Genomic DNA, 230,686 nt, shown 5'->3' on the forward strand with positions numbered 1-230,686 from the left:
TTATAAGCTGAACCAGCGGCCTGCTGGTTCTCTGATTGAAAATGACCGTCGAAATCCCGGTCTTGGACATCTCAAATTCTTCATGGATTTGAGATGTCTTCAATGCTTTGAGGGCGAGAAGGCGTAAGCGTCGTTACGCTTAGATATCATTTCTTTGCCTCTATCTGCGACAGTTTCGTCAAGGCTTCTTTGGCAGTCTTTGGCCTGTTGACAGGATCGACGCTACAGAGGTGATCCGCGAGCTGCGCAAGATCGGCGTTCTGGCCCAGCGGCACTGTGCCGAGCATTCGTAAGAGCACGCGGCCTGCGCCGTAGAGATCCATTGCCGCCGATGCCTTGCTGGAAGCATTTTGTTCCGGGGCGCGATATTCCGGGGAGCCAGCCTCTGCAAGACCGAGATCGGCCCAGCTAGCATCGCATTCTATGGTCAACCCAAAGTCGGCCAATCTTGCTATCCGCCGTTGCTGATCGAGAATGATATTGCCTGGGCTAACATCGCCGTGGACAAGACCGTGGTCATGCAAAGCCGCGAGTGCCGTCAGCAGATCATGCATGATTTGCACTAGGTCGAGGCCGGTTTCTCCCTCCTTCTCCAGTCTCTCCCTCAGAGAATACCCAGCCCAGGGTTGGATGAGGCCTGGGCTGCCATCGGCCAGTCGCAACAGTATTGAGGTGCCAACCAGGCGGGGGTGGTGCAGGTCGAGGCCGATCCGGGCTTCACGGATCAACAGTTCCGCCTGGCTGGCTGACGAAGCCCCATCCTTTGGCAGTGTTTTCAGGACATAAGCGGTTCCCAAATCCCGGTGACGCAGTTTGAGGACGCGGCTATGGTCACCCTCGTAAAGCAGGTTTTCGACGGCAAATGTTCCTGCAATGAAGGCGGGGTCCGAGGGAGCCAATGCTTCGGCCCGTCGGTCGAGAGCATTTCTCAACTGGTCGATCAGCAGCTGGACACCTCGATTTACCGGTCGCAGTTGGCAAGATGGTGCCGTGGATGTATTTCCGCGATGAACTCGCGCGGATGATCGCCCATTTTTTGTGATGATTGCCGCATCTGCGGCATGCATTTCGGCCTTCCGGCCAGCTGCGCGTTATGCGGTCCGTGGTTTTCCAGTCAGCCAGACATAGCGAAGCATGTTGTAGGTGATATTGGCCATGCCGATCTTCACCCTCGCTCGGCTGATTCCGATGGTGCGCACGAAGAGCTTCATCTTGTCCTTCTGCCGCGCAAAGACATGTTCGATGGCGGAGCGGACCTTCGAACGACGGCCGTTGGCGCGCGACATCGCCTCCGGCATGGGTTTGCCCTTTGGCTTCTTCTGATGGATGTCGGACTTTAGGCCATTGTCCTGCAACCATTCCTCGTTGGTCTTGGAGCGATAGGCCGTATCGGCCCAGACCGTCGACGCGGTATTGTCTTTGGTCACTACGTTTCGAAGCTGGGCTCCGTCATGGGCGCTCGCACTCGTCACCGTCCATCCCCGGATAAAGCCATGGGCTCGGTCGATGCCTGCATGGTTTTTGTAACCAAACATTGGAATGGCAATATCGTGCTGGCCAGTCGTCGTCGACGTCGGCGTCTCCGTTGGCCGTTTCGCCTTGGAATACTTCACTGTCCATCGCGCGTCGCGGTCCTTCTGGGCCAGCCTGGCGGGTTTATCCTTCCAGTCCTCAGGGATTTCGCCGGCCTTGATCGCGTCTTTCTCGTCCTGGCTGTTATGTTGCTTGGGAGCCTGGATGATCGTGGCGTCAACGATCTGCCCGCCTTTGGCCAGATATCCGGAACGTGAGAGATGCTTGTCGAAACGGGCAAACAGATTATCAATGGCACCTGCACGCACCAAACTCTCTCGGAACAGCCAGATCGTCTTGGCATCCGGCACCTTCTGCGAAAGGGAAAGGCCAAGGAAACGCATAAACGACAGCCGGTCCTGGATAACAAACTCCGCTTGGTCGTCGGAGAGATTATAAAGCGCTTGCAGCACCAGGATTTTAAACATCAGAACCGACGGAAATGGTGGACGTCCACCCTTCGATCCGTCGGACCGCTTCAGCGCCTTCGCTAAAGGTTTTTCAAATATCGCCCATGGAATGATGCTGTTGAGCTTCTCCAGCGGATCGCCGACGGCACTCAGCCGTTCGTAACGATCATCCAAATCCCAAAAGCCCGGTTGCCCACGCATCATCCGCTCCCAGAAAATCACACTGGCCGGATTGAATCATGAAACGCGGAAAATGGGGAGGTTTTTAGAGGTGTCCAGCTGCTGTTCCCCGTCATTACGGGGTGTCCCGCTATGCCCCCGTACCGCTTGTATCAGGGCGTTGAAACGGGCGGCGACTTCGCTGAAACCCTCAGGCAGAGGCATCGGCTCGCGCCAGGCTAACGACGATAGCGCTTACATTTTCGCGCACATTGGCAATCAAAGCCTCCTGAACCAACCGTTCGGCATTTTCGGTATCGGTGCATTGGTCTAGAATTTCCGCAACGGTTCGCTCCGTCAGAACCTGGATCAGCGGAAAACTGCATAACAACAGGCGATCACCCGGTAATATGTCGGTGGTCAGGGTTTCCGGCAAGAATTGCTGATCCAATCCCACCCCACGCCGCAGCCGTTTTTGCAGGCCGATGGCAATATGGTCGCGGGTCAGCGGCACCATGGTACCGTCACGCAGCAGATAGGCCCGGGCATCGCCCGCCCAAACCAGCAGCAGTTGATCATTCACCAAAGCCGCGACAACTATACTGGCGGCGGGTGCGGTTCCGTCGGTGCGTTGCGCGCGGGCTTGCAGCAGGCTATTGGCCCGGCCAAGCTTGCCCTTGATTTCCTGCAGCATGGTATCGAGATCGGCGGTCTCACCGATTTCGGTCAACTGGCCCGCGGTATAACGTGCCGCTTCCTGCGACGCGGTGTCATCTCCGACGCCGTCGGCAATGGCGAAAATCCTTGGTTTTTCGCAGATGAATAGCCCGTCCGCATTGATCGAAAACCGCGTACCGGCATGGGTGGCGTAACTGTAACGTAGCCCTGCTGTTTGCGGCTCAGCTTTTTTGGGGTCTCTGGGTGGCTTATCCGGGCTTGGAGTGGCCCGTTGAGGCACAGATTTTGCGTCGGCTGTTGTCGGGACTGACGCTGGGGCTCGGGCTGGGGCAGGCGCGGTCGCGGTGTTGTCTTGCGATCGGGACATAAGACCGGCACTTTGCCGGAAAAGCCGCAGAAAGTCCTCGGCTTTCATCTGGCTTGAAAAGCGCAGTCCCTGCGGTTTTGAGGTCTGCGGGTCGATATACCACCAGAGCGCGGTGCCATCCTTGCTGGCTGAGGCGGTGCCTTCCTCCTCCTGGGGACGCGGCATACGCATGCGCTTCAAGGTGTCAGTGAAGCGGTTGATGTCAAATTCCCGCGTCATCGTCGATTCAGCCAGGCCTTCGGCGGCCATGAACCAGGTATGGTCCAGAAATAGCGTGCGGGGGTGATGGGAGAACCGGTGCATCTGCGCCATGATGATCAGCGGAAAACTGCGACCGACCCGATCACGGCTGGCCAGCATGACACCAGCATGCGCCACCTGGCCCCAGACACCTTTTTCGACGATGAACCGCCAAGGGGGGAGGCGCTGAACAGCTCCGGCCAAGCCGCGCCGAATTCCTGTTCACAGGCATGCAAGCCGCCACGGATCCAGCCATCGAGCGTCGCGACCATTTCCCGTTCCAGGCCTTCCGAGAGGAAATCCCCATGGCTTGGTAATTTGCCGAAAAACCCGATCCGGTCCTGACCGGCGGGCTTTTCTGTCTGGGCAGGTCGCAATGCCATGGCTTGCCTCTTCCTCAGGATGCATCCCGGCGGAGTGATCCGGGGTGCCTTTGATAGGGAGGTAGGACCCGGCCATCAAGCCGGGTGCTACGATTGCAGATCAGAACTGGGTCGGGCAGGTAAATTCGGACAGCGCCTTCAGCCTGAAGGCATTCAACACCGAACCAAACTGCACATCGAACTCCGCCACCTGGTTATCGCTGGTGAATTTCGCCCTAAACAGATCGTCGCCTTGGTTTTGGATATTTGCATCGTCAAACAGGCGGAAAGGCGACCAATCGCCATTTTCTGTTTTCGCCTGTTGCCAGCCGCCCGGTTGGAAGGCGATGCGTGACATGCTGGCGGCCTCTTTCGATGGCCAGGTTATGGTTTTCGCCTGAACCGGGCCGTGGAAATACACCACCCGTTCGCCCTGGATTTCCAGCATCACCGCCGTCGAGGTCTCACCAAGCGACACCGGTTTGACATTGATGGCAATCGCCGGTGTCTCGCTGCCATTCGGGAAGAAGGCGCGGAAGATCTGGTCGGCCCTTTCAAACTCGGCAATGCCCTCGCTGGGAATGCCCGCCGCACCAAAGGTGCCTTTCCAGCCCCAGGGGGAGATAGACTGATCGACGAAGGGCTCCATGCGTTGCTTGAAGAAGGTCTGGAACAGGCCCTTCGGTCCAAAAAGCCGGATGAAGTCGTTCATGGCGACGTCGCGGCTGGAGGCGCGGTCGAAGGGATAGCGGCCCGTGACGATGGAGCTGCACAGGCCTGCCCCTTCGCTCGACCACAGGTCGCCAATCCGGCTGCGGGCCGATTTCACGGCAAGTGAGCCGGTATCGGCGGCAAGTCCGGCCATCCAGCCATCCAGCGGCCCCGGCAGGCGGCGGGCATCCTGGAGCAGGTCCTGATTGGCCCGTGTCAGCTGGCTATCGACATCGAACACTTTCGCTACTTCCGCTGAGGACGTGACCGAGCGGGCCAGTTGATCATGAAGGGCGGTGATGACAGGCAATATCGCATCCACCTGCGAGGCAGGCTTGTCCTGATTGCCTGTCGTGGCCTTGCGGCTATCGTCTGCGGCAGGCGTATCCAGCGCCTCGCGCAAGCGGCTGTAGGGATCAGGAGCGGCCATGGAGGATGCCAACATGGCGGCCACCGTGTCACCACTGGCGGATGATACCAGCGTGGTCATGCCCGCCGTGTCACCCTTCGGGCGCAGATCCGTCGCATCGGCAATCGAGCGGGCGGCCTGGGCGACGATATTGCGGTCATTGGAAAGGATGCGCGTGGTTTCCACCGCATCACCAAGGTTTTGCGACGGCCTGACGGCGAGATCCCCCAGCACGGAGGTCCAACGCTGTTCAAGCCGGTCGTAATAGATCTGCAAGGCCGCCTGGGCCACCGATTCCAGCGTCTGGCCGCGCAATTGCGCATTGGAGCCGCGCACCCATTCTTCTTGAAGGGCTTCGCGGGCTGCATCGGCAATATGCGGCAGGACGACACTGCGGTAGCCGGTCGCGGTAAACAATCCCTCGACCCCTTCCGTCAGCGGCGCGCCGGACTTGCGGATGAAGGCTTTTTCACCCAGTGCACCAAAGGCAAGCGATGGCTGCCAGGGCATCAAAGCCTGTGCTTGTTTCGATCCGGCCAGGATGTCGAAAGCCCGTTCGGCAACCGTTTGGTTGCGGATGGTGTTGCGGGCTTTTTCGATGAGCCGTCTGTCGATTTCGACCGGTGGTAATACACCTGCGGCCATGGCACTGGCATGCTGAATCAGTGCTCTGCGCGCCGCGGTCCGGCCTTCGCCCGGATAAAGGGCGTTGAACATCTGGTTTGCCTGGGCCGAGACGAATTCCCGGTCGAGCCGCCCCAGACCGCCCAGCATTTCATAGAGTTTCAGCGAATTGAAGGTTCGCGTGACGTCGCTTTCGCCGGTCAGGTCCTTTTGCAATTGCACCAGCATCCGGGGCAGCAAAAGGCTGTTCAGCGCGCGCTGATAGGCGTCGCGCTGGCGACCGGCAATCTTGTCGCGCTGGCTGAGGCCAAAACTCGCAGCCCAGACATAGCGGTTGTCAAAGCCGGTCGTCACGGCTCGCAGATTGTCCAGCGCAGGCAGGATGCGCAGAAAATCCGCATCCGACACATTGCGCACTGGCACATCCTGGATCAGCTTGTCATAGGCGTTCAGATGTTCTTCGGCCTGGGCGAGAGCTGCCCGGTTCTGGAAAAACGTCATGGTCCAGCCGGCAAACACAATGACCACCGCCGCCACCGCCAGCCCCCAGACGGCCTGGCGCAGCAGAACCTGGCGAGAGGAAAGGCGCTTGTCGCGGGCAACCAGGGCGGCCTCGTTGAAAATAACCTCGCTGAACAGCTTCGGCAGGAAATAGCTGCGCCGCGCCCGGTTGGCATTGGTGCGGGTAAGGTTTTCTTCCGGCTGCGTAGCTGAGACGAAGTAAATGCCACGGATCAGCGGTGCCTCGACCAGTGACGAGCCGGTGCAAAGCTCGCTGATCGCCTCACCGAGCTTTTCCTGCAAACTGGCCAGCTCGGCCGGAAAACGGAAAATCCGGCCGCGGATATCGGCACTTTGTTCCTGTTGCAGCCGCTCGATCAGCATGGCATCGACGCGCTGTTGCAACAGGGCGAATTCCTCGGCAAAGCGCTCCGGCAATGTCTTTGCGCCGTAGCTCTCCTCCAGGCTGAAGGTCGTACCCCAGACCTGTTCGCGGTCGCTTTTGTTGAAACTATCGTAGAATTCCACGAAGCCGGTGAGAAGATCGGCCTTGGTCAGCAGGATATAGACAGGAACGCGGGCGCCCAGATGGTCGTCCAGTTCAGCCAGCCGCTTGCGGATCGCCCGCAGTTCTTCGCGCTGGGCTTCCGGGTCACGGGTCAACAGGTCGCCGATGGACAGTGTGAGAAGCGCGCCATTGACCGGCTGCGAACGGCGATAACGGCGCAGCAGGCCAAGAAACCCTTCCCATCCGGCTTTGGATGATCCATCGAGGTCATCCTGGGTCGTATAGCGACCGGCGGTGTCGATCATGATCGCCTGATCGGCAAACCACCAATTGCAATTGCGCGTGCCGCCGATGCCTTTGACGGCATCACTGCCAAGCGCGTCGCCAAGCGGAAATTGCAGGCCGGAATTGGTCAGCGCCGTCGTCTTGCCGGAGCCGGGCGCACCGAAAATCACATACCAGGGCAGTTCATAGATATAGCCGAAGCGCTTCTTGGTAATCCGCCGCAGCAAGGCCAGCGCTTCTTGCAGCCGGTTGCTGATTTCGCTGACCTCGGCCTGCTGATTGGCCAGCGCCTGCGCCTCGATACTGTCGACCAGTTCCTTGTCCTGGCGCTTGTCGCGCACCATGGTGACGATCATATAGGCCGCCCAGATGGCGAAGATCGCCACCATGGTCCAGATGCGGGCGGAAACGCTGGCGAGTGGTTTGAAACTGCCGAAGGCAGCCAGATAGCCGTAGAACCAGATCAGCACACAAAGGGCCATGACCCAGATCAGCGAGATAAAGCGCCGCCCCACGACACCCGCGTAGGAATCGACATAGGAGCGTATGGTGTAAAACCAGCTGAGTGGATTGATCACGGCTTGGCCCCCTGCTGCGTCTTTATATCTGCGTTCGGCACTTGATTATTTTGACCGTTGTCGATGCTTTCGACGGGCGGGGTCAGGATACCGGCATCGGTGATTTTCTCGTCAGGATTGGTCAGAACAAGGATTTCCGTGCGCCGGTTCATTTCACGGCCTTCCGGCGTGTCGTTACCGGCGATCGGATCGCTATCGGCGCGGCCTTCGGTCAGAATGGCATCCGGTCCGGTAAAGCTGGAAAGGATTTCGCCAACTGCCTTGGCGCGAGCTTCCGACAGGTGCCAGTTGGACGGAAACTGCACGGTCTTGATCGGCACATTATCCGTATAACCGATCACGACCGCCCTGAATTTTTCCGCTGCCAGCGCTCCGCCGATGCGTTGCAGCAGATCGCGGAACTGGCCCTTCACATCGGCGCTGCCGGTGTCGAACAGGCCGGAATTGTTGATGCGAACACGCAGCCGTCCATTGGCGTCAGACAGCGAGACCAGTTTCTTTTCGACTTCCGGCTGAAGGAAGGTAATGAGGTTTTTCAGGCGGCTTGGCGGCGGCGGTGCCGGGGGCTTGACCGGCTGCGGTTCCGGCTCTTGTGGTGCAACCGTTTGCTGGGTCTGTTGTTCCGGCACGGGAACCGTGATCATCACGCCCGGCGCTTCATGTGGACCAAGCCCAGCCAGCCGCTCAAAAGTTCGGTCGGAACTGTCGTTCAGGGTCAGGGTGAAAAACAGGTAGCCAAGCCCAAGCGCCAGAGCCAGCAGCGACAGCACGGTCCACAGCGCGGCCATGGTGCGAAGCGGCTTGTGGCGGGCATGGACGCCCTGCCAGTGGGGCGAAAGCTCTCGTTCAAACACGCCATATTGGCCCAGAAGTGTTTTGTAGAGACTGTCGCGAATACGGGAAAGCTCAAGCAGTCCCTTGGAGGAAACACGGGTGCGGCCTTCGAACGCCAGTGACAGGGACAGGTAGATCAGCAGCAGCAGATCCTTGGCAGACCCAGGCGATTGATGGAAATGATCGAGAATATCGAACACCCGGTCGCCGCCCGTCACGTCATTGTGGAAGGTGGAGACCAGGCCCGAGCGCGCCCATCCGGCCCGCACACCCCAGGGTGTGGACAGAACCACATCGTCGATGGTGGCGCAGACGACATAATGGGCGGCGCGCGCCCGTTCGGGGCTGATACGGGCGCTGGCGAGGTCCCGCTCATAGCGGTTGACCGCGTTGATGCAGACCTGGCGCAGTTCCTCGATATCCGGCTGTTCGGAGCGGTAGCGCAGCGCATGCGCAAGGTTGAGAAGCGGTGCTGCGGAGCGCACCAGCACCGGCATTTCGCTGCTGCCGAAGCGGAAATTGTCGATCAGATGCGCAACGGGCATCCGCGCCACGCCATCGGCGGGTGCCGGTTGCAATGCTTCGCCGTCGAGCAGGTCGGCGACCTTACGGGCGTTGTCGTCCTGGAGGCGTTTTTCCTCCGTGACTTCCACCACGGTCGGCAGATCCTGCCAGGAAGGAGGCCGTTCGTTGCTCATTCTCTCAAGGCCCACATTTCGAGTTCAAGACCAGGGAAGTCGCCTGCCAGGTGCAGGGCAATCGCTCCGGATGTTTCAAGCTGTTTCCAGAGCGGCGTTTTGGTATCCAGCTCGAAATAGATGGTCCCGGCCCGGTAAGGCAGCTGGCGTGGCAGAACGGGCAGCGGGCGCACCGGAATGCCCGGCAGCGCGACATTGACCAGTTCGGCAATCCGCTCCACCGGTCCGACCTTGATGCGAGCGGGAAGGGTGCGGCGCACGTCTTCCGCCGACATGTCTGCCCGCACTGCCAGCACAAAACCGGCATCGCGCAGCAGGCTGCGGTCGTTGATCGTGCCGACCCGAACGCCGTGGCGGCGCTCCACCAGCTCGATGGCAACAGCCGATTGCGCCAGCACCGAGGATAGCGAGGTACGCAAATCCTCGAATACGGCGCCGAACGTCGCCTTCAGGTCGTCATGGCGATAGGCCGGAAAATCCGTCGCCCGCTTGCTCTCCATGGTAAATGTGGCGAGCTCACCGGCGAGCTGGATGCATTGCTCGTAAAACTGCATGGGATGCAGGCGTGTGGCATTGGCCAGGGCGTGTTTCAGCAGCGGATCGGCGCGGTTGAGGATCTGCAACAGGAAGTAATCGCCGACTTCAGCGGTGCCGCGAATGGTTGGATCGCCGATCCGTTCGGCAATTGCTTCCGCCCGGTGCCGGACGATGCCCAGCAATTCGGTCATCAATTCATGCAGCCTTGAGGATGCCGTGCAGTTCAGGCTGGCTGGAATGAAATCCGGGTCGAGGAGAACAGCCTTGTCGGAGCGCACCTCGACCACGCGGGCAAGCCCCAGCAGTTCATAACCAGCCAGATCGTCGCCGGTCTTCAACAGTTTCAGGTTCAGACGGCCGACATCGATGGGCGCCAGGAAATCGGTTTCCACATTGGCATCAGGCGCTTCATAGGGTGAAGCAACAAGCCGCACGCTGTTGACCGCCGAGGTGCCGGTCTGAGCCATGTCCGCCTTGCCGGGCTGGCGGGCGGGCAGGGCCAGATAGATCACCGCGTTCTTGACGGATTCGTCCAGCTCCAGGGCGGCGGGCAGGTCGGTATCCTCTGGCGCATCAAAGGGCGTGCCATCCGGCAACATGCCACGCAGCCCCGATAGCGCAAACTGGCCGATGGCTAGGGCGCTGCGGTCGAGGCCGATCTCCAGAATGCCCCAGGGATAAGGCGTAAGGCTGCGCGCCACCGAGCGAACCAGACGCTCCGTCCAGCGGTCGGACTGCTGGAAATGTTGGACGCGAAGGAACATGCCTTCGGTCCAGGCAACCCGGTTTTCATGTCTCATTTGATGTTTCAACCCCCATTATTCTGTCGGCCTGAACCGGTGCGGCAGGCTCTTCGGCCTGTTCGCCCATGGCGGCGCGACGCATGAAATCCCTGAATGAAAGAATGCGGCCCTCGGCCTGAAACAATTGCCGATAGGCCGCCCAGTAGTCGCGCTCGGCAAGAAACGGCAGCCGCATCGGCATGTTGGCGTCCACCTTGGCCTCCAGCAGACGGGGGTCCAGCGAGCGGCCCGCCGCCTGCATCATGGTTTGCAAAATCGCAGTAAAGGCCTCCTGCTGTCCGGCAAAGGCTTCAAGCCGGGCGGCAAGATCGGTTCCGCCGCTGGGCGACAGGTCAGGCACAGCATTACCCGGCAGGTCGAAGGCCGCGATGCTTTCAGCCAGCGCCTCCTGGGCGCGGGCGAGCGCCGCCATCATCCGCTCCGCTTGCAAATCTGAAGCCGATGGGCTCTGTCGCGTATCCGGCTCCTGATCCTCGGGATCGGCGAACACGGCGTCAAATTCGTCCTGCGGTTTTGACCGCTCCTCCTGGGAAGGGGGCAAGTCCTGTGGCGGACGGCGAACGGGTGGCGCGATGGTCACGAAGGTTTTCGGCGCGGCCAGATGTTCCATGGCGCTTCCACCGGCATCCTCATCGAACCAATTGTCCGGCAAGACGGGCTTCATGCCGTCGGTCTGCGGCGGACCGCTCCAGCCGATATCGACATGACGGGTAAAGCTCTTTTCCTTGTCCGCCCGACGGTCAGATTGTGTGGCTCCTCCAGACATGCCTCGCTCTGAGGGCCGAGGTTGCTTCCACGGTTCCTCCACCTGCCGGTCTCCCAGAAGGCCGCGAGCGGTGGTGCCATTCGGGGCGATATCGGCAAGAATCGATGAAATCGTCAGCGTCTCACTGCTAAGCGGCATGGTGGGATCGGGATCGACCGCCTCAGGCGCCGCCTCGCCGGTGATCGAAACGGTGAAGCGATAGCCGCGCACATCGATGCTGGCGCCGTGCTTGAGCCGGATCGTATCGCCTTCCAGCAGCAGTTTGCCATCGACCAATGTGCCATTGGCGCTCTGGTCGCTCAGGATATAACCGTCCCGGTCCCGGCTGATGGTGCAATGCAGTTTGGAGACGCGGCATTCATTGTCCGTCACTTGCCAATCGCAGGCAGGGGCGCGGCCAATGGTGCGGCGGCCATAGTCCAGTGTCCAGGTGGTCTGGCCTTTGGTGACTAGCTTTTCGGGGCGAAGTTCCAGCTTCATGCCCGGCCTCCCTGCGGCATGGCCTGATATTCGGTGACCACGGCATCGCGGCTGTCACTGCTTGCCGGGGCCAGCCGCGCCCAGCTGTTCCAGCCAAGCCGGGCGGGCATGGTCGCAGACCCAATCTGACAAAAAGGAATGTCCTCTTTTTTCAGCACGACCTGGGCATCGATATCGAAGCCGTTGCCGATAAACAGGCGGGTGAGGGCGAAAATTTCCGCAAGACGCGGCTTGCCGGGTGACAGGCTGATATAATCGTCATAGCCAACCGGACCGATGACCAGCCTCAGTGCTCCACTCCGGTCCATGACGGATGCACCCGCCATGGCATTGACGCCAAGCCTTGGCCCTGACCCCTTGCCCATCTGGCTCAATTCGGCGGATGGAATGGAGACCCAGCGCGGGCGGAACTGCTCAATCGCCACCGCCATGCCAGTAAATTCCTCCAGCATGGCTCGAAGACTGGCGACATTGCGGGTACGGTCGGCAAAAAAACCGGAAAACCGCAGGATTACATCTTCATTGACGCCGGCTTTTTCGACCAGTCCGGCGGTGCCGAAGCCGGTCAGGGATAGCAGCACCTTACGGAAGGTGTTTTGTTCCTTGGTGGCACTCCAGCGCAGCCGCCGCGCCAACCGGTATTTCTCGCAGGCCGCCACGAACAGTTCCGAAAACCGGATGGCAAACAGGTTGAGAAAGCTGATCAAGGCGCGGGAACGGCGGCGCTCTTCGCGCAGCAGCAATTCGTTATATTCCGGCGGCAGTGCGCCGAGTGGCCCGACCAGCGGCGCAAAAGCGGATTTGACGACATTGCCCTGCAACTTGCGGCGAAAACCGCTTACGGCAAGGGGGGCTGGCTGAATGCCGGAATGGGGACCGACCTCCAGCTCCGTTCCCGCCGACAGGTGCTGTGCCAACCGAAATGCCGTGGTCGGTTCAAAATGACCGGGGTCCTGCTCCAGCAGGCGGGCCAGCTTATCCTCATTGGGTTTGATCTGGATATTCATCGCCACCCCTACAGCAAAGGCCGCTCGGCGGCCCGGGCGGGCCAGCGGACAATTGGCTCGGACTGGCCGCGCATGGTCAGGGTCAGCCGGGTGAAACTGTTGACCGAGGTATAGAGCCCGCAGAAATGATCAATGATGCTGCCGAAGATGAAGGCGGCTGCCCGGTCGATCATAGCCGGGTCAAATTCGATAGTGACATCCGTGCCTGGCACCATGGCGGGGCCAAGCCGGGCGAGTGCGTGCTTGGCCTCGACACGGCTGATGGCCTCAACGAGCTGACGCGTTTCCGGTGCATCGCGCAGCGCATAGAGCGATAGAATATCCTTTAGCGCCGAACCGTCATTGTCGAACAGCGACAGATGGTTGAGCAGAAGATGGGAGACCAGCCGCCACTGGCGCGCCAGCTTTTCATGGATACGAATGGCGGGCGTTGGCGGTAAAAGCGCCTTAATCTCGGCCACGCTTTCACTGCGCTTGACCAATTGGAGGTGTGGATGGCCGCCACCGAAAGGCAATTGGCTGGCCAGATCACGATTCAGGCACAGGGTTTCGACGCTGGCCGTCAGCCCGGTCGGCTCAAGCGGGCCGCGATTGCGATCAACGAAGGCGATCTGGGTGTCCGATGATCCGTCATCCTCATCGAACCGGCGAACCGCCTGCCAGAACACACTGCTATTGGCGCCACGCTGGCTGCTTCCGAAAAACGGTCGGGCATCCTGTTCTTCGCCGGAAGGCGCCGAAAGCCGGACCTGTTCGACCATGTAGATTTCCCGGGTGGTTTGGCGGCGGCTGTCGGGCAGCAGCGAATATTCCGTGCGGCTGCCATCCAGTGTCAGCGGTTCCGAGCTTTGTCGGAACAAATTGATAACCGGGGTGGCATTGAGGGCGATGTCGCTGGCGGAAATCATCCGCTCCAGACGGGCGTCGCTGCTGTCCAGATAGATGTAAAGCTCGACATCATCGCCCTGCCAGCGATCCATGCCGGATACTTCCAGGAACAGGAATTTCTGCGGCAAGGTGAAAAATTCGGTCAGCAGCCGGTATCCGGCAAAACTGCCCGGTGCCGTTGGAAGCATCGCCTGCTCCGGCGCAAACCCCAGCGGGCGCAGATTTTCCGCTGGCAAAAAGACCGCGTTGCGATCCTCCGAATGGCGTGCCAGTGCCATGCCGATGCAGTGATTGGCCAGAAGCTCGAACAGGGCGGCGGCCTGCGCCCATGCGGACGCAATGAAAAAAGTAAGGCGCTTGACGCCAAGCCCGGCCATGCTGTCCTGCTTGGGTGCGGTGGAGCGCAGGGACAGACGCAACACGCCAGCCGCACCTGCAAAGGGTGCCGCTGGCGCATCGAGCGGCAAGCCGGTCAGGCTGGCAGCGTTGACCGTCATCGGGACAATTTCCACATCCTGCGTGGTGCGAAACTGGCATGGATCGCCGCCGACCGGCTCGGTGACGATGTCGGTATGGCGTGGCAGCAATTGCATGCCGGCCAGCGTTGCGCCGGGCGCAAATTGCACGATGCTCATCGGGGGCACCGGTGCCAGATAATGCGGATAGAGGGTTTCCAGCAGGCTGTCGGTCAGTTCCGGAAACTCATCGTCCAGTTTCTGGCGAACCCGGGCGGCGGAATAGGCGAAACTCTGAATAATCCGCTCCACATGCGGATCGTCGGCCACATCACCCGACAGACGCAACCGCCCGGCAATTTTCGGGAAGGCGCGGGCGAATTTTTCCGCGCGCCTGCGCAGCGCGAACAATTCGTCATTATAGCGTTCCAGAAAGGTCTCAGCCATTCGACGCCTCGATGCGGAAAGCCTGGGTGGAGGGGTCAATGCGGGATTCGAAACTGACCGGCGGCATCCCGTCATAAAGACGGAACGCACCGTTGATGCGCATCCGCAAGGCACGGTCGCCCTCTGTATTGCCTTTGAGGATCGTGACCTTGACGTCGGCGAGGCGGGTCTCAAACAGCGCAATGCGCCGTTCCACCAGTCTTGCCAGCCGAAGTTTGGATTCGTCGGTGGAAAGATTGGCCGAAAGAATACCATCGACGCCGTATGAGACCAGCGCGTCCTGCAATTCGCCAAGGCCATCCGGCGGCGCTTGCGGGCAGCGGCGGGTGTTCAACAGCGCTTCCAGGTCGCGGCGGATCACTTCGCGCATCTCCCGCACCTGTTCACTGACGCTGGTTTGCGGATCACTGTCCATGTCCGGCGTATCGTCCAGCAATCGGTCAAGCACGGATCGGTTCAATACCCGTTCAGAGGCACGAAACCGCTGTAATGGATCAACCATGGGCAGCCTGCCTTTCGCCGGCCGCATCCGATTGCAAGCTTTCAAGATCATGGAACGACACCAGTTCGTCGCCCGCCAGCAGGCATCGCTGGCCAAGACCGGTGACGATCCCGTCCACCGCGTCCACCCACTCGGTCTGATGGCCGAGTTGCAGGGCAGGGCTGGAATCGGCACCGTAATAAATGGCCGGGAGAAGCACGCTGGCCTCGGCGCCGCTTTCCAGGGTCAGTTCCGCCGGGCGGAAGGCTGTGTCCCGGGGGCGGCGGATCGGTTGCGGGGTAACCGCAGCGATCCTTGAAAAATCCACCCAGAGATAGGCGCCGCCGGTGGTCAGCACTTCAAGCGCATGGGGGATACGGTCGTCGAGATCGCGGATATCGGCAACGGAGGCGCCATTCCACAGCATCGGCACAGTGCCCCGCCTCTCTTCCAGTTCGGCAAGCAGCGCCACGGCATCGCTTGCCGTTCCTTCCTTCAGGGCCAGGTTGAGCTTTAACGCAATCTGGTCGCTGGCGGTGGGGCCACCAGGGAAATCCGGCAGGGCACCGGTTTCAAACCAGGCTTTGCGGGCTGCCATCCCGCGGATCTGCTGGCGCAGCAGTGAAAAGCCGACGGCATCCTGCGGCTGGAAGCGGACGGCCAGTTCGCATTGGCTATCGGCCTTTTCATAATCGCCAGCCAGAATCAGCAGGTCGATATAGAGATGGCGCAGGTCATGGTCGCTGGCCGCCGTTTTCAATTCGGCTTTGACGGCATCCATGGCCTGGGCAAGATCTGCATCATCGAGCAGGCTGGCAATGCGGCGGGAAGCGGTACTCATGCAACTATCCTTTTCGGTTCCGTCTGCCCGGCGCTAGCGCCCATCGCGGCAGCGCCCGAGGTTTCGGCGACAAGATGAAAACTGGTGGAGATATCATCGAGCTGGAAATGCGGCTGCAATCTGACCGTGCAGGAAAATGCGCCGGGTTTTCCAGGAATTTCCGTCACGCGAATGCCCGCTGAACGCAGTGGATAACGGCTTCTAAGCGATACATCCGCATCGTCATTGCCCAGCGTGTAGCCGGACAACCAGTCTTCCAGCCGCCGCTGAATGACATTGGCGGTGCTGAGCTGGCCAATATTGTCGCGCATGATCACCTTCAGATAATGCGAGAAGCGTGACGCGCAGAGCACATATTGCAGCATGGCTGCCAGCCGGGCGTTTTGCCGGGCGGTTTCGCTGGAATAATGGCCGGGGGCGTGTAGTGACTGGTTGGCGTTGAAAATGGCGGATGATGAAAGATAGGTCGTGGCAACGGGGACGATGCCGAGATCGGATAGCTGCAATTCCTGGGAACGTGTCAGCTTGACCTCGACGGGGGGCTGGGCGGACAGGCCCTCGCTTTCCATGCCGCTATCGAGGCCGGGCAATTGCCAGGGTGCCAGCATGCCGCCATCGATCTCGTCCTGGGTCACGCCGCGCATGTCGGCAAACCAGCCGGAATCGATAAAGGTGCGCAGAATAATCGCCGCAAAGGCGAAGGCGCCGTTACCCCAGAGCAAAGTCTCCCCGGTTTCGGCGAGATGTTCACGAAACGGAAAACCGTCATTGCGCTTGCGCCAGAATGGCTTGTGGGGTGGACGCATCAGCACGCGCGGTGCAACCAGGCCCAGGAACCGGGTATCATCACTGCCGCGCAAGCTGTTCCAGCGCAGCCGCGTCTTGTCCTGCTGCAACCAGGAAAAATCAGAGACCCGGTTCAGTTCGCGGAAGGTTTCAAGCCCGATGGCCTGCGGCGATGCACCGGCTATGAACGGACAAAAGGCTGCTGCTGCTACCGTTGAAAGGCGCGCAAGTGTACTGACGGTATCGGCGCCGTCGATGGCGGCGGGAGAGAGATCATAATCGCCGACCAGAAGCCCGAATGGCTCGCCGCCGGGCATGCCGAATTCGCGGTTATAGACCAGTTCGAACAGGTGACTCTGGTCGAAATCGGTGGCGCGTTCCATGCTGCGTGCCAATTCTTTCCAGCTGGCGCTGATCAGCTTGATCTTTACCTCGGCGCTGCGCCCGGCTTCGCGGACCAGCAAGTCAAGGCCAAGCCACCGCGCTTCCATCGCCTGGAAGTCGGGATGATGTAGAATTGCATTCACCTGCCGGTTCAAAACCGCGTCGATTTCCGCGATCAACCGATCCGCCAGCATCCGTGACGATGTCCTCACAATACCCCCCGGTGGACGCGCATGCCTGATGACGTTGACGATAGAGGTCTGCGCGAAACATCCGCGCAGACCTTTGCTGATGGATCAGTTTTTCGATGGAATACGGGCAACCATGCGCAGCGAAGTCGTCAGTTCTTCCATCTGCAACCATGGACGCAGCCAGGCGACCGCATTGTAGGAGCCCGGTTTGCCGGGGATTTCCTGGACTGTCACCTTGGCATCGCGCAGCGGATATTTTGCGCGCGAATCTTCGCCTGCATCGTCATTGGCATTGACGTAATTGGAGATCCAGCGGTTGAGCCAGACCTCGCAATCGTCTGCTTCCATGAAGGAGCCGATCTTGTCGCGTCCCATGACCTTCAGATAATGGGCGAACCGTGAGGTCGCCATCATATAGGGCAGGCGGGCGGACACGGCGGCATTGGCCGTCGCCTCGGGCTTGTCGTAGAGCTTCGGCTTATGGGCGGTCTGCGCACCGAAGAACACGGCGTAATCGGTGTTCTTGTAGTGGCAGAGCGGCAGGAAGCCGAGCTTGCCCAGTTCGGCATCGCGACGGTCGGTAATGCCGACTTCGGTCGGGCATTTCAGGTCGAGATCGCCATCATCGCTGGAGAACACATGCATGGGCAGGTTTTCCACCTTGCCGCCGTTTTCTGCGCCCCGGATGGCGGTGCACCAGCCGTTCTTCGCAAACGCTTCGGTGAGGCGCGTCCCCATCACATAGGCGGCATTCATCCAGCAATAGCTGTCGTGATGCAGCTCTCCGCTGGTCTCGCCCAGGGTCTCATCAAAACCGAACTCGTCGATCTGGCTGGTTTTCGGGCTATAGGGCATGCGCGCCAATACCCGTGGAAGGGCCAGCGTGACGAAGCGCGAGTCGTCGCTTTCGCGGAAGCTGCGCCATTTGGCATATTCCACCGTCTCGAAGATTTTTTCGAGATCGCGGGGCCGCGACAATTCCCGGAAATCGTCAAAGCCGAACATCCGTGGGCTAGCCGCCGAAATGAACGGCGCGAAGGCTGCGGCGGCAATCGAGGAGACGCCCTGAAGCAATTGGACGTCCTCGAAGGAATTATCGAATTCGAAATCGCCGACGACAGCACCCATCGGTTCACCACCGGGCGTGCCGAATTCGTCTTCGTAAATCGACTTGAACAGCCGCGACTGATCGAATTCGACTGCTTTGGCCAAGTCTTTCGACAGTTCGCGCTTGGAGGCGTTCAGCACCCGGATTTTCAGGTTGACGCTGGTTTCAGAATTCTTGACCAGATAATTCAGCCCCCGCCAGCTGCCTTCCAGCTTGGTAAATTCCGGCGATTGCATGATGGCGGCGAGCTGGGTGGAGATCACCTTGTCCAGCTCAGCAATGGCATTGTTCAAGGTAACCGTCAGGTTGCGGTCGTATTTGACCGTACCTTTCAGCGCCTGATCCGTCAGGGTGCTCAAGAGGTTGCGGGCGCGGTCCGGCTCCGTCTGACGGGTGGCGGCAACGACCTTCGACAACAGCCCCTGTTCTTCGGTGGCGGCGGTCGTTTCATTCGACTTCAAAACGCTTTCGGCGCTCATCTCTTCAATCCTTTCAAAGCGGCGTCACACAAGGGCCGCCAGTCAAAGAGTTTTCGGTTGGACCGGCTGGTGTCAGCCCTGGCCGTTGCTGTCTGGCCGGTCTTTCAGCTCGGCGACGAGTTTTGAAAGATCACCTCGGTTTTGCAGAATGTCTTCGAGAAGCCGTTCGAGATCTTCGGAACGGTCCGCCTTGCTGAGCAGGTCGCGCAATTCGTTGCGGGCATCCAGAAGCGCTTTCAGCGCCGGAACCTGCTGCACCACCGATCCCGGCAGGAAATCGTCCATGCTTTCGAACTTCAGATTGACGCCGATGTCGGTGCCGTCATTGTCGATCGTGTTCTTCACCTGGATATTCAGGCCCGGCGTCATGCGGCGCATCACATCGTCGAAATTGTCCCGGTCGATCTGGACGAATTTCCGCTCGTTGAACGGCTTCAGCGGCTGGGTCGGGTTGCCGGAGAAATCGCCGAGCACACCCACCACGAAGGGCAGTTCCTTGACCACCATCGCACCTTCGGTTTCCACCTCGTATTTGATGTGGACCCTGGGCTTGCGAACCCGCTCGAGCTTTTCATGCACACTTGCCATCACTGACCCTCCTTGCGTGCCCCCTGGGCATCGAAAAAACTGTAGGCGGAATGCTGAAGCCTCCGCCGATATGTGTTAGTTTCCGCTCTCCTTGGCCGGTTTGATGCCGGCGGCGATGAGAATGGCATTTCTGGTCTGTGCTTCCGGCAGCAACTCCGTCAGCAATTCGGAAAAATCCATGCGTCCGCGCCGCACCAGGGTTTCAATCGAAAGCGAAATCGGCGAATGCGGTTCCGTGCGGCGGAAATAGCGGGCGACATTCATCAGGAGATCGAAGGCATCTTCACGCGAAGCAATGCCTTCAGGGCCCTCGGCAGAGCGGGCGGCGGGCTGCACGACGCTAGCCGCAGCATTCTGTTGGGTCGTCTGTCCATCTTCACCTGAAGGGGTGCCATTCTGATTGGCAGGCAATGTTGCATCGTCGCGCCCGCCAAGACTGCGAATCGCAGCAATGATTTCCTCGAGCACGTTGCGGATATTGGATGCCGGTGGGGCAAACTGTCCGTAGCGTTGGGTGACAAGCGCATTGAAGCTATTGAAGGCGGCAAGGCATGTGTTGACTCCGGCCAGATGGGCGGAGAGAGCAGCTATTCCTGCCTCGGCTGCGGCCTGATGCAGACTGTCGCGCAAACCCGTTTCATCGCTGCGCTGGGCCAGTTGATAATCCCAAAGCGTGAATTCCCCGAATTTCCCGAGCGGCAAAAGCGAAGACAGGCGTAAGGGCTGAATCAATGTTCCCTCGGCGCCAAAACCGTTCAATCCGGCAAAGGGCGCCAGCTTTTCCTCGATATCTTCATCGTCGATCGAATGAAGCTCGTCGCTATATCGTTCTATAAGCGACGCCGTCGCTTCATAGACTTCACTCAGGCCGGGAAACCCCTCAAGTCGCAAACGGGATTCTGCAAGCCAAGCCAATACTTCGAGATCTTTGCTGACGGAAGAAGTAATCTGCAATCCAAGATTGCTCACTAGGTTCCAACTTTGGGAAACTTTGATAACCTCTCCAGGTGTCGTAGATCTTTCTTCCGTCCTTGCTTGGTTCCTTGCGTCCTTAATTCTATAGTATACCTCACGATAATTGGCATCCACGCGAATATTTATTCCGCACGGTCCATTTTCTACTAATGCTGTAGCCAATTCATTGTCGATCAACGATAGACTAGCCCCATTTTGAATTAACTAATATATGTTACTTGTTAATGTGGAGCGCAGTTATATTTTTGTCAACCTGAGGTCATTTGTTTGATGCCGAGGGTGATGCCTGGCTTTGCATATCTTAAAAAATTTATCTGGCGCTCTGGACAGGTTGGGGTAATCGCCTTAGTTGTTCATTCCAACGAAGGTAAGGTCGTTGCTGGGGAGGCTTTTTGCATGTCGCATATTGACCTCAATCGATTGATCGAATCGCTTGAGCCTAATTTGCGTGTCGCGCTTGAGACGGCTGCATCCACAGCAGCCGGGCGCGGACACGGACAAGTTGACATCGCTCATCTGCTTGCCGCCGTCATGGACGCGGCGTCATTTCAACCTGTGTTGGAACAATTGGGCCTGCCCATTGCAGCGCTTCGCCGTGAAGTGGGCGATGCACTCGATGACACTGTCGTTTCCGGGTCCGGTCAGCTCGCTTTGTCCCAGAATATCCTGACCCTGGGGCGTGAAGCATGGATTTGTGCTTCGCTCCAGTCTGGACGACGTGCGATTACGCTTGCCGATATATTTGCGGCCATGGACGATGAGCCATCGCTTCGAGCCTTGACCCGTGGTCGCTTCCCGTCGCTGCGAATGCTGGATCGAACGGCACTCGAAACCCTTTTGCAGGCGGATGTTGTAGCCGAGACGCCAAAATCGTCGCTGTCTCCGGCCTCGGCCCGCGAAGACGAGTTCTTGCGCCTCTACACTCATGACCTCACCGAAGACGCGCGGGCGGGCCGGCTTGATCCGGTTGTTGGCCGTGATGGCGAGCTTCGCCAGATGATCGACATCTTGTTGCGCAGGCGGCAGAATAACCCGATCCTGGTCGGTGAAGCGGGCGTTGGCAAGACAGCGGTGGCCGAAGCTCTGGCGCTGGAGATTGCTGCCGGACGCGTGCCGGAAAAATTGCAATCCGTACGGCTGCTGATGCTCGACCTGACATTGTTACAGGCGGGCGCTGGCGTGAAGGGTGAGTTTGAGCGGCGGTTAACCGGCGTTATCGAAGCGGTCAAACGCTCGCCGGAACCTATCATCCTGTTTATCGATGAAGCGCACGGTCTGATCGGTGCCGGTGGGGCAAGCGGGCAGGGCGATGCCGCCAATATCCTCAAGCCCGCGTTGGCGCGAGGCGAAGTGCGCACCATCGCTGCCACGACCTGGAGCGAGTACAAGAAGTATTTCGAAAAAGACGCAGCACTGACCCGCCGCTTCCAGCCGGTGCATGTGCGTGAGCCGGACGAGGAAACCGCAATCCGTATGCTACGCGGCATTGCGGAGACCTTCATGGCCCATCATGGGGTGAAGATCCGTGATGAGGCTATCGTTGCTGCCGTGCAACTTTCTGCGCGATTCCTGCCCGCCCGCCAATTGCCTGATAAAGCCGTCAGCCTGATCGATACCGCCGCAGCCACGGTTTCGCTGGCGCGTCAGACGGTGCCGGAACAATTGCTGCTTCTTAAAAGCGAGCTTTCCCATCTCTCCGTTGAGACCGACTGGCTTGCCCGTGAGCCTGATGATACGGATGTGCTGGAGCGCCGCCAGGCGGTTACCGCTGAAATGGAGCGTCTGACGAAGGACATCGATAGCCTTCAAGCGCGCTATGACGCTGAAATTGCAGCGCTGGCAGTGAGTGATGAAGCGGCAACGGTAGGCAATGATACGACGGCGTCCAAGGGCGCTCCTGATGTCAACGTCACCCCATTGATTACCCCTCTGAGGACACGTGGACTTGCCCGCCGGGCAGCGTCCCTGGCGCCGACCTCGGCTGGCGAGGAAAAGCTCATACCGCATGAAGTCGATCGCAATGTCGTGGCCGCCGTTCTGGCGCGTTGGACCGGCATTCCTCTCGGCAAATTGCTGGCCGATCAAATCGAAAGCGCAAAGAGCCTTGATACCAGGTTGAAGGAAAAGGTGATTGGCCAGGATGCAGCACTGGAACGGATCGGTGACGCCATGCGTGCGGCGCGCGCCGGTCTTTCCGATCCGCGGCGCCCGCCTGCCGTGTTTATGCTGGTCGGCATGTCGGGAACCGGCAAGACCGAAACCGCGCTGACCCTGGCCGACCTGATGTATGGTGGTAGCCAACATCTGACGACGATCAACATGTCGGAGTTCAAGGAAGAGCACAAAGTATCGATGCTGCTGGGCGCGCCTCCGGGCTATGTCGGCTATGGCGAAGGCGGTGTGCTGACCGAAGCCGTGCGGCGTCGGCCCTACGGTGTGTTGCTGCTCGACGAAATCGACAAGGCGCATCCCGGCGTTCAGGACATTTTCTATCAGGTCTTCGACAAGGGAATGTTGCGCGATGGCGAAGGCCGCGATGTCGACTTCCGCAATACAACGATTTTCATGACGGCCAATACCGGGTCCGAATTGCTGGCCTCCCTGGCCCTCGATCCGGACACCATGCCCGAAGGCGAGGCCTTGGAAGCGCTGCTGATGCCCGAACTGCAAAAACAGTTCAAGCCGGCCTTCCTCGGGCGCACGCTGCTGTTGCCGTTCATGCCGCTCGGCAAGGATGCCCTGTCGCGGATCGTCGATATCCAGATCGATCGTATTCGGGAGCGTATTTTTTCGGCCTACGGCACAGAGCTTGTGCTGTCGGAAGAGGCCCGCAACGCGCTGATCGGACGCGCCGTTGCCAGTGAAATCGGAGCTCGCGCCATCGAAATCATGATTGGCCGGGATCTGTTGCCGCCGCTTTCCAGCTTCTTCCTTGAGCTGGTCGCATCCGGCGGAAAGGTTACCGAAGCTGAGGTAACCCATGATGAAAAAGGGTTCGGCGTTCGCGCCGGGGCCGCTGGGGGAAACGAAGAATTCGTCGATGCCTCGGGTCTATCGATGGATAAGGATGCCGCGTCGGAAGGGGTATCCAGACGCATGCGGCAGTGAGTGAAAGGTGAACCATACCTCGCCGTGAACGAGGTGATTTCAATTTATATAGGAGAATTTATATGCCGATTTATCTCAAGGTCGATGGTATCCAGGGTGATGCTACCCACGAAGAGCACCGCAACTGGATGGACATCGAGGCCATTCACTGGAACGTTAGCCGTGCCATGAATACCACGGCTGGTTCTACCGCCAACCGTGAAGCCTCTGAACCCGCAATTTCCGAAGTCATCCTGACCAAGGTCAGCGATTCCTCTTCCACGAAATTGTTCCAGGAAGCCTGCGCTGGCCGCACCGGCAAGCAAGCGGTGATCCACATGGTCACCACCGGCAATCCCGGCAATACCTATATCGAATACACGCTCACCAATACGCTGATCGCCAATTATTCCGTCGATTCCAGTGGTGACCGTCCGGTCGAAACCATCAAGCTGAACTTCACCAAGATCGAAGTGAAGTATACGCCTTACGACGACCAGAACAACCCGAAGTCGCCGATGATCGCATCTTACGATCTGTCGACCACAAAGGCTGCGTAATCCGCCTTTCTCTTGCAGCGGCACCGCCTTTTGGCGGTGCCGTATTTTTCGTGATGCCGATATTTCGGATGCGTCCGTTTGAGCGAATGTTCCCTGATAGCGTCTTCAAGGTGAGGGTGCGTGAGCAACTTCGGCCTTCGGTATCAAGCACGTCTATCGTGATCCAAGGAGAAGGCTATGCCTGATTTCGACGTTTCTTCCTCACGCCTGAAGATGAAGCCGTTTAACAGCAATGACGTATCCGAGCCCATGGCTCGTATGGGGCGAGGTCCGTCACTGGATTACATTACCTATGCGCCCGGCCCGCGCGAAGTTGCATCTCGCAACGCCGTTGGAGGCGCCGCGGCGTCTGCGCTCCGCATGGGATCTGAGGCTCTGAACAGTTATGCATTGACCCATTGGGCAAAGAAGTGGCTGGAAAACAACGAAACCAAAATCCTCGCAAAGCTGATGGAAACCGGCGATGGCGCCTTTGTCGTTCAAGTAAACTACATGGAATCGGACGCCAATGAGACCCGGACCTATCTCAGCCGCGATATTTACCTGCTGGGTACCGTGCCAAAGGCAACGGATGCCGGTCGGATACTGACGGCAGACCTGATGTACGGCCCGAAGATCGACGCGCAACGTCCCAATAATTCGATCAAATTCCGCTATGCCTACCTGGTGGGCGAGCGCCTCTGACGGATTGGGTTTTCTCACCCTGTTTGCACCGCAGCTTTCGTGGACGACATTCTTTATTCTACGGATCATTCAGCCCAGCCGCTTGGGGACGACCCGTTTCCAACGGCACTGGTGATGTTATGCTTCAATAGCTTGTTCGAGATTACCTCGTCGGTGTGTGCCGCGTAAACCGCATAAGCATTGGCGAATGCTCCTACCTCTTAGAAAGTGGAGCGATTATGAGCAGTACGGAGAACAAGCATTCGTCTGTTTTCCGAAACCCTGTCCTCTGTGTCGTGTTTAATCACAAAGTCGAGCGCGCATCGCGGTGAACTGTCGTTTAACCCCGCTCCGATCCAAACTCCTCAGGGTCGACAGCGTGCTGCTGCTCTGGTAATCACAGCCATGGCGATGAACCAGAATATGCTGTCGGGAGACGAGGAGCAGGCTTTTTCACAAGGTCTGAGGCCCGGTGTTCTCGTTGCCATTATCGCTCTTGCGGTTGCCTATCTCGGGTTCTTCTTTGCATCACCTTTGCCCGTGTCACTTGGCGCGCATGGGTCGGCGCTTTTGCATGCGCCACAGCAGACTCAGCATCTTGCGGCGCGGGAGAATAGCAGCCGGGCTGTTGCACTTGCTTCCCGGCCTGATCCACGGGTTCCGGTGCCGCCGCCTGTGGCTGTGCTCAGTTCGGGGGATGAGCATTTCCTGTTTGTCGGGCGGTCTGCTGCCCAACTTGTCGTGCGTTCTTCGCTGTTTGTTTCCGGGCGGATTTCTCGCGCCAACCTTGCAAGAGCGCCACCATCCTTGCCTGCCTGATCCCGTTTTTCGATCAACGCGCGACCGCGCTCCGACCGTCTGCCGTGACATGCCTGTGACCAGGATCATGCCGCAGACATCCAGCGTTTCATTAAAGCCCATCGCCTCCTCGTGGTGACTGGCATTTGAATACGCCTCGGCAGCAGCGGCGCAGGCATGGATACTGTTCTATGAAAACCTCTCCCTGGCTTGTGGCAACCTATGTGGTCATCATTGCCTTTGGCATCCTAACGGCACTGCCGAATATTCTCTCGCCAAACACTCTCAATAGCTTTCCTTCCTGGTTCCCGAAGGACAAGGTCGCACTCGGCCTTGACCTTCGCGGCGGCTCTCATCTTGTGCTTGAGGTCGATAGCGCCGATCTGGTGCAGGAAAGACTTCAAAGCCTGATCCAGGATTCGCGCCGGGCGTTGCGCGACGCAGGCGTCGATGCGGCGACAGTGCGCAAAAGCGGCTCGTCGCTGGTCGTGACCCTTCAATCGGCAGAGCAAAGACCCGCAGCCTTGACTGCCCTGGGTAAACTTGCCCATCCGGTCGGTCTGACAGGCACGCCTGATCTGGCGTTTGCGGGTGATGGCGCCACCATATCCATAACGCTTGCCGAGGCCGGAATTACCGACCGCGCCAATGCCGGGGTCGAGCAGAGCCTGGAAATCATTCGCCAGCGTATCGACCAGGTCGGGGTTGCCGAACCAACGATCCAGCGCATCGGCGGAGATCGTATTCTTGTCCAGCTTCCAGGCACGCAGGACCCGGCGCGCATTCGCGAACTTCTTGGCTCCACCGCCAAGATGAGCTTTCACATGCTGTCGGAAAGTGCCACGGATGGAACAGCCGTCCCGCGCGGCGTCACCATGCTGAAGGATGATGAGGGCCGCGCCTATCCGGTTGATGACCGGGTGGAACTGGCAGGCGACCGCCTGACCGATGCCCGCGTCGGCTTTGATCCAAATACCAACGAGCCGCTGGTCAGTTTCCGCTTTGATACGGCGGGTGCGGCGCGCTTTGCCGAAATCACCCGTGTCAATGTCGGCAAGCCTTTTGCCATCGTTCTGGACGACAAGGTTCTGTCGGCCCCTGTCATCCGTGAGCCGATTACTGGCGGTTCCGGCCAGATTTCCGGGAATTTCACGGTGGAAAGCGCAACGGACCTTGCGGCATTGCTGCGCGCCGGGGCGTTGCCCGTCAAGCTGACGGTGATTGAAGAGCGGACTGTTGGCGCTGACCTTGGCGCCGACGCTATCAAGATGGGTGTCTATACTGGCTTGATCGGTTTTGCCCTGGTCGTCGGCTTCATGATCGTGCTCTACGGCGGTTGGGGGATTATTGCCAATCTGGCCCTCGGTCTCAATGTCATCCTGACATTCGCCTGCCTGTCGCTGATTGGCGCGACGCTGACCCTGCCGGGTATCGCGGGCATCGTGCTTGGCATCGGCCTTGCGGTTGACGCCAACGTCCTGATCAATGAGCGTATTCGGGAAGAAACCCGCAAGGGACGGGGCGCCATGGCGGCGCTGGATGCCGGTTTCCGCCGGGCTTATTCCACCATTATCGATAGTAACGTGACGGCGCTGATCGCCACGCTGCTGCTGTTCTGGTTCGGCTCCGGCCCGGTTCGCGGTTTTGCCATCACCATGGGTCTGGGCATTGCCATATCGATGTTTACAGCGGTTTCTGTGGTGCGTGTCGTCATGCTCGCCATCATCAGGCGCTACAAGCTGAAGCGTCTTGATATCAAGCCGCTGCTGCCTGTCCAGCTCATCCCTGACGGAACCCGCATTCGGTTCATGAAAGCGCGTTTCATTGGTATCGGCATTTCGGCCTTTCTTTCGATTGCCTCTGTCATCCTGTTTTTCACGCCGGGCTTGAATTATGGCGTCGATTTTCGGGGTGGTATCCAGCTTGAAGTGGTGACCCAGGACCGCGCCGATCTCGCTGCCTTCCGGTCGGGACTGGATGGGCTTGGGTTGGGCGATGTCACCCTTCAGGAATTCGGCGATGTCCGTCACCTCCTGGTGCGCGTCGAACGGCAGCCGGGTGGGGAAGAGGCGCAGACTGCGGCGGTGGAGAAGCTGAGAGCCGAGGTAAAGGTTATCGATGCTACGGCGTCGGTGGAGCGCACCGAAGTTGTCGGCCCGAAGGTGTCGGGTGAACTGGCGATGGCCGGTTTCCTTTCGGTCGTGCTCGCCAGCCTGGCGATGCTGGCCTATATCTGGGCGCGGTTCGAATGGCCTTTTGCGGTTGGCGCTATCGCGACGCTCGTTCTCGATGTCACCAAGACGATTGGCTTCTTCGCGCTTACCGGGCTTGATTTCAACCTGACGGCCATCGCGGCGCTGTTGACCCTGGTCGGTTACTCCGTCAACGACAAGGTCGTGGTCTATGACCGGATGCGGGAAAATATGCGGCTTTACAAGACGATGCCGCTGCGCGAACTGATCGATCTGTCGATCAACGAAACGCTGGCCCGTAGCCTTTACACATCGGCCACCGCGTTTCTGTCCCTGCTGCCCATGGCAATCTGGGGCGGTAGCGCGGTCGAGAGCTTTGCCGTACCGATGATTTTCGGCATTGCCATTGCGGCCTCATCGTCGGTGTTTATTGCCGCACCGATCCTGCTGTTCTTAGGCGATTGGCGTCGCAAGCGGGCGGCAGTTCCGGAAAAGCCAGCCGGCTCCGTCGAGGCTTGATCAACAGATCCCGGCTGCCGTCCACGGACGGCAGCCGGGCTATCGTTTATGCTGCGTCCTCTTCGGTTACTGGCGCATCGCGGCGGGCTTCCTTTAGCCGCGCATACAGATGATCGGCGATGTCGCGGGCGTGATGCGCGACCTGGGGCAGACCCATCAATTCGCCAAATGTCCCCCGGGCAAGCGGTCCGGCGACCAGCAGGCCCGGCGTCACCGCTCCATCCCGGTCGAGAAGGCGCGATTGCCGGTCGCAATGCAGTCCAAGTCCGGTCGGGTCGAGGCCGATCAAGCCTTTAAGCGCCAGATTGCGGAGATAGGGTTGGTTATCGATGATGGCGCCATGCGCGGGACCGGTGGCAATGACCACGGCATCGACAAGCCGCGACACCGTTTCCGTGCTGCGCGCCAGACGCAGGGAGACACGGATTCTCGATCCATCATAGGAGGCTGTTTGTACCGACGCTGCCAATATCTCCATTTGGCCCCGGGTGATCGCCTGGTTGATGGCCCCTTCAACTTGCGGGGCGATGCGGAACCGATGCACATCCCAAAAAGGGCGCAGATGGCGCACCAGGCGCCGCCTTTCATCGAGCGGCAGTCCGCCCCAGATTTCCTGGGCCTGGGCGCGGACCGCGTCCAGCACGGCATGCCAACTGATGCCTTCCGCTGCGGCATGGTTGATCTGTTCACGGATGCGGCGGGTCAGCTGCCGGATCGATCGGCTTGCTGGATCGATAAAGTCACCGTAGGGTTCCTGCACCGTTCCGGCATGGCCTCTTGAGCGCAGGCCACGTCTCGAAATGCTGGTTATCGGCCCAAGATGGTTTCGCGCCAGCAAGGACGCTGCGATATCAGCACCCGTCAGGCCATTGCCGACAATAAGAACGGCATCGTCCGGGCGAATGACGGTGAGCGCATCCGGTACGGTGGCATCGGGAATGAAGCGTGGATGTCCTTCCAGAATGGCGGCAAGCGCTTTTGGTGGCCTGGGGGAGGGGTGACTGGTGGCGATCACCACATCATCTGCCTCCAGGGTCGCTCCGTCCGCTTGTGTTATGCGCCAGCCTCGCGTGGTTTGGTCCAGCGCAACGACATCGGATCTGATGTGGTCTATCCGGTTGTCGGCCAGATACGGTGCCAGCTTCGAGGCGATATAGGCACCGAAATCGCGGCGGCGCGGAAATATCCTGCCGTCCTCCAATGCCGCTTGCCTGTCTTCCTCATCCAGACGGTGCTTGCCCACCCAATCGAGAAAGTCGAGAGGCTCGTCCGGGTCGAGGCTCATCCGGTCTGCGGGGACGTTGATGCGATGAGCCGGATCGGCCGTGTCATAGGCAAGGCCGCTGCCAAGTCTGGCGCGCGGCTCATATATGACGATGCGAACACGGCCTGGCTGGGTTTTGCGGGCCAGGTTCCAGGCGACGGCTGCTCCGGTAAAGCCGCCACCAATGATGGCGATTGTTGGCGGCTTTTGGGCCTGAGGCAGGTTGGCGGCAGGCATGGACGTTTCTCCACGAGATTTCATCAGCGGCAAACGACTGCCAAACTACTGCATTGTGCAGAAAACCGGAAACGGCCCGATGCTTTTTTCAACTCCAGGCATGCAGCGGTGGGTTTTCGCCATTCAGGTAATATTTGCCGAGAATGGAATATTTCCAGCGCACCGGGTCATGCAGCGTATGGGTTCGGGCATTACGCCAATGGCGGTCCAGATTGTGCTCGGCCAAAGTCGATCTCGTGCCTGCGAGCTCGAACAATTTATTGGTCGCTTCAATGGCAATCTCGGTCGATAGAATTTTCGCCTCGGCGGTGATGATTTGTGCCTGGGCTACGGTGTCGGTATTGGGGTTGGCAACAGCGACGTCGATGGCCCTACCGGCTTTTTCCAGCAATGCCTGGGCCGCATGCAGGCGGAGTGAAAGGCTGCCAACCGCCTGGATCGTATAGGGGTCGTCGCTGGCGCGTTCCAGGCCGGAATCCACCCAGGGCCGGGATTTGGTGCGGACGAAATCGATGGTTTCGACAATTGCCGCCTGCGCGATGCCGGTATCGACGGCGACCTGGATGATCTGGAAAATTGCGCCATCGGCGGTCGGCACCTCATAGCCCTTATAGCCCGGAACCAGCCAGGCTTTGTCCACTTTGACATTCTCCAGAATGACTGTGCCTGAAAGCGTCGTGCGTTGGCCGAAACTGGACCAGTCATCGATGACGGTCAAACCGGGCGCATCGCGGTCAGCGATGGCATACCAGGCGCGGCCTTCCTCATCGAGGGCGACGATTGGCACCTTATGGGCGAGTAGCGCGCCAGAGGAGTAGAATTTCTTGCCGTTGACGATGACATGATCGCCGTGATCGGTAAATTTCGTTTCGAAATCGGCGGCGCGTTTCGAGCCGAATTCCGAAAAGGCATTGCCCAGCCGCAAGCCTTTCAACACTTCCCCGAAGATCAATTGCTGCTGGGCTTTGTCGGACACGGTGCGAATTGCCGCCACGACGCCAAGATGGTTTTGCGCCACCTGTCCAATGGAGGAATCGGCCTGCGAAATGATTTCGATGACTTTGGCCAGCGTGGCATAGGAAAGCTCGGGGCCACCGAACTCCTTTGGCACATTGATCGACCAGAGGCCGCTCTGGGAAAAAACGTCGAGTTCCGCAACCGGCCAAATTCTGTCGCGATCCCGGATTGCCGCATCCCTGGCGAAATCTGCTGCGAGGCGATGGGCAATCTCGATTGCTTCCGCATCGCTTCTGATCACATGCGCGGGTTCGATGGGGCGCGGGATGGCGGGTATTCCAACGGTTTCCGGCTTGGCAATGATATTCATGAAAATCTCCCTGGGTTAACGGGCAGGTGCGTGTGGTGATCGGTTATTCGGCAGCTTGCAGTGCGCCGTCTTCCCTTGCTTCCAGTTCGCGCACCAACGGAATGACCTTTTTGCCGAAGAACTCCACCTCCTCCTGGAAATGCAGGAAGCCCATCAGGATCAGGTCCGCACCGGCGCGTTTATGCTCGATGATGCGTTCTGCGACCTGTTGCGGCGTGCCGATCAGGTTGGATTTGAAGCCGTCGTTATATTGGACCAGGTCCTGGAAGGTGGATTTTGCCCAATTGCCTTCGCGCTCCGGCGAGGCGTTGCCGGCATTCTGAACTTCATGCTTGAAACCGTTGACGGCATCGGGAATGGCCTTGTCGATGATTTCCTTCAGGGTGTCCTGCGCTTCCTGCTCTGTGTCGCGGACAATGCCGAAGGCGTTCATGCCAATCCTGGTGCGCCAGGTCTTGCCGAACAGCTTTTCCTTGGCGCGGATGTCATCGACCTGTGCTTGCAGGCCTTCCGGCGTATTGCCGTTGGTGAAATACCAATCCGACACGCGAGCCGCCATGTCGCGTGCAGCGCGTGAGGAGCCGCCCTGGAAGACCTGTGGAACGCCGCCTTCCGGCTTCGGTTTCATGGAGTAATCATTGAAGCGATAGAAATCGCCGCGTAGATTATAGGTGTCCTCGGTCCAGATGCCGCGAATGGCCCGGATGAATTCTTCTGAGCGGCGGTAACGTTCGTCATGGTCCAGCCACGGTTCGCCAATCGAAGCAAATTCACCCCGGAACCAGCCGGAGACGATGTTCACATCGACGCGCCCGTTGGTGAGGTGACTGATTGTGGCAATCTGTTTGGCAAGCAGGGCCGGGTGCCAGGGGCCGGGAAGCACGGCGGCGATGACCCGCAGCTTTTCCGTCGCCGCCAGCAGCGCGTGGCTGAAGGAAACGGATTCGTGCTGATTGTCGGCGCCATAACCGGCGGTGAAGCGGATCTGGCTGAGGGCGTAATCGAAGCCGCTCTGCTCGGCAATCTGTGCCAGCTTGCGGTTATACTCTATCCCCCAATGGGTCCGCTGCTCGATAGAACTGATGACCAAACCGCCGGAGACATTGGGAACCCAATAGGCAAATTTCAGCGGTTCTCTTTTCTGGTCTGACATATCCGTCTCCTCCATTGGGTTTCAAAAACAACCTGCAGCACTGCATGCGATCTCGCTGGCTGCATTGCGCAATATCTATAAACGATAGAAATAGTAGACAATAAATCAAAGGTCATATGCGCTGTCTGGTCGAGGCCAGTTGGAATAATTTGCTCAAAAACTCCGATGGATGAGACGGGTCTTGCCGCCTTGAAGTCTTGCAATGCAGCCGTGCAGTCGCCGGTTTTCTCCCTTGCATTTATTGGGAATCTTGAATAAATAAATTCAATCATTCAAGGAATATTGAAATATGGATCAAAAACAGGCTCTCTCCGCCTTTGCCGCTCTTTCTCAGGAAACCCGGCTGCTGATCGTCCGGATGCTGGTGGTGGCTGGGCCAGATGGCATGGCTGCCGGTGCGCTGGCCGAAAAAATCGACGTGTCGCCCTCCAATATCTCCTTTCACCTCAAGGAGCTTGAGCATTCCGGATTGATCGGCGCGCAACGGCAGTCACGGTCGATTATTTATACCGCAAATTATGCCGCCCTGGGCGGACTTGTCCGGTTTCTGATGGAGGATTGCTGCTCAGGACATCCTGAAATTTGCGTGCCGGTTGCCGAGCTTGCGGTTTGCTGTGCTCCGGGATCGGAGCCACCGGTTGCCACGTCATTGGAGCGATAACCTGATGTCCACATTCGAACGTTATCTGACGGTTTGGGTTTTCCTATGTATTATCATTGGTATCGTCCTCGGACATGCCATGCCCGGTGTGTTTCAGGTTATCGGGGCCGCCGAAATCGCCAAGGTCAATATCCCGGTCGCGGTGCTGATCTGGCTGATGATTATCCCGATGTTGATCAAGATCGATTTCGCAGCGCTTGGGCAGGTCGGCCGCCATTGGCGCGGCATCGGCGTCACGCTGTTCATCAATTGGGCGGTCAAGCCGTTCTCCATGGCGCTGCTCGGCTGGCTGTTCATCGGCACCCTGTTCCGGCCCCTGCTACCGGATGTACAGATCGACTCCTATATTGCCGGATTGATCATCCTGGCCGCTGCGCCCTGCACGGCGATGGTGTTCGTCTGGTCGAACCTGACGAAAGGCGAGCCGCATTTTACCCTTTCGCAGGTCGCATTGAACGATGCGATCATGGTCGTGGCCTTTGCGCCCATCGTCGGCTTGCTGCTTGGCCTGTCGGCCATCACCGTACCTTGGGATACCCTGGTGTTTTCGGTAGTTCTCTACATCATCCTTCCAGTGATCGCGGCGCAAATCCTCCGGCGCAGTCTGACCTCGTCCGGCTCTTCTGCCTCGCTTGACCGTTTGCTGAAGGTGCTGCAACCGATGTCGCTTGTGGCATTGCTGGTCACGCTGGTGTTGCTGTTCGGCTTCCAGGGCGAGCAGATCATTGCCCAGCCGACCATTATCGCCCTGTTGGCGGTGCCGATCCTCATCCAGGTCTATTTCAATTCGGGCCTGGCCTACCTGCTCAATCGTGTGACGGGCGAGCAACATTGCGTTGCCGGTCCTTCAGCCCTGATCGGCGCGTCGAACTTCTTCGAATTGGCGGTTGCCGCTGCCATCAGCCTGTTCGGCTTCAATTCTGGCGCGGCTCTCGCCACGGTCGTCGGGGTTCTCATTGAAGTGCCGGTCATGCTGTCTGTCGTCTGGATCGTCAATCGCAGCAAGGGCTGGTACGAGCGCGGCCCGGCTGTGCAGGCTGCCGGTCTTTCCAGAGCCCGAATTCAGGAAGCAAACACTCAAGAAAAGGCCCAGTCATGAACGCCACGATCTATCACAATCCCCAGTGCGGCACGTCCCGTAACACCCTGGCAATGATCCGCAATGCGGGCATTGAACCGCAGGTCATCGAGTATCTGACCAATCCGCCCACCCGCGCCGAATTGGCCCGGATGATCGCCGATGCCGGTCTCTCCGTGCGCGAAGCGATCCGGGAAAAGGGCACGCCCTATGCACAGCTCGGGCTGGATAATCCCGATCTCACCGACGAGCAATTGCTGGATGCCATGCTGGAACACCCGATCCTGATCAATCGTCCGTTCGTGATCACCCCGCTTGGGACGCGCCTGGCCCGGCCATCCGAACGGGTTCTGGAGATCCTGCCCGACACCCATCAAGGCGCGTTCACCAAGGAAGACGGTGAAATGGTTCTGGACAGCGAGGGCAAGCGCATTGTCTGATTTGCCAGCGGCTGTCGTACAGCATTTGAAGCATCCCGACATGGCGGCCTTGAGGCCGCCTGTCTCCACGCACAAGCCTCGAATCCTGATCCTGTATGGTTCTCTGCGGGCGGTGTCTTATAGCCGGTTATTGGCGCAGGAAGCGGGTCGGCTGCTGGAGCATTTCGGTTGCGAGGTGCGGATCTTCGATCCTGCGGGCTTACCATTGCCCGATGCAGAGCCGGTCAATCATCCGAAGGTTCAGGAATTGCGCGCGTTGTCGGCATGGTCGGAAGGCCAGGTCTGGGTCAGCCCGGAACGCCACGGCGCGATGACCGGGATTATGAAAAGCCAGATCGACTGGATTCCGCTTGCCATCGGTGCCGTGCGTCCGACCCAGGGCAAGACACTGGCTGTCATGCAGGTTTCGGGCGGATCGCAGTCGTTTAATGCGGTCAACCAGATGCGCATTCTTGGCCGCTGGATGCGGATGATCACCATTCCCAACCAATCCTCCGTTGCCAAGGCATTTCAGGAGTTTGACGCCGAGGGACGCATGAAACCCTCCTCCTATTACGACCGTGTCGTCGATGTCTGCGAGGAACTGGTGAAGTTTACGCTCCTGACACGGGATGCATCCGGCTATCTGACCGACCGCTATAGCGAGCGCAAGGACGCGGCTGAAAAGCTCGATACACTCACGGGCAACACAACATTATGAGCCTGATTAGGAGCCGTCGTGGTCGCTTGTCGCTGTCGACCGACCGGGGCGAGATCCTTGTGATCTTCGCTTTGGGGCTGACGCAAATCATCGGTTACGGCACGCTCTATTATAGTTTCAGTATTCTCGCCCCCGCGATGGGGGTGGATCTTGGCTGGTCGAGCGAATGGATTTTCGCAACTCTTTCCGCTGCTCTGCTGGCTGGCGGGCTGGCCGCGCCCTGGGTAGGGCGCATCATCGATGACCATGGTGCAGGTCGGGTCCTGACGGCGGGATCGCTGATGGCTGCGCTGTCCCTGGTTGCCTGCGCGCTTTCGCCGGGCAAGATTACGTTTGTGATGGCGCTGATCGTCGTCGAAATGGCATCGACCCTGGTGCAATACACGGCGGCTTTTGCCTTTCTTGTCCAGTTTCGGCCCCAGAGTGCGCAACGCAATATCACCTATCTGACCTTGATCGCCGGTTTTGCCTCAACGATTTTTTGGCCACTGACCTCGGCCCTTCATGCCGATCTCAGCTGGCGGCAGGTCTATCTGGTTTACGCGCTTCTGCATCTTGCCGTCTGCTTGCCGCTTCATCTGTGGCTGGCACGCCGGGTGGGTGAGCGCCGCGCACCAGTTATCGCTGCCAGCGCCACGCCACATCGTATCGTGGAAGGCGGGCTGCCCGACAGGTTGCGACCTGTCGCCTTTCTCCTGATGGTGACAGGTTTTGCGCTTGAAAGCTTCGTGAATGCGGCCTTGCTCGTGCATATGGTGCCGCTGTTGACGGCGCTCGGGCTTGGCTCTGCTGCTCTATTGGTCGGAACCCTGTTTGGCCCGTCACAGGTTCTCAGTCGCTTCACCAATATGATGTTTGGCCACGATCTGTCTCAACTGACATTGGCGTTGGTTTCTGCACTGCTGATGCCGGCGGCGATTGCTGTGCTGTTGTTGACAGCACCATCCTTTTCAGGCGCATTGATATTTGCGATCCTGTTCGGCTTGGGCTCTGGCCTTGGCAGCATCGTCCAGGGAACCCTGCCGCTGGCTTTGTTCGGCAGCGCCGGTTACGGCAGACGCCAGGGGCAAGTCACCGCCGTCCGGTTGGTTGTGTCTTCGACAGCGCCCTTCGCTTTCGCATGGATGATGGAAAAGATTGGTACGGATCTCGCCCTGGCGGTCAACACTGCCATTGGCGGTATTGCGGTCCTGGCCTTCCTGGCAATTGCACATTTGGACCGGCGTCAGCGCGCTGTGCCGACGTAGTATTCAGGGAAATCAAAGCGGTTTATCTCACAACGATCTTGCCGACGCTGAATAATCAAATCCCATCGGAACATTGCCGTCAGGCAATCACAAAGCGATACCCCACACCGGCCTCGGTGAGGATGATTGCCGGTTGGCTTTCGTCTTTTTCGATCTTGGCGCGGATCTGGCGAATAAAGACGCGCAGATATTGAAGGTCGTGGGCATGGGCCGGCCCCCACACCTCTTTCAGCAATGCGCCATGGGTCAGGACGCGGCCCGCATGGATGGCCAGCAGGCGCAGCAGATCATATTCCTTCGGCGTCAGCTTGACTGGCTGATCCGCCCTTGTGACGAGGCGATGGTCGATGTCGATGACGAGTTCACCACTGCGGATGATGGATTGGGCGGGTTCGGCCTGCGGTTTATGGCGAAGGGCGACGCGAATGCGAGCGGTCAATTCACCGATGCCGAAAGGTTTTTCGAGATAGTCGTCGGCACCGAGATCAAGGGCTGCGATTTTTTCGATTTCTCGGTCGCGCGCAGACAGCACGATGATCGGGATCGGGTTCCACTGACGCAATTGGGCGATCACGTCCTTGCCGTCCATATCAGGCAGGCCGAGATCGAGGATCAGCAGATCCGGCACGGCGGTTGCCACCAGCGCCAATGCCTGCTTGCCAGTATCAGCTTCAATCACCTCGTAACCCGCCGCCGCAAGGGCAGGGCGCAGGAACCGGAGGATCTGAGGCTCGTCATCAACGACGAGGATGCGTTGCCCTTTCATGCCTCAGTCCGGTCCTTTTCCATATTCTCCAGCGGAAAACGCAGGGTGAACCGCGTGCCTATCCGTTTCACCGCCGGGCTTTCGACGGTGATCGTGCCGCCCATCGCCTCGACAAAGCCCTTGGCAATGGCAAGGCCAAGACCTGTACCCGGCTTGCGGCCATCCGCTCCCTTGCCGCGACGGTAGAACTTTTCAAATATCCGGTCGATGTCTTTTTCCGAAATGCCCTTGCCCATGTCCGTTACCGAAAGCGATAGCGTTGCATCATCGGCGCGGGCATAGACGGTTACCGGCTCGCCGCCACCATGTTTGCAGGCATTGTCGATCAGGTTGAACAATACCTGCCCCAGAAGCAGGCTATCGGCCCGCACCAAAGGCAGGTCACGGGCAATGCTGGCGCTGATGTCAGTGCCCGGTGCGACACGGCGGGCACGGCCGATAGCATCCGAAATCACATCGTTCAAATCCACCCAATCGTGCTTGGCTTCCAAGGCGCCGGCCTCAATCCGGGTCATATCCAGCAGATTGCCGACGAAACGCGACAGCCTTTCACCCTCTTCCTCGATGGATTGCAGCAGGTCGCGGCGGCTTTCGACGGGCATCCGCTCGCCAAATTCCTTCAGACTGGTGACGGCGCCGGTAATGGTGGCAAGCGGCGTGCGCAGATCGTGGGAGATGGAAGACAGCAGCGTCGACTGGAACCGCTCGCGTTCCAGCCGCGCCTGATCCTCAACGCTGCGGATCGTCAGATTGGCCCGGTCGAGAGCAATCGTCACCTGGTCCAGAATGGCGGAAAGCGCTCGCTCTTCCATCGGATCAAGTGGCTCTCCGGTCATCTCGTGGCCGCAGACCGCCAGTGTGCCGGATGGACTGCGCAAGGGCCGAAATTGCAGTTTCGAATTCGGCAGAGTGCCGGTGCCAGCGCCCGCTGTCTCGCCTTTTTCAAGGGCAAACCGGGCCGCAGCCATTTCTGCCACGCCAAGCTCGGTATCCGGCGGCCAGCAGGAGCGTAAGGCGAGCGTGCCGTTTTGCGGCGAGAGCAAGGCGACGGGCCGCTTGATGATGCCGTTCAACTGGCTGACAGCGGTCCAGACCACGCCATCGGCATCCACCGTGCCTGCAAGCTTTGAAGAGACGTCATAGAGGATCTGCGTCTGTGTGGCGCGACGGGCCGCGATCTGTCCCTGGGCGCGTATCCGTGCGGCAATGCCACCAGCGATCAGCGCCGCTGCGATGAACATGATGAAGGCAAAGACTTCATGCGGTGCGGCGATGGTCAGGGTGAAAACCGGCGAGATGAAAAAGAAATTATAGGCCAGTGCCGACAGCACGGAGGTCAGAACGGCGGCGGCATAGCCCTCGCGCAGAGCTGAAACCAGCACGGCGAGCAGGAACAGCATCGACACATTCGGCAGCGCCACGAATTCGATGATGCCGCGTGCGCCGATGGCCGCCACCGTGGTTGTGAGCAGAGCGGTGATGATGTCCCTTGGCCGAACTGGTAAGGTTTTCAGGGAAAAGGCTTTCGTCCGCTGGGCGCGCTTTGCAGTCTCCGGCGCAGCTTCGCCGGTGATCAGATGTATACCCATGCCGGATCTGACTTCCAGCAAGGCATCCGGCAGGGAGTGGCGGAACAGCCTTTGCCAACGGGATCGCTTCGGTGCGCCGATGACGATCTGGGTGACGTGTTCCTTCTTGGCGAGACGCAGAATCTCGTGAACGAAATCGCGGCCCTGCACGCGCCGGGTTTCCGCACCAAGCCGTTCCGCCAGCCGAAACAGCTCTTCGATCCGGGTCTGGTCGTCGGGGTTATCATCTGCCTGGTCGGCCTGTTCCAGTGAAACGACCAGCCAGCGGGCATTCATGCCGGAGGCGAGATTGCTGGCGGTGCGCACCACTTTTTCCGAGAGCGCATCCGGGCCGATACAGACGAGAAGCCGTTCACCCGTGCGCCATGGTCCTTCAATGGCATTCTGCTTGAGATAATCGACCATTTGGTCATCGACCCGGTCGGCGGTGCGGCGCAAGGCCAGTTCGCGCAACGCGGTTAGATTGCCAAGCCGAAAGAAGCTGTCGGTGGCGCGGCGGGCATTATCGGGCAGATAGATCTTGCCCTCTCGCAGCCGGATGATCAATTCTTCGGGGGGCAGATCGATCAGCACGACCACATCGGCCTGTTTCAACACCCGGTCCGGCACCGTTTCCCGCACCTGGACGCCGGTGATTTGCGTGACGATTTCCGAGAGGCTTTCGAGATGCTGGATGTTCAGGGCCGTCCAGACATCGATTCCGGCGGCCAGAAGCTCCTCGATATCCTGATGGCGTTTCGGATGGCGGCTTTCCGGGACATTGCTATGGGCCAGCTCATCGACAAGGATGATTGCAGGACGACGGGCAAGCGCCGCGTCGATGTCGAATTCCTCCAGCACCCGGTCCTTGTAGGCAATCTGCTTGCGCGGCAGGGTTTCGAGACCGTCCGTCAGCAGTTCCGTTTCGCTGCGGCCATGGGGCTCCACCAGTCCGACGACGATATCGATGCCCGCCGTCTTTTGACCACGGGCACGCGACAGCATGGCATAGGTTTTTCCAACCCCGGGCGCAGCACCCAGAAAAATCGTCAGTTTTCCCCGTCCGTCCCGGTTGGCAAGCCCCAGCAGGGCGTCAGGATCGGGACGGCGGTTGGTGTCGCGCTGAGCGTCCGACATGAGTAGACCTTATTGAGTGGTTCCCGCCGCATCGAGCGCCATGTTCAGCCGCAATACATTGACCCTTGGCTCACCAATCACGCCAAGAAGCCGCGGTTGCACCTGGGCTTCCACCAGCGCCGCCACATCCTTTTCCGGCATGTTTCGGGCTTTGGCAACCAGCGCCACCTGCTGGCGGGCGTTTTCAGGCGTTATATCCGGGTCAAGGCCGGAAGCGGAAGAGGTGACAGCATCGGCAGGCACTGGCCCGCTGCGGCCGTTCGCTTGCCAGGCGGTGACGGCGGCGGCAATCTGGTCCTTCAGCTTCTGCGAGGTGGCGCCAAGATTGGTGCCGCCTGACGCCAGCGGATTATAGGGCGAATTGCTGGTCGCCGATGGACGCGAGGCGAAATAGCGCGGCGATGTGAAGGCCTGACCGATCAGGGCCGAGCCAACCACGGCATCGCCTTTCTTGATAATGCTGCCATTGGCCTGGGCGGGAAGCACCGTCTGGGCGATGCCGGTGATGGCCAGCGGATAGGCGAGGCCGCAAAGGACGGTAAACAGCACGGTCATGGTGATGGCGGGACGAAGATGGGACAGCATGATTACACCCAATGCAGCGTTGTAATGGCAAGATCGACAATCTTGATGCCGATGAAGGGAAGGATCAGGCCGCCCACACCGTAGACCAGGAGATTGCGGCGCAGCAGTGCTGCGGCCCCGACCGGGCGATAGGCAACCCCTTTGAGGGCAAGCGGGATCAGTGCGACAATAATCAGCGCGTTGAAGATCACTGCCGAGAGGATGGCCGATTGCGGCGAGGCCAGCTGCATGATGTTGAGCGCGGCAAGCCCCGGATAGGCGGTGACGAACAAAGCCGGAATGATGGCGAAATATTTGGCGACGTCATTGGCAATCGAAAACGTCGTCAGCGAGCCGCGCGTCATCAACAGCTGTTTGCCGATTTCGACAATCTCGATCAGCTTGGTCGGGCTGGAATCCAGATCGACCATATTGGCGGCTTCACGGGCGGCTTGCGTGCCGGTTTGCATGGCGACACCGACATCGGCCTGGGCCAGCGCCGGGGCGTCATTGGTTCCATCACCACACATGGCGATCAACCGGCTGCCCTGCTGGGCCTTGCGGATATAGGCAAGCTTGTCTTCCGGCGTCGCCTGAGCCAGAAAATCATCCACACCGGCTTCAGAGGCAATCGCTGCGGCGGTAATCGGGTTGTCACCCGTGACCATGACTGTGCGGATACCCATGGCGCGCAGGGCTGCAAAGCGTTCCTTGATACCGGGCTTGACCACGTCCTTCAGGTGAATGACACCCAGCAACCGGCTGCCATCGGCAACGGCCAGCGGCGTGCCGCCCGATTGGGCGATCCGGGTCACGGCCTCGGTAAAGGCGCGGGGTGCGGATGCCGCGTCGAGACCGGTAAAGGCCAGGACTGAATCCACCGCGCCCTTGCGCAGACGTTTGCCTTTGATATCGACGCCGGAAAGCCGGGTTTCGGCGGTGAACGGGATTACCGCATCCGGTGCTGCATCGGGGGCGGACTGGCCATATTCACCGGTGGCCAAGGCGACGATGGAGCGACCTTCAGGTGTTTCATCGGAAAGGCTTGCAAGAAGGGCAGCCTCGGCAATTTCGGTCGCGCTGACACCAGGCACGGCGATGAAATCGCTGGCCATGCGATTGCCGAAGGTGATGGTGCCGGTCTTGTCGAGTAGCAGCGTATCCACATCGCCTGCCGCTTCCACGGCGCGGCCGGAGGTGGCGATGACGTTGAAGCGCACCAGCCGATCCATGCCGGCAATGCCGATGGCCGACAGCAGCCCGCCGATGGTGGTGGGGATCAGGGTTACCAGCAGCGCTGCCATGACGGTGACCGTCAGCACTACGCCGGAATAGCTGGCAAGACCCCAGAGGGTGACGACGGCGATCACGAAGATCAGTGTCAGCCCGGAAAGCAGGATCGACAGGGCAATTTCATTCGGCGTCTTCTGGCGTTCGGCCCCTTCGATCAACGCGATCATCCGATCCACGAAGGAAGAGCCGGGAGCTGTGGTGATCTTGATGCGGATCTCGTCGGACAGAACCTGGGTTCCGCCCGTCACGGCGGAGCGGTCGCCACCAGCCTCGCGGATCACAGGTGCGGATTCGCCGGTAATGGCGCTTTCATTGACTGAGGCGACGCCTTCAATCACTTCGCCATCACCGGGAATGAGTTCGCCAGCGGCAACCAGAACCACATCGCCAATCTTCAGCGTTGTGGCGGCAACCGTGGTTGTTTCCCGGCTGTTGGCGGCATTGCCCGTGACTTTGCGGGCGGAAAGCTCGCTTTTGGTGCGGCGCAGGCTGTCGGCCTGGGCCTTGCCCCGGCCTTCGGCAACGGCTTCCGCGAAGGTGGCGAACAACACGGTAAACCAGAGCCAGGCGGCAATCTGGCCGGAGAACACCGCCGAATTGCCGGCAATCAGGTCGCGGACCGCCAGGATCGTGACGACCATGGCGACGATTTCGGTGACGAACATCACCGGATTGCGGATCAGTTGCCGCGGATCGAGCTTCACGAAGGCATCTTTGAACGCGCCCTTGAGGATCGATGGTTCAAACAGCCGTTGGGCAGGCCTGGTCTCTGTGGTGGATTGTGACTGTGTCATGATGACAGCCTCTTTCAATCAATAAAGGGTTCCGGCGAGCATGCCGACATGTTCTGCAATGGGACCAAGTGCCAATGCCGGGAAGTATTGCAGCCCGCCCAGGATGATGATGATGGCGACCAGCAGGCCGACAAAGAGCGGCGTGTGGGTGGGGAATGTGCCAGCCGATGCCGTACCTTTTGTCTTTGCGGCAAGAGAACCGGCAATGGCGAGGACGGGAACCGCATAGGCGAAGCGGCCAAGTGCCATGGAAATACCGAGCGTGGTATTATACCAGGCCGTATTGGCGGAGAGCCCTGCAAATGCCGAGCCGTTATTGCCAGCCGCCGACGTATAAGCATAGAGGATTTCCGAGAGACCATGCGGTCCGGCATTGCCAAGCGATGCCAGCGCATTCGGCAGAACGGCAGCAATAGCCGAGAACCCCAGGATGGCGAAAGGCAGGACCAGCACAGCCAGCATGGCATATTTCATTTCCCGGGCCTCGATCTTCTTGCCCAGAAATTCCGGTGTGCGCCCGACCATCAGGCCAGCGACAAAGACGGTCAGCACACAGAAGACGATAAGCCCGTAAAGGCCGGAGCCGACGCCGCCCGGCAGGATTTCACCAAGCTGGATCAGGAACAGTGGTACGAGACCGCCAAGCGGGGTCAGCGAGCCATGCATGGCATTGACGCCACCGTTGGAAATACCTGTGGTGATCGCCGTATAGGCGGCACTCATCGCCTGGCCAAAGCGGACTTCCTTGCCCTCCATATTGCCGAGCGAGGGATCGAGCCCAAGCGCCAGATGGATCGGGTTGCCAGCGGTTTCAGCGATATAGACCGCGGCAATGCCGGCAATGAGCAGCACCGCTACACTGGCGATCAGCGCCCAGCCCTGGCGCAGGTCGCCGACCATTTTGCCGAAGGCATAGATCAACGCCATGGTGATAGACATCATTGCGAGAATATTGAGGTAATCGCTGATCGCCGAGGGGTTTTCAAACGGATGGGCGGCATTGGCATTGAAGAAACCGCCGCCATTGGTGCCAAGCTGTTTGATGGCTTCCTGGCTGGCAATCGGCCCAAGGGCGATGGTCTGTTGTGCGCCGTCAAGCGTCGTGGCGGTTACCGAAGCGTCGAGGGTTTGGGGAATGCCCATCCAGACGAAAACCAGTGCCAGCACAATCGACATCGGCAGCAGCAGGTACAGCGTCGAACGGGTCATATCGACCCAGAAATTCCCGAGTGTATTGGTGGCCGAACGGGCAAAGGCCCGGGTGACGGCCAGCGCTATGGCAATGCCGGTGGCCGCCGACAGGAAGTTCTGCACGGCAAGGCCTGCCATCTGCGAGAAATGGCTGGCGGATTGTTCACCGGAATAGGCCTGCCAATTGGTGTTGGTGACAAAACTGATCGCCGTGTTGAAGGCGAGATCTGGTGTCATTCCCGCAAAGCACTGCGGATTGTAAGGTAGATAGGCCTGAAGCCGCAAAATACCGTAGAGCGCCAGAAAGCCTGCGGCATTGAAGGCCAGCATGGCGAGCGTATAGGCTAGCCAGCCTTGTTCGCGGCGTGCATCAACGCCGGATATGCGCAGGAGCAGCCGCTCAAGTGGGCCTAGAATGGGAGAGAGAAACGTCCGCTGCCCCTCGAACACGCAGGCAATGTAAAGCCCCAGCGGTTTGATGGTCAGAAAGACGAGAGCGAGCAGCAAGCCGATTTGCAGCCAACCGTTGGAAGACATGATGTTCTCCGAAAAGAGGGATTGCGTCCCCCATCATCGTCGCCGCGAAATTGAAGCGATGCGATGCGGGACGTCTGGTACTTGTCAGGAAGGAGGGTTGCCGATGCCTCTAAAGACAAACGAGGCAAGGATGGCTGAAGCCCATGTGGCTTCAGAAGCGTTCGGGCCTGATCAGGGTTATCAGCAGGTAGACGCAGATGAACAGGGCGGCGCCAAGACCGAGCAGGTGTTCGAACATGGCCGCCTCACAAACTGTTTAAGGCGCGGGCATAGACCGCAAGAGCCACGAAGCTCCCCATTCCGATGGCGATGAATATCAAGTCAGTCACATTGTGCTCCTGTCTGTGGTCAGACATGCACAATCCACCCGAATGCCATTAAATCTCGATAGGGAATGCGGTGGCGGGAAATAAGGATTTCATAAAGATGCTGTCCATAGGAGAGCGTCTCCAGGATCAGGTCGGAGTGGTTCCTGCCTCTCGTGGCTACCGGCTATGCCACAGAACCGCCGCTTCGCCAGCGAGTTGCCGCGCCTTTGCCAGTGTCTCGACATCGGTGGCAGGGGGCGTTTTACCAAGGTATCGATCCGGTGCATGGAAGGCAATTTCGGCTTCCGTGCTGGCAATTCCGGCAGCGCGACGCGTGAGGGCGATCTGTGCCGTGTCGCCGCGTTCGGCGGCATCGCGGTAAGCGCGATTGGCCTTCAGCGCCTGGGCTGCGAGTTCAGACATGGACGGCGCCTTATCTGGCCAGACGAGGAAGGTGACAATGATTGCCGCGAGACTGCCGATGATATTGTCGAGCATTCGCGCCGATGCGATGCCAGCGCCGGGATGCAGCATGTCCGTGGTGAGAACAAACAGCATCGTCAGCACGGTGACGAACAGCGTATAGCTGACGGAGCGCAGGGCAATGGTTGCCGCCGCGAGGGGAATGATGATGGCGGTGAGCAGCCCTGATGCCGGTATGCCGGTCAGTAACGCCAGAGCCAAGGCGCTCCCCACAACCGAGCCGACGATACGCTCCAGCGCCCGGCTCCAGCTCATCCGCCGATCCGGCTGCAAGACCACGACGACCGCCATGGCTGCCCAATAGGGATAGTTCAAGGCCAGCAGATGGGCGGCGACGGTGACAACGGTCACGCCTACGGCGCTGCGAACCGCGCCACGCAAAAAATGCTGTCGCTGCCGGGCCTGTGCCATCTTGTCCAAAGCGGCCTGTTCTGGTCCCGCCGCTTCCACAATGTCCGGTGCGGCTTTCCATTGGAGCGCTGTTGCAATGCTCCGCACGGCGCCTGCGACGGGGTCATGGCGGTCCGAAACGCTTTTTTCCAGCACTGAAAGCCGGTTTTGCAGCTCGGCCATTGGCTCCGTATGCAGGGTGAGATTTTGGGCCGCCGCAACCAGGCTCGGCTGGATGACCTCGGCGCAAAGCTTGCCGATATCTGCCTGCCGCTCGGAGGTACGCAGATGGTCAAGGGCCAGAAGCGCGTGAAAAATATCGTCTGCCGCCAGAAGCGCGACATGGAGGGCGGTCTTGTCGCTCTGCTCCGAGGGGCGTGCTGCCCGCGCAAGATGAGACCGTGCCCGCTCCATAGCATTGCGCACGGCGCGTCGATGCTGGCTGCTCTTGAAGGTCCAGACTTGCGTGGCTCCGGGCTGAGATATGGTGTCGAGATCAAGCGTCATATCGGCCAGGCGGGCGTAAACGGCGGAAATGGCGCGCCGGGCCGGGCGCCAGGCATTTGTTGGCCAGAGGACAGTCAGCACTAGCGCGGCCCAGACGCTGCCAGCCAGAAAAGAACAGGCGAGCAGAGCCGCTTGCGGCGCCGTGTGAGGATAACCCGCCGCCACAACCCCAACCACGCCAAGGAGTGTGGCGACAAGCGGCACGACAGGCCAGCGCACCGGCAGCAATGCGGTCAAGCCGACGAGAATTGAGCCGGCGGCTAGCCCTGCTATGGACCCGAAGCCCGCAAGCCAGGATGCGAGGAAAGCCGTGAGGCTGCCAAGCAGCGCGAAGGTCGCCAGCATCCGCCGCTGGAACCGTTTTTCGCCGCCGGTATCGGCCAGGCAGGTCCAGAAAGCCGCAAAAATCGACCAGCCAAATTGGCTTTGCCCTGCCGCGACGATGAGGACGGGAACGCCGACGATAAAGGCGGAGCGCAGGCCATCGATGATGTCGAGATGCTCAGGCGTCAACCCGATTGCACGCAGTTCCAGCCAGCGCGCAATGCGTCGCACCCAATGTCCTGAAGGGCGGCGTGGTGTTTCAGTCTCTGATGTCATCGCCAAGCCAAGGACAGTTTTCACGATTTTTAGTCGCCCCGTTTAACATTTCTGATAGCATTTCCAAATGGATGCTGATGGGGAATTCTATCAAAGTCAGAGGCCCGATACCTCAGGCGAGTTTGCATGACACATGTGTCGAAGACTGATGTCTGCTGCACCGCACAAAACCGTTCCGGGTGCCGTATTCAGTGATTATGATTGTATTGTGATGGTGAATCTCGCTTTGGTTGCGTTTTGGGTTTGTTGACCTTAGCTGTTTTCATCCGATGTTCCCTAAGGTCATCCTGGTTGCACGGGGCCTGATATAACTCTATCTCTTGGCTCTCACTGCCATCCGGCAGCCGGTTGAACAGCCCTGTTTTGGGCATCCATAATGTCTCGAAAGCAATGCCATGCCGTCAAGCCAGCCCCGCTACGAACCGACATTCGATAATGGCGAAAGACATCCGCTGTCCATCCTGAAGCGGGTCTATGGCTATCCGGCTTTTCGCGGCAAGCAGGCTGAGGTGGTTCAGCAGGTGGTGTCCGGCGGTGATGCGGTCGTGCTGTTTCCGACCGGTGCCGGTAAATCCCTGTGCTTCCAGATCCCGGCCCTGTGCCGCGATGGGGTCGGCGTGGTGGTGTCGCCACTGATTGCTCTGATGCGTGACCAGGTCGAGGCGCTGAAGCAAGTGGGGGTGCGGGCGGCGGCGCTGAATTCCTCGCTGTCGCGGGAAGAGTTCGTCGAGGTGCGGCGCGCCATTGCCGAAGGCACGCTCGATCTGCTGTATGTCACGCCTGAGCGGATCGTCACGCCTGCCTTCAAGGATGTGATCGGCTCTGCGAAGATTGCTTTGTTTGCCATAGACGAGGCCCATTGCGTCTCTCAATGGGGCCATGATTTCCGCCCGGAATATCGGGAACTGGGCAAGCTTGCCGAGGCCTATCCCGGCGTGCCACGCATGGCGCTGACGGCGACCGCTGATCCTCACACACGCGATGATATTATCGACAAGCTCGGCCTGCAAGCGGCCAAGGTGTTCACCACCTCCTTCGACCGGCCCAATATTGCCTATGAAATCGTCGAGCGCGATCAGCCCCGCCAGCAGCTCCTGCGGTTTCTTGCCCGTCATGAAGGCGAGAGCGGCATTGTCTATTGCCTGTCGCGCGCCAAGGTGGAGGAAACGGCGGAATGGCTCAATACCCAAGGGGTGAGGTCGCTTGCCTATCACGCCGGTATGGACCGGGTGCTGCGCGATGCGAATCAGGATGCCTTCCTGAAAGAGGAAAACCTTTGCCTGGTCGCGACCGTCGCCTTCGGCATGGGCATCGACAAACCGAATGTCCGCTATGTGGCGCATCTCGATCTACCAGGCTCTGTCGAGGCCTATTACCAGGAAACCGGGCGGGCCGGGCGCGATGGGCTGCCATCGGATGTATGGATGGCCTATGGTATGGCGGATGTCATCCAGCGCGGGCGGATGATCGATGGCGGCACCTCGGCTGAGGAGGTGAAGCGGGTCGAGCGTGCCAAGTTGAACGCGCTGCTGGCGATTTGCGAGACCCCCGGCTGCCGCCGCCAGGCGATCCTTGCGCATTTCGGCGAAGTACATCCCGGTTCCTGCGGCAATTGCGACACCTGCCTGAAGCCGGTGGAAACCTGGGATGGGACTGACGCGGCGATCAAGGCGCTGGCGGCGATTTACCGGACCGGGGAGCGTTTCGGCACCGGGCATGTCATCGATGTGCTGTTGGGGAATGAGAACGACAAGACGGTCCGTTTTGGCCATGTTGACATGCCGGTTTTCGGTGCGGGCAAGGATCTGCCGTTGAAAACCTGGCAATCGGTATTCCGGCAATTGCTGGCCGCCGGTCTGCTCCGGGTCGATCATGACGCTTTCGGCGCGTTGAAACTGGAGCCGGACGCCCGCGCCGTTTTCAAGCGGGAGCGTGAAGTGCGGTTCCGCAAGGACCGCCCGACCAAGGGCAAGGCGGCGCGCAATGCTTCGCCCGCTGCCGCAAAGGCGAAATCTGCGCTGGAGGGTGCCGATATGGAATTGTTCGAGGCGCTAAGGGCGGCGCGAATGGCGATTGCCAAGGACCTTTCCGTGCCGCCTTATGTGGTTTTCCCGGATACCACGTTGATTGCCTTTGCAATGGAAAGGCCGGATAGCCGGGAGGCGTTGCTGGGTATTTCCGGCGTCGGACAATCGAAGCTGGAACGGTATGGCGACGCTTTCCTGGAGGTTATCCAGGCGCATGAGCGATGATAAGAGGCATGGATCATGAATGAACAGGAAGACCTTGCCTCTGTTTTCCCCATGGCGGAAAAGATCGAATGCGATTGCGCCATTGTCGGTGCCGGGCCTGCCGGATTGATGCTCGGCCTTTTGCTGGCCCGCGCCGGGGCTAATGTCACGGTAGTTGAAAAGCACGGCGATTTCCTGCGCGATTTTCGCGGCGACACATTGCATCCCTCCACACTGGAAGTGATGCATGAGCTTGGCCTGCTGGAAGATTTGTTGAAACTGCCGCATGTGCAGGCGCCGACTTTGCATGCGGAAATCGGCGGGCGCGATGTAACGATGGCTGATTTCTCCCGGTTGCCGACCCGATGCCGGTTCATCGCCTTCATGCCGCAATGGGATTTTCTCGACTTTCTCGCCCGTGAAGCGGGGAAATACGCCAATTTTCGGCTGTTGATGAATGCCAGGGTGGAGACATTGCTGGAAGATCTGAATGGGGTGACCGGCTTGACAGCTTCCACCCCGCAAGGGCTGGTGACGCTGCGATCCCGGCTGGTGGTCGGTGCCGATGGGCGCCATTCCGTGACCCGCGCCAAGGCGGGCCTGGAGGTGGAAAGCTTTGGCAGTCCAAGCGATGTGCTGTGGTTCAAGCTGTCGCATCAGCCGCAAGATCCGCCCTATACGATGGGTCATGGCGGCCCAAGGCAGGGTTTCGTGATGATTGATCGCGGCGACTATTGGCAATGCGGCTATATCGTCCGCAAGGGCAGTTTCGATACGGTCAAAGCCAAGGGGATTGATGCCTTCCGTCAGGCCGCTGCCGAGGTTTCACCCCTGCCGCCGGAGCGAATGGAGGAAATCACCTCCTTTGACGATCTCTATCTTCTCAGCATCCGCATCGACCGCCTGAAACGCTGGTGGAAGCCGGGACTGATCTGCATTGGCGATGCGGCCCACGCCATGTCGCCGATTGGCGGTGTCGGCGTCAATCTGGCCATTCAGGATGCCGTGGCCGCAGCTAATCGGCTGGCAAAACCTTTGCTATCAGGCGAGCCGCTGGAGGCCCATCTTGCCGCCATCGAGAAGCGACGCCTATTTCCAACCAAGGCGACGCAGAAACTGCAACTGATGATGCGCCGCAAGCCGAAGGCCGAGGATGAGACGGTGGCGAACGAAGCACCGGCCAAGCCCTCCGGTCCGCCTGCGTTCCTGAAGACCATTGCCCGCTGGCCGCTGCTTGCGCATATTGCCGGGCGGTTGATCGGCCTTGGCTTCAGACCGGAACATGTCCGGCCCTTGAAATAGAGTTTGTCAGGGAAAGTGGGAACCGGTTTTCCCGAAAAGACAAACGAAAACAAAAGAAGCTAGAGCCTTGTTTATCCAGCCCGACCGGCAGCATAGCGGCTGAGCGCCAGATCAGCATTGTCGATCTCGGTCTGGCGGCCACTGACGATGTCGCTGAGCAACCGGCCGGAACCGCAGCTCATCGTCCAGCCCAGTGTGCCGTGGCCGCTGTTGATATAGAGATTGCTGATGCCGGTTGCGCCGATCACTGGCGTGCCATCCGGCGTCATCGGGCGAAGGCCGGACCAGAAATCGGCCCGGTCCATGTCGCCGCCGGGAAAAAGATCAGTGACGGAATGTTCGAGCGTGCGGCGGCGCGCAACACCCAGATCATTGGTGTAGCCGGAAATTTCCGCCATGCCGCCCACCCGTATCCGGTCGCCCAGCCGGGTAATGGCGATCTTGTAGGTCTCGTCCATCACGGTGGATTCGGGGGATTTCGATGGGTCGACAATCGGGATGGTCAGCGAGTAGCCCTTGACCGGATAGACCGGCAGCGTGATGCCGAGCGGCTTCAGCAGCAGCGGCGAATAGCTGCCGAGTGCCACGACATAGGCGTCGGCGGTTTCGGTTCCCCTGTCGGTGACGACGCCGGTGACCTTGCCACCCGATACCACTAGCCGCTCTATGGTGCGGCCATAGTCGAACACCACGCCAAGCGAGGCGGCTTTCTCACTGAGCTGGTTGGTGAATTTGAAACAGTCTCCCGTCTCATCCTTCGGTGTCAACAAACCGCCAACAATCTTGTGGCGGGCTGCTGCAAGCGCTGGCTCGACCTTGATACAGGCTTCGCGGTCCAGCACTTCATACGGAATACCGTCTGCCGCCAGTGCTTTCACGTCTTTCGCCGAGGCATCCAGCTGCGCCTGGGTGCGAAACAGCTGCAAAGTCCCCTGCATGCGCTGGTCATAGTCGATATTGGTCTCGGAGCGCAGCTGCGCCAGCGCAATCCGGCTGTAATCAGCCAGCCGCAGCATCCGGCTTTTGTTGATCGCGTAGCGCCCGGAAGTACAGTTGGAGAGCATTTTCAGCATCCAACCCAGCATGGCGGCATCGATTTTTGGTCGCAGGATCAGCGGGGCATGTGCCATGAACAGCCATTTCAACGCCTTCTGCGGAATGCCCGGTGCCGCCCAGGGCGAGCAATAGCCGAAGGAGACTTCGCCCGCATTGGCAAAGCTGGTTTCCAGGGCCGGCCCCATCTGACGGTCGATGACGGTTACTTCATGACCGGCTTTGGCGAGATAATAGGCACTGGTGACGCCGATCACGCCCGCGCCCAGAATGGTGACTTTCATGTTGTTCCCCAGTATTCTTATGCGGAAATATAGTCGCGGTGATAGCGATGACCAAGGCTGGTCAGGATTTCATAGGCAATCGTACCCGCCGCTTGCGCCACATCTTCCAAGGTCTGATGCGGCCCGATGATTTCGACCAGACTGCCGAGTGTTAATACACCAGGTGGCAGGGCGGAAATATCGACCGTCATGCTGTCCATCGACACTCGCCCGACAATCGGCAAACGGATGTCGCCATAATAAGCGGCGCCCCGGTCGCTCAAGCAACGTGGCAGGCCATCCGCATAGCCAATGGCCAGGGTGGCCAGCCTGGTTTCCTTGGTGGCCACATAGGTCGCGCCGTAGCCGACGCAGGCCCCGGCTGGCACAGTTCGTGTCTGGATGACTTTCGCATCGACCCGCACCACTGGCTTCATGCGGCGTCCTGCCAGATCGCTGGGGACTGCGCCGTAAAGGGCAACGCCGGGGCGGACCAATGCGCCGTGAAACTGCTTGTCGATAAAGATGCCGCCTGAATTGGAAAAGCACAAGGGAATGCCTGGAAATTGCGTCAGTCGCTCGCGCATGACCGAAAATTGAGCGGCATTCTGGCTGCTGGCGCTGTCATCTGCTGAGGCGAGATGGCTCATGATGAAGCGGATGGAGAGGCCGGATAACAAGGTTGGGTTACCTGCAAGCACATTGGCTTCTTCCGGTGAAAAGCCAAGCCGTGACATGCCGGTATCGAATTGAAGGATCGCGGGGAGGGTCCGTCCAAACTCGCTCGCCGTATTCGACCAATTGGCAAGCTGTTGCAGCGAATTCAACACCGGTATGAAGCCGTTTGCCGCTGCAAATGGTTCTGCGCCCGGCTGTAGGCCGTTGAGAATGAACAGTTCGGCATCCCCGGGCAAATGTTGCCTTAGCCCGGCTGCTTCCTGTACATGCGCCACGAAGAATTTCCGGCATCCAGCCCTGTAGAGGGCAGGTGCGACGCGGGCGGCCCCAAGGCCATAGGCATCGGCCTTGACGACAGCGGAGGTTTCCGCCGGGGCGGCCTCAGCGGCCAATTGACGGTAATTGTCGGCAAGCGCATCGAGATCGATCACGAGTCGGGCGGAAAACGCATCGGCATTCAGGTCGTGGCTGATAGACATATCCATAACTGTACCCCGTTTTCTTTCGATGATATTGAAACATTCGCGAAATTTCCGGGCGGTTTATCGGCAGCTATTGTGCTTTGCGAATTTTTGCGCAATTTTCTGCGAAGAAAACGAGGATTGTTGCGTGAGCGGTATCGACGCCATCGACCGGGCCATTATGCGCCAATTGCAGCTGAATGCGCGCATCAGCAATGCCAGTCTGGCTGCGGCTGTCGGGCTCTCCGCCTCGGCCTGCCTGCGGCGGGTCGCACTCCTTGAAAAGCAGGGTTATATCAGCGGCTATACCGCCATTCTCGGCAAGTCTGACAAAGACGATGGTATTGCCGTGATCATCAACATCACTCTTGATCGGCAGACAGAGGACCATCTCAACCGCTTTGAGGCGGCGATCCGGAAATATCCGGAAATCCAGGAATGTTTCCTGATGACCGGCGGATCCGATTACCTCTTGAAACTGGAAGTCGAAAGCGCCCATGATTTTGAGCGAATCCATAAGGAAATCCTCGCCAAACTGCCGGGCGTGGCACGCATCCATTCCAGCTTTTCCATTCGTAATGTGCTGAAAACCCGCCATACCAAGCCGAAATCGTGAGGATTTCATTCCTGCTTGTCATTTTGGCTTTTGGTAGACCATAATACGGATGAATTGACTGTTCTTTATGTGCAGTCTGGTTGCCGGGAAGGCTTAAGGCCGGGAAGGCTTAAGGAATGACAGAGACCATAAAGGTGGAACGCCCCACCAAGACGCTCAGGGAACTGGCGCTTGAAAAAGTCCGTGATGCGATCATCAGTGGCTATTTCAAGCCGGGTGACCGGCTGGTCGAGCGTGATCTTTGCGCACAGCTCGGGGTTAGCCGAACCGTTGTGCGGGAAGTGCTGCGGCATCTGGAGTCTGAGGGTCTGGTCAGCAATCCCCAAAGCAAGGGGCCGATGGTGGCACTGCTGGATGTCGATGAAGCCCGGCAGATCTATGAAATCCGTGCGGCTTTGGAAGGCATGGCGGCACGGCTTTGCGCGGAGCGGGACGATCCGGCTATTGTGGTTGGCTTGTCAGAGGCGCTGGACGCCATCAAGGACGCCTATGCCCGCCAGGACATGGCTGATGTCTTGAAGGAAACGACGCGATTTTACGAGACGCTGTTTACCCGGATCGACAGGCAGATCGCCTGGGGTGTTGTGCGGCAAATGACCGTGCGCATCAATCATCTGCGCTCGATGACCATCAAGACCGGTGGTCGGTCGACGGAGGGGCCAGCCCAGATGCAACGGATTGTCGAGGCGATCCGTAATGGCGATGGACCGGCCGCCGAGCAGGCGGCAATCGATCACGTGCAGCGTGCCTCTTCCATTGCCGTCGCTGTGCTTGCGCAGCAGGCCCGATCCGCCGTTGAGACTGAATAAATATATTCCCTAAAAGAAAAATTAATTCCTGTTCGACAAGTCGCTTGACTCTGAAATAGCTTGGCATACCATAATACCAACAGTGACATCAGAGGTAAGCCATGGCCCTGCAAATCCGCAAAACTCTTCTGCATGTGGAAACCACCCTGGTGGAAGGAGGCAAGGCTGCGCCCAAGCCGCTGAAACTCTATGCAGCTTTTGCCGTCGTCAAAAATCCCTGGGCCGGACGCGGCTTTGTTGAGGATCTGAAGCCGGAAATCCATCAATGCGCCCCGGTTCTCGGGGAGCTTCTGACCGGTATGATCCTAGAGGCCGTTGGCTCCGGCGAGGCGGTCGAAGCCTATGGCAAGGTTGCCGTTGTCGGCCTAGATGGCGAGATTGAACACGCCTCGGCGTTGATCCATACGTTGCGGTTCGGCAACCATTACCGCACGGCGGTGGGGGCAAAATCCTATCTCGCCTTCTGCAACACGCGCGGTCCGGCCAATGCCCCAATCATGATCCCGTTGATGGACAAGAATGATGAAGGCCGCCGTTCCCATTACCTGACGATCCAGACGGCCATTGCCGATGCGCCAGCGGCCGACGAAATTGTCGTCGGGCTCGGTGCATCTGTCGGCGGAAGGCCCCATCACCGGATTGGCGACCGCTATCAGGATCTGAAAGATCTAGGCCAGGATGTTGCCAACCCGGCGGGCGTATAAAGCGGGGGCGGCGAGATGGAGATGGCAGCAATGCGTGGCAAGGCCCCATCGCCATTTCCGGTGGTCGAGCGCCAGATTACCCCTGATGGAACCGCTTATGTGGAGCAAGGTAGCGGTGAGCCGCTGGTGCTGGTTCATGGCGTTGGCATGCGGCTCGAAGCATGGTGGCCGCAAATGGCAAGCCTTTCCGCCAGCCACCGCGTCATAGCGGTCGATATGCCAGGCCATGGCCAGAGCCTCGCCTTGCCGAAAGGCAGTGAACTGCCGGATTTCGTGGCTTGGCTTGGCCGGTTTCTGGAGGAAATCAATCTTGGACCGGTCAATCTGGCCGGTCATTCGATGGGCGCGTTGATTGCAGGCGGTGCCGTCGCCAGCTTTCCGCAGAAAATCCGGCGGGTGGCTCTGGTGAATGGCGTCTACCGGCGTGATGTGTCGGCCAAGGCGGCGGTTCTTGCGCGGGCAGAGTCGATTGCCGCCGACGGCATTGATGTTGAAGGGCCGTTGAAGCGCTGGTTCGACAGCGACGCCGTAAGCCTTGCCGCTCGCGCTCTGACCGAGCAATGCCTGCGGCAAATGAATGCCGATGCCTATGCCACCGCTTACCATGCCTTTGCCAATGGGGATGAAACCTACGCCGACTGCTGGCCGCAGGTTTCCTGTCCCGCCCTGTTCCTGACGGGTGCCGGTGATCCGAACTCAACGGCTGAAATGGCTGAGGCCATGGCGGGGCAGGCGCAACAGGGTATTGCCAGGATCGTTCCCGGCCATCGCCACATGGTCAATCTCACGGCACCGCAAGAGGTGCATGACATCATGGCCGCGTGGTTGGCGTTACCGGAGGCACATCGATGAGTGCCGATAAAACCAACAGTGAGGCGCGCGGATGAGCGAAGCGATAATCGATCCCCGCAGTCTGCGCGATGCTTTCGGCGCTTTCGCCACCGGCGTCACCGTTGTCACCACGCTTGGACCTGACGGTTCTCCCATCGGCTTTACCGCCAATTCTTTCACGTCGGTCTCGCTCGATCCGCCTTTGCTGATGGTCTGTCTGGCCAAAACCTCGCGCAATTTTGAGACGATGACCAAGGCCGTTGGCTTTGCCGTCAATATATTGTCGGACGGGCAGAAGGACGTGTCCAACACCTTCGCCCGGCCGGTCGAAGACCGGTTTGCAACTGTGGACTGGCAGCTTGGACCCCATGGGTCGCCGGTATTTTCCGGTACGTCTGCCTGGTTCGATTGCAGCCTTGAGACTGTCATTGAGGCTGGTGATCATGTGGTGCTGCTGGGGCGGGTACAGGCATTCGACAAAAGCGAATTGAACGGGCTTGGCTATGTGCGTGGTGGTTATTTCACGCCAGCCCTTGCCGAAAAAGCTGTCAGCGCCGCCAGCGATGGCCCGCTGCATCTGAGCGCTGTTATCGAGCGTGATGGCGAGGTGCTTCTGGTGGGAGAAGATGGCCGCAGCCTGCCGGGTTGTCATGCGGTCAGCGGTGAGCCTTTGCAGGATTTGAAAGCCCATCTCGAACAGTTGACCGGGCTAGGGATCACCATCGGGTTTCTCTATTCCGTCTATGAGGACAAGGGCGAGGGATGCCAGCATATCGTTTACCGGGCCTTTGCCGGTTCCGGCACGCCGAAATGCGGCAGTTTCATCCCGGTTGACCGGCTGGCCGGTCCGGGCGGCTCGGCCACGGCGGATATTCTCAACCGGTTCGCGGCGGAAAGCTCGCTGGGCAATTTCGGCGTCTATGTTGGCAACGAGACGGCAGGCCGGGTTCACTCCATCGCCAGGAAGGCTTGATCCATGAAGTTCTCTCTCTTCGTCCATATGGAACGGCTCGATGCCAGCCAGAGCCATAAAAGCCTCTATGAGGAATTTCTGCACCTGTGCGAGATCGCTGATAAGGGCGGTATGCATGCGATCTGGACCGGCGAACACCACGGTATGGATTTCACCATTGCGCCCAACCCGTTCGTAACCATTGCCGATTTGGCCAACCGGGTGAAAAACGTTCGCCTTGGAACGGGAACGGTGATTGCGCCCTTCTGGCACCCGATCAAGCTGGCGGGTGAGGCGGCGATGACCGACCTGATCACCGATGGCCGGCTGGATATCGGCATCGCCCGGGGTGCCTATTCCTTTGAATATGAGCGGTTGATGCCGGGTCTGGATGCCTGGACCGCTGGTCAGCGGATGCGCGAACTGATCCCAGCCATTAAAGGCGTCTGGGCTGGCGACTATGCCCATCAGGGCGAATTCTGGTCCTTCCCGGCCACCACCTCGGCGCCAAAACCGTTGCAGGAACCGATCCCGCTCTGGGTGGCGGCGCGTGATCCCAATTCCCATGATTTTGCCGTGGCCAATGGCTGCAACGTGCAGGTGACGCCGCTTTGGAATGGCGACGGCGAAATCGAAACCCTGATGCAGCGATTCAATGCCGCCTGCGAGAAGTCTCCCGATCTGCCGCGCCCGAAAATCATGCTGCTTCTGCATAGCTATGTCGGCTCCAGCGAGGCCGATATTGCCCAGGCAGCCAGGGAATTGAGCACCTATTACAATTACTTCTTCGCGTGGTTCAAAAACGAGCGTCCAATCCATCAGGGCCTGATCGAACGGTTGAGCCAGGAGGATATCGACGCCAACGCCATGCTGGCGCCCGAGGTAATGCGGGCCAATATGGCAGTTGGTACAGCGGATGACGTGATCGCCCGACTGAAACGCTACGAGGCGCTGGGATATGATGAGTTTTCCTTCTGGATCGACACCGGCATGAGCTTCGAGCGCAAGAAAGCCTCGCTGGAACGATTCATTGCCGATGTCATGCCAGCCTTTGCGGAGTAAAGCGATGCAGCATTTTCAGCTTTACATCGATGGTACCTTCAGTGACGGCGAGGCGCGGTTTGAAAGCCTCGATCCGGCCACTGGCGAGGTCTGGGCGGATATGCCGGAAGCGCGTGAATCGGATGTGAACCGCGCTGTCGAGGCCGCCCATACCGCGCTCTATGACGGGCCATGGGCAAAAATGACTGCCACCCAGCGTGGCAAGCTGATCTACCGACTGGCCGACCTGATTGCCGCCAATGCGCCAAGGCTGGCAGAGCTGGAAACCCGCGATACCGGCAAGATCATCCGCGAGACAAGCTCGCAAATTGCCTATGTCGCCGATTACTATCGCTATTATGCGGGGCTCGCCGACAAGATCGAAGGCTCGACCCTTCCGATTGACAAGCCGGATATGGATGTCTGGCTGCGCCGCGAGCCGGTCGGCGTGGTGGCTATGGTTATTCCGTGGAACAGCCAATTGTTTCTCTCCGCGGTCAAGATCGGCCCGGCGCTGGCCGCTGGCTGCACAATGGTGGTGAAAGCCTCGGAAGATGGTCCGGCCCCGATGCTGGAATTTGCCCGGCTGGTGCATGAGGCCGGGTTCCCGCCCGGTGTCATCAATATCATTACCGGATTTGGCCCGTCCTGTGGTGCAGCGCTCACCCGCCATCCCAGGGTTGCTCATGTGGCCTTCACCGGCGGGCCGGAGGCGGCGAGGCATGTCGTGCGCAATTCGGCAGAAAATCTGGCCTCGACCTCGCTGGAATTGGGCGGCAAGTCGCCGTTCATCGTCTTTGCCGACGCGGATCTGGAAAGTGCTGCCAATGCACAGGTCTCCGGCATTTTTGCCGCCACTGGCCAGTCCTGTGTTGCCGGATCACGGTTGATTGTCGAGCGCTCGGTAAAGGATGCGTTTCTAGCCCGGTTGAAGACCAAGGCCGAAGCAATCCGCATCGGCAGTCCGCTGGATATGGCAACAGAGGTCGGACCACTCGCCACCCGTCGCCAGCAGGATCATGTCGATGCGCTGGTCAATGCCTCACTTGCGGCAGGCGCCCGACTGGTGACGGGAGGGCAGCGCCCGGATGGTCCGGGTAATTTCTATCCGCCGACCATTCTCGATTGCGATGACGTTAATTCGCCATCCATGGCGCAGGAGTTTTTCGGACCTGTCCTGTCTGTGGTGTCTTTTGAGAGTGAGGCGCAAGCGCTGCATCTGGCCAATGATACGGCCTATGGCTTGGCGTCAGGCGTGTTTACCCAAAACCTGGCACGCGCGCATCGGATGATACGCGGGCTTCGCGCTGGCGTCGTCTGGGTCAATACCTACCGCGCCGTTTCGCCGATTGCACCGTTTGGCGGCTTTGGCCTGTCCGGCCATGGGCGGGAAGGTGGCATGGCCGCGGTGCTGGATTATACCCGCACCAAGACGGTCTGGCTGAAAACCTCAGACGACCCGTTTCCCGATCCGTTCGTGATGCGGTGATAAGCACATGCCCCGGATGGATGGCCCAAAAGAAGCAACCGGCATCCGGGTAAGGCACAATCAAACAAGGACAAGGGAACATGAAAAACACAACCATTCTCGCATCGCTGGCTTTGCTCTTGGGCGTCTCCGGTCAGGCCTTGGCTGCCGATCTGGTGTTCACCAGTTGGGGCGGCACCACGCAGGACGTGCAGAAATCCGCCTGGGCGGATAAATTCACGGCAAAAGAAGGCATCAACGTCCTTCAGGACGGCCCGACCGATTACGGCAAGATCAAAGCCATGGTCGAGGCCAAGGGCGTGAGTTGGGACGTCGTGGATGTCGAAGGCGATTATGCCATTCAGGCAGGCGACAAGGGCCTGCTGGAAAAGCTCGACTTCAAAACCATCGACAAGACAACGCTCGATCCGCGTTTTGTGACGGATTATTCGGTCGGTAGCTTTTATTATTCCTTCGTGGTCGGCTGCAACAAGGACGCTGTCGCCGCTTGCCCGAAAAGCTGGACGGAGCTGTTCGACACTAAGAAATTTCCCGGCAAGCGCACTTTCTACAAGTGGTCGGCGCCAGGCGTGATCGAAGCCGCGCTGCTGGCGGATGGCGTGGCGCCGGATAAGCTTTATCCCCTTGATCTCGACCGCGCGTTCAAGAAACTCGACACCATCAAATCCGACATTATCTGGTGGTCGGGCGGTGCGCAGTCGCAGCAATTGCTGGCCTCTGCTGAAGCCCCGTTCGGCTCCTTCTGGAATGGCCGGTTGACGGCGCTGGCGGCAACCGGCGTCACGGTCGAAACCTCCTGGGCGCAGAACATCACCGCAGCCGATGCGCTGGTCGTGCCGAAGGGCACCAAGAACAAGGAAGCGGCGATGAAGTTCATCGCTTTCGCAACCTCGCCCGCTGGCCAGGCCGAAATGGCGGCAGGGACTGGCTACGCGCCTGTGAATACCAAGTCACCGGCGCTGATGGACCCCGCCATCGCCAAGACCTTGCCAGACCAGCAGACCGCGTCGCAGGTCAATGCCGACATGGCCTATTGGGCCAAGCACCGTGACGAGATTGGCGAGCGTTGGTACGCTTGGCAGTCGAAGTAAGGCTTGCAGTTAAGATAAGGCATTTCCGGCACCGTAAACCATCCGGTGCCGGAGCGTCCTCAGCGTTACGGCATGATGCATCCTTCAAATGCTAAGTGCCGGACGGGTTTGGCAAGGAAACGGCATGGCGTCCCCGACCTCGACCATTGAACAGCCCCATAGAAGCCGGTGGGGTTTCGGCAATAAAGCCGCGACCCTGCCGGCGCTGGTGTTGATCCTGATTTTCTTCGTCCTGCCGGTTCTGGCCCTGCTGACGCGCTCGGTGACCGAGCCGGTTCTCGGGCTCGGCAATTACGCCGCATTGCTGGGAAGCGCGACCTATCTGAAGATCTTCTTCAACACGTTTTTCGTCTCGGCCCTGGTCACGGCAATTTCGCTATTGATTGGCTTTCCCGTCGCCTGGGCGCTGGCGATCATGCCGCAACGATTGGCCTCCGTGATCTTTGCGATCGTCTTGCTGTCGATGTGGACCAACCTTCTCGCCCGCACCTATGCCTGGATGGTGCTGTTACAGCGCACCGGGGTCATCAACAAGACACTGATCAGTCTCGGTGTGGTCGATACACCGCTGGTGATGGTCAACAACCTTGTCGGCGTGACGGTTGGTATGAGCTACATCATGCTGCCCTTCATCATCATTCCGCTCTATGGGGTGATCCGCAAGATCGATCCGGCACTGTTGCAGGCGGCAGCACTTTGCGGCGCGACGCGCTGGCAGGCGCTGGTCACAGTTCTGCTGCCGCTTGCCATGCCGGGCATGGTGTCGGGTGGATTGATGGTGTTCGTCATGTCACTTGGTTATTTCGTCACACCGTCGCTGCTTGGCGGCACATCCAATATGATGCTGGCCGAGTTGATCGCCCAATTCGTGCAATCGCTGGTCAATTGGGGCATGGGCGGAGCGGCGGCGCTGGTGCTGCTGGTGGTGACGCTAAGCCTCTATGCTGTGCAATTGAAGCTGTTCGGTGCAGCCGGTGAGGGAGGGCGCTGACATGCTTTTGAATTTCAACAGCCTCGGTGTCTGGAAATGGATTTTGCTGGTCATCACGCTGCTGACGGCAGCTTTTCTCCTGCTGCCGATCCTGTTTATCGCCGCCCTGTCCTTCGGCTCCTCGCAATGGCTGATTTTTCCGCCACCGGCCTGGACCACCAAATGGTATGGCCAGCTGTTTGCCGATCCGCGCTGGCTGGATGCGGCCTGGACCAGTTTTCGCATCGCCGTCATCGTCACGATCCTGTCGGTGCTGATAGGGCTTTGTGCGTCGTTCGGCCTAGTGCGTGGGCGGTTTCTCGGGCGGAATGCGCTGCGAGCTCTGTTCATGACGCCGATGATCCTGCCCGTCGTGGTGCTGGCCGTGGCGCTCTATGCGTTTTTCCTGCGCATCGGGTTGAACGGCACGACACTCGGCTTCGTCATCGCTCATCTGGTTGTCGCGCTTCCGTTCTCTATTCTGGCGCTGACCAATGCGCTGGAAGGTTTTGACAAATCCATCGAGGATGCCGCCGTGCTCTGCGGCGCTCCGCCGCTAAAGGCGCGGTTGTTGATCACGCTGCCCTGCATTGGCCATGGTTTGTTTTCGGCGGCGGTGTTTTCCTTCCTGACCTCCTGGGATGAGGTCGTTCTGGCGATCTTCATGGCAAGCCCGACGCTTCAAACCCTGCCGGTGAAGATCTGGGCAACGCTGCGTCAGGATCTGACGCCGGTGATTGCCGCAGCCTCCACCCTTCTCATTGTCGTCACCATCGCGTTGATGCTGATCACCGCCCTGGTGCGCAAAGGACTGAAAGCATGACGCCTTTTCTGGAAATTCGCGGTATCCGCAAGCAATATGGCCCGGTGGTCGCGGTGCAGGATGTCAATCTCGAGGTGGCAAAGGGCGAGTTCATGACCTTTCTCGGTCCTTCCGGGTCGGGGAAAAGCACGACGCTTTATATACTCGCGGGTTTCGAGCAGCCGAGTGCGGGCGATATGCTGCTATCCGGCAAGAGCGTGTTGCAGACCCCGTCGCACCAGCGCAATATCGGCATGGTGTTTCAGCGCTACACGCTGTTTCCGCATTTATCGGTCGGCCAGAACATCGCCTTTCCGCTGAAAATGCGCGGCTGGTCGAAGGCCGATATCACCGAGCGGGTCCGCAAGATGCTGCAATTGGTGCGGCTGGATGGCTATGAGGATCGCAAACCGGCGCAAATGTCCGGTGGTCAGCAGCAGCGCGTCGCACTAGCCCGGGCGCTGGCCTATAATCCGCCGGTGCTTTTGATGGACGAGCCGCTTTCGGCGCTGGACAAGAAGCTGCGAGAGGAAATCCAGCATGAAATCCGCCGTATCCATCACCAAACGGATGTCACCATCCTTTACGTCACCCATGATCAGGAAGAGGCATTGCGGCTTTCCGACCGGATTGCAGTATTTTCCAAAGGGGTGATCGACCAGATCGGCACTGGCGCCGAGCTTTATGCCAACCCGGCCACACGGTTTGTGGCGGAGTTTATCGGAGACAGTGATTTTCTTCCCTGTGTGGTGACTGATACCAGGGAGGGTAAGGCTGAAATCCGCCTTGGCAGTGATTTGGCAATCGGAAATATTCCGCTGCATGGGAAAGTGCAGAATGGAAGCAATGCCATGCTGATGCTGCGCCCGGAGCGGTTGACGCTGCTTTCGGCTCAAGGACCGGGAATGCTTGCTGGCAAGATTGAGGACATTACGTTTCTGGGAAATACGATTCACATCGCGGTCTTGAGTGAAGGTGGCCATGGCCTATCCGTGCGATTGCCTTTTGGCCATGCCGCACTGGATGGACTGACGATTGGTGCGCCGGTTGCGCTGGGGTTCGATCCGGCGTCAGCGCATGTTTTCGCAGAATAGCGCTTTGCGAAAACCGCTTCCTGAAAATGCTATAATCTACAACTTTTACGATCTTGATTAGGATCAACGGCCAGAGCCGCCCTTAGCGATAGCATTGCCGCATCGACGCGACCGATGTCGGTAATGCGCGCCGCAGCAATGACTGCAAAGGACGGTTCCATGGCTTACGCAACAACCAATCCCTATACGGGCGAAACTCTCATAACCTTTCCCGAAGCAACCGACGCTGCCGTTCAGGCGGCCATCACGGCGGCGGATATTGCATTTCAGCAATGGCGACAGACATCCTTTGCCGAGCGGGCCAAGGTCATGCATGCAGCCGCCGAAATCCTGCGGGTACAGACGGATGATTATGCCAAGCTTCTGACCCTGGAAATGGGCAAGCTGATGTCTGAAGCGCGGGCCGAGGTGGGCCTGTCTGCCGACATCCTCGATTACTATGCCGTCAATGCCGAGCGCCTGTTGAAGCCGGAACAGCTTCCCGTTGCCGACAAGGCTGAAGGTGAGGCGATCCTGGTGCATGAGCCGCTGGGCGTGCTGCTGGCCATCGAGCCCTGGAATTTCCCCTATTACCAGATCGCCCGGATTATCGCGCCGCAGCTTTCGGCCGGTAATACCATGCTGTTGAAGCATGCGTCGAATGTGCCGCAATGCGCAGCCGCATTCGAGCGGTTGATGCTGGAGGCCGGACTGCCAAAGGGTGCCTTCACCAATCTTTATGCGACGCGGACCCAGGTGGAAATGATCCTCAACGATCCGCGCGTCCACGGTGTCGCCTTGACCGGTTCGGAAGGGGCGGGTGCTACCATTGCCGCACAGGCGGGGCAGGCGCTGAAAAAATCCACTATGGAACTGGGAGGCGCCGATGCCTTCGTGGTTCTGGCCGATGCGGATCTGGAGAAGACCGTGAAATGGGCGGTCTTCGGTCGCCACTGGAATGGCGGTCAGGTCTGCGTCTCGTCCAAGCGGATGATTATCGTTGATGCGGTCTATGATGCTTTTCTGGAGCAATACAAAACCGGTGTCGCTGGGCTGAAAGCCGGTGATCCATTCGATCCGCAAACAACGCTTGCGCCGCTGTCCTCGCAAGGGGCTGCCGACGAGATCCGTCAAAAGATTGCAGAAGCGGTGTCCCATGGGGCAACGGCAACCGAAGTCGGGCCGCCGGTGCCAAACCAGGGCGCTTTCGTGCAGCCAACCATCCTGACCGATCTGGCCGATGACAATCCGGCCCGTTACTGGGAGTTTTTCGGCCCGGTCTCCATGCTGTTTCGCGCCAAGGATGACGATGACGCGATCCGCATCGCCAATGATACGCCTTATGGTCTGGGTGGCTCGATCTTTACGCGGGACACTGCGCGTGGTGTCGCTCTTGCCCACCGGATCACCACAGGCATGGTGTTCATCAACCACCCGACCATGGTCAAGGCGGACTTGCCGTTCGGTGGCGTCAAGCGCTCGGGCTATGGCCGCGAATTGCTGGGCCTCGGCATCAAGGAATTCGTCAATCACAAGCTGATCGATGTCGTTGATATCGATGCGCCGTTCTGATTTTAAAGCGTAAAATCAACCGCTCGCCTCGGTCTGTTTATAAGACCAAGGTGGGCGTTTGACGTTAAGGTACGTTGCGAAAGATCGCTGTGACTTGCAATTCAGACACCGTAAAAACGGCGCGCATTGGTCTCGAAAATCAGCGTGAGATCATCAGGGCCGAAATGGGCTGACAACAAGGTGCGGGCCAGATTGGCAACTTCGCCATAGCTGGCGGCCAGCGTGCAAACCGGCCAATCGCTGCCAAACATCAGCCGATTGGGACCGAAACAGTTGATAACATGGTTCACATAGGGCCGGAAATCTTCAAGCGCCCAATCCGTATTGGCTTCTGTGACCATGCCGGAAACCTTGCAGCAGACCTGGTTGAAACCGGCGATTTCCGTCATATGCTCGCGCCAGGGGTCAAGTGTGCCCTTGGCAATCTCCGGCTTGGAAATATGATCGACCACGGCCTTCAGATCCGGCACCTGTTTCAATGCCGCGATCACATGCGGTAAATGGCGTGGGAAGGTCAGAATATCGAAAGGCAGGCCGCTGTCGGCTATTGTTTTAAGGCTGTCGATCACCTTCGGGCGCAGGATATAGGCGTCATCGGCCAAGCTTTGCAGCATCGGACGGATGCCGATGAAATCAGGATTGGCGCGGTAGTGTTTCAGGCGCGTGGCAAAATCATCGGCCTCCAGATCGAGCCAGCCGACAACACCTGCAACGAAGTCAGTCTTTGCCGCAATTGTCAGCAGGAAATCGGTCTCTGCCTGGGTTTCCGCCGCCTGGACCAGAATGGTCCGGGTTATTCCGGCCCGGCGCATGTCTGGTTCCAGATCCTTTGGCAGGAAATTGCGGTAAATCGCGCCGAGATCAGGCGTCAGCCAGCCGTAATCGCCACGCTCAACTTTCCAGAAATGTTGATGACTGTCGAGCATCTGAAACTTTCCACTCTGGCTTATGCGGGACGAACTACGCCCTTTTTCAGGATGATATTGCCGTACAGCCGACGCTCGCCGGTTGAGACCACCGCAAAGGCGGCTTTGGACCGGTCGTAGAAAGCGAAACGGTCGATGAGATCCAGTTCGATTTTGCGATTTTCGGCGCGTTCAATCAGTGTTTCGAACTCGGCATAGATGGCAGGCCGCTCGCCTGGGGCGTCCATGACACCGGCTGGATATTCGACAAAATCATCGAGCGGCATCAGTGAGAGAATGGCCTCTACCACAGCGCAGGCATCGATGCCGGGCATCTGCACCAGACGTTCGGCGGTCGTGACCGCTGGGAAATTGGCGTCGGCGATAACGATTTCATCGCCGTGGCCCATATCGGCGAGGATAGCGAGAAGATCGCCGGTCAAAAGCGGGTTGATGGTTTTCAGCATGGTCGTCCTCCAGGAAATGCTAAGAGTTTATAAGGCCTTCGGCGCGCAATTGCGCCCAAAGATCCTCGGGAATGTCCTGTTCGAACCAGCCAATATTGGTGGAGATCTGTTCTGCTGTTTTTGCCCCAATCACCACGCAGGTCGCAGCCGGATGGCGCAGCGGAAACTGGATGGCGGCGGCGGGCAGCGGGACAGCGAAACTATCGCAAATTGCCCTCAGCCTTTCAGTCCTATCGATAATGTCCTGCGGCGCATCAGCGTAGTTGAACTTGCGACGACCTGTCGTTGAGGCAAGAATACCGGAATTGAAGACGCCTGCGACCACCAGCGCCATGCCGCGTTTCTGGGCAAGCGGCAAAAAATGTTGTTCCGCATCCTGGTCCAGCAACGTATAGCGGCCCGCCAGCATGGAGCAGTCGAGGTCAGCCTCTTCCAGGGCGTCGCGGATGATCTGCCATTCATTGACACCAAGGCCGAAGCCTTTGATATCGCCTGTGTCGCGCAATTGCGTCAATGCCCGGAAGCCGCCCCCCTTGGTGAGCGCCGACCAGTGATGCTCGTGCAGATCGGCATGGGTGATGCTGCCAATGTCATGCACATAGAGAATATCGGGATTGGGAAAGCCCAGCCGTTGCTGGCTGTCATCGAAGCTGCGCATGATGCCGTCATAGCTGTAATCAAACACCTCACGGAAATCCAGACCGTTCCACCAGCCGGGATCGAGCGGGTTTTTCGGCGGGGCGGGGGCAAGCTTTCGCCCGGCACGTTCCGTGGTCATCAATCTTCCGACCTTGGTGCTGATCGCCCAGTCTCTTTGCTCGGGATTTTTCTCCCGCAATAATTCCCCGACAAGATGTTCGGAGCGGCCATTGCCATACATGGGAGCGGTGTCGAAATAGCGGATACCAGCCTCCCAGGCCCGATCCAGCATGGCATTGGCATCGTCCTTGGAGACGGCTGCATATAATCCGCCAAGCGGTGCCGTGCCGACGCCAAGCGCGGTGACAGTCAGGCCGGTCTTGCCGATGGGGCGTTTTTCGGTCGCTTTCATATTATTTCCCTTGGCTTTAAATGTGGGCGCGTGTCTTGCGTCTTGCCCAGACAACGGTGGCGACGCCACACAGCAGCAGCAGTCCGCGCACGATCTGGCGCTGCGCATCCGTCCAGCCGAGCAGGGCGGCACCACTCAAAAGCGTGGCCAGCAGCAGTACGGCGGTGACGGTGCCGATGACATTGGGCTTACCGTATTTCAGCGCCATGCCCCCCAGCAGAACCGAGGTCAGGCCGTCAATGAAATAGGAACTGCCGATATAGGGTTGACCGGACGAGAGATCGGCGGTCAGCAGGATGCCCGCCAGCGCCGACACAATGCCAGACAGCACGTATAGCATCAGCAGCAACCGGTTGACTGGCACGCCCGCTTCGATCACGGCGGCACGGTTCTGTTCCATGGCGTAGAGATAGTGACCGAAGGTCAGTCTTTCCTGGATAAACCAGGCGACGGCATAGAGAAGCGCGACGATCACCGTCAGCAGCGGGATGATGCCGAGGTTGACGTGCAGGAGAGACCCGACGAAGCCGGTGGAGGAGAGGGAAATCGATGTGCCGAGGCCGATGGCAGCGGCAATCGATCCGGCCAGCCCGCCCGTGGCGATGGTGATGACAAGGGCCGGAAGCTTGAAGATCGCCACAAGCAATCCATTCACCAAGCCAAAGAAGAGGCCGACCAGCACGCCCGCAAGACAGGCCAGTGCCCAGCCTTGGCCTGATGCAACCAGCGCTGCCACGACCATATTGGCAAGCGCTGCAACGGACATGAAGCTGACATCGATTTCGCCTGCCGCAATGATCCAGGTCAGCCCCAGAAACATCAGTGCGGCGATGCTGGCCGAGCGCAGCATATCATTGATGTTGCCGCCACTGACGAAACTGGGCCGCAGCCAGGCAAACAGCAGGATGAGCAACACCAGCAGCAGGAACAAGCCGTAGCGCAGGAAAAACCCCTGCATGTCCACCCGGCTTGGAGGTGCGGCGCTTTGTACTGTCGTCATGGTGATATCCGTTGCGTTTTTCATCCGTCATCTCCCGTCTTTGCCGCTGCTTTTCGGGTAAAAATGTCGCCAAGCAGAGTGGTGAGCTTCGGATCGAAAATGCCAATGGCGAGGATCAGCACGGTGCTGACAATGGCGTCGCTGTAGTAGTAGGGAATGGCAAGCAGGGTGAAGCCGTTCAGCATGGCCGACATCAATAGCGCTCCGGCAAGCGTCGCTGGAATGGAGGGTGAACCGAAAAGGGCAGCCCCCAGGTAAACGGCCGCAAAGGCCGGCATCATCAGCTGATTGCCCGCCGTGACATTGGCTGCCCCCGATGAGGCAACCAGCAGCGTGATGGCAAGACAGCTCAGCGCGCCGCAAAGGCCGAAGGCCGTTAGGATATAGGTCTTCACCCGGATGCCGGAAAATACCGCCGAACGCCGGTTTTCGCCGGTCGCATAAAAGGCCCTGCCAAAGCGGGTGCAGTGTAGGATGATGAAAGCCACGATGGCTGTTGCCAACAGGATGACCACTGGCATGTCGAGCGCCAGGACCTTGGAGTCGTTCAGGTCGAGGATGCCCGACATGAAGAAGTTTTCAGAAATCGATGTGCCGTTGCTGTAGAAATAGGACAGTCCAACGGCAACGCCGCCGGTGGCAATGGTGGTGACGATATCGGGCAGCCGCAGATAGGAAATGACCGTGCCATTGATCAACCCGGCCATCAGCCCGACGCCGATGCCGCCCAGCACACTCGCAGACAGGCTGTAGTCATTGGCAAGTAGCCAGCCGAGTGTCATTGCGCCCAACGATGCAACACCCGGAAAGGAGAGGTCGAAATGGCGAACCACAATCACGAAAGTCAGCCCGATGGCCGTCAAGCCGTTGACCGACATATGGCGCAGCAGGGCGTGCAGGTTGTTTTCGGTGAGATAGGCGGGAGCGAAGGACTGAAAGATGGCCGCAATCGCGCAGAGCAGGATCAGGAAGGCGGAAAGCCGCAAGGCGAGCGGCGAGGATTTGAAAGAGACAATCATGATCGTGCTCCCATGATCCCGGCAGACAGAAGTTGGTCCCGGCTTGGGCGCTGGTTGGCGACGGCGACAGGGCGGCCCTTGTAAAGGGCGATCATTCGGTCGGCGACGCCATGCACTTCGTCGCAGTCAGACGAAATCACCAGCACGCCCGCATGCTGCGACAATTCCCGCATCAGCGCATACAGCGTGGCGCGTGCGCCGATATCGACGCCCACTGTTGGCTCGACGAAAATGTAGATGTCAGCATCGCGGTAGAGCCCCTTGGCGATAACGATCTTCTGTTGGTTTCCGCCGGAAAAGGCGCTGGCTGGGCGGTCCAGTGTCATCGGGTGAAGGGCAACACGGCGGGCGAGTTGTTCGGAAATCTTGCGGCTGGAGGAGAATTTCAGGAGTCCGCCGAGAAAGGAGGCCTTCTTCAGATGGGCCAATGTCATGTTGAAGATCACGTTGCGTGACAGGGTTAGTCCCTCGGTGCGGCGGTCGCCGGGAACCAGGAAAATGCCCTTGCGCAGGGCGTCATGCGGGTCTTTTAACGTCACCGGCTTGCCCTTGATTTGGATCGTGCCAGTGTCTGGCCGGATAACACCGAACAGCGCCTTCGAGAGTTCATCGGCACCAGAGCCAACGAGACCGAAAATACCGAGGATCTCGCCGCGCCGCAGGGTGAAGCTCACGCCGGAAAACAGGCCTGGCCGTTCAAGCCCCTCGACTTCCAGAAGCGCTTCCCCTGCGGCGCTGGCGGCCTTGGGAGGAAAGATATTGCCCGGCTTCTCATCCAGCATCAGTTCGGGAATGGATATATTGCTCGCGCGCGCCTCACGGCAGGTGAAGGTGGCGACGCGCTTTCCTGCCCGGAACACGGTGAAGCGGTCGCCGATCTCGAAAACCTCTTCAAGCCGATGGGTGATGTAGATAATGGCGATGCCCGCCGCCTTCAGGTGCCGCATCAATTGGAACAGGGATGTCTTTTCGCGCTCGGTCAGCGTCGAGGTCGGCTCATCGAGAATGAGGATGCGGATATCCTCGCGTCTGAGCGCATGCAGGATGGCGACAATTTCCCTGTCAACGGCGGGCATTTCACCGACGCGCTGGTCGAGATCGACTTCGATGGGAAAGCGTTTCAGCAGCGAGGCTGCCTCGGTCTTCAGCACTTTGCGATCTATGCGGCGGGCAAGACCCGCCTTCGCCGCCTCCTGGCCAAGAAAGATGTTTTCTACGCCGGTGAAGTCATCGACCAGTTCGGGATGCTGCTGCACCGAGGCGATGCCGCAGGCAATTGCCGCCGCCGGACTGCCGAGCTCGACTGTCTCCCCGGCGATGGCGATTGTACCGGCATCCTTGGAATAGACGCCGGAGAGGATCTTGATCAACGTCGATTTGCCCGCGCCATTGATGCCCAGCAGGGCGTGGATTTCGCCTGCGTCCAGCGAGAAATCGACATTGTCCAGCGCCTTGACGACGCCGAACCGTTTTTCGATTCCCTTCATGTCGAGAATGGCTGTCATATCCTGCACCCGCGCCTTTCCAACTGTATTTCTGACCTGTCGGAGTGACAGATTAAAGCGCGCGCGCCCAACCCAGTTTGATGGCTTCGCCCGGTTGATCGTAATTGTCGGGAATGTCCTTCAGGGGCTTCAAGCTGTCCTCAGTTACCGCATAGGACGGCGTGATGACGAAGCGTGGTGCTTTGCGGCCTGCGACGACCTCATGGGCATAAAAGGCATTCATATAGGCCATTTCGTAGAAGCTCTGCGCCATGGTCATGGCAAAGGGCGAACCGGCCTTGATATATTCAAAGGACTGGCGGCCACCATCGATACCGGTGATGAACACCTTGCGGCCTGCGGCGCGAATGGCGAGTGTACCTTCTGAGGCTGCGCCATCCCAGGCGCACCAGATGGCGTTTAACTCAGGATTGGCCGTCAGGATATTGTCCACCACTTGGCGGGGTGTCGTCGTGCCGCCCAAGGCGAAGGCGATTTCCGAAACGACCTTGATATCGGGAAAGCGGACGAAGACCGACTTTGCGCCCAACGTGCGCTGGTCCCAGGATTCGTTGGAGGGCAGGCTGACCAGGGCGACCTGTCCTTTGCCGTCCAAGCGTTTGGCAATATATTCCGCTCCGGCTGCCCCGAGGCCGAAATTATTCGACATGGCAGTCGAGGTTACTGTGGTGTTGGGCACGTAGCTGTCACCACAGAAAATCGGTATGCCGGAGGCAACCGCAGCCTGCACGGCAGGCGAGATCGCGGCGGCATCGGCGGGTGTTATGAATATCGCCGCTGGCTTTGACGCCACGAAGGAGGCTATCTGATCGGCCTGTTTCTTGATGTCGTAATTGGCATCGGCAATGGTCAAGGTTCCGCCAAGGCGCGAAACGGCATCCTTATAGCCATTGACGATATGCCGACCCGATTCCCAGACGGTCCAGCCAAGCGAAGCGCAGAATTTCAGATCTTCGGCACCGGCCATGCGCGGCCTGCTCAGGGCGGCGGCCACAGTGAGTGCCGCACCGGCGCTCAATATGCCACGTCGGCTCAATTTCAGGTCGCCCATAAACCGGCTGCGATCCTTGGTTTCCTCGAATTCAGACATTGTGTTCTCCTCCCGCTCGATTGTTTTCGTTGCCTCGGTTTTCAGGCCGTTTCCTGAAGCAGCGCCAGGTAATCCTCCCGGCTGGCGAGCCGGGGATTGGTGGCGTGGCAATGGTCTTTCAGGGCTTCTCCGGCGATTTTTTCCATCATCGCGTCCGTCACGCCCATGGCTTTCAGGCCGGAGGGCATGCCAATGTCGCGGTTCAGCGATGCCGTGACTTCATCCGGCGCGCCGCCCATGATGTCTGCCATCACGTCCCATTTCGCGCCGATGACTGAGCGGTTGAAGCGCAAGACGGCGGGCATCAGCACCGCATTCAACGTGCCATGATGCAGATTAAGCTCGCGGATGGCGCCCAGCGGATGGGTCAGCGCATGCACGGCGCCGAGACCTTTCTGGAACGCCATGGCGCCTTCCAGCGCAGTCATCATCATGTCCCAGCGGGCTTGCCGGTCGCCTCCATTGGCAACCGCCTTGCGAATGGCAGGAAAGCCGCGCTTCAAACCGTCGAGCGCAATTGCATCGGCAGGTGGATTGACCGATGGACCCATATAGGTTTCCAGGCAATGGGAGAGGGCATCCATCCCGGTTGCAGCCGTCAGAAACGGCGGCAGGCCATAGGTCAGTTCCGGGTCGCAGAGCGCAATGGAGGGCAGCATATGGCCGCTCAATATGCCGAGCTTACGGCCTTCCCGCGTGATGATGACGGCAGCGCGGCCCACTTCCGATCCCGTGCCTGATGTGGTTGGCACGGCGATCATCGGACAGATGCGCCCGTGGATTTTCGAGGCACCGCCCTCCACCGCCGTATATTGCGCCAAGGGTGCTGCGTGGCCGGTCAGAAGCCGGACGGCCTTGGCAAGATCGAGCGAAGAGCCGCCACCCAGCCCGACAATGCCGTCGCATCCGGCGCTTTTATAGAGGTCATAAGCCTGGGTGACGGCCTCTTCCGTCGGATTGGCCGGAGTGCCGTCAAACACTGCGGGTGTTTCATCAAACAGGCCGAGGACTTTCGCAACCAGACCAGTCGAAACCAGGCCTTTGTCGGTTGCGATCAGCGGCTTTTTCACGCCGAGTTCAGCCAGCAACGCAGGCAATGTAGAAATTCCGCCTTCGTTGAATTCAATCCGCGTCAGATAATTGATTGTCGCCATGATCAGCTTGCATCCATAGGTTTTTCAGCCGAGGTGAGACACAGATCTCCCGTCGCCATTGCATCACGCAACGCGCAAACAGTGTCGGCCATGATCGTCATTTCCAAATTTTGAAAGCGCCTGCCAGCCTCCTCGCCAGCTCGGTTTATTCCTCCTGGCTGCGGGCTGAAAATTTCACTTGCGCCGTCAACCAATATATGAGTTATCTAAGTCAGATGATTATTCGCCTGTCAACAGGCTTTCTAAAACTTCTCTATAGGCGATAAAATGCCCGAAATTGTTGATATCTCTATGCGCCCGGAAAAGATGAAGACAATTCCAAAGGCGGAACAGATATATTGGTTGTTGCGCCAAGCCATCGTCCATCTGGAGATGCAGCCGGGGGCAATCATCTCGGAAAAGGACCTTTGCGCCGAATTCGGCGTGTCGCGCACGCCCGTTCGTGAAGCCTTGCAGCGACTGGCGGATGAGGGGTTGGTGGATGTGTTTCCCCATTCCGGCACTTATGTCAGCCGTATTTCCTTCACTGTCGCGGAAGAGGGTTTTGTCATTCGCCGGGCGCTGGAAATCGAAAGCGTCAGAAAGGCCGTGGCCAATGTTACCGATCGCGACGTCGCGCAGCTGAAGTCGATCATCACGCAGATGCAGGCCATTCTCGACAGCAATCAGCTGGAAAAATACCTGGATTGCGACGATGCTTTTCACAGCGCCATTGCCACGATCAGCGGTTATCCGCGCATCTGGAAGTTCATCACGCTTGCCAAGGTTCATCTCGACCGGATGCGCCAGCTCAGTGCGCCGGTGCCAGGCCATCTGGCTGTCGTGACCGAGCAGCACTACACCATCGTGCGGGCGCTGGCCAGTCGCAACGCCGACCAGGCCGAGTTGGCCATGCGCATCCACCTCGATTCCTCCTTTGCTGTCATGGCCAAGATGCATGAGGACCAGGGCGCGCTTTTCGATGGAAAGGAAGGCCCATGACAGTGACTTCGGTTTCTTCGCCGCTGCTAAGGCTGAATATGCGCGACAATGTTGCCGTTGCCCGGCTGACGCTGGAGCCGGTGGCACTTCCAGAGCTTGGCGGCGTGCAGCTTTCCGCCCGGATCACTCAGGGCCACAAGGTTGCCATCACGGCCCTTCAGCCGGGACAGGCTGTCATCAAATACGGCCAGATCATCGGCTTTGCCACGCAGCCTATTGCGGTTGGTGATCATGTTCACACTCACAATATGGCGATGGGGGATGTGGAACTGGCCCACGAATTTTGCGTGGATGCGCAGGAGCCTGCTTTTGTGCCCCAGCCCGCGACGTTTATGGGCTATCAGCGGGAAAATGGTGAGGCTGGTACGCGCAATTACATCGCCATCGTCTCTTCGGTAAACTGTTCCGCCACCGTAGCCAAGGCCGTGGCGCAGCATTATGCCCAGCCGGGCAGGCTCGATGATTTCGCCAATGTCGATGGGGTTATTGCGCTGACCCATGCGGGTGGCTGCGCCATCAATACCGCGACCGAGGGGTATCTCTATCTCACCCGTACGCTGGCCGGATATGCCACCCATTCGAATGTCGGCGGTGTGGTGATGATTGGCCTTGGCTGCGAAACCAACCAGATACCGGCTTTGCTTGCCGCTCATGGCCTCACCGAGAGCGACAGATTTCAGACGCTAACCATTCAGGCGACCGGCGGCACTCGCAAATCCATCGAAGCAGCGATTGCTGCCATCGATTCAATGTTGCCCGCCGTCAATGCCTTGAAGCGCATCCCGCAACCGGTATCGAAGCTGAAATTGGCGCTCGAATGCGGAGGATCGGATGGTTATTCTGGGATTTCCGCCAATCCGGCGCTTGGTTATGCCGCTGATCTGCTGATCCGCCATGGTGGCACCGCCTGTCTGGCTGAGACGCCGGAAATCTACGGTGCCGAGCATCTGTTGACCCGGAGGGCAAAAAGCCCTGATGTTGCGCAAAAGCTGCTGGAACGTATCGAATGGTGGCGTGATTATGCGGCGCGGGGCAGGGCCGAGCTGAACAACAATCCATCCCACGGCAATAAGGCCGGTGGGCTCACCACAATTCTGGAAAAATCACTCGGTGCGGTGGCCAAAGGCGGCACGACCAGGCTCAACGCCGTCTATGAATATGCCGAGCGCATCACCGAACCCGGCTTCGTCTTCATGGATACGCCCGGCTATGACCCGATTGCCGTGACCGGTCAGGTGGCGGGCGGCTGCAACGTCATCTGTTTCACCACCGGGCGTGGTTCGGTCTCCGGCTTCAAACCGGCACCATCGCTGAAGCTTGCCACCAACACGCCGATGTATGAGCGGATGCAGGAAGACATGGACCTCAATTGCGGCACCATCGTCACCGGCGAGGAGACGGTAGAGGCGGTCGGGCAGCGGATTTTCGAGGCTGTGATCGCCACCGCGTCGGGAGAGCCGACAGTGAGCGAGATCTACAATTACGGCGACAACGAATTCGTCCCCTGGCAGGTCGGGGCGATCATGTAACACGAACGAGCATTGGAGCATCTTCAGGCCTTGGTAGAAAAGCGCCTTTCGGAGGAGAGAGGCATTCATTCAGACGCAGGTGCAGGCAAGGGCAGGCACGGGAGAGAGACATGAGTGAGTTGAAGCGATTTTACGACGTGATCATTATTGGCTCGGGCGTAGGCGGTGGCGCGCTGGCAAACCGGTTGGCAGAGTCGGGCCGCACTATCCTGATGATCGAGCGCGGACCACGCTTGCCACGTGAAGACGATAATTGGAGCGTCGATGCGGTTTTTCACCAGAAGAAATATGCAACGACGGAAGAATGGCGCGACAAGGATGGCCAGTCCTTCAGGCCCAGCACGTTCTATTATGTCGGCGGCAATAGCAAATTCTTCGGTGCGGCGACCCTGCGCTTTCGCCGGGAGGATTTTGAGGATTTGGCCCATGAAGGCGGCATAGCCCCAGCTTGGCCCGTTTCTTACGACGAGTTCGAACCCTATTATGCTGTGGCTGAACGGTTGATGGGGACGCATGGCACGGCGGGCCTCGACCCGACCGAACCACCACGCTCCGGCCCAATGCCACATCCGGCCATCGGCCATGAACCGGAAATCGCCTTCTTCGAAAAAAAGCTGAAGGAAAGGGGGCTGCATCCCTTTCCGCTGCCAATTACCATCGATTACCATCCGGGTGGCAGCTGTATCCGATGTCGGACCTGTGACGGTTTTGCCTGCAAGCTGGGTGCCAAGGGTGATGCGGAGGTGCGCCTCGTCAATCCGGCGCTCGCCCGTGGCAAGGGTAAAATCGAGCTAGTCACGGAAGCCTTTGTGCATCGTTTGCTGACCGATCCGACCGGTAAAAAGGTGACCGGCGTTGAACTGACCCATGGGGGTGAGAAAAAGCGGATCGAAGCCGATCTGTTCGTCTCCAGTGCAGGTGCGATCAATTCGGCAGCCCTTCTGCTGCGATCAGCCAACCAGGCCCATAAGCGCGGCATCGGCAATAGCATGTCCGACCAACTCGGTCGCAATTACATGGCGCATAACAATACGGCGCTGATGGCGATCTCGCCCTTCAAGAAGAACCGTGTCGTCTTCCAGAAATCCATGGCGATCAACGATTATTATCTCGCCAATGCCGAAAAGCCTTATCCACTTGGCAATATCCAGGGGCTTGGCAAATTGCAGGGCGGCATGCTGACCGCTGGTGCGACCTGGGCACCGGAATGGTTGATGTCGATTTTCGCCGACCGCAGCGTCGATTGGTGGTTGATGTCGGAGGATCTGCCCGATCCTGAAAACCGCGTTACGGTCGATCCGGATGGCCGCATTCGCCTGAGCTATACAGCCAACAATCTGAAATCTCACAATGAACTGGTCAAGGTCTGGTCGCGGCATATGCGCTCGCTCGGCTATCCGCTGATCATCACCAACAAGATGGATATCAAGGTATCCATGCATCAATGTGGCACTGCCCGTTTCGACAAGACGCCAGAGACATCCGTTCTGGACACGCACTGCAAGGTTTGGGACGTCGACAATCTCTATATTGTCGATGCGTCCTTCCTGCCGTCCTCCACTGCCGTCAATCCCTCGCTGACCATTGTCGCGCAGGCGCAGCGAACCGCAGAACATATTCTTGCCCGCTGGGGCGAAAGCACCGTTACGCCACAGGCTTCGCCGACGGTGGCCTGACTGGCAGAAAACAAGACAGATAGGGAGGAGCCTACATGTCAAACACAGCATCCGATTACCGCCATATGTTCGATCTGACCGGACGCAAGGCCATCGTCACCGGTGGGTCGCGCGGCATTGGCAAGGCGCTGGCGGAGGCGCTTGCTGCCCATGGCGCAGATGTCGCCATTGTCGTGCGCTCGACGCTGGACCGTGCGGAAGAACTGGCCGTCACCTTAAGGGTGCAAGGGCGTGATAGCTTCGCCCTGCAGGCCGATGTTGCGCAGGAGGCGGATGTCGAGCGCATGACGCAATCTGTGGTGGATCGCTTCGGGCGCATCGACATTCTCATTAATAATGCTGGTATTGTGCTGCCAGCGGCAGCGGAAGATTGCAGCCTGGATCAATGGCGCCAGACCATGGCCGTCAATCTGGACGGCGTTTTTCTTGCCTCCAAACACGTCGGGCGACAGATGATCGCGCAGAAAAGCGGCTCAATCATCAATATTGGTTCGATGTCGGGACGGATCGTCAACTGGCCGTTCCGCCACGCCGCCTATAATGTGTCGAAGGCGGGCGTTCATATGCTGACCAAGGCGCTGGCAACGGAATGGGCCGAACACAATATCCGCGTCAATGCGATTGCGCCGGGCTATATTCGCACGGAACTGACCGATGACGTGCTGCGGGAACATCCCGATGTGGTCAGGGATCATTGGGCAAGAGGCGCCGTGCAAAACAGAATCGGCTCCGTCGAGGAACTGGCCGGTTCGGTGGTTTATCTGGCCAGCGATGCGAGTTCCTTCACCACAGGTGAGATCATCACCATTGATGGCGGCTTGACGCTGCGTTGATCATTGCATTTTTCGATAAAGGATAAAAACCATGACTTCAAGAGGCTATGGCGGACCGCTGCGCTATGTTCAGGGGCCGGGCGTCATCAATGAAATCGGGCTTTATATCGCGCCGCTGTCAAACTCGGCATTGATCGTCATCGATGGGTTTTTCTGGGATGCTCTTCGTCCGGAAGTGGAGAAAAACCTTGATGCTCATGGGGTGAAAAGCCATTTCATGAAATTTTGCGGCGAATCCACGGATAAGGAAGTCGAGCGCGCCGTGGGCCTTGGCAAAACCGCTGGCGCTGGCGTCGTTGTCGGGATTGGCGGCGGCAAAGCGCTTGATACGGCCAAGATTACCGCGCTTCATATCGGCGCACGCACGGTAACTGTGCCCACCATCGCCTCGACCGATTCTCCGACCAGTGCGCTTGGTGTGATCTATAGCGAAGACGGCGTTTACGACCGGGTGGTGCGATGCGGTCGCAATCCGGATGTTGTTCTGGTCGATAGTGCCTTGATTATCAAGGCGCCAGTCCGGTTTCTGGTTTCCGGCATGGGGGATGCGCTATCGACCTGGTATGAGGCGCGGTCTAATTTCGAAAGCCATTCGAACAATTATATCGGTGATGGCTATGCAACAACTGCGGCGGGGGCAGCCATTGCGCGGCGTTGCCATGAGGTGCTGATGCGCGATGGGCGGGCTGCTTACGGCGCCGCCATTGACGGCAAACTGACGCCTGCGGTGGAGAACATTATCGAGGCCAATACGCTTTTGAGCGGTCTCGGCTTTGAAAATTGCGGTGTCTCCGGTGCCCACGGCATCCATGATGCGCTGACCGTGCTGGAGCCGACCCATCATTTCTTCCACGGCGAAAAAGTCGCCTTCGGTATTATCGGCCTGTTGGTGCTGGAAAATCGGCCGCTGGACGAGATCAACGAGGCGATTGATTTCTGCCAGGACCTGAAATTGCCGACAATGCTTGGCGATCTCGGGCTGGAGACGGTGACAGCGGAAGACCTGCTGAAAGTCGGTGAGATTGCCATGGCCCCAGCCAGCGTCATTCATTCCGTTCCGTTGAAGCTTACACCGCAACTGATTGCAGACTGCATCTGGACAGCGAGTAAACTGGCCGAGACCCGCAAACAGTCGAGGGCGGGCAGGATGCTTTGATGCTCCCCGCAAGATCTCCTAACGCTTATGCGTGCGCTGCGGTTGCGGCATTGGGAAATGTGACCGATACCGTCAGGCCGCGTCCCTCGGACGTGTCTTGAAGCGTGAGCTTGGCATTGAAGAGATTGGCGATTTCCTCAACGATCGGCAGGCCAAGACCAAGCCCGGGAGATGGGTTCTGCTCACCCCGGGCGAACCGTTGGCGCACGATGCCGCGCCGTTCGGGGGCAATGCCAGGACCATTGTCTTCGACGATCAGGAACACGTTTTGCCCATCCTCTCGGATGCGCACTGTAACTTCGGCGCCATGCCCCGCGTAGGCAAGGGCATTGGCGATCAGATTGCTCAGCATTTCGCCGATCAGCAGGGGTTCTGCCATAACGAAAACGGGCGCCTCCGGCCCCTCAAAGCCCAGATCGATGCCGGCATCTGCGGCGCGTGGCACATGATCGGCGGTGATCGATTGAGACAGTTGAGCCAGATCGATCCGGGGCGGCGTTGCGGGTCATTGGAGCCGGCGGCATCGACACGCGCCATCAACAGCAGTTGGGCCAGGATATGTTCAGCATGGGCAAGCGCCTCATCGCCTTTGCGCGCTGCCTGTTGAGCATCACCAAGACTTGTGGCGCGGGCAGACAGCGCCAGCTGTGTGCGGATGATCGCCAGCGGCGTGCGCAACTGATGGCTGGCGTTGCCGGTGAAATGGCGAAGGGCATCCAGCGCCGATTGCAGCCGGACCATGAAGGAATTGACGGTTTCGACGAGGTTTTCGACTTCGCTCGGAACGGATTGCTCGATGGGATGCAGATCGTTCGGACTGCGCTCGGCAATGGCCTCTCCCAGCAGGTAAAGCGGGCGTAGCGAATAGGTGACGGCGACCCAGACAATGGCGCCAGCACCGGCAATCATCAGCAACAACCGCAAGGCCGAGCGCAACAGAATGGCCTGGGTGAGCTGATTTCGCGCAATCGTCGTCTCAGCCACGGTCACGACGAAGGGCAGCGAATCAATACCTGTTGAGGCAGACCGTTGCAGGGCCGCGATGCGGATCGGCTCGTTGCGGAAAGCTGCGTCCATATACACAGCCGATTGCCCCTGGAAATCGGAAACTGTCGGTAGGTTCTGGTAGCCGGTGATGAAGCGGCCCCCTGGGCCGTCGACGCGGTAGAATACCCGGTCCTGCGCCCCTGATGTCAGCATTTCCAGCGCGACATAGGGGATATCGACCGCCAACTCGCCATTTTCCGAGACGATGACCCGTTCGGCAATTGCCAATGCGGACCCAGCCAGAACCCGGTCGGAGACTGTATCGGCAGTTTTGACGGCCTCATAATAGGTGTCGACCAGGGCGACGGCACCGATGAGTGCGGTTGATAGCAGCAACCAGCCCAGCAAACGGCGGCGGAGCGAGTAGGCGACCCCGGTCATGCCGTCTCGGTCATGGTTTTTTCGAGGTAATAACCGATGCCGCGCGCAGTGCGAACAGTGAGACCGTGAGGGGCAAGCCGTTTGCGCAGCCGGCTGGCATATTGTTCTATGGCATTGGCGCTGAGATCGTCGTCAAAGGCCGCCAGCGACTGGATGATAGCTTCCTTGGCCACGACTTTGCCTGCCCGCATGAACAGCACTTCCAACAGACCGAGTTCACGAGCGGGGATATCGAGGGGGACGCCTGCTGCCGAAAAGCTGCGCGAATTCAGATCGAGCGACACCGCTCCGTAGCTGATCATCGAAGACCGCAGTCCGGCCTGGCGGCGCAACAACATGCGCACACGCGCTTCAAATTCGCCGATATCGAAAGGCTTGATCATGTAGTCGTCAGCGCCGAGATCCAGACCTTTGACCTTGTCTTCCGGTGCGCCGCGCGCCGTCAGGATCAGGATTGCTACCTTGTCATGGCGGGCGCGCACGCAGCGCAGCACCTCTATCCCATCCATTTCCGGCAGGTTGAGATCCAGAATGACAAGATCGAAGTTCTCAGTGGCAATCGCGGCATCAGCAGACGCGCCGTCGCTGACGGTATCGACCGCATAGCCGGTGCCGCGCAGAATGGCAGACAGGCCATCGGCGAGAGCCTTATTGTCTTCAACGAGCAAGATGCGCACCGGGGAATGTCTCCTCACTCACTGCTCTAGCATTTTATATTTGGTCTGGAATACGATGAAACGCTGAAAATGACACTTTGCACGCCACTTCGACGCCTTTTGAAGCATTTATGCTATAGTGCCGTCCATGGTGCTTGTGAACAACGCCAGGCTGCGGCATGATCCGTTTATGCGGTTTATCATGTTTATTTCAATCCTGCTGGGCCTTACGTTTCCAGCTGCGGCCAACCCTGTGTTGTTTCCTGCCTTATCGGGCGATGCGAAAGCTCCCGAGCTGCTTGTCTATTCCTCGCTTGATGAGCCGATGGCCAAGCAGATCATTGCAGGCTTCCAGGCGAAAAATCCTGATATCGCGGTGCGCTACGAGGACATGCAGACCAGCGAAATCTATGACCGGATCGTTCAGGAAACCGATGCGGGCAAGACGACAGCGGATTTTGCATTTTCGTCGGCCATGGATCTGCAAGTCAAGCTCAGCAATGACGGCTATGCCCAGCGCAGTGACCTTCCGATGAGCGCAAGCTGGCCCGCCTGGGCAAATTGGCGCAATACCGCCTATGCGCTGACATTCGAGCCTGCGGTTTTCGTCTATCACAAGCCGAGTTTTGCCAATCAGAAGCCGCCCTCGACGCGGGCGGAATTCGTGGACTACCTGAAAAACCAGGGAAATGCCGTCTATGGCCGGATCGGAACCTATGATATTGAGCGCTCAGGGGTCGGCTTTCTGTTCATGGCCCGCGACCAGGAGCAGTTTGGCGATATATGGTCGGTGATCCGCAGCATGGGCACCGCGGGCGTCAAGCTCTACTCGAACAGCTCGGCCATTCTGGAGCGGGTTGCCGACGGGCGCTTCGTGCTTGGCTATAATATTCTGGGCTCCTACGCCGCCGACTGGGCGTCGCGCCATCCCGATGTCGGCATTGTCCTGCCCAAGGATTATACCGTGGTGATGTCGCGAATCGGCCTTGTGCCACAGGCGGCCGCATCGCCGGAGCTTGGTCGGCGCTATCTGGAGTTCTTCATGTCGAAGGAAGGGCAAGGCATAATGGCGCGAGAGCTGCATATTGCGGCGGTCAGTCCGGATGTTGGCGGCGAAAACACCGCCAATACCATGCAATCCCTGCTGGGCGCACAGCTGCGACCCGTTCCTGTCAGTCCCGGGCTGATGGTCTATCTCGATCAGGTCAAGCGCATGCGTCTCATCGCCCGCTGGAACAAGGTTTTGCGGTTGCAATAACCCATTGAATTGTGGGAGGCGCGCCGCCCTTTGATAAAATGCAGTGCAATGTCAGCTCGATGACAGCTTTGTATGGTGCGTTCCAGGTCTTGATTATCCGTGGAGGCGGATGATTGCGGCTTGAGGGAGGATACTCAAGGGATGGACGAGCACGGTGTATTGCCGCCGCTCGCAGGAGGGTCCCGTGAAATACTCTTCCTTCGGCATTGACGAACACTGCGCATCGAGGCGCACTCGCAGGAGGAAATTATCTTGAAACAGTTCATTCTCGCAACCATCCTGGCCGGAGCTATCGCGCTGCCGGCTGCTGCGAATGATTACACCATTATCGCACCTGCCAATCCCGGCGGCGGCTGGGACCAGACGGCCCGCTCGCTCCAGACCGTCCTGCAAAAGGAAGGTATCTCAAAGCGGGTTCAGGTTCAGAATGTGCCCGGTGCTGGCGGCACCATCGGTCTTGCGCAATTTGCTAGTCAGCAAAAGGGAAAATCCAACGCCCTGATCATCGGCGGCTATGTCATGGTGGGCGCAATCCTGACCAACAATGCGCCGGTGACGCTGAAGGATGTAACGCCGATTGCCCGCCTGACCGGCGAATATGAGGCGGTCGTTGTGCCTGCTTCCTCGCCGATCAAGAATGCTGCGGATCTGGTTGCTGCGCTGAAGGCAGATCCGGCCAAGGTTTCCTGGGCTGGCGGCTCTGCCGGCGGTGTCGATCATATTGCGGTTGGCCTTATCGCCAAGGCCGCTGGGGTCGATCCGACCAAGATCAACTATATCGCCTATTCCGGCGGTGGCGAGGCATTGGCGGCTATTCTCGGTGCGCAGGTGACGGCCGGTATTTCAGGCTATGGCGAATTTGAATCCCAGGTCAAATCGGGAACGCTGCGCCTGATCGCCATTTCGAGCGCCGAGCGGATCGCCGGGATCGATGCGCCGACATTGAAGGAATCCGGTCTTGATGTCGTGGTTGAAAACTGGCGCATGGTGGCTGCCGCTCCTGGGCTGTCGGCAGAACAGAAAGCGGCTGTTTCGTCCGATATTGATAAGCTGGCCAAGTCCGAGGGCTGGAAAGACGTGCTGAAAACCAAGGGCTGGCAGGATACCTATCTGGCTGGCGATGCTTTCAATGCGCAGCTCGACAAGGATGTCGCCTCGACTTCGGCGATCCTCAAAGATATCGGTCTGGTGAAATGAGCAGTGGCTTGACCCCCTTGAACAACGAGAAGCGCCGCCCCGATTGGGCGGCGCTTGCAATCGCGGTTTTTCTGGTTGCCATCGCCGGTGTTATTCTGTGGGACTCTGCCCGGCTAGGCGCTGTGGCAGGCTACTCCCCCGTCGGCCCTGCGACCGTTCCCTATGCCATCGCGATCTGTTTGATCGGACTGGCGATCTGGACCGTGTTCGAGGCATGGCGCGGTGAATTTCCCGAGCGTGAAAAACAGGAAATCGCTCCGGTGATATGGGTCGTGGGTGGTCTTGCCGCGCAGATGCTTCTGCTTGATGTTGCGGGCTTCTCCATTGCGACCGGCCTGCTTTTTGCTGCCACGGCCAGGGCCTTCGGCAAACGCAAATTGTGGTTCTCGATACCGATAGGCATAGCGCTCAGCCTTGCGGTCTGGCTGGTCTTTGCAGGGCTGTTGCAATTGTCGCTGCCCGCCGGGCCGCTGGAAAATCTGTTTTTCTGATACCCGACAGGGACTTACCTTCATGAGTACATTTGAATTCCTGATGCAGGGTCTTGTCGTTGCAATGCAACCCATGAACCTGTTCTATGCCTTGATCGGGGTGACGCTTGGCACCGCCGTTGGCGTGTTGCCGGGCATCGGTCCGGCCCTGACCGTGGCGCTGCTGCTGCCCGTGACCTATCAGCTCGATCCTGCGGGCTCGCTTATCATGTTTGCCGGAATTTATTACGGCGGCATGTATGGCGGATCGACCACGTCGATCCTTCTCAATACGCCTGGAGAAAGCGCTTCGATTGTTACGGCATTGGAGGGCAATAAGATGGCCCGGGCCGGGCGCGGCGGCCCCGCTTTGGCAACGGCTGCCATCGGCTCTTTCGTGGCCGGGCTTCTGGCCACGATTGCTCTGGCACTTGTCGCCACGACCATCGTCAAGCTTGCCCTGGTGTTTGGCCCGCGCGAATATTTTGCGCTGATGGTGCTTGCCTTCGTGACTGTGTCCTCTGCGTTTGGTGACTCGGCATTGCGGGGGCTGACCTCGCTTTTCATCGGTTTCACACTGGCTATTGTCGGCATCGACCAGTTGACGGGCCAGACCCGGATGAGTTTCGGCGTGCCGGATCTTCTTGACGGTGTCGAGGTTACGACGCTGGCTGTCGCCATGTTCGCCATTGGCGAGACCCTGTACATCGTCGCCCAGGGCAATCTTGGCCCCGACAAGATCGAGGCGGTTAAAGGCTCTGTGTGGATGAGTGCGCAGGATTGGTCACGGTCCTGGAAGCCTTGGTTGCGCGGCACAGCTATTGGGTTTCCAATTGGGGCCATGCCGGCAGGCGGCGCCGAGATCGGCACCTTCCTGTCCTATGCTACCGAAAAGAAGCTGACGAAATATCCTGAGGAATTCGGCAATGGCGCCATCGAGGGTGTGGCCGGTCCGGAAGCCGCCAACAATGCTTCGGCAGCCGGAACGCTGGTGCCGCTGCTGACGCTTGGCCTGCCGACCACGGCAACGGCGGCCATCATGCTGGCCGGCTTCCAGCAGTTCGGCCTTCAACCTGGCCCCTTGCTGTTTGCCACCAATCCGCAACTGGTCTGGGGCCTGATTGCCAGCCTGTTGATTGCCAATTTCATGTTGCTGGTTTTGAACCTGCCGTTGATCGGTCTCTGCGTAAAGCTGCTGACCATCCCGAAGCCCTGGCTTTACGCTGGCATCCTGCTGTTTGCCACGCTTGGCACGATTGGCGCCAATCCCTCGGTGTTCGAACTTGGCATGCTACTGGCCTTCGGAATTCTCGGATATGTCATGCGCATCTTCGGTTATCCGATCGCGCCTGCGGTCATCGGCCTCATTCTTGGTCCGCTTGCTGAGCAGCAATTGCGCCGGGCGCTGGCGATAGGGCAGGGGGATTTCACGGTGCTGTTCACATCTCCGATTGCCGTTGGTCTGTTCCTCGTTGCCGCCGCTGCCTTCTTCATTCCGCTGATCATGAGGATTCGCGGGCGCGGGCAGGTCCTGTCCCAGCTTGCAGCCAATGAAGATTGAGTTTCAGCCGGAGTTGAAAATTAACAGTGAACAGCCCCCTGCGCCAGAATGGCGCAGGGGGCTGTTCTGTTTTATTCACACGACTTATCTGCAAATTTCTCTTGAAATGAGCTGTGTTTGGCTCACTTCGGCTTAAAAAGCCGCGCCAATTGATAGATCCGCAAAGCTCAATAGGGGAACAGCCCGACTTGTTTAGGTTGCATGGCTACAGTGCGTTTATGTGCATTGAAACCAGCTAATGGAAGGCTCATCTTTGCTCTGTAAGATTTAACAAGGAAAGAGAACGAAAATGGCTTCCCTCCCCCGTAAAGGCTTTATCGGTCGTGCCATCGCCGTGTTCGGTGCAGCAACCGCAGCTGCCGCGGCTGTAGATGGGCATCGCCAGCCGCGTGACCGCGACCTGCGTCTTCTGGGCATCGATCCCCTAAGCTTCCGCAATATCAAGCGCGCTGACTGAATTTTTTCATATCCGCATGTAAAAGCCCGCCAGTTGTGCAAACTGGCGGGCTTTTTGTTTGGCAAGACGCTCTTGTCCGTGCAGCACACGGCGCCACAAAGGAGCCCGGTGCCGCCGCAGGCTTTTTACGCCTTCTGGTGTTCGCGTTTGTTGTAACGGATAGACGACCAGAGAGAGATGCCGATCAGTGCCGCACCGCCGAGGCCGGTAATCACTTCGGGAATATGCACCAGCGTCTGACAATACATGATCACCGAGAGGATCAGGATCGCGTAGAAGGCGCCATGTTCCAGGTAACGGTATTCCGCGAGTGTGCCTTTTTCGACCAGCATGATCGTCATCGAGCGAACATACATGGCACCGATACCAAGGCCGATGGCGATTACGAACAGGTTTTGGGTGAGCGCAAACGCGCCAATCACACCGTCGAAGGAGAAGCTGGCGTCGAGCACTTCGAGATAGATGAAGGCGCCCAAGCCACCCTTGGCCGCAGCACTCATCGTTTGCTGGGAGGCATCAAGGAGACCGCCGACCAATTCGACGGCGAGGAAGGTCAACAGGCCATAGATGGCGCTGTAAAGGAAGGTAATTGCTTCCGCTCCCTCCAGGAAAGACGAAAACAGCAGGATCAGCACCAGGACGAAGGCAACTTCAATGCCCTTGATGCTTGCGTATCGCGCCATATGCTTTTCGATAAAGGCGATCCAATGAACGTCTTTTTCCTGATCGAAAAAGTAGTTGAGACCAACCATCATCAGGAATGTGCCGCCGAAAGCGGCAATCGGCAAATGCGCTTCATTCATGATCCGCGCATATTCCGCCGGTTCGGCAGCGGCCAGTTTCAGGGCTTCGATTGGACCGATCTGGGCCGCGATGGCGACGATTGCCAGTGGAAAAATGATTCGCATGCCGAAGACGGCGATCAGGATACCCCAGGTCAGGAAGCGTTGCTGCCAGACGGGGGTCATTTCCTTCAGCTTGTTTGCGTTGACAATGGCGTTGTCGAAGGAAAGCGAGATTTCCAGAACGGCAAGGACGGTGCAGATGAAGAACACACTGGCCATGCCGCCAAGCGTGCCTGTCATGTTCCAGCCGAGCCAGGCACCGAGTGCAAGACCTGCAATGGTGACGATGAAGGCCCATTTGAAATAGCTGAGAACGGAATTGGAAGGGGTTGCCGTGCTCATGCCCGCACCTCCAAAACGCGAGGGAAAAGCGGGGTGGCACGCGAACGACCGTCGGACATGCCGAAACGATCGCGCGAAAAACACGTGAATGGAATTGTCATTACATTATAATCCGCCGGCCATGATTGCTGGCGGTACCGACATCACGAGAGCGCCGTAAACTCTCGCCAGAGGGGCCCGGCACCATAAGTTCACTCCGCAAAGACCGATGTCTGGCTATGCGGCAGCATATGTTAACTACCAGCCATGCGAGCAAGGTCAAGTGCTGTTGTGTAAATGCAAACAACCATCGCACAGATAGGCATTCGTAACGTCTGAGGAAACGGCGCTAAAGACGAAAAAGGTGGAGAAAGCATCCTCCACCTTCATCTGTCGTCTTACCGGTTTGAAATCGGATTATACCCGCTCCAGCGCCACTGCGATGCCCTGGCCGACGCCAATGCACATGGTAGACAGCGAGTAGCGTCCGCCGCTGAGCGACAATTCCAGTGCCGCCGTGCCGGTAATGCGTGCGCCGGACATGCCGAGCGGATGGCCGAGGGCAATGGCTCCACCATTGCGGTTGACGCGCGGATCGTCATCGGCGATGCCGAGCTGGCGAAGGGTTGCCAGTCCTTGAGAGGCGAAGGCCTCGTTCAACTCGATTACATCCAGCTGGTCCTGGGTCAGGCCGAGCCGATCCAGCAGCTTCTGGCTGGCGGGGGCAGGGCCAATGCCCATCACCCGGGGCGGCACACCGGCAGTAGCACCACCCAGAATGCGGGCAATCGGCGTCAGACCATATTTGCGTGCGGCAGCCTCGGAGGCGATAATCAGAGCGGCGGCCCCATCATTGACGCCGGACGCATTGCCTGCGGTTACCGTGCCGCCTTCCTTCTTGAAAGGCGTTCCGAGCTTTGCCAGGGTTTCAATCGTGGTGGCGCGGGGGTGCTCGTCCTTATCGACGATCACCGGGTCGCCTTTGCGCTGGGGAATGGTCACCGGGGTGATTTCTTGGCCTAAGCGGCCATTGGCCTGCGCTTGCGATGCATTGTTCTGGCTTCTGACCGCAAAAGCATCCTGGTCTTGGCGGGAAATCTTGTAATCTTCCGCAACATTTTCGCCGGTTTCCGGCATGGAATCGACGCCATATTGCTTTTTCATCAACGGATTGACGAAACGCCAGCCGATGGTCGTGTCATAGATTTCAGCATTGCGGGAAAAGGCCGTCTCTGCCTTTGGCATCACGAATGGCGCCCGGCTCATGCTTTCGACGCCACCGGCAATCATCAATTCTGACTCGCGGGATTTAACGGCGCGGGCTGCCGCGATCACGGCATCCATGCCAGAACCGCACAGCCGGTTGATGGTCGTGCCGGTTACCGAGACTGGCAGGCCTGCCAGCAGCAGCGACATGCGCGCCACGTTGCGGTTGTCTTCACCGGCCTGGTTGGCGCAGCCGAAGATCACGTCATCGACCGCTTCCCAGTCCAGGCTCGTGTGTTTGGCAAGCAGGGCCTTGAGCGGCACCGCGCCGAGGTCATCGGCACGAACGGAGGAAAGCGCTCCACCAAACCTACCGATGGGAGTGCGGATATAATCGCAGATAAAAGCTTCGGTCATTTGGGGGTCCTCAAAGCGCGGGTACAGTGAGATCGGCGATCGGCCCATCTACGTGCAGCTTTGCGCCGGTCATTGCCTGCAATTCGTCCAGCGTCATGGCGGCGAGCATCTCGCGCACCACGAAATGGCCCTTGGTGATATCGATCACGGCATGGCTGGTATAGACACGGGTAATGCAGCCGACGCCGGTCAACGGGAAGGTGCATTTGTCCAAAAGCTTGAACTCGCCCTTTTTGCTGACATGTTCGGTGATGACGAAAACCTGTTTTGCGCCATGCACCAGATCCATGGCGCCGCCCACGGCAGGCACGCCCTTGCTCCCGACCCGCCAATTGGCGAGATCGCCATTTTGTGCGACCTGATAGGCGCCGAGAATGGCGACATCCAGATGGCCGCCACGCACCATGGCAAAGCTATCGGCATGGTGGAAAAACGCAGCGCCCGGTTTCAGCGTGACCGCCTTTTTGCCGGCGTTGATCAGGTCCCAGTCTTCCTCGCCTTCCGGCGGCGCTTCGCCAAAATTCAGAATGCCGTTTTCCGTGTGAAAAATCGCCTGACGGCCCGGCGGCTGATATTGCGCCACCATTTCGGGAAAGCCGATGCCGAGATTGACATAGGCACCGTCGGCAATGTCCTGGGCTGCGCGCCAGGCGATCTGGGCGTTGGAAAGCTTGATGTCTTCGCGGGTGTTGATACTCATGAATAGGCCACTCCCGCGCGGATCAGCGCTTCTTCCTGTTGTGGATTGGCGATCTCAACGACGCCATCGATGAAAATGCCGGGGGTTATGATAATTTCGGGATCAATCTCACCGGGGGCAACAATTCTTGAGACCTGCGCAATGGATTTTGTGGCGGCCATACACATCAGAGGATTGAAATTGCGGCCAGCCTTTTTGTAGGTGAGGTTGCCAAGCAAATCGCCAAGATCGGCTTTGACGATGGCGAAATCCGCCTTCAGCCAGCGTTCTTGCACATAATGCCGCCCGTCGAATTCGGTAATCACCTTGCCCTCTGCCAGTTCGGTGCCATAGCCAGTGGGGGTGTAAAAGGCAGGGATGCCAGCGCCGCCGGCGCGAATGCGCTCGGCCAGCGTGCCTTGCGGCACCAGTTCCAGCTCAATTTCGCCAGCCAGATAGCGTTCGTTGAAGGCCCGTGGATCGGAAGAACGCGGAAAGGAGCAGATCATCTTCCTGACCATGCCCGCATCGATCATTGCAGCGATACCGATCCGGCCATTGCCTGCATTATTGTTGATGACCGTCAGGTTCTTTGGCCCTTTGTCGATCAGGGCGTGAATGAGTTCGATAGGCGCGCCGGAGCCGCCAAAGCCGCCAATCATTACTGTGGCGCCGTCATTGATACCGGCAACGGCGTCTGCCGCGCTGGCGATTGTCTTATCCATGGGATTCTCCCGTTTGCGATTGCGCCAGGTGAAAACCAGGCGCGCCTCCGAGCTGAAAGATAAGGCCGGACCGATGACCTCGCAACCAGTTTGTGCGATAATTGACATTTGTTCGAATATCGCACAAACCTGTTGCGATTGAGGAGAGCATGATGCGCGAAACGGATATCATGGGCGGGTTTGCCAAGGGCCTGAAGATCATCGAGGCTTTCGAAGAGGCAGCGCCACGCCTATCCATTGCGGAAGCAGCAAGGCTGTCGGGCCTGGATCGAGCCACGGCCCGACGATGTTTGCTGACGCTTTCTCAACTGGGCTATGCCGATTATGACGGCAAGTTCTTCTCCCTGACGCCAAAGATCCTGCGGCTCGGCCACGCCTGGCTCTCGGCGACCCCGTTGCCTGCCATTCTACAGCCGCATCTCGATCAGCTCAGTGAAAAAGTTGGACAGAGCGCGTCTGCTTGCGTTCTCGACGGGACGGAGATTGTCTACATCGCCCGCGCCTCACAACGGCGTGTCATGTCAATAAACCTGATGCCGGGCAGCCGGTTGCCAGCCTATTCCGCCTCCATGGGGCGGGTTTTGCTGGCTGGATTGAGTGATGCCGAGATCAGGGACGTTCTGGCGGCATCGGTGTTGAAGGCCAATACGGCCTTTACCCGAACCGATCCGGAAGAACTCATGGCCGAAATTGCTGATGTGCGGCGCCAAGGCTATGCAATCATCGATCAGGAACTGGAAATCGGCCTGTGTTCTATTGCCGTACCGGTGTATGACAGCCGGGGCCAGATGGCGGCGGCTATCAATATCGGCGCGCCGGCCGCTCTTATCCCCGCATCGGAAATGGCTGAGCGCTACCTTCCGGCGCTGCTGGCGACACAAGCTATTCTGAAGCCGTTGCTGCGCTGATTTCCGCCTGCGCGCGGTCGCTGAGGTTTTGAAGTTTTTGCCGTTCCGCGAGGCGCCAGGCCCGTGGTGTCAGGCCGGTTTCCCGGGTGAAAAAACGGGTAAAATAGGCGGGATCGGTAAAGCCGTGGTTGAGCGCGATAGCCTGAATACTGGTTTGGCTGAAGATCAACTCCTGTTGGGCGATTTCCAGCTGTTTACGAGCGATCAATTGTTGCAGGGTTGCGCCGGTCCCCGCCTTGGCAAGCCTGTTCAGATGGGTGGGTGAAAGGCCCATTTCCCGCGCATAGAAGGCCGCGGTCTTGTGGCTGCGAAAATGGGCGGCAATCAGTGCGTTAAGCTTTTCCATCCGCCGGTCATTGGCCGTCAGAGTCAACCTGTCTGGAGAGGCGTCCGGCGCGGCCTGCCTTGCCAGCAGAAGCACGACAGTCGCAAGATAGGCCTCGAGCAATCCGTTACGGCCCGGTTTTGCACCAGCATATTCCTCGGCAATCCTTTCCATCAACTGACCGATTTCGATTGCACATGGCTCGCCTTCCAAAGGCATATAACGAGGCAGGGGCAAGGCCTGTTTCAGGCTGGTTCGAACAGCAAGCGGCAGGGCTGCTGGCAGAACGGTGATGATCATGCCCTTGATTGCGCGCGAAAACCGAAATCCATGGCTAAACAGCGGTGGAACGATGATGGCGGCAGGTGGGGTGATGCCAATCACCTCTGCGTCCAGCGTCGCATCTCCCTGGCCCTCGGAAATGTACAGAATTTGCAGAAAATTCTCATGGCGGTGGAGGTCGATTTCGAAGCGATACAGGCTGCTGCGCGAAAAAAGTGTTTCGCAATGCAGCAAAAACTCACCGGAAACCTCGGTTTTTTCGCCATATAGCTTGTAAGTCGGTATGGCAGCCATGGTCGCAGCATCCTTCAATCATGGTCGGATAGTGCAAGTTTTGGATTGAAAAGTCCATTGAGCTGAAGGGACGAAACGGTCAATTTCTTGATCAGGAGCAAATTCGGGAGGATATCATGCGTACTCAAGTCGTCATTATTGGCTCAGGCCCCTCTGGCTTGTTGCTGGGGCAATTGCTGCATCGCAAGGGCATAGAGACCGTCATTATCGACCGCGTCGGCCGCGACTATATTCTTGGTCGCGTTCGCGCCGGCGTGCTGGAACAAGGCATGGTAGGCATGCTGGAAAAGGCCGGTGCTGCTGATCGCCTCCACCGCGAAGGCCTGCCGCATGACGGTTTTTCGCTGGCATTCGATGGGCGTGATCACCGCATCGATCTCTTCAATTTGACCGGCGGCGACCGGGTTATGGTCTATGGTCAGACCGAAGTGACCCGCGATCTGATGGACCAGCGCGATGCAGCCGGTGCCTTGACCATTTATGATGCCGTCAATGTCGAGCCGCATGATTTCTCAGGCGAAAGCCCCTATGTCACCTATGAGAAAGACGGTGTCAGCCACCGGATCGATTGCGATTTCATCGCCGGATGTGACGGATTCCATGGCGTCAGCCGCAAATCCGTTCCCCAGGGCGCCATCAAGGAATTCGAGCGGATCTATCCTTTCGGCTGGCTGGGTGTGATGGCCGAGGTGCCACCTGTGGCCCATGAACTGATTTATGCCAACCATCCGCGTGGCTTTGCGCTGTGTTCCATGCGGTCCAACACCCGTAGCCGCTACTATGTGCAATGCCCGCTGGAAGACAAGGTTGAAGACTGGAGCGACGACCGGTTCTGGGATGAGTTGCGCCGTCGCCTTCCGGCAGAACATGCCGAAGCCATGGTGACTGGGCCATCCTTCGAAAAATCGATTGCGCCGCTACGCTCTTTCGTCACCGAACCCATGCGGTTCGGCCGACTGTTCCTGGCCGGTGATGCCGCCCATATCGTGCCGCCGACCGGTGCCAAGGGGCTTAATCTCGCTGCCAGTGACATCCATTATCTCAGCGAAGGCCTGATTGAATTCTACAGCGATAAATCCAGCGCCGGGATTGATGAATATTCGGTACGGGCGCTGGCCCGCGTCTGGAAGGCCGTGCGGTTTTCCTGGTGGATGACGACCATGATGCACCGTTTTCCCGATACCGGCGATTTCGGACAGCGCATTCAGGAAGCTGAGTTGGATTATCTCGTTCATTCGCGTGCCGCGTCTACGTCATTGGCTGAAAACTATGTCGGCCTGCCGTACTGAGCAAGCCGTTAAGGCATAATGGCTGCTGCCGCATCGCGGATTGCTTGCATGAGCAGTGATTGCGGCAGCGTCGCCATGGCGTCGGCGCGGATGGTCAATCCGACCGGGCCACGCGTCGGGGAACAGTCTATCGGAAGGGCGCAAATCGTTCCTTCTGCTATGTCGCCCGCCACAACACCCTCGGAAATCACCCAGACGGCGTCGCTGATTTTTAGAAAGGCACGGCCGAAGGAATCGGAAACCGTTTCGATCTGGTTGGGGAGGGTGGCTACGCCGTTGGCGATCAGGAAATAATCAACCAAGGGACGGATGATCGAGTTGCGGGTCGGCATCAGTACCGGAAATTCACGCATCCGCTCAAACGGAGCACTTTCGCCCGTCAGCAATGGATGGCCCGACCGGACGACGAAAACCACAGGTTCCGAATAGAGATGCTCAAAGGAAAATCCTGCCATTTTCTCCGGCGCCGCCAGCCGGCCTACCACGAGATCCAGCTCCCCAATCCGCAATTGTTCGAGCAGGACCGAATTGTCGCCGGTGACGATCTTGATCGGGCTTCTGGAGTTTTCCGTGAGGAACGCCGTCATGGCCTGGGGCATGATGCGGGTTGCGACGGTTGGCAACGCGCCGACCCGCACTGGCGGTCCGGCCTTGGCCGCTTCCTGCGAAACAGAATCGACCGCATGGCGCAGGGCGGTCAGGGTTGCGCCCGCATGGCGCAGAAAGACCTCACCATAGCGCGTGATGCGAATGCCGCGCCCTTCGCGCTCAAACAGGCTGACGCCCAATATCTCTTCCAGCTCGCGTACCGTTTTGGTCACCGCAGGTTGGCTGACATGCAGCAGATTGGCGGATTTCACCACGCTTTTTTGCCGCGCAACCTCGACAAAGGTTTGAAGATGACGAAACTTGATGCGCTGATCGATCATATTTCCCATAACCTACAGGTTATCATTGGTGGCGATAATGTCATTTTACTTAACCGATTGGCTGTCGCAAGATCGAGTTCGGAGGATAAGTGATGAAATTTCTAAAGACGACGGATGCGGTTATCCATTACCGCACGATTGGCCTGGAGAGTGGCAAGCCGGTGATTGCGTTTGCCAATTCACTCGGCACGGATTTCCGGATCTGGGACGAGGTGATCGAACGGCTCCAGGATCGTTACGCCTTCGTGCTGCATGACAAGCGCGGTCATGGCCTGTCGGATCTCGGAAATCCTCCCTATTCGATGGCGACACATGTCGATGACATGGCTGCAATACTGGACCATCTTTCGTTAAAACAGGTGATTGTCGTCGGGCTTTCCGTCGGAGGTCTGATTGCCCAGGGCCTTTACGCCAGTCGACCCGATCTGGTGCGGGCGCTTATTCTCAGCAATACCGCCCATAAGATCGGTTCTGCCGAAATGTGGAATACCCGCATTGCGACAATTCAAAACAACGGCATCGGAGCCTTGCTTGAGCCGATCATGGAGAGGTGGTTCACGCCACCGTTCCGCACGACGGATAATTCGCTCTATGCAGGCTGCTGCACCATGTTGCTGCGCCAGTCAGCAGAAGGCTATTGCGGCACTTGCGCTGCGTTGCGCGATGCCGATTTCACGGAGCAGGCATCGGCTATCGCCGTTCCGACGCTATGTGTCGTTGGCGACCAGGATGGCTCGACCCCGCCAGCCCTGGTGCAATCGCTGGCGGAGTTGATTGCCGGTAGCCGGTTCTCAGTCGTGGCTGAGGCAGGCCATATTCCATGCCTTGAGCAACCGGACGCCTATGTGGCGGCCTTGCTGCCGTTTTTGGATGACTTGGCCTGACCTAAAAACAAAAGACGAGATCGTCGCGGAGACAGAGCGGACATGACGGATAAAGCAGATACAGCATCAGACGCGCATCGGCGCGGTATGAAAACCAGGCGTTCCGTGCTTGGTGACGCCCATGTGGATCGGGCAACAGCGGCGGCCACCGCCTTCGATCAGCCCTTCCAGACGCTGATTACGGAAAGTGCCTGGGGAACCGTGTGGTCGAGTGAGCAGTGGACGAAACGTGAGCGTTCGATGGTGACCATCGCGCTGCTGGCCGCCCTTGGCCAGGATGAGGAAGTGGCGATGCACATTCGCGCCACGGTCAATACCGGGGCAACCCGCGAGGATATACGCGAGGCGCTGATGCATGTGGCGATCTATGCGGGCGTTCCAGCCGCAAACCATGCGTTCAAGATTGCCAAGGGCGTTTACGCGCAGATGGATGCCGATGCAGCCTCAGCCTAACCGGCATCAGGAAGGCTGCAACGGAGAAACTTGAGGAGGAAAGACATGAAGAATTCCCTGCCGGAAACCGGGCCGTTTTTTGCCCGTGACCGGGATATGCATCCGCCGGCCTATGCCCCCTGGTACAAGACCAGTGTGCTGCGTTCGCCGCAGCGGGCGCTGATTTCGCTTGAAGGCACGAAGAGCGAAATTACCGGTCCGGTCTTCGGACACGGACTGTTGAACGATACCGATAATGATCTGATCCTAAACTATGCAAAACCAGGCGAAATGGCGATTGGCCAGCGCATTCTGGTGCATGGTCGGGTGCTGGACGAGCGTGGGGTCGGCGTAAACGGCGCTTTGGTTGAATTCTGGCAGGCCAATGCCGGTGGGCGTTATCGCCACAAGAAGGAAACCTATCTGGCAGCGCTCGATCCGAACTTCGGCGGGGTAGGTCGTACCATCACCGACGAGAACGGCTATTACTGGTTCAAGACCATCAAGCCCGGTGCCTATCCCTGGCCGAACGGCGTCAATGACTGGCGCCCGGCGCATATTCATTTTTCCATTTTCGGCCACGGCTTTGCCCAGCGCCTCATCACCCAGATGTATTTCGAAGGTGATCCGATGATCTGGCTGTGTCCGATCGTCAAAACCATTCCGGATGAAGAGGCGATCAAACGCCTGGTGGCGCCGCTGGATATGAATGCGGCCATCCCGATGGACATGCGCGCCTATAAATTCGATATCGTCCTGCGCGGACGCCGCTCGACACTGTTTGAAAATCGCAAGGAGGGCAACTGATATGGTACAGCCACTCGGTTACCTGAAGGAATCGCCCTCGCAGACGGCTGGTCCCTATGTTCATATCGGTTGCACACCGAACTTCTGCGGCATTGAGGGGATCTTCAAGGAAGATCTCGGTTCTGGTCCGCTTTATAACGACAAAACCCGTGGTGAACGCATCACCATTCGCGGTTTCGTTTATGATGGTGGCGGGAATGCGCTGAAAGACGCGCTGATCGAAATCTGGCAGGCCGATAGCGATGGGCTTTACAACAGCCCATCCGAAACCGGCGGCAAAGCGGACCCGAATTTCCTCGGTTGGGCTCGTTGTCCAGGCGATATGTCAACCGGTGAATTCGTCTTTCACACCATCAAGCCGGGCAAGGTTCCCTTTGCCGGAGGCCGGTGGATGGCACCGCATGTGACCTTCTGGGTCGTGGCGCGCGGAATTAATATTGGCTTGCAGACACGCATGTATTTTCCGGAAGAAGAGGCGGCCAATGCCGCAGATCCGCTTCTGGCGCGTATCGAGCACAAGGTGCGTATTCCGACATTGATTGCCAAAAAGCAGGGCAATGATTACGTGTTCGATATTCACCTGCAAGGCGAAAACGAAACTGTCTTCTTCGATATCTGATTGGCATCATGAGCATTTCCCCATTTGAACACCCCTTCCTCTCCGGCCTGTTTGGCGATGAGGCTTTTGCGGCCTTGTTTGCCGGGCAGGCGGATATTGCCGCCATGTTGTCCTTTGAGGCGGCGCTGGCCAAGGCTCAAGGGGAGGCCGGGGTGATCGAGGCGGGAGATGCCACGGCGATCCAGGCGGGCCTCGCCCGTTTCGAAGTGGATCTCGATGCCTTGAAAACGGCCACGGCACGCGATGGCGTGGTCATTCCCGAATTGGTCGGCCAGATGCGCAAAGCCATCGGCGGTGCAAGCGCTGCAAAATTACATTTCGGCGCTACCAGCCAGGATGTCATCGATACCAGCCTCGTGCTGCGTCTGAAGACGGCGGCGGGACTCCTCGACGAGCGGTTGGCGGCATTGATCGCCGGGTTTGAGCAGATGGACGCCGCTTTTGGGCAGAATGCTCTGATGGGCCATACGCGCATGCAGGCGGCGATCCCGATTACGGTTTCAGACCGGATCGCAGCCTGGATTGGACCTTTGCAACGGCACCGCTCTCGCCTACAGGCTCTGCTTGGCGATGGTTTTGCCCTGCAATTTGGCGGTGCGGCCGGAACATTGGAAAAGCTCGGCGACAAAGGTCCTGCGGTGCGCGCCAGACTGGCTGACCTGCTTGGACTTCAGGATGCGCCGCAATGGCATAGCCAGCGTGACCGGATCGTCGCGTTTGCCGATCTTCTTTCACTGATCTCCGGCAGCATTGGCAAATTCGGCCAGGACGTGGCGCTTCTGGCGGAAATGGGCGGTGAAATTCAATTGACCGGCGGTGGCGGCTCCTCGGCCATGCCGCATAAGCAAAACCCGGTTGGGGCGGAAACGCTGGTGACGCTCGCCCGTTTCAATGCCGTACAGATTGCTGGTCTGCATCAAAGCCTTGTCCATGAACAGGAGCGCTCCGGCGCTGCCTGGGCCTTGGAATGGTTGCTGCTGCCGCAGATGGTTGTGGCGACGGGGGCCGCCACAAAAACCGGATTGCTATTAATCGGTTCTATCGCCCGGCTTGGTAAATCGGCCTGATATCAGGCGGACAAGCGAAGTCTGCCGATTGCCGAATACGAAGGGTCATTGAAAATGACTATCTCGTCACATCGATCACCACCCGGCCACGGGTTTTCCCAGCCAGGATGGCCTCTGCCAGTGCGGGTAAATTGGACATCGGCTCGACAGTCGTCATGGTTGTCAGGTGGTCGCGGTTGAGGTGCTGGTCGAGAAACTCCCAGGCGCGAATGCGCTTTGCCATCGGCGTCATGACGGAATCGATGCCAAGCAGGGCCACCCCACGCAGGATGAATGGCATGACGGTTGCAGGCAGGTCGGCACCGCCAGCCAGTCCGCAGGCTGCAACGGCACCATTATAGACGGTTTGGGCGATGACATTGGCGAGTGTGGTTGAACCAACGCTATCGATGGCGCCGGTCCAACGTTCTTTTTGCAAGGCACCGGCCTTTTGCGCCAACTCGGCACGATCAACGAATTGGCTGGCCCCAAGCGCTTTCAGGTAATCATGGGTTTCAGGCCTGCCAGTGGATGCCGTTACCTGATAGCCCCGCGAAGCCAAAAGGCTGACGGCCATGGAGCCAAGGCCGCCGCCAGCCCCCGTCACCAGAACCTCATCATTCCCCGGCTGGATTACCCCCCAATCCTCAAGGGCCAAAACGGCGAGGGCGGCGGTATAGCCGGCTGTGCCGATGGCCATTGCTTCCTGCAAGGAGAAGCCTTCAGGCAGCCGCAGCAGCCATTCCGGCTTGACGCGCTGGTATCGGCTATAGCCGCCGCCTTCCGTCTCGGTCATGCCGAACCCGTTAACGACCACGCGGTCACCGGGCTTCCAGTCCGGCGAGCGCGAGTCCACCACCGTTCCGGCAAGATCGGCCCCGGCGATGATAGGCGTGCGCCGGGCAATCCGACCGGCGCCCGTAAAGGCCAATCCGTCCTTATAGTTCAAGGTCGAATAGGCAACTTCCACCAGCACGTCGTGATCGGCCAGATCCGCCAGCGTCAATTGCCGAAAGACACCTTTTGGCTTGCCGTTGACGGTATCGATGACGATTGCGGTGAATGGTTCGGTCATGATTGTCTCCTCGCTATCAGTGCCGTGGAATCTGCCATGTCCCGTTCGGCCTGGCTACTGTCGATTCGTCTAAGCTGGTGGGGGCATGAATGAGGAAACCAGCGACATTCCTTCGAGAACGATGAAGAATGGGATGGGGTCCATCGCTTTGCTCCCGGCTGGACGAATAAAAAGGGTGCGAAGGCCCAACCGAGGCGAAAGAATTTCCGGCTGCGATTATTCCCTGTTTTCAAGGCGGTGAGGGCTGGCTTTGATCTGTGCTCTTCCAGTCACGCATTGAAAAACAATGGGTTATACGCGGGGTTTCGCAAGGCTTTGCGCAGTTATGATGCGGCTTGGAAAGGAGTGATTAACCTTTATTTTTTACTTCTATAGGGGACAAGAGCCATTCCAAATGAACTGTTAGGCATCATGCGCGTTCCAACACAGAATAGTCCCCGTTCTTCCGATCAGTCCGGTCATGACGATCCGCAGTCTGGCGCGGTGTCTTCATCCGATCAGGGCCGACAATCCGGTCCGAACGGGCCGCTGGAGCCTTGGCAATCGGCCTTCGTCTTGGGGCCGAATGTGCGCTTTACCCGCACACCGGAAGCCGCCATCAACAAGCGCCGGGAAGCTGAGGCCGCAGCCGAGCAGGCAGCAGTTGTCGCCGCCTTGCAGAAGGCTGTCGATCAGGCTCGCGTATCCACCCCTGTGGCCTCCGTTTCCCCCGATCTGGCGTCGACCACGGCTATGCCTGCATCGATTGCTCCTGATTCCGCAGCGCAGAACACGAGCTTTTTCGGATTGCCGAAGACGGGCAGCCCGCTCATCGTCCCACGCCGTGCGCCTCCACCAAGGCCGGTCAATGCGCGTCCACCACAGCCCGTTGCCGAGGTGTCAGTGGCTGAACCTGTTCAGGATCAGTTGTCTGCCCAGGCTGAGGTTGTTCAAGTGCCGCAGATTGTTATCGCCCCGCAATTTTCGCCGGAGACGCTGGTGCGGTCCTTGCCGAGCTCACAGAGAATCGAATCTATCGGTGCGGAACTGCCGCAATTGCCTGAGGCGCTGCGTTTGCGTCAGGCGGCGGCATCCATGCGCATGGCAGAGAATATCGAGTTGAACCTGCGCAATGAGGGCCTGTCGGTGGCCGCTGCTGAGGAAAATTCAGCGGGCGAGGCGCAGGCGGCGCCTGTTGTCGCTACAGCGCAGCTGTCGGTGTCCGATTTCGCATTTTTCGAAATGCTCGCCGATCCCTTTGATCTGCCCGTTGAGGTCGAGGCTCCAAGGGTCGCTTTGGCGCCGGTATGGACGCCCATTCCTGCGGTCACGCCCGTGTCAGAGCCGGTTAGCGGTTCGGTGGCTGCGCTTTATCGCGAAATCCGGGTGCGCCATGGCGCGGAACAGGCCATTTCCGTGCCTGCTCCCACCATCATTGTCGAAGAGAATGCTGAGCAGCCCGTTCCGCCTGCGCCAGTGGTTGAACCGGTTGTCGAGCTCGCTGCAGAGCCTGAAATTGTCGCTGACGTATCGGAAGCGGCTCCTGCCGATCTTGCCCCTTGGGAAGAGCCTGCTCAGCCTGTGGACGTCGTTCCAGACCTTTCTTTTGTCGAAGCTCAACCGATCGTTTTGGCGCCGGTGGCGATTACGCGTCCCATTTCGGAAACCATCAGGGCCAATCGTGCCATTGGCGGCCTGGAAATGAACCGTCATCACCCGTTCGATGGCGATTTCGTTTTCCCGTCGATCAGCCTGTTGCAGGAGCCGCCGGCTGCTCGCGCCGAGGCGATGTTGCCGGAAGCGCTGGAGCAGAGCGCCGGTTTGCTGGAAAGCGTGCTGGAGGATTTCGGCATTCGCGGCGAGGTCATTGACGTGCGCCCCGGTCCTGTCGTGACGCTGTATGAATTCGAACCGGCACCCGGCATTAAATCGTCGCGGATCATCGGCCTTGCCGACGATATCGCCCGCTCGATGTCGGCGCTCTCGGCCCGTGTTGCCGTCGTACCCGGTCGCAATGTCATCGGCATCGAATTGCCCAATGCTGTGCGAGAAACCGTTTATCTGCGCGAACTGATCGAATGCGAGGATTATTGGGAAAGCCGGTTCAAGCTGGCGCTTTGCCTCGGTAAATCGATTGGCGGCGAACCGGTTATCGCTGAACTCGCCAAGATGCCGCATCTTCTGGTGGCAGGCACGACGGGGTCAGGCAAATCGGTGGCCATCAACACGATGATCCTGTCGTTGCTTTACCGGCTGAAGCCGGAGGAATGCCGGTTGATCATGGTCGATCCAAAAATGCTGGAACTGTCTGTCTATGACGGCATTCCTCATCTGCTGACCCCCGTCGTGACCGACCCGAAAAAGGCCGTCATGGCGTTGAAATGGGCGGTTCGCGAAATGGAAGACCGCTATCGCAAAATGTCGCGGCTCGGTGTGCGCAATATCGATGGTTATAACGCCCGTGCTGCCCAGGCTCGCGAGAAGAACGAGGTGATTACCGTCAGCGTCCAGGTCGGATTTGATCGTCATTCAGGCGAGATCCTCTATGAGGATCAGGATCTCGACATGTCGCATATGCCCTATATCGTCATTATTGTTGACGAAATGGCCGACCTGATGATGGTGGCGGGCAAGGAAATCGAAGGCGCAATCCAGCGTTTGGCGCAGATGGCGCGTGCGGCGGGCATTCATCTGATCATGGCGACCCAGAGGCCGTCCGTCGATGTCATCACCGGCACGATCAAGGCGAATTTCCCGACCCGGATTTCCTTCCAGGTGACATCCAAGATCGACAGCCGCACTATTCTGGGCGAGCAGGGTGCGGAACATCTGCTGGGCCAAGGTGATATGCTGCACATGGTTGGCGGTGGCCGGGTTTGCCGTGTCCACGGTCCGTTTGTCTCGGATGCCGAAGTCGAGCAAGTCGTGGCACATCTGAAGACGCAGGGCCGTCCTGAATATCTCGGCACGGTGACCGAGGAAGATGGCGGCGAACCCATGGCCAGTGCGCCTGCCGTTGAAGAGACCTACGACCGCGCCCCGGTTGGCGGTAGCAGCGAAGAGAGTGACGAGGTCTATGAAAAGGCCGTCAAGGTGGTGCTGAGAGATCAGAAATGCTCGACGTCCTACATCCAGCGTCGCCTGTCGATCGGCTATAACCGCGCCGCTTCACTGGTGGAACGGATGGAGCGAGAAGGTCTGGTCGGTCCGGCAAACCATGTCGGCAAGCGGGAAATCATTGCCGGTTCTTCATCCGATCCAGTCGGGAACGGCATAGGTTTTGATGACGTCGATTGACTTGAGAGACTGATGATGACGCGCCATTCCTGATGATGGAGATAATGAGGCGCAGAATAAACACCAACGCCGAGCCTCTCACAGAGGTACGGCGTTTTGCGTTTTAACGGCTATTGTGAACGGATTATTCTGGCGGCAGGACGTGGGCGCTGCCGATAACGGTCAAGTGAGCCAGATCGCCCGGCATCGGCAGATCAAGGCGCGACATCCTCACGGAAAGCGTCGGCGCTGCCACATCGTTGCCCTGCAATTGCAAGGTTACAGTTCCACTTGCGCCTGAAAATTCGACATCCAGTATCCGCACGGGTCTGCTTGCATCTGTCTTTGCCTGTTTGATGCAGATCTGCTCCGGGCGCAGCATGATGTCGCCATTGCTGGTGCTAACGCCTTCAACCGGTACCGTTCCGAGCGCGCAATTGGCTTTCCCGGCCGCAAATGTCGCGGGAAGAACGATGGCTTCGCCCAGGAAAAGGGCGGTTTGGCGGTCGATCGGTCGCTCGTAAAGCGCTCTGGGTGCGCCAGCTTGCACCAGCTTACCATCACGCAATACAGCAAGCTGGTCAGCGAAAGACAGTGCCTCTGTCTGGTCGTGGGTGACGAGAATGGTGGTGATCCCGGCTGCTGCAAGCAGTTTTGACACTGCCTTACGCATGGTTTCCCTCAAGCCCGTGTCCAGTGCGGAAAACGGTTCATCCAGCAACATCAGTCGCGGTTGACGGCCAAGGGCGCGCGCCAGTGCCACCCGTTGCTGCTGCCCGCCTGAGAGTTGATGGGGACGCCGGGCGAGCATGGTCGGATCGAGCTCGACCATTTCGGCCAAATTCCTGATCCGCTCAATGCGGTTCTTCAACCCGCGTTCAAATCCGAAGCCGATATTGTCGGCCACACTCAGATGAGGAAACAGCGCGCCGTCCTGAGAAACGATGCCGATGCCGCGCTTATGGGCTGGCTGTATGAAGCCCGGCTCGGCCTGAAGCGCACCGCCAAGGGTGATCCGGCCCGAATCCGGCATTTCGAAGCCGGCGATCAACCGCAAAAGCGTGGTTTTCCCCGAGCCGGAAGGGCCGACGATGGCGGTGCGGCTGCCAGCGGGAATAGCCAGCGAGACATCGTTCAACGCCTGTACATGACCATAGTGTTTGCTGACGGATTGAATATCGAGAAAGGTCATTGGCCAGCCGTGCGTTTGGATTGCGACTGCAAAAGCAGGGTAAGGGGCAGGGAGAGAACGACCATCATCAAGGCGAAGGGAGCCGCTGCCACATAGTCGATTTCGCTGGTCAGCGACCAGAATTTGGTGGCAAGCGTGTCGACCCCATTTGGGGCCAGCATCAGCGTTGCGGTCAGTTCATTGGTGATGCCCATGGCAACCAGCGCGATACTGGCGGCGGCACCGGGTGCGGCCAGCCGCATGGTTGTCAGCCAGACCGCCTGGGTCGGGCTTTTGCCAAGGCTCATGGCGGCCCTTTCCAGTTCCACCGGAGCCTGCGAAATGCTGGAGCGCAAACCAACCATGGCACGCGGCAGGAAAAGCAGGATATAGGCAGCGATCAGCGTTGCGAATGTCTGGTAGAAAGGCAGCGCTACCCTCACAGTGATGGTTACCAGCGCCAGCGCCACGACGACGCCGGGCAGAGAGCCGACATAATAATGGCAGGCTTCCAGCACCTTTTGCAGGCGTCCGGGCGCGCGCACCGACAACCAGGCCATCGGCGCTGCGGCCAGCATCGAGAGGATGCCGCCGGTGACTGCGAGCACGATGGTTTCGACAAAGGCGGTCCAAACCATGTCATTTTGCCAGGCCTGCAAACCGCCGATATAGAGCCACCGCAGCAGCGTATAGACAGGCACGCCAAGCGCCAGCACCGTCACCGTTAGCAGCACCAACAGGGCTGGAACGACAAATCCGCCCAAGCCATGGCGCAGAGACGGCCGAATGGCGCCAGAGCCAACGCGCGCATAGCGCTCGCTGCCGCGCAAAATGCCGTCAAGACCCAAGAGCAGCAGGCAGCAGAACACCAGAACGCCGCTTAGCATATTGGCGGCGGGGCTGTTATAGGCAGACTGAAACTGGTCGACGATGGCGGTTGCAAAAGTGTCGAACCGGATCATCACGAACAGGCCGTACTCGGACAACAGATGCAGCGCCACCAGCAACGCACCACCCAGAATGGCGAGACGCAGTTGCGGCAAGACCACGCGGAAGAAGACTTGCCACGGCCCAAGACCGAGCGAGGCAGCGGCGTCCTCTATGGCCGGATCGAGCCGGCGAAGAGAGGCGGCAACAGGCAAGTAGAGGAACGGGAAATAGGCAAGCACGGAAATTAGAACAGCGCTCCACAGCCCGTGCATGCCGGGGGCAATGCCGATCCAGGCATAGCTGTGCACGAACGCCGGAACAGCAAGCGGCGTCACCATCAGCCAGGACCAAAGCCCGGCCCAGGGCAGGCGTGTCCGCTCGATCAGCCAGGCGAGGGCCACGGCAAGCACGACGGTAATGGGGATGGTTGTTGCTTCCAGCAGGACCGTATTGATCAGCAGGTCGCCGACACGGCCACGAAAGACCAGGGTTTTCACCGTCTCCCAGCCGACATCGACCGTTACCCAGGCGATAAAACCGAGCGGCACAAGGCTGAAGGCCGCGACGAGGCCGGCAATGGCCAGCAGACCGATATGCCCGGCGGGCCGGTGCGGGCGCCCTGCCGTTATCTTTATCTGCGCTTTGGGCGCTGTTTGCCTATTGTCCTGCAACAACGGTATTCGATCTTCTTGTTATGGCAATATCGATATGGGCGGTGTCTGGAAAAGCCAAAATGGCTCTAAAAAAGGCAATCGCCGATTGGCGATTGCCCTAAGCCTTTCTTGAGGGAAAGACAATAGTTTCGAATTGACCGCGACGCCTTGGCAACCGGCCGGGCCGGGTGCCGTAACGCATGCAGACCGCTTTAGAGATTAGCTGTATTAGAGAATCCCGGCAGCCGTCATCATTTCAGTAACTTTCTTGCTGTTCAGCTTGGTCGGCTCGACCTTCGGTGCGTCCAGATCCTTGATCGGCACCAGCTTGGCATTCGACTCCGCGCCCTTGCCCACGGCATATTCATAGGACGTGCCGGTTTTCAGGATCGCCTGGCCTTCCTTGCTGGTCATGAATTTCAAGAAGGCCTGCGCATCCTTCATATGTTGCGTGGACTTGATGATGCCGCCGCCGGAAATGCTCAGAAAGGCGCCGGGGTCCTGATGCTTGAAATAATGCAGCGCGACGTTGCCGCTGTTTTCTGCGGTCTTTGCCTGATCGCCGAACCAGTAATAATGATAGATGACAGCACCTTCGACTTCACCGGCGTTCACAGCCTTCATGGCGACGCTATTGCCCTTGTAGAAAGTGGCATTTTCCTTCAATGCCTTGAGCCACTTGGCGGTCGCGTCCTCACCCTTCAGCTCCAGAAGGGCGCTGACGATGGCCTGGAAATCCGCGCCAGCCGGCGAAGCTGCCCAACGGCCTTTCCACGCCGGATCGGCCAGATCGAGCAGGGATTTTGGCAGCTTGTCTTCGCTGAGCTTGGTCTTGTCATAGGCAAACACCGTGGAGCGGGCGGCAATGCCGATCCATTGGCCATTGGCGGGACGAAACTCTTCCGGCACCTGCGCCAGCGTATCGGCATCAATAGGCGCAAACAGGCCAGCTTGATCGACCAGCGTCATGGCTGGCGAATTTTCCGTCAGAAACACATCGGCGGGTGAGGCTTCGCCTTCCTGCAAGAGCTGATTGGCAAACTGCATGTCGCTGCCCTGGCGCATCGTGACCTTGATGCCGGTCTGTTTGGTAAAGGCTTCGACCCATTCCCGGCCCAGGCTTTCGTGCTGGGCATTATACACCACGATGCCGTCGCCATCGGCGGCGAAAGCCGACGTGATTGCGGTCGTGGTGAAGAGGACGGAAAGAACAGCCATCGCGCTCAGGCCAGAAATACGAGAGATTTTCAAGTCAGTCTCCTTGTCGAAGGGCAGAAGGAAGTCACAAATCTGGACCTTGGTTAGGTAAGCTGAGTATTGAAGTCAAGTTACTCTTGGTTGGGACGCCTGTGGCTGTTGAACGGTTTAGCTGTATCCGATGCCCAAAACGACAGTTGGGCATGCCGAAGGCAACGGAAATGACGGGCTTGATGCCCTTTATCGCTCGCCATCGCGTTATGGGCGCAATCCGCCAGGCGTTTCTGATCACGATGAATTGTACCACGGAGAAGGCAAGTGTGGATTGGAGAGGCTAAATCCGAGAGCCTATCACGGCGCGTTGGCGGCCTTGGCGGCTAGGGTCGAGGCCGCTGCGGCATCGTTTATCGCCGTGCCATCGGAGCGCACGACCACGGCATTGGAGGCGAGATTGAGCCCTGCGGCCTTGAAGGCGGCGAGCAGGCGCTTGATGCCTTCGCGTTTGATCAGGCTGGGATTGCCGGGTCGGCAAGTGAACTTAAAGCGGATGACCATGGAGTTTTCGTTGACCTCCTGAATGCCCTGCATCTTCAGAGGAATGAGAAAATCACCCGCGAATTCCGGTTCTTCCAACAAGGACAGACCGACTTTCTTGGCCGTCTTGCGGATCATTTCCAGATCGGCGTCGCGGTCGAAGCGCAGTTCGAATTTAATCGTGCCCCAATCGCGACTGTAATTGGTAACGGCGGCGATTTGGCCGAAAGGCACTGTATGCACAGGGCCATTGTGGTGGCGCAAACGAACGGAGCGCAGGGAAATCTGCTCGACAGTACCTTGGAGCTTGCCGACATCGATATATTCGTCGATCCGGAAGGCATCTTCCGCCAGGAAGAAGATGCCGGAAACGACATCCTTGACGAGGGCTTGCGAGCCGAATGATACGGCCAGGCCAAGCACGCCGAAGCCCGCGAGAAGCGGTGCCACGTTCACGCCGAGCGAGGTCAGAATGACGAGAAACGCGACCGCCGCCACGGCCCCCATGACCAGATTGCGCACGACAGGCAGAACTGTTGACAATCGGCTGGTGGTTTTCTGTTCGCCATCATCCTCGTGACCCGGCAGTTTGACGGTATTGACCGGTGAAATGGTGTCAAAAAACTTCCAGAGGAAGCCGCAGACAAAGGCACTGCAGACGATAGTAATGCCAAATTGTTGCAGATGGTTCAGCCAATAGGAGGCATCCACCCCCGCATTGGCCAGAAGCGGTTGCCACAGGATGACGGTGATGTGAATTCCAATCAGCCAGATCGCGCCGGAAAACGGAATACGCAAGGCCCAGAGCAGGACCGAGTGCAGGCCCGGACCAAAGATGGCTTCCCGTCGTGTCGCCAGATATTGAAACAGGCCGGACACGCCGCGATGCAGGATAGGAATAAGGATGAACAATATCTGGCTGATGCCGGACACGCGCACCCAGAGGACGTTCTGAGCTGTACCGGCGACCAGAAGACCGAGGAGCCATATGAGAATGGCGGAGACGATGTAGAAATTGGCGATCAGATTACCGGTAATCCGCTGCCATCCGCTGACATGGCTGGAATGAGAGTTGGCGATGTCGCGCCGTCCGACGATGAACCAGACCAGCAGATAGGCGGTGACGATGGTGGAACTGAGGAACAGCCAGCCATCCACCGCCATCGGGGCAAGCCCCCGTGCATCGGCCAGATTAAGGCTGCTATGGGTAAAGCCTGACAGAAAGCCGAAGCCCACCATCATTTTCAGATGCCAGGAGGGGTCGGCAATATCGAACAACGGTTCGGAACCATTGATCCTGGCGAAGAGCAGGCGTCCGAAACTGGCAAAGATCGCTGTCGTCATGGCAATATGAATGAAGCCGAAGGTGACTTCTTTCCCAAATGAACCGGAGACCAGGCCCATATGGGCGCCGTTGCGCGCCAGAACCACGAAGATGACAACCGCAAGCAGATCTCCGGCGAGCCGCAGGACTGCCAATAAAGCCTTGGCAAGTGGCCCACGATCCGGCCGAAGACGTGGCATGAGCCGCCCGAAGGCCAGCAAAAATACGGCGGATGTCGCAAGCCCGGCAATTATGGCGCCTGCGGCCGTCAGGCTGAGTTCCTTCATGCCGGTTTGCTCTTCATGCAAGGATTGCATGCTGTTGCTGAATGCCGTCGGCAAGCTTTGCAGTCCTGTCAAGGCGACGGTCCCGCCACGCCGAAGCGCATTTACCACTTCCCCGTAAGCAGCCGTCATCATGTCCGCTTCCATGCTGGCGGAACTGGATAGCGATTGCTGGGGGGCCGCATTGTTCTGCTCCACAGAGACCTTGGCCGGAACCTTGGTGCTGTCCTGTGCGGCAACCCGTGACGTTATCCCGCTGGAAAGGCTTGAGAGGAGGAGAATTGCAATGATCAGGCCGGTATGCCGGCACCTTGCGATAAACTGTTTCATCTCTTCCCCCGGCGTTCAGCCATCCGGCTACGCTATGCCTTGGGAAGTATTAGTGCGATTTTCTGAAAAATCAGCAAAGCCGTTGCGATCGTCAGGAATTTTCATACAAAAATGACGCGAAACAGAGTTTCGCGCCATTTATCGTTGATGAAGACAGAATTACCGTGAAACGCACTGGCGACGGGGGCCGTTATTGGGCTGGTACGTATTGTCCGAAGCCCGGTAGGACCGGTAGCGATTATAGCACCATTGATCGTGCGAGTTTCCACCCTGTGGGCGTGCGCTGAGGGCGCCACCAATGATAGCACCTGCGGCCAATCCACCGATAATGGCGCCTGCGTTGCTGCGGTTATGGCGACGGTGATATCTGTCGCGATCGTGGCGGTTATAGCTGCGGCGACCATCCCAGTGGCGATCGCCATGGCGACGGGGACCAGGAACATAGCGGCGCTGGCGTCGATCATCAGCCCAACTATTTTCCGCCACTTGGACGCCGCCCTGTGCGGCGCTCGGAATGCTCTGCGTTTGTGCAGGCTGCGAAAGCACTGTTGGTGCGGCGGATGCGCCAACCGGCGCTATACCTGTCAGTAGTGTCGCGGCTGACAGTAGAATTGCGGCAAATCTTTTCATTTCCTCACCTGTTTCCGTCTTTGATTTCACCCGTAAACAGTTTGCCGACAAGAAAGGTTCCCCGGTCTGGGAGTTTAGGGTCTTGGATTTTAGGCCGCGTGCCGAAGCATAAGGGATGGCGTCTTGCCGTTGGGGTTAAAATCACACGTAAACTCACCTTCTCGGGAACAAAATCCTCTGTGGCGGCTTTATTGCGGACTTCACAAACGCGAGCGGTCTCGATGAAATATGTTCTCCCAATTCTATTGGCCACAGCCATGCCGGCCATGGCCCAATCGCCGCAGCTTGAGCAGGCTTGTCATACGGTGCTGCAAAATTTTCTGATGAAGCCGGATGTGAAAATCGGCCAGACGCAGAGCTTTCCTGAATTGACGCCTCCAGGGGCACGCATCAGCTTTTCCGAGCGAGAGGATGCCGATGCCTCGAAGATGGATGATGTCATCGATTGCGAGTTTCAAAAATCGACTGCACCTTTCGGTCTGACCAAGTTCTGCATTTCCAGCACCTGCTATTCTCCGGGTGAGCGCGCCGACGACCGCCGTCGCCGTTTCGAGGAAATGCAGGCGTTGATGAACAGAAAGTAACGGCTCTGCTGCATCTCCTTGAAGCACTGCCGAGAGGTGGCACTTCGGAGCTGGGAATGCAGGCTTGCCAAACAACATTCCAAGTCAAACACAATTTTGAGGTGACATGACACAAAACGCTAGTAAACCAAGACGTCGCATGCAGATTTTTGTCGGCTCCCTTTTCATCATTGGCTGCCTTATCGGTAGTTACTACGTGATTGGCTACCATCCCGGCGAAGTTGAACCTGAAAATCCGCTTGCCAGCTCCAGCCAAACCAATCCGTAAGCTCTGCTTTCAGCATCGGAGCGAGAAAATAAAAGCGGATATTTAATATATCTAAGTGAAAACAACAGGTTGTAGTGTATCCGCTCTTCGTGAATCACGCTTCTGAAATCATCCAGTCACGCCGCAACAGTCCTCCTTGTAGAAAGGACGGCTGTTGCTAAAATACCGCAGTCCCTGCGTTTTATCCCAAAATTGCAAATCACTTATTGGCTTCAGAATCGAGTCGATCTAAAAACCATTTATGTTCAACACCAATCAGGGAGGCTCTATGGCATATTTTTCCACCTCCCCGGTGGCCAGCGCCAATTTCATGTTGGCAGGCGCCATCCGCAGTTAAGCTGCGTGTGCGTAACGGTCAGTCCGTTACCTTGTGTTGAATCCGGCTGGTCCGGGAATAGAATTTTCTCCCTCTAACGCCACTTTATCGCGTTTCCGCGCGGTTTCCATTCTATTCATATGTCGGAGCCGGCTCGCGCCGGAATTTTCCTATGGCTTTAGGTTATAAATCTCGCCGTGGCGGGGCATTTCGCAGCGTTTTCGGTTTCTGTGCTGTTCATTGGCGCCGGCAGCCGGGGCGTGTGGTCTTCATGCTGTTTGCCGTATTGCTTTCCACTTTGGCGGATGTGTTGACGCCGCTGTTCTCCGGTCGGTTGGTCGATGCGGTCGTTTCCGGTCGCGCCGATGACAGCCTAGCCTGGGGCAGCGCTATGGCGGCTTTCGCTTGGCTGATGGCGCTTTCCGCCGGAGCAGTCTTGGTGCGTCATGCAACGTTTACCGCCATTATCGGCTTTACGCTGCGCTCCATGTCGGACATTGCCGCCGATGCCTTCTCCCGCATTCAACGCTTTTCCAGCGATTGGCATGCCAATAGCTTCGCGGGCTCGACGGTGCGCAAAGTGACACGCGGCATGTGGGCACTCGACCTGTTGAACGATACGGTTTTTGTGGCGCTGTTTCCCTCGCTTGTCATGCTGATCGGCTCCACTGTGCTGATGACGTGGCATTGGCCGATGATGGGCTTGTTGGTCGGTGTCGGTTCCGTCTGCTTCGTGTTGTTTACGGCGATCATGGCTCTGCGTTACGTCGCGCCGATGGCCAGCATGGCCAATAGCTGGGATACCAAGCTGGGTGGGTCTTTGGCCGATGCGGTGACCTGTAATGCCGTGGTCAAGGCCTTCGGTGGGGAAAGCCGCGAGGAAACCCGCTTGAGCTGGGTGCTGCAAAAATGGCAGGACAGGACACGCCGCACCTGGACGCGCGGCACGCTGAATGGCAGCCTGCAAGCAACTTTGTTGATGGTGCTGCGCGGCGGCGTTTTAGGTCTGGCCCTGTGGCTATGGAGTGCTGGAAAGGCCAGCCCCGGTGACATTACGTTCGTGCTGACGGCCTTCTTCATCCTACAGGGCTATCTGCGGGAAATTGGTATGCATATCCGTAACTTGCAACGGTCGGTCAATGATATGGAGGAACTGGTTTTCCTGCATGGTCAACCCCTGGGCGTCGTGGATGTGGCCGGTGCAAAACCGATTGCGATTGAACGCGGCAAGATCGAATTCGATCGGGTGTCCTTTCACTACGGCAATCATTTTTCGCCGCTCTACAAGGACTTTTCCGTCGTGATCCAGCCCGGTGAAAAGGTTGGACTGGTTGGCCATTCCGGTTCTGGCAAGACGACGTTCATCAAGCTCATTCAGCGCTTGCATGACGTCAACGGTGGCGCGATCCGGATCGACGGTCAGGATATCGCACTCGTTGCCCAAACCTCGTTACGCCAGCAGATCGCCATCGTGCAGCAGGAGCCAATCCTGTTCCATCGCTCGCTTGCTGAAAACATTGCCTATGCGAGGCCCTCAGCAAGTCAGCAGGAAATCGAAACTGCTGCAAGACTTGCCAGCGCCCATGGCTTTATCGAGGCCTTGCCGAAGGGCTATGGCACGCTGGTGGGTGAGCGCGGCATCAAGCTTTCGGGTGGTGAACGCCAGCGGATAGCGATCGCCCGTGCCTTTCTGGCGGATGCGCCGATCCTTATTCTGGACGAGGCAACGTCAAGCCTGGATTCGGAATCGGAAATGCTGATCCAGGAAGCCATGGAACGGCTTATGCAGGGCAGAACCACACTGGTCGTGGCGCATCGGTTGTCGACCGTGCGGGCGCTCGACCGGTTGCTGGTCTTCGAACACGGCCGGATCGCCGAGGAGGGGACGCATGAGAGCCTTATCAGAATGAAGTCAGGCATTTACCGCGGTCTCTTCGAGCGTCAGGCGCTGGAATTGACCAAGGGCATGGTCTTCGGAGAATAGGCTTTTCTAGAGTTTGTCAGGGAACAGTGGAGCCCGGGTTTCCCGAAAAGACGAACGAAAACAAGACAAGCAAGAGTCTGTCTGGTTCAATCTGAACCTGACAGATTCTAGGGACGAAAACGCTTTGCGTCATACCAAGGGTCATTGAAGATGGCCCTTGGTATCAGATCTGCCGTATGGCGTTGTGGCTTTCTGGCCGGATGTCGCCATCCCCGGGCAATATCATGGTGATCCGCAAGCCTTTCGGTGTGACATTGCTGGCAAAGACCCTGCCGCCATGCCGCTCCACCGCCGTCTTGGCAATTGCCAGGCCCAGGCCATATCCGGATGCACTGCCGCTGCTGCCTGAACTGATAAAGGGGCGAAAAATACTCTCAAGGTCGTCTTCCTTGACGCCCGGACCTTCGTCCGTGAAGGTGAGCATCAGGCCATTCGGTGAAATGTTCGTTGAAATCCGGATTACTGTCGCTTCTCCGGTATATTTGATCGCATTGCGCAAGACGTTCTCAATGGCGCGATAGATAAGCTCACCATTGACAGCGGCGACAAAACTACCGCTGCGCTGAAAATCAATTGATACGGCCTTTTCCTGGGCTTCAAAAGTTGCGTCCTGAACAATCTCATCGAGAATGTCGAGAATATCGATGACCAGGAGCTGATTTTCTTCATCTGTCTTGGAGGAAAGCCTGGCCAGGGTGAGGATCTCACCGACCAGCCGGTCCAGTCGCTCAATTTCGTGGTCCATGCGATCCAGCAGGCCGGGCAGGCGGCCTGGGTTTTTCCGCAGGATACCGGTAACGGCTTGCAGGCGCGACAAGGGTGAGCGTAGTTCGTGGGAAATGTCATGAAACAGCCGTTCCCGGCTCTCGTGCAGTTCCTGTAGGCGCATGGCGCTGATATCGAAATGCTGCGTCAGAATTCCGATTTCATCCTTTCGATTTTTGACAGGATCATGGATACGGATGTTGAAGTGGCCTTCTGCCAGCATTTTCAGTCCATGGCGAAGCCGCTCAATGGGTGTCAGCAAATATTTCGTCAGCAGGTAAGCGGAAAACAGGCTGGCGACGAGGCCTATCACCCAAGGCAAAACAAATGGCCAGTTATTGCTGATAGACGCTTCATCGATGGTCAGGGTGTAGCATTGGTTGGCGTGATATATGGCAATGCTGCCCGGAAATTGATCCCTGGCGCAGGCTTGTGAGTCAGCGGCCTGCACTGCCTGCAGCTGGAAATGCCCATCTTCTCCCGGAGGTGTTATGCTGCGGATAAACGCCTGTGTCTCCTGCGGCCCGACACGTTGGAGCATCTCGGCAATTTGCGCGGCAATGATTTTGTTCTGTACCTCAGCGATGCGCATATGCGGCGGCAGCTGGCCGTTGAAGCGCGGAAGCGATATGCCCAGCATGGTTGTCAGCGTGATTGTCAGCCAGACAATGACGAAAAAACGCCAGAAAAGCCTTGGCATCAGCTATCCTGTAGCAGAATATAACCCTGCCCCCGCACAGACTGGATCCAGCTTTGTCGGTCTTTTCTGAGGCCGAGTTTCTGGCGGATACTGCTGAGATGGACATCGATGCGCCGGTCGAAAGGCGTCAGGGGCCTGCCGAATACGCTTTGGGAAATATCGTGTTTGGAGACCACCTTGCCGCCATTGCGGACCAGCAGCTCCAGAAGATTGTATTCTGTCCCCGTCAAGGCAAGAGCCTCACCATTGATATGTGCCTGCCTGCTCGACGGATAAAGAACGAGCTCGCCGCTTTTGAGCGGCTGAGATGGATGTTCGGGCGGCGTTTTGCCCGTACGACGCAATATTGCCCGCAGCCGCGCCACCAGTTCGCCAGGCGAACAGGGTTTGGAGACGTAGTCGTCGGCACCAAGATCCAGGCCGGTAATCCGGTCCTTGTCATCCCCCCTGGCTGTCAGCATGACGATAGGAATTTCACTGGATTTTCGGATGTTCTGCAACACGTCCACACCATTCATGATCGGCATCATGACGTCGAGAACGATAATGTCTGTCGCCCCACTGTCGACAAAAGCAAGCCCCTTGGCGCCATCGTCTGTCGCGAGTACATCAAATCCTTCATCCGTCAGGTATTCGCAAAGCAATCCGGTAAATTCCAGGTCGTCATCAATCAAAAGAACACGCGTCATTTTTCTGCTCTTCGTGGCGGTGGCCTGTTATAAGTGAAAATCGACCAGGGGTTTCAAGTTTTACATAAGTTTACGTGCTTATGGTAGATGTTGTGCCGACATGTGGTGGCAATTCCTGCTCGTTTAGCTCCGCCATGATGTCACGGCGCATAGGATTGGCTACAGCGGCCCATGACTGGGCTTGCAAATCGATCAGGCCGGACGGAAAATCGCATCTTTAACCCGCCACCTTGGCACTTGCCCGACTCGTACCCACCATGAAAAGCCACTTGAAAAGTCTTGCCCATCGCGACCGCACCGAGACGAGCGATCGTCATCTGGCATTTTATCTGACCTTTATTGCCGGCGCCGCCAATGCTGGCGGCTTTATGGCGGTCGGTCAATACACCTCTCACATGTCGGGCATTGTCTCGTCCATGGCTGACAATCTGGTGCTGGGCGATTTAAAATTTTTGCTGATGGGGTTGCTCGCTCTGTGTTTCTTTCTTGCAGGCGCTGGCTTTTCCGCAATTTTGATCAATTGGGGCCGCAGGCGAGATTTGAGGTCGGTCTATGCGCTGCCATTGGCGGTCGAGGCGTGGTTGATGGGGGTGTTTGCCCTTTCCGGGGCGATCAACTTCAGTGAAAAGGGCGAGGCCGTGGCTTTCGTCGTCATGCTTCTCTGCTTCATCATGGGCTTGCAGAATGCCATCATCACAAAACTCTCCGGCGCGCGCATCAGAACAACCCACGTGACGGGCTTGGTCACCGATACCGGCATCGAACTTGGCAAGCTTTTCTATTGGAACGGATACTCAAATGGTAAAGCCGCATACCCACCGGTCCGGGCCGATTTAGCGAAACTCTGGTTGCTGGTGCGCATGGTTGGATTGTTTTTCGGCGGTGGCGTGGTCGGCGCTATCCTGTTTCAGCGTATCGGTGTTTCCGCTGCGGCGTTTCTGGCGATACCTCTGGCGCTTGCCGCTCTCTACCCGATGCTCGAGGACTATTCCTCCCAAAAGCAGCGCTGAAGGCAAATCCGGTCCGCATGTTGTGTCATTGACGCGCCGTAAAGTGGTTGACGTTCTTGATCGGCTGGATATAACGCCTGCCAGAGATTCTGTTGCAAACCAGACAGAGTCTGGATGTCGGCATACGGCATCGGGCTTAGGAAGAGTGTCCGAGTGGTTTAAGGAACCGGTCTTGAAAACCGGCGTGCGGGAGACCGTACCGTGGGTTCGAATCCCACCTCTTCCGCCATTTTTGATCGACGTAGTGACGGTCACTTTGCACAGCGTACCCATAATATCGTCTGTCTTGGTGATTGAGCCGTTGCAGAATATCGCTGCTGTTTACAGCAGCCTTGTCTCGATCAAATATCGTGCGCGTCTTCTGCGGAGTTCTTGCGCTTCAACAGGAACCAGAGGAATGCCAGGCTCATCACGGCCATCGCAAACCAGGTTATTGCATATTGAAGATGGCTATTGGGAAAACGGATCTGGGTTAAGCCGCCGACCGGATAGCCGCCCGGCACATCGCTTTTGCCGGCATCCATGAAAAACGGCGCCACTTGGGTCAGATCGCGCTTGTCGGCAATGGCTGCGACGTCGCGTGAATACCAGCGATCGGCATTGGGGTCATTGGAGCGCAGCAAGGTTCCATTCGGTTCGCTGATGCGCAGAAGGCCGCTTACTGTCACGTTTCCGGTAATCTGACCTTCCGACCGGCGGGTCGGGTCTTTGCGGTCAATCGGTACAAAGCCCCTGTTGATCAACAGGGTTCCGTCTTTTTCAGTCTTTAGGGGGGTCATGACCCAATAGCCCGCGCCCAATTCCGTGGCGGCGTAGACCAGGGTTTCCTTGTCGTGCTCGTAAATGCCGGAGGCCTTGATATGGCGGTATTCATCGGCGTCTCGATTGACGGACGGCCATTGCGCTGGGGATGGCGCATCCACCGGTCTCGGCATGAACACGTGCATCGACGCGAGCGATCAGTGCCTGTTTCCAGCCCAGACGTTCGATTTGCCAGATGCCGAGGGCTATGAACAAGGCCGTTGCCAGCAATAGAAAGCTGGATAGTGCAACCTTCTTTATCGAAATACGCCTGATGGCCTGCTGGTCTGACATGTATCAACCGTCCTGAAACGGATCGGGCGGCATGGATGTGCCGCCCGATCGGATATCGGCGTCCTTACGGGACGTTACGCATCATGTCCGGGCTCATCGGCATCATATTAGTGTTCAAGTGATGCATGACCCAGAGCGAGCCGGAGAGCGCGATAACGACAACGATGATGGTGAAGATCAACGCCATCATGTTCCAGCCGCCTTCCGACTTGGTATTCATATGCAGGAAGTAGATCATATGAACCACGACCTGAATGGCGCCGAGGCCCATGACGATACCAGCCAGCAAGGCCTTGTTGGTCAGACTGCCGCTCATCACCAGATAGAACGGGATCGACGTCAGGATGACCGACAGGACAAAGCCGATCATATAGGTCTTCATCGAGCCGTGGCTGGCCTCGTGGCCGCCATGGTGATGATCATGGCCGTGGCCATGCGAATGTGCGTGCGACTTGTCGTTCATCCGATCACTCCCAGCAGGTAGACGTAGGAGAATACGCCAATCCAGATAACGTCGAGGAAGTGCCAGAACATCGAGAGGCACATCAGGCGACGGCGGTTTGCTTCGATCAGTCCATGCTTGCCGACCTGGGCCATCAGCGTCACCAGCCAGATGATGCCGAAGGTAACGTGCAAGCCGTGGGTGCCGACCAGCGTAAAGAAGGCTGACAGGAAGGCGCTACGGTTTGGACCTGCACCTTCATGGATCAGGTGAACGAACTCATAGAGTTCGAGCGCCAGGAAGATTGCGCCGAATACACCGGTCACGCCCAGCCAGATCAGCGTGGAGGCCTTGTTGTTCTTCTCCATCGACAGCATGGCAAAGCCATAGGTGATCGAGGAAAACAGCAGCATAGCTGTATTGATCGCTACCAGTTTCAGGTCAAACAGGTCGGCCGGAGCCGGGCCAGCCGCATAATTGCGGCCGAGCACGGCATAGGTGGCAAACAGCATTGCGAAGATCAGGCAGTCGCTCATCAGATAGAGCCAGAACCCGAGGTTCGTGCTGCTTTCCGGATGATGCTCTTCCGTCAGGTAGAATTCCGGCTTTGCGGTTTTTAAAGTTCTGGGATCCATCTGATCACCCCTTCCTTGCCAGAAGCGCGGTCCGCGTTGCCTCGGTATTCACCACCTCTTCGGCGGAGATATAGAAGTCGCGGTTGTAGTTGAACGTGTGGGAGATCGACACTGCGACGATCGCCACGAAAGACACGATGGCCAACCACCACATGTACCAGATCAGGCCGAATGCCATGGCAACGCTGAGACCCGCAAGGATAACCCCCGTGCCGGTATTCTTCGGCATGTGGATCGGCTTGAAGCCCAGCAGAGGACGGCTGTAGCCACGCTTTTTCATGTCATCCCAGGCATCGGTGTCATGGACGACAGGCGTGAAAGCGAAGTTATAGGCCGGCGGTGGCGAGGAAATAGACCATTCAAGAGTCCGGCCATTCCACGGATCGCCCGTCAGGTCGGCCAGTTCGTGACGCTTCAAATAGCTGACGACGAGCTGGATGACGAAAGAGGCAATACCAAGGGCAATCAGGCAGGCACCGAATGCGGCGATGATGAACCAGATTTGCAGCGACGGATCGTCAAACTGGCTCATGCGGCGGGTTACACCCATCAGGCCGAGAACATACAGCGGCATGAAGGCGAAGTAGAAGCCGACCAGCCAGAACCAGAAGGACATCTTGCCCCAGAACGGATCGAGCTTGTAGCCGAATGCTTTCGGGAACCAGAAAGTGACGCCAGCCATAAGCCCGAACACCACGCCGCCGATGATGACGTTATGGAAGTGGGCGATCAGGAACAGCGAGTTGTGGAGGACGAAGTCGGCTGGTGGCACGGCGAGAAGAACGCCGGTCATGCCGCCGATGACGAAAGTCACCATGAAGCCCATGGTCCACAGCATCGGCACTTCGAACCGGATACGGCCACGATACATCGTGAACAGCCAGTTGAAGATCTTCGCGCCCGTCGGGATCGAGATGATCATCGTGGTGATACCGAAGAACGAGTTGACGCTGGCGCCCGAACCCATGGTGAAGAAGTGATGCAGCCACACCAGGTAGGACAGGACCGTAATACAGACCGTGGCGTAAACCATAGACGTATAGCCAAACAGGCGCTTGCCGGAGAAGGTCGAGACCACTTCCGAGAAAATGCCGAAGGCGGGCAGAACCAGAATATAGACTTCCGGGTGACCCCAGATCCAGATCAGGTTCACATACATCATCGGGTTGCCGCCGAGATCGTTGGTGAAGAAATTGGTGCCGACATAACGGTCGAGCGTCAATAGGGCCAACGTGGCAGTCAGGATCGGGAAGCTGGCAACGATCAGTACGTTGGTGCAGAGCGAGGTCCAGGTGAAGATTGGCATCTTCATCATGGTCATGCCCGGAGCGCGCATCTTGACGATGGTGGCAATCAGGTTGATGCCTGATAATGTCGTTCCGACACCGGCCACCTGAAGACCCCATATGTAATAATCGACGCCGACGCCGGGGCTGTAATCGCCACCCGAAAGCGGCGGATAGGCCAGCCAGCCGGTGCGGGCGAATTCACCGACGAACAGCGAAATCATCACGATCACCGCGCCAGCAACTGTCATCCAGAAGGAGAAGTTGTTGAGGAACGGGAAGGACACGTCGCGCGCGCCGATCTGCAAGGGAACGACGAGGTTCATCAAGCCGGTGACAAACGGCATGGCCATGAAGAAGATCATGATCACGCCATGCGCGGTGAAGACCTGGTCATAGTGATGCGGCGGCAGGAAGCCTTCATTGCCGTTGAAGGCCATGGCCTGCTGGCCACGCATCATCAAGGCATCGGCAAAGCCACGCAACAGCATGATCAGCGCCAGAATGACATACATCACGCCGATCTTCTTGTGATCGACGCTGGTGAACCATTCGTTCCAGAGATAGCCCCAGAGGCGGAAATAGGTAACGGCGCCGAGCACGGCAATGCCACCGATCGCGACAGCCAGAAAGGTCAGCACGAGAATGGGTTCGTGATACGGGATCGCATCTAGGGTCAACCGGCCGAAGATGAACTTCATAAGGTCAGGGTTTGAGAACATGGGAGGCCCCGTTTAAGTTGAATATCGCGAGATTGCCGGCTCAGTTTTTAGGCTGAGTTGGTGCGGTCGCGCCGTTATCTGTGTCAGGCATGTCCATTCCAGGCATGGAATGGTCGGCCATGGAGTGATGCATTGCGTGGTTGCCTGCATCTGTTGTGGAGGCGACGGGCATGGTGTCGGTGGCGGGAGCGGCCTGCGAATGATCCTGTGGCGCATTCGCGTCGGCGCCATGGCCTGGCGTGACACTCAGATCGACGCCACGGTTGTCATATTGCAGTTTTTCGCGGTTTTCAGCGCTTTCCTTGCCAGCTCCGCCCATCATGTCGATATGCATCATGTTGCTCATGCACATTTTGGCAGGATCGACACACATATTGATGATGGCGTTGAAAAGGTCCTTGTCGGCGGATGCAAAGTAGCGCACCGGATCTTTTTCACTTGGCTTTTCAAGCTTGATATAGGCGTCGCGGTTAAGCGCGGTGCCCTTCGCCTTGACCTGCGCTACCCAGTCGGCAAAGCCCTGATCGCTCAGGCCGTGGAACTTGAAGCGCATGTTGGAAAAACCAGCGCCGGAATAGTTGGCCGAGAAGCCGTCATAGACGCCTTCCTTGTTGATCACGCCGTGCAGCTTGGTCTGCATGCCGGGCATGGCATAGATCTGGCCAGCAAGTGCGGGGATATAGAAGGAGTTCATCACCGACTGGGCGGTAATCTTGAAATTGATCGGAACATCGACAGGGGCTGCCAGTTCGTTGACCGTGGCAATCCCGAGATCCGGGTAGATGAACATCCACTTCCAGTCGAGAGCGACGACTTCAACGGTCAGCGGCTTCACGTCGGCGGGAATGGTCCGTTCTGCATCGATCCGCTCCAAGGGGCGGTAAGGATCGAGCTTATGCGTGGAGATCCAGGTTACCGTTCCCAAAACCAGAATGATGGCGACCGGCGCCGACCAGATCAGGATTTCGATCTTGGTGGAATGGTTCCAATCCGGCAGGTAGACCGCCGAGGTGTTGGAAGAGCGATATTTCCACGCAAAGAAAAACGTCAGCAGGATCACAGGGACGATAATGATCAGCATCAACACGGTGGCGAAGACCACGAGGTCGCGTTGCTGCGCTGCAATGTCGCCGGCGGGGGACATCACCACCATGTTACAGCCCGAAAGCAGCAGCATGGGCAAAAGCAGGAGGGAGGATAGGATCGGGAATTTTTTCATTACTTTGACTCTCATCAAGCGCATAAGCGCGAATTAATCCTTTTCCGGTGAGATTAAATGCGCGTTTTGTCGCAGGGAGTGTCGCTAATATAGGAAATATATCCTCCTATGGTTGTTGTGTGCTATTGCGGTGATGCGGGTACGCCTTTTAAAAACCCTTGTGATTCAGAGGGTTCTGTTCAAGTTCTCTTCGCAGTTGCGAGATGAAAAACGCTACTTTTTGCTGTGGCAAAGGGGGCGAAATGGCAATAATCAAATTGTCGCACCCTTGAAAAATTGGCTGGCGATCGCGGGTAAGCCAACGGTTTCACGCGGAATCGGAAGATCGGCAAAAAATTATTCGTCCTCGGGAATAACAACGGTTCCTCCTGCGTATATAGGGGTATGAACAACAGATCCGGCCCCTTTGACGTGATTGGACAATTGGCAGCGTTGAGGCGCTATGCCTTGTCGCTCGTGCGCAATGCCGATGAAGCCGAGGATCTCGTCAACGATGCGCTGGTCAGGGCCTATGAGCATCAGAGCAGCTTCCGGCGTGGCGGCAATATCCGCCACTGGTTGTTTTCGATCCTGCACAATACCCACGTGGATAGCTTGCGACGCAGGCGATCTGCGGCAAGACGCGATGCGATGGCAGCCGATCTTGTCGATCCGGTCATAGGAGCCGAGCAGGAGCATGTGGTGCGGTTGGCGCAGGTGCGCCGGGCCTTTCTGGACCTGCCGGAAGAGCAGCGCCAAGCCCTGCATCTGGTGGCGATTGAAGAGCTCTCCTATCAGGAGGCTGCGGAGGTTCTGGATATTCCGGTTGGCACGCTGATGTCGCGGCTGTCGCGGGCGCGGGCGCGGCTGCGCGATCTTGAAATGACAGATGCGGGACGGCGGGCACTACCGCCACCGATTGAGAAACCAGCCCAGAGAGGGCAGGGCGGCTCGAAACCGGCTGGCCTTCGCATCGTTGGAGGTTCCGATGACACACCATCCTGATCCGATTTTGGATTTCGATCTACAGGCCTATATCGACGATCAACTGAACGTTCAGCGGCGGATTGAGGTCGAGGCCTATCTTTCCAGGCATCCCGATGCAGCGGCGCGGATGATGGCTGATCTGCGCGTGCGCGACGAGTTGCGCTTGGGGCTGGCCCATGACCGAATGGCGCTCGATTCGGGCGCGGCGCGGCTTGATTTGGGCGTGGCGCGGCCGGAAACCCGGGATGCTGCCCGCCGGCTGGAGCAGGCTTTGATGCATGCAGGCCGTATGACAGTGCTACGCCGGGCGGCTGCGGTGGCGATTTTTATCGGCGTTGGTTGGGTCGCGCATTCCGTTATCAATCCATTTGCGGCCACACAGGTCATCGCCTCCGTGCCGACGCCTGCCTTCGTGCGCGAAGCATTGCAAGCCCATGAAACGACATTGCTGCGCGAAAGTCTTCATCCTCATCAGGTCACGCAGGGTCTAGGGAGCCAGGGCCAATCCGGGGCGCCAATGTTCGACCGCAAGGAAATTCGCTCTGCGACTGGCATCGTCATGCCGGATCTGCCCAGCAATTGGACGATTGCCGATAGCCAGATTTTCCCCTCGGCTTACGGACCGAGTGTTGAAATCGCCGTCAAGCCGAAGCGGGGCTCGGAGGTAACGTTGTTTGCCGCCCGCACGGGCTCCTTCGCTGTCCAGAATGTCACGCTCGCTCAGACGGATGGTGCAAAGGCGGCTTATTGGCAAATCGGCGAGGTGGCTTATGCGCTGGTGTCCAAGGACCGCTCGGGCGACGAATTGACAGACGTGGCGGGCCAGCTTGCCAGGACGCTTTACTGAAATCGGGTTGGTGCTGCATCAAAAAACGGCGCGCCTGCAATGACTTACGGCGTGACATCAATTGTCAGCTTGAACATCAAGAGGAGATCTCGATCATGGAACCTGTGAATAAACATTATCCCTTTGGCGCGCAGGCGCAGGCGGGGGCCTTGTTCGACCAGGGCCTGCGTCAGCATATGCTACGCGTCTATAACTATATGGGACTTGGCCTTGTCATCACCGGTATTGTGGCGTTTATCGTCGGCTCGACGCCCGCGCTTTACGTGCCGATTTTCCAGTCGCCGCTGAAGTGGGTGGTGATGCTGGCGCCGCTCGCCTTCGTGTTTTTCTTCTCCTTCCGCATCCAGACCATGTCGGCCAGTGCGGCGCAGATGGCGTTCTGGGCGTTTTGTGCGGTCATGGGCTTGTCGATGGCCTCAGTCTTCCTGGTCTTTACCGGCACAAGCATCGCCCGGACATTCTTCATCGCCGCAACCATGTTCGGCTCCATGAGCCTTTACGGCTATACCACGAAGCGTGACCTGTCGAAATTCGGCTCCTTCCTGATGATGGGCCTGATCGGCGTGGTGATCGCCTCTATCGTCAACATTTTCCTCGGCTCCAGCGCCCTGCAATTTGCAATCTCGGTAATCGGTATCCTGGTTTTCGTCGGCCTGACGGCTTGGGACACCCAGAATATCAAGGAGCAATATGCCGAGAATATCGATCAGGAATCGCGCCAAAAGCTGGCAGTGTTCGGCGCTCTGTCGCTTTACCTGAACTTCGTCAATATCTTCCAGCTTCTGCTGAATTTCACCGGTGAACGGGAATAGTCTTTGAACGCGAATAGTCTTCGCTGACACGGACTGAAGACAAAATAGCCGCCGGTCCTGAGGGATCGGCGGCTTTGTTTTTATAGCGACTTTTCGGCCTGCGCAGTCGGTTTTCAGTGCAGGGTATCCAGTTCAGCCAGCAATTTATCCTTGGCTTTTTTGGGCAGGGTCGAGGCCGCAAAGGCAGCAGCGTTGGCGGGCGGAACGTCGCCGACCACCACAACAGCCACCATGCCCATGCCAACATGCGGTGCACATTTGATGCCGTAAGCACCGGCTTGGGTAAATGTCACCTTCACCGTTTCATTGATCTTGCCTTTGAAGACCTCCGCACCCTCAGGCACTAGGCCGGTAATGGCTTCGGCACTGTGTCCCTTGTCGGTTGGGATGAAGGTTACGGTGTCGCCAGGAGCGATTTTCAACGCGGCTGGTTCGAACACCATGGGTGTGCCATCGGCCCCCTTGTTCAGCATATGGATTTCGTAATCAGCGGCGAAGGCCGATGCCGTCGACATCGCGCCGATGATGGTAAGGGCGGCGAGGCGCTTCAAGGCGATATGCATGGTGTTTCACTCTCTTTTGTGTCTCTTCGCTCACGCTTTTAAATCACCGGATGCGGCATCACTTTGATCTTGCGCAAATCGCGCATTTGTGACCCTCAAAAGGTAGGGGCTTGGCTTGAGTTTATCCGGGAAAAGTGGAATGCGGTTTCCTTGAAAAGGGACGTGCTATCAAAAAGCCTGGGAGTTGCTTAGGTCCAGATTGGGTCTTGCAGTTGCCTATGGTCATGGTGCAGCGGCCTCGGCCTTAGGAGTGTGTGGTTTGCTGTCGTTCATTGACGTCTACATTACCGGATGGTTGCATGGCTAACCTGGTCCTGGCGTTGATCTGCTTTGTGTTGATGCATTCTGTTCCGGCAATACCCAGCATCAAAGGTCGGCTCGTGTCCCGTCTGGGTCGGACGACCTATATGGTTCTTTATTCGATCCTGTCGCTGGCAGGTTTGGTCTGGATATTCTACGCCTTCATGGAAGCCGATGATGTGGCGCTGTGGATGGATAGGGCCTGGCAGGCATGGCTGACGCTGGTGCTCGTGCCGATCGGTCTTTTTCTGGTGGTGTGCGGTTTGATCAGCCCCAACCCATATTCTGTGACCTTCAGGTCAGGGCGAAAGCCTGGTGCCATCGTTTCGATAACCCGTCATCCGGTTTTGTGGGGATTTTTCCTCTGGGCTTTCGGTCATATTTTCCCGAATGGCGAAATGCGAGGCGTTATTCTATTCGGGGGATTTTCACTTTTCTCGCTGGTTGGAATAGCGGTGCTAGAGCGCCGCAGCCGGAAAATTATCGAGGCAGCCGGGCCTGAGCTGGGCGCCGCAACGTCAGTTCTGCCCTTTGCCGCCATTCTGTCTGGCCGGGCCAGATTGCGTATGGACGGCGACATGTTGTTCGCGCTTGTCCTGACCGCAACTGGTACCTTCGGTTTGCTGTTTGCTTTCCATGAAGTCTTGTTCGGTGTCGATCCCTTGCTGCTGGCGCTCTACGGGGTTTAAATAAGGCGATTGTCCTGTTTTGATACGGTCGCTTCGAAATCAGTCGAATTGGCTCATTTAAGGCCTCCTGGATTGAAAAAACATTACCATTATGGGAAAGATTGATTGGCTCTCGGCGAATAGAGTCCTATAGTGGGTCAACGGGAGAGTGTTGACTGCAACTGAAAGAGGTTCGCATGGCCAGCAAATATCTTCTCAACAGCTTGGGCGAGGCGCTTTATTATAGCGGCGATCCCACTCATTGGTATTCAGCAACGGGAAGTGGCCTGACGCTGAATGGATCAAGCGGCAACGACGCGATGTATGGGGATAGCTCGGTCAATGTCACCATGAATGGTGGCTCGGGCGATGATGTCTATTATCTCTATTCGAGCCTCAACCATGCCAGTGAGACAGGCGGTTCAGGTGTCGACACCGTCAACACCTGGATGAGTTACACGCTAGGCGACGGCATCGAGAATTTGGTCGTCACTGGCGACAACCGTTACGCTTTCGGCAACGGTCTGAACAATATCATCACTGGTGGTACAGGCAGCCAAACCATTGACGGCTATGGTGGCAACGATGTGCTGATTGGCGGAGGCGGTGCCGATACCTTCGTGTTCAGCAGTGGTAATGGCAGCGACAGGATCACTGATTTTTCCAGCGACGATACCGTGCGTTTGCAGAATTACGATTTTTCAGATTTTACGGCTGTGCAAAGCCATATGACCCAGAATGGAAGCGATGTTTCGCTCGATCTCGGCAATGGCGAAAGCATCTTGTTCAGCAATACGCTGATTTCCGGCTTTACCTCTGACCAGTTTCAGTTGACCCTGGATCGCACGCATCTCACCCAGACATTTTCCGATGATTTCAACAGTCTGTCCCTGCATAACGGCACAAGCGGAACATGGGATACCGGCTATAGCTGGTTTGCCTCCAACGGTGGCACGCTGACCGATAACAGCGAGTTGGAATGGTATATCAATCCGTCCTACGCGGGCACGTCGTCCGTTAACCCGTTTTCCGTCTCTGATGGCACACTGACCATCACGGCGGCGGTCGCGTCGACCGAGATCCAGAGCGAGATCAACGGCTATGGATATACGTCGGGAATGCTGAGCACCGAAACCACCTTCGGTCAGACCTACGGTTATTTCGAAATCCGCGCGGATATGCCAGACGACCAAGGCGCATGGCCAGCCTTCTGGTTATTGCCCACCAATGGTAGTTGGCCGCCGGAACTGGATGTGGTGGAAATGCGCGGTCAGAACCAGGGCGAAATTTTCGTGACGGCTCATAGCAATGCCAGCGGGACCAACACATCAGATGCCACCACCGTTTACACCGATACGGAAGGCTACCACACCTACGGCGTATTATGGACGGAATCGAAGTTGACCTGGTATGTCGATGATGTCGCCGTTCATCAAACCGATACGCCCGCCGATATGCATCAAGAGATGTATATGGTGGTCAATCTGGCGGTCGGCGGAATGGCGGGTACGCCGAGCAGTTCGGATTTCAGCGATGGCTCGCAGATGAAGATCGACTATATCAAGGCCTACTCCCTTGACGAACACGCGGCCACCACGACAACGACGGCCGACCACCTTCTTTAATCCGGCTTGATTGCGGAAACAAAAAGCCCCGGCTGATCCAGCCGGGGCTTTGTTGTGTTTGCGCGTTACAATGTGTTAGGCGGCCGTTGGAACCGGTTCGGCCACGACATCGATTTCTTCCGGCAATTCACCTGCCATGGCGGCTTGGAACTGTGTCTGATCTAGTTCGTTCTCCCAGCGGGCGACGACCACGGTTGCGACGGCATTGCCAATGAAATTGGTCAGTGCCCGGCATTCGGACATGAAACGGTCGATACCGAGGATCAGCGCCATACCGGCGACGGGGACCGAAGGAACAACGGACAGCGTTGCAGCCAGGGTAATGAAGCCAGCGCCAGTGATGCCTGCGGCACCCTTGGAGCTGAGCATCGCTACCAGCAGCAGCAGGATCTGGTCGCCGAGCGAAAGCTGGATATCCGTCGCCTGGGCGATGAACAGGGCTGCCAGAGTCATGTAGATGTTGGTGCCATCAAGGTTGAAGGAATAACCGGTTGGAATGACCAGGCCGACAACCGAGCGCTTGCAGCCTGCCCGTTCCATCTTGGCCATCAGGCCGGGAAGGGCAGCTTCGGAAGACGATGTCCCCAGTACCAGCAGCAGTTCCTCTTTAATGTAGCGGATCAGGGCCAGGATGGAGAAGCCGTTATAGCGGGCAACGCCGCCCAGCACGACGAGAACAAACAGCAGCGACGTCAGGTAGAATGTCCCGATCAGGAAAGCCAGGTTGGCGATCGAGCCAATGCCGTATTTACCGATAGTGAAGGCCATAGCGCCGAACGCGCCGATGGGCGCGGCCTTCATCAGGATAGCGACCAGCTTGAAGATCGGCGCAGTCAAAGCCTGTAGGAAGTTGGTGACCGGCTTTCCGAGGTCGCCGACCATGGCCAGGGCCAAGCCGAACAGCACCGAGAAGAACAGGACCTGGAGAATGTCACCCTTGGCAAAAGCGCCGACAATGGTGTCGGGGATGATGTTCATCAGGAAGCCGGTGATCGTCGAATCATGGGCCTGCTGGGCATAGCTGGCAACAGCCTTGCCATCCAGCGTAGCCGGATTGATGTGCATGCCTGCGCCGGGTTGCAGGATATTCGACACCAGCATGCCGACGACGAGCGCCAGCGTGGAGAAGCACAGGAAGTAGATCATTGCCTTGCCGGCAACGCGACCGACCTTCTTCAGGTCGGACATGCCGGCGATGCCGGTGGCCACGGTCAGGAAGATAACAGGCGCGATAACCATTTTGACGAGCTTGATGAAAGCGTCGCCGAGCGGTTTGAGAGATTCGCCCGTTTGTGGGTAAAAATGACCGAGCAGAATGCCGCCGATAATCGCAACGATAACCTGGAAATACAGATGGCGGTAAAATGGGAGCTTGCCGCCCTGTGGGGCGGTGGTGGTAGAAATATGCATCGGATCCTCCGGTAGGTGCTCCCAACCGATGACATCGGCCTCCCGGGAGCTTATGCAACGTGTCAACATCGACACCGATGTTCGGTTTCGTCAATGCAATCGCCGTGCCAGAATGTCGCTTCGCGGCAAGCCTTTGAAAAGCCGCGTTTCAGCCATGATCCATGGCGGATTTTCGCGCGATCTTTCGCTCAGCGCCTTGTGCGTTGTGCGGAAAAATGCACAAAGTCGATAATGATTATGACGCACGACAAGCCCAGAGCCAGCCCGGCCTATGCCCGGCGCCCGAGAAAGCCATGGCTTCTGCTGGCCTTTCTTGCCTGTGTGGTCACAGTCCTGGCGCTTTATCTGATTGGCCTTTACGCCCGCAATGCCGCGTTGGAGGATTTGTCCGAGCAGGCGCGCACCAGCGCCAATCTCAAGGTCGCCTTCCTGCGGGCGGTGTTGGAGAGGCCGCGCTCCTTGCCACTGCTCTTGTCGGAGGATCAGCAGGTTGTCGATGCCTTGAGCCTGCGCACAGCGGCCGCGACGGAACGGTTGAACGACAAGCTCGAGCGGTTGGTTGCCGGTACAAGTGCTTCGGTTCTTTACGTCACGGACGCCACAGGACATGCCATTGCCTCCAGCAATTGGCGCGAGCCGGTGAGCTTTGTTGGTGTCGATTATTCTTTTCGAGACTATTTTCGTCGATCCATGGCAGTCGGTGCCGCCGAACATTTCGCGCTCGGTAACATTAGCAAGCGTCCAGGCCTCTATATTTCAAGGCGTGTCGGTCCGGTTAATGCCCCCTTGGGGGTTGTGGTCGTGAAGGCAGAGTTCGCGCAATTGGAAAGCGATTGGCGAGAGGAAGGCCGAGCGGCTTTTGTCACCGACGGGAATGGGGTGGTGCTGATTTCCAGTCTTCCATCCTGGCGCTTCATGACATTATCGACGTTGCAGTCAGAGGAATTGATCCAAATACGCAACAGTTTGCAGTTCGGCGATGCGCCTTTGCAGGCCTTGCCGATCAATCGCGCCCAGCAGGTGCCAGGCAGCGCCATACCGGATGAGCTTCTGGTGCGTACGGTTTTTCCCGGCGCCATACCCGCTGATTACCTTGATCTCTCGGTCGCGGTGCCGACCACCAACTGGCATCTCAATTATCTCGTCCCGACCGAACCAGCTATCGCGGCATCGATGCGGGAATGGCGACTGCTGACCCTGGCCCTGCTGGCGCCATTTTTTCTGGCCGTCTCGCTGGTTCTTTGGCGGCGGCAGGCAACGGTGATCCGCCTTGCGCGGGTCGAGGCCGACCAGCTGGAACTGGAGCGGCGGGTGGATGAACGAACCCGGGATCTTTCACAGGCCCGAGACAGGCTGGAATTGGAGATCGCTGGCCACAAGACCACCGAACAGCGCCTGCAAGGTGTGCAGCAGGAATTGGTCCAAGCCAACCGACTGGCGATCCTGGGGCAGGTGGCGGCGGGCGTTGCCCATGAAATAAACCAGCCGGTCGCCACGATCAGGGCCTACGCCGAAAATGCCAGGGTGTTTCTGGAACGTGCCCAGCCGGAACAGGCAAACAGCAATCTTGGCGCCATCGCCTCGCTGACGGAGCGGATCGGCACGATCACCGAAGAATTGAAGGCTTTTGCCCGCAAGGGCCGAACCGCGCCGGAGCCAGTGCCGCTTGGAGCGGCGATCGAGGGGGCTGTCATGCTGCTGCGCAGCCGTTTCGCGGGGCGGCTGGAGGCGCTTTCCCTTCCCGACGTCGCGCCGGATCTGACCGTGAAAGGCAACAGGGTTCGTCTGGAGCAGGTTCTGATCAATCTTCTGCAGAATGCGCTCGAGGCGTTGGAGCATCGCAGCGACGGCCGGGTCGAGGTCTCGGTTCAAGAGACCGAGCAGGATGTGGTGGTGACGATCGAGGATAACGGACCGGGCATTCCAGAGGACATCAGGCGTCTGCTTTTTACCCCCTTCACCACGTCAAAGGAAAAAGGCCTGGGTCTCGGCCTAGTCATTTCCCGTGACATCATCAGTGATTATGGCGGACGGATTGGCGTCGAGAGCACGCCATCCGGAACATGTTTCACCATCCATCTCTTGAAAGCGGATATATCATGACGTCAGCGCAGGCGACGGCGACCAATAATGTCATCCTGATCGACAATGATCGCGATCTGCTGGCGGCAACAGGGCAGACCCTTGAACTGGCGGGATTTTCCGTTCAGGCTTTTTCAGCGCCGCTGGAGGCACTTCGTCGGATTTCCAGTGATTTTCGCGGCGTCATCGTTTCCGATATCCGCATGCCTGATATCGATGGCCTGGAATTGTTCAGCAGGGTCAAGGCATTGGACCCCGATTTGCCAGTCATTCTGGTGACGGGCCATGGCGACATCGCCATGGCGGTACAGGCGATCAAGGACGGGGCCTATGATTTCATCACCAAGCCCTTTGCCACCGACAGGCTCCAACAAAGCGTCCATCGCGCCGTTGAAATGCGACGGCTCGTACTGGAAAATCGCAAGCTGCGCCAGGTGGCCGATGCGGCACAGGACGGATTGCCGCTGATTGGCCAGACTCCGGCGATGGAACGGTTACGGCGCACTTTGCGCCAGATTGCCGATACCGACGTCGATGTGCTGGTGACGGGGGAAACCGGCAGTGGCAAGGAAGTAGTAGCCAGCCTGCTGCATAGCTGGAGCCGCCGCGCGAAGGGTAATTTTGTCGCCTTGAACTGCGGCACTCTGCCGGAAAGCATGATCGAAAGTGAGTTGTTCGGCCACGAGGCCGGTGCCTTTACCGGTGCGCAGAAAAAGCGGATTGGCCGGATTGAACATGCCAGCGGCGGCACATTGTTTCTCGATGAAATCGAGAGCATGCCTGCGGCGACCCAGGTGCAGATGCTGCGGGTGCTGGAAATGCGGGAAGTCTCGCCACTCGGCATTAACGAAGTGCGGCCGGTGGATTTGCGTGTGGTTGCTGCGGCCAAAGTCGATCTGAGTGACCCTGCGCAGCGCGGTGAATTCCGCGAAGACCTGTATTATCGCCTGAATGTGGTGACATTGACCATCCCGCCGTTGCGCGACCGCCGTGATGACGTGCCGCTGCTGTTTGCGCATTTCATCGAGCGGGCCGCGGGCCGGTTCCGCCGCGAGCCACCGCCGGTGTCAGCCGGTGTCGAGCGTTATTTGCGGGACCATGACTGGCCAGGCAATGTGCGTGAATTGACGCATTTTGCCGAACGCTTCGTTCTGGGGCTGGAAGATATGGAGACGGGTGGTGGGAGTGCCGTTGCCGCCGATCTACCTGGTTTATCCTTGCCGGAGCGGCTGGATCGCTATGAGGCGGATATCATGCGCGAGACCCTTAGCCACTATGAGGGCGATGTGCGCAAAACCATCGAGGCTCTGAAAATTCCTCGCAAGACCTTTTACGACAAACTTCAGCGTCATGGCATTGTCCGCAAGGCATTTGCGGGTGGAGAGGAAGGCTGAGCAATCAACAATGTGATGAGGGCAGTCAGGTGCCGGGTATGATTGCCGGCGCGAGAAATGCCAGCGTCACTGTCACAATATGTTCGCCCCAGGCGTCGATAGCCGTTGGTTGCCAGACGTTCGCGTCAAGATTGAGTGCCAATGTGTAGCGATTGTTGATGTAGAAGAAGCTTAGCCCGGCAATCGTCATATAGACCGTCACCGGATTGACATCGGCACGAAAGAGGCCTTGCTCGATGCCCCGCTGTAACAGCTTTTCGATTTCCGCAAGGAGCGGACCATGGGTCGAGGGAATGGTCTTGGACCGGCTCGAATATTCAGCTTTCAGAATGTTTTCGGTGGCAAGCAGGCTGACGAATTCCGGGTGGGTTAGAAAATAGTTCCAGGTGTGCAAAGCCAGTTCACGTATGCCATCAAGCGGTTGACGGCGCGACAGGTGAAGGCTTTTTCCCGCAGCGGTGACATTGGTGAAAATCACCTCGAGGACCGCGACGTAAAGGCCCTCCTTGTCTCCAAAGAAATGGTAGAGCATTCGTTTATTGGTTTTCGAACGCAACGCGATGGCATCCACCCGGGCGCCTGCGAAACCCTTGGCGGCAAACTCCTGAATGGCGGCATCCAGAATGATTGCCCGGGTCGCATCGGGATGGCGGATCATACGCCCCTGACGGAACTGCACTGGGGCTGGGCTTTCCGCTTCAGGATCAGGCCCTTCCTCGAAAATCTGTTCCAGCCGCTGGCCTGTCATGGGAATCTCACTTCATGGTATTTTGAAATAGAAAATTAGATTTACATGAAATACATTGCGTCGGTTAATTACGTGCATGCAAAGTCTGTAAATTGTGATTGGAGGCTGTGAATACGATGCGAATGATCGGCTGAGATGCGGGTACGCCGATCTCGACAGGATCTTTTAGGCTTTTCGATGTTTTGAAAACAAAATTTCTCTATTTACCTGTAAAAGTAGAATAGTAATTTTATAGACTATATTGACGAAAACGCGCGTCGCTGTCACCATTGAGTAGCGTTGGAGTGAAAATAAACGGGACGGACGTCCTGCAATTTTCAAAGGGGTGACGATGCCGATAGCTGTAAATATGTTTTCTTACGACCTGTTTGGGTTGACACGGGTTCCCTTCGATCTGGCTGAAGACGGAAAATCGCGCAGTGAGGGCCATACACAGAAGCCTCGTGTGGAGACGTCAGTGAAAACCCCGGAGGCGAAGAAAATCTCGTTTTTGTCGAGGTTCTGGAGCGGCAACCCAGTTAGCGATCAGTCCGGCAAGGACCGATATGCCGAGCAGGAGCAAAAGCTTCGGGAAGAGCGCAAGAATTGCCATGCAATTCTCCTCGGTGGTTTTTTCCCGATTTTGTAAACGCATGTTTTGTGAAGGAGGCTGTGATGAGTATTGTTGAACGTCTGATGCTTGATGCCGTCTCGGCCAGTGCCGGAGCCTCTCACTCTGCCATGCAGCCTGTCAGCGGCCAGTCGATTGGCCTTCGTGAAAAGATTGCCGAGGCAGTTCCCTTTGTTGCTTGCGCCGCGGCCTTCTTGTTTGTCGCGGCTATGATTGTGGGTATTTGACAGGAAAAGGGGATTTGAAGGCAGGGTTTAATTCGGCCTTGCAAGCCCCAGCAAGGCTGCCCCGATCAGGCCTGGCTCAAGTCGGCATTGCGCGGGAACCACGATAGGATAGTTGAATCGTCGCAAGATCCTGGCCCTGACGGCTAAGTCGATGGCTTCAACCAATCTGGTCGCATTGGACAGGCCGCCGCCGACCGGCAGTATGTTTGCTCCCGTCGTGTTGACGACCAGAGCCAGAGGACTGGAAAGCAGTTCGACAAATGCCGCAATGGTCTGGCTTGCCTTGGGCTCGTTGCTTTCCCAATCCTTGACGATGTCCTCACTGCTCCGGTTTTCGCCACTCAGGTGTGTATGGAGCTTTTCCATGCCGCGCGCGCTACAGATGGCGTCGATACAGCCTTTCTGACCGCAGCCGCATTGAAACCGAGGGATGGTGACGGGCGGTTCGCCGACCTCGGTCGCTGCAATTGGTCCATGACCCCATTCTCCGGCAAAGCCGCCATCGCTATTGATCAGTTTGCCATCGACCACCAGTCCGCCGCCGACGCCTGTGCCAAGAATAACGCCGAACACCACACGGTGGCCGCGCCCCGCGCCCAATCCGGCTTCGGCGATCGCGAAACAATCGGCATCATTGGCAATCAGCACAGGCAGGTCCAGGGCCTCTTCCAGATCGTGTTGCAGTAAACGGCCATGGATGCAGGGTATATTGGCGACGACAGCGCGGCGGCTATCCACATCTATAATGCCACAGATGGAAATTGCCACGCAGCTTGGCACCTCTCCCGCTTCGGCAATGATTGACCTGATAACGCCGACAAATGCATCGAAATCCTGCCCCGGCGTCGGCTGACGTGGAAAGGGACGGATATCCTCAGGCGAATAGGCAATCGCGCCCTTGATGGCGGTTCCGCCAATATCGAAACAGACGATCATGCGCGCCGGGCCTCGGAATTTGTTGCTGTGCTATGAACGCATGTTCCAGCGATCCAGGTGGAAACCAGATCGAGTTGCGGGGTGAGCAACAGGAAGTCGGCGTCCTTGCCCGGCGCAAGCTGGCCTTTCGTCTCACACCCAATCGCCTGGGCTGGATAAAGCGACGCCATGTTCAGCGCTTCCTCAAACGTTGTTGCAAGCTTTTCATGAACAAACCGAATGCAGGACAGCATATCGATATCGGCACCAGCAAGGGTTCCATCGGCTAAAGTCAGTCGCCCTCCCTGCCGGTAGACCGGGCGACCATTCAGCATGAAGCCAGTTTCGTCGGTGCCGATGCTCGACATGGCGTCGGTGACCAGGAAAATCCGTCCAGACCCGCGTTTGGCGCGAAGGGCTATTCCCATCGAGACCGGATCGACATGGAAACCGTCCGCGATAATCCCGCAGGACAGCGTTTCTGAAGAAAGGGCTGCTCCGACAAGGCCGGGTTCGCGATTGCCCATCTGGCTCATAGCATTGAACAAATGAGTGACGAGTGTCGCGCCCGCCTCGACATAGGCGCCAATCTGCGCGCAATTTGCATCCGTGTGGCCAAGGCTGATGTGATAACCGGCTGCTCGCAGGGCTTTGACCTGCTGCGGGGTAACGCTTTCCGGCGCAATGGTGATCAGTGCAGTGCCAAATGTGCCGGCAGCGGCAATAAGCTTTGCCAGATCATCATCATTCATGGGGCGGATCAGGGCGGGATCATGGGTGCCCTTGCGCGCCAGCGAAAGGTGCGGACCTTCCAGGTGAAGCCCAAGATAGCCGGGGATCTGTTCGGCCTCAGCTTGGCGGCCAAGGCTCAAGACCTGATCGCGCAAGGCAGGGCGGTCGGTAATCAATGTCGGCAGCAGTGCCGTGGTGCCAAACCTCGCATGGGCGGCGCAAATCGTCCGGATACCGTCCAGATCCGGCTGGTTGTTTAACAACACCCCGCCGCCGCCATTGACTTGAAGATCGATAAAGCCAGGCACGACCAGAGCAGAGCCTGCATCGACCCTGGCAAGGGCGGCAGGCACGGCATTTTCGGAGACTATATCAGCGATCCGCCCCTGATCGACAATCAGAGCCTGATCGTCATGGAACCGCACGCCGTCGAAGATCCGGCCTCCTGTCACAGCGAAAGAGGAGGGAGCCGTAAGAGACGAGATCATCGGGTTTCCGTTACTTTTTTCAGGGCGGCGGGCTTGTCTGGATCAAGGCCCCGGGCGCGCGACAGTGATTCCACCATACCATAATAGGGTACAATCAATGCCAGCGCATCGGTCAACGGATGGCCGGTTTCGATGAAAGGTAGATGATTTGCCTCCTTTGCCAAGGAGGATGTCAGGAACACAGAAGCGTTCTTGGCGGCAAGTCCGTTGGCCGTGGCGGCGATCGACGCTTCCGCCTTGTCCCGGGCGGCAAAGGCGATGATCGGGAAATTCGCAGACACCAGGGAGACCGGACCATGCAACACTTCAGCCGAAGAATAGGCCTCCGCATGCAGTTCAGAGGTTTCCTTGCATTTCAGTGCCGCCTCGCAGGCAATGGCCAGTGTCGGGCCGCGCCCGAGCATGTAGAGCGAATCGGCGTCTTTCAACACCTCGACCAAGCCACTCCAATCCAGGTTCAGCGCTTTTTCCAGATGGTTGGGAAGAGCATTAACTGCGGCTGCCAAGCGGGCATTGTCGCTCCAGACGCTGATCAATGACAGGCCGGCGACGATGGAATTGACAAAGGATTTGGTGGCCGCGACGGCAATTTCCGGTCCGGCCTGAATGTCGATGGCGATGTCGGATGCTGTCGCCAGCGGTGAAGAAATGGTATTAAGCAGCGAAATTGTCGTTGCCCCACCTGCCACGGCAGACTTGGCGAGCGCCACGAGGTCCGGGCTGGCCCCGGATTGCGAGATGGCAAGTGCTGCCGCCCGGTCCAGTTTCAGCGGCGCCTGATAAATCGAGGCGAGGGACGGGCCGAGTGAGGCGACGACGATGCCGAGTTCCAGTTCGACAGCATATTTCAGGAAATGGGCGGCATGGTCGGAAGAGCCACGCGCAATGGTGACCAGCACCGCCGGATCGCGCTTGCGCAACGCCGCGCCCGCTTGTTCCAAACTCGCACGGCTATCGTTAAGCAGCCTGCTGACCGCCTGTGGAATCTCGTTTATTTCCTGGCGCATGGTTGTCGTCATCGTATTTTCCTTATCCTGCGGCTTCCGATCAGGAGCCGATGGTCAATTCCGCAACCAGGTCATAGGCGTCGCTGCGGTATAGCGCTCGCGACACTTCCATCACCCGGCCTGTATCCAGATAGGCGATCCGCTGCACCGAAAGCGCGGCAGAGCCCGGCGGCATGCCGAGCAGTTTGGCATCTTCATCCGTCAATATGACTGCCGAAATGCGCTGATTGGCGCGCACGGGTCTAATCCCGACACTGCCAAGTGCTGCATAGAGAGAGTTCTCAACGCGGGAGGGGTCCGGCAACAGATCATCCGGCAGATTGGTGCGTTCCAGCGCAATCGGCATGTCGCTGGCGGTGCGCAGCCGCACCAGCCGTGCTACTCGGGCCGTTCCAGAAAGCCCAAGCGCCATGGTTTCTTCCGGCGTCGGCAAAAACAAGCCGCGCTCCAGCCAACGTGATCCGCTGACCATGCCGCGCCGGGCCATATCCTCGGTAAAGGATGTCAACCGTGTCAGCGGTTGCTGCATGCGCTTGACGGGCTTGACGACAAAGGTTCCAGCGCCCCTGCGGCGAACCAGAAGACCTTCAACAACCAAATCGTCTATTGCCTTGCGCACCGTGACGCGGCTGATACCTGCTGCCTCGGCAATGTCGCGCTCCGCTGGCAGGGCGTCGCCATGCTTAAGCTGTCCGGCCTCGACGGCATCTTCGATCAGCGTCTTCAACTTGATATAAAGCGGGCCGCCTCGGCTGGATTGCAGGCTCGCAAAAGCAAGCACATCCGTCTGCATGTCATGCTCCCCATATCCTAGCCAGAATGCCTATGGTTATTTTTTGATTACAGTACCAAGGCAATACCAATTTGGCAATAATGTTTCATTGGTCTTCTCAAGGATCAGCGCGCCACTGCAAATTGCGCTGATAAAACAGATATTTCCCTCAAAAAATAGGGGAAATTATCATTCCGTCTGGACGATTGGCATTTTTTTGGTATTATTCATTAACAAGAATAAATAAATGGAACAATCGTGCATAGCTCGTCGAACCAGTGTTCCCCGGGCTGCGAACGAAAACGATGCTGAAACTGTGAAGGGTTTGGGGCGGTCATTTCGAAATGTGAAAATAAATTTCACGACCTTGCGGAAAATTGCTTTTTCTATTGACGAAACCGCCGAAAATTCGCAGTCTCAAGAAAATAAATTACGTGAACGGGGAAAGTTCCAGCATGAAAGTCGCCATTATCGGGCTTGGTTTCCGGCTTGGTTATCTCGGTCGAGTGCTCAGTGAGATCGATCCGTCTTTCGAAATTGTCGGCTATGTCGATCCTGATCCGGCAGGTCTGCCTGGATTGGTTGAGTTGGGTGTATCGCCCGGCAAGACATATGAGACGCCAGAGCAGTTGATTGCGCAAGGCGGTTTCGACCTGCTGATGATCGGCTCTCCCAATCATTTGCACCTTCAGCATATCCGTCTAGGGCTTCAGGCCGGTTTGACGGTGTTTACTGAAAAGCCGATTGTAATTTCCATCGAGGAAAGCCTCGAACTCGCCTCGCTTCTGCATACCTATGGTCATGACCGGTTGTTGGTCGGCCTCGTTCTTCGCTATTCGCCGCTCTACCGCGATTTGCGCCAGGCGCAGGCGGATGGCCTGCTCGGCAATGTCGTCTCCATTGAAGCGTCGGAGCATATCGAGCCTTATCATGGCGCCTTCTTCATGCGCGATTGGCGCCGTTACGGGCGCTATACCGGCGGATTCATGCTGGAAAAATGCTGCCACGATCTTGATCTTTACAACGGTGTTGTTGGCGCTCGGCCGCGGTTCGTCGCCAGCTTTGGTGGTCGCAAGAGTTTCATTCCGGAAAATGCGCCGGAGCAGGATGGCGTTAACGACATGGAAGTCTATCACCGCAAACCAAGCGGTTGGCTGGGCTCCGACAAGGTCTTTGATAGCGATGCCGACATTATCGATTACCAGACCGCGATCATCGAATATGAGAATGGCGTGGCGATGACGTTTCACACCAATCTCAATGTGCCCGATCAGTTTCGCCGTTTCTGCGTGATCGGCTCGAAGGGCATGGCTGAGGGTGATTTCGTGCGCGGCTTCCTCGATGTCCATAATGCCCGTAACAACGACAAGGTCATTGCCAAGACCTATAGCGCGCCTTCCGAGAAGTCGCAGCATTACGGCGCCGACGAACAAATGGCAGCCGATGTGCTGGCCTTTATCGAGACCGGAGCGAAGCAACCGGTTTCCGCTCTCGATGCCATTGAGGCCGGTATTCTGGCCCTGGCGCTGGATCAGGCCCGGGCCGAGCGCAAGGTGGTGGATCTCGCGCCTGTCTGGGCGCGTTACGATGCCTGCCTGCATGGCGAGGCGTCCGCCGCCCCTGCAAAGTCGGCATAGGGGATGGTCATGGAGGCGAAACGCAGAGCTGTTTTCTTCGCCTGGTGCCTGTTGTTGCCAGCAACCATCTATATCGCCATCATCGTTGCTTATCCGCTGGTCGATACTTTCATCCTGTCTTTCACCGATGCGTCATTGAAACGGGTGACGAACTGGGTTGGCTGGGATAATTACAACAAGATCTTCAACGCCACCTTCGCAGACGTCATCATCCGCACCTTCGTGTGGACGTTCTTTTCCGTGCTGTTCAAGATGATTATCGGCACGTTCGGCGCGACGCTTCTAAACACTGCCGTGCCAGGGCGAACCTTGTTTCGCATCCTGACCATGCCGCCCTGGATCGTGCCGATGGCTATCGGCATTTTCATGTGGGGCTGGATGTATAACGGCCAGTTCGGGATGATTTCCGGCATGTTGCAACGTGTTGGCCTGGTCGATGGCCCGGTTGCCTTCCTCGCTTATGGATCGACGGCGTTCTGGGCGACAATTTTCACCGATGTGTGGATCGGCGTGCCAATGGTGACGCTTTATCTGTTGGCGGCGATGCAGGCGATCCCGCAGGATCTGCATGAAGCAGCCTGGACGGATGGGGCCGGGCGGTTCTACCGGTTCCGCCGCATCACCCTGCCGCTGCTGATGCCAGCGATGATTACCATGTCGATGATTTCGCTGATCTCCACCTTCAACTCCTTCGATATCATCTGGATTCTGACCCGTGGCGGCCCAAGCGGTGGCACGACGACGATGATTATCGATACCTATAAGACGGCGATTGGGTCTTACAAATACGGTGAAGGGGCGGCGCGCGCCGTGCTGATCTGCATCTTCCTGTCGATCTTCAGCTATTTCTACTTCCGCGTCACCAGCCGCCTTTCGCAGGAGCATTCCCGATGAGCATCAACAGGCAGGCGATGATCAATCGCTACAAATGGTATGAAATCATCGGCATCTATTGCGGTATTGCGGTGTTTCTGACCTTCGTGCTGGCGCCTTTCGTGGAAGGGTTCCTGGTGTCGTTGAAGCCGCTCAGTCAGTTGTTTTCGTCGCCTTATCGATTCTGGCCGGAAAATGGCTCATTCGAAGCCTACCGAACCATGTGGGACCATGTTCCGGGCTTTGGCCGCTATATCTTCAACTCCTTTTTCATCTCGATCACTGCAACCGTGGTTGTTCTGCTGCTCGTCGTTCCCGCAGCCTACGCCTTTGCCCGTTTCGAATTCCGGGGCAGGGGCGTGTTGCTGGGAACCTTCCTTGCCGTCAACATGTTTTCAGGCGCGGTCCTGCTCATTCCGATCTTTCGGCTGATGCGCATTTCGGGGATGCTGAACACCTATTTCGCGCTGATCGTGCCGCTGATCGCCTTCCTGATCCCGACGGCTATCTGGCTGTTGAGAACTTATATGATGCGGATTCCACGGGAGCTTGAGGAAGCGGCTTATGTGGATGGGGCCAGCTATTTCTATACGTTCCGGCGCGTGGTTCTGCCGCTTGCCATGCCGGGGATTGCGGTTGTCGGCATCACCACCTTCATTACCGCCTATGCCCAGCATTTCATCTTCGCGCTGACCTTCAACTCGAAGACGGAATATATGCCGTTGCCGATTGGCCTGTTTGCCTATTTCGGGCGTCAGGAAGTGATCTGGAATGAGCTGATGGCCGCAAGCTTCGTCGGTATTGCGCCGGCGATGATCATGATCTTCTTCCTGCAACGCTATCTGGTCAGCGGCCTGACGGCGGGTGCAGTCAAGTAGGCAACCGGTTTCAAGACGACCAAGAAACGTTTAACGTCAACAAAGGGGAACCATCGATGAAACATACTTTGACCATCATGGCGGGCGCTCTGGCGCTGCTGGCAAGCTCGGCTCTGTCGAGTTTTGCTGCGGATAAGGAAATCAGCTGGATCTATTGCGGCGACAAGATCGATCCGGTGCATGAGAAATATATCAAGGTCTGGGAAGGCAAAAACCCCGGCTGGAAGATTGCGCCGGAAGTGGTCGGCTGGGAACAGTGCCAGGATAAGGCCACTACCTTGGCTGCCGCCGGAACGCCGGTTGCCATGGCTTATGTCGGTTCGCGCACATTGAAGGAGTTCGCCGAGAACGACCTGATCGTCAAGGTGCCGATGACGGACGCCGAAAAGAAGAGCTATTATCCGAATATCGTCGATACCGTGACCTTCGACGATACCCAGTGGGGCGTGCCGATTGCCTTCTCCACCAAGGCGTTGTTCTGGAATAAGGACCTGTTCAAGAAAGCCGGTCTTGACCCGGAAACCCCGCCGAAGACCTGGGCCGAAGAAATTGCCTTTGCCAAGCAGATCAAGGAAAAGACCGGTATTGCCGGTTATGGCATGCCAGCCAAGACGTTCGACAACACCATGCACCAGTTCATGCATTGGGTTTATACCAATAACGGTCAGGTGATGGACAAGGACGGCAAGATCGTCATGGACAGCCCGGAAGTGCTGGCAGCGCTTCAGGCCTACAAGGACATCGCCCCCTATTCGGTTGAAGGGGCAACCGCCTACGAGCAGAACGAAATCCGCGCTATCTTCCTCGACGGCAAGGCCGGCATGATCCAGAACAGCACGGGTGCCGCTTATCGCCTGCTGAAGACCGATATCCACTGGGGCGTGACGACTTTGCCGCTCGGTCCTTCGGCCAAGGGTCCCGGCACGCTGCTGATCACCGATAGCCTGGCAATCTTCAAGGGCTCCGGTGTCGAGGACAAGGCAACCGAATTTGCCAAATACATTACCTCGCCAGAACCGCAGGAAGAATACGAGCTGACGACCGATTCCGGCCTGACGCCGCTTCGTCCTTCCGCCAAGGTCGATCAACTGATCAAGGACAAGCCCTATTGGAAGCCGTTCATCGATGGCATCGCCTTCGGTGGTCCGGAGCCTTTGTTTAAGGATTACAAGGGTTTCCAAAACGTCATGATCGAAATGGTTCAGTCTGTCGTCACGGGTAAGGCCGAACCTGCGGATGCCTTGAAAAAGGCGTCGGCTGCTATCGACCAGTACAAGTAATCATCGGGGCTCCGGCTGCGGATCATACGGGTTCGCAGCCGGTTTTTGTTTGGAATTTTGCCGGTCGCCGTTTGGTCGCCGGTTGGTATGGAGACGCAGCGCGGTGGGCCAGCTTTATCTCAACAAAGTCGTCAAATCCTTTGGCCATTTCGATGTCATCAAGGGCGTCTCGCTCGACATCAAGGACGGCGAATTCATGGTCTTCGTCGGCCCATCCGGCTGTGGCAAGTCCACGCTGCTTCGGATGATCGCCGGACTGGACGATACCACCAGCGGCGATATCGTTATCGATGGGGCACGGGTCAATGCGCTGCCGCCGGTTGAGCGCGGCATTGCCATGGTGTTCCAGTCCTATGCGCTCTATCCGCATATGACGGTGTTTGAAAATATTGCTTTTCCGCTGCGGGTCGAGAAAATGCCCGAGGCGCAGATCCATGAAAAGATCGATGCGGTGGCCAAGGTTTTGCAGCTCGATCAGCGCTTGCAGCAGAAGCCGGGCCAGCTTTCCGGTGGGCAGCGCCAGCGTGTGGCCATTGGCCGGGCCATTGTCCGCGAGCCGAAGATTTTCCTGTTCGATGAGCCGCTTTCCAACCTCGACGCAGCCTTGCGTGCCGACATGCGCATCGAGCTGACGCGGCTGCATCGGCAGCTGAAAGCAACGATGATCTACGTCACCCACGACCAGATCGAAGCGATGACCATGGCCGACCGGATCGTCGTGCTGCATGGCGGCAATATTGCCCAGGTGGGGGCGCCGCTGGAGCTGTACCACAAGCCGCAAAACCTGTTCGTCGCCGGGTTTATCGGCAATCCGAAGATGAATTTCGTGCCGGTTTCCTGCAAGGGTGTCGGGCCGGATGGCGTTACCGTTGCCTATGAAGGCCGGATGCTGACCATTCCTGTCACCGGGCGTCCCGATATGCTGGGGCAGGACCTGACGCTTGGCATTCGTCCAGAACATCTGGCGCTCGGCAAAGGCGATTTTTCCATTACCGTGATCCCCAGTGTCGTCGAGCGGCTCGGTGCCAGCACAATCGCCTATGCGTCCTTGGCGAGTGGTGAACCCTATTGCGCGGTCTTCCCAGGATCTGCGCCCGTTCAGCCAGACCAGCCCATGACAACGGCGATCAAGGCCAGCGATTGCCATCTGTTCGATGCCGATGGTGAGGCGCTGGAACGCCATATCAATTGGCAGGCGGAAACGCTGCCGGATGCGCTGAAGGCGGTTCAGGAATAAGGGCAGGCGAATAGGCGGAAGCGCGGCTACCAGACCAGGCCGCGTGCCGCCACATCTTCCACCCGCGTCACCACACCATCCCGGTGAAATGTCATGATGTCGTAAAGGTTTGACACCACGCAGGTGTGGTTGGGAATGATCCACACTTTCTCGCCGATCTCTGGCCGTCTGCCGGTAATTTTCGACAGATCGACGGTGCCGTGTTCTTCGGACAGGCCGGTAATGACGGCATCCGGGTAGTCGACAATCAAGCCATAATCGCTAAAGCCGAGCAGATCGGATGTCAGCGCTTTGGAGCCGGCATCCAGAATGGCGCGGTCCGGTGTCGGACGTGACACGACGGTGGCTAGGATATGCATGGCGCAATCGTCAAGCGTGCCGTGCCCTGCCTTCGCCATGCTCCGGTCGCTATAGATATAGGTTCCAGCCCGATGTTCGGTTGCCGATGGCACGAGATGGGCGGAAAACAGGCTTGGCGTCCCACCATTTGAGACAATAGGACAGGCAATGCCGAGAGTGGCAAGGCTGGCGAGGATTTGGGCAAAAAAGCTTTCAACCACCAGCTCGGTGTGAGCTTTGGGATATGTCATCACTCCACCGAACCGCAGTGTGTTGCTGGCGAAAATCGCTTGTGCCAGGCCAACCGCGTCTGATGGTGTCTGCACCCCGCAGCGTCCCGCACCGGTGTCGCATTCCACCAGCACGGTCAAAGGTTTGCGATCTGCAAAATAGTTTGAAAGGCCTTCCACGGTCACGATGCTGTCGGCCACCACCTTCAGGCCGGAAATCCGTTCATTCAGGGCAGCAAGTCTCACGAGCTTTTCAGGCCCAAGAATATTGAAGGTAATCAATATGTCCTCGAACCCGGCATCGGCAAACACCTCGGCCTCGGTGATTTTCTGGCAATTGATGCCGGTAGCGCCTGCCTCTTGCTGTTGGCGCGCCAGGGCCGGAATCTTGTGGGTCTTGATATGCGGGCGAAAGGCAAGGCCGTGGGCATCCATATAGGACTGAACCCGGGCGATATTGGCGGTAAGCCGATTCTCGTCAATCAGCGGCAGCGGGGTCGACAGCGAGAGAACCGTATCGCCGGGTCTTGGACCTGGTCTGTCAATTGGGCGGTTCATCTCAGGCAGTCTCCGTGTCCTGGGCAAGGTTGAAAGGGTCGGCAATGATCGGCCAGATATCGCGACGAACGCGCCGATAAGGGTTGGTGGCCGGATTATTGGGATAAGGTGATCCCGCTGAACAGTAAAGGATCTCCGAGGCGATCTTCGAAAATGCCGCATAGAAATGATTGGTGGATTTGATCGCAAGGATATGTTTGGAGGTTGGATCGATACCGAGTGCTGTGAACAGCGAAGGGTCGTAGCTTTGCACGCGAACGGAACTCAGCACGATGTCGATACCGTTCAGGTGGATATGAGCGGCGTCGCCAAACGGGGCGACACTTTCGCCAAACCGCATTTCTGCGTTGGGTACGAGTTTTACCACCCTCACCAATCCATCGATCGGGTTGCCGGTTCCCGGCGCGGATTTCGCACCAAAGCGCAGCGGGATCTCCGCTCCTTCGCCAGCGGCCATGCAAATCTGCACGGCAATTGGGTCCCAGATCATGCCGACCGCTGTATTGGTTGCGCCCCGCGCCAGAAGTTCCTCAAGCAGGACCGTCGCATCACCCGCCGTGCCGCCGCCGGGATTGTCCCACATGTCGGCAATCACGACAGGCCCGGATGGATTTGCGAGCGCCTCTGCCACGGCCTGTTTTTCGTCGATCTGCGGCATCATGAACGTGCCGCGTTTTTCAAACAGTTCAAGGCCAAGGCTGCGGGCCAGCATCTGGCCTTTTTCGGCCTTGCCATTGGTGATGGCAATGGTTTTCGTCCCCATTTCCGGCACGTCGCCTGCCATGAACCCGTGAATGACCGAGAGCGACAGGACATCGGCATCGTCCTGTTCGATCTGCATCAGTTTGTCTACAAAACCGCGCATCGGCTGGCGCGACGTCGGGAAGACATCGATCATCCGGCAATCGAACACCGACATGACGGGGGTAATGCTGCCTTCCAGCGTATCAACGACGATCCGCCAGAGATCGTGAGCGCGGTCAACGAAATCGGTATGGGGAAATTCCTTGAAGACAACGAACACATCCGCCGCCTCAACCCGCTTGCCCGTCAGGTGGCTATGCGGGTCCAGTTCTGCGGCAAGCAGCACATCCGGCCCGATAATGGCGCGGATGCGGCTCAGGAAATCGCCTTCCGGGTCGAGATAGCCATCCGCCACCATGGCGCCGTGCAGGCCGAGCACGACGGCATCGACGGGAAGTGCTGCCGTCAACTGATCGAGGATTTCGTCGCGCAGGCTCTCATAGGTCTGCCGATTGACGAGCCCGGCCGGATCGGCCCAGGTCGCGGTGCCTTCAATCAGCACCCAGCCTTTCTGGCCGCATACCTCCCGGCCAACGGTGATTGGCGCTGTGCACAGCGTTGGGGTTGCCGGGTGCTGCCCGGGTGGCGCGTAAAGGGAAGCCTCGAAAGCACGCCGGTCGATGCAGATCGGCGAGAACGTGTTGGTTTCCGTTGCAAGGGCGGCTGTAAAAATGCGCACGGAGTGGCCTCCAATCACGGTTGATGGTCAGATGGTTGGCGATCAGGCGACGCTAATGGGGGTTGAGCCCATCGGGTTGGGCAAATAGCCGGTAAAGCCTGAAATTTTCCAGCGGCCTTCGTGCAAGCGACAATAATAGAGCGTTTGCCATTGCATGGTGTCGAAACCGCCATCGGCTTTTTTGATGCCGCCATCGAATTTTTTGCGCACTAAAGCCGTCTCGCCTTCGATTTCGATCTCTTCCAGCGTGGTGGTAAAGAAAATCGCCGTGCGCGGGTCTTCACCATGGCTCTGACCGGCAAAATCCTGGGCCTGGCGCAGCCATTCGTCGCGATAGGCCGCGAGATTGGGGAAGGTCAGGCGCCAATGGTCCGGATTGGTATCGCGATTGCCGTTGATGCCGATGAAGCCGTCCTCGACGAAATCGCCTTCCACCATCGACCAGTCTGCAGCCAGAAAAGCATCGATGTCGCGGGGCACCAGCATCTCCCAGATGGCATGGCGCGCAGTATCGGTTTCCGGGAAGGGGTTTTTGAAGGGATCGCGCATCTCAGCCACCTTTGTCTAAATTATTTTCATGTTCTATGAAAATCCCTAGTCAAATTCGGTTTTCTATGGTGAATTGTCAATTGATTAAGAAAATAATTTGCATGAGGGCGAGATGACGATCAAGCGATATGGTGCAGAAAAAGCAGGTGCCGGCGGGCAGAAACTGCCGTTTGCCCGGGCGGTTGAAGCGGATGGCTGGCTGCATGTCTCCGGCCAGGTGGCGATGGAAGACGGCGAGATCATTCAGGGTGGGATTGTCGAGCAGAGCCATAAGGCAATCGGCAACCTGATCGCCATTTTGCATGAGGCTGGCTATGGCGTGGAGCATGTCGTGCGCTGCGGCGTCTGGATTGATGATCCGCGGGATTTTTGGAGCTTCAACAAGATCTATCAAGGCTATTTCGGCGAACATCCGCCAGCCCGCGCCTGTGTGCAGGCCTCGATGATGGTTGATTGCAAGGTCGAGATCGACTGCATAGCCTATAAGGCGACCAAATAGGGTTGGTTTGTGAGGGCTTATGGATATCTTTGCCACCATACAGGAAGATCGCGCGCAATTTTCGCCTTCCGAACAGCGGATTGCCGACATCCTCCTGAGTGAGCTGGATTTTGCCGTTGGCGCGTCGATCATCGAGCTGGCGGAAAAGGCGCAAGTGTCGCCGCCGACCGTGACCCGCTTTTGCCGCAGGCTTGGATGCCAGAGTTTTTCGGATTTCAAGGTCAATCTGGCGAAGACTGCCTATGTTGGCGTGCGTTACCTGAACCCGGAAGCGAAAAGCACCGAGCCGCAGGATGTTGCCGAGGACGTCATCACCAAGGCGCAGAATGCCCTGTTCATGATGCATCGCTCGCTGGATGCCGCCATGATCGAAAAGGTTGCGGACCGGATTTCCCGGGCCGAAATGATCTATGCATTCGGGTCGGGCGGCAATTCCTCGATGATTGCTTCGGAATTGCAGAACCGGCTTTTTCGGCTGGGGTCACGGGTTACGGCTTGCAACGATCACCATATGCAATTGATGCTGACGGCAGCGGCGCGCAGCAATGATATCATTGTCGGATCATCCTTCTCGGGGCGCAATCTGGAGCTGGCGCGCTGTTTCGAGCTGGCGCGTGACAACGGCATTACCACGATTGCCCTGACCCAGAGTGACAGCGCTGTCGCCAAGGCTGCCGAGCTGGTCGTTGGTATCGACCTACCGGAGGGCGATAATATCTTTCGCCCGACTTCGACCCGCTTTGCCTATCTGGCCATGGTCGATGTCATCGCTAGCCTGGTTGCCTATCGTAATCGCAAGCTTTCCATGGTGACGCTACGCCATATCAAACAACAATTGGTCGAACATCGCGATGGCGACGACCGTCAGATTCTCGGAGACTAGGATGGCGAAATCCGTGGCTGTGGTAACAGGTGCCGCCGGTGATATCGGGCGGGCAATTGCCAGCCGTCTTGCCGCAAGCCACGATGTGGTGGTGCTGGCCGATATTGATGGGACTGCGGTGAATACGGCTGCGGTCAGCCTCGGGTCCGGGGAGATATTCGTGCCTGTGGTCTGTGACGTCACCGACGAGGCCAGCATCGACGCTCTGACATTTGCGGTGCAGGGGTTTGGGGTGACCAGGACTCTCGTCAACAATGCTGGGGCGGCAAGGGCCGTCAGTCTGCACGACACCGATGCGACCATCTGGCGCCAGGACAACGCGCTCAATCTCGAAGCTGCATTCCTGACCTTCAGGGCGTTGGAAAATCAGTTGAAGCAATCACAAGGCTCGGTCATCAATATTGCCTCGGTGAATGGCATGGCCGTGTTCGGCCATCCCGCCTATAGCGCGGCGAAGGCTGGGCTGATCCATCTGACCCGATTGATCGCGGTGGAATATGGCAAGTTCGGCATTCGCGCCAATGCCGTTGCGCCCGGCACGGTGCGCACCCAGGCCTGGGAGGCGCGCGCCGCTGCCAATCCTGCCGTGTTCGAAGAGGCCAAGCGTTGGTATGCGCTGCAACGGATCGCCACCGCGCAGGATGTTGCTAATGCGGTATTTTTTCTGGCTGGCGATCAGGCTGCGGCCATTACCGGCGTCTGCCTTCCCGTCGATTGCGGGTTGACGGCAGGCCAAAGCGAACTCGCCCGGACATTTTCGCAATCCGAGCATTATTGATCCTCCATCCATTCAGAGTTTAAGGGGAACCGTCATGGCTGAAGTCGCTTTTCGTCTGGACAATTCTTGGTATCCTATCGAGGGCGATGACGGCGGTGGTTTCGTCTTCACCGTCTACAATTTATCGTCCGAGCCCATCAGCGGTTTCAAGCTTGCCTATACTGCCTTGACGCGGGTGAAAGACGGTCCGGTCTGCGACAACGCGCTTTTCCTGCGGCGCAACGCCAATTTTCACCAGTTTACACCACCGGAAGGACTGGTCCTCGTGCCAGGAGCCTGCTGGCGGTTTACGGTTCAGGGTCTTTGGCGGCCCGCACGGCACCGCACGGATGGTGCAAAATCGGCTTATCTGACGCTTGCCGATGGACGTCATGTCGCCGTCTCCGTCGACGATCTGATGCTGCAAGGCCGGGTGAGCGAACCTGCCCCCGTTCTGTTGCCGAAGGGTGAAGTCAGCAAGCCTTTTTCACTGCTGCCTTGGCCCGTCGAGGCGAACCTTGCTGCGGGCGATGGTTTTCCGGTGGCGATCTATCCCGCAAAGGACACGGATCTTCCCGGCTTGCAGGCGGTCGAGCGGGTCAATGCGCTTTACCGGCGGCTGTTTGCAGTTGGCCATGTGCCGTTTTCGCTGGCGCCGGTTGATCAGGGCAAGGCCTTGCGGCTAGACCATGATCCCGCACTCGGCGCATCCGCCTATCGGCTCGACTTTGCGCAGCAGATTACGCTGTCCTTTGGCGATGAAGCGGGACGGCAATATGGACTGACGGCATTGGCGCAAATGCTGCATGGAGCAAGACGGGACCCCGCGCAGTTTCAGTTTCCGGTCTCCGGCCAGATCAAGGATGCGCCGCGTTATGGCTGGCGCGGCTGCCATCTGGATGTGTCCCGGCAATTTTATCCGACGCAGGACGTGCTGCGGCTGATCGACATCATGGCCTGGATGAAGCTGAACATTTTCCACTGGCACCTGACCGATGATGAAGCCTGGCGGTTGGAAATCAAGGCCTACCCGCAACTGACGACTATCGGCGTGCTGCGTGGCCCGGCTGAGCCGATGTTGCCGCAGCTTGGCAATGGCGCGGAGCCGGTCGGTGGTTTTTACACCCAGGAGGATGTTGCACACATCGTCGCCCATGCCGCTTTGTTGCATGTCGAAGTCGTGCCTGAGATCGATATTCCAGGTCATAGCACCGCGATCCTGGCGGCCTTGCCTGAGCTGGTCGATGGCCAGGAAGCACCTGACAGCTATCGTTCCGTCCAGGGCTATCCGAATAACGCCCTCAACCCAGCCATTGAGCAGACCTATGCGTTTCTCGGCAAGGTCTTGGATGAAATGGCGAGGCTGTTTCCCTCCGATCTCGTGCATGTCGGCGGTGATGAGGTTGCGGCGAATACCTGGATGGCCTCGCCGCTAGCGAAAAAGCTGATGGAGCAGGAGGGCATTGACGGCACATTTGGGCTGCAAAGCCATTTCATGAAGCGCATTCAGCAGATGCTGAAAGAACGCGGCAAGAAACTGGCCGGTTGGGACGAAGTATCCCACGGCGGCGGTGTCGATCCGCAGGGAACACTGCTGATGGCCTGGCAGAAGCCGGAGGTTGGGTTGGATCTGGCGCGGCAGGGCTATGATGTGGTGATGACGCCGGGTCAGGCCTATTATCTCGATATGGTGCAGGACGAGGCGTGGCAGGAGCCGGGCGCCAGCTGGGCCGGCACCGTGCCGCCGCACCATACCTACACCTATGAGGCCGTCGCAGAGTTTCCTGAGGAATTAAAGCCGAGGATGCGGGGTGTGCAGGCCTGTATCTGGTCGGAGCATTTCCTGAACCGCGATTACTTTAACCACCTCGTCTTCCCCCGCCTGCCAGCTGTTGCCGAGGCCGCCTGGACCCCCAGGGATCAGAAGGACTGGCTGCGGTTTGCAGCGCTCGCGCCGCTGATGCCACATTTTTAAGGAAATCGGACATGGAACTTCGAATTGCCGTTGGTGGCATTCATACAGAATGCAGCACGTCATCGCCGGTGCTGATGCAGATCGAGGATTTTCGCGTGCTGCGCGGTGATGATCTTCTTGCCGCCGATTATTTCAGCTTTCTTGGCACGGATGGGCTGAAACCTTTGCCCTTGCTGCATGCCCGCGCTGTTCCAGGAGGCCCGGTTTTGCGCCAGACCTATGAGAGTTTCAAGGCCGAATTCCTGGAAAGGTTGCAGGCCGCTCTGCCGGTGGACGGGCTCTATCTCGCCATGCATGGCGCCATGAATGTCGAAGGCATTGATGATGCCGAGGGTGATTGGATCGCTTCTGCCCGCGCCGTGGTTGGATTGGATTGCCCGGTTGCTGCAAGCTATGATCTGCATGGCAATGTCACCCAGAAAATCATCGATCAACTGGATATTTTCGCCGGTTACCGGACCGCGCCGCATATCGATGTGCGCGAAACCATGGTCCGGGCCTGGGACATGTTGGTAAAAGCACTGCGGACCGGCGAAAAGCCTGGGATCGCCTGGGCGCCTGTGCCGGTTCTTCTTCCCGGAGAACGAACGTCTACCGAAGACGAGCCGGCCAAAAGCCTTTACTTGCAATTGCCCCAGCATGATCAGCGACCGGGCATATGGGATGCCAATCTGATGGTTGGTTATGTCTGGGCCGACGAGCCACGCGCCACGGCCTGTGCCGTGGTCACAGGCGTGGATCGAAGCGAGGCACAAAAGGTGGCTGAAGAGATTGCCCGGTCTTACTGGGAAGCGCGCCATGCCTTCCGGTTCGGCCCGGTGACGGGTTCTTTGAATGACATGCTGAATATCGTCGAAAAGACCCAGACCCGGCCGATTATTCTGGCTGATTCCGGCGACAACCCGACCGGCGGTGGCGTTGGCGACCGCGCCGATGTGTTAGCGGCATTGATTGCTCGTAATTTCGACGGGGCTGTGATTGGCGGGATTACCGACAAGCCCGCAGTCGATGCCTGTTTTTCCGCGGGCGTCGGGGCGAAATTGGCACTGAAGGTCGGTGGCTCACTCGATCCGGCAAGCCCGTCGGTTGAGGTGAATTGCGAGGTGCTTCGGCTGGATGATCCGGGTGTGGCAACGGAGCGTCAGGCCATCGTCAAAATCGGTGGTATTACCCTTATTCTCGCCAGCAAGCGCAGGCCCTACCACAATCTGGCCGATTTCACCCGGCATGGCATTGATCCGAAAGCGGTGCGGTTGCTGGTGGTAAAGTCGGGCTATCTTTCTCCCGAGCTTCAGCCAATTTCCAATCCGAACCTGATGGCGCTGACCGATGGGGTCATCAACCAGGATATCGAAGCCTTGCCGAGCAAGCGCCGCAAACAACCGACCTATCCCTTCGTCAAGGATTTCGACTATCAGCCGCAAGCAACGACTTCAGCGCGTTGGACGGATAGCGACAATCGTGAAGGCGCAGACTGAGCCCGTCAGAATTCCAGGCAAACTTTAAACGAGAGATCAGCGATCTCATTCCTCAAAGCTGTCTCCGGTAAAGCCAGCGGCAGCTTGTTTTCACAAAGATAGCGCGTTCATGCCGCCAGTTCTCTCCATCATTGCCGCTAATCCGGGTATCCGGATTAGCGCGATTGCGATTTTCTTCTTCGGCCTGTCCGGTGCGACCACGGCTCCCTATATGTCGATCATTGGCATACACGAGTTGGGGTTGAGCAATGCGCATTACTCGCTGCTGATTTTCATCGCGTCCTGCGTCAATGTCGCCGCCAGCGTTGCCGTGGGGATCTTGGCCGACAGGCTTGGACATTTCCGCATGCCGATGGTCATGGTCAGCTTGTTTGGCGTGATCGGTTATGGGGTGGTGTTTCTTGAGCCGAACCAGATCATCTTCGTTGGCTCCGCGCTGCTATTGCTGCCGGTTTACAACGCCTTGAATTCGCTGATATTTGCCAATGTGCGGGCCGCATCCAAGGATATGCCGGTGCGTGAACTGATTGCGGTCAATTCCGGCGTGCGGGCGATTATATCGGCCTCCTGGGTCCTGGTGCCCGGTCTGGTGGGCTTCTTTCTGGCCGGTCAGAAAAGCATGCTGCCCGCCTTTCTGTTTGCCAGCCTCGGCGGACTTGCCTGTTTCATGCTGTTTCTGGTCTGGTTGCCGAAGGCGGAGGCAAGGGCCGAACCCTCGGCAAGCCTGGCGTTTTTTTCATCCCTGTCTAAAATCGCTTCGCCAGGATTATTGTTGCGGCTTGGCGCCATCGCGCTGATTACGGCCATGCTGCAAATGAACGGCGTCGTGCTGCCCCTTGTCATGACCGGGCCAGCGCATGGCACGACCGGCGATGTCGGTATTATCGTCGGTATCGTCGCCTTTCTGGAAATCATCTTCATTCTGTTCTGGGGCTGGGTGGAGCGCAAAACCTCCAGTGTCGCGACGCTTGTTGCCGGTTCGCTGATCTATTGCGTTTATTTGTTGTGCCTCGGTCTCGCCTCGCGGCCAGAACATGTCTATCTGCTCTCCGGCATTGCCGGTTTCGGCGCGGCGGCGATTATCAGCGTGCCGATTACCTATCTGCAAAACCTGATTGCCGATCGCGCGGGCCTTGGTAGTTCGCTCATTGCGGTGAATATCTTCTTGAGCGGTGGATTGAACTCGCTGCTCTTTGCATTCGGAACCGGTATCAGCGATTATTCCGGCACAGCAATGCTCGGCGCCTTGGCCGGATTCTGCGGGATTTTGCTGTTGCTGATGCTGGAAAAGCCACGGTCCTTCAGGGGTGCTCAATGACCGGAATACAGAGAAGAGACCATCATGGCAGAACGTGAACCAGAGAAGAACGACCGCGGTTTGCTGGAAGTCTGTGTGGATTCCGTTGCGGGGCTGGAGGCGGCGATTGCCGGTGGCGCGGACCGGATCGAGCTATGCGCCGCCCTTGACTGCGGGGGGCTGACGCCGACATCAGGCCTGATGCAGCGTGCCGCTCAGGCACCCATCCCGGTTTTTGCGATGATCCGGCCACGGGCAGGTGGTTTCGTGTTCTCACCTGATGAGGTCGCCGTCATGGCGGCGGATATCCACGCCGCACGGCAGGCAGGTTTGGCGGGTGTCGTACTTGGGGCGTCTCTGCCTGATGGACGACTGGACCTTGAGGTGCTTGGTAAGCTCACAGCGGTAGCGTCTGGCCTGGCTGTGACATTGCACCGGGCTTTCGACCTCGTGCCAGACTTTGATGAAGCGCTGGAGCAGGCGGTTGCGCTCGGGTTTGGCCGAATTCTCACGTCCGGTGGCGCGCAATCCGTCGTCGACGGTTTCGACCGTTTGACATCGCTTTCAAAAGCGGCAGGTGGCCGGATCATCATCCTGCCCGGTGGTGGGCTGCGGCCTGATCGCATCGCGCCGTTCTGGCAGGCCGGCTTGCGGGAGTTTCACGCCTCTTGCAGCGTGCCAGCGACGGTCGATCCCGTTCTGGTCGATTTTGGTTTTGCCAGGGCGGGGCAGGCGCAGACCGATAGCGATTTGGTCCGCAGACTTGTTGAGGCAATCGACAACTGCCGCACTCTGCCCTGATGGGTTATACGGTTTCCGGGTCCACCTGGCGCGGCGCGCCTTTTTCGTCCAGCGCCACCATGATGAAATGGGCATCGGTGACCTTTTGGCGCTCCTGCGTAAACTGCCTGCGGACCCAGCACTCGACATAGATGGTCATGGAGGTGCGACCGACCTGGCTGATGGATGTGTAGATGCACACGGTATCACCGACCTTGACCGGCAGCTTGAAGCTGACTTCCTTTATCGCTGCTGTGACCGTGCGACCTTTCGCGCGCTCGGAAGAGCGGATGCCAGCGGCGGCGTCCATCTGCGCCAGAACCCAGCCACCGAATATATCCCCGGCGGGATTGGTATCGGCTGGCATGGCGAGTGTGCGTAAGGTCAATTCGCCCTGGGGTTCGTCAATCTCGGTCATTGTCTTCCAACTTTCGTTTTCAGGATAGTAGAAGCTGCGTCGTTGCCGCAATCCTCAATTCAATCGAGAGAAGAGATAGGCTCTAGACACTGAAAGGTCGAGAGCGCAGGCATGCGCCGGCGACACTGCGGCTTTGCCGAAAAGCTTTACCTTGCGATTTTACCGCTTTTTAGAAACCTCGATGGAGGCGATCAGCCGCTCGACATAGGCGGAAAACAGGACACCCATATCGGTACTGTCGGGCAGCCGCAGCCAGAGCATTTGCAAACCATCCATCAGGCCGATAATTTCCGTTGCTATCCCTTGGGGATCTATGTCGGATTTGATCTCATGATTCATAATGCCTTCTGCAAAAATGTTGGCCAGTTTGCGGCGCAGTTGCAGGCTACGTTTGTGAAACCAGGCCTGGGCCGGGTGTCCGGCAAGCAGGCTTTCAGCGTTGAGGATCGAAAACGCCCGCACCACTCCTTCCGACTGCATGTTTTGGTTGGTGACCTCAACCAATAGGCCGAGGAAATCGCGCCAATGCGGCGTTTTCTTGTTTAAGTCCGGCGCTGTCTCTTTGTCTCGCCGTTCCAGGATCGCCAGGAGAAGGTCCACTTTGGTCGGAAAATAATGCAGAAGACCAGGAAGTGAGAGGCCGACATCCTCAGCAATGTCTGCAATCGCGGCATTTTGAAAGCCATCCTTGGCAAAACGGTTGAGGGCAGCCTGCAGGATTTCTTCTCGCCGCGCAGCCCCTTTCACCGAATTCCGGCGGCGGCCTGCAACCGTATCGACGGGAGCGCGGCCTGCATCGGATATGTCCTGTCTTGGCATTTCTCTCACTTTCAGGTTGCATGGCGTACCACCCTTAGAGCTTGTCTTTCAGAAAAGTGGAACTCAATTTTCTGAAAGACAAACGAAAACGTGAAAAACGACAGGATGGCGGCTCATTCTGAACCTGAGCGCCTTTATAGCCATATCGAAAACCGGGTGAAGGCAGACAGGTTGTCTTGCGAGAAATAATAATACCGAGTAGTTGGTAGGTAAATAGGGAGGACATGCGATGATCGACCGTCTGCTTGATGAGATGACCCTTGAGGAACAGGTTTCTTTGCTATCCGGTGCGGATTTCTGGACCACGGTGCCGGTGGAGCGGCTCGGTATTGCGAAGATCAAGGTAACCGACGGGCCAAATGGGGCGCGCGGCGGCGGGTCACTGGTTGGCGGCGTGAAGGCGACCTGCTATCCCGTTGCGATTGCGCTCGGTGCCACCTGGAACCCGGCACTTATCGAAGCCATGGGTGTTTCCCTGGCGGGACAGGTGAAAAGCAAGGGCGCGAGCGTCCTTCTTGCGCCAACCGTCAATATCCATCGGTCCGGTTTGAACGGGCGCAATTTCGAATGCTATTCCGAAGACCCCATGCTGACGGCTGCTTTGGCTGTTGCTTATATCAAAGGCGTGCAGAGCCAGGGTGTGGCGGCGACGATCAAGCATTTCGCAGGCAATGAATCCGAGATCGAACGGCAGACCATGTCTTCGGATATCGATGAACGCGCTTTGCGGGAAATCTATCTTCTACCCTTTGAACAGGCCGTGAAAAAGGCTGGTGTCATGGCGGTTATGTCCTCCTATAACCGGCTGAACGGTACCTATACAAGTGAACATGCCTGGCTGTTGACGGATGTTCTGCGCGAGCAATGGGGCTTTGACGGTATTGTCATGTCCGATTGGTTCGGTTCGCATTCCACATCCGAAACCATCAATGCCGGGCTTGATCTGGAAATGCCCGGCCCAACCCGTGACCGTGGTGAAAAGCTGGTGCAGGCGGTTCGCGACGGCACCGTCAGGCCGGAAACAGTACGCGAAGCGGCGGGGCGCATTCTCACTCTGCTGGAGCGGGTCGGGGCGTTTTCATCTGCGCCTGACCTGTCCGAACATGCCGAGGATTTGCCGGCTGACCGGGCGCTAATCCGCAAAATTGGCGCCGAAGGTGCGGTTCTTCTGAAGAATGACAACATCCTGCCGTTGGAAAAGGCATCCCTGAAGCGTGTCGCGGTTATCGGGCCGAATGCCGCTGTTGCCCGGGTGATGGGTGGCGGCAGTGCCCAGATCAATGCCCATTATACGATCAGCCCGCTTGAGGGCATTCGTGCGGCTTTGCAAGGCAGTGTCGACGTTCAGCACAGCGTAGCCTGCGGCAATAGCCGCTTGGTCAAGCTGTTTTCGCAACCGGTCACTGTTGAGTATTTCAAGGGCATCAATTGTCAGGCTACACCTGTGGCGACGGAAACCGTGCAGACGGGGGAATTTTTCTGGTTCGATCTGCCATCGCCGGATCTGTCTCTGGCTGATTTCTCGGTGCGTTTCACTAGTACCTTCACCCCGCAGGAGGATGGGCCGCATCTGCTGGGCATGACCAACTCGGGTCTTGCCAAGCTCTATGTCGATGAAGAACTTGTCATTGACGGCTATACCGGGTGGAAGCGCGGTGAGAATTTCTTTGGCACGGCCAATGATGAAATTCGGCACTCGGTGGAGATGAAGGCTGGCCGTAGCTACGCAATCAAAGTTGAATACCTGTCTCCACCGCCAGAGGAATACGGCATCCATATCACCGCGATCCGTTTCGGCATCGAGAAAATTCTCGGTGAAGACGCGATGGTGGAAGCAGTAGAATGTGCAAGAGGCGCGGATGTGGCGTTGCTCTTTGTTGGGCGCGAGGGGCAATGGGATACGGAAGGTCTCGATCTGCCTGATATGCGCCTGCCGGGCCGTCAGGAAGAATTGATCGAGCGCGTCAGCGCCGTCAATCCGAATTGCGTTGTTGTGCTGCAAACCGGTGGCCCCGTTGAAATGCCTTGGTTGGAAAAGGTCAAGGCGGTGCTTCAGGTCTGGTATCCAGGCCAGGAGCTTGGCAATGCTGTGGCCGATATGCTGTTTGGCGATCAGGAACCGGGCGGGCGTCTACCGCAGACGTTTCCAAAGCAGTTGTCGGATAATTCCGCCATCACAAATGACCCGTCGATCTATCCCGGCAAGGATGGCCATGTGCGTTATGAGGAGGGGGTATTTGTCGGTTACCGTCATCACGACAGCCGTAACATCGAGCCGCTCTTTCCCTTCGGGTTCGGGCTTGGCTACACCAGCTTTCATTGGGATGAGCCTAAGGCCTCCGCATCGGAAATGACCGTATCCGGCATAAAAGTCAGCGTAAAGGTCACCAATACCGGAAAACGGGCAGGGTCCGAAGTGGTGCAGGTTTATGTCGAGGCACCTGTCTCTGGTGTCGAGCGCCCATTGAAGGAGTTGCGGGCCTTTGCCAAAATCGCCCTGGGGCCAGGTGAAAGCGGTGAAGTGACGCTTGAAATCAGCCCGCGCGACCTGAGTTATTACGATGTCGATGCCGCGTCATTCCGGGCAGCTGCGGGACATTATCGGCTGCTGATTGGCGCCCATGCCCAGGACATCCGCAGCACGATCACGATTGCCAATCCGCAGGAATGGCTTGGCGCTGTCGGTGACAAGACGATCTGATCGATGGCTTAAATCATGAGGCGGGCCTCGAATCCATCCTGTCGCCCACTAGCGGGTGACAGGATGTCGAAGCGGGCATTCATCTGCTCTGCCAAACGCTCGATAATTGACAAGCCGAGGCCCGATCCGGGCGTGGTGGCATTGGCACGTTGGAAGCGTTTTCGAATGGCCACCAACTGCTCGGGTGGCAAAACCGGGGAGCCATTGACGACGCAGATCGTGCCGTCTTCGACAAGTGTCACCTCGACAGGCACGCCCTGTGTTCCATGCCGCACAGCATTTTCGATCATGTTGCGAATGACGATGGCAAAGGCGTCTTCGCTGATGGCGCGTGGAAGGGTCGCTGTTGGCGGATGTCGATAAACAATGGCATTTCCCGTCGCGCGCTGGAAATCCTCCACGACAAGATCGAGCACCGGTACGAGATCGACAGCCTGCCCGGTCGAGCCAATGCCCGCTTCTGCCCGAGACAATTGCAATAGTTTTTCCGCCAGGCCCGCAAGCTTTTGCAGGGAGGTTTCCACCTGACTTGCCCGGGCGCGGGCTTCCGGCTCCCGCAATTGGGCCAGCATCATTTGCGTCTGCGCCAGGGCGCCAGCAATGGGGGTGCGCAATTCGTGGGCGCTGTTGGCGGTAAATTCGCGCTCGGCATCCAAAGCGGCCCGCAATCGGGTGAGGAGAAGATTGACCGACCGCCCTATGGGCTGCAATTCTTTGGGCAGTGGGCTAAGGTCGATTTCCGCCAGATTGCCATGATCCTTTTCGCTGATTTCCTGCCGAAACTGTTCGACGGGACGCAGGGAACGGCGGATGATCAGCCAGGCGGCCAAAACGCTGAGCGGAACCAGCGCAATCACCGGCAGCAGCATGCCAAGGCCAGCCGCAAGGGCAGAGATATGCCGATGGGTCATCGAGTCGGCCACTTGAACGATGATCGTGTCGCTGACCGCTGTTGTCGTATAAATCCGGTATGTGTCGTTTTGCCAGAAACCGGGTGTTAGCGGTGCGGGCAGGGGGGCTGCGGCCTCGGCGTGGGAATGCATCAGGACGCGACCGCTTGCATCTCTCACCTGATAGATCAGATATCCGTCGGAATCGGGATCGACGGTCGTGAGGATTTGCACGGGGCTCTTCAGCGGATCGCGCTGCATGATGTCATCGACGACCAATGGCAAAAGCCGGTCGCCGGTCTCCTGCAGGGCGCTGTCGAAAATCTCTCCGAATTCAGCCTGCATGACGATGGCGCCGCAGCTTGCCGCCACCAGCCAAAGCACGGTAATCGCGCCGGAAAGCCACAGGAGAAGTTTGCGGGTAATGCTCGGCATGGTCATGCCGCTCCCGCAATGCTGTAGCCAACGCCGCGGACGGTTAGCAGGCGATCCTTGCCGATCTTTTTGCGCAACCGGCTGACATAGACTTCCACCGTATTGCTTTCGATTTCAGATCCGAACGCATACAGGGCTTCCTCGATGCGGGATTTGGAGACCACGGCACCGGGCCGTGCCAAAAGCGCATCAAGCACCGCCCATTCCCGGCTGGAGAGGCTAATGGCGTCGGCACCGTCGGCAATACGACGCTCGGCAGGATTGATTTCCAATGTGCCGATGCGAATGATTGGATTTGGCTTTGCGGCGTAACGGCGCGCGACCGCTAATATGCGTGCCGTCAGCTCATCGAGATTGAATGGCTTGACCAGATAATCGTCAGCACCGGAGTTGAGGCCCTCGATCCGATCCGAAATCTGGTCATGGGCGGTGAGGATAATGATCGGGGTCACGTCGCCATGGTCGCGCAACCGTTTCAGAAAGTCGATGCCGTTGCCGTCAGGCAAGCGCAGGTCAAGCAGTATCAGGCCATAGGCAACGGTCCTGGTACAGGCCTCGGCGTCCAGTAGCCCCTTCATCCAGTCCACAGCATGACCGGCCGCCCCGACATGATCGCGAATGGCCTGACCCAGAACAGCGTCATCTTCTACCAGCAATACCCGCATGCATATCTCCGATCAGAACGGCTGGGGCGCAAGACGCCCGAAATACAAAGCTGGACACCTCTAAAAACCTCCCCATTTTCCGCGTTTCATGATTCAATCCGGCCAGTGTGATTTTCTGGGAGCGGATGATGCGTGGGCAACCGGGCTTTTGGGATTTGGATGATCGTTACGAACGGCTGAGTGCCGTCGGCGATCCGCTGGAGAAGCTCAACAGCATCATTCCATGGGCGATATTTGAAAAACCTTTAGCGAAGGCGCTGAAGCGGTCCGACGGATCGAAGGGTGGACGTCCACCATTTCCGTCGGTTCTGATGTTTAAAATCCTGGTGCTGCAAGCGCTTTATAATCTCTCCGACGACCAAGCGGAGTTTGTTATCCAGGACCGGCTGTCGTTTATGCGTTTCCTTGGCCTTTCCCTTTCGCAGAAGGTGCCGGATGCCAAGACGATCTGGCTGTTCCGAGAGAGTTTGGTGCGTGCAGGTGCCATTGATAATCTGTTTGCCCGTTTCGACAAGCATCTCTCACGTTCCGGATATCTGGCCAAAGGCGGGCAGATCGTTGACGCCACGATCATCCAGGCTCCCAAGCAACATAACAGCCAGGACGAGAAAGACGCGATCAAGGCCGGCGAAATCCCTGAGGACTGGAAGGATAAACCCGCCAGGCTGGCCCAGAAGGACCGCGACGCGCGATGGACAGTGAAGTATTCCAAGGCGAAACGGCCAACGGAGACGCCGACGTCGACGACGACTGGCCAGCACGATATTGCCATTCCAATGTTTGGTTACAAAAACCATGCAGGCATCGACCGAGCCCATGGCTTTATCCGGGGATGGACGGTGACGAGTGCGAGCGCCCATGACGGAGCCCAGCTTCGAAACGTAGTGACCAAAGACAATACCGCGTCGACGGTCTGGGCCGATACGGCCTATCGCTCCAAGACCAACGAGGAATGGTTGCAGGACAATGGCCTAAAGTCCGACATCCATCAGAAGAAGCCAAAGGGCAAACCCATGCCGGAGGCGATGTCGCGCGCCAACGGCCGTCGTTCGAAGGTCCGCTCCGCCATCGAACATGTCTTTGCGCGGCAGAAGGACAAGATGAAGCTCTTCGTGCGCACCATCGGAATCAGCCGAGCGAGGGTGAAGATCGGCATGGCCAATATCACCTACAACATGCTTCGCTATGTCTGGCTGACTGGAAAACCACGGACCGCATAACGCGCAGCTGGCCGGAAGGCCGAAATGCATGCCGCAGATGCGGCAATCATCACAAAAAATGGGCGATCATCCGCGCGAGTTCATCGCGGAAATACATCCACGGCACCATCTTGCCAACTGCGACCGGTAAATCGAGGTGTCCAGCTTTTGACGTTCTTTATGACACCTAGCTTAAGCGGGTCGAAATTTCAGAAAAATCTTGGAAGGCAGCACACGGCGGATCTTTCAGCTTGGTGTCAGCGCAACTGCCGATAAAGGGCAATCGCGTCGATAAACGGTGTTTTCTACGTTCGTTGGCTGGATGCGGCGACGGCTCCCAGAAGCAGTCGATGGGTTGGTAGACAGGAGGTTCGATATGAAGATTGTGCTGATTGCCTTGTCTATCACTCTGGCTCTGGCAGGCACGACTTTGGCCGGGGGAAAATGCGCGGTGCCGCTGAAGGAATGGCAACCCCGAGAGAGTTTGCAGAGAAAGCTTGAAGGAGAGGGCTGGAATGTTCGCTCCATCCGGAGCGGCGACGGGTGCTATGAGGCCCACGCTATCGATTCCAGCGGCAACGCAGTCGAAGCCTATTTCGATCCGAAAACGTTTAAGCCTGTTGACGAGAACGATTGAGCGCTTTGATACGGTCACGTATCGCCCAATTTCCATGGTGGAACAATAAAATTTAGCAAAAAAAGCGCCGCGTTTTGAGGCGCGGCGCTAAATCAATTCCCGAAGTCGAGGGGACTTCTTCGGGCGGCTACAGGTTGGGCGAAAGGATCTCAGAGTGGCAGAGGGGATGCCGGAGGAAGATCCATTCCCTGTGAGAAATACTTTAGAAGCAGTTTCTTACCTTAATATTAAATAAAACTAATAAAATGGAGCCTCATATATCTTTTTTGTAAATTCGTCCCTCGAGCAGGTCGATCTGTATCTGCTGCAACTCAGCCAAGCGCGCCCATTGATGGGCCATCTGGTGGTCGATCTTTTCATGCAATTGGCGGATCTCCAGTTCGGCGCGCAGATTGATCATGTAATCGTTTTCTGCCCGCTGCCGATCCTTTTCCTCCTGGCGCTTCTGGCTCATCATGATGATCGGCGCCTGCATTGCTGCAACACAGGACAGCAGCAGATTGAGGAGGATGTAGGGATAGGGGTCGAATGGCCGAAGAAACAGCCCGATAGAGTTGATTGCCATCCAGGTGACGAGGATGATCGAAAAGATGATGATGAATCGCCAGGAGCCGCCAAAAGAGGCGACAGCATCCGAGGCGCGATCGCCAAACCGGGTGGGCCGTTCGATCTCCACTGCTGCGGCCTGGACGGTGGAAACATCGCGGCCAAGATCGGCGATCACGCGCCGGTCAAGGTCTGAAAGTTCGCCGCGTTCTTCCTGAAGCAGTTTTTCCACCCGCTGGCGACGCAGTGCTGACAGATCGTCGTCGCAAATCCTGGCATCGGCGGCCAAGGGGCCGCATTGCGCCTCGATTAATCCTATCAACGAAGATCGCATGGAGTTGACGGCATGCAAATGCCTTGGCGGAACGGTTTTATGGCAGAGGCAGCAGCGATGGGCTTGCTGGCTGGACGTGGGAGAAATGTTGGACACGCAGGGCTCCGACAGAAAAGACCAGGCACGACAAAATTGCCGCCCCGGCCCTCTGATGCATAGCTTCAAAATTCACGGGACGCAAAGAACCGTTTGTGTGCCTGCAACTTTGCGAATGCCCGTCCTGTGCTATTGCGGTGTCCTTATACGATGCCGCCAGAGCCGCCTTTGACCGCTGGCCGTTGTGCTGCGACTTTGGCACGGTAGCCGGAGGCACGATAGGCCGCGACCGGGTCGATTGCGCCGCCAGCGTCAAGCCGGGCCTTTGCCAGGATCGGCTCCACGTCGGTGCGATAGGCGCGTTTCAACGTTTCGGTGGCCATCAGCGCATCATTATCGTTCTGATAGCCGTCCAGTGCGGCGCGATCCACCAGCAAGGCCTGGGCATAGGCCCGGCGTATTTCGTTGGCGCTGGCAATCAGGCTTTCAATCGGATCGGTCACATTATGCGACTGGTCGATCATATGGGCGGGGTGGAAGCCTTCGACGCCGCGATACTGTGCATCCACCAGCTCGTTGAACACCAGAAACAAGCGGTAGGGCTCGATCGAACCTGCATCCAGATCGTCATCGCCATATTTCGAGTCATTGAAGTGGAAGCCGCCCAGCTTGCCGAACTGGATTAGCCGCGCCACGATCATTTCAATATTGGTATTGGGCGCGTGATGGCCGAGATCGACAAGGCACTGTGCTTTCGGCCCCAGCGTCTGGGCAATCAGGTAGTTGGTCCCCCAATCCTGAACGATGGTGGAATAGAAGGCCGGTTCATACATCTTGTGTTCGGAAAACAGCCGCCAATCATCCGGCAGCTTTTTGTAGATCTCGGCCATCGAGGCGAGGTAACGCTCGAATGATTTGGTAAAATTGCTCTGGCCGGGGAAATTTGAGCCGTCACCGACCCAGACGGTCAGGGCTTTCGAACCGAGTTGATCGCCAAGTTCGATACATTCGATATTGTGCTCGATGGCCTGTTGCCGAGTTGCGGCATCGACATGGCTGAGCGACCCGTATTTGTAGGAATGGGCCTGATCGGCGGCATCCGAAAACGTGTTGGAGTTCATGGCATCGAAGCCGAGGCCAAGGGTAGCGGCCTTGGCTGTCAGCTCCTTGGGATCTGCCTTGTCCCACGGGATATGCAGCGAGACGTTCGGTGTGGCGCGGGTCAATTGTTGGATGACACCGCAATCGTCGAGCTTGTCGAAGATGTGACGCGGCTCGCCCAATCCGGGAAAGCGGGCAAAGCGTGTGCCGCCCGTGCCGACCCCCCAGGAGGGGACGGCAACGAAAAACTCGGAAACGGATTTAGTGATGGCGTCGATGTCGATATTGCTGCGCGCCAGCTTTTCGCCAAGCGCGCTATAGTCTGATGTCAGGGCGCTTGCCCGCTTTTCATTGTCTGCGGCAACCGCGTCCGCAGTGATGTTCATATCTGTCATGCTTTCCTCCCGGGGATGCATTGGTTTTTTGCCAGAGGTTTAGCGCGTAAAACTCTGGGCGTTGCCTGCATCGACATTGATGATATTGCCGGTCGATTTTGCCGAGGCATCCGAAGCCAGGAAGTAGATGGCTTGGGCAATATCTTCGGGAAACACGTTCAGCTTCAGCATCGAACGCTTGCGGTAATGTTCCTCAAGATCGTCCACCTCGATCTTGGAGGATGCCGCACGCTGTTCTCGCCATTCGCCATTCCAGATTTTTGAGCCGCGCAGCACGGCATCTGGATTGACGGTGTTGACGCGGATACCGGCATCGGCACCTTCCAGCGCCAGGCACCGGGCAAGATGAATTTCCGCTGCCTTGGCGGTGCAATAGGCCGAGGCATTGGGGGAGGAGGCAAGACCGTTTTTCGAGGCGACAAACACGACATTGCCACCCAATGCCTGACGGCGGAATAGCCGGAAGGCTTCCCGTGATACCAGGAAGTAGCCGGTGGCAAGAATGTCGATATTCTTGTTCCACATGGCAAGCGTGGTGTCCTCGACGGGAGCAGACGAAGCAATGCCCGCATTCGATACCAGAATATCGACCCCGCCGAACTCGACACTGGCCTCAGCAAAGGCGCTGATGACGGCATCTTCGCGGGTGACGTCCAGTTGAACCGAGCGCACGGCGTCAGCGCCATGGCGCTTGGTGAAATCAGCCGTCGTGTCCGAAAGTGCTGATGCGTCGATATCGGCCAGCACAACGCAAGCGCCTTCGGCAACCAGCCGCTCCGCCGTAGCCCTGCCGATGCCGCCCGCGCCGCCAGTGACGAAAGCGACCTTTCCGGCCAGGCTTTTCGGCTTGGGCATGCGTTGCAGCTTTGCTTCTTCCAGCAGCCAATATTCGATATCGAAGGCTTCCTGCTCCGGCAGGCCCTGATACTCCGACACTGTCGATGCGCCACGCATGACATTGATGGCATTGACGTAGAACTCACCGGCGATCCGCGCCGTCGCCTTGTCCTTGGCGAAAGACAACATGCCGACGCCCGGAATGAGGAAGATCACTGGATTGGGATCACGGATTTTCGGAGAATTGTCGTGTTTGCAGCTCTCATAATAGCGCTGGTAATCAGCACGATAGGCCTCAAGGGCCGCATCGAGACCGGCAAGCACGGCATCCACATCCGGCTGACCCGGATTGAAATCCACGATCAGCGGCCGGATCTTGGTACGCAGGAAATGATCGGGGCAGGAGGTACCCAGCGCACCGAGTGGCTGGAGATGATTGGAATTGACGAATTCCAGCACGGCATCCTGATCGTCGAAATGGCCAAGCTTGCGTTCCGCCTTGCCGATCCGTCCGCGAATTTCCGGCATCAGCCTTGCGGCAATGGCGCGACGCTCGGCGGACGGCAGGCTTTGCGTCGCCGCACCGCCGAAAATCACCTTGCCTTCGGTTTCGCGCGCAAACCACTGGATGGCTTTGTTGATGATATCAAGCGTCAGCTCGTAGCAGGTCTTGGCGTCATTGTCCCAGGTAAACAGGCCGTGGCTTTCCAGCACGACGCCCTTGGCCTGCGGATTGGCCTTGACGAAGGCTTCCAGATCGAGCCCAAGCTGAAAGCCAGGACGGCGCCAGGGCAGCCAGCCGATTTCGTCGCCAAAGATCACCTTTGTCAGCTCTTTCGAGTTCTTCGACGCGGCAATGGCGATGATCGCATCCGGATGCATGTGATCGACATGGGTGAACGGCACGAATCCATGCAGCGGCGTATCGATGGACGCCGCACGCGGATTGAGATTGAATGTGCAATGAGGGAGAAAGCCGACCATGCGGTCTTCATCGTGAACGCCCTGGTAAATACCTTTCAGCGCCTCAAGCTTGTCTTGGTAGAGGGTCGCGAAACCGTCGAGTTTGATGGTGCCGACATCGCCGCCGGACCCCTTGACCCACAAAACCTTGACCGACTGGCCGGTGAGCGGATCGATTTCCATGACCTTGGCCGAGGTGTTGCCGCCACCATAATTGGTAATGCGCTTGTCGGCGCCAAGCAGGTTGGACCGGTAGAGCAGCTTGCCTGCCTCATCCAGCGTTTCGGCGTAGACATCATCCCAGCGATTGTCGAGAAGGCGGGGTTGGCCCGCTGCGGTTTGGCCCGTCATGGAAGTCCTCCCAAATGTGATTTCAAGGCCCGCCATGTCAGCGGGCGCTCCATCCTGTTATGGGTATCGCGCAAATTCATCGCTCGTGTCAATCAAAAACGATCACAAATGTTCATTGTGCGTTGCAATATAATCTATTTTGATCGTTTGTGATTGACATCATCAATCTGTTAAGCCTAAAACATGCTCAGGAGGACCCCCATGCACGAACGCGAACGCCATCGCATTATACTCAGCGCCATCCAGGAAAAGCCTGTGGTGACGGTGCAGGATATTGCTGAATTGACGGATGCGTCCGAAGCAACCATCCGGCGCGACATTGCATCGCTGCATGTCCAGGGGAAATTACGCCGGGTGCGGGGCGGGGCGGAAGCGGTACATCCACCGCAACAGGGCAATCTGGCTGCCCGACCGTTCAGGGTGTCGGAATCAGTCAATATCGATAAGAAACGCGCAATTGCGCGCGCCGCTGTTGAACTCTGCGAGGAAGGCGATTCGATCATCATCAATGGTGGAACGACCACCTTTCAGATGGTGCATTTCATGTCGGCCCGGCGCTTGCAGGTGATGACCAATTCCTTTGCGATCGCCGAGCATCTGGTCAAGCATTCGAAATGCACGATCAACGTGCCGGGCGGGGCGATCTACCGGGACCAAAGCCTGATCCTGTCGCCTTTCGAGAATGATGCGATCCGCAATTTCTATGCCCGCCGGATGTTCATCGGTGCTCAGGGTATTTCGGCGCTGGGCGTGATGGAGCCGGATGCGCTGGTGATCCAGAGCGAGCAACGGCTGATGCGCCAGGCCGATGAGCTGATCGTCATGGTCGATTCGACGAAATTCACACGGCGTTCCAGCATGATTTTATGTGGGCTGGATGCCGTCTCAACCATCATCACCGATGACGGCGTGCCTGAAGAGGCGGCCCATATGGTGGAGGCGGCTGGAATAAAGCTTTTGACGGTCCGGGCTTCGACCTCGGCCGACAGGGAGGACGCCCCTTCGGTCGCTTGAGGAAGCGATACGACCGTTTGGGGGAATAACGGTTTTAACATCTGGGAGGATAACAACATGAAAATTTCAAGACGATTGTTCGGTGCGGCAGCGATTGCCTTCGTGACGACGGCTGGCATGGCGCATGCCGCCGATATGAAGATTGCTATCGTGGTGAAATCGCTCGGCAACGGTTTCTTCGAGGCGGCCAACAAGGGCGCGGAAGAGGCGGCCAAGGAACTGGGTGGCGTCAAGATCATCTATACCGGTCCGACCACGACGACAGCTGAAGGCCAGATCGAAGTGATCAATTCCCTGATCGCCCAGGGCGTCGATGCCATCGCGATTTCCGCCAATGACCCGGATGCCGTGGTTCCGGCCCTGAAGAAGGCTGCACAGCGCGGCATCAAGGTGATTTCCTGGGATTCCGGCGTGGCGCCTGCTGGCCGTATCATGCATCTCAACCCGTCTTCGAACGAGTTGATCGGCAAGATGTGCCTGAAACTGGCCGCCGATCATCTGGCTGATGGCAAGGGCGATTTCGCCATCCTGTCGGCCACCACCACCTCGACCAACCAGAATATCTGGATTGCCGAGATGAAAAAGCAGTTGAAGGACTTCCCCGGCCTCAACCTCACCACCACGGTCTATGGTGATGACCTCGCTGACAAGAGCTACCGGGAAGCCAATGGCATCCTGACCTCCCATCCAAATGTGAAGGTTATCGTTGCTCCGACCACGGTCGGTGTCTTGGCTGCCTCGCAGGCCGTGAAGGATGCTGGCAAGATTGGTCAGGTCTATGTGACCGGGCTTGGCCTGCCATCGGAAATGGCTGGCGCGATCAAATCTGGTGCCACCAAGGAATTCGCGATCTGGAACCCGATCGATCTCGGCTATTCGGCCACCCAAATCGCCTATCATCTGGTGAAAGGTGACGCGACCGGCAACCCCGGCAGCGAGGTTCCGGCTGGACGAATGGGCAAGATCAAGATCGGCGACAATGGTGAGGCAGCGATGGCCGATCCCTTTGTCTACGATGCCAAGAATATCGATCAGTTCTCAAAAATCTTCTGATCCTGCCACTTTATACAGTGAGGTCTGAGGCAATCGAACTCGGCGGCAGCTGCCGCCGGGAACCCTTATCCGTTCCTGGCTTCCCTGGCCTGATCTGGTGCAATCGATGATGAGTGTCCAAACCAAAAAGCTTGATGCAATACCGCTCGGTGATCGCGCACCGATACTGGAGATGCGCGGCATTTCGCAGATCTTTCCAGGTGTGAAGGCGCTGGATGGTGTGAATATCGCCCTTTATCCCGGCGAGGTCACGGCATTGATCGGTGAAAATGGCGCTGGAAAGTCGACGCTGGTCAAGATTCTGACCGGTATTTACCGGCCCAATGAGGGTGAGATCGTCATTGATGGTTCGCCGGTGAGCTTCGCCAATGCCCAGGCCGCCATCGATGCGGGCGTCACGGCCATCCACCAGGAAACCGTGCTTTTCGATGAGTTGAGCGTTGCGGAAAACATCTTCCTCGGCCATGCGCCGAAAACCCGTTTCGGCTTCATCGACTGGAAGGGCATCAACACCAAAGCCAGGACGCTGATGGATCGGCTGGAAAGCAAGATCGATCCAACCATTAAATTGAAGGACCTCTCGATTGCCCAGCGGCATTTGGTGGCGATTGCGCGCGCACTTTCTGTTGAAGCGCGGATCGTTATCATGGACGAGCCGACGGCGGCCCTGTCGCGCAAGGAAATCGATGATCTGTTTCGCATTGTTGACGGGTTGAAGCGAGACGGAAAGGCGATCCTGTTCATCAGTCACAAATTCGATGAAGTCTATGAAATCGCCGAGAATTACGCGGTATTCCGCGATGGAAAGATGGTCGGCTCCGGCCAGTTGCAACAGACGCCGCAGGATGAGATCGTTCGGCTGATGGTTGGCCGCGATGTGCATGACGCTTTTCCGAAGGTCGACGTGGCCATCGGCGCTCCGGTGCTTTCCGTCTCACAGTATTGCCACGAAACCGAGTTTCGCGACATTTCCTTTCAATTGCGCAAGGGCGAGATCATTGGCGTTTACGGGTTGATCGGTGCGGGCCGTTCCGAACTGTGCCAGTCGCTGTTTGGCATTACCCGCCCGGCCTCAGGAACTGTGACGCTGGAGGGCAAGGTTGTCGATATCCGCTCGCCCGCGGATGCCATTGCCGCTGGCATCGTCTATGTGCCGGAAGAGCGCGGGCGTCATGGGTTGGCGCTGCAAATGCCGATTTACCAGAATATGTCCCTGCCTTCTCTGGCGCGTGTTTCGGCGCGTGGTTTTCTCAAGGCCATCAATGAATTTTCCCTGGCGCGCCACTATGCCGAACGGCTGGACCTGCGGGCGGCGGCGCTGTCCGTGCCTGTTGGCACGCTGTCGGGGGGCAATCAGCAGAAAGTGGTGATCGGCAAATGGCTGGCCACCAAGCCGAAGGTCATCATTCTCGATGAGCCAACCAAGGGGATCGATATCGGCTCCAAGGCTGCCGTGCATGGCTTTATCTCCGAACTCGCGGCAGAGGGCCTGTCGATCATCATGATTTCCTCCGAACTGCCGGAGATCCTTGGCATGTCCGACCGGGTGATGGTGATGCGCGAGGGATTGCAGGCTGGAATTTTTGAGCGGGAGGCGCTGACACCGGAAGTTCTGGTGCGCGCCGCAACCGGCAATGCGTGAGGTTTGACAATGAAAAGCCTGCTGAAACACCGCGAGATCGCATTGGGTGTCATCATCCTGTTGCTGATCGCCGGGTTCTCCACCCGGGCAGACGGATTTGCCTCGCCAGGCAATCTGGCGACGATCTTCAACGATACGTCTATCCTGATCATTCTGGCGCTGGCGCAGATGACAGTGATCCTTACCAAATCAATCGATCTGTCGGTTGCCGCCAATCTCGCCTTTTCCGGCATGGCGGTGGCGATGCTGGATTCGAACTTCCCCGGCCTGCCGCTGGTGCTGCTGATTGCGGCGGCGGTGCTGATCGGGGCGGCACTTGGCGCTGTTAATGGCTATCTCGTCTGGTTGTTGCAGATCCCCCCCATCGTCGTGACGTTGGGTACGCTGACGATCTATCGCGGCATGGCTTTCGTGTTGTCTGGCGGGGCCTGGGTCAACGCCCATCAGATGACGCCGGATTTCCTCAACCTGCCGCGCATTGTCATCATGGGGCTTCCTGTCCTGGCATGGATCGCAGTGATCGTGGTCATTGCCATGGCTGTGGTGCTGGGACGCACCACCTTTGGCCGCGCCACTTATGCCGCCGGTGGGAATGCGACGGCTGCGGTTTATGCCGGCATCGATATCGGACGGACACGATTTCTGGCCTTCGTGCTATCAGGCGGACTTGCTGGCCTCTGCGGTTATCTCTGGGTGTCGCGCTATGCAGTTGCCTATGTGGATATAGCCAGCGGTTTTGAATTGGATAGCGTGGCGGCCTGCGTTATCGGCGGCATTTCGATTGCCGGTGGCATCGGCTCGGTCGCCGGCACCGTGCTGGGGGCTTTGTTTCTCGGCGTTATCAAGAATGCGTTGCCTGTCATCGGCATTTCACCCTTCGCTCAGATGGCAATATCGGGTGTGGTGATTGTTTTGGCCGTGGTGTTTAACGCCCGTGCCGAACGCAGAAAGGGCCGGATCATCCTGCGGGACAGGGCCGCGGGCAGCACGGTTCAGGAGGTTACGGCATGACAATGGCACCTGTTGAACAAACCCCGGCCAAGCGCCGTATTCCCGACAAGCTCGGCACGCCGATACGCCGCCTGCTGGCCAGCTGGGAAGTGCTGTTATTGGGCGTCGCAGTGATAATTTTCATCGCCAACGCGCTGGCCTCCCCTTATTTTCTGGACGCCTGGAACCTGTCGGACGCCACCTTCAATTTCACTGAAAAAGCGATGATCGCTTTTGCCATGGCATTGTTGGTGATTGCCGGTGAAATCGATCTTTCGGTCGCTGCGATCATTGCGCTGGCCTCGACGGCCATGGGCGCCGCAGCCCAGTTGGGTGTCGGCACGCCGGGCCTGGTGGTGATCGGTATCGGCGTTGGACTGTTATGCGGGGTGTTCAATGGCGTGCTGGTTGCCGGGCTGAAACTGCCTTCCATCGTCGTCACCATCGGCACGATGAGCCTGTTTCGCGGCATTTCCTATATTGTGCTCGGCGATCAGGCCTATGGAAAGTACCCGGAAAGCTTCGCCTATTTCGGCCAGGGCTATGTGGCCTGGGTGTTTTCCTTCGAATTCGTCCTCTTCCTTGTGCTGGCTGCCCTGTTTGCGGTGCTGCTGCATGCCACCAATTTTGGCCGTCAGGTCTATGTGATCGGCAATAATCCGCTGGCAGCCAGATTTTCAGGCATTCCGGTCGATCGGGTCAAATTCATCCTGTTTTTGCTGACCGGATTGATGAGTGGCATTGCTGCAGTTTGCCTGACCTCCCGGCTGGGCTCGACACGGCCATCCATTGCTCAAGGCTGGGAATTGGAAGCCGTCACCATGGTGGTGCTGGGCGGCGTGTCGATTGTTGGTGGGGCTGGCACGATTGGCGGAGTGGTGATTGCAGCCTTCGTCATGGGGCTGGTGACATTTGGGCTTGGACTGTTGAACGTACCGGGCATCGTCATGTCGATCTTCATCGGCCTGTTGCTGATCATCACCATTGCCCTGCCAATTCTGGCACGCCGGATGCGGGATATGAGGACATGAGCATGGCAGAAACAGAAAAATATGCCTTCAAGATGCAGCTCCATCCAGGCATGGAGGCCGAATATAAAAAGAGGCACGATGCAATCTGGCCCGAACTGGTTGCTCTGTTGCATGAGGCTGGCGTCAGTGATTATTCCATCCACCTCGACCGGGAAACAAACACACTCTTCGGCCTGCTGACCCGTCACAAAAGCCACGGCATGGCCGCACTGCCTGAGCACCCGGTCATGCAGCGCTGGTGGGCGCATATGGGTGATATCATGGCGACCAATCCGGATGGGTCGCCGGTCGCTGTCGATCTCGTGCCGGTGTTTTACATGCCATGAGCAGGATATCCGAAACCGTCGCCGTCATCGATATTGGCAAGACCAATGCCAAGGTCGTCGTCTTGCAGGCCTCGACGGGGTTGGAGCTTGGCTGTCGGCGTATGCCAAATACAGTTGTAGGGGAGGGGCCTTATCCGCATTTCGATACGGACAAGCTGTGGTCCTTTATCCTGGACGCCTTGAAAGCCTTCGCTGCCGGGCCGGGTTTCGAGGCAATTTCCATCACCACCCATGGCGCAAGTGCTGCCCTGCTTGGCGCTGACGGTGAACTGTCAATGCCGGTGCTGGATTACGAATACCGCTATCCAGAAGCGATTATTCAAGCGTATGAGGCCCTGCGACCGGGATTTGAGGACACATTTTCACCGCGCCTGCCGGGCGGCCTCAACCTCGGCGCCCAGTTGCATTACCAGAAGACCGCCTTTCCTGAGCTTTTTGCCAGGGTTGCGACCATTGTCACCTATCCGCAATATTGGGCTTTCAGACTGACCGGCGTGACGGCGAATGAGGCGACGTCACTTGGATGCCATACGGATTTATGGCAACCGCAGCAGGGCTGTTATTCAAGCCTGGTCGAGCGATTGGAACTTGGTCCGTATCTCGCTCCTTTGCGTTCGGCTTTCGATGCTTTGGGGGATGTCACGCAATCACTGGCCGAACAGATAGGGCTCTCACGCCCCATTTCTGTCTATTGCGGCATTCACGATAGCAATGCGTCGCTGCTGCCGCATTTGTTGCGGCGTGAAAAGCCTTTCGCTGTGGTTTCCACCGGCACCTGGATCATCGGATTTGCAGTCGGCAGCACTGTCGCGCATCTCGATCCGGTTCGCGATACCTTGGCCAATGTCGATGCGCATGGCCAGGCCGTGCCCTCGTGCCGCTATATGGGCGGACGGGAATTCGAAATACTGACCCAGGGATTGGCGGCCCCGGATGAGGTTGAGATCGAGCGGGCGGCAGAGCAGGTGATCAGCGGTGATGTCATGCGCCTGCCAAGCGTGGTCAAGGGCTCCGGTCCTTATCCGACCCGAAACGGTGGATGGACAGTGATGCCGGAAGGCGCGGCACAGTTCTATGCAGCGGCGAGCCTTTATACGGCGATGATGACGGCATCTTCGCTGTCGTTGATTGGCGCGACAGGCCCTGTTCTCGTCGAAGGGCCGTTTGCCAAAAACCGTCTCTACCTTCGCGCTCTTGCCGCCTGTGCCGGGCGTGAGGTTGTGGTGGCTGAAGGCGGAACGCCGACCGGGACCGCGGAAGGGGCCGCGCTGTTGACAGGCATGGCAGTGCCTGTGCCGGGTGAGATCCATGTCGGCCAGGATCAGCTTGATTTGAAGACTTATTTTCAGGACTTTCAGGATCGGTGCGGCATGCTCTTTCCTGAAGCCTCCACGCCAACGTGAAGTGCGGGTGATTTTACCCGCTTGGTTTGTGTTTGTCGGCTTGTTAGACATACGGTGATGGTGGCTTGTTCCGATGGGAACCAGTCGCATCGTGATTTCAGCATGCAGATCGGAGACATCCTCATGAAATTCGTCAGTTTTACCCGACTTGGCCGGGCCGGATTCGGCGCGGTGGTCGGCGGTGGCATCGTCGATCTTACCGGTCGTCTCAGCTATGATTGCCTGACCCTGAAACAGGCGATCCTGGACGATCTCCTGGAAATCGCCGCCGACTATGCCGGTGACCGCAAACCGGAACTGGCATTTTCGGATGTTACTCTGCTGCCGGTCATTCCTGATCCGGCCAAGATCCTGTGCATCGGCGTCAATTATGTCGCCCATCGGGAGGAAACCAAACGGCCTGAAGTTGGTCATCCAACCGTTTTCATTCGCTTTGCCGATAGCCAGATTGGCCATGGCCAACCGATGATCAAGCCAAGCCAATCCGAGTGCCTCGATTTCGAAGCGGAGCTTGCTGTGGTGATCGGCCGCGGCGGACGCGATATCAGTGAGGAAGATGCCATGCAGCATATTGCTGGTTATTCCTGCTATCACGACGGTTCGGTGCGCGATTGGCAGCGCCATAGTTCACAATTTGCGCCGGGCAAGAATTTTCCGGCGACTGGCGCTTTCGGTCCGGCTTTGGTGACGCCGGATGAGGTGGAGGATTATACCCAGCTTTCCATCACGGGGCGCCTGAACGGCGAGATCGTTCAGCAGGCGACGCTGGCCGATCTGATTTTCCCCATTCCGGCGCTGATTGCTTATCTTTCCGCCTTCACACCCTTGTCGGCAGGCGATGTAATCGTCACTGGAACGCCTGGTGGCGTCGGTGAAAGACGCGAGCCGCCGTTGTACATGAAGGCGGGCGATGTGTTCGAGGTGGATATTCCTGGTGTTGGCCTGCTCGTCAACCCGGTGATCGGCGCGCTTTAAAGCGATAGCCTTTTCTGGGCGGGCTTTCTTGCGCCCGTCCAGAATGGCCCTTTGCGGGGGTGCCTTTGCCGCAAGGCCGTGCCGCGATTGAGCGCTCAGGCCATGTTTTCCGGCCCGCAAAATGGAACGGAATTTTTTTCAATTTGTAAATCATTGTTAGAACGGAGCCGGGAGCTGTGCTTTCCGGCCCGCGTTTCTGCGCTACATCATGTATTAAAGAAAGTTCGAATGTTTGTAACTGCCCCTTAATTCCTATTGGTTAAGCTAGGTCAGTGAAAGGGAATGGGGATACATGTTGATCAAGCTGCAAAACAGGATCTTGGAGAAGATCGCCAGAGGTGACCCCTTGGCAGAGACCGTTGATTTCCTCTGTCGCTCCGTTGAGACGATTATTAATGACATTGTCTGTTCCGTTTTGACATTGGACGATATGGGGCGCCTTCATCATCTTGCCGGACCGTCCATTCCCGAACATTATTCCCAGGCGATCAATGGGTTGGCCTGCGGCGAAGGTGTCGGTTCTTGCGGCACGGCGGCGTTTCGTGGTCGTCCGGTGCTGGTGACCGACATTGAAAACGATCCATTCTGGGCTGAGTTCAAGGGTCTCGCGTTACCACTGGGGTTTCTGGCGTGCTGGTCAACGCCGATTATTTCCGATGGCCGGGTATTGGGTACGTTTGCCTTTTATTTCCGCCAAAAGCGCGGTCCGAGCGAAATCGAGGAAAGCATTGTTTCTGCCTGTGTGCATCTTTGCGCAATCGGCTTGGAACGCGAGTTACGAATGAAGGAGCGCAGACGGCTTGCCTATACCGATGTGCTGACGGGATTGCCAAATCGCACGGGCTTCAATGAAGCCGTGATCAATGAAGATGTGGAGCGCAATCCATGGGGATTGCTGCTGGTGGATCTCGATAATCTCAAGCAGGTGAACGATACATTCGGCCATCAGGCTGGCGATGATCTGATCCGCACGGTTGGTTTGCGCCTGAAAGCGATAACGGATTGCGACACCGCATTCCGGCTCGGTGGAGACGAATTTGCTCTGATCGTCCGCGGGGTCGATTGTGTAGATCTCGGCTACCATGCGGCTCATGTCCTGGCCGTGCTGAAAGAGCCCTGCATTTGCGCGGGCCAGACGGTTTATCCAGCTGGAACCATAGGCGGCGCGGTGGCGCGCGATGGGCAGAGCGTTGACGATGTTCGCCAGAATGCCGATTTTGCGCTTTATGAAGCCAAGGAACGCTGTCGCGGTCAGTTTGTTGAATATTCGGTTGGTTCAGTTTCGACGATAGCCCGCCGGTTCCGCTCTTTCCAGCAGGTGAGCGAAGCATTGCGGGAACATCGGATCGAGACCTATTATCAGCCGGTGGTCGATCTAGCCTCCGGTTCCGTTGTCGGGTTTGAGGCTCTCAGCCGGCTTGCCAGCCGTAACGGCGATATCATTTCCGCCTCGCATTTTCATGAAGCAACCAGCGACGTTCATCTGGCCCGGGCACTGACGGCTTGCGTGTTGGAGAATGTGGCGCGGGATGCGCGCGATTGGCTGGACAGTGGACTTGAATTCGGCCGTATCGGTCTGAACGTATCAGCGGGCGATTTTCTGGATGGCTCGCTGACCGAGCGGATTGTTGGCGCAATGGACAAGGTTGGTGTCGCGGTAGATCGCATTGTCGTTGAATTGACAGAGTCGATTTATCTGGGCAATCGCGAGCGCAATGTCGTGGACCAGATCAAGCAGTTGCGTCAGGCAGGCATGCTGGTGGCTCTCGACGATTTCGGCACCGGTTTTGCATCCTTGACGCATCTTCTGACCGTTCCGCTCGATATTATCAAAATCGATCGCTCTTTCATTGCCCGGTTGCTGGAGGAAGAGCCGGCTTCAGTCATCGTCGGCGGGCTATTGTCGATTTCGGACCGTTTGAATTTCCGCGTTATCGCGGAGGGTATCGAAACACAGGAACAGCGTGATTTGCTTTTGCGGCTCGGATGCGAGGAGGGGCAGGGCTATCTCTTCTCCAAGGCGGTAGATCGCAAGGAAGCGGCAGCCATGCTGCGCCGCAAGTCTCTTGGCCAACTTCCATCGGTATTGCGCAACTCTTTAAATACGCGCTTTTTCAATGACCTGTCTGCTGATTCTCGGCAGCTTTGTCTGCCGATAAAACAGCCGGCTCGAACGCTTTAAGCAAACCGAGATAGGGCTTGTTGACCGGTGTGGCATAGGCATTGTTTTTCGCCGTCCGCAGTCCGAGGGAAACCAGCGCCTCCGCCTGCTTGACCGCACAGGCGACGCCATCAATGACCGGAACGCCGAACTCCCTGCTCAAGGCTTCCGTCAGATCGGCCATACCGGCACATCCTAGAATGATGGCTTCCGCATCGTCCTGCGCCAGCGCTCTGGCAATCTCCGCTCGTAGCCGTTCCCTTGCGTTCGAGGATGGATCTTCCAGCGAGAGAACCGGAATATCGGCGGCGCGCACCTTGCAACGGTCGGATGCGCCATAACGGCGAACGAGGTGTTCGATGGGCAAGCGCGACCGTTCCATGGTCGTTACCACGCTGAATTTCTGGGCAATGAAGCTGACCGTCGCAATCGCTGCCTCACAAATGCCGATGACGGGAATACCGGCCAATGCACGGGCGGCATCAAGACCGGTATCGTCGAAACAGGCGATAATGGCGGCGTCCGCGCCCTGTTTTTCCCCGTGGGCGAGCTCTACCAGCAAGCCGGGTACAGCCAGCGCCTCGTCATAATAGCCCTCGATGGAAACCGGCCCCATCTGCGAGGTGCGGGGCAGGATTTCTGTGCCTGCATGCGCAACGCGGCGGGCCGCGTCCGCAGCCGTCGCCGTCATGCTTGCCGTTGTATTGGGATTGATAAGCAGAATGCGCATGAAAATCCGATCGAGGGTTGCCCACTCAGGCATGGCCACGAGGGCGGCTGACACGGCGAATGAGGAAAATCGTCATGGCAATGACCAGGAAGGAAAACACCGTGGTCACCGTACCCAGCGCATAGAGAACCGGTGTGGTGACATTGGTCGTCATGCCGTAGATTTCCAGTGGCAGAGTGTTGAAGCTGCCTGATGTCATCAGCGTTCGCGCGAATTCGTCATAGGAGAGCGAGAAGCCAAACAGGCCGACACCGATCAGGCTGGGCGCGATCATCGGCAGCAACACGTAGCGAAAGGTTTGCCAGGAGGAAGCGCCAAGGTCGCGGGCTGCCTCTTCATAGGCGGGTGAAAAGCGGTTGAAGACAGCGAACATGATCAACACACCAAAGGGCAGGGTCCAGGTCAAATGCGCCCCGAAGGCGGAACTGTACCAGTTTGGCTGGAAGCCCAATTGCTGGAAGACGACCCCGATGCCAAGTGAAATGATGATCGACGGCACGACCAGGCTGGCAACGGCCAGATAGAACAACACCGTCGCTCCATAAAACTTGCGGCGAAATGCCAGGCCTGCCAGCAGCGACACCAGTACGGTGACCACCATCACCATCAACCCGAGGGTGATCGAGCGTTTGATGGCGCCGCCAAAATCGCCGACGGCCTGGGTTTCGAATAGATTGGCAAACCAATGCAGTGAAACGCCATTGAGCGGAAAGGTCAGGCCACCATTTTCTCCCTGGAACGACAGGATCAGGATCGCTGATAGGGGGCCATAGAGAAACAGTACGAAGAGGGCAAAGAATATGGCGAGCAGATAGAATTCTCGGCTGCGTTTTTCCCTGATCATGGCTTACAGCTCCTTGCGGATATCGACGATGCGCAAGATCCCGGCGACCATCAGCAGGACGAGGATCAGCAGCACCACGGCATTGGCGGCAGCAGCGGGATATTGCAGCAGTGACATCTGGTTCTTCATGATCAGCGCCACCGAGGCGCTCTGGCCGCCGGACATCACCTGCACGGTGGAGAAATCGGCCATGGTCAAGGTGACGACGAAAATCGTGCCGATAGCCATGCCGGGCTTGGCGAGCGGCAGAATGACATTGGTGAGGATTTGCAGGCTCGAAGCACCTGCGTCTCTTGCGGCTTCGACCAGCGCCTTGTCGATCCGCATCAGCGTATTGAAGATCGGCGTGACCATGAACAGAGTGTAGAGATGCACCATGGCCAGCACCACGGCAAAGTCTGAGTAAAGCAGCCACTCCAGCGGCTGAGGAATGATGCCGGTGCCAACCAGCGCCTGGTTGACCAAGCCATTGCGTCCCAGAACCGGAATCCAGGAAATCATTCGGATGATGTTCGACGTCAGAAACGGTACGGTGCAGATCAGGAAAAGCACGCTTTGCATGGCAGCGCTGCGGATGTGGAAGGCCAGAAAATAAGCGACCCAGAAACCGATGAACAGCGTCAGGAGCCAGACAATAGCAGCGAATTTCAGCGTGTTGAGATAGGTTTTCCAGGTGACCCAGGAACCAAGCGTTTCCGTATAATTGAAGGTGACAAAACCGGGATACATCTGGGCGAAATCATAATCCCAAAAGCTGACGATGACGATCATCAGGATTGGCAATAGCAGGAAGCCGCCGAGGATAAGCGCGAGGGGGGCTGCCTGGAGATAGGCCGTCAGCCAGGCAGGCACGCGAATTTCGCGCCTTGGCTTCGGCTCGCCGACGCCTATAAACCGCACTGTTGCCATCGCTCGTCTCCCTGTCGTCTTCGGGGCTACTGTGGGTCTTCCCCGCGAACGGGGAAGACATGGTTTCTATTGATATGATCAGGCGGCGATGAACTCGTTCCAGCGGCGAACCATGTAGCGGTCCTCGTCCATGACGGAGTTCCAGCAGGCAACCTTGCCCATGCGCTCTTCAAAGGAGCCGCCGTCGCGTACGGCACCGGCCTTTTCCATCACCTTGCCTTCAGGAGACATGATGTCGCCCTGGGCGGGCTTGCCTTCGATCCAGTAACCCCATTCATCTGCGGACATGAAGTTCTTGGCGGTTTCCATGCAGGCGGAATAATAGCCCTGGCGGTTCAGATAGCCACCGACCCAGCCGGACGTGTACCAGTTGATATATTCATAGGCCGCATCGAGCTGCGCGCCCTTCAGATGCGCAGCAAGCCCCAATCCGCCGCCCCAGGCGCGGTAGCCTTCCTTCAGCGGTTGATATTTGCAGGCGATGCCCTTGGAGCGGACAGCGGCAACGGCTGGCGACCACATGGACTGGATGACGACTTCGCCCGAGGCCATCAGGTTGACGCTTTCATCGAAGCTCTTCCAGAAGGCACGGAACTGGCCGCTCTGCTTGGCCTTGATCAGGAAATCGATGGTCTTGTCGATCTCGGCCTTGGTCATATTGCCCTTGTCGGCATATTTGATATTGCCCATGGCTTCCATGATCATCGCGGCATCCATGATGCCGATCGATGGAATGTTGAGGATCGAGGTTTTGCCCTTGAAGGCGGGGTCCATGATATCGGCCCAGCTGGTGATGTCGCGGCCAACGAGGTCTGGGCGGATGCCGAGCGTGTCGGCATTGTAGATGGTTGGCACCATCGTCATCCACTCGGTCGGCGCCTTGGCAAAGGTTTTCGCGCCGGGCTTTTCGACAAAGCCAACGGTGTGTGGCGCTGTACCCTGGGCAATGACGCTTTCCGGCTTCAGCTTTCCGTTGATGAACAGTGGTACGATCTTGTCGAAATATTTGAGCTTCTTGACTTCCATCGGCTGCAAGACGCCGGATGGGAAGACCTTCTTGGCAATCCAATATTCGACATCGGCAATGTCATAGGAGTGCGGCTGGGTCACGGCGCGCTGGGCGGCGGCGTCGGAATCCGTTGCGGTCATTTCCAGGGTGATGCCGAGGTCGGCCTTGCACTTTTCAGCGATGGCATTGATGTTTGAAACACCGGTGCCGAATTGGCGAAGGGTGATCTTGGTCTGCGCCCAGATGGTCGGAAAGCCGGTAATGGCGCCGGAACCGGCGGCAAGACCCGCTGCCGCAGCCCCTGTCTTCAAAAGCGAACGGCGGGTCACGCCGGATTTTGGCTTTTTGGTATCGGTCATGGAAGTTCTCCTCTGGTTTATTGGTTGATTATTTCTGTGCCGGTTTGCCGAGAACGATGGCGTCATCGGCCTCCCAGCAAACGGCAATGGCCTCACCCACCTTGACCGGATGTGCGTGGAAGGCGGCATCGGTCAGGATGGCGGTAAAGTCTTCGATACCCGCACCACTCAGCATCAGCTTCACGCTGGAGCCGCGATATTCGACATTGGTGACGGAGCCGGTGAAGCCGAGGCCCGGGACCTGGCTTTGGCCGATCCGCACATGGTCGGTGCGCACCGCGATATCGGCGGGTTCGCCGATGACGGCTTTGCCGGTGGCCGCGAAATCCGCGCCGCCTGCGACTGATATCATCGCGATCTCATCGGCAACGCTGGTAACGCGGCCTGAAATGACATTGTGATCACCCATGAAGCGGGCAACGAAAGCCGAGGCCGGTCGCTCGAATACGGTGCGAGGATCGGCAGCCTGTTCGATGCGGCCATCGTTCATGATCACGATCAGATCTGCGAGCGCCATGGCCTCTTCCTGGCTATGGGTAACATGCACGAAGGTGATGCCAAGCGAAGTCTGGAGTTTCTTCAACTCGGCCCGCATGCGGATTTTCAAAAACGGGTCGAGTGCTGACAGCGGCTCGTCCAGAAGAAGGGCCTCCGGATCGGTAATCAAGGCGCGTGCCAGTGCCACACGCTGCTGCTGTCCGCCGGAAAGCTGGGCGGGGCGGCGGTCCGCATAGGCCTCCAGTTGCATCAATTGCAGCATCTCCATCGCCTTGGCGCGGCGGGTGGCTTTGTCTATGCCCTTCATTTTCAGGCTGAAGGCGACATTTTCGGTAAGGTCGAGATGCGGAAAGAGCGCATAGGACTGGAACATCATCGCCGTGCCGCGTGCGGCGGGCGCCAGATCGGTGATGTTGGTGTTGCCCAGCAGGATATCGCCTGTCGTGACGGTCTCGTGTCCGGCAATCATCCGTAACGTCGATGTCTTGCCGCAACCGGAAGGGCCGAGCAGGCAGCAATAGGTGCCTGCCGGAATTTTCAGGCTGATGCTGTGGACGGCTGTCGTATGACCGTAAACCTTGGTAACGGCGGCAATATCGATGGCGGCGGCTTGTTTCATGCTGCGATCCCTTGATGACCGCTGCTTTACATGCATCTTACGTGCCAGATGCTCTTGGCTCTTGGAAAACATGGTAAATCGTAGCGCTATTCTATTGACTGCCTGCGGAATTTTTTGGAGCGTCACCACTGTTGCGCAAAAAGCGTGCGATTGTTTGCACTCAATGGTCAAATTGTACGCAATAGATTTTCTGCCTGTCAGCAATCAGTGACTTTCCGAGTTTGGGAGTTCGATGTACAAAGGGAGTCATCAGCACGGGTGACGCTATGAAGCTTGACGAAAAAATCAGTTTTCACGATTCAAATTTGGAAGACCGTGCATTCACCATCCGGGAATCCCTGCGAAATGCCATTATAGATCGGCGTTTGACACCTGGAACCAAGCTCTCCGAGGCTGAAGTGGGTCTTCTGTTCGATGTCAGTCGCACCGTTGTGCGCAGCGCTTTGCAAATGCTTGCATTCGAGGGGTTGATAAAGACGGAACGAAACAGGGGTGCTTTTGTATCCAATCCGAGCCCCGAAGAAGCAGTGCAGGTGTTTGCCTGCCGCCGAATGATCGAACCGGGTATCGTTCTGGCAGCTGTCGAGCAACTGACGGAGGCCGATCTGGTGGCTTTTCGTGCCCAGTTGGAAGATGAACAACGCCATCTGCACCAGCGCGGGCCTGCGGCGAGGCGCGCCGAGATAAAGGCCTCGGGCGATTTTCATCTGATGCTGGCCAAAGTTGCCGGCAATGCCATTCTGCAAAAATTTATGGATGAACTGGTGGCCAGGTCATCGTTGGTTATCGCACTTTATGGTGGTTCCGGGGCCTCTAGTTGCGGTCATAACGAGCATGAACAGATACTTGAGGCTCTCGCGCAGCGGGATGCCAAGCGTGCGAGTGCGCTGATGCTGCATCACATCGATCATATCGAAGCGGATCTGGATTTGCGGGTTCGGGAAGGTCTGGCATTGAAAGATGCGTTGGGGCTTTAACGCCCTTTTGGCCTTTTTGTAGCCGAGTTGTCAGGATCAAGTCAGCGCTGAATGGTTCAGGTGCTAGTCAGGCAAGGATGCGAGTCGTAGTCCTTGAATTTGGCATTGGAGAGAATAGTCTGTCCTGGGCAGCGATTCCACCGCCTGACAGATCATAGTAGTGCGGCGGGTTTTGGAAATGCTCTATCCAGTGAGGTTCGTCTATCGTCGGTCCTCGGTTAAATTCGGCAGTACGACCATGCGGTCATTTCAACTGTCAAGGTTGACGAGGCCCTATCTCGGCGACAAATACCAGTTTGAAATGGAGGCCCTGCCGAACAAGCGAATACCTGGATTGCAAATGCTCTGGGCGAGCCTTCAGCCCAAAGATGCGATTTATGTGTTTACCAAGCGGGCGGCGCTTTCCATTGGCGCATCAGCGCTGGAAGTTTTGCATGGTCGAAGCCGGGGCATCTGTTTCGACTATGTCGATACGCCTTTGGACAAGATGGTTTTCAATCATGTCGATATGCATCTCGCCAGCTCACATACGGCGCGTGATGCAATGCGCGACAGGCTGAAAAACACGCCTGGGGCAAAAGGGCAGGTAGGACTGCTGCTGCATGGTGCCGATGAACGCATCTATGCCATGGGCACCCAGCGTCATGCCGACTATCGCGCCGGTTATTTCGGCTTTCTGAAAAATACCGTCAGGACGCCACAAATTGAAAAATCAGTCGATTTTCATGATGCGGCTTTCAGCGATTCCATGCGCCAGATCATCGCACGTATGGGGGATTACAGTTTGCATTACTGCATTCGCGCACCCCAGACCGAGACGGTGGCGAGGTGCTATAAACCCTTCACTAAGGGTGTGATCGCGGCTGCCTGTGGTGCGAATGTGCTGGTAAATGCCGCTCAGGACGATGCTCTCGCATTTCTGGGTGAGGATTATCCCTATCTCGTCCAAGGAGATGGAGAGGACGAGATTATCGATGTTTTGCAACGGGCGCGCAGCACCCATGGAAAAAATGATTGGCTGCGCGCCCGCCATGCCATGGATCATCTGCTCGATCAGGTCAGCCCAAAAGCAATGGCCATGCAGATGGATGAAATATTTACGACTTTGCTGAGATAATAAAGTGTTGCCAGGCGGGTCGGATGTGATCGGCATTATATGCAATTGTAATAACTGCTGGATGGTCTGGATCTGAGATCGGCGGGGGTTGGACATGGAGAATAAGCGTAGAGATCATCGAGGACGGACTTTACAAGCGGCCCGCATCCTCTTGAAAAACGGATTTTCGACCTTTAGTTGCACCGTCAAGAATATTTCCTCCAGCGGCGCGAAGCTGGCTGGCGATAATTTTGTCAATGTTCCCGATGAATTCGATTTGCTGCTGGATGGCGGACGCAAGGTCCACTGTATCGTCCGTTGGCGGAAAGTCACCGAAATCGGCGTGGAATTCGCCTGACCGACATTCAGAATGCGTCCTACAGATGGAAAAGTTCGATAGCAGTTCATGATTGAGTTCAACAGCAGTGCTGTCGATATTGCCCTCGAGCTGATCGGGGCTGAACTTTTCGTGGAGGGTGTCGGCGGCATGATCGTCGAAACCGAGGCCTATGAACGTGACGATCCGGCATCCCATAGCTTCCGGGGGCCCACACCGCGCAATAATGCGATGTTTGGTCCAGCCGGACGTGTCTATGTCTACCGTTCCTACGGAATTCACTGGTGTTTGAATATCGTTTGCCAGCCCGGCAGTGCGGTTTTGATCCGAGCGCTCGCACCAAGCCAGGGTTTGGATGTCATGCAGATGCGGCGTGGCAACGTGGCACCGCGTTTTCTATGCGCCGGGCCCGGCCGTCTGGCCCAGGCATTGGGCATCACCGTTCAACATGATGGCTTACCTCTAGCCTTACCGCCATTTCAGCTCGTGCCTGCCAAAATCCGTCCAGATGTGACGATCGGTCCTCGCATTGGCATTACCAAAGCTGTCGATCACCCCTGGCGCTTCGGTTTGGCTGGGTCTAAATTTCTCAGCAAGCCTTTCCGGACTGCCCTCTAGCGCCATATCCGACAGACGGATTAATATCTCGCGTTGATGAGCATGCAAACGACTGGATAAGCTGATGGTGCTGGTACTGGATGCAGTGAAAAAAACATACCGCACATCGGAAGGTCCTTTGGAGGTTCTCAAAGGTGTCAGCCTGACACTGGCCGCAGGGCGAACCATGGCATTGACCGGGGAATCCGGCAGCGGCAAAAGTACATTGCTTCATCTGGCGGGCGGGCTGGACAGCGCCGATGCCGGGAAGCTCTGCGTGGATGGTGAAGATATCGATACGCTTGACGATAAAGGTCGGGCCCGGTTGCGTCGTGGCACAGTTGGGTTGATTTTTCAGCAGTTCAACTTGATCCCTTCGCTGGATGTACGAGCCAATCTGGCCTTTCATGCCCGGCTGGGTGAGCGTTACGATGGCCAATGGCAGACGGAATTGACGGAACGTTTGGGGCTTTCCGCGCTTTTGGCGCGCTATCCCGAGCAGCTCTCCGGCGGCCAGCAACAGCGTGTCGCCATCGGTCGGACACTTGCGGTTCGGCCAAAGCTGGTTCTGGCTGACGAGCCGACGGGCAATCTCGATGAAGAGACAGGCAATGCGGTTATGGCCTTGATGCTATCTCTGGTACGGGAGACGGGGGCAGCCTTGTTGATGGTGACACATTCCCCCCGGTTGGCGTCCATGCTGGATGAAAACTTGCATTTGCGTGCCGGGCGGGTGGCCTGATGCTGCGCACGGCTTTTCTGGCTTTGCTGTCGCATTGGCGGCGCAAGCCGCTTCAATTGGCGATGCTGCTTCTCGGTCTGTCGCTGGCGACAGCACTTTGGTCGGGGGTGCAGGCGATCAATGCCGAGGCGCGAGCCTCTTATGCGCGGGCCGCCACCATGCTGGGGCAAAACCGCCTGTCAGACATCAAGAGCAAGGATGGCAAGCCCATCTCCATCTCGACCTATGTCACGCTGCGGCGAGCGGGGCTGCTGGTTTCCCCGGTTGTTGAGGGGGAAATGCGACTTGGCACGTTTCGCCTGCGGCTGATCGGCATAGATCCCCTGACGATCCCGTCCGTGGCCCAGCCTGTCGATTTGCGCGGTGATGGCAATATCAATCGTTTCCTTTTGCCGCCGGGGCAGATCGCGGTTTCGCAAGCCACCGCAGATGCCCTTCAGGGGCAATCGCTGCCGCCACTTAATATCGTCAAGGATCTGCCTTTCGGGACTGGCTTTACCGATATTGGCCGGGCGCAAGCCTTATTGGCACAGCGGGATGGGTTGACCCGGCTGATCGTCTCGCCTGAACAGCCGATTTCACAACCGCAACTGGCGGCATTGGCGCCTGATCTGCGCCTGAAATCCCCTGATGGCGAAGGGGATCTTGCCCGGTTGACGGACAGTTTTCATCTCAACCTGACGGCCTTCGGACTGCTGTCCTTCGTTGTCGGCCTGTTCATCGTCTATGCGGCGGTGCGGCTGGCTTTCGAGCAGAGACGGCCCACCTTTCGCACGCTTCGCTCTCTCGGTCTCTCGGCCAGCGCCTTGATGCTCCTGCTTTTCCTGGAGCTGCTGGTCTTTGCATTGGCTGCGGGCGTTGCGGGCGTGGCGCTTGGCTATGTCGTTGCCTCTGTCTTGCTGCCGGATGTGGCGCTGACCCTCAGGGGCCTTTATGGCGCCGATGTTCCCGGCACGCTGGCTTTTCGGCCCCAATGGTGGGCGACAGGGATCGGTATTGCGGTTGTCGGCACGCTAGCGTCCGCCGGGCAAAGTCTCTGGCAAGTCTGGCGCATGCCTCTGCTGGCCCCGGCCCAGCCACGCGCCTGGGCTTTAGCCTCGGAACGCGCCTGGTTTCTCCAGGCACTGGCTTCGTCAGTGCTATTTGCGGCAACGCTGATTTTGATGAAATTCGGCAATGGCCTGGTGGCTGGTTTTGCCACGTTGGGAGCGCTCTTGCTGGCCTCGGCGTTGGCCTTGCCGGTCGTTTTGGTGCCGGTGCTGCGGCTGATGCAGTTCCTGGCAAGGCGACCTGTTTGGCAATGGTTCTGGGCCGATACCCGACAGCAATTGCCCAGCCTGTCCCTGGCTTTGATGGCGCTTCTTCTGGCGCTATCGGCTAATGTCGGGGTGGGAACCATGGTGTCCAGCTTTCGCCTGACCTTTGTCGGCTGGCTGGATCAAAGATTGGCCGCTGAGCTATACGTGACGGCGCGCAACGATGGCGAGGCCGAGCGTTTGCAGACCTGGCTTGCCCCTCGGGTGAAGGCTGTGCTGCCGATCTGGAATGCGCAAGGAGAGGTCGGCGGCAAAACCGTGGTTATTCATGGCGTGGTCGATGATGCGACCTACCGTGATCATTGGCCGATGATTGCCGCCACGCCGGATGTGTGGGACAGGCTGGCGCGGGGTGAGGGGGCGTTGATCAATGAACAGATGATGCGCCACGAGGCCTTGGCGGTGGGTGACAAGATCACGCTGCCCGGTGGCTGGAAGACCCGTATTCTCGGCGTCTATTCCGATTACGGCAATCCCAATGAGGATGTGATTGTCGCCCAATCGGAATTGGTCAGCCGCTTTTCCGATCTCTCGCGCCTCCGGTTTGGACTGCGGATACGGCCTGAGCAGACCGGCGCTCTGCGTGAGGCTTTGATGACCGAATTCGGCTTGCCGCCCGATAACGTCGTGGATCAGGCGGTGATCAAGGCGCGATCACTGGCGATTTTCGAAAAGACCTTCGCCGTTACAGCCGCTCTGAATGTATTGACGCTGGGGGTGGCTGGGCTTGCGATGTTTGCTAGCCTTATGACGCTGTCAGGCATGCGGTTGCCGCAGATCGCTCCCGTCTGGGCAATGGGTTTGACCCGTCGCGCGATAACCGGGCTGGAGCTTGCCCGCACTCTTATCCTTGCGGGTTTTACACTCGTTGCCGCGCTGCCTGTAGGGCTTGGGCTGGCCTGGGTTCTGTTAGCGGTGGTCAATGTCGAGGCTTTTGGTTGGCGCTTGCCAATGCATGTCTTTCCTGTCCAGTGGCTGTGGTTGGGAGGGTTTGCACTGTTGGCTTCGTTGCTCTCGGCCCTGGTACCACTTGCTGGTATTGCCCGATTGAAGCCATCGGATTTATTGAAAGTCTTTGCCAATGAGCGTTAACATCCGTCGGTTCATGGTTTTCGCTCTTGTGCTGCTGCTTGGCGGTAATCCGGTTTTTGCCCAGGGCTTTGCCGGTCTTGGTGCCAAGGCTGGCGACGGCTTCGCGTTGCCGCAGCCAGGCCAGCCGCTTGCCTTTCCAATGGATCATGGTCCGCACCCCAATTACCGGATCGAGTGGTGGTATGTGACGGCCAATCTGACCGGGCCGGACGGGCGCGATTACGGGATCCAATGGACGCTGTTTCGTTCGGCATTGAAACCGGGCGAGGCCGAGGGCTGGAACAGCCCACAAATCTGGATGGGCCATGCGGCTTTGACCACGGCGGACCATCATTATGCTGCGGAAAAGTTTGCGCGTGGAGGAATAGGCCAGGCGGGCGTGGCGCTTGCGCCGTTTTCCGCCTGGATCGACGATTGGTCGCTCACGGCAGGGCCTCAGGCCGAAAACACTGGCGATGCCTTGTCCTCCTTGACCATGAAGGCCAAAGGCGTCGATTTTTCCTACGATCTATCGCTACATGCCACCGGTCCGCTGGTGGCACAGGGCGATCATGGTTACTCGGTGAAATCTTCGGAAGGGCAGGCGAGCTATTATTATTCCCAACCCTTCTATGCGGTGAATGGTGTCTTGAACCTGCCGAATGGCCCTGTCCCGGTAACCGGTAAGGCCTGGCTGGACCGGGAATGGTCTTCTCAACCGCTCTCCGCCGACCAAAAAGGCTGGGATTGGTTCTCTCTTCACTTTGAGAATGGCGCAAAACTGATGGGTTATCATCTGCGTGGCAAGGGTGACGATTATACCGTCTCTACCTGGATAACGCCGGAAGGTGTGCCGGAGCCGATGCGGCCCGGCGCACTCAAGCTGACGGTGTTAAAGCAAATGCAGGTTGCGGGTCGCACTATGCCAGTGGAGTGGCAATTGGAATTGCCTGAAAAAGCCATGTCGATCCGTACAACGCCCGTGAATGCGCAAAGCTGGATGCCGCTGGCCTTTCCCTATTGGGAGGGTCCGATCCGCTTTTCGGGTAGTCATGCTGGTGCGGGCTATCTTGAAATGACCGGGTATTGAACCCAGACAGCCGTTTGTTCATATGGCATGCGCTTTGCTTTACTGCATTTACAGTAGGTCGAGCATCCGGCCCATGGTAATCATGGGGTCGGAATGGCATGGACAGGCATATCGGGCATTTTCCCGCTTCGTCTGGCAAGGAGAACGGTGATGGCATCTTATTCGATCATCCTTGGGCGGCAACGCCATGTATTCGACGATCTGAAAAGCCTGATGGCCTGCGCTTCGCCGCCAAAGTCCGGGGATCAATTGGCAGGGATTGCCGCAAGCAGCAATGAACGCCGGGTCGCGGCCCGCTATGTGCTTGCCGATCTTCCCTTGAAGACCTTTCTTCAGGACATGCTGATTCCCTATGAGACCGACGAGGTTACCCGGCTGATCGTCGATAGCCATGACGTTGCGGCGTTTGCGCTGGTCTCTCATATGACTGTTGGTCAATTTCGTGACTGGCTGCTGTCTTATGAGGCAACAAGCGAGGTTTTGGCGGCGCTTGCCCCCGGATTGACACCGGAAATGGTGGCGGCTGTTTCCAAGTTGATGCGTAATCACGACCTGATCACGGTTGCGGCGAAATGCAGCGTTATCACCGCGTTTCGCTCGACAATTGGGCTTTCGGGCCGGCTTTCCAGCCGGTTGCAGCCAAATCATCCGACCGACGATCCGGAGGGGGTGGCTGGCTCGACCTTGGACGGCCTGCTTTATGGCGTAGGGGATGCGGTGATCGGCATCAATCCGGCCAGTGATAATCTCGAAGCCTGCATAAGGTTGATGCATCTGTTCGACAAACTCAGGGACCGTTTCGAAATACCGACACAGTCCTGTGTCCTGACCCATGTGACAACCTCGATCCAGGCGATCGAGGCAGGCGCGCCGCTTGATCTCGTCTTTCAATCGGTGGCGGGGACACAGGCTGCCAATCACGGGTTTGGCGTCGATCTCGCGGTTTTACGCGAGGGGCGCGAGGCGGCGCTATCATTGAAACGCGGCACCGTTGGCGACAATGTCATGTATCTTGAGACCGGGCAGGGCAGCGCGTTGTCGGCTGATGCCCATCATGGCGTCGATGAACAGACGCTTGAGGTGCGGGCCTATGCCGTGGCGCGGGAGGTCAAACCGCTGCTGGTCAATACGGTGGTCGGCTTCATCGGGCCGGAATATCTTTACGATGCCAAGCAGATTATCCGCGCCGGACTGGAAGATCATTTCTGTGGCAAATTGCTGGGCGTGCCGATGGGCGTCGATGTCTGTTATACCAACCATGCCGAAGCCGATCAGGATGACATGGACAACCTGATGGTGCTCCTGACCGTCGCAGGCGTGAATTTCCTGATTGCCGTGCCGGGTGCAGACGACGTCATGCTCAATTATCAAAGCCTATCCTATCATGATATTGTCGGTCTTCGTCACCAGTTCAACCGTCCACCCGCACCGGAGTTCGAAGCGTGGCTGAAGCGGATGGGGATGATCGATCGGTCCGGTCGATTGGCGCCATTGCCCCATTCCAACGCCTTTTCCCGCAACCTTCTGTCTTACAAGGCATCGGCATGAGCAATTCCGTCGATTTTGACCCCTTTGCAAGGTTCAGAAGCGCCACTCGGGCGCGCATCGGACTTGGCCGGGCAGGCGATGCGATGCCGACACAGGCCGTACTGGAATTTCAACTGGCCCATGCCAGGGCGCGTGATGCCGTCCACGGGGAAGTGGATTTCGAAAAACTCGCCACGGCGCTTGCCCCCATTGAAACTGTGCTGGTCCACTCACTGGCAAAAGATCGAGCGACCTACCTGACCCGCCCCGACCTTGGGCGCATGCCGGATAGCCATGACCTTCCGGCACCGGGCAAGACCTACGAAATCGCCTTCATCATTGCCGATGGCCTTTCGGCAGCGGCGGTGGAGCGCCATGCCGTTCCGGTCTACCAGGCCACGGTGCGCCGGCTCGGCGGTTTCTCAGTTGCCCCGGTCATCCTTGGAAAACAAGCGCGTGTCGCTTTTGGCGATGAAGCCGCGGCGGCTTTCGGAGCGCAAGTGGCTATTGTCCTGATTGGAGAGCGGCCCGGCCTTAGCGTTCCCGATAGTCTTGGCGCCTATATCACCTTTGCACCGCGTAAAGGACGGCGCGATAGTGAGCGCAACTGCATTTCCAATATTCATGACGACGGATTGTCTTACGAATCGGCGGCGGAAAAGATTTCCTGGCTGGTGAAGGAAGCCTTACGGTTGAAACTCTCAGGTGTCGACCTGAAGGAAAATGCGGCGGATGGGCTCTCGCTCTCACACAACATGAAATCGTCGACCTAAGTAACTGTTAAAAAATAACTTTAATCTCTGAACGATTTGGTCGGCTAAGCATTTCTTCAGCTTCCGGCACCGACTTGACGCGACTCGCTGTATGCGGCACATTTACGATGAAACGTTCGATATGTCTGCTATTGCCGTAACAAGCTGTGTATGCTGTTAGTTTTCCGCTGGTGCGTATATCATTCCAGAAGAGAATCAGTCAGTTTGCGCGGTAACGAAAGTTTAGGCGTATGCAAGTGTGGAATGGTCAAACCGTTCGAAGCTAAGGCAGGCGCTTTATCGGGAGATGATCATGGCGGTTGCGTCCAGCACGGCGACTGAACAACAGGAGACGAATTTGCGCCCCGCCGATGAGACCATTGCCGAAGACGCGCGTGCCCTTTCAGCCCAGACTGAAGGCCATGCGGGAGCGGCTGTTTGCGCCAGCGTCGCGCAAAACCCTGCGGACTTTCACGTCCGGCGAAGCTGCGCGTCTGGTGGGCGTCTCGGACGGCTATTTGCGGCAATTGTCGCTTGCCGGTGAAGGCCCTGCGCCCGTCGTTGGGGCAGGTGGGCGCCGCTACTATTCGCTCTCTGATATTGACGCGCTGCGCCATTACCTGGCCGAGCAGGCGATGATAAAAGGCAATGTTTCCAAGGCCCGTTCCTATGTGAAATGGCGTGACGCCGAACGTGGCGAGCATTTGCAGATCATTTCCGTGACAAATTTCAAGGGCGGTTCCGGTAAAACCACCTCGGCCGTTCATCTTGCGCAATATCTGGCCATGACCGGACACCGGGTTCTGGCAGTCGATCTCGATCCGCAGGCGTCGCTGTCTGCATTGTTTGGTTATCAGCCGGAACTCGATCTGGTCGGCAATGACACGATTTATGGCGCCATCCGCTATGACGATGAAGTCAGGCCGCTGCGGGAGATCATTCGCAAGACCTATTTTCACAATCTCGACCTGTTGCCCGGAAACCTGGAATTGCAGGAATTTGAGCATGTGACGCCGCGTGCCTTGGCGGAACGAAAGACGGGCGATGCCAAGAGCCTGTTTTTCGCCCGAGTGCAGAATGCCTTGCACAGCGTGGCGGATGATTATGATGTCGTCGTCATCGACTGCCCGCCGCAGCTTGGATATCTGACATTGTCGGCGCTTTGCGCATCGACATCGGTGATTGTCACTGTGCATCCGCAGATGCTGGATGTGGCGTCCATGAGCCAGTTTCTGTTCATGACATCGGATCTACTCGGTGTCGTGCGCGAAGCAGGTGGCACACTGAATTTCGACTTTCTACGCTATCTCGTCACCCGGTTTGAGCCGAATGATGGTCCTCAGGCGCAAATTGTCGGTTTTCTGCGGTCGTTGTTCGGGGAACGGGTGTTGACCTCGCCGATGGTCAAATCGACGGCAATTTCCGATGCCGGATTGACCAAACAGACGCTTTACGAAGTTGGCCGCGAAAATTTCAGCCGTGGCACGTACGACCGGGCGATTGAAGCGCTGGAATCGGTAAATGCCGAAATCGAACAGTTGATCCACACGGCGTGGGGACGCAAAGAATGATTGGAAAAAACCGAAAAAGCGAGTTGCGCGCGCTGTTTTCCGATCCAGGATCGGGGGCACGTCCAGATACTGCGGAACCCTCTGTTCCGCAACCAACGGTGACCGGCGAACCGCGTAGCGCAGACACTATTGAAGAACAGAGCCCCGCAGCGCCAGTGGCGCGCGCAGCCTCAGGGGCGATAAAGGCAATGGGATTGACCTTGTCCTCTATCACCAGAGAGGCGGAAGAAGCGCGTGCTTTGCGCCAGGCGATTGACGAGGGCGAAAGGGTCATTTCCCTTGCTACGGATAAGATCGATGCGTCCTTCGTTTCAGATCGCTTGAGTGATGAGGAAAGAGACGATCCAGATTTCGTCGCGCTGGTTGCCAGCATGCGCGAGAGTGGCCAGCAGGTTCCGATCCTCGTGCGTCGGCATCCCGTTGACGCCGACCGCTATCAGGTTGCCTATGGTCACCGGCGTTTAAGTGCTGCCAAGCGCCTCGGCATTGCCGTCAAGGCGCTTATCCGGCCCTTGAGCGACGACGAGCTTGTGCTGGCTCAAGGCAAGGAAAATGCCGAGCGACGCAATCTCACCTTCATCGAGCGTGCCTTGTTTGCCAAGGCATTGGCCGATCGTGGTTTTGATCGAAAGGTCATCGGCGAGGCGCTTTCGGTGCAAAAAAGCGAGCTGTCGCGGCTTATCCAGGTGGCAGAGAGTGTCCCTGAGCGCTTTGCTCGCGCCGTTGGCCCAGCTCCGAAGGCAGGCCGCGAGAGGTGGATGGCACTTGGCCAATTGCTCTCGAGCGAGCAGGGGCAGGTGAAAGCGGCTGGATTGGTGTCTACAGACGGATTTCGGATCGCAGCCACCGATGAACGGTTTCAAAAACTATTCGATACGCTGTCCGGCAAGGCGCCTGTGGAGCGTCCGGAACCAGAGGACATCAGGGGCCCAGATGGCCGTGTCTTCGCCCGTATCGGACGGCAGGGGCGGCGGCTGAAGATTGAATTTCTGGCGGAAGCCAATCCGGGGTTTGTCGATCAGTTCGAAACGCGTCTGGCGGCTGCTTATGCGGCCTATTTGGACGGCGAACACGACTGAAATCGGTTTGCATCCGGCTTTTGCTGGGTGCTGTAGACCTGCATTTTGCAGGATTATTGCATGCCACTTAAATCCCAAGGGATTTTAAGAGGACACTACGCAGAGGTTACAACGGGTTATGGCGCGTTGTGTTTTATCGAACGCAAGCGCTGTAAAGTGCAACGAGAAGGAAGCAATACGAGACAAGAAAAAAGGCCCCAAAACGTCACCATTTCGGAAGCCCTCTTCTATGTAGCAATGCAAGAGAATCACTTCTGGCCATAAAAGTCAAGACATGACCGCATATTCGTGGGTCATGATGTATCTTTTTGCGTCTTGATTTTGCGGCGCTGGCAGCAGCGCCAAGCCATAATGGTGCTTAGACAAAATGATGGAATGGTATCGACCACAATGCGGGCGATGCTTGCGGCTTTGTGCATTTTATCAAATGCATATTACAGCGCCGTGCGTTTTAGAAAACGCACAAAGGAGGCTGTAACACTTTAATCTGCGGCATAATTTTCTCCTTCAATCGATTCCGATTGAAGGAATTATGCAGTAGGTGCCGTAAGCTTTAGATCTGCCGCATAGTTTGCTCCTTACGTCGGGTCCGATTTAGGGAGTTATGCAATAGATCGACCGTTGCGTAATATGCTGAATTCCTCGGATTTCAGATAGCAAACCTGTGGATTCTATAAGAGATAAGATTGGCCTTACATGGCGCCTTATCGCGCATGAAACGGTCAATTTTGCTTTACGCCTCGTTCGTTGTCGATACTTTGCTGAGTTCACTGGTCTTGGATCATTCAGATACCAAGCAATGAATTCATGCGCCGACGGTATCCTTGCGATTTTATCAATCGGATGCCGTATCACGTCAACCTGCTGCGAAATAGTCTCCTTGCTTGTGTTTCAAGTTAGGAATTGCGTAGTCGATTGATGGATTGCCGAAGAAGGGAATGGACTTAAAACTATTCTATTCCGGAAATCGTTAACCCGCCCTGTCGGGTTGATTGAGTGTCAGTGGTTGTCATTTGGGCCTGCTTGTCTCCTTGTAAAGGGGACGCGACATTATGGAACGAGCTGCAACAACGCCCTTTGGCGGCGGACGGATGTCCGGTCGCGTCCTGGCGCGACAAGCACGCATTGGCGAACGCCAAGCGGAACTGCGGCAAACCGAAGGCACAAACTCTTCTGGTCGCGCTGACAAATGGCAATTGCTTCGCGCCTTAACGGAGGCGCGTGCTGTCTATGGTCTGGGTGACAGGACGATTTGCCTGCTTGAAGCGCTTGTCAGCTTCACCACCGAGCGCGAACTGGATGGCCGGGAACCCGTTATCGTCTTTCCATCCAACCGGGAATTGGCTTTTCGAGCAAGAGGAATGGCGCCAGCGACCATACGCAGGCACTTGGCCTACCTTGTCGAGGCAGGCATGATCTTTCGGCGTGATAGCGCCAATGGCAAGCGCTATTGCCGCAGAGACGAAACTGGAGAAATCGAGGATGCATTCGGCTTCGATCTAGCACCGTTTGTGCTGAAAGCAGAAGAAATCTACAGCGCAGCCGAAAGCGCCCGTGCTGAAGCCAAGCAGTTCCGTGCCTTGCGAGGAGAAGTCACTGTTTTATCCCGCGACATTTCCAAGATAATCACTCTCGCGCTTGAAGAGGGGCGAGCAGGGGACTGGGAAAGCTATTTGCTTCGCTATCAGACTTTTTGCAAAACACGCACAAGAATGAAATTCAGCAGCGATATGCAAACATTGGCGCAAGAAGCTGCGTGAACTGCTGGCACAGGTGGAAAACGATTATCTTTCAAGCCTTTCTGAAGAGGAAATGAGCGGCAATGAGCATCAAAATGAGCGGCATCAACAGAATTCAAAATCAGAACTACAATTTGATAAAAACGGCAATGATCATAAAACAGAGGAGCCGGCATCACCTGCCCTCGATCAGCGCAGATTGGCTGTAAGCCTGAAAAGGTTGAAAACGCTTTGCCCGCAAATCAACGACTACGCTAAAGATGGGATTTCCGAATGGAATGACTTGATCAGGTCAGCTGACACTGTGCGGACGATGCTGGGCATCTCCCCTGATGCATGGTTGAAGGCGAAACAAGCGATGGGTGAACAGGCCGCTGCAATTACCGTCGCTGTTATGCTTGAGCGAGCCGAAGCAATTCGTTCCGCAGGTGGTTATCTTCGGACATTGACCGAAAAGGCTGAGCAAGGGCAGTTCAGCGTTTACCCCATGCTTCAAGCGCTCGAGAAAAACCTGCCACGGAGCAAATCGTAAAGCTTGATGGCGTTGAAGAAATCTGAGTTGGCTGATGCGATAGGAACTTTGTTTACGTCGCATCCTTTGAAGATCAGGTTTCTTCCGCTTCTCCACTGACCCTGGAATTTTGCCAGATCGAGGCGGAACAAATATCACTGCAATGCGTTTGTCTATGACGCGAAACCTTATGGTCCTGAAGCGTGAGTAGACAACTCTGACCGTGAAAACGGCCGTAACGATGCAGCAGGCAATTGGAGCGTAATTCGGGTACGCGATCATCCGGCTGGGATAAAGAAATATGCAGGGTTTCGAGAAGGCCAGCAGCCATCACCGCAATGGATCGGATCAGGTGATCAGAGTAGGTCATAATGCCTGGAAGACGGGTGTTGCATCTAAAGCGGGATTTCTGATCGATGGTGCGCAATATTTTCGTGCGCTTGCGGATGCTCTGTCCCGTGCTCAGGAACAGATATTCATCATCGGTTGGGACTTTAACCCTGACATCCAGCTTATACCGGAAGATCAAGCTTCACCCACATTAGGTGAGTTCCTCATTTCGCTTGTCGACAACAATAGCCGTCTTTCCATTCACATTCTTGTCTGGGCGATGGGCCCTATCTATTCTGGAAAATCCCTGCGCATGCTCGGGAAAACCGAACTTAAAGCGCATCCGAGGATAGATTTGCGGCTCGATACGCGGCATGCCGTTCGAGGTTCTCATCATCAGAAAATGGTGGTTATCGATGATGCGCTGGCGTTTATTGGCGGCATCGATCTTACGGCCAAGCGGTGGGATACGCCCGAGCACCGGGCCGATCAACCTTTACGTCGCACGCCTAAAGGCGAACGGTATGAGCCGGTTCACGATGTTCAGATGGCTGTTGACGGCGAAGCAGCCGAAGTCGCGGCTGAAATCGCCAGGCGCCGGTGGTGGCAGGCGACGGGTGAAGATCTGGTGCGTCCACGCTGCTATTTTCATTCTTTTCCGCCGGCTGCACGTTATGTCTTGAGAAATTGTGACATCGCTTTTGCGCGGACCGAACCGGCAATTCGTAGAAGCACATCCGTTCGGGAGACGCTCCAACTCACCCTTGATTGCCTGTCACGGGCAGAGAGGCTTATCTATATAGAAAGCCAATATTTTGCCTCGAAAGATGTCGCCGATCTTTTGGCGGCTCGATTGAGTGAGCCGGATGGCCCTGAGGTTGTGTTGATTTCGACGCTAAATTCGCATGGATTTCTTGAAAGAAAAGTACTGGGCGAAAATCGTGATAGAATGATCCGCAAGCTTAGACAGGCCGATCGGTTTGGTCGGTTTCGTGCTTTCTATCCAGTTGTCCCGGATGAGAGCCGCGATGATAAGTGCGAGGAAGTTTTGGTCCATGCCAAATTGATTATCGTCGATGATGTTTTCATTCGCGTCGGGTCGTCGAATCTGAACCAGAGGTCGGTTGGCCTTGATACGGAACTTGATGTCGCCATCGAAATGCATAGCGACAAAGAACGACAGATCTTGACCGACATGCGAAACGGCCTGCTTGGTGAGCATCTTGGTCTGCCGAGTGCTGATTTGGCAAAAGCGCAGGACGAGGCCGGATCATTGGTGCGTGCCTTGGATCGAGTGAATATTGGAGCGCGTGGACTGCGATCTTTTCCGGTAGGCGACGAGCATGGCAAGACAAGCTTGCATTTTGCAACAGGACTTGTTGACCCCAAAGCACCCTGGTGGCCTTTGCAATTGGTTTCTATTCCATTTTCAATGCTGAAGAAAATCCGGCGCATGGCAATGTCGAAGGCGGGACTGAGCCGGGCCGATGGCTCGCAGCGGCGGATGTCTGCCAACAACAGTTGAACTATATTCCGGAGCTGACAGAAAGCCCTTGTGATTGATAAGGTCACAAGGGCTTTTCTATGCTGGGCTTTTATTGTTGTGACTGCTGCCTATGACATCATCAAAGAGTTGCTGCTTTCACCGTCTCATTTGACGAGGAATTGTCCCGACGTTCGCGGCGGGAATAATACCATTCACTGATAGCAAAGATCGGGATGCCGATTGCCAGCGGGATGAAAAAATACACGACGCGAAATGCAATGAGCGCACCGATCGAGGCGTCTTTGCCCATGATGAATGAAATCGTCGCTTCCATTACGCCGAGTCCGCCAGGAACATGGGCAACCAGCGCTGAGAGGTTGGCCATGACATAAGCGGTTGTCGTTTCGAAAAAGCCAGCGGAAGATCTGGCCAACCAGAAGAGACAAGCAGCGACTGCGGTGAAATTGGCGATGCCAACTGCGACTTGGGCAAGAGCGATGGGCAAGGTTGGTAGTGAGAAGCGCCATTTGTATATTCGTATCTCACCGCGCAGCCAAGCTGAGGCGACGAGATAGATACCAATTGCAGCAACACAAGCAAAACCAATTAGCCGAGCGGCGAAGCTCCCCATGCCGCCGAGCTTGGCTGCACTCTGCGGAAACAAGGCAAGGCAAATGCCAGCCAATCCTATCAAGCCGATTCCGACGGTTGCGCCGCAAAAGAGAATGATTTTGGCGATTTCTTCATTTTTTAAGCCCCAGCGCCGATAATATCGATAGCGGACCGCACCGCTGGACAGCGCAGCCAAGCCGACATTATGTCCGATTGAGAGGCTGACAAACGAAGCGACCGCGGCTTTGCGCCAGGACAAACGAGAACCGGCATAGAGGATGCCAAGATAGTCGAAGCCGGTCAAACAGAGGTAGGACACGGCACAGAAAAATAATGACAGAGCAAAACCTGTCCAAGGGATGGCAGACAATGATGTTTCGATATCGTTGAGAGAAAATTTGCTCAGCGCCCGGTAGCTCAGCCAAAGGGCTATTGCTGTTGCGGCAAGAAAAATGCCATTTAGTAAAATCTTCTTCTGCATCAAACCGTTTCCGAGGTTGCTCTTGGTACAGGGAACGATTTCCCGCCTAAGGTGTTCCCTCGCAATGAGCTCCATATTTCGCCTCCTTACCTACAATATTCATAGCTGTATCGGCACAGACAGAAGACTTGATCCAGCCAGAATTGCCGACGTGATCGCAGCCACCAATGCAGATATTGTTTGTCTTCAGGAAGTGGATGTCGGCCGAAACCGAACGTCTGGAATTGATCAAGCGGAAGTGATCGCTGGCTATCTCACCATGCAATCACATTTTCATTCCGCCTTGAATGTCGCTGAGGAACGATATGGCGATGCACTTTTGACCCGGTTTCCGACCCGGATCATCCAGCAGGGCATGTTGCCATCACGCGGTGAGCAAAGGGGTGCGCTGTTGGTAGAGGTATTGATTGGGGATATTTCGGTTAACGTCTGCGTGACACATTTCGGCCTAAGGGCGGGGGAGCGAGCGGAGCAGGCAAGGACGCTTTTAGGTGTGGAATGGCTAGGACCATTGCTGGAGGCAGATGCTCCCATTGCGGTCGCAGCCGACTTGAACGCTGTACCGAATTCCAAAGCTTTCAAACTCTTGACGGCAAGATTGGCCGATGCCACGAAAGCTAACCTCAAGTCCGATAATCTCAGTCGGCCGAAGCCGACTTTTCCATCTCGGTTTCCATTCCTGCGGCTGGACCACGTACTGACATCAGGTGGATTGAATATCCTTGACGCACGGGTCATTGACACACCTTTGGCACGTCAAGCGTCCGATCATCTGCCGCTCCTTGTTACGATGCAAACTTGATTGCGCGTTGAATAATGCTCCATTAGTTCCATAATGTTGATTATCAATTTCAATACTCTGACCGGGTGGGCTCATCCTTGAAATGCGAAGGAATATCCATCCCTCGCATTTCGATTTTCCTAAGGATAAGCTGAGCTAGCTCAAGGCCACAAACGGGCGTGCCTGTTGACATCCTTGTAAAGCAGATAGCGGAACCTTCCGGGGCCGCCAGCGTAGCAGGCTTGTGGGCAAAAGGCGCGCAACCACATGAAGTCACCGGCCTCGACCTCAACCCAATCGTCGTTCAGTCGATAGACGGCTTTGCCTTCCAGCACATAGAGGCCATGCTCCATCACGTGGGTTTCCATGAAAGGAATGATGCCACCGGGTTGGAAGCTGACGATATTCAGGTGGAAGTCATAGCGGATATCATTTGGATCGATGAACCGGGTCGTCCCCCAGGCGCCACCGGTGTTCGGCATCATAGCAATTTCGTGCTCGTCTTCGTGGGTGAAGATTGCCGGTGGCGGCTCCAATCCGTCTACCGGCTGGAACGTCTTGCGAACCCAGTGGAATTTTGTCGGTGCACCGCTGGTGTTGAGAATTGTCCATGTCGAACCGGCTGGCAGAAAAGCGAATGATCCGGCACGCAGGTTGTGCACAGCTGAACCAAGTGTAAGCGTGAACGCACCTTCGACAACGAAAATGGCTGTTTGCGCATTGGCATCCGGTTCCGGTCGCGTGCTGCCCCCACCCGGTTGGATTTCCATCACGTATTGTGAAAAGGTTTCGGAAAATCCAGTCATGGGTCTGGCGATAATCCAGGCGCGGGTCTTTTCCCAATGCGGAAGAAGACTGGTGACGATGTCGCTCATCACGCCCTTTGGAATGACGGCATAGGCGGTTTTGAAAACAGCCTTGCCCGAAAGCAACTGGGTTTGGGGCGGGAGGCCCCCGTAATTGGTGAAATAGCTGTTCTCGGTCATGCGATGCGCCCTTGGCTTTTCTCCGGATGGTTTCCTTTGTCTTGTATCGCATAACCGCAATAACAGGAATCGCGACGTGCTGTCTTTTTCTTCTGAAAACACGCTTTGCACGATATAGGGCTTGGATAACTGTCCATTTTCCGAATTAAAAATTCCATGAAATTGTCGAACCCATGCCTTGAAACAGTCGATTTACAGCGCCATCTTCAAGCCAACCCGTGGTCCGGGCCCCTCTGGCAGCAGCCGCCGGCGCTTCTGCGATGTCGGACCGTTTTCGACACATGCGCCGGCATAGGATTGTAGCCATGGTCTTGGTTCTACCAGGTGGTTCGCGCGCATTTTTCCAGTTCAATTGCTTGTCATCGATGGCGATAAACATGTCGTATCGCGCCGGTCGTGACTGCCGTTACCGTATCCCCGCCCCTAAGCTTTTGAATATCGTGCGCTAGGAGCAGGGTTATGTTTACGGAAATCTTCGCCACTCTGGTGAGCTTTTTTCTTATCGACCCGATAGAGGCGGATCTTCGCAATCGCCTGGCGTCGATGAATGCATCGGCAAGTATAATAGAACAGGCGCAAACATGCGTGCGAGATTCAGCTCCGAAATTATTACATCAGGCGCTTGATGACCCAAGCTGGGCTGTTGCCTCTGGCTTACGCATTTCTTTTGGCTGGACTACGCCGGTTGCGGTTGTCTCGGAAATTTCACCTGAGTGTCGGACCGCCCTCTCAATGCTTGGATCTGAGACCGGCGACGATGTATAGACGATTTGAACAAGGACAGGTTATGACAAAACTTCACGACAGAGGACATGCGATGGTTCAGAGCGTTTCAGGGCCGGACTGGTGCCCAAAGGACGACACCACCTTCACAATCCGTGCCCGTCGGAATGTTCTGACTGGGTTCTGGGCTGGTGAACGTTTGGGACTGCGTGGCCAGGATCTGGTGCTTTACGCCCAGGCGCTGCATGTGGAAGATCATCGATTGCCTGGTGATCTCGATCTTGTTGAAAAAATTCAAGCAGATTTCGCATCGGCTGAGATGGCAATCAGCACAGCCGATATTCACCTTGTGTTGCGCTCGTCGCATCAGCAAGCGCTGCGGGATAGCGGTTGTACGGATTAATATGATGATGATGTCTCGACAGCAGGGTCCTGCCGCAGGTGATGACATTGTGCGGGGCTCCGGCTTCCTGTTGGAGGTGCTGGAAACTGCTCGTTTGCGTGGTGGTATTTCCATCGGGGAACTGATCGGCCGGCGGGGGCGCATTGGGATAGCCTTCACCTTGCTGGTGCTTTGCCTGCCTACATTGGTCCCCCTGCCCGGTCCTTTCGGCATGGTTTTCGGCACCTGCCTGGCGTTCGTTGCTGTGCAGATGTTGTATGGTGCGGACCGGATCTGGCTTCCGGGTTTCATTGCGCGGCGAACCGTGTCGCTCAAGGTGGTGGAAACAATGGTGCGGCTCGGACGGCCCTGGGTGCTGAAACTCGAGAGCTGGCTGATCGCCGGGCGCCTCCCGTTTCTCACGGGCAAGACGGCGCGAATGATCCTGGCACTGCCAATTCTCGCGTTGGCGGTGTTAATCTCGCTGCCAATTCCCTTTGGCAATACCGCTCCGGCGCTTGCAATCATCCTGATCGCTATCGCTCTTGCGGAACGTGATGGCCTTGTGGTGATTTTTTCACTCTTCGTTGCCGCTGGCGCCGGTGTCGTGACCTATTATCTCGTCACCGCCGCTGGAAACCTGCTGACCTGGGCATTTTAGCGGGTCTGCTGGTTGGCTTTTCTGCCGGTGGCGAAGGAGATTGCCGCTATTTCGCCATCGGTACGAAGAGCCCGAGCTTTATATCCCGCAGCACGACATTGGTATGCATTCGGCGTATTTGCGGGTTTTCGGCCATGATAAGGGCAGCGATATCGTCGTAATGCTCAACATCGCGGGCGGTGACGATTGCGATCAAATCGACCTGACCAGTGACATAGTAAACCTGCTGAATATGATCCTGCCGTTCCGACCAGGTGCGAAAGCGGGCGAGCGCATCGTAATTGTCGCGCTCAATCTCCATGCCGACGATAAACACCATGGGATGGCCGGTCATCTTGCGGTCGACCACCGCCACTTCGCTTTTGACGATCCCCTCTTCCCGCAGCCGTTTCAGGCGCCTTTGTACCGCAGATAGAGAAAGCCCGATCTGTTCGGCAATAATCTCTGCCTTCAACTGACAATTTCTCTGAATGATATCGATGATCTGGCGATCGAACCGATCCAAATGGTCCATATGGCTGATCCCTCAAGTGTGCGTTTCACGCTATTTTTCCAGGGATTATCCGCTTTATGCAAGGATTTTCTGCGGTAATTATGCAATCTGGTTCGAAATTGCGCGCATAAACTGCGCAGATAAGCCATTATTGTGACAGGCAATTTGAAGACTGGATCCTGTATGGCAGATGGCGGCGGTTTCGCCCTTGAGGTGGAAGACATCCACAAGAGCTTCGGCGCGCACGCGGTTCTGAAGGGCCTATCGGTGCGTGCCGCGAAAGGCGACGTCATTTCGATCATCGGGTCCTCCGGGTCTGGAAAAAGTACATTTCTGCGCTGCATCAACCTCCTGGAAATGCCTGATCGAGGGCGTATCGTTGTCAATGGCGAAGAGGTTGCCATCAAGCTGGGTCGGCGTGGTGAGCCAAGGCCCGCCAGCTGGCGTCAGGTTGAGCGGTTGCGGACCGGACTTGGAATGGTGTTTCAAAATTTCAATCTCTGGGCGCATCGCACAGTTTTAGAGAATGTTATCGAAGCGCCTGTGCATGTGATGGGCGTCAAGCGGGCGGAAGCCATCGAACGCGCCGATGCGTTGCTGCATAAGGTTGGTCTTTACGATAAGCGCGATGCCTATCCGGCTTTCCTCTCGGGCGGGCAGCAACAGCGTGCGGCCATTGCACGGGCGCTCTGCGTGGAACCTGCCGTTATGTTGTTCGATGAGCCAACGTCGGCGCTCGATCCGGAATTGGTCGGTGAAGTGCTGAAGGTCATTCGCGATCTCGCCGAGGAAGGCCGCACCATGCTGCTCGTCACCCATGAGATGCGCTTTGCCCGCGATGTTTCCAGCCATGTCCTGTTTCTGCATCAGGGACGTGTTGAGGAGCAGGGGCCGCCTGAACAGGTCTTCGGCAATCCACTCAGCGTCCGGTGTCGAGAATTTACCGGCGGCATCGGCGCCTGACTGCATCTTTGAAAACTCAGAATTCAACCAGGAGAAAGCTCTCTATGAAATTGTTCCCGCTGCTTTTGGCCGGCGCTGCCTTAGCCTTTTCCGCGTTTTCGGCGCAGGCCGATGTGCGTTTCGGTGTTATGAATGAATCCTATCCGCCCTTCTTCGCCAAGGATGCGAGCGGCAAATGGCAGGGTTGGGAAATCGACCTGATGGATGCCGTTTGCGCTGAGATGAAGGAGAAATGCTCTATCGTCGAATTGTCCTGGGATGGACTGATCCCGGCTTTGGGCGCCAAGAAGTTCGACGTGATCTGGTCTTCCATGTCGATTACCGATGAGCGCAAACAGGTGATCGATTTCACCGATAAATATTACAATACCCCCAGCCGGCTGATCGGCGCGAAGGATATGAAGCCGGGCGCCAGCGCTGATGACGTCAAGGGCAAGACCATCGGTATTCAGGTGTCCACCATTCAGTCTGAATATTACAAAAAGTATTTTGCCAAGGTGGCCTCGGAAAAGACCTATCAAACGCTTGATGAAGCCTTTCAGGACTTAGCAGCAGGACGGATCGATTACGTCTTCGGCGATTCCATCGTGCTCGACACTTTCGTCAAGAGTGATGCCGGCAAGGATTGCTGCGCCAATATGGGCGATGTCGCCGATGATGCCGCCGTGCTTGGTTCAGGCGTGGGTGGCGGTTTGCGCAAGGACGATACTGCTTTGAAGGCGAAGCTGAATGCGGCGCTGGCCGCTGTCCGGGCCAGCGGTAAATATGATGAGATCACCAAGAAATATTTCGATTTCAACATCTATGGTAAGTAAACGATAGCTTACGTAAATGGCTGTTTCCCCCGGCATATTCGATCTGCTTTCCCCCTATCCACCCGGATGGGGCGGAACGCTGCTATGGGGTGCCGGGGCAACGCTTGTCATTTCGGCGGGCGCTTTTCTGATAGGGCTGGCGATTGGGATTGGCGGCGCTTTGGGCAAGCTATCCGGCAACCGCCTGCTGCTCGGATTGCTCGATGTCTACACGACAGCGGTGCGCGCCGTGCCGGAACTGATCCTGATCGTCGGTCTTTATTATGCAGGCACCGATGGACTTAACCGGCTTTTGCAGGCATTTGGCATGCCAGTGGTCGAGGTCAATGGGTTGATTGCCGCGATTGCGGTTCTGGGCGTCGTCCAGGGTGCTTATATGACCGAAGTGCTCAGGGGGGCTATCCTGGCGATCCCGGTTGGTCAAAGTGAGGCGGCAAAAGCCTTCGGCATGTCGCCGCTCCTGCGGTTTCGTAGGGTTACTTTGCCGGCGCTGCTGCCCAACGCCCTGCCCGGCCTTGCCAATTTGTGGATGGCTGTCACCAAGGATAGCGCGCTGGTTGCTGTCGTCGGTTACCAGGAACTGGCGCTCGCGACCCGGCTGGCGGGGGCGAGTACCAAGCATTATTTCCTGTTTTTCCTGGCTGCCGCCCTGCTCTATCTCGCCATCACTCTCGTTTCCAATCTGTTCTTCAAGCTGATCGAGCGCCGGGTGCGGCGTGGTCAGCCGCTGCTGTCCTAGGAGATGTGATGGATTTCTCCTGGATAGGCAATTATTGGCCGTTGCTGCTCACCGGAGCATGGCAAACGCTTGCATTGCTGGTGATTTCGGTCGTCCTCGGATTTGTAATGGCCATTGGCCTCGCCTTTGCGCAGGTCAGCGGCGGACCGGTGACGCGGGTCCTTGCGCGCGGCTATTCGACGTTTTTTCGCGGTACGCCGCTACTGATCCAGCTCTGGTTGCTTTATTACGGCGTCGGATCATTGCTGCCGATGATCCCGGGCATTCGTCAAAGTCTTATCTGGCCGCTGCTACGGGAAGGATTTTTCTTTGCGGCGGTCAGTTTCACGCTCAATTACGCGGCTTATGAGGCCGAAGTTTTGCGCGGCGCATTGCTGGCCGTGCCCAAGGGCGAACTTGAGGCGGGCCGTGCTTTCGGCATGGGACGCTTCACGCTCATTCGGCGTGTCTGGCTGCCGCGTGCTATCCGTATCGCTCTCCCCACCATCGCCGGGGAAGTGGTCATGCAGTTGAAGGCCACTCCCCTCGCCTTTACCGTGACGGTCATGGATCTCTATGCGGTCGCCTACAAGGTGCGCCAGGATACGCTGCTTGTCTATGAGCCGCTGATCGTCGTTACCCTCTTCTATCTCGCTCTCACCGCGATCATTGCCCGTTGCTTTCGGGTGGTCGAGGCGCAGGTTCCAATCCGGCGATAACCAACAGGACTATATATATATGACCAAGGTTCGTATTCTCGACGGCGGCATGAGCCGTGAACTTCTTCGGCTCGGTGCGGAGTTGAAGCAACCGGAATGGTCGGCGCTGGCCCTGATCGATGCCCCTGATATCGTTCGCCAGGTGCATGCGGAATTTATTGCGGCCGGTGCGGATGTGGTGACAACCAACTCTTATGCATTGGTGCCGTTTCACATTGGCGAAGAACGGTTCCAGAGCGAAGGCCCGTCGCTGATTGCCCTGTCGGGCGAGTTGGCGCGGCAGGCGGCGGATGCTTCGGGTCGAAAGGTACTCGTGGCGGGCTCTTTGCCACCGATCTTCGGTTCCTATGAGCCGCAGAATTTCGATCCATCAAGGGTTGATGCCTATCTCAATGTCCTCGTCGCCAACCTAGCGCCCTTCGTCGATGTTTGGCTTGGAGAAACTCTCAGCCTGATCGCCGAAGGCGAAGCCGTTCAAAAAGCGGTTGCTGCAACAGGCAAGCCCTTCTGGATTTCGTTTACACTGGCTGATGAAGCGGGGCAGGACGTTGGAGGCAAACCGAAGCTTCGCTCCGGTGAATTGGTCCAGGATGCGGCTCTTTGGGCGGCTGGCTCTGGCGCATCGGCGCTGCTGTTCAATTGCAGTAAGCCGGAAGTGATGAAGGCGGCCGTGGATGTGGCGGCAGCGACATTCAAGCAAAAGGGTGTTTCGCTGGAGATCGGTGTCTATGCCAATGCCTTTGAAGGCGAGCAGGGGGAGACTGCTGCGAATGAAGGCCTGCATGAGACCCGCGCCGACCTGACGGATGATGCCTATTGTCGCTTTGCCTGCGATTGGGCTGACGCGGGTGCAACGATGATTGGCGGTTGCTGCGGCATTGGCGCGGCGCATATACACCAATTGGCGAAGGCTCTGTCTGCGTAGACTAACCATCTATGCGCCGGGTCGGGTCTTGCGCATGATCCAGAGAAAGGCAAGGCATCCGGCAAGACCTGTGACGATGCCAATCGGCATGTCCTCCGGTGCAACGGCCAGTCTTGCGACGAGATCGGCGAGGATCAGCACCAATGCGCCAGTCAGCGCCGAGAGCGGCAGGACGCGGACATTGTCTGATCCCACCAGTGCTCGCACCATATGGGGAACCATCAGGCCGACAAAGCCGATGGCACCTGAAAAAGCGACCATTGTGCCTGTCATCAGCGCGGAGATCACAAACAGCGTCAGGCGAAGCCGGGCGACGGGTACGCCCAGGGTCGCCGCCGTCTCATCTCCCATGGCCAAGGCATTCAGCAAACGCGCATTGGGCAGGAGATAGCAAAGTCCGGCGGCGAGCACGGCGGCGGGGTAAATCAGGTGCTGCCATTGGGCAAGGCCGAGCCCACCCAACATCCAGAAGGTTACGGTTTGGGTGGCGCGGGGATCTCCGAGAAAGACCAGCAGATTGCCGAGCCCGGTAAAGAAAAACCCGACAATCACGCCCGACAGCACCAGCCGGTCGGCCTGAAGACTACGAGTCAATCCCGCCACCAGTCCCACCGTGGCGGTGGCGAGCAGCGCCCCGCCAAATGCGAAAAGCGGTACGGTCAGCAGCCCGAAGACCATGCCGGTATGCAGCAAGGCGAGGATTGCACCGAAAGCGGCGCCAGAGGAGACGCCGAGCAGATGCGGATCGGCGAGTGGATTTCGGGTCGCTGGTTGCAGGACCGCCCCGGTTAGCGCCAGCCCAGCCCCAACAAGTCCACCGAGCAGCACGCGTGGAAATCGAACATCCCAGACGATACTCACTCGCCCCGCTGGCCAATCCACCGTAAAACTGCCCGGGACCAGGTGATTGGCGAGGATCTTCCAGACGGTGGCAACAGGAATGGGAGCCGCACCCAGTGAAATACCGGCACTGACGACGACGATGATCGTCAGAACCAGCAGGATCGGCACACATAAGCGTCTAATGAAAGTCAAGACTTACAGACTTTGCGGATGAAAGGCTTGGGCCAGCCGGGCGATGGCATCGATATTGCGTGGTCCCGGGGTTGCCTCGACATAGTCAAGCACAACGAAACGATCATTTTTCACAGCGTCGATATTCTGGAAGGCCGGGTTATGCTTCATATAATCGATCTTCTGCTGCGCGGTCACTTCGCCATAGTTGACGATGATAATCACCTGCGGATTCCGCTCGATCACAGGTTCCCATGACACTTCCGTCCAGCTTTTCTGCACGTCATCCATGATATTGACGCCGCCTGCAGCTTCGATCATCGCGGTCGGAATGCCGAAGCGGCCCGATGTGAACGGCTTCTGTTCACCGGAATCATAGACAAAAACGGTTGCTGGCTTGTCGGTTGGGCTGATTTTGGCCTGGATTTTCGCCAATTGCTGGCGATAGCCTGCAACCAATGCGTCTGCCCTGTCTTCGACCCGGAATATTCGCCCCAAGTTGACGAGGTCAACGAACATATCGTCCATCGTCGGCTTGGCCTTGGCCATGATATGAATGCAGCTTTCCGTCAGTTCATAGACCTTGATGCCCAATGGGCTGAGGGTGTCCGGCGTCACCTCGCCGCCGACCTTCATGCCATAGTTCCAGCCAGCGAAATAGAAATCCGCATTGGCATTGAGCAGGACTTCCTTGCTCGGATATTTCGGCGACAGTTCCGGCATTTGGCTGACACCATCACGCAGTTTTTCGTCCAGCGTCTTCCAGCCGGAGACCCCGGTATAACCGACCATATGGTCCTGTAATTTCAGCGCCAGCATCATTTCGGTCAGGTTGACGTCATTGGAGACGGCGCGTTGCGGGGCTGAATCAAAGGTAACCTCACGGTTACAGCTCTTGACGGTAACGGGTTCCGCTGCGGCCGCGGTGAGGCTGACTGCTGCAAGAACAGTTGAAAGCACGAAGGTGAGACGTACGTTTTTCATCTATGGTCCAATGGTTTACGGATCAGGCACTGAGCGCGAAGGAAAAATTGCGGGTGACGCCGCCATCCAGGCTGTGGACATGAGTTTGAACGGTGAAGGCTGCGGACAGATGGTCTGCGGTCAGGACATCGCGCGGACAGCCCTCGGCAATCATCCGTCCGTCCTTCAGAATGATTGCTCTTGTGGCAAAGCCTGCGGCAAGATTGATGTCATGCAGCGTGGTGACGATGGTAATGCCGAGACCGCGCAGCAGATCGAGAATTTCCAATTGGTTGCGAATATCGAGATGGTTGGATGGCTCATCCAGAATGAGCAATTGCGGGTCTTGCGCCAGCGCCCTGGCGACGAGAACGCGTTGCTTTTCGCCGCCTGACAAAGTTGCAAAATCACGTCGCGCCAGATCGGTGACATGGAGATGATCCATGGCATGCAGCGCTCTGGCTTTGTCGTCTCCGGTGCCCTGCGACCTTTTCCACGCGCTTTTCTGCCAGGGAATTCGGCCCATCATGACGATATCTTCGACGGTGAAAGGGAAATCTGCCGGCATTTCCTGGACCACGACGGCAATCCGGCGGGCAACCGTCCGCGGATCGATTGTCCATAGATCCTGCCCGTCCAGCAGCACCCTGCCCTCACTGGGGCGCACGGCACGATAAAGGCAGCGCAGCAGCGATGTCTTGCCAGCGCCATTCGGGCCGATAATGGCCAGACGCTCACCGGCGGCGAGCGTAAAATCCACGTTTTTTATCAGGGATCGCGCGCCCGTTGGCCCATAGCTGAGCCCCCTCACCTCAAGCGAGGCACCATGACAGTCACAGCTCATGCAGGAGCCTGTATCGGTAAACCGGACATCAGGCGTGCCCCGGTTCGGGCCGGATCGTCTGAACAAGGAACGGATGGCCACGCCTCTCGGCGGACCTGAAGTCTTATCGCTGCCATCGGAACACCCCGTCCGTTGCGGTTGAACATCCAAATGGCAGGTCTCCTGGCTTGCGGGTCGCTGTTGGTCTGCGCCTTCCCGGCTTGTCGCCAGTGGCATCGTGCAGGCCCACTCGCCGCTCACAGTTGCGGGGGCAGCCACGGTTTCGGTCCCTTTTGGGTAAGCCTCACCGTATTCCCTTTTCAGCCGCAGCCTTCTTTGCAAGGCCACAGCACCATTTGGATCTATCACTGACATGGGTTGCGGTTCCGCACAAGTCCGTTTTCAAACTATATCGACATAAGGTTTTGTTATAACGTTACCTAAACTGGGTCAAGCAATAGACTAGGAATTTGTCCGGGTGGCTGGGGGCCACGCCGAACAAATCCGGGAAAGCTTCAAGGAGATAGGTCGATGAAAGAGATATGGATACGGCCTCTTACTTACGGCCACCCATTTCCACGATTGGCGGTTCGGCGTCGGCGGGCAAGGGGCTTTGATAGGGTTGGCCCTTGCGACGGGCGACAAGATCGGCAAGTGCAGCTTCGCGTAACTGTTCGCTTTCGAAGGCGGCGCGGCCTGTGGCAGCCATGACTTTTGCCGCCGCGATCATGCCCTTGTGCGCCAGCGGACTTTTCCCCTGCGTCACCAATTGCCAGGTGTGGAAAGGTGTGCCGATGGTGCAAGTCGGCCCATCGGCCTGCACGGTTGGCACCACCCAGCTGACATCGCCGACATCGGTTGATCCGGTCAATAGCGGCGTGCGGTCATGGGCGGGCAGGATGAAATCGGCAAGCGGGATATCGCGCTCCGGTAGCCCCTCGAAACGCCAGGGCGCCGACTTCTCTTCCGGCGTCAAGACGGCGCGGATCGTTTCGGCGAAAGCCCTGTCCTCGGCATCGAAAGGTGGTGGGCCGAGTTCTTCCCAGGCCTCCTGCATGGCCGCCATCAGCGGACCATTGGTCAGCACGTTGGAAACGGCGCTGATTACCTGTGTTTCCAGCCGGGTCTCGGTCATCAATGCCGCACCTTCGCCAATTTTCTTGACCCTTTCCACGAGGGTCTTCATGCCTTGCAGTTCCGGGGCGCGGATCAGATAGCGGACCTTAGCATAGGCCTGGACGACATTGGGTGAAATGCCACCCGCATCCAGAATAGCGGCGTGTACGCGGCAATCGGATGGCATGTGTTCGCGCATATAATTGACGCCAACGCTCATCAGTTCCACCGCATCGAGAGCGCTGCGCCCCAGATCGGGGTTTGATCCGGCATGGGCCGCCCTCCCCCGGAAAGTGAAATCGACGCGGGAGTTGGCAAGTGAGGTGGTGCGCTGCACGCCCGCGAAGGAGTTTGGATGCCAGCTGATGGCGATATCGACACCTTCGAAGGCCCCTGCCCTGACCATAAAGGCCTTGGCGGCTCCGCCCTCTTCGGCCGGGCAACCATAATAGCGCACCCGTCCGGGAAAGCCCTTTTCTTTCAACCAGTCTTTCAGGGCAGCGGCGGCCAGAAGAGCTGCGGAGCCGAGCAGGTTATGGCCGCAGCCATGGCCGTTGCCGCCTGCGGCAACTGGCTTATGTTCAGCGACGCCTGCTTCTTGGCTCAGGCCGGACAGGGCATCATATTCGCCGAGAAACGCAATGATGGGACCGCCCTCCCCTGCTTCGCCCATGACGGCGGTGGGTATGCCGGCCAATTGTTCGCTGACACGAAATCCTTCGGCCTTCAGCATGGCGACATGCTCTGCGACGGACGATTCTTCCATATAGCAGGTTTCCGGCATGCCCCAGATCCGGTCGCTCAACGCGATAAAATCAGGCGTCTTGGTATCGATGATCGACCAAAGTGCGGCGGATGTATTGGGGGAAACGGTCATGGGGACACCTTTGACAATAAACACCCGCCAACCATAAAAGCTTGGCGCTCAGCGGCAAGCCTTTATGCCGCTGTTTTACCAGGCAATTCGATTTTGTGATGGAAAGTTAGTCATCCAGAGCGCCTGCTCTTCTGCATCAGGCGGGCGGTTCTGTGCGTGTGTCTGCCGCGCGGGCCTTGGCTGCCTGGAGAATGTCGCGGGTTTCGCGCGCCTTGGCAACCGCTTCTGAAAGCGCCCGGTTTGGAACCGCGCCGGGATCTTCCTGGCCGTCGCTCAATTGGCTTTCCTGCTCGAGATTGCGGATCACATCCTTTAAGGCCTCGGGTCCTTGCAGGCTTGCCGTCAGAAGTGAAATCAGCAATTCGCGGTGGGCGTTGATACGCCCCCGCATGGTTTCCGGCGTTGCGTCTGTCATGAATGCAGGCTCCGAGCCGACTTGGTCCGCGCCGGGATACGGCGATGAGTGACGGCATTATAAAGAGCGGCATATTGTTCGGCGCTGCGCTCCCAGCTGTAATGAGCCCGCATGGCCTGAAGCTGCAACCGCCGCCAATGGCGGGGTACGGCATAGGCATCCAGCGCCCGGCGAAGCGCATGGCGCAGACCGTCGGTGGTAATCTGGTCGAACTGGAAACCGGTTGCCGCCTTGGCAGACATTGCTGCGTCATTGGCGTCGATAATGGTTTCCGCCAGCCCTCCAGTGCGTGACACCACCGGTACGCAGCCATAGCGCAGGGCATAAAGCTGGGTCAGGCCGCAGGGTTCGAAACGCGATGGCTGAATGATGGAATCGGCACCACCGTGAATGCGATGGGCGGTTTCCTCATCATAGCCGATCTTGACTGCCATCCGGCCAGGAAAGCGCTGTGCGGTATCGATCAGCGCCTGTTCCAGCGCACGATCTCCCTGCCCGAGCACGATCAACTTACCGCCACCATCGATGATTTCGCTGGCGGCTTCCGCCAGCATATCCATGCCTTTTTGCCAGGTAATACGGGTAATGGCAGCGAAGAGCGGTCCGTCATCGTTATCGAGGCCAAATTGGTTTTGCAAGTCCACCTTGTTCAACCGCTTGAGGCCGATGGTCTTCTGGTCAAAGCGGGAGAACAGATGCGGATCGGTGGCCGGGTTCCAGATTTCCGGATCGATCCCATTGACGATACCGCGCAGCTTGTCCTTGCGCTGCTTGAGAACGCCTTCAAGGCCCATGCCAAAGCGCGGCGAAAGGATTTCCCGGGCATAGGTCGGGCTGACGGCGGTGATCATGCTCGACGTCATCAGGCCACCCTTCAAGTAGCTGATATCGCCATAATATTCCATGCAGTCCGTCGACATCACGGTTGGCGGAAGGCCGATGGACGGCAAAAGGGCGGCATTGAACTGGCCCTGAAATGCCAGATTGTGGATGGTCAAGACCACAGGTGTCGTGCAATCCATGTGCCGCAAATACACCGAGGTCAGAGCCGTTTGCCAGTCATGGGTGTGAACGACATCGGGAACCCAGCCCGGCAGGCTGCCAGCGGCAATTTCGGCGGCGGCCAGAGACAGGACCGCAAATCGCTTCCAATTGTCGGGATGGTCGAGGCCGTTCTCATCCACATAAGGGCCGCCCGGCCGGTCGAACAATTGCGGTGCATCGAGCACGAAAAGATCGAGGCCATGGATGCTGGCGGCATAGAGTGCGGCGGATTCGCCAAGAAGATCTTCGAAAACCAACAGCGGCGGCTGGTCCCGGATCAATCTGCGGACATTGCTATAGCCTGGAATCAACGTCCGCGTGGCAACACCAAAACTTGCGAGCGCCTTTGGCAGAGCGCCCGTGACATCGCCGAGACCGCCAGTTTTGACGAGCGGAAAAATTTCCGAGGTGACGGAAAGCGAGAGCAGACTCTGATCGATGACATTGCCTTTCTGCATGCGTTGCGGAAGGCAGCGGATTCCAGCCGCAGCGATCGCCATGTCCTGCCGGTCTGAAAAAACAGGTGCCATCAGATTATCTTTCGCTTGCGTTTCGTCGTTGCGGCAGGCTTTGGATCTTGGGGCACATCGGCCATCTCAGCTTCTGGGCTTTGTCTGGTCTTGGCCGCCTGAGCCTTGGTCGTTGGGGCCTTGGCAGTCTGCGTTTTGGCGGCTTGGCTCGCACGCTTGAGCGCGCCTGCCTTAGCCTTTTGCGCAGATTGGGATAGCTCGTAAAATTCGCGATGGGCCTGTTGCCAATGGGCATCATCCTTCCCGTGTGGCTTGCCTTCTTCTTCCCAAAGGCTATAGGCTCGCTTTTCGATCCACTCTTTGTCGGATGGCTTCATCGTCTATCTCCCATTGACCACCCCTCTAACGTGAAATCGGCCGTTTCTGTTCCCCTAACAGCAGTGATTTAGTGAAATTTTCATCGCTGACTTGCGGATAGGCAGAGGGCGATAAAGGTGCCGTCGATCAACGCCCTTGGCAGACAAGGAATTATCGCTTTTTCAGGAACAATAACCCCTGCCCATCTGTTTTCGACCCGAGCGTCACACACGAAGAGAAGACAGTGGGACAAAGGAGAAGACAATGGAATTGATTGGCACTTTGGTGCATCCTGAAAAGGGCGGACGGTCCGGATATAATGTCGAGTTCGTTTCCGACAGCGGTGATGTGGTCTCTGTACAACTGAAACAAAGCGAGGGACGGGCTCTCACACGCGAAAATGCGCCGGAAGCAGCCAGGTCGCTACTGGAAGAAATCAGCACGAAAGAGGTTGTTGAAGGGGGTACGCGCCACGCCGATCAAGCCCGGCGGGATGAGGGCGACCGTGATCTCAACGATGCCCTGGAAGATACTTTTCCTGCCAGCGACCCGGTCTCGATGGCGACCACCAGCACGATCGGTGGCACGGGAAATAACGACAACTGATTATCGCATCATGGTGCTCGGCCAAAAGTTGACAGGTTGACATCTGTCAACGGCGAGTGGGGACGGTATGTCTGTCACTCGCGGGTTAGCAAAAAGAAGAATGGCCTGTCGAAATCACGATGCTCCATCAGTCCGAGACAGCGGCGGTCATCGATACGGCGGAAATGGTCGATGATCGGCTTTTCGTCATAGATCATCGCTGCGCTGACAGTGCCGCCCAATGCGACAGGCCTTAACCGGGCTTTTGGGCGGCCAGAAGCGAAAAACCGCCCTAAATTACGGACTGCCGTTCGTCCTACCGCGTTATTGAACAGCCTGGGCGATGCAAGCAAAAGCCGCAGCGGAATGAAAAACGGGTTTAACGGATAAAAACCGAAGCGGTCGCGCATGATAAGCGGATGGCCTTCGTCGGCTGAGACGAAATTCTTGCCGTGCCAACCGAAAGGCGGCAACAGGCCGTCTATCAGATGATTTGTCGCTAACTCCTGCCCTAACCACATGCCGATCATGTCATCGACTTCGAGGGCTGGCAGTTGAAGAAACCTGGCGATTGCTTCTTCGCCTGTTGTGCCATGCTGTTGCCATTGGGTCAGCCAGTCCGTATCTGCAAAAACCTGTGTTGTCACGGCAATGTGTTCCCGCTTTCTAGAGTGTCCGGTCCGGCGCATTGCATGACGTTTTCCCTTGCCTCATGAGGCTCCTCTCCGGCTGATGGTCCTGGACGGTTTGCTCGTTGTGCCTCGCTTGCGGTCTCTATGGCAGATCGCTTTTGGGGCGTTGTCGATGGGGCCAAGAACCCTGCGGTTTTGCTTTCATTGCTGCATTATTGCGCTTTCTATGCGGCAATTATGCGTTGCTGCTATCAACATCACTTCACGGCATTTGTTCCTTTTGTGACTGTCACGCTGCGTTGAACGTGGGTGAGGTATTGTGTTTGCGGCTATTTCGGGCGTTTGATCCCTTTGATACATCTTCAGAAAACGAGCCGGACGCAGGACCGGATTTGTCTGAAACGCTGAAAAGTGATGGCAGGTCTGCACCAGTGGGGTTTGCATCGTTGATGTGAATGGCCTACTCCCTAACACGTGAAATAGTTGACATATGACAAATGCCAAGAGGCGCCATTGCGCGCGCATTGTCAGTGAAGAATGGATGAGCGGCGATCATGACGCGGTTTTTACCCGATAAATTTACCCTGATGCTTGTGTGTACAGTGGCTCTGGCTTCAGTCTTGCCGATCAGCGGTCAGCCGGCGATTTATTTCGGCTGGGCAACGAAAGTTGCGATTGCGGCGCTGTTTTTTCTGCATGGCGCCCGCCTGTCGCGGGATGTTGTGATTGCCGGCATGTTGCATTGGCGACTGCATCTATCGATCCTGGCCGTGACCTTCGTGATCTTTCCTTTGCTCGGCCTCGGGCTGGGGTTTTTCGTACAGGGTTTCCTGCCGTCCTCGCTTTATCTTGGCATTCTGTATATCTGCGTCCTGCCATCGACCGTCCAATCGTCTATTGCCTTTACCTCCATGGCAGGGGGCAATGTGCCAGCGGCGATCTGTTCAGCCTCGGCATCGAATATTTTCGGCATGATCCTCACCCCCCTGCTCTGCGGGCTGCTGCTATCGGCCGGTGGCCATGGCGGGATCTCGCTTGATGCTGTCTTGCAAATCTTCGTGCAATTGCTGCTTCCGTTCATTGTGGGGCAGCTGTTGCAACCCTTTATCGGCAACTGGGTCAGGGCGCGCAAATCCCTACTATCGCCAATTGATCGCGGCTCGATCCTGATGGTGGTTTATGCCGCCTTCAGTGAGGCAGTCATCGAGGGGATCTGGAAGCATTTTTCGCTTGCCGATATTGGCGCGGTCGTGGTGGTCGATATCGTCTTGCTGGCATTGGCCCTGATCATCACCACCTTCGGCAGCCGGTTGCTCGGTTTTTCCAAGGAGGATGAAATCGCCATCACCTTCTGTGGCTCAAAGAAAAGTCTGGCCTCCGGCGTACCGATGGCCAGCGCTATTTTTGCCGGGCAAAGCATCGGCGCCATCGTCATGCCGTTGATGCTGTTTCACCAGATCCAGCTGATGGCCTGCGCGGTGATCGCCCAGAAATATGCGGAAAAGCGCAAGCTGAAGGAAGCCGAAGTGGTGGTTGCTTCGGCCTGACGCGGTTATACCAAGTCTCTGACATGCTGACGCATCTTCGACTTGAAGGCCCTTCATGAAAAGGCAATCTGCGCTTTCATTGCCTTGCTACGGTCGGATGCGATGGTGAAGGCGGAGAGTGCGTCCTCCAAGGCGACCGTATGGGTAATCAGCGGTTTGACGTCGATCAGTCCCTTGCGCATCAGGTCCACTCCGACGGCAAATTCACTGTGGAAACGGAAGGAGCCGCGCAGGTCAAGCTCCTTGGCGGTAATGGCCATCATCGGCAGGGTCATGTCGCCGCCAAGTCCGAGTTGCATGATGACGCCGCGTGGACGCATGGCGGAAATTCCGCCAGCCAGCGCCGAGGCAACGCCGGTGCATTCGTAAAGCACATCGAATGTGCCTTTCCCCACAGCATAGTCGGCAAGGCCGTCCGGCTGGGTTGCGGTGTTGATCACCCGGTCAGCACCTGCTGCCTTGGCCAGTGCCAGGGTGAAGTCCGAGAGATCGGTGGCGACGATTTCCTTTGCTCCGGCCCTCCGGGCGGCAATGATCGACAAAACGCCAATCGGACCGCAACCGGTGACCAGAACCCGCTTGCCGAGCATTTCCCCGGCCCGCCGCGTTGCGTGCAACGTCACGGCCAGTGGTTCGGCCATCGCCGCCTCCCCCGCGCTCAGGCCATCCGCCACCACGCATTGGCTGGCGTCAGCGACAAGGCTTTGCCGGAACGCACCCTGGATATGGGGAAAGGGCATGGCGCTGCCGTAAAACCGCATATTGATGCATTGATTGTGCAGGCCTTCCTGACAATAGGCGCAGGTGTGGCACGGGCGCGACGGTGAGACGGCGACGAGCTGGCCAATCTCCAGTCCTGTGACCCCTGCCCCCAATGTCTCGACATAGGCCGAGACTTCATGACCAAGGATCATCGGCTGTTTCAGCCTGACCGCGCCAAATCCGCCGTGATTGTAATAGTGCAGGTCGCTGCCGCAGATGCCGCCAGTGGCTAGCCGCAATTTTACCTCGCCTGGACCGGGCTCGACCTCGTCCACCTCTTCGATGCGAACGTCTTTCGCTGCATGGGCAACAATGGCTTTCATGGATTTATCCTCATAGAACCGGGGTTGGCAGAGCCGAACCGGCGAAATGTGCGATCAGATTATCGCGGACCAACTGGCCCATGGCCTGGCGGGTTTCAATCGTGCCGGAGGCGTGGTGGGGCTGGAGCAGGACATTATCCAGGGCCAGAAACCGTGGATCGAGCCTGGGCTCGCCTTCGAACACATCCAGCGCGGCAGAGCCCAGCCGTCCGGTTTCCAGCGCGTCCAGCAAGGCGGCTTCATCGATATTCGAGGCACGGGAAATGTTGATCAGCATACCCTCCGGCCCCAGCGCCTCGATCACGTCGCGCCCGACGATATGCCTTGTATCGGCGGATGCGGCCAGCGTGACAAACAGGAAATCGGATGTTCTGGCCAGTTCCACGGGATCGGCAACGAATGTCATGTCCTCGCCATAGGGTTTCGGTGCAACATCGCTGTAGGAAATCTGCATATCGAAGCCTTTGAGGCGTTTGGCGACCTCAAAGCCGATACGGCCAAGGCCCAGCACCCCTGCCCGCCTGCCCCAAACCCGGCGTTTCAGCGGATAAAGGCCCTTTGCAGCCCAACTGCCATCCTTCACCCAGGTTTCGGCGCCGATCATGCCGCGCGAGTGGCACAGCATCATTGCCACACCGAGATCTGCCACGTCATTGGTCAGCACGTCGGGTGTATTGGTGACGCGGATGCTACGGGCGCGGCAAGCGTCGAGATCCACGGCGTCATAGCCAACGCCGTAGACAGAGATAATTTCGAGCTTCGGGCAGGCGTCGATCAAGGCACGGTCAGCACCGAGTTCTCCCCTTGTGGCAATAGCGCGAATGCTTGGTCCGACGGTGGTGAGAAAGGCGGCTTTGTCATGTGCTTCGAAATAGCGATGCACGGAAAATTGCGCATTCAAGGGCTCTTCGTCCCAGGGCGGATAAGGTCCGACCTGCAAAATCTCCGGCTTTGCCACTTTCTCGTCCTCCCATTGGCGAACCCGTCTAAAAAACTTGACAGGTAATGTTATCGATAACATAAACAGGTTCAATAAATGTTGTCGAGATAAAAGTGGAGGATGCCATGTCGCTTGGTCTTTTCGATCTGACGGGGCGCCGCGCGTTGGTGACCGGGTCTTCGCAAGGCATTGGCTTTGCCTTGGCGCAAGGTTTGCGGGCGGCGGGCGCGACCGTCATCGTTAACGGACGCGATGAAGGCAAGCTTGCCGCAGCCGCCGCCCGGATCGGCGATGGCTGCGATATTCTGGCTTTCGACGTCACCGATCATCAGGCGTCGCGGGATGCCGTCGATGGCTTTGAGGCCACCAAAGGGCCGATCGATATTCTCGTCAACAATGCCGGCATGCAGTTTCGCGGCCCTCTGGAAGAATTTCCGGCTGACGCTTTCGAGCGGTTGCTGCGCACCAATATTTCCAGCGTCTTCAATGTCGGTCAGGCCGCCGCCCGCCATATGATCAAGCGCGGGGCTGGCAAGATCATCAACATTGCCAGTGTGCAGACAGCGTTGGCCCGGCCGTCGATTGCTCCTTACACGGCCACCAAGGGCGCGGTCGGCAATCTCACCAAGGGCATGGCGACCGATTGGGCGAAATATGGGCTGCAATGCAACGCCATTGCGCCCGGCTATTTCGATACGCCTCTGAATGCCGCGCTGGTTGCCGATCCTGATTTCTCCACATGGCTGGAAAAGCGCACGCCAGCCGGGCGCTGGGGCAAGGTTGAGGAACTGGTGGGAGCCTGCATCTTCCTGGCGTCTGGAGCCTCGTCCTTCGTCAACGGCCATGTTCTGTATGTCGATGGCGGCATCACCGCCTCGCTCTAGGAGCAATGCCGTGATGAAACTGGTACTTATGGGTGTCTCAGGCTGCGGTAAATCCTCCGTTGGTTTGGCATTGGCGGCGAGGCTTGGCGCGGTCTATATCGACGGCGACGACCTGCATCCGCCGCAAAACATTGCCCGAATGCAGGCGGGCATTCCGCTTGGTGACGCGGATCGATGGCCATGGCTGGATGCGGTCGGAACCCGACTTGCCGGGCAACAAGGCGTCACCATTATCGGTTGCTCGGCGTTGAAGCGGACTTACCGCGACAGGATCAGGGAAAAGGCCGGTGGATCTGTGCGTCTCGTCCATCTGGCTGGCAGCCATGCCGTGATTGCCAGACGGATTGCCGAGCGACCGGATCATTTCATGCCTGCCTCGCTGCTCGACAGCCAATTTGCAGCGCTTGAGCCGCCGCTTGCCGATGAACATGCGGTGACCGTCGATATCGATCAGCCGCTTGACAGTCTGGTCGCGGCGATTGTTTCGGCAATAGGGGAGGATTGATCATGACCAACACAGTGGCGCTGATCGGCGCGGGCGCTATGGGCGGGGCAATCGGCAGAAGACTGGTTGAAACCGGTAACCAGCTTACCGTCTTCGACCTCAATGCCGAAAAGGTAGCGGAGTTGACTGCGGTTGGTGCGTCATCCGCACAGACGGCGGCGGAGGCTGCGTCGCGCTCCGACTATGTTATTCTCAGTCTCAATGCGCCGCACATCATTCGCGCCGCCGTGTTTGGCAAGGACGGAGTGGCTGAAGGCGCAAGACCCGGCACCTTGATTATCGACATGTCCTCCATCGACCCGGAGGCAACCCGGCTCCTGGCCTCGGATGCGGAGGGCAAAGGTCTGCGCTGGGTCGATAGCCCGCTTTCCGGCGGGGCGCCCAAGGCGGCGATTGGTGAATTGACGCTGATGGCCGGCGGGGCAGAGCAGGACGTGGCCGATGCTCATCAGGTTTTGCAGCATGTCGCATCCAACTATACCCATATGGGGCCGGTGGGTGCTGGCCAAACCACCAAGCTGATCAATCAGGTGCTGTGTGGCCTGAATTTTTTGGCCGTGGCCGAGGCGACGCAACTGGCGCTGGATGCCGGGGTCGATGCCGCAAAAATTCCGCAGGCATTGAAGGGCGGACGTGCCGATAGCGCCATCCTTCAGGAATATATGCCGCGTTATGTCGCCAGGGATTATCGCCGCACAGGCCGGATCGACAATATGGTCAAGGACCTGAACGGCGCGCAGGATCTGGCACGGCGCACCAATACGGCCATGCCGCTGACGGCAGTCTGCACTGAGGTGCATCGTATGCTGACAGCAGCAGGCCTGGGTGGAGAAGACCAGGCCATGTTGATGGAATTTTTCACCGGAGCAAAAAGGGAGACCTCCTGATGATCACACGTTACGCCTTGTTTGAAGGTACGGTAAAGCCGGGGCAGACGGAGGCATTCCGCGCTGCTGTTCTCGAGACCATCTTGCCAAAATGGAAGCAGTTTCCAAAGGCGATGGATGTCAGAGTGTCCTTTGCCGAGGCCCGTGACGATGGCGCGCCGGAATTTCCGATGATCCTGGCGATCAACTATCCCGATCTGGAGGCGGTCGATGCCGCGCTGGCCAGCCCAGTTCGCACCGAAGCCCGTGCGGCAACCGAGGCTGTGCTTTCGCAGTTCTTCGATGGCCGCATCCATCATCACGTGACGGTTGCCAATGAATTTGCGCTCTGACCATTGGCGCGTCGGGTCCCCTCCCCTGTTTGGGGTGGGTTTGTTGGTTGGAAAAGCTTTTAGCTGGCTTTTATTCACCTTATAAACACAGTGTAATGCGCTGATAACCATAGCAGGGGCCATTGGGTGACTGATTTCCGCAAACCGCCAACCATGGCCGACATTGCCCGCGTCACGGGAGTGTCGCCGATGACGGTGTCGCGGGCCTTCAAGACCGATAGCCTGATCAGCAAGGAAACCCGAGATGCCATTCTGCAAGCGGCAGAAGATCTCGGCTATGTATTCGATTCCACTGCCTCCAATCTGAGATCGCAGCGTTCGGATTTTGTTGCGGTCACCATCCCCTCGATCAACATTGCCAATTTCGCCGATACGGTTGGCGGTCTTTCCGAGACGCTTGGCGCTTACAAGATGCAAATCCTGCTCGGTTATACCAATTACGATATGCAGGAAGAGGAGCGGCTGATCGAGCAATTGCTGCGTCGCAAGCCGCAGGCCATTGTAGTGACCGGTGGCAAGCATACGCCCCGGGCCCGCAAATTACTGGCCAATGCCCATATTCCAGTGATCGAAACCTGGGATGTGCCCTCCGAGCCGATTGGTCACTATGTCGGCTTTTCCAATGCCGGTGCGGTTTGCGCCATGGTCGATCATTTCGTTGCTGTCGGCTATCGGCGACTGGCCTTCATTGGTGGGGATGTCGGGCGAGACACACGCGGTAGCGATCGCCGCAACGGATTTATTGCCGCGATGAACCGCCATGGGCTCGATGCATCGCGGTTGATCGCCGCCGGTCCACCGCCGATCTCGATGCGCGAAGGCGCGAATGCCATGACGCGGCTGCTGGAAACGCTGCCCGATACCGAGGCGGTGATTTGCGTATCCGACCTGTCGGCATTCGGCGCCTTGACGGAATGTCAGCGGCGCGGCATCGCCGTGCCAGAGGGGATCGCCATTGCCGGGTTTGGCAATTATGAAATCGGCGCGATATCCGTGCCGACGATTACCACCATCAATGCCTTTTCCCGCGACATCGGCGAGAAGGCAGCACGGCTTATCCTGGATCTGCTCGACGGGCGGCCATTGGCTGGAAACATCACCATCACGCCCGAACTGATCCTGCGTGACAGCAGTCTGTAGAGGGTAAAGCCATGCGCCGGTGAAAGCGCATGGCGTGGTTTTCAGCTTATTTGTCCCAGATCTTCTTATAGGCATCCCGATAGCCATTGTCGGGATCGAAACTGTTTTTCGGGCCGCCATCGAATTCGACATTGTCGGCGGTTACCACATGCAGCGGAGACATATAGCCGGACCATTTTTCGCCGTTGAGGGCTCGGTTCAGCTCATCCACCAATTGCCAGCCTTGCAGGTTCAAGGGCTCGGCGACCGTCACTTTCTGGTACTGAGCGGCGCGGATGCGCTGATAGGCGGATTCGGAGCCATCCCCTGCTGCAACATTGATCGGTGCATCGGTTCCCCCCTTCCCTGCCGAGGCGAGCGATGGTCCCATGAAGTCGAAGTAAAGGTCGTTGATGGCCAGCGAATGGGTCCAGCTGTCGCCGTATTTCTGCAACAGCGAGGTCGTCAGCTGCGGCATGCGCTGCGAGGTTTCGGCAATCGGCGTATCGACATAGGCTAGAACCTTGCCGCCCAGCCGCTCGATTTCTTCCTTCATCTTGTCAGCCTTGGCGATGGCGATGGCATAGGTGGAGTCGGTAAAGATGATGACGCCGGGCTTGCCCTTGGCATCAACAAAGGCCCAGTTGGCGGCGGCTTTCGACACTTCCATGGCATCGGTGCTGATATTGGCGAACAGGCCGTTCTTCTCGTCCGGTCCGATGGTGGGGCCAGCATGCCAGGCGACCAGCGGTATTTTGGCGGCTTTCGCCTGTTCCAGCGCCGGTGCCTGTTCAACGGCATCGAAACCGTCGATGATGATGGCGTCGGGCCTCAAGGCCATGGCTTGGCCAAAGGCAGCGGTACGACCTCCAATCGAGCCTGCACCATCCAGCACCTTGACCTGCCAGCCGATGGCCTTGGCGGCTTCCTCGACGCCATTGCTGACACCCAGGATACCACCGTTTTTCAGATCGCCGGCGAGAACAACAATGGTTTTTCCCGGCTGTGGTTTCGGTGCGCTTTTGGGTCCGTCCCAAGTGGTGACCTTGCTGGCATATTTATCGACCACTGCCTTGGCTTCGGCCATCGGATCGGCCCAGGCGTGGCCCGCCGTGAGCAGTATCAAGGCGCCGGTTGCTTGCAGGATATGTCTGCGTTTCATGTCCATTCCTCCCTCTGGAAATTACTGAACTGGATGCTGTTATTGTTGTTTAGGTTGAGGCGTGCTGACTGGCGCCATGCGACCTGAAAGGCTGCGCCGTCGTTGGGCGTAGCCAGCAATGCCGATGGCGACGAGTAATGTGACGCCGTTAAACAATGGCTCGACATAGAAGGACCCGCCGATCTGCTGGATGCCGGCAATGCCGACGGCCAGGATAATCACGCCGATCATCGTGCCCCAGACATTGACGCGGCCAGGCCTGATAGTGGTGGACCCAAGAAAGGCGCCAACCAGGGCCGGGAGCAGATATTCCAAACCGACGCTGGCCTGGCCGATCCGCAGCTTTGAGGCGAGCAGTACGCCAGCCACCGCAGCAAGTGTGCCTGACGTGATAAAGGCACCGATAACGAAGCGGCGAACGGGAATACCGTTCAGCGCGGCGGCCTTTGGATTGGCACCGATGGCGTAGACGTAGCGTCCAAGCGGTGTGTATTCGAGTACCAGCCACATCACCACCGCCAGAACGAGAACATAGAGGCCGGTAATCGGCAGGCCAAAAACCATGGTGCCGTTCAGGCTGTAAAAACCTTGCGGCAACATGCCAACCATTTGGCGCCCGCCGGTATGCCAGAGCGCGATGGCGTAGAGCACGGTGCCTGTGCCGAGGGTAGCAATAAAGCTGTCGATCTTGGCGACTTCGACCAGGAGGCCATTAAGGAAGCCGGTAAAGGCGCCGAGTGCGATGACGACCAGCACCGCCACTGGCCAAGGCAGGCCGAACATGGTTTGCAGGCTAATGGCCAGCACGTGCCAGAGCACGATGCCATAGCCGATGGTGAGATCGATCCGTCCTGCTGCCATAGGGATCATGGCGGCCAGTGACAGAATGGCGATAATTGTCTTGTCGGAGATGATCGAGCGCAGGTTCAGAACTGTTGGAAAGGTCTGCGGCAAGAGAATGGAAAACAGCAGGATCAGCGCAGCGGTCAGAATGACCAGACCGTAGACCGGCAGCAGACGCTGGATTTTCTGTATTGTGCTCATGCCGGAAAGCTCGGCTCGCGTTGGCTCCAACGCGTTGGATTCGATGGATTGCATTGGTTCTCTCCCAGGTTCAGGCCGCATCCGAGGCGGAGGCTGCGGCGATCACCGCTTCTGTTGTCAGGTCCGGCCCGCTCAACTCTCGCAGAATCTGGCCGCGAGAAAATACCAGCGCCCGCTGGCAGATATGGGCGATTTCCTCAAAATCGGTGGAGACCACCAGGACGGCCAATCCGCCCGCGACGGCCTCGGCGATCAGGCGATAGATGTCGGCTTTGGCGCCGACATCGACACCGGCGGTCGGATCTTCGGCCACCAGCAGGCGACGACCTGTCGCCAGCCAGCGACCCACCACGACCTTTTGCTGGTTGCCGCCGGAAAGCGCTTCTATCGCAAGGCTCTGGTCGTTGGGCCGCAAGCCGACACGCGCGCCAATCGCATAAGCTTGGGCCGCTTCCTTGGCAGGGGTCAGAAAGGAAAGGAGACGGCGGCCCGAGGCGGCAGGATTGATGAAGGTGTTTTCCCGCAGGCTCAAGGACATGGCCACCGACTCTTCTGTTCGGTCGCGGGCGATCAATCCGACCCCGCTTGCCATGGCCGTTGAGGAATTGGTGAGATCGACAGAGCGGCCGGAAATCGTAACGGTGCCGGAGGCGGGCTCAGCGCCGAACAATGCGCGACCGACCAATTCATGACCCGCGCCGCGCAGGCCGACAAGTCCGAGCAATTCACCTTGGCGGATGTCGAAAGACACCGGCCCTGCCCCACGGCAGCCAAGCTCTCTGACGCTAACGATGGCGGGTCCTGCGGGACTTGTGCTCTTGGTGAAAAGTTGATCGGCTTTGCGTCCGACGATCATCCTGATCAATTCGTCAGGCGTTGTTTGGTTGACAGGCTTTTCACCGACGAGTTGTCCATCCCGCAGGACGGCGACGCGGTCGGCGATGCGGAAGATTTCGTCAAGGCGATGCGAGACATAGATCATTGCCACGCCGCGTTCTTTTAGCGGCCGGATTGCCGCGAATAGTTTTTCTACTTCGTCTTCCGGTAGGCTGGCGGTCGGCTCGTCCAATACCAGCACATCAGCTTCGACCGCGAGCGCACGGGCAATTGCGACCAGGGATTTTTCGGTACGTGTCAGGCTTTGAATTCGCGTTGAAGGATCGAAGTCACAGCCCACGAGAGCCAGGGCCGAGGCTGTACGCTTTTCGGTCGCCTTCCAATGGATAAGGCGATTGCGTATGGAATAGCCTTGAGCGAGACCGACATTTTCTGCGACGGTCATCCATTCGATCAAACCGAGATCCTGATGAATGAAGGCAACGGGCTGACGCTGGTTTGGCTTTGGAGGGCGATGGTTGTAGGGCTCGCCCCGAAATCTGATTTGGCCGAGATCCGGCTTGTAAATACCAGCGAGGGTCTTGATCAGGGTCGATTTGCCAGCGCCGTTTTCGCCAAGCAGTGCGAGGATTTCACCGGGTCGCAGGTCAAGCGAAACGTTTGACAGGGCGCGTGTTCCGCCGAAGGTTTTTGTGATCGCACAAAATTCCAGCAGTTTTTCGTCGACCATTGTTACTCCTCCCAAAGTCACAGACAATTACCGTATGTTATCGATAACATATCGTCAAGTGACGTCGTAAGAGCTCGTGCAAGTGGAAAACAAGGGTAAACTTATTTCGAGTTGTGTAATTATTTATGCAACTTACGCGATAACTTGGAGAGAGTCGTGGCTTGTGGAAGTGGAAGCCTGTTTTCTGAGGACACAGGAAGCAAGCGGTTAAAAAGAGGCGATGCTGTAGCCGACGAAGAATTCGTCGGTCATTCGGGCTTCACGAAATCTTTCTGGCTGTGTTCACCCTCTGGCTTTGGCTTGCATTGATTAAGCGTTCGGTTTTGAGAGGGACTGCTATATGAAGGGTGGTGCGATAGACTTTTGCTTGCGCTGACAGGCTTGCGCAGTTCATTTTCAATAAAGCTATTGGGAGAGAAAAGGTCGCCTCTATGAAGGTTGCCCTTAACCTGAAATTGATATCGTCAGTTGGTTTGCAAGGGCTCGTATTGTGCGCAAGAGGTGTTTGTGTGTTGCACGGTGAGGAACGTTGTGGGTGGAGGGCGATGATCTAAATAGACCTGGATCGTGCCTCTCTTGATTATTGTGGTCTTGATCGTTTGGCTAGCTCAGCGCCGTATTTTCCATCCCGGCGCCTTTGCCGCACTTCTTGCGATGACGTTTGTGTTTGAATGCGGTGGATGCTTCAATCTTATTGCTGAGTCCAGTCTAAACGATGCCGTGGATGGTTTCTTCTTTCCGGCCCACGCCCTCTCCTCACCCCTCCCTCGGGGCTTGTCGGCTATGGGTTGGAGTATCATGGTGAGAGCTGCTGATTTTTTCGCCATCAATTTTTTCGGGCTCGTTGCTTGTTGGTTGTCGAAAATCACAGCGACCTTCGCCTGTTTTTAAGCCGACGTTTTTCCGTCACTTGATTCCGCGGTTTGTTGGTTCGCTTATGCGAATGCGCCTCCAAGGATGGGCGGCCGTCGCGTGTGTGGAGCCGGAGCTGAGATTTCGATCGCATAAGGATACGGAAGGTCATTTGCGTTTTGGGCTGCGGAGGCAGCCTTAAGGAGGTGGCTTTTGCCCTGTTGACAGCTGTCAACGATAGAAGATGTGCGGCGTTGACAGCTGTCAACAGTGACAATCTGTCTGCCGTAACGGATCGGCGTCCGGTGCCTTAATGAAATAGGTGCCTCTGGTGAATTCTATTTAAGAAGATAGGACGTCAAAAGCCGATGCTCACTCCATGCGCTACGCACAGCCCTTCGAATGGGTGACACAGAGAATGTCGCGAATTAAAAAATGGTCAGGATGCGCGCAAAATTCACCACTTCTTTACTCCTGTCGGTGCATAACTCAGCCAAGCGCGAAATGTAGTGCGTACGCGCGGTTTTCTTCTGAGCATAAGCAGTAGGCTTTTACGCTCCAAAGGGTTGCCCCTTTTCTCCACGATAAAACATCCCTAGTTTTTTAAGGTCTGCCTCGACTTTGCCATGCGAATCGTGTCAGCGCACTGCTCCAATAAAAAACAGGAGTGGGTCCATGGCTCGTTTCGATCATGAAGATCAACTGGCCGATATTATGCGGCAATTTTTCGAAACACGTGATGCAGCGCGTGCCTTGCGGGTTCGCCTGGAAACTCAGCGGCGGGAAATGGGTGTGTCGGTCGCCGCGTTTTATGATCCTCGCAGCAATCCGGTCTATGCCGCAGATATTCTTCGCCATCTCGATTTGCGCCAAAACCAGGCGAACCTTCTTGAGGCTGCCGAAAGGAAAGTCACCGGTCAATCCTCACCGGAGACTGGTGACAAGCAAAACGAGATGATTGGTTTGCCTTTCTCTCTGGAGGATGAAAATCTCGGTACTGAATCGTAATCCAGATTGGCCGAAGCGATCCGCTTGGCCCCGCTGATCTGAAATCACATCATTGCGATCCGCGTCCCGTCTCGTGTGATTCAAGCTGCAACAGCATGGTGCGTGTGAAAACCGCGCCATGCTGTGCGCGCCGTCAGCGCACTTGGTCTGCGAAGAACACTTCCTCAATCCATAGCCGACCTGTTGGCAGGCAATCGGCTTTCCGTATCCCGCAACATGCATCTAAGATTTCGTTGCCGCTGTATCAGCGAAGAAAGCCAAGGAGGGGAGGGCTGCAAATCATTCTGCCGCTGTGACGGCGGGATCGTTTTAGCCCCAAGGGATCACAGCCGCCCAATGCAATTCAAGGGCTCCCAGTCATTGCATAATACATACATCAAGTCGGTTTATGCTCGCAGTGTGATGTAAGTCAAATTCCCCATCACTCAAACCGCACTGCTTTTTCACCGTCCCAAAGACGTAGAACCTATTACGGTGACGCCGGTTTTTTCATTCTTTTACCGTAATCATCGCCAAAAGATGTAGGCATGTGTTTTCCACCATTACCAAGTGAAAAGCGAAAATAGGCTTTTCATCCGGTGCCAATCGTGGCATAATAAGTGACTAAAGCAGGTCGGATGCTTAATCCTGTAGATTTTCGCAGTATGCCTGACGAAAGTTAAAGCCCTCTTCCCTTTCATTGTCTCCTTCGTGTAACGTAAATTCAATGCGTTACGTGATCGATTCATTGCCCTGGCAAAAGCTTGTTCAACCGCTCTCGGCGGCAGGTGAAGCATTTGTGCGTCTGGATGAGCGGGCTGCTCGTTCGGCTGTCGGAAGCGGATTGCGTGAACGAATGCATTATGCCGATGCCATTGCCTCGTTATGGGTAGATGGAGAATTGGTTCATATGGAGGATCTGGTCTTTCATGATGCCCGGATGGATACGCGCACGCCCACCCACGAACTGACCATTGCCCATCTGATTTTGCGCAGCCGTCGAGAGCTCGTTCAGCGTGAGCCTTCCTGGGCATTTAGCGATGTGGGTTTGCTGCGGCTTCGTGGCCGTGACCATTGGCTTTCGCAGAACATGACACTGCCCGTACCGCAGGCCATATCCGCGCCTGAGGAACTTGCTGCCGAAGGCAGCGTCGAAGATGCCTTTCAGGCAGAGCTGGATCGCTTCGATGCTGTTTTGAAGCGAAGTGAAACCGTGCTCGACGATGTCGGCAAGATGCGGTTGCGACCGCGTGCCGAAGATCCGCAGGCCGTGGTTTATGATCCGGATTGGAACGAGGAGGCACGGCTTGCAGAGTGGCAGACCCTGCTTGGCGATGTTCAGGCGCTTCCTCCCGTACTTGCCGCAGCCTGTCTGCTCGACGCCTGGCAAAGCCAGGAGGTCAGTGAGCATAGTCCCTGGCTTGGCCGTCTTTTGGCGGCAGCCTATCTGCAAAAGGCCGGAGTGGCGCAATTTCATCTTCCAGCACTATCGGTCGGACTGCGGGCTGTGCCGCGTGAACAGCGCCAGTCTCCCAACCGCACCCAGCGTCTGCTCGCCATTCTTGAGGCTTTCGAAAAGGGCGCCCAACTAGGCTTGAAGGAACATGACCGGCTGATATTGGCGCGGGGCAATCTGGAGCGGCGGGCCATTGGCAAACGCGGTTCGTCAAAGCTACCGGATCTGATTGATCTGGTCTTGTCGCGTCCGCTCGTATCGGCGGGCCTTGTCGTAAAATATCTCGACGTCACCCCGCAAGGAGCGCTTGGTCTGATCCGGCAATTGCCGCTACGCGAATTGACCGGACGAGGGCGTTATCGTGCCTGGGGAATCCTGTAATGATAAGGTGGAAAGTATATGCTGCAATGCAGCATATATAATACTACTAATCAGCTTTACAGCTCTCATATTTCTGCTTATGAATTTAAGCAGACGTCATGGAGGTGACGTTTTTTTTGGGAGGACATCCATGAATATGCTTTGCAAACTCGCGCTTGGCGTGAGCATGACGGCGCTTGCCTGCTCGTCAGCTGTCGCTGCCAATCTGACGGTTGGCTTCTCGCAGATCGGTTCGGAATCCGGTTGGCGCGCGGCGGAAACATCGGTCACCAAGATGGAAGCCGAAAAGCGCAAGATTACCTTGAAATTTGCCGATGCCCAGCAAAAGCAGGAAAACCAGATCAAGGCAATCCGTGGCTTTATTGCCCAGGGTGTCGATGCCATCCTGGTCGCGCCAGTTGTTGCAACCGGTTGGGAAGACGTGTTGAGCGAAGCCAAGGAAGCCAAGATTCCGGTGATCCTGCTGGACCGGGGTATCGATGCGCCAAAAGACCTCTATCTGACATCGGTCGCCTCCGATCAGGTCAAGGAAGGCAAGGTTGCCGGCGATTGGCTGGTAAAGTCGGTCGGAGACAAGCCCTGCAAAGTCGTCGAACTTCAGGGCACCGTTGGTTCCACACCGGCCATCAACCGCAAGAAGGGCTTTGAAGAAGCGATCAAGGGCCATTCCAATATCTCCATCATCCGCAGCCAGACCGGCGATTTCACCCGCGCCAAGGG

The 230,686-nt window shown here is 57.5% G+C and carries 206 protein-coding genes, 1 tRNA gene, 3 pseudogenes and 1 riboswitch (1 of these 211 cut by a window edge); of the genes and pseudogenes, 113 read left to right on the forward strand and 97 right to left on the reverse strand.

Annotated features, from left to right (window positions below; translation table 11 throughout):
- Window positions 1-146 precede the first annotated feature (146 nt).
- From V6582_RS21990 to tssA, 16 genes and pseudogenes are all read right to left on the reverse strand, one after another.
- The gene (locus V6582_RS21990; protein ID WP_197434455.1) at window positions 147-932 is read right to left on the reverse strand and encodes a protein kinase domain-containing protein; all 786 of its coding nucleotides are present in this window, start codon (window positions 930-932) and stop codon (window positions 147-149) included.
- A gap of 159 nt (window positions 933-1,091) precedes the next feature.
- A complete protein-coding gene (locus tag V6582_RS21995; protein WP_349508847.1) occupies window positions 1,092-2,183 on the reverse strand; it encodes an IS5 family transposase in 1,092 nt (363 codons plus the stop codon).
- A gap of 169 nt (window positions 2,184-2,352) precedes the next feature.
- Entirely contained in the window at window positions 2,353-3,435 is a 1,083-nt protein-coding gene (locus V6582_RS22000) for a PP2C family protein-serine/threonine phosphatase (RefSeq protein ID WP_432706324.1), read from the reverse strand.
- A pseudogene (tagF, locus tag V6582_RS22005) lies at window positions 3,415-3,809 on the reverse strand (type VI secretion system-associated protein TagF); the annotation flags it as partial. The pseudogene tagF and the gene V6582_RS22000, both read right to left, overlap by 21 nt.
- A 100-nt stretch (window positions 3,810-3,909) precedes the next feature.
- Window positions 3,910-7,401, reverse strand: a complete 3,492-nt coding sequence (gene tssM / locus V6582_RS22010) for a type VI secretion system membrane subunit TssM (RefSeq protein ID WP_337739279.1) — start codon at window positions 7,399-7,401, stop codon at window positions 3,910-3,912.
- Window positions 7,401-8,936, reverse strand: a complete 1,536-nt coding sequence (tssL, locus tag V6582_RS22015) for a type VI secretion system protein TssL, long form (RefSeq protein WP_156632146.1) — start codon at window positions 8,934-8,936, stop codon at window positions 7,401-7,403. Before tssL ends, tssM begins: the two co-directional genes overlap by 1 nt.
- A complete protein-coding gene (gene tssK, locus V6582_RS22020; protein ID WP_070163230.1) occupies window positions 8,933-10,273 on the reverse strand; it encodes a type VI secretion system baseplate subunit TssK in 1,341 nt (446 codons plus the stop codon). Before tssK ends, tssL begins: the two co-directional genes overlap by 4 nt.
- Entirely contained in the window at window positions 10,263-11,522 is a 1,260-nt protein-coding gene (locus V6582_RS22025; protein WP_156632147.1) for an FHA domain-containing protein, read from the reverse strand. Before V6582_RS22025 ends, tssK begins: the two co-directional genes overlap by 11 nt.
- Window positions 11,519-12,529 carry a type VI secretion system baseplate subunit TssG gene (tssG, locus tag V6582_RS22030; protein ID WP_156632148.1) on the reverse strand — a complete coding sequence of 337 codons (1,011 nt, stop codon included), beginning with the start codon at window positions 12,527-12,529 and terminating at the stop codon, window positions 11,519-11,521. The genes V6582_RS22025 and tssG overlap by 4 nt, the downstream gene beginning before the upstream one ends.
- 8 nt (window positions 12,530-12,537) lie before the next feature.
- A complete protein-coding gene (tssF, locus tag V6582_RS22035; protein ID WP_156632149.1) occupies window positions 12,538-14,319 on the reverse strand; it encodes a type VI secretion system baseplate subunit TssF in 1,782 nt (593 codons plus the stop codon).
- Window positions 14,312-14,821, reverse strand: coding sequence for a type VI secretion system baseplate subunit TssE (tssE, locus tag V6582_RS22040; RefSeq protein WP_060716185.1), 510 nt, complete (start codon window positions 14,819-14,821; stop codon window positions 14,312-14,314). The genes tssF and tssE overlap by 8 nt, the downstream gene beginning before the upstream one ends.
- Window positions 14,814-15,641: a type VI secretion system accessory protein TagJ gene (locus V6582_RS22045; RefSeq protein WP_156632150.1), complete on the reverse strand. Its 828-nt coding sequence runs from the start codon at window positions 15,639-15,641 to the stop codon at window positions 14,814-14,816. Before V6582_RS22045 ends, tssE begins: the two co-directional genes overlap by 8 nt.
- Entirely contained in the window at window positions 15,638-17,065 is a 1,428-nt protein-coding gene (tssC, locus tag V6582_RS22050) for a type VI secretion system contractile sheath large subunit (protein WP_337739280.1), read from the reverse strand. The genes V6582_RS22045 and tssC (V6582_RS22050) overlap by 4 nt, the downstream gene beginning before the upstream one ends.
- Before the next feature lie 42 nt (window positions 17,066-17,107).
- Complete coding sequence (tssC, locus tag V6582_RS22055; protein ID WP_156632152.1) at window positions 17,108-18,589, reverse strand: type VI secretion system contractile sheath large subunit; 1,482 nt, start codon at window positions 18,587-18,589, stop codon at window positions 17,108-17,110.
- A 72-nt stretch (window positions 18,590-18,661) separates the two neighbouring features.
- Window positions 18,662-19,177: a type VI secretion system contractile sheath small subunit gene (gene tssB / locus V6582_RS22060; RefSeq protein WP_156533526.1), complete on the reverse strand. Its 516-nt coding sequence runs from the start codon at window positions 19,175-19,177 to the stop codon at window positions 18,662-18,664.
- Window positions 19,178-19,252: 75 nt separating this feature from the next.
- Entirely contained in the window at window positions 19,253-20,329 is a 1,077-nt protein-coding gene (gene tssA, locus V6582_RS22065) for a type VI secretion system protein TssA (RefSeq protein WP_156632153.1), read from the reverse strand.
- A gap of 219 nt (window positions 20,330-20,548) precedes the next feature.
- Between tssA and tssH the strand changes: the two genes are divergently transcribed.
- From tssH to secD, 5 genes are all read left to right on the forward strand, one after another.
- Window positions 20,549-23,260 (forward strand): type VI secretion system ATPase TssH, encoded by a 2,712-nt coding sequence (gene tssH, locus V6582_RS22070; RefSeq protein WP_156632154.1) that lies wholly within the window; start codon window positions 20,549-20,551, stop codon window positions 23,258-23,260.
- 62 nt (window positions 23,261-23,322) lie between these two features.
- Window positions 23,323-23,799: an Hcp family type VI secretion system effector gene (locus tag V6582_RS22075; protein ID WP_012654308.1), complete on the forward strand. Its 477-nt coding sequence runs from the start codon at window positions 23,323-23,325 to the stop codon at window positions 23,797-23,799.
- Between the two features lie 177 nt (window positions 23,800-23,976).
- Window positions 23,977-24,483, forward strand: a complete 507-nt coding sequence (locus tag V6582_RS22080) for a hypothetical protein (RefSeq protein ID WP_156632155.1) — start codon at window positions 23,977-23,979, stop codon at window positions 24,481-24,483.
- 384 nt (window positions 24,484-24,867) lie between these two features.
- Window positions 24,868-25,281 carry a hypothetical protein gene (locus V6582_RS22085; RefSeq protein ID WP_156632156.1) on the forward strand — a complete coding sequence of 138 codons (414 nt, stop codon included), beginning with the start codon at window positions 24,868-24,870 and terminating at the stop codon, window positions 25,279-25,281.
- 170 nt (window positions 25,282-25,451) lie between these two features.
- On the forward strand, window positions 25,452-27,971 hold the full coding sequence (gene secD, locus V6582_RS22090; RefSeq protein ID WP_156632157.1) for a protein translocase subunit SecD: 2,520 nt from the start codon (window positions 25,452-25,454) through the stop codon (window positions 27,969-27,971).
- Window positions 27,972-28,017: 46 nt separating this feature from the next.
- Here the strand turns inward: secD and V6582_RS22095 are convergent, their stop codons facing one another.
- From V6582_RS22095 to sfnG, 3 genes are all read right to left on the reverse strand, one after another.
- The gene (locus tag V6582_RS22095; RefSeq protein ID WP_156632158.1) at window positions 28,018-29,472 is read right to left on the reverse strand and encodes an FAD/NAD(P)-binding protein; all 1,455 of its coding nucleotides are present in this window, start codon (window positions 29,470-29,472) and stop codon (window positions 28,018-28,020) included.
- An 88-nt stretch (window positions 29,473-29,560) separates the two neighbouring features.
- A complete protein-coding gene (locus V6582_RS22100) occupies window positions 29,561-30,799 on the reverse strand; it encodes an SfnB family sulfur acquisition oxidoreductase (protein ID WP_156632159.1) in 1,239 nt (412 codons plus the stop codon).
- A gap of 43 nt (window positions 30,800-30,842) precedes the next feature.
- Window positions 30,843-31,952: a dimethylsulfone monooxygenase SfnG gene (gene sfnG / locus V6582_RS22105; RefSeq protein WP_156632160.1), complete on the reverse strand. Its 1,110-nt coding sequence runs from the start codon at window positions 31,950-31,952 to the stop codon at window positions 30,843-30,845.
- A gap of 289 nt (window positions 31,953-32,241) precedes the next feature.
- Here sfnG and V6582_RS22110 point away from each other — a divergent pair, with 289 nt between their 5' ends.
- Genes V6582_RS22110 through arsK form a run of 5 tightly spaced genes read left to right on the forward strand, consistent with a single transcriptional unit; the run spans window position 32,242 to window position 36,078 of the window.
- Window positions 32,242-32,613: an ArsR/SmtB family transcription factor gene (locus V6582_RS22110; RefSeq protein ID WP_156632161.1), complete on the forward strand. Its 372-nt coding sequence runs from the start codon at window positions 32,242-32,244 to the stop codon at window positions 32,611-32,613.
- A gap of 4 nt (window positions 32,614-32,617) precedes the next feature.
- Entirely contained in the window at window positions 32,618-33,712 is a 1,095-nt protein-coding gene (gene arsB / locus V6582_RS22115) for an ACR3 family arsenite efflux transporter (protein ID WP_156632162.1), read from the forward strand.
- A complete protein-coding gene (gene arsC / locus V6582_RS22120; RefSeq protein WP_156632163.1) occupies window positions 33,709-34,131 on the forward strand; it encodes an arsenate reductase (glutaredoxin) in 423 nt (140 codons plus the stop codon). The genes arsB and arsC overlap by 4 nt, the downstream gene beginning before the upstream one ends.
- Entirely contained in the window at window positions 34,124-34,831 is a 708-nt protein-coding gene (arsH, locus tag V6582_RS22125; RefSeq protein ID WP_156632164.1) for an arsenical resistance protein ArsH, read from the forward strand. Before arsC ends, arsH begins: the two co-directional genes overlap by 8 nt.
- Window positions 34,828-36,078 carry an arsenite efflux MFS transporter ArsK gene (gene arsK / locus V6582_RS22130; protein ID WP_156632165.1) on the forward strand — a complete coding sequence of 417 codons (1,251 nt, stop codon included), beginning with the start codon at window positions 34,828-34,830 and terminating at the stop codon, window positions 36,076-36,078. The genes arsH and arsK overlap by 4 nt, the downstream gene beginning before the upstream one ends.
- A 79-nt stretch (window positions 36,079-36,157) precedes the next feature.
- On the opposite strand, the gene V6582_RS22135 is transcribed toward arsK, so the two are convergent.
- The 7 genes from V6582_RS22135 to V6582_RS22160 form a co-directional block, all read right to left on the reverse strand.
- Window positions 36,158-36,844, reverse strand: a complete 687-nt coding sequence (locus V6582_RS22135) for a response regulator (protein ID WP_156632166.1) — start codon at window positions 36,842-36,844, stop codon at window positions 36,158-36,160.
- Window positions 36,841-39,549, reverse strand: coding sequence for an ATP-binding protein (locus tag V6582_RS22140; protein ID WP_156632167.1), 2,709 nt, complete (start codon window positions 39,547-39,549; stop codon window positions 36,841-36,843). Before V6582_RS22140 ends, V6582_RS22135 begins: the two co-directional genes overlap by 4 nt.
- Window positions 39,550-39,558: 9 nt before the next feature.
- The gene (kdpC, locus tag V6582_RS22145; protein ID WP_156632168.1) at window positions 39,559-40,134 is read right to left on the reverse strand and encodes a potassium-transporting ATPase subunit KdpC; all 576 of its coding nucleotides are present in this window, start codon (window positions 40,132-40,134) and stop codon (window positions 39,559-39,561) included.
- Between the two features lie 2 nt (window positions 40,135-40,136).
- Window positions 40,137-42,200 carry a potassium-transporting ATPase subunit KdpB gene (gene kdpB, locus V6582_RS22150; RefSeq protein WP_156632169.1) on the reverse strand — a complete coding sequence of 688 codons (2,064 nt, stop codon included), beginning with the start codon at window positions 42,198-42,200 and terminating at the stop codon, window positions 40,137-40,139.
- Window positions 42,201-42,218: 18 nt separating this feature from the next.
- Window positions 42,219-43,928, reverse strand: coding sequence for a potassium-transporting ATPase subunit KdpA (gene kdpA, locus V6582_RS22155; RefSeq protein WP_156632170.1), 1,710 nt, complete (start codon window positions 43,926-43,928; stop codon window positions 42,219-42,221).
- 151 nt (window positions 43,929-44,079) lie between these two features.
- Window positions 44,080-44,166, reverse strand: a complete 87-nt coding sequence (locus V6582_RS27600; protein ID WP_156632259.1) for a potassium-transporting ATPase subunit F — start codon at window positions 44,164-44,166, stop codon at window positions 44,080-44,082.
- A 247-nt stretch (window positions 44,167-44,413) separates the two neighbouring features.
- Complete coding sequence (locus V6582_RS22160) at window positions 44,414-46,171, reverse strand: FUSC family protein (protein ID WP_156632171.1); 1,758 nt, start codon at window positions 46,169-46,171, stop codon at window positions 44,414-44,416.
- 440 nt (window positions 46,172-46,611) lie between these two features.
- Here V6582_RS22160 and recQ point away from each other — a divergent pair, with 440 nt between their 5' ends.
- Both recQ and V6582_RS22170 read left to right on the forward strand, forming a co-directional pair.
- On the forward strand, window positions 46,612-48,468 hold the full coding sequence (recQ, locus tag V6582_RS22165; protein WP_156632172.1) for a DNA helicase RecQ: 1,857 nt from the start codon (window positions 46,612-46,614) through the stop codon (window positions 48,466-48,468).
- A gap of 15 nt (window positions 48,469-48,483) precedes the next feature.
- Window positions 48,484-49,749, forward strand: coding sequence for an FAD-dependent oxidoreductase (locus tag V6582_RS22170; protein WP_156632173.1), 1,266 nt, complete (start codon window positions 48,484-48,486; stop codon window positions 49,747-49,749).
- 71 nt (window positions 49,750-49,820) lie between these two features.
- Here V6582_RS22170 and V6582_RS22175 read toward each other — a convergent pair whose 3' ends face one another.
- Both V6582_RS22175 and alr read right to left on the reverse strand, forming a co-directional pair.
- A complete protein-coding gene (locus V6582_RS22175) occupies window positions 49,821-51,086 on the reverse strand; it encodes a D-amino acid dehydrogenase (RefSeq protein ID WP_156632174.1) in 1,266 nt (421 codons plus the stop codon).
- 17 nt (window positions 51,087-51,103) lie between these two features.
- On the reverse strand, window positions 51,104-52,228 hold the full coding sequence (alr, locus tag V6582_RS22180) for an alanine racemase (protein WP_156632175.1): 1,125 nt from the start codon (window positions 52,226-52,228) through the stop codon (window positions 51,104-51,106).
- 124 nt (window positions 52,229-52,352) lie between these two features.
- Here alr and V6582_RS22185 point away from each other — a divergent pair, with 124 nt between their 5' ends.
- The 12 genes from V6582_RS22185 to V6582_RS22240 all read left to right on the forward strand — a co-directional run bounded on the left by V6582_RS22185 (window position 52,353) and on the right by V6582_RS22240 (window position 64,154).
- The gene (locus tag V6582_RS22185; RefSeq protein ID WP_337739275.1) at window positions 52,353-52,820 is read left to right on the forward strand and encodes an Lrp/AsnC family transcriptional regulator; all 468 of its coding nucleotides are present in this window, start codon (window positions 52,353-52,355) and stop codon (window positions 52,818-52,820) included.
- Window positions 52,821-52,936: 116 nt separating this feature from the next.
- Window positions 52,937-53,629: a GntR family transcriptional regulator gene (locus V6582_RS22190; RefSeq protein WP_156632176.1), complete on the forward strand. Its 693-nt coding sequence runs from the start codon at window positions 52,937-52,939 to the stop codon at window positions 53,627-53,629.
- A 101-nt stretch (window positions 53,630-53,730) separates the two neighbouring features.
- Complete coding sequence (locus V6582_RS22195; RefSeq protein WP_060716131.1) at window positions 53,731-54,333, forward strand: amino acid synthesis family protein; 603 nt, start codon at window positions 53,731-53,733, stop codon at window positions 54,331-54,333.
- A 21-nt stretch (window positions 54,334-54,354) separates the two neighbouring features.
- Window positions 54,355-55,185: an alpha/beta fold hydrolase gene (locus V6582_RS22200; RefSeq protein ID WP_420360189.1), complete on the forward strand. Its 831-nt coding sequence runs from the start codon at window positions 54,355-54,357 to the stop codon at window positions 55,183-55,185.
- Between the two features lie 31 nt (window positions 55,186-55,216).
- The gene (locus tag V6582_RS22205; protein ID WP_156632178.1) at window positions 55,217-56,137 is read left to right on the forward strand and encodes a flavin reductase; all 921 of its coding nucleotides are present in this window, start codon (window positions 55,217-55,219) and stop codon (window positions 56,135-56,137) included.
- 3 nt (window positions 56,138-56,140) lie between these two features.
- Window positions 56,141-57,178, forward strand: coding sequence for an LLM class flavin-dependent oxidoreductase (locus V6582_RS22210; RefSeq protein WP_156632179.1), 1,038 nt, complete (start codon window positions 56,141-56,143; stop codon window positions 57,176-57,178).
- Between the two features lie 4 nt (window positions 57,179-57,182).
- Window positions 57,183-58,646: an aldehyde dehydrogenase gene (locus V6582_RS22215; protein WP_156632180.1), complete on the forward strand. Its 1,464-nt coding sequence runs from the start codon at window positions 57,183-57,185 to the stop codon at window positions 58,644-58,646.
- An 80-nt stretch (window positions 58,647-58,726) separates the two neighbouring features.
- Entirely contained in the window at window positions 58,727-59,737 is a 1,011-nt protein-coding gene (locus V6582_RS22220; protein WP_156632181.1) for an ABC transporter substrate-binding protein, read from the forward strand.
- Between the two features lie 124 nt (window positions 59,738-59,861).
- Window positions 59,862-60,728, forward strand: coding sequence for an ABC transporter permease (locus V6582_RS22225; protein WP_156632182.1), 867 nt, complete (start codon window positions 59,862-59,864; stop codon window positions 60,726-60,728).
- Between the two features lies 1 nt (window position 60,729).
- A complete protein-coding gene (locus tag V6582_RS22230) occupies window positions 60,730-61,530 on the forward strand; it encodes an ABC transporter permease (RefSeq protein ID WP_156632183.1) in 801 nt (266 codons plus the stop codon).
- Complete coding sequence (locus V6582_RS22235; protein ID WP_156632184.1) at window positions 61,527-62,603, forward strand: ABC transporter ATP-binding protein; 1,077 nt, start codon at window positions 61,527-61,529, stop codon at window positions 62,601-62,603. The genes V6582_RS22230 and V6582_RS22235 overlap by 4 nt, the downstream gene beginning before the upstream one ends.
- Window positions 62,604-62,762: 159 nt before the next feature.
- The gene (locus V6582_RS22240; protein WP_156632185.1) at window positions 62,763-64,154 is read left to right on the forward strand and encodes an NAD-dependent succinate-semialdehyde dehydrogenase; all 1,392 of its coding nucleotides are present in this window, start codon (window positions 62,763-62,765) and stop codon (window positions 64,152-64,154) included.
- Between the two features lie 101 nt (window positions 64,155-64,255).
- On the opposite strand, the gene V6582_RS22245 is transcribed toward V6582_RS22240, so the two are convergent.
- From V6582_RS22245 to V6582_RS22280, 8 genes are read right to left on the reverse strand one after another with little or no spacing between them, the layout of a single operon-like run.
- Window positions 64,256-65,080, reverse strand: a complete 825-nt coding sequence (locus V6582_RS22245; RefSeq protein ID WP_156632186.1) for an amidohydrolase family protein — start codon at window positions 65,078-65,080, stop codon at window positions 64,256-64,258.
- Window positions 65,081-65,100: 20 nt separating this feature from the next.
- On the reverse strand, window positions 65,101-65,526 hold the full coding sequence (locus tag V6582_RS22250) for an RbsD/FucU family protein (RefSeq protein WP_156632187.1): 426 nt from the start codon (window positions 65,524-65,526) through the stop codon (window positions 65,101-65,103).
- A gap of 19 nt (window positions 65,527-65,545) precedes the next feature.
- The gene (locus V6582_RS22255; RefSeq protein WP_156632188.1) at window positions 65,546-66,577 is read right to left on the reverse strand and encodes an aldo/keto reductase; all 1,032 of its coding nucleotides are present in this window, start codon (window positions 66,575-66,577) and stop codon (window positions 65,546-65,548) included.
- A 16-nt stretch (window positions 66,578-66,593) separates the two neighbouring features.
- On the reverse strand, window positions 66,594-67,601 hold the full coding sequence (locus V6582_RS22260) for an ABC transporter permease (protein WP_156632189.1): 1,008 nt from the start codon (window positions 67,599-67,601) through the stop codon (window positions 66,594-66,596).
- The gene (locus V6582_RS22265) at window positions 67,598-68,596 is read right to left on the reverse strand and encodes an ABC transporter permease (protein WP_156632190.1); all 999 of its coding nucleotides are present in this window, start codon (window positions 68,594-68,596) and stop codon (window positions 67,598-67,600) included. Before V6582_RS22265 ends, V6582_RS22260 begins: the two co-directional genes overlap by 4 nt.
- Window positions 68,593-70,101 carry a sugar ABC transporter ATP-binding protein gene (locus tag V6582_RS22270; RefSeq protein ID WP_156632261.1) on the reverse strand — a complete coding sequence of 503 codons (1,509 nt, stop codon included), beginning with the start codon at window positions 70,099-70,101 and terminating at the stop codon, window positions 68,593-68,595. Before V6582_RS22270 ends, V6582_RS22265 begins: the two co-directional genes overlap by 4 nt.
- Window positions 70,102-70,153: 52 nt before the next feature.
- On the reverse strand, window positions 70,154-71,191 hold the full coding sequence (locus V6582_RS22275) for a sugar ABC transporter substrate-binding protein (protein WP_156632191.1): 1,038 nt from the start codon (window positions 71,189-71,191) through the stop codon (window positions 70,154-70,156).
- Window positions 71,192-71,232: 41 nt separating this feature from the next.
- A complete protein-coding gene (locus tag V6582_RS22280; protein ID WP_156632192.1) occupies window positions 71,233-72,345 on the reverse strand; it encodes an iron-containing alcohol dehydrogenase in 1,113 nt (370 codons plus the stop codon).
- 267 nt (window positions 72,346-72,612) lie between these two features.
- On the opposite strand from V6582_RS22280, the gene V6582_RS22285 reads away from it, so the two are divergent.
- The 5 genes from V6582_RS22285 (at window position 72,613) to V6582_RS22305 (ending at window position 78,520) form a co-directional block, all read left to right on the forward strand.
- Window positions 72,613-73,326: a GntR family transcriptional regulator gene (locus V6582_RS22285; protein WP_234889700.1), complete on the forward strand. Its 714-nt coding sequence runs from the start codon at window positions 72,613-72,615 to the stop codon at window positions 73,324-73,326.
- Window positions 73,323-74,855 (forward strand): UxaA family hydrolase, encoded by a 1,533-nt coding sequence (locus V6582_RS22290; protein ID WP_156632193.1) that lies wholly within the window; start codon window positions 73,323-73,325, stop codon window positions 74,853-74,855. The genes V6582_RS22285 and V6582_RS22290 overlap by 4 nt, the downstream gene beginning before the upstream one ends.
- Before the next feature lie 110 nt (window positions 74,856-74,965).
- Complete coding sequence (locus V6582_RS22295; RefSeq protein ID WP_156632194.1) at window positions 74,966-76,531, forward strand: GMC family oxidoreductase; 1,566 nt, start codon at window positions 74,966-74,968, stop codon at window positions 76,529-76,531.
- 35 nt (window positions 76,532-76,566) lie between these two features.
- Complete coding sequence (locus V6582_RS22300; RefSeq protein WP_156632195.1) at window positions 76,567-77,364, forward strand: SDR family NAD(P)-dependent oxidoreductase; 798 nt, start codon at window positions 76,567-76,569, stop codon at window positions 77,362-77,364.
- 31 nt (window positions 77,365-77,395) lie between these two features.
- Window positions 77,396-78,520 (forward strand): glycerol dehydrogenase, encoded by a 1,125-nt coding sequence (locus V6582_RS22305; RefSeq protein WP_156632196.1) that lies wholly within the window; start codon window positions 77,396-77,398, stop codon window positions 78,518-78,520.
- A 25-nt stretch (window positions 78,521-78,545) separates the two neighbouring features.
- Here the strand turns inward: V6582_RS22305 and V6582_RS22310 are convergent.
- Together V6582_RS22310 and V6582_RS22315 are read right to left on the reverse strand one after the other, a co-directional pair.
- Window positions 78,546-79,948, reverse strand: a pseudogene (locus V6582_RS22310) (sensor histidine kinase).
- On the reverse strand, window positions 79,945-80,625 hold the full coding sequence (locus V6582_RS22315; RefSeq protein ID WP_337739276.1) for a response regulator transcription factor: 681 nt from the start codon (window positions 80,623-80,625) through the stop codon (window positions 79,945-79,947). Before V6582_RS22315 ends, V6582_RS22310 begins: the two are co-directional and overlap by 4 nt.
- Before the next feature lie 181 nt (window positions 80,626-80,806).
- On the opposite strand from V6582_RS22315, the gene V6582_RS22320 reads away from it, so the two are divergent.
- The 5 genes from V6582_RS22320 to V6582_RS22340 all read left to right on the forward strand — a co-directional run bounded on the left by V6582_RS22320 (window position 80,807) and on the right by V6582_RS22340 (window position 85,547).
- Window positions 80,807-81,862 carry an ABC transporter substrate-binding protein gene (locus tag V6582_RS22320; protein WP_420360190.1) on the forward strand — a complete coding sequence of 352 codons (1,056 nt, stop codon included), beginning with the start codon at window positions 80,807-80,809 and terminating at the stop codon, window positions 81,860-81,862.
- Between the two features lie 252 nt (window positions 81,863-82,114).
- Window positions 82,115-83,059: a Bug family tripartite tricarboxylate transporter substrate binding protein gene (locus V6582_RS22325; RefSeq protein WP_156632198.1), complete on the forward strand. Its 945-nt coding sequence runs from the start codon at window positions 82,115-82,117 to the stop codon at window positions 83,057-83,059.
- Window positions 83,056-83,550, forward strand: a complete 495-nt coding sequence (locus V6582_RS22330) for a tripartite tricarboxylate transporter TctB family protein (protein ID WP_070148536.1) — start codon at window positions 83,056-83,058, stop codon at window positions 83,548-83,550. The genes V6582_RS22325 and V6582_RS22330 overlap by 4 nt, the downstream gene beginning before the upstream one ends.
- Before the next feature lie 22 nt (window positions 83,551-83,572).
- On the forward strand, window positions 83,573-85,090 hold the full coding sequence (locus tag V6582_RS22335; RefSeq protein WP_156632199.1) for a tripartite tricarboxylate transporter permease: 1,518 nt from the start codon (window positions 83,573-83,575) through the stop codon (window positions 85,088-85,090).
- A 289-nt stretch (window positions 85,091-85,379) separates the two neighbouring features.
- Complete coding sequence (locus V6582_RS22340; RefSeq protein WP_087729627.1) at window positions 85,380-85,547, forward strand: hypothetical protein; 168 nt, start codon at window positions 85,380-85,382, stop codon at window positions 85,545-85,547.
- A gap of 125 nt (window positions 85,548-85,672) precedes the next feature.
- Here the strand turns inward: V6582_RS22340 and V6582_RS22345 are convergent, their stop codons facing one another.
- The 4 genes from V6582_RS22345 to V6582_RS22360 form a co-directional block, all read right to left on the reverse strand.
- The gene (locus V6582_RS22345) at window positions 85,673-86,734 is read right to left on the reverse strand and encodes a DUF475 domain-containing protein (RefSeq protein ID WP_156632200.1); all 1,062 of its coding nucleotides are present in this window, start codon (window positions 86,732-86,734) and stop codon (window positions 85,673-85,675) included.
- A 396-nt stretch (window positions 86,735-87,130) separates the two neighbouring features.
- The gene (gene pcaF / locus V6582_RS22350; RefSeq protein ID WP_156632201.1) at window positions 87,131-88,336 is read right to left on the reverse strand and encodes a 3-oxoadipyl-CoA thiolase; all 1,206 of its coding nucleotides are present in this window, start codon (window positions 88,334-88,336) and stop codon (window positions 87,131-87,133) included.
- Window positions 88,337-88,346: 10 nt separating this feature from the next.
- Window positions 88,347-89,036, reverse strand: coding sequence for a CoA transferase subunit B (locus tag V6582_RS22355; protein ID WP_156632202.1), 690 nt, complete (start codon window positions 89,034-89,036; stop codon window positions 88,347-88,349).
- Window positions 89,033-89,740 carry a 3-oxoacid CoA-transferase subunit A gene (locus V6582_RS22360; protein ID WP_156632203.1) on the reverse strand — a complete coding sequence of 236 codons (708 nt, stop codon included), beginning with the start codon at window positions 89,738-89,740 and terminating at the stop codon, window positions 89,033-89,035. Before V6582_RS22360 ends, V6582_RS22355 begins: the two co-directional genes overlap by 4 nt.
- A gap of 152 nt (window positions 89,741-89,892) precedes the next feature.
- Between V6582_RS22360 and V6582_RS22365 the strand changes: the two genes are divergently transcribed.
- Window positions 89,893-90,648 carry an IclR family transcriptional regulator gene (locus V6582_RS22365; protein ID WP_156632204.1) on the forward strand — a complete coding sequence of 252 codons (756 nt, stop codon included), beginning with the start codon at window positions 89,893-89,895 and terminating at the stop codon, window positions 90,646-90,648.
- Here V6582_RS22365 and V6582_RS22370 read toward each other — a convergent pair.
- Complete coding sequence (locus V6582_RS22370) at window positions 90,623-91,549, reverse strand: helix-turn-helix domain-containing protein (RefSeq protein WP_156632205.1); 927 nt, start codon at window positions 91,547-91,549, stop codon at window positions 90,623-90,625. The two genes, V6582_RS22365 and V6582_RS22370, sit on opposite strands and share 26 nt — an antisense overlap.
- A gap of 116 nt (window positions 91,550-91,665) precedes the next feature.
- Here V6582_RS22370 and pobA point away from each other — a divergent pair, with 116 nt between their 5' ends.
- On the forward strand, window positions 91,666-92,838 hold the full coding sequence (pobA, locus tag V6582_RS22375) for a 4-hydroxybenzoate 3-monooxygenase (protein WP_156632206.1): 1,173 nt from the start codon (window positions 91,666-91,668) through the stop codon (window positions 92,836-92,838).
- Window positions 92,839-92,846: 8 nt separating this feature from the next.
- Here the strand turns inward: pobA and pcaQ are convergent, their stop codons facing one another.
- The gene (gene pcaQ / locus V6582_RS22380; RefSeq protein WP_156632207.1) at window positions 92,847-93,767 is read right to left on the reverse strand and encodes a pca operon transcription factor PcaQ; all 921 of its coding nucleotides are present in this window, start codon (window positions 93,765-93,767) and stop codon (window positions 92,847-92,849) included.
- Between the two features lie 92 nt (window positions 93,768-93,859).
- Between pcaQ and pcaD the strand changes: the two genes are divergently transcribed.
- The 5 genes from pcaD to V6582_RS22405 are packed head-to-tail and all read left to right on the forward strand — an operon-like array spanning window position 93,860 to window position 97,576.
- On the forward strand, window positions 93,860-94,651 hold the full coding sequence (gene pcaD / locus V6582_RS22385) for a 3-oxoadipate enol-lactonase (protein ID WP_156632208.1): 792 nt from the start codon (window positions 93,860-93,862) through the stop codon (window positions 94,649-94,651).
- Between the two features lie 42 nt (window positions 94,652-94,693).
- Window positions 94,694-95,104 carry a 4-carboxymuconolactone decarboxylase gene (gene pcaC / locus V6582_RS22390; protein ID WP_156632209.1) on the forward strand — a complete coding sequence of 137 codons (411 nt, stop codon included), beginning with the start codon at window positions 94,694-94,696 and terminating at the stop codon, window positions 95,102-95,104.
- Between the two features lie 45 nt (window positions 95,105-95,149).
- Window positions 95,150-95,890: a protocatechuate 3,4-dioxygenase subunit beta gene (pcaH, locus tag V6582_RS22395; protein WP_156632210.1), complete on the forward strand. Its 741-nt coding sequence runs from the start codon at window positions 95,150-95,152 to the stop codon at window positions 95,888-95,890.
- 1 nt (window position 95,891) lies between these two features.
- Window positions 95,892-96,509: a protocatechuate 3,4-dioxygenase subunit alpha gene (pcaG, locus tag V6582_RS22400; RefSeq protein WP_156632211.1), complete on the forward strand. Its 618-nt coding sequence runs from the start codon at window positions 95,892-95,894 to the stop codon at window positions 96,507-96,509.
- 8 nt (window positions 96,510-96,517) lie between these two features.
- Entirely contained in the window at window positions 96,518-97,576 is a 1,059-nt protein-coding gene (locus tag V6582_RS22405) for a 3-carboxy-cis,cis-muconate cycloisomerase (protein ID WP_156632212.1), read from the forward strand.
- 58 nt (window positions 97,577-97,634) lie between these two features.
- On the opposite strand, the gene V6582_RS22410 is transcribed toward V6582_RS22405, so the two are convergent.
- Complete coding sequence (locus V6582_RS22410; RefSeq protein ID WP_156632213.1) at window positions 97,635-98,630, reverse strand: MDR family oxidoreductase; 996 nt, start codon at window positions 98,628-98,630, stop codon at window positions 97,635-97,637.
- Window positions 98,631-99,041: 411 nt separating this feature from the next.
- On the opposite strand from V6582_RS22410, the gene V6582_RS22415 reads away from it, so the two are divergent.
- Entirely contained in the window at window positions 99,042-101,906 is a 2,865-nt protein-coding gene (locus tag V6582_RS22415) for a DNA translocase FtsK (protein ID WP_156632214.1), read from the forward strand.
- A gap of 124 nt (window positions 101,907-102,030) precedes the next feature.
- On the opposite strand, the gene V6582_RS22420 is transcribed toward V6582_RS22415, so the two are convergent.
- From V6582_RS22420 to V6582_RS22440, 5 genes are all read right to left on the reverse strand, one after another.
- Window positions 102,031-103,077, reverse strand: a complete 1,047-nt coding sequence (locus V6582_RS22420) for an ABC transporter ATP-binding protein (RefSeq protein WP_156632215.1) — start codon at window positions 103,075-103,077, stop codon at window positions 102,031-102,033.
- Entirely contained in the window at window positions 103,074-104,615 is a 1,542-nt protein-coding gene (locus tag V6582_RS22425) for an ABC transporter permease (RefSeq protein WP_337739281.1), read from the reverse strand. The genes V6582_RS22420 and V6582_RS22425 overlap by 4 nt, the downstream gene beginning before the upstream one ends.
- A 252-nt stretch (window positions 104,616-104,867) precedes the next feature.
- Window positions 104,868-105,857 (reverse strand): iron ABC transporter substrate-binding protein, encoded by a 990-nt coding sequence (locus V6582_RS22430; RefSeq protein WP_156632265.1) that lies wholly within the window; start codon window positions 105,855-105,857, stop codon window positions 104,868-104,870.
- A gap of 330 nt (window positions 105,858-106,187) precedes the next feature.
- Complete coding sequence (locus V6582_RS22435) at window positions 106,188-108,308, reverse strand: mechanosensitive ion channel family protein (RefSeq protein WP_156632216.1); 2,121 nt, start codon at window positions 108,306-108,308, stop codon at window positions 106,188-106,190.
- A gap of 159 nt (window positions 108,309-108,467) precedes the next feature.
- Window positions 108,468-108,938: a BA14K family protein gene (locus tag V6582_RS22440; protein ID WP_156632217.1), complete on the reverse strand. Its 471-nt coding sequence runs from the start codon at window positions 108,936-108,938 to the stop codon at window positions 108,468-108,470.
- A gap of 221 nt (window positions 108,939-109,159) precedes the next feature.
- On the opposite strand from V6582_RS22440, the gene V6582_RS22445 reads away from it, so the two are divergent.
- The 3 genes from V6582_RS22445 (at window position 109,160) to V6582_RS22455 (ending at window position 112,090) form a co-directional block, all read left to right on the forward strand.
- On the forward strand, window positions 109,160-109,522 hold the full coding sequence (locus V6582_RS22445) for a hypothetical protein (protein ID WP_156632218.1): 363 nt from the start codon (window positions 109,160-109,162) through the stop codon (window positions 109,520-109,522).
- A 139-nt stretch (window positions 109,523-109,661) separates the two neighbouring features.
- Window positions 109,662-109,790 (forward strand): hypothetical protein, encoded by a 129-nt coding sequence (locus V6582_RS22450; protein WP_272950785.1) that lies wholly within the window; start codon window positions 109,662-109,664, stop codon window positions 109,788-109,790.
- A gap of 488 nt (window positions 109,791-110,278) precedes the next feature.
- Window positions 110,279-112,090 (forward strand): ABC transporter ATP-binding protein, encoded by a 1,812-nt coding sequence (locus V6582_RS22455; RefSeq protein ID WP_156632219.1) that lies wholly within the window; start codon window positions 110,279-110,281, stop codon window positions 112,088-112,090.
- 163 nt (window positions 112,091-112,253) lie between these two features.
- Here the strand turns inward: V6582_RS22455 and V6582_RS22460 are convergent, their stop codons facing one another.
- Both V6582_RS22460 and V6582_RS22465 read right to left on the reverse strand, forming a co-directional pair.
- Window positions 112,254-113,555, reverse strand: coding sequence for a HAMP domain-containing sensor histidine kinase (locus tag V6582_RS22460; protein ID WP_156632220.1), 1,302 nt, complete (start codon window positions 113,553-113,555; stop codon window positions 112,254-112,256).
- Complete coding sequence (locus tag V6582_RS22465; RefSeq protein WP_156632221.1) at window positions 113,555-114,244, reverse strand: response regulator; 690 nt, start codon at window positions 114,242-114,244, stop codon at window positions 113,555-113,557. Before V6582_RS22465 ends, V6582_RS22460 begins: the two co-directional genes overlap by 1 nt.
- Before the next feature lie 269 nt (window positions 114,245-114,513).
- Here V6582_RS22465 and V6582_RS22470 point away from each other — a divergent pair, with 269 nt between their 5' ends.
- Together V6582_RS22470 and V6582_RS22475 are read left to right on the forward strand one after the other, a co-directional pair.
- Complete coding sequence (locus V6582_RS22470; RefSeq protein WP_234889701.1) at window positions 114,514-115,254, forward strand: YoaK family protein; 741 nt, start codon at window positions 114,514-114,516, stop codon at window positions 115,252-115,254.
- 139 nt (window positions 115,255-115,393) lie between these two features.
- Window positions 115,394-115,483 (forward strand) — tRNA-Ser (locus tag V6582_RS22475).
- 112 nt (window positions 115,484-115,595) lie between these two features.
- Here the strand turns inward: V6582_RS22475 and V6582_RS22480 are convergent.
- From V6582_RS22480 to cyoA, 6 genes are all read right to left on the reverse strand, one after another.
- Entirely contained in the window at window positions 115,596-116,189 is a 594-nt protein-coding gene (locus V6582_RS22480) for an SURF1 family protein (RefSeq protein WP_432706322.1), read from the reverse strand.
- Entirely contained in the window at window positions 116,125-116,349 is a 225-nt protein-coding gene (locus V6582_RS27605; RefSeq protein ID WP_432706323.1) for an SURF1 family cytochrome oxidase biogenesis protein, read from the reverse strand. The genes V6582_RS22480 and V6582_RS27605 overlap by 65 nt, the downstream gene beginning before the upstream one ends.
- Before the next feature lie 64 nt (window positions 116,350-116,413).
- Window positions 116,414-116,812 (reverse strand): cytochrome o ubiquinol oxidase subunit IV, encoded by a 399-nt coding sequence (cyoD, locus tag V6582_RS22485; RefSeq protein WP_156632224.1) that lies wholly within the window; start codon window positions 116,810-116,812, stop codon window positions 116,414-116,416.
- Window positions 116,809-117,426 (reverse strand): cytochrome o ubiquinol oxidase subunit III, encoded by a 618-nt coding sequence (gene cyoC, locus V6582_RS22490; RefSeq protein WP_156615152.1) that lies wholly within the window; start codon window positions 117,424-117,426, stop codon window positions 116,809-116,811. Before cyoC ends, cyoD begins: the two co-directional genes overlap by 4 nt.
- A gap of 4 nt (window positions 117,427-117,430) precedes the next feature.
- Window positions 117,431-119,434: a cytochrome o ubiquinol oxidase subunit I gene (cyoB, locus tag V6582_RS22495; RefSeq protein WP_156632225.1), complete on the reverse strand. Its 2,004-nt coding sequence runs from the start codon at window positions 119,432-119,434 to the stop codon at window positions 117,431-117,433.
- Window positions 119,435-119,474: 40 nt separating this feature from the next.
- Complete coding sequence (gene cyoA, locus V6582_RS22500) at window positions 119,475-120,653, reverse strand: ubiquinol oxidase subunit II (RefSeq protein WP_156632226.1); 1,179 nt, start codon at window positions 120,651-120,653, stop codon at window positions 119,475-119,477.
- Between the two features lie 384 nt (window positions 120,654-121,037).
- Here cyoA and V6582_RS22505 point away from each other — a divergent pair, with 384 nt between their 5' ends.
- The 3 genes from V6582_RS22505 (at window position 121,038) to V6582_RS22515 (ending at window position 123,278) form a co-directional block, all read left to right on the forward strand.
- Window positions 121,038-121,637, forward strand: a complete 600-nt coding sequence (locus V6582_RS22505) for a sigma-70 family RNA polymerase sigma factor (RefSeq protein WP_156632227.1) — start codon at window positions 121,038-121,040, stop codon at window positions 121,635-121,637.
- The gene (locus V6582_RS22510; protein WP_156632228.1) at window positions 121,621-122,466 is read left to right on the forward strand and encodes an anti-sigma factor family protein; all 846 of its coding nucleotides are present in this window, start codon (window positions 121,621-121,623) and stop codon (window positions 122,464-122,466) included. Before V6582_RS22505 ends, V6582_RS22510 begins: the two co-directional genes overlap by 17 nt.
- Before the next feature lie 95 nt (window positions 122,467-122,561).
- Complete coding sequence (locus tag V6582_RS22515) at window positions 122,562-123,278, forward strand: Bax inhibitor-1/YccA family protein (protein ID WP_156632229.1); 717 nt, start codon at window positions 122,562-122,564, stop codon at window positions 123,276-123,278.
- Between the two features lie 113 nt (window positions 123,279-123,391).
- On the opposite strand, the gene V6582_RS22520 is transcribed toward V6582_RS22515, so the two are convergent.
- Window positions 123,392-123,841 (reverse strand): pseudoazurin, encoded by a 450-nt coding sequence (locus V6582_RS22520; RefSeq protein WP_156632230.1) that lies wholly within the window; start codon window positions 123,839-123,841, stop codon window positions 123,392-123,394.
- A 299-nt stretch (window positions 123,842-124,140) separates the two neighbouring features.
- Here V6582_RS22520 and V6582_RS22525 point away from each other — a divergent pair, with 299 nt between their 5' ends.
- The gene (locus V6582_RS22525) at window positions 124,141-124,830 is read left to right on the forward strand and encodes an NnrU family protein (RefSeq protein ID WP_156632231.1); all 690 of its coding nucleotides are present in this window, start codon (window positions 124,141-124,143) and stop codon (window positions 124,828-124,830) included.
- Window positions 124,831-125,006: 176 nt separating this feature from the next.
- Window positions 125,007-126,434, forward strand: coding sequence for a family 16 glycosylhydrolase (locus V6582_RS22530; protein ID WP_156632232.1), 1,428 nt, complete (start codon window positions 125,007-125,009; stop codon window positions 126,432-126,434).
- Window positions 126,435-126,509: 75 nt separating this feature from the next.
- Here V6582_RS22530 and V6582_RS22535 read toward each other — a convergent pair whose 3' ends face one another.
- Window positions 126,510-127,844, reverse strand: a complete 1,335-nt coding sequence (locus V6582_RS22535; protein ID WP_156632233.1) for a dicarboxylate/amino acid:cation symporter — start codon at window positions 127,842-127,844, stop codon at window positions 126,510-126,512.
- A 231-nt stretch (window positions 127,845-128,075) separates the two neighbouring features.
- On the opposite strand from V6582_RS22535, the gene V6582_RS22540 reads away from it, so the two are divergent.
- Window positions 128,076-129,947, forward strand: a complete 1,872-nt coding sequence (locus V6582_RS22540; protein ID WP_420360191.1) for a sensor histidine kinase — start codon at window positions 128,076-128,078, stop codon at window positions 129,945-129,947.
- Window positions 129,944-131,320: a sigma-54-dependent transcriptional regulator gene (locus V6582_RS22545; RefSeq protein ID WP_156632234.1), complete on the forward strand. Its 1,377-nt coding sequence runs from the start codon at window positions 129,944-129,946 to the stop codon at window positions 131,318-131,320. The genes V6582_RS22540 and V6582_RS22545 overlap by 4 nt, the downstream gene beginning before the upstream one ends.
- Window positions 131,321-131,345: 25 nt before the next feature.
- Here the strand turns inward: V6582_RS22545 and V6582_RS22550 are convergent, their stop codons facing one another.
- On the reverse strand, window positions 131,346-132,068 hold the full coding sequence (locus V6582_RS22550; RefSeq protein WP_156632235.1) for a TetR/AcrR family transcriptional regulator: 723 nt from the start codon (window positions 132,066-132,068) through the stop codon (window positions 131,346-131,348).
- A gap of 454 nt (window positions 132,069-132,522) precedes the next feature.
- Window positions 132,523-132,660: a hypothetical protein gene (locus V6582_RS22555; RefSeq protein WP_156632236.1), complete on the reverse strand. Its 138-nt coding sequence runs from the start codon at window positions 132,658-132,660 to the stop codon at window positions 132,523-132,525.
- A 62-nt stretch (window positions 132,661-132,722) separates the two neighbouring features.
- On the opposite strand from V6582_RS22555, the gene V6582_RS22560 reads away from it, so the two are divergent.
- Window positions 132,723-132,905, forward strand: a complete 183-nt coding sequence (locus V6582_RS22560; RefSeq protein WP_156632237.1) for a hypothetical protein — start codon at window positions 132,723-132,725, stop codon at window positions 132,903-132,905.
- Window positions 132,906-132,932: 27 nt separating this feature from the next.
- Here V6582_RS22560 and V6582_RS22565 read toward each other — a convergent pair whose 3' ends face one another.
- From V6582_RS22565 to V6582_RS22580, 4 genes are read right to left on the reverse strand one after another with little or no spacing between them, the layout of a single operon-like run.
- Window positions 132,933-133,841, reverse strand: coding sequence for an ROK family protein (locus V6582_RS22565; RefSeq protein WP_156632238.1), 909 nt, complete (start codon window positions 133,839-133,841; stop codon window positions 132,933-132,935).
- Window positions 133,838-135,040 carry an N-acetylglucosamine-6-phosphate deacetylase gene (nagA, locus tag V6582_RS22570; protein ID WP_156632239.1) on the reverse strand — a complete coding sequence of 401 codons (1,203 nt, stop codon included), beginning with the start codon at window positions 135,038-135,040 and terminating at the stop codon, window positions 133,838-133,840. The genes V6582_RS22565 and nagA overlap by 4 nt, the downstream gene beginning before the upstream one ends.
- Window positions 135,037-136,059, reverse strand: coding sequence for an SIS domain-containing protein (locus V6582_RS22575; protein ID WP_156632240.1), 1,023 nt, complete (start codon window positions 136,057-136,059; stop codon window positions 135,037-135,039). The genes nagA and V6582_RS22575 overlap by 4 nt, the downstream gene beginning before the upstream one ends.
- 28 nt (window positions 136,060-136,087) lie before the next feature.
- On the reverse strand, window positions 136,088-136,840 hold the full coding sequence (locus V6582_RS22580; RefSeq protein ID WP_156632241.1) for a GntR family transcriptional regulator: 753 nt from the start codon (window positions 136,838-136,840) through the stop codon (window positions 136,088-136,090).
- Between the two features lie 434 nt (window positions 136,841-137,274).
- Here V6582_RS22580 and V6582_RS22585 point away from each other — a divergent pair, with 434 nt between their 5' ends.
- The 5 genes from V6582_RS22585 (at window position 137,275) to V6582_RS22605 (ending at window position 142,724) form a co-directional block, all read left to right on the forward strand.
- Window positions 137,275-138,456: a Gfo/Idh/MocA family protein gene (locus V6582_RS22585; RefSeq protein WP_156632242.1), complete on the forward strand. Its 1,182-nt coding sequence runs from the start codon at window positions 137,275-137,277 to the stop codon at window positions 138,454-138,456.
- A gap of 9 nt (window positions 138,457-138,465) precedes the next feature.
- The gene (locus V6582_RS22590) at window positions 138,466-139,350 is read left to right on the forward strand and encodes a carbohydrate ABC transporter permease (RefSeq protein WP_012654454.1); all 885 of its coding nucleotides are present in this window, start codon (window positions 138,466-138,468) and stop codon (window positions 139,348-139,350) included.
- Window positions 139,351-139,352: 2 nt separating this feature from the next.
- Window positions 139,353-140,207 (forward strand): carbohydrate ABC transporter permease, encoded by an 855-nt coding sequence (locus V6582_RS22595; RefSeq protein WP_337739282.1) that lies wholly within the window; start codon window positions 139,353-139,355, stop codon window positions 140,205-140,207.
- A gap of 77 nt (window positions 140,208-140,284) precedes the next feature.
- Window positions 140,285-141,487, forward strand: a complete 1,203-nt coding sequence (locus tag V6582_RS22600) for an ABC transporter substrate-binding protein (protein WP_420360192.1) — start codon at window positions 140,285-140,287, stop codon at window positions 141,485-141,487.
- A gap of 103 nt (window positions 141,488-141,590) precedes the next feature.
- A complete protein-coding gene (locus V6582_RS22605) occupies window positions 141,591-142,724 on the forward strand; it encodes an ABC transporter ATP-binding protein (protein ID WP_337739277.1) in 1,134 nt (377 codons plus the stop codon).
- A gap of 26 nt (window positions 142,725-142,750) precedes the next feature.
- On the opposite strand, the gene V6582_RS22610 is transcribed toward V6582_RS22605, so the two are convergent.
- The 3 genes from V6582_RS22610 to V6582_RS22620 are packed head-to-tail and all read right to left on the reverse strand — an operon-like array spanning window position 142,751 to window position 145,883.
- Window positions 142,751-143,851, reverse strand: a complete 1,101-nt coding sequence (locus V6582_RS22610) for a D-TA family PLP-dependent enzyme (protein ID WP_156632246.1) — start codon at window positions 143,849-143,851, stop codon at window positions 142,751-142,753.
- 1 nt (window position 143,852) lies between these two features.
- Window positions 143,853-145,334 carry a M81 family metallopeptidase gene (locus V6582_RS22615; RefSeq protein WP_337739278.1) on the reverse strand — a complete coding sequence of 494 codons (1,482 nt, stop codon included), beginning with the start codon at window positions 145,332-145,334 and terminating at the stop codon, window positions 143,853-143,855.
- A 42-nt stretch (window positions 145,335-145,376) separates the two neighbouring features.
- Window positions 145,377-145,883 (reverse strand): hypothetical protein, encoded by a 507-nt coding sequence (locus V6582_RS22620; protein ID WP_156632247.1) that lies wholly within the window; start codon window positions 145,881-145,883, stop codon window positions 145,377-145,379.
- A 112-nt stretch (window positions 145,884-145,995) separates the two neighbouring features.
- Here V6582_RS22620 and V6582_RS22625 point away from each other — a divergent pair, with 112 nt between their 5' ends.
- The 7 genes from V6582_RS22625 to V6582_RS22655 all read left to right on the forward strand — a co-directional run bounded on the left by V6582_RS22625 (window position 145,996) and on the right by V6582_RS22655 (window position 153,573).
- Window positions 145,996-146,382 carry a RidA family protein gene (locus V6582_RS22625; RefSeq protein ID WP_012654461.1) on the forward strand — a complete coding sequence of 129 codons (387 nt, stop codon included), beginning with the start codon at window positions 145,996-145,998 and terminating at the stop codon, window positions 146,380-146,382.
- A gap of 19 nt (window positions 146,383-146,401) precedes the next feature.
- The gene (locus tag V6582_RS22630; RefSeq protein ID WP_156632248.1) at window positions 146,402-147,265 is read left to right on the forward strand and encodes a MurR/RpiR family transcriptional regulator; all 864 of its coding nucleotides are present in this window, start codon (window positions 146,402-146,404) and stop codon (window positions 147,263-147,265) included.
- Window position 147,266: 1 nt separating this feature from the next.
- Window positions 147,267-148,043, forward strand: coding sequence for an SDR family oxidoreductase (locus V6582_RS22635; protein WP_156632249.1), 777 nt, complete (start codon window positions 147,267-147,269; stop codon window positions 148,041-148,043).
- A 34-nt stretch (window positions 148,044-148,077) separates the two neighbouring features.
- Window positions 148,078-149,997 carry a beta-N-acetylhexosaminidase gene (locus V6582_RS22640; protein ID WP_156632250.1) on the forward strand — a complete coding sequence of 640 codons (1,920 nt, stop codon included), beginning with the start codon at window positions 148,078-148,080 and terminating at the stop codon, window positions 149,995-149,997.
- A gap of 11 nt (window positions 149,998-150,008) precedes the next feature.
- Complete coding sequence (locus V6582_RS22645; RefSeq protein ID WP_156632251.1) at window positions 150,009-151,475, forward strand: M81 family metallopeptidase; 1,467 nt, start codon at window positions 150,009-150,011, stop codon at window positions 151,473-151,475.
- A gap of 109 nt (window positions 151,476-151,584) precedes the next feature.
- Window positions 151,585-152,793, forward strand: coding sequence for an MFS transporter (locus V6582_RS22650; RefSeq protein ID WP_156632252.1), 1,209 nt, complete (start codon window positions 151,585-151,587; stop codon window positions 152,791-152,793).
- A 24-nt stretch (window positions 152,794-152,817) separates the two neighbouring features.
- Entirely contained in the window at window positions 152,818-153,573 is a 756-nt protein-coding gene (locus V6582_RS22655; RefSeq protein ID WP_156632253.1) for a copper homeostasis protein CutC, read from the forward strand.
- A gap of 4 nt (window positions 153,574-153,577) precedes the next feature.
- Here V6582_RS22655 and V6582_RS22660 read toward each other — a convergent pair whose 3' ends face one another.
- Together V6582_RS22660 and V6582_RS22665 are read right to left on the reverse strand one after the other, a co-directional pair.
- A complete protein-coding gene (locus V6582_RS22660; protein WP_156632254.1) occupies window positions 153,578-153,970 on the reverse strand; it encodes an acyl-CoA thioesterase in 393 nt (130 codons plus the stop codon).
- A gap of 159 nt (window positions 153,971-154,129) precedes the next feature.
- Entirely contained in the window at window positions 154,130-154,789 is a 660-nt protein-coding gene (locus V6582_RS22665; RefSeq protein WP_156632255.1) for a TetR/AcrR family transcriptional regulator, read from the reverse strand.
- Window positions 154,790-155,018: 229 nt separating this feature from the next.
- Here V6582_RS22665 and V6582_RS22670 point away from each other — a divergent pair, with 229 nt between their 5' ends.
- A complete protein-coding gene (locus V6582_RS22670; protein ID WP_156632256.1) occupies window positions 155,019-157,490 on the forward strand; it encodes a beta-glucosidase in 2,472 nt (823 codons plus the stop codon).
- Between the two features lie 8 nt (window positions 157,491-157,498).
- Here the strand turns inward: V6582_RS22670 and V6582_RS22675 are convergent, their stop codons facing one another.
- Both V6582_RS22675 and V6582_RS22680 read right to left on the reverse strand, forming a co-directional pair.
- Window positions 157,499-158,821: a sensor histidine kinase gene (locus V6582_RS22675; protein ID WP_156632257.1), complete on the reverse strand. Its 1,323-nt coding sequence runs from the start codon at window positions 158,819-158,821 to the stop codon at window positions 157,499-157,501.
- Window positions 158,818-159,480 carry a response regulator transcription factor gene (locus V6582_RS22680; protein ID WP_156632258.1) on the reverse strand — a complete coding sequence of 221 codons (663 nt, stop codon included), beginning with the start codon at window positions 159,478-159,480 and terminating at the stop codon, window positions 158,818-158,820. The genes V6582_RS22675 and V6582_RS22680 overlap by 4 nt, the downstream gene beginning before the upstream one ends.
- Window positions 159,481-159,608: 128 nt before the next feature.
- Here V6582_RS22680 and V6582_RS22685 point away from each other — a divergent pair, with 128 nt between their 5' ends.
- Both V6582_RS22685 and V6582_RS22690 read left to right on the forward strand, forming a co-directional pair.
- A complete protein-coding gene (locus V6582_RS22685) occupies window positions 159,609-160,700 on the forward strand; it encodes an IS5 family transposase (protein WP_349508847.1) in 1,092 nt (363 codons plus the stop codon).
- Window positions 160,701-161,055: 355 nt separating this feature from the next.
- Entirely contained in the window at window positions 161,056-161,316 is a 261-nt protein-coding gene (locus V6582_RS22690) for a PepSY domain-containing protein (protein ID WP_156632663.1), read from the forward strand.
- 253 nt (window positions 161,317-161,569) lie between these two features.
- On the opposite strand, the gene V6582_RS22695 is transcribed toward V6582_RS22690, so the two are convergent.
- The 3 genes from V6582_RS22695 to V6582_RS22705 form a co-directional block, all read right to left on the reverse strand.
- Window positions 161,570-162,184 carry a DUF1003 domain-containing protein gene (locus V6582_RS22695; protein WP_349508999.1) on the reverse strand — a complete coding sequence of 205 codons (615 nt, stop codon included), beginning with the start codon at window positions 162,182-162,184 and terminating at the stop codon, window positions 161,570-161,572.
- A gap of 251 nt (window positions 162,185-162,435) precedes the next feature.
- Window positions 162,436-163,728, reverse strand: a complete 1,293-nt coding sequence (rhaI, locus tag V6582_RS22700; RefSeq protein ID WP_156632665.1) for an L-rhamnose catabolism isomerase — start codon at window positions 163,726-163,728, stop codon at window positions 162,436-162,438.
- Window positions 163,729-163,767: 39 nt separating this feature from the next.
- Window positions 163,768-165,879 carry a bifunctional rhamnulose-1-phosphate aldolase/short-chain dehydrogenase gene (locus tag V6582_RS22705; protein ID WP_156632666.1) on the reverse strand — a complete coding sequence of 704 codons (2,112 nt, stop codon included), beginning with the start codon at window positions 165,877-165,879 and terminating at the stop codon, window positions 163,768-163,770.
- Between the two features lie 201 nt (window positions 165,880-166,080).
- Between V6582_RS22705 and V6582_RS22710 the strand changes: the two genes are divergently transcribed.
- The 9 genes from V6582_RS22710 to V6582_RS22750 all read left to right on the forward strand — a co-directional run bounded on the left by V6582_RS22710 (window position 166,081) and on the right by V6582_RS22750 (window position 176,495).
- Window positions 166,081-166,893 (forward strand): DeoR/GlpR family DNA-binding transcription regulator, encoded by an 813-nt coding sequence (locus tag V6582_RS22710; protein WP_012654477.1) that lies wholly within the window; start codon window positions 166,081-166,083, stop codon window positions 166,891-166,893.
- 57 nt (window positions 166,894-166,950) lie between these two features.
- Window positions 166,951-167,946: a rhamnose ABC transporter substrate-binding protein gene (gene rhaS, locus V6582_RS22715; RefSeq protein WP_156632667.1), complete on the forward strand. Its 996-nt coding sequence runs from the start codon at window positions 166,951-166,953 to the stop codon at window positions 167,944-167,946.
- A gap of 106 nt (window positions 167,947-168,052) precedes the next feature.
- Window positions 168,053-169,588 (forward strand): sugar ABC transporter ATP-binding protein, encoded by a 1,536-nt coding sequence (locus V6582_RS22720; protein ID WP_197434416.1) that lies wholly within the window; start codon window positions 168,053-168,055, stop codon window positions 169,586-169,588.
- Window positions 169,589-169,597: 9 nt separating this feature from the next.
- On the forward strand, window positions 169,598-170,599 hold the full coding sequence (locus V6582_RS22725; RefSeq protein ID WP_156632668.1) for an ABC transporter permease: 1,002 nt from the start codon (window positions 169,598-169,600) through the stop codon (window positions 170,597-170,599).
- A gap of 2 nt (window positions 170,600-170,601) precedes the next feature.
- A complete protein-coding gene (locus V6582_RS22730; protein WP_156632762.1) occupies window positions 170,602-171,609 on the forward strand; it encodes an ABC transporter permease in 1,008 nt (335 codons plus the stop codon).
- Between the two features lie 2 nt (window positions 171,610-171,611).
- Window positions 171,612-171,935: an L-rhamnose mutarotase gene (gene rhaM / locus V6582_RS22735; RefSeq protein ID WP_156632669.1), complete on the forward strand. Its 324-nt coding sequence runs from the start codon at window positions 171,612-171,614 to the stop codon at window positions 171,933-171,935.
- Window positions 171,932-173,338, forward strand: coding sequence for an FGGY-family carbohydrate kinase (locus tag V6582_RS22740; RefSeq protein WP_156632670.1), 1,407 nt, complete (start codon window positions 171,932-171,934; stop codon window positions 173,336-173,338). Before rhaM ends, V6582_RS22740 begins: the two co-directional genes overlap by 4 nt.
- Before the next feature lie 123 nt (window positions 173,339-173,461).
- Window positions 173,462-174,313: a fumarylacetoacetate hydrolase family protein gene (locus V6582_RS22745; RefSeq protein ID WP_156632671.1), complete on the forward strand. Its 852-nt coding sequence runs from the start codon at window positions 173,462-173,464 to the stop codon at window positions 174,311-174,313.
- A 292-nt stretch (window positions 174,314-174,605) separates the two neighbouring features.
- Window positions 174,606-176,495 carry a putative bifunctional diguanylate cyclase/phosphodiesterase gene (locus V6582_RS22750; protein ID WP_156632672.1) on the forward strand — a complete coding sequence of 630 codons (1,890 nt, stop codon included), beginning with the start codon at window positions 174,606-174,608 and terminating at the stop codon, window positions 176,493-176,495.
- Here V6582_RS22750 and V6582_RS22755 read toward each other — a convergent pair.
- The 5 genes from V6582_RS22755 to V6582_RS22775 all read right to left on the reverse strand — a co-directional run bounded on the left by V6582_RS22755 (window position 176,428) and on the right by V6582_RS22775 (window position 181,442).
- On the reverse strand, window positions 176,428-177,204 hold the full coding sequence (locus V6582_RS22755) for an aspartate/glutamate racemase family protein (protein WP_156632673.1): 777 nt from the start codon (window positions 177,202-177,204) through the stop codon (window positions 176,428-176,430). The two genes, V6582_RS22750 and V6582_RS22755, sit on opposite strands and share 68 nt — an antisense overlap.
- 25 nt (window positions 177,205-177,229) lie before the next feature.
- Window positions 177,230-178,048, reverse strand: a complete 819-nt coding sequence (locus V6582_RS22760) for an ABC transporter permease (RefSeq protein ID WP_156632674.1) — start codon at window positions 178,046-178,048, stop codon at window positions 177,230-177,232.
- A 3-nt stretch (window positions 178,049-178,051) separates the two neighbouring features.
- A complete protein-coding gene (locus V6582_RS22765) occupies window positions 178,052-178,957 on the reverse strand; it encodes an ABC transporter permease (protein ID WP_156632675.1) in 906 nt (301 codons plus the stop codon).
- Between the two features lie 78 nt (window positions 178,958-179,035).
- Window positions 179,036-180,325, reverse strand: coding sequence for an ABC transporter substrate-binding protein (locus V6582_RS22770; protein ID WP_156632676.1), 1,290 nt, complete (start codon window positions 180,323-180,325; stop codon window positions 179,036-179,038).
- 28 nt (window positions 180,326-180,353) lie between these two features.
- Entirely contained in the window at window positions 180,354-181,442 is a 1,089-nt protein-coding gene (locus V6582_RS22775) for an ABC transporter ATP-binding protein (RefSeq protein WP_156632677.1), read from the reverse strand.
- A gap of 266 nt (window positions 181,443-181,708) precedes the next feature.
- On the opposite strand from V6582_RS22775, the gene V6582_RS22780 reads away from it, so the two are divergent.
- The 14 genes and pseudogenes from V6582_RS22780 to V6582_RS22845 all read left to right on the forward strand — a co-directional run bounded on the left by V6582_RS22780 (window position 181,709) and on the right by V6582_RS22845 (window position 197,702).
- Window positions 181,709-182,419 carry a GntR family transcriptional regulator gene (locus V6582_RS22780; protein ID WP_156632678.1) on the forward strand — a complete coding sequence of 237 codons (711 nt, stop codon included), beginning with the start codon at window positions 181,709-181,711 and terminating at the stop codon, window positions 182,417-182,419.
- Window positions 182,420-182,720: 301 nt separating this feature from the next.
- On the forward strand, window positions 182,721-183,536 hold the full coding sequence (locus tag V6582_RS22785) for a hypothetical protein (protein ID WP_156632679.1): 816 nt from the start codon (window positions 182,721-182,723) through the stop codon (window positions 183,534-183,536).
- Window positions 183,537-183,630: 94 nt separating this feature from the next.
- Entirely contained in the window at window positions 183,631-183,873 is a 243-nt protein-coding gene (locus V6582_RS22790) for a PilZ domain-containing protein (RefSeq protein ID WP_156632680.1), read from the forward strand.
- 48 nt (window positions 183,874-183,921) lie between these two features.
- A complete protein-coding gene (locus tag V6582_RS22795; RefSeq protein ID WP_156632681.1) occupies window positions 183,922-184,470 on the forward strand; it encodes a DNA-3-methyladenine glycosylase in 549 nt (182 codons plus the stop codon).
- A gap of 64 nt (window positions 184,471-184,534) precedes the next feature.
- On the forward strand, window positions 184,535-185,191 hold the full coding sequence (locus tag V6582_RS22800; RefSeq protein ID WP_156632682.1) for an ABC transporter ATP-binding protein: 657 nt from the start codon (window positions 184,535-184,537) through the stop codon (window positions 185,189-185,191).
- Window positions 185,191-187,599, forward strand: coding sequence for an ABC transporter permease (locus tag V6582_RS22805; protein ID WP_156632683.1), 2,409 nt, complete (start codon window positions 185,191-185,193; stop codon window positions 187,597-187,599). Before V6582_RS22800 ends, V6582_RS22805 begins: the two co-directional genes overlap by 1 nt.
- A complete protein-coding gene (locus V6582_RS22810) occupies window positions 187,589-188,668 on the forward strand; it encodes a lipocalin-like domain-containing protein (RefSeq protein WP_156632684.1) in 1,080 nt (359 codons plus the stop codon). The genes V6582_RS22805 and V6582_RS22810 overlap by 11 nt, the downstream gene beginning before the upstream one ends.
- A gap of 150 nt (window positions 188,669-188,818) precedes the next feature.
- Window positions 188,819-190,216, forward strand: a complete 1,398-nt coding sequence (locus V6582_RS22815) for an ethanolamine ammonia-lyase subunit EutB (protein WP_156632685.1) — start codon at window positions 188,819-188,821, stop codon at window positions 190,214-190,216.
- Entirely contained in the window at window positions 190,213-190,968 is a 756-nt protein-coding gene (eutC, locus tag V6582_RS22820) for an ethanolamine ammonia-lyase subunit EutC (protein ID WP_156632686.1), read from the forward strand. Before V6582_RS22815 ends, eutC begins: the two co-directional genes overlap by 4 nt.
- A gap of 286 nt (window positions 190,969-191,254) precedes the next feature.
- Window positions 191,255-192,518: pseudogene (gene repA, locus V6582_RS22825) on the forward strand (plasmid partitioning protein RepA).
- Window positions 192,515-193,597, forward strand: coding sequence for a plasmid partitioning protein RepB (gene repB, locus V6582_RS22830; protein WP_156632687.1), 1,083 nt, complete (start codon window positions 192,515-192,517; stop codon window positions 193,595-193,597). The pseudogene repA and the gene repB overlap by 4 nt, the downstream one beginning before the upstream one ends.
- 1,052 nt (window positions 193,598-194,649) lie before the next feature.
- On the forward strand, window positions 194,650-195,357 hold the full coding sequence (gene repC, locus V6582_RS22835) for a plasmid replication protein RepC (protein WP_349509000.1): 708 nt from the start codon (window positions 194,650-194,652) through the stop codon (window positions 195,355-195,357).
- Between the two features lie 13 nt (window positions 195,358-195,370).
- The gene (repC, locus tag V6582_RS22840) at window positions 195,371-195,868 is read left to right on the forward strand and encodes a plasmid replication protein RepC (protein WP_349509001.1); all 498 of its coding nucleotides are present in this window, start codon (window positions 195,371-195,373) and stop codon (window positions 195,866-195,868) included.
- Window positions 195,869-196,148: 280 nt separating this feature from the next.
- On the forward strand, window positions 196,149-197,702 hold the full coding sequence (locus V6582_RS22845) for a phospholipase D-like domain-containing protein (RefSeq protein WP_156632689.1): 1,554 nt from the start codon (window positions 196,149-196,151) through the stop codon (window positions 197,700-197,702).
- Between the two features lie 100 nt (window positions 197,703-197,802).
- On the opposite strand, the gene V6582_RS22850 is transcribed toward V6582_RS22845, so the two are convergent.
- Window positions 197,803-198,756 (reverse strand): lysylphosphatidylglycerol synthase domain-containing protein, encoded by a 954-nt coding sequence (locus V6582_RS22850; protein ID WP_156632690.1) that lies wholly within the window; start codon window positions 198,754-198,756, stop codon window positions 197,803-197,805.
- 64 nt (window positions 198,757-198,820) lie between these two features.
- On the opposite strand from V6582_RS22850, the gene V6582_RS22855 reads away from it, so the two are divergent.
- Window positions 198,821-199,558 carry an endonuclease/exonuclease/phosphatase family protein gene (locus V6582_RS22855; protein WP_156632691.1) on the forward strand — a complete coding sequence of 246 codons (738 nt, stop codon included), beginning with the start codon at window positions 198,821-198,823 and terminating at the stop codon, window positions 199,556-199,558.
- Window positions 199,559-199,698: 140 nt separating this feature from the next.
- Here the strand turns inward: V6582_RS22855 and V6582_RS22860 are convergent, their stop codons facing one another.
- A complete protein-coding gene (locus V6582_RS22860) occupies window positions 199,699-200,523 on the reverse strand; it encodes a bifunctional allantoicase/(S)-ureidoglycine aminohydrolase (protein ID WP_156632692.1) in 825 nt (274 codons plus the stop codon).
- A 459-nt stretch (window positions 200,524-200,982) separates the two neighbouring features.
- On the opposite strand from V6582_RS22860, the gene V6582_RS22865 reads away from it, so the two are divergent.
- From V6582_RS22865 to V6582_RS22875, 3 genes are read left to right on the forward strand one after another with little or no spacing between them, the layout of a single operon-like run.
- Entirely contained in the window at window positions 200,983-201,288 is a 306-nt protein-coding gene (locus V6582_RS22865) for a hypothetical protein (RefSeq protein WP_197434417.1), read from the forward strand.
- A gap of 22 nt (window positions 201,289-201,310) precedes the next feature.
- Window positions 201,311-201,649, forward strand: coding sequence for an ATPase inhibitor subunit zeta (locus tag V6582_RS22870; protein ID WP_197434418.1), 339 nt, complete (start codon window positions 201,311-201,313; stop codon window positions 201,647-201,649).
- 4 nt (window positions 201,650-201,653) lie between these two features.
- On the forward strand, window positions 201,654-202,289 hold the full coding sequence (locus tag V6582_RS22875; RefSeq protein WP_197434419.1) for an exopolysaccharide biosynthesis protein: 636 nt from the start codon (window positions 201,654-201,656) through the stop codon (window positions 202,287-202,289).
- Window positions 202,290-202,335: 46 nt separating this feature from the next.
- On the opposite strand, the gene V6582_RS22880 is transcribed toward V6582_RS22875, so the two are convergent.
- Entirely contained in the window at window positions 202,336-202,803 is a 468-nt protein-coding gene (locus tag V6582_RS22880) for an Lrp/AsnC family transcriptional regulator (protein ID WP_070149236.1), read from the reverse strand.
- Window positions 202,804-202,965: 162 nt separating this feature from the next.
- On the opposite strand from V6582_RS22880, the gene V6582_RS22885 reads away from it, so the two are divergent.
- The 5 genes from V6582_RS22885 to V6582_RS22905 are packed head-to-tail and all read left to right on the forward strand — an operon-like array spanning window position 202,966 to window position 206,922.
- Window positions 202,966-203,745 (forward strand): ABC transporter ATP-binding protein, encoded by a 780-nt coding sequence (locus tag V6582_RS22885; RefSeq protein WP_156632695.1) that lies wholly within the window; start codon window positions 202,966-202,968, stop codon window positions 203,743-203,745.
- Between the two features lie 44 nt (window positions 203,746-203,789).
- Window positions 203,790-204,560: a transporter substrate-binding domain-containing protein gene (locus tag V6582_RS22890; RefSeq protein WP_156632696.1), complete on the forward strand. Its 771-nt coding sequence runs from the start codon at window positions 203,790-203,792 to the stop codon at window positions 204,558-204,560.
- A gap of 16 nt (window positions 204,561-204,576) precedes the next feature.
- The gene (locus V6582_RS22895) at window positions 204,577-205,299 is read left to right on the forward strand and encodes an ABC transporter permease (protein ID WP_156632697.1); all 723 of its coding nucleotides are present in this window, start codon (window positions 204,577-204,579) and stop codon (window positions 205,297-205,299) included.
- Window positions 205,300-205,307: 8 nt separating this feature from the next.
- On the forward strand, window positions 205,308-205,997 hold the full coding sequence (locus V6582_RS22900) for an ABC transporter permease (protein ID WP_156632698.1): 690 nt from the start codon (window positions 205,308-205,310) through the stop codon (window positions 205,995-205,997).
- 19 nt (window positions 205,998-206,016) lie between these two features.
- Window positions 206,017-206,922 (forward strand): homocysteine S-methyltransferase family protein, encoded by a 906-nt coding sequence (locus V6582_RS22905; protein ID WP_156632699.1) that lies wholly within the window; start codon window positions 206,017-206,019, stop codon window positions 206,920-206,922.
- Between the two features lie 9 nt (window positions 206,923-206,931).
- Here V6582_RS22905 and V6582_RS22910 read toward each other — a convergent pair whose 3' ends face one another.
- The 7 genes from V6582_RS22910 to V6582_RS22940 form a co-directional block, all read right to left on the reverse strand.
- Window positions 206,932-207,933 carry a FecCD family ABC transporter permease gene (locus V6582_RS22910; protein ID WP_349509002.1) on the reverse strand — a complete coding sequence of 334 codons (1,002 nt, stop codon included), beginning with the start codon at window positions 207,931-207,933 and terminating at the stop codon, window positions 206,932-206,934.
- A gap of 27 nt (window positions 207,934-207,960) precedes the next feature.
- Window positions 207,961-208,920: an ABC transporter substrate-binding protein gene (locus V6582_RS22915; protein WP_156632700.1), complete on the reverse strand. Its 960-nt coding sequence runs from the start codon at window positions 208,918-208,920 to the stop codon at window positions 207,961-207,963.
- 22 nt (window positions 208,921-208,942) lie between these two features.
- Complete coding sequence (locus V6582_RS22920; protein WP_337739310.1) at window positions 208,943-209,659, reverse strand: ABC transporter ATP-binding protein; 717 nt, start codon at window positions 209,657-209,659, stop codon at window positions 208,943-208,945.
- A 219-nt stretch (window positions 209,660-209,878) separates the two neighbouring features.
- Window positions 209,879-210,094, reverse strand: a riboswitch (cobalamin riboswitch).
- Window positions 210,095-210,278: 184 nt separating this feature from the next.
- Window positions 210,279-211,715 (reverse strand): amidohydrolase, encoded by a 1,437-nt coding sequence (locus V6582_RS22925; RefSeq protein WP_156632701.1) that lies wholly within the window; start codon window positions 211,713-211,715, stop codon window positions 210,279-210,281.
- A 136-nt stretch (window positions 211,716-211,851) separates the two neighbouring features.
- Complete coding sequence (locus V6582_RS22930) at window positions 211,852-212,130, reverse strand: hypothetical protein (protein WP_156632702.1); 279 nt, start codon at window positions 212,128-212,130, stop codon at window positions 211,852-211,854.
- On the reverse strand, window positions 212,127-213,632 hold the full coding sequence (gene glgA, locus V6582_RS22935) for a glycogen synthase GlgA (RefSeq protein WP_156632765.1): 1,506 nt from the start codon (window positions 213,630-213,632) through the stop codon (window positions 212,127-212,129). The genes V6582_RS22930 and glgA overlap by 4 nt, the downstream gene beginning before the upstream one ends.
- A gap of 71 nt (window positions 213,633-213,703) precedes the next feature.
- Window positions 213,704-214,021, reverse strand: coding sequence for a DUF2934 domain-containing protein (locus tag V6582_RS22940; RefSeq protein ID WP_156632703.1), 318 nt, complete (start codon window positions 214,019-214,021; stop codon window positions 213,704-213,706).
- A gap of 244 nt (window positions 214,022-214,265) precedes the next feature.
- Here V6582_RS22940 and V6582_RS22945 point away from each other — a divergent pair, with 244 nt between their 5' ends.
- Complete coding sequence (locus tag V6582_RS22945; RefSeq protein ID WP_156632704.1) at window positions 214,266-214,607, forward strand: hypothetical protein; 342 nt, start codon at window positions 214,266-214,268, stop codon at window positions 214,605-214,607.
- Between the two features lie 74 nt (window positions 214,608-214,681).
- On the opposite strand, the gene V6582_RS22950 is transcribed toward V6582_RS22945, so the two are convergent.
- Window positions 214,682-215,233 carry a DUF4334 domain-containing protein gene (locus tag V6582_RS22950; RefSeq protein WP_197434420.1) on the reverse strand — a complete coding sequence of 184 codons (552 nt, stop codon included), beginning with the start codon at window positions 215,231-215,233 and terminating at the stop codon, window positions 214,682-214,684.
- A 539-nt stretch (window positions 215,234-215,772) separates the two neighbouring features.
- Here V6582_RS22950 and V6582_RS22955 point away from each other — a divergent pair.
- The gene (locus V6582_RS22955) at window positions 215,773-216,765 is read left to right on the forward strand and encodes a bile acid:sodium symporter family protein (protein WP_156632706.1); all 993 of its coding nucleotides are present in this window, start codon (window positions 215,773-215,775) and stop codon (window positions 216,763-216,765) included.
- Window positions 216,766-216,818: 53 nt separating this feature from the next.
- Here V6582_RS22955 and V6582_RS22960 read toward each other — a convergent pair whose 3' ends face one another.
- Together V6582_RS22960 and V6582_RS22965 are read right to left on the reverse strand one after the other, a co-directional pair.
- Complete coding sequence (locus V6582_RS22960; RefSeq protein ID WP_156632707.1) at window positions 216,819-217,850, reverse strand: L-idonate 5-dehydrogenase; 1,032 nt, start codon at window positions 217,848-217,850, stop codon at window positions 216,819-216,821.
- 10 nt (window positions 217,851-217,860) lie between these two features.
- Window positions 217,861-218,808 (reverse strand): 2-hydroxyacid dehydrogenase, encoded by a 948-nt coding sequence (locus tag V6582_RS22965; RefSeq protein WP_337739311.1) that lies wholly within the window; start codon window positions 218,806-218,808, stop codon window positions 217,861-217,863.
- Between the two features lie 107 nt (window positions 218,809-218,915).
- Between V6582_RS22965 and V6582_RS22970 the strand changes: the two genes are divergently transcribed.
- From V6582_RS22970 to V6582_RS22990, 5 genes are all read left to right on the forward strand, one after another.
- On the forward strand, window positions 218,916-219,674 hold the full coding sequence (locus V6582_RS22970; protein ID WP_156632709.1) for an SDR family oxidoreductase: 759 nt from the start codon (window positions 218,916-218,918) through the stop codon (window positions 219,672-219,674).
- A gap of 13 nt (window positions 219,675-219,687) precedes the next feature.
- Window positions 219,688-220,179: a gluconokinase gene (locus V6582_RS22975; RefSeq protein WP_234889743.1), complete on the forward strand. Its 492-nt coding sequence runs from the start codon at window positions 219,688-219,690 to the stop codon at window positions 220,177-220,179.
- A gap of 2 nt (window positions 220,180-220,181) precedes the next feature.
- Window positions 220,182-221,066, forward strand: coding sequence for an NAD(P)-dependent oxidoreductase (locus V6582_RS22980; RefSeq protein ID WP_156632711.1), 885 nt, complete (start codon window positions 220,182-220,184; stop codon window positions 221,064-221,066).
- On the forward strand, window positions 221,066-221,398 hold the full coding sequence (locus V6582_RS22985) for a hypothetical protein (RefSeq protein ID WP_156632712.1): 333 nt from the start codon (window positions 221,066-221,068) through the stop codon (window positions 221,396-221,398). The genes V6582_RS22980 and V6582_RS22985 overlap by 1 nt, the downstream gene beginning before the upstream one ends.
- A 153-nt stretch (window positions 221,399-221,551) precedes the next feature.
- Window positions 221,552-222,538, forward strand: coding sequence for a substrate-binding domain-containing protein (locus tag V6582_RS22990; protein ID WP_156632766.1), 987 nt, complete (start codon window positions 221,552-221,554; stop codon window positions 222,536-222,538).
- Between the two features lie 46 nt (window positions 222,539-222,584).
- Here V6582_RS22990 and V6582_RS22995 read toward each other — a convergent pair whose 3' ends face one another.
- Genes V6582_RS22995 through V6582_RS23005 form a run of 3 tightly spaced genes read right to left on the reverse strand, consistent with a single transcriptional unit; the run spans window position 222,585 to window position 226,290 of the window.
- Window positions 222,585-223,679, reverse strand: a complete 1,095-nt coding sequence (locus tag V6582_RS22995; protein ID WP_156632713.1) for an ABC transporter substrate-binding protein — start codon at window positions 223,677-223,679, stop codon at window positions 222,585-222,587.
- A gap of 39 nt (window positions 223,680-223,718) precedes the next feature.
- Window positions 223,719-224,777 (reverse strand): ABC transporter permease, encoded by a 1,059-nt coding sequence (locus tag V6582_RS23000; RefSeq protein WP_156632714.1) that lies wholly within the window; start codon window positions 224,775-224,777, stop codon window positions 223,719-223,721.
- Window positions 224,778-224,793: 16 nt separating this feature from the next.
- Complete coding sequence (locus tag V6582_RS23005; RefSeq protein WP_156632715.1) at window positions 224,794-226,290, reverse strand: sugar ABC transporter ATP-binding protein; 1,497 nt, start codon at window positions 226,288-226,290, stop codon at window positions 224,794-224,796.
- Window positions 226,291-226,866: 576 nt separating this feature from the next.
- Between V6582_RS23005 and V6582_RS23010 the strand changes: the two genes are divergently transcribed.
- From V6582_RS23010 to ytfQ, 4 genes are all read left to right on the forward strand, one after another.
- A complete protein-coding gene (locus V6582_RS23010) occupies window positions 226,867-227,181 on the forward strand; it encodes a hypothetical protein (RefSeq protein WP_156632716.1) in 315 nt (104 codons plus the stop codon).
- Between the two features lie 636 nt (window positions 227,182-227,817).
- Window positions 227,818-228,150 (forward strand): hypothetical protein, encoded by a 333-nt coding sequence (locus V6582_RS23015; protein ID WP_156632717.1) that lies wholly within the window; start codon window positions 227,818-227,820, stop codon window positions 228,148-228,150.
- Window positions 228,151-228,856: 706 nt separating this feature from the next.
- A complete protein-coding gene (locus V6582_RS23020; RefSeq protein ID WP_156632718.1) occupies window positions 228,857-229,966 on the forward strand; it encodes an RHE_PE00001 family protein in 1,110 nt (369 codons plus the stop codon).
- 136 nt (window positions 229,967-230,102) lie between these two features.
- On the forward strand, window positions 230,103-230,686 hold the 5' portion of the coding sequence (gene ytfQ, locus V6582_RS23025; RefSeq protein WP_156632767.1) for a galactofuranose ABC transporter, galactofuranose-binding protein YtfQ. 373 nt of this gene lie beyond the right edge of the window; only the first 584 of its 957 coding nucleotides appear in the window; the start codon lies at window positions 230,103-230,105; the stop codon falls past the right edge of the window.

It is taken from the genome of Agrobacterium vitis, from assembly GCF_037039395.1.
Lineage (GTDB): Bacteria > Pseudomonadota > Alphaproteobacteria > Rhizobiales > Rhizobiaceae > Allorhizobium > Allorhizobium vitis_E.

Bases quoted from the DNA above. Each gene is read 5' to 3' on its own strand.
- V6582_RS22520 (WP_156632230.1), bottom strand. From the start codon at position 123,841: ATGCATATCGCCTTGAAGCGCCTCGCCGCCCTTACCATCATCGGCGCG.
- V6582_RS22025 (WP_156632147.1), bottom strand. From the start codon at position 11,522: ATGAAGCTGGAACTTCGCCCCGAAAAGCTAGTCACCAAAGGCCAGACC.
- V6582_RS22405 (WP_156632212.1), top strand. From the start codon at position 96,518: ATGAGCATTTCCCCATTTGAACACCCCTTCCTCTCCGGCCTGTTTGGC.
- sfnG (WP_156632160.1), bottom strand. From the start codon at position 31,952: ATGTCAGACCAGAAAAGAGAACCGCTGAAATTTGCCTATTGGGTTCCC.
- V6582_RS22795 (WP_156632681.1), top strand. From the start codon at position 183,922: ATGATTGAGTTCAACAGCAGTGCTGTCGATATTGCCCTCGAGCTGATC.
- V6582_RS22685 (WP_349508847.1), top strand. From the start codon at position 159,609: ATGCGTGGGCAACCGGGCTTTTGGGATTTGGATGATCGTTACGAACGG.
- V6582_RS23000 (WP_156632714.1), bottom strand. From the start codon at position 224,777: ATGCAATCCATCGAATCCAACGCGTTGGAGCCAACGCGAGCCGAGCTT.
- V6582_RS22345 (WP_156632200.1), bottom strand. From the start codon at position 86,734: ATGAGCACGGCAACCCCTTCCAATTCCGTTCTCAGCTATTTCAAATGG.
- rhaM (WP_156632669.1), top strand. From the start codon at position 171,612: ATGGCAGAAACAGAAAAATATGCCTTCAAGATGCAGCTCCATCCAGGC.
- V6582_RS27600 (WP_156632259.1), bottom strand. From the start codon at position 44,166: ATGTTCGAACACCTGCTCGGTCTTGGCGCCGCCCTGTTCATCTGCGTC.
- V6582_RS22480 (WP_432706322.1), bottom strand. From the start codon at position 116,189: ATGCCGAGACCGGTGGATGCGCCATCCCCAGCGCAATGGCCGTCCGTC.
- V6582_RS22515 (WP_156632229.1), top strand. From the start codon at position 122,562: ATGGAACCTGTGAATAAACATTATCCCTTTGGCGCGCAGGCGCAGGCG.
- V6582_RS22775 (WP_156632677.1), bottom strand. From the start codon at position 181,442: ATGAAACAAGCCGCCGCCATCGATATTGCCGCCGTTACCAAGGTTTAC.
- V6582_RS22660 (WP_156632254.1), bottom strand. From the start codon at position 153,970: ATGACCGAGATTGACGAACCCCAGGGCGAATTGACCTTACGCACACTC.
- V6582_RS22360 (WP_156632203.1), bottom strand. From the start codon at position 89,740: ATGGATAAGACAATCGCCAGCGCGGCAGACGCCGTTGCCGGTATCAAT.
- V6582_RS22275 (WP_156632191.1), bottom strand. From the start codon at position 71,191: ATGTCTGAATTCGAGGAAACCAAGGATCGCAGCCGGTTTATGGGCGAC.
- tssF (WP_156632149.1), bottom strand. From the start codon at position 14,319: ATGGCTGAGACCTTTCTGGAACGCTATAATGACGAATTGTTCGCGCTG.
- V6582_RS22430 (WP_156632265.1), bottom strand. From the start codon at position 105,857: ATGGCTGTTCTTTCCGTCCTCTTCACCACGACCGCAATCACGTCGGCT.
- pcaD (WP_156632208.1), top strand. From the start codon at position 93,860: ATGAAATTTCTAAAGACGACGGATGCGGTTATCCATTACCGCACGATT.
- V6582_RS22900 (WP_156632698.1), top strand. From the start codon at position 205,308: ATGGATTTCTCCTGGATAGGCAATTATTGGCCGTTGCTGCTCACCGGA.
- V6582_RS22760 (WP_156632674.1), bottom strand. From the start codon at position 178,048: ATGATCAGGGAAAAACGCAGCCGAGAATTCTATCTGCTCGCCATATTC.
- V6582_RS22690 (WP_156632663.1), top strand. From the start codon at position 161,056: ATGAAGATTGTGCTGATTGCCTTGTCTATCACTCTGGCTCTGGCAGGC.
- V6582_RS22205 (WP_156632178.1), top strand. From the start codon at position 55,217: ATGAGCGAAGCGATAATCGATCCCCGCAGTCTGCGCGATGCTTTCGGC.
- V6582_RS22940 (WP_156632703.1), bottom strand. From the start codon at position 214,021: ATGAAGCCATCCGACAAAGAGTGGATCGAAAAGCGAGCCTATAGCCTT.
- V6582_RS27605 (WP_432706323.1), bottom strand. From the start codon at position 116,349: ATGTCAGACCAGCAGGCCATCAGGCGTATTTCGATAAAGAAGGTTGCA.
- V6582_RS22435 (WP_156632216.1), bottom strand. From the start codon at position 108,308: ATGAAACAGTTTATCGCAAGGTGCCGGCATACCGGCCTGATCATTGCA.
- V6582_RS22220 (WP_156632181.1), top strand. From the start codon at position 58,727: ATGAAAAACACAACCATTCTCGCATCGCTGGCTTTGCTCTTGGGCGTC.
- V6582_RS22410 (WP_156632213.1), bottom strand. From the start codon at position 98,630: ATGACCGAACCATTCACCGCAATCGTCATCGATACCGTCAACGGCAAG.
- V6582_RS22925 (WP_156632701.1), bottom strand. From the start codon at position 211,715: ATGACCGTTTCCCCCAATACATCCGCCGCACTTTGGTCGATCATCGAT.
- V6582_RS22450 (WP_272950785.1), top strand. From the start codon at position 109,662: ATGCAGATTTTTGTCGGCTCCCTTTTCATCATTGGCTGCCTTATCGGT.
- V6582_RS22995 (WP_156632713.1), bottom strand. From the start codon at position 223,679: ATGAAACGCAGACATATCCTGCAAGCAACCGGCGCCTTGATACTGCTC.
- pcaH (WP_156632210.1), top strand. From the start codon at position 95,150: ATGAAGAATTCCCTGCCGGAAACCGGGCCGTTTTTTGCCCGTGACCGG.
- V6582_RS22545 (WP_156632234.1), top strand. From the start codon at position 129,944: ATGACGTCAGCGCAGGCGACGGCGACCAATAATGTCATCCTGATCGAC.
- V6582_RS22960 (WP_156632707.1), bottom strand. From the start codon at position 217,850: ATGAAAGCCATTGTTGCCCATGCAGCGAAAGACGTTCGCATCGAAGAG.
- arsK (WP_156632165.1), top strand. From the start codon at position 34,828: ATGAGCCTGATTAGGAGCCGTCGTGGTCGCTTGTCGCTGTCGACCGAC.
- V6582_RS22815 (WP_156632685.1), top strand. From the start codon at position 188,819: ATGGCATCTTATTCGATCATCCTTGGGCGGCAACGCCATGTATTCGAC.
- V6582_RS22330 (WP_070148536.1), top strand. From the start codon at position 83,056: ATGAGCAGTGGCTTGACCCCCTTGAACAACGAGAAGCGCCGCCCCGAT.
- V6582_RS22250 (WP_156632187.1), bottom strand. From the start codon at position 65,526: ATGCTGAAAACCATCAACCCGCTTTTGACCGGCGATCTTCTCGCTATC.
- nagA (WP_156632239.1), bottom strand. From the start codon at position 135,040: ATGATCTCGTCTCTTACGGCTCCCTCCTCTTTCGCTGTGACAGGAGGC.
- V6582_RS22865 (WP_197434417.1), top strand. From the start codon at position 200,983: ATGTTTACGGAAATCTTCGCCACTCTGGTGAGCTTTTTTCTTATCGAC.
- pcaQ (WP_156632207.1), bottom strand. From the start codon at position 93,767: ATGATCGATCAGCGCATCAAGTTTCGTCATCTTCAAACCTTTGTCGAG.
- V6582_RS22785 (WP_156632679.1), top strand. From the start codon at position 182,721: ATGGAGGCCCTGCCGAACAAGCGAATACCTGGATTGCAAATGCTCTGG.
- V6582_RS22630 (WP_156632248.1), top strand. From the start codon at position 146,402: ATGGATATCTTTGCCACCATACAGGAAGATCGCGCGCAATTTTCGCCT.
- V6582_RS22510 (WP_156632228.1), top strand. From the start codon at position 121,621: ATGACACACCATCCTGATCCGATTTTGGATTTCGATCTACAGGCCTAT.
- V6582_RS22370 (WP_156632205.1), bottom strand. From the start codon at position 91,549: ATGGCTGCCATACCGACTTACAAGCTATATGGCGAAAAAACCGAGGTT.
- V6582_RS22110 (WP_156632161.1), top strand. From the start codon at position 32,242: ATGGATCAAAAACAGGCTCTCTCCGCCTTTGCCGCTCTTTCTCAGGAA.
- V6582_RS22305 (WP_156632196.1), top strand. From the start codon at position 77,396: ATGACTTCAAGAGGCTATGGCGGACCGCTGCGCTATGTTCAGGGGCCG.
- kdpC (WP_156632168.1), bottom strand. From the start codon at position 40,134: ATGCTGTCCCATCTTCGTCCCGCCATCACCATGACCGTGCTGTTTACC.
- V6582_RS22590 (WP_012654454.1), top strand. From the start codon at position 138,466: ATGGAGGCGAAACGCAGAGCTGTTTTCTTCGCCTGGTGCCTGTTGTTG.
- repC (WP_349509000.1), top strand. From the start codon at position 194,650: ATGGAACGAGCTGCAACAACGCCCTTTGGCGGCGGACGGATGTCCGGT.
- V6582_RS22170 (WP_156632173.1), top strand. From the start codon at position 48,484: ATGAATGAACAGGAAGACCTTGCCTCTGTTTTCCCCATGGCGGAAAAG.
- V6582_RS22885 (WP_156632695.1), top strand. From the start codon at position 202,966: ATGGCAGATGGCGGCGGTTTCGCCCTTGAGGTGGAAGACATCCACAAG.
- V6582_RS22300 (WP_156632195.1), top strand. From the start codon at position 76,567: ATGTCAAACACAGCATCCGATTACCGCCATATGTTCGATCTGACCGGA.
- eutC (WP_156632686.1), top strand. From the start codon at position 190,213: ATGAGCAATTCCGTCGATTTTGACCCCTTTGCAAGGTTCAGAAGCGCC.
- V6582_RS22805 (WP_156632683.1), top strand. From the start codon at position 185,191: ATGCTGCGCACGGCTTTTCTGGCTTTGCTGTCGCATTGGCGGCGCAAG.
- arsC (WP_156632163.1), top strand. From the start codon at position 33,709: ATGAACGCCACGATCTATCACAATCCCCAGTGCGGCACGTCCCGTAAC.
- V6582_RS22505 (WP_156632227.1), top strand. From the start codon at position 121,038: ATGAACAACAGATCCGGCCCCTTTGACGTGATTGGACAATTGGCAGCG.
- V6582_RS22580 (WP_156632241.1), bottom strand. From the start codon at position 136,840: ATGCAGACGGATGTGCTTGCTTTTGCGAGCCTGCAATCCAGCCGAGGC.
- V6582_RS22855 (WP_156632691.1), top strand. From the start codon at position 198,821: ATGAGCTCCATATTTCGCCTCCTTACCTACAATATTCATAGCTGTATC.
- V6582_RS22860 (WP_156632692.1), bottom strand. From the start codon at position 200,523: ATGACCGAGAACAGCTATTTCACCAATTACGGGGGCCTCCCGCCCCAA.
- V6582_RS22640 (WP_156632250.1), top strand. From the start codon at position 148,078: ATGGCTGAAGTCGCTTTTCGTCTGGACAATTCTTGGTATCCTATCGAG.
- V6582_RS22415 (WP_156632214.1), top strand. From the start codon at position 99,042: ATGCGCGTTCCAACACAGAATAGTCCCCGTTCTTCCGATCAGTCCGGT.
- V6582_RS22745 (WP_156632671.1), top strand. From the start codon at position 173,462: ATGAAATTCGTCAGTTTTACCCGACTTGGCCGGGCCGGATTCGGCGCG.
- V6582_RS23015 (WP_156632717.1), top strand. From the start codon at position 227,818: ATGGCTCGTTTCGATCATGAAGATCAACTGGCCGATATTATGCGGCAA.
- V6582_RS22225 (WP_156632182.1), top strand. From the start codon at position 59,862: ATGGCGTCCCCGACCTCGACCATTGAACAGCCCCATAGAAGCCGGTGG.
- V6582_RS22770 (WP_156632676.1), bottom strand. From the start codon at position 180,325: ATGACCGATACCAAAAAGCCAAAATCCGGCGTGACCCGCCGTTCGCTT.
- tssC (WP_156632152.1), bottom strand. From the start codon at position 18,589: ATGAGCGCCGAAAGCGTTTTGAAGTCGAATGAAACGACCGCCGCCACC.
- V6582_RS22075 (WP_012654308.1), top strand. From the start codon at position 23,323: ATGCCGATTTATCTCAAGGTCGATGGTATCCAGGGTGATGCTACCCAC.
- V6582_RS22285 (WP_234889700.1), top strand. From the start codon at position 72,613: ATGCCCGAAATTGTTGATATCTCTATGCGCCCGGAAAAGATGAAGACA.
- rhaS (WP_156632667.1), top strand. From the start codon at position 166,951: ATGAAAATTTCAAGACGATTGTTCGGTGCGGCAGCGATTGCCTTCGTG.
- V6582_RS22200 (WP_420360189.1), top strand. From the start codon at position 54,355: ATGGCAGCAATGCGTGGCAAGGCCCCATCGCCATTTCCGGTGGTCGAG.
- tssE (WP_060716185.1), bottom strand. From the start codon at position 14,821: ATGGTTGATCCATTACAGCGGTTTCGTGCCTCTGAACGGGTATTGAAC.
- V6582_RS22870 (WP_197434418.1), top strand. From the start codon at position 201,311: ATGACAAAACTTCACGACAGAGGACATGCGATGGTTCAGAGCGTTTCA.
- V6582_RS22610 (WP_156632246.1), bottom strand. From the start codon at position 143,851: ATGAACCGCCCAATTGACAGACCAGGTCCAAGACCCGGCGATACGGTT.
- V6582_RS22550 (WP_156632235.1), bottom strand. From the start codon at position 132,068: ATGACAGGCCAGCGGCTGGAACAGATTTTCGAGGAAGGGCCTGATCCT.
- V6582_RS22740 (WP_156632670.1), top strand. From the start codon at position 171,932: ATGAGCAGGATATCCGAAACCGTCGCCGTCATCGATATTGGCAAGACC.
- tssK (WP_070163230.1), bottom strand. From the start codon at position 10,273: ATGAGACATGAAAACCGGGTTGCCTGGACCGAAGGCATGTTCCTTCGC.
- V6582_RS22725 (WP_156632668.1), top strand. From the start codon at position 169,598: ATGAAAAGCCTGCTGAAACACCGCGAGATCGCATTGGGTGTCATCATC.
- V6582_RS22320 (WP_420360190.1), top strand. From the start codon at position 80,807: ATGTTTATTTCAATCCTGCTGGGCCTTACGTTTCCAGCTGCGGCCAAC.
- repB (WP_156632687.1), top strand. From the start codon at position 192,515: ATGATTGGAAAAAACCGAAAAAGCGAGTTGCGCGCGCTGTTTTCCGAT.
- V6582_RS22955 (WP_156632706.1), top strand. From the start codon at position 215,773: ATGACGCGGTTTTTACCCGATAAATTTACCCTGATGCTTGTGTGTACA.
- V6582_RS22280 (WP_156632192.1), bottom strand. From the start codon at position 72,345: ATGGCGACAATCAATTATCTGACGCGGATTGAATTCAACGAAGGCGGA.
- secD (WP_156632157.1), top strand. From the start codon at position 25,452: ATGAAAACCTCTCCCTGGCTTGTGGCAACCTATGTGGTCATCATTGCC.
- rhaI (WP_156632665.1), bottom strand. From the start codon at position 163,728: ATGACAGATATGAACATCACTGCGGACGCGGTTGCCGCAGACAATGAA.
- V6582_RS22750 (WP_156632672.1), top strand. From the start codon at position 174,606: ATGTTGATCAAGCTGCAAAACAGGATCTTGGAGAAGATCGCCAGAGGT.
- V6582_RS22000 (WP_432706324.1), bottom strand. From the start codon at position 3,435: ATGGCCGCCGAAGGCCTGGCTGAATCGACGATGACGCGGGAATTTGAC.
- V6582_RS22565 (WP_156632238.1), bottom strand. From the start codon at position 133,841: ATGATCGTCTGTTTCGATATTGGCGGAACCGCCATCAAGGGCGCGATT.
- V6582_RS22270 (WP_156632261.1), bottom strand. From the start codon at position 70,101: ATGACAGCCATTCTCGACATGAAGGGAATCGAAAAACGGTTCGGCGTC.
- pcaG (WP_156632211.1), top strand. From the start codon at position 95,892: ATGGTACAGCCACTCGGTTACCTGAAGGAATCGCCCTCGCAGACGGCT.
- tssL (WP_156632146.1), bottom strand. From the start codon at position 8,936: ATGAGCAACGAACGGCCTCCTTCCTGGCAGGATCTGCCGACCGTGGTG.
- V6582_RS22975 (WP_234889743.1), top strand. From the start codon at position 219,688: ATGAAACTGGTACTTATGGGTGTCTCAGGCTGCGGTAAATCCTCCGTT.
- V6582_RS22210 (WP_156632179.1), top strand. From the start codon at position 56,141: ATGAAGTTCTCTCTCTTCGTCCATATGGAACGGCTCGATGCCAGCCAG.
- V6582_RS22230 (WP_156632183.1), top strand. From the start codon at position 60,730: ATGCTTTTGAATTTCAACAGCCTCGGTGTCTGGAAATGGATTTTGCTG.
- V6582_RS22645 (WP_156632251.1), top strand. From the start codon at position 150,009: ATGGAACTTCGAATTGCCGTTGGTGGCATTCATACAGAATGCAGCACG.
- V6582_RS22655 (WP_156632253.1), top strand. From the start codon at position 152,818: ATGGCAGAACGTGAACCAGAGAAGAACGACCGCGGTTTGCTGGAAGTC.
- V6582_RS22800 (WP_156632682.1), top strand. From the start codon at position 184,535: ATGGTGCTGGTACTGGATGCAGTGAAAAAAACATACCGCACATCGGAA.
- V6582_RS22600 (WP_420360192.1), top strand. From the start codon at position 140,285: ATGGCGGGCGCTCTGGCGCTGCTGGCAAGCTCGGCTCTGTCGAGTTTT.
- cyoD (WP_156632224.1), bottom strand. From the start codon at position 116,812: ATGAACGACAAGTCGCACGCACATTCGCATGGCCACGGCCATGATCAT.
- V6582_RS22850 (WP_156632690.1), bottom strand. From the start codon at position 198,756: ATGCAGAAGAAGATTTTACTAAATGGCATTTTTCTTGCCGCAACAGCA.
- V6582_RS22045 (WP_156632150.1), bottom strand. From the start codon at position 15,641: ATGAGTACCGCTTCCCGCCGCATTGCCAGCCTGCTCGATGATGCAGAT.
- V6582_RS22240 (WP_156632185.1), top strand. From the start codon at position 62,763: ATGGCTTACGCAACAACCAATCCCTATACGGGCGAAACTCTCATAACC.
- V6582_RS22970 (WP_156632709.1), top strand. From the start codon at position 218,916: ATGTCGCTTGGTCTTTTCGATCTGACGGGGCGCCGCGCGTTGGTGACC.
- recQ (WP_156632172.1), top strand. From the start codon at position 46,612: ATGCCGTCAAGCCAGCCCCGCTACGAACCGACATTCGATAATGGCGAA.
- V6582_RS22790 (WP_156632680.1), top strand. From the start codon at position 183,631: ATGGAGAATAAGCGTAGAGATCATCGAGGACGGACTTTACAAGCGGCC.
- V6582_RS22290 (WP_156632193.1), top strand. From the start codon at position 73,323: ATGACAGTGACTTCGGTTTCTTCGCCGCTGCTAAGGCTGAATATGCGC.
- V6582_RS23005 (WP_156632715.1), bottom strand. From the start codon at position 226,290: ATGGTCGACGAAAAACTGCTGGAATTTTGTGCGATCACAAAAACCTTC.
- V6582_RS22680 (WP_156632258.1), bottom strand. From the start codon at position 159,480: ATGCGGGTATTGCTGGTAGAAGATGACGCTGTTCTGGGTCAGGCCATT.
- V6582_RS22295 (WP_156632194.1), top strand. From the start codon at position 74,966: ATGAGTGAGTTGAAGCGATTTTACGACGTGATCATTATTGGCTCGGGC.
- V6582_RS22540 (WP_420360191.1), top strand. From the start codon at position 128,076: ATGATTATGACGCACGACAAGCCCAGAGCCAGCCCGGCCTATGCCCGG.
- V6582_RS22530 (WP_156632232.1), top strand. From the start codon at position 125,007: ATGGCCAGCAAATATCTTCTCAACAGCTTGGGCGAGGCGCTTTATTAT.
- V6582_RS22555 (WP_156632236.1), bottom strand. From the start codon at position 132,660: ATGGCAATTCTTGCGCTCTTCCCGAAGCTTTTGCTCCTGCTCGGCATA.
- V6582_RS22895 (WP_156632697.1), top strand. From the start codon at position 204,577: ATGGCTGTTTCCCCCGGCATATTCGATCTGCTTTCCCCCTATCCACCC.
- V6582_RS22625 (WP_012654461.1), top strand. From the start codon at position 145,996: ATGACGATCAAGCGATATGGTGCAGAAAAAGCAGGTGCCGGCGGGCAG.
- kdpB (WP_156632169.1), bottom strand. From the start codon at position 42,200: ATGACACAGTCACAATCCACCACAGAGACCAGGCCTGCCCAACGGCTG.
- V6582_RS22845 (WP_156632689.1), top strand. From the start codon at position 196,149: ATGCAGGGTTTCGAGAAGGCCAGCAGCCATCACCGCAATGGATCGGAT.
- V6582_RS22445 (WP_156632218.1), top strand. From the start codon at position 109,160: ATGAAATATGTTCTCCCAATTCTATTGGCCACAGCCATGCCGGCCATG.
- V6582_RS22175 (WP_156632174.1), bottom strand. From the start codon at position 51,086: ATGAAAGTCACCATTCTGGGCGCGGGCGTGATCGGCGTCACCAGTGCC.
- V6582_RS22945 (WP_156632704.1), top strand. From the start codon at position 214,266: ATGGAATTGATTGGCACTTTGGTGCATCCTGAAAAGGGCGGACGGTCC.
- cyoB (WP_156632225.1), bottom strand. From the start codon at position 119,434: ATGTTCTCAAACCCTGACCTTATGAAGTTCATCTTCGGCCGGTTGACC.
- V6582_RS22340 (WP_087729627.1), top strand. From the start codon at position 85,380: ATGGCTTCCCTCCCCCGTAAAGGCTTTATCGGTCGTGCCATCGCCGTG.
- V6582_RS22765 (WP_156632675.1), bottom strand. From the start codon at position 178,957: ATGGCAACAGTGCGGTTTATAGGCGTCGGCGAGCCGAAGCCAAGGCGC.
- V6582_RS22620 (WP_156632247.1), bottom strand. From the start codon at position 145,883: ATGCGCGATCCCTTCAAAAACCCCTTCCCGGAAACCGATACTGCGCGC.
- V6582_RS22215 (WP_156632180.1), top strand. From the start codon at position 57,183: ATGCAGCATTTTCAGCTTTACATCGATGGTACCTTCAGTGACGGCGAG.
- glgA (WP_156632765.1), bottom strand. From the start codon at position 213,632: ATGCAGAAAGGCAATGTCATCGATCAGAGTCTGCTCTCGCTTTCCGTC.
- V6582_RS22440 (WP_156632217.1), bottom strand. From the start codon at position 108,938: ATGAAAAGATTTGCCGCAATTCTACTGTCAGCCGCGACACTACTGACA.
- V6582_RS22085 (WP_156632156.1), top strand. From the start codon at position 24,868: ATGGCGATGAACCAGAATATGCTGTCGGGAGACGAGGAGCAGGCTTTT.
- V6582_RS22465 (WP_156632221.1), bottom strand. From the start codon at position 114,244: ATGACGCGTGTTCTTTTGATTGATGACGACCTGGAATTTACCGGATTG.
- V6582_RS22100 (WP_156632159.1), bottom strand. From the start codon at position 30,799: ATGAATATCATTGCCAAGCCGGAAACCGTTGGAATACCCGCCATCCCG.
- V6582_RS22705 (WP_156632666.1), bottom strand. From the start codon at position 165,879: ATGACGGGCCAAACCGCAGCGGGCCAACCCCGCCTTCTCGACAATCGC.
- V6582_RS22575 (WP_156632240.1), bottom strand. From the start codon at position 136,059: ATGACGACAACCATGCGCCAGGAAATAAACGAGATTCCACAGGCGGTC.
- V6582_RS22190 (WP_156632176.1), top strand. From the start codon at position 52,937: ATGACAGAGACCATAAAGGTGGAACGCCCCACCAAGACGCTCAGGGAA.
- V6582_RS22080 (WP_156632155.1), top strand. From the start codon at position 23,977: ATGCCTGATTTCGACGTTTCTTCCTCACGCCTGAAGATGAAGCCGTTT.
- V6582_RS22525 (WP_156632231.1), top strand. From the start codon at position 124,141: ATGGCTAACCTGGTCCTGGCGTTGATCTGCTTTGTGTTGATGCATTCT.
- tssH (WP_156632154.1), top strand. From the start codon at position 20,549: ATGTCGCATATTGACCTCAATCGATTGATCGAATCGCTTGAGCCTAAT.
- V6582_RS22980 (WP_156632711.1), top strand. From the start codon at position 220,182: ATGACCAACACAGTGGCGCTGATCGGCGCGGGCGCTATGGGCGGGGCA.
- V6582_RS22560 (WP_156632237.1), top strand. From the start codon at position 132,723: ATGAGTATTGTTGAACGTCTGATGCTTGATGCCGTCTCGGCCAGTGCC.
- V6582_RS22720 (WP_197434416.1), top strand. From the start codon at position 168,053: ATGATGAGTGTCCAAACCAAAAAGCTTGATGCAATACCGCTCGGTGAT.
- V6582_RS22875 (WP_197434419.1), top strand. From the start codon at position 201,654: ATGATGATGTCTCGACAGCAGGGTCCTGCCGCAGGTGATGACATTGTG.
- V6582_RS22365 (WP_156632204.1), top strand. From the start codon at position 89,893: ATGCGCGAAACGGATATCATGGGCGGGTTTGCCAAGGGCCTGAAGATC.
- V6582_RS22135 (WP_156632166.1), bottom strand. From the start codon at position 36,844: ATGAAAGGGCAACGCATCCTCGTCGTTGATGACGAGCCTCAGATCCTC.
- pobA (WP_156632206.1), top strand. From the start codon at position 91,666: ATGCGTACTCAAGTCGTCATTATTGGCTCAGGCCCCTCTGGCTTGTTG.
- V6582_RS22265 (WP_156632190.1), bottom strand. From the start codon at position 68,596: ATGATTGTCTCTTTCAAATCCTCGCCGCTCGCCTTGCGGCTTTCCGCC.
- tssB (WP_156533526.1), bottom strand. From the start codon at position 19,177: ATGGCAAGTGTGCATGAAAAGCTCGAGCGGGTTCGCAAGCCCAGGGTC.
- V6582_RS22195 (WP_060716131.1), top strand. From the start codon at position 53,731: ATGGCCCTGCAAATCCGCAAAACTCTTCTGCATGTGGAAACCACCCTG.
- V6582_RS22535 (WP_156632233.1), bottom strand. From the start codon at position 127,844: ATGCATATTTCTACCACCACCGCCCCACAGGGCGGCAAGCTCCCATTT.
- V6582_RS22990 (WP_156632766.1), top strand. From the start codon at position 221,552: ATGGCCGACATTGCCCGCGTCACGGGAGTGTCGCCGATGACGGTGTCG.
- V6582_RS22460 (WP_156632220.1), bottom strand. From the start codon at position 113,555: ATGCCAAGGCTTTTCTGGCGTTTTTTCGTCATTGTCTGGCTGACAATC.
- tssG (WP_156632148.1), bottom strand. From the start codon at position 12,529: ATGAATATCCAGATCAAACCCAATGAGGATAAGCTGGCCCGCCTGCTG.
- V6582_RS22355 (WP_156632202.1), bottom strand. From the start codon at position 89,036: ATGAGTATCAACACCCGCGAAGACATCAAGCTTTCCAACGCCCAGATC.
- V6582_RS22915 (WP_156632700.1), bottom strand. From the start codon at position 208,920: ATGAAAAACGTACGTCTCACCTTCGTGCTTTCAACTGTTCTTGCAGCA.
- V6582_RS22260 (WP_156632189.1), bottom strand. From the start codon at position 67,601: ATGAAAAACGCAACGGATATCACCATGACGACAGTACAAAGCGCCGCA.
- V6582_RS22755 (WP_156632673.1), bottom strand. From the start codon at position 177,204: ATGCGCATTCTGCTTATCAATCCCAATACAACGGCAAGCATGACGGCG.
- V6582_RS22255 (WP_156632188.1), bottom strand. From the start codon at position 66,577: ATGAAAGCGACCGAAAAACGCCCCATCGGCAAGACCGGCCTGACTGTC.
- V6582_RS22635 (WP_156632249.1), top strand. From the start codon at position 147,267: ATGGCGAAATCCGTGGCTGTGGTAACAGGTGCCGCCGGTGATATCGGG.
- arsB (WP_156632162.1), top strand. From the start codon at position 32,618: ATGTCCACATTCGAACGTTATCTGACGGTTTGGGTTTTCCTATGTATT.
- cyoA (WP_156632226.1), bottom strand. From the start codon at position 120,653: ATGAAAAAATTCCCGATCCTATCCTCCCTCCTGCTTTTGCCCATGCTG.
- V6582_RS22730 (WP_156632762.1), top strand. From the start codon at position 170,602: ATGGCACCTGTTGAACAAACCCCGGCCAAGCGCCGTATTCCCGACAAG.
- V6582_RS23020 (WP_156632718.1), top strand. From the start codon at position 228,857: ATGCGTTACGTGATCGATTCATTGCCCTGGCAAAAGCTTGTTCAACCG.
- V6582_RS22780 (WP_156632678.1), top strand. From the start codon at position 181,709: ATGAAGCTTGACGAAAAAATCAGTTTTCACGATTCAAATTTGGAAGAC.
- pcaC (WP_156632209.1), top strand. From the start codon at position 94,694: ATGACGGATAAAGCAGATACAGCATCAGACGCGCATCGGCGCGGTATG.
- V6582_RS22335 (WP_156632199.1), top strand. From the start codon at position 83,573: ATGAGTACATTTGAATTCCTGATGCAGGGTCTTGTCGTTGCAATGCAA.
- V6582_RS22650 (WP_156632252.1), top strand. From the start codon at position 151,585: ATGCCGCCAGTTCTCTCCATCATTGCCGCTAATCCGGGTATCCGGATT.
- V6582_RS22905 (WP_156632699.1), top strand. From the start codon at position 206,017: ATGACCAAGGTTCGTATTCTCGACGGCGGCATGAGCCGTGAACTTCTT.
- V6582_RS22585 (WP_156632242.1), top strand. From the start codon at position 137,275: ATGAAAGTCGCCATTATCGGGCTTGGTTTCCGGCTTGGTTATCTCGGT.
- V6582_RS22880 (WP_070149236.1), bottom strand. From the start codon at position 202,803: ATGGACCATTTGGATCGGTTCGATCGCCAGATCATCGATATCATTCAG.
- V6582_RS22665 (WP_156632255.1), bottom strand. From the start codon at position 154,789: ATGCCAAGACAGGACATATCCGATGCAGGCCGCGCTCCCGTCGATACG.
- V6582_RS22710 (WP_012654477.1), top strand. From the start codon at position 166,081: ATGCACGAACGCGAACGCCATCGCATTATACTCAGCGCCATCCAGGAA.
- V6582_RS21995 (WP_349508847.1), bottom strand. From the start codon at position 2,183: ATGCGTGGGCAACCGGGCTTTTGGGATTTGGATGATCGTTACGAACGG.
- alr (WP_156632175.1), bottom strand. From the start codon at position 52,228: ATGGATATGTCTATCAGCCACGACCTGAATGCCGATGCGTTTTCCGCC.
- V6582_RS22930 (WP_156632702.1), bottom strand. From the start codon at position 212,130: ATGACAGACGCAACGCCGGAAACCATGCGGGGGCGTATCAACGCCCAC.
- V6582_RS22140 (WP_156632167.1), bottom strand. From the start codon at position 39,549: ATGTCGGACGCTCAGCGCGACACCAACCGCCGTCCCGATCCTGACGCC.
- V6582_RS22890 (WP_156632696.1), top strand. From the start codon at position 203,790: ATGAAATTGTTCCCGCTGCTTTTGGCCGGCGCTGCCTTAGCCTTTTCC.
- V6582_RS22675 (WP_156632257.1), bottom strand. From the start codon at position 158,821: ATGACCATGCCGAGCATTACCCGCAAACTTCTCCTGTGGCTTTCCGGC.
- kdpA (WP_156632170.1), bottom strand. From the start codon at position 43,928: ATGTCTTCCAACGGTTGGCTGCAAATCGGCTTGCTGCTCGCTCTCGTC.
- cyoC (WP_156615152.1), bottom strand. From the start codon at position 117,426: ATGGATCCCAGAACTTTAAAAACCGCAAAGCCGGAATTCTACCTGACG.
- V6582_RS22810 (WP_156632684.1), top strand. From the start codon at position 187,589: ATGAGCGTTAACATCCGTCGGTTCATGGTTTTCGCTCTTGTGCTGCTG.
- pcaF (WP_156632201.1), bottom strand. From the start codon at position 88,336: ATGACCGAAGCTTTTATCTGCGATTATATCCGCACTCCCATCGGTAGG.
- V6582_RS22095 (WP_156632158.1), bottom strand. From the start codon at position 29,472: ATGCCTGCCGCCAACCTGCCTCAGGCCCAAAAGCCGCCAACAATCGCC.
- V6582_RS22245 (WP_156632186.1), bottom strand. From the start codon at position 65,080: ATGCTCGACAGTCATCAACATTTCTGGAAAGTTGAGCGTGGCGATTAC.
- V6582_RS22420 (WP_156632215.1), bottom strand. From the start codon at position 103,077: ATGACCTTTCTCGATATTCAATCCGTCAGCAAACACTATGGTCATGTA.
- V6582_RS22670 (WP_156632256.1), top strand. From the start codon at position 155,019: ATGATCGACCGTCTGCTTGATGAGATGACCCTTGAGGAACAGGTTTCT.
- V6582_RS22455 (WP_156632219.1), top strand. From the start codon at position 110,279: ATGGCTTTAGGTTATAAATCTCGCCGTGGCGGGGCATTTCGCAGCGTT.
- V6582_RS22985 (WP_156632712.1), top strand. From the start codon at position 221,066: ATGATCACACGTTACGCCTTGTTTGAAGGTACGGTAAAGCCGGGGCAG.
- V6582_RS22235 (WP_156632184.1), top strand. From the start codon at position 61,527: ATGACGCCTTTTCTGGAAATTCGCGGTATCCGCAAGCAATATGGCCCG.